Source organism: Streptomyces sp. NPDC002680, from assembly GCF_042889145.1.
Classification (GTDB): domain Bacteria; phylum Actinomycetota; class Actinomycetes; order Streptomycetales; family Streptomycetaceae; genus Streptomyces; species Streptomyces adonidis.
Genome location: NZ_JBIAQP010000012.1, coordinates 57,059 through 278,528 on the forward strand (window position 1 = coordinate 57,059; position 221,470 = coordinate 278,528).

The window sequence follows — 221,470 nt, forward strand, 5'->3', positions numbered from 1 at the left end:
CTACGACCGGACCGCGACCACCCTCGGCGCGTACTGGAAGAAGCTCGGCGGCACCAAGGTCGCCGTCGTCTCCTCCAACACGCCGAGCGCCGCCAAGGCCGCCGAGGGAGCCGCGCTCTCGGCGGAACACGCCGGTCTGGCCCGTGGCTACGTCAACGAGCGCGTCCCGTTCGGGAGCAGCGACGTCGGTGCGATCGTCCTCGGCATCAAGAAGTCCGGGGCCGATGTGCTGTACGCCCCGGTGATCCCCGAGACCGGGTTCGCGCTCGCCACCGGACTGCGCCGGGCCGGCGTCGAGATGAAGTCGGTCCTGCTGGCCACCGGTTACGGCGCCGACCTGCTGAAATCGCCGCCCACGCTGAAGGTCGCGCAGGGAGTCGGCTTCATGACCTCGTACTCACCGGTCGAGATGAACACCGAGGCGACCCGCACCTGGTCCGCCGCCCTCAAGAAGTACGCCAAGTCGGCGTCCGGCATACCGTCGTTCTCCCAGGCCGTCGGCTGGATCAGCGCGGACCTCCTCATCTACGGCCTGGAGAAGGCGGGTTGCACCGCGAGCCAGGAGAAACTGATGGCCGCCCTGCGCGCCGACAAGAGCTGGACGGCGGGCGGCCTCTTCCCGAAGCCCACCGACTTCGCGAACAAGGGCACCTATTCGGTCGGGGGCCCGGGCGACTGCACCTTCGTCTCCATCCTGAAGGACGAGAAGTTCGTCCCCGACCCCCAGGGCTCCCCGGCCTGCGGCGAACAGATCCCCGGAGTGAAGGTAACCGTCAAGTAGGCCGACGGGGGCGGGTGTTGGTGAGCGGGTGTTGGTGAGCGGGAAACGTTCGCGGGCGTTCGCGGGCGGGCGTTGGCGGGCGTTGGCTGGTGGCGGGCGGGTGGGCGCAACGCGCCCCCGCCCGCCAGGGGCGCGGGGAACTGCGCGACCAGCCCTCACCCGGCCCGCAGCCAAAACACGACCCATCCAGCGAAGCGAAGCGCTAGCGAGCCGCCCAACTAACAGTCTTCGTCTGCAGATACTCCTCCAACCCGAACTCCCCCCACTCCCGCCCAAGCCCACTCTGCTTGTACCCCCCAAAAGCAGCCCGCGGATTGACCCCCGCACTACCGCCATTGATCGCCACCCCACCGGCCCGGACACGGGACGCGATCCCGAGGGCAGCCACAGGATCCGCGCTCCACACAGCGGCAGCGAGCCCGTACGGACTGTCGTTCGCGATCCGCACCGCCTCCTCGTCGTCGGAGAACGGGATGACGACACCGACCGGCCCGAAGAACTCCGTACGCGCGATGGTCATCGCGTTGTCGACGCCGGTGAACAGGGTGGGTTCGACGTACCAGCCGCGGTCGAGGCCCGCCGGCCGCCTGCCGCCGAGGACGAGCCGCGCCCCCTCCTCCTCGCCGACCCGGATCAGCTTCTCGACCTTGTCCCGCTGGGCCTCGCTGATCAGCGGGCCCATGGTGGTCGCCGGGTCGGCCGGGTCGCCGACCCTGATCGCGGCGAGGCCCTCGCTGAGCCGGGCGACCAGTTCGTCGTGGACGGACTCGTGCACGAGCGTGCGGGTCAGCAGCGAACAGCCCTGGCCGGCGTGGGTGGTGATGCCGACCAGCGCGGAGCGGACGGCGCCGTCGAGGTCGCCGTCGGCGCGCACGATGTTCGCCGACTTGCCGCCGAGTTCGAGGACGACCTTCTTGAGGGAGGCCGCCGCCTGGGTGTAGACCGTGCGCCCGACCGTGTCCGAGCCGGTGAAGCTGACCAGGTCCACCATCGGGTGGGTGGTCAGCTCGCGGCCGGCCTCGATGTCGCCGGTCACGATGTTCAGCACGCCCGGGGGCAGCCCGGCCGCGTCGGCGAAGTCGCCGATCAGCAGGGACTCCAGGGGAGTCGCGGGCGCCGGCTTCAGTACGGCGGTGCAGCCCGCCGCGAGGGCCGGGATCACCTTCATCATGCTGAGGAAGAAGGGAAAGTTGTAGGCGGAGATCAGGGCGCACACGCCGAACGCCTCGCGGCGCAGCACCCCTTGGGAGATCCCGATGCCCGGCGCGACGGTGGGCTCCATCGGCCGCTCCCAGGCGAAGGCCGGCATCACCCGCTCCGCCATGTCGCGCAGATGACTCACCGGGACCCGGGTCTGCAGACTCTCCGCGAGTGCGCGGACCGATCCCGCCTCGGCGATGTTGACGGCGACGAGGTCCGGGAGCCGGCGTTCCATCTCCTCGGCCATGCGCAGCAGCACCGCGGCTCGCTCGGCGGGCTTCAGCCGGGGCCACGGACCCTCGTCGAAGGCCCGGCGTGCCGCCTCGACGGCGCGCCGCACATCCGTGAGCGAGGACTGGGGAACCTCGGCGATCGATTCCTCCGTCGCCGGATTGCGCACGACCAGGGACGCGTTCGAATCGCCGTCCGTTCGGCGTCCGTCGATGTAGAGCTGCGAAGAGAACGAGTAAGCCGTCTTCATGGAGTTGAGTGTACTTAATTAGGGGCGGGAGGGAAGGGGAGGTGTTGATCGGCAGCTCGTCAGCCGATTGTCAGGCTTCTTGACGCGAGTGGAACCGTCAATGCGTGTGCTGAATCGTTGACTAGACCGATCGGTACAGGTAACTTCGGCCTCATCCGCGGGGTGGATTCTGCGCGAACGACGATGTTCGAAAGAGGTACCGCCTGTGTTCAAAGAATTTGTCGTCTCCGGTGACTCGCACATCATCGAGCCGGTCGATCTCTTCAAGGCCCGGCTCCCCAAGAACCTGCGTGATCGGGCCCTCTGGGAAGAGGAGTTCACGCTCGACGAGCCGATCGTGCCGGGCGGGCACACGGAGTTCAAGAAACTGCACACCATCGGCTTCGACGGCTGGACGATCTCGAAATACCGCCAGACCGGCGGGGAGACCCCGGACGGCGATCCCGAGCACATTCTCCGGGACATGAACATCGACGGCGTCGACGCCTCGGTGATGTTCCCGAACCTCTCCCTGTTCGTTCTGTTCACGGACGACCACGAGCTGTCCATGGCGCACGCCCGCGTCTGGAACGACTACCTGGTCGAGCGGTACCTCCCGTACAAGGACCGGCTGCGTCCGACGGCCGCGATCCCGCTGACGGACGTGCCCGAGGCCGTCGCGGAGATCGAGCGGATCGCGCGGCTGGGACTCGGCGCGATCCTCATCCCGGAGATCCCGCCCCTGCCGTTCTACGCGCGGGAGTACGACCCGGTCTGGGCCGCCGCGCAGGCGCACGGGCTGCCGATCTTCATCCACGTCGCCACCGGTGGAGTGAAGGTCAAGGAAGAGGTGTCCGACACGGCGGTGACCGTCCGGGGCCTGATGAACGCCATGAACATGGGCAAGGGCAACCTGACCGACGAGATGGTGACGGGCCGGACCATGGGCTTCGCGGTCGGTTCGGCCGTGGCCGGCCCGCAGGGCATCATCGCCAGCCTCGTCGGCGGTGGTGTGTGCGAGCGCTTCCCCGACCTGCACTTCAACCTGATCGAGTACACGGCCGGCTGGCTGGTCTCCTTCATGGGCTACATGGACAAGGCGTGGAAGACCGGTACCGGCCAGGACCCCGACTGGTGGCTCGGTTTCTGGGACGACAACCGTCCCCCGACCGAGCAGAACTCCATGGGCCGGCTGTTCGCGATCAACGACAAGTGGCCCTACCCGCTCAAGCCCACCGAGTACGTCCGGCGCCAGATCCATGTGCAGTTCGCGGACGACCCGACGGCCGTCAAGGCCCGCCACATCACCGGCCTCTCGACGATCCTGTGGGGCAACGACTACCCGCACGCCGAGGGCACCTTCCGAGACAGTGCCGAGTGCATCGCGGAGAACTTCGAGGGCGTCCCGGACGAGGACCGTGCGGCGATCCTCGGCGGCACGCTGGCCGACATCGTGCACTTCGACAAGAGCAAGAAGCTCGCACCGCTGCCTCAGGACGCCTGACCCGATCCCGGTGAGCGGCTGACCCACGAACCGGCCCCGGAGCGTTCTCGCTCCGGGGCCGGTCGCTTCTTCCGCGCCATGTGTGTCAGGCGCTCTCTTCCACGTCCGGTACCGCACCGATCAGCGCGAGGGCGGCCCGGGCGTACGCGGCCCGCCGCCGCCGGCTCACCAGGAAACTCGGGGGCGCGAAGTAGGCGACGTCGCGGGGGAGCGAGCCCGCGCGGCGGGCCAGGGCCTCCTTCGCCTCGGCGGTCGTCCCGCACACGGCGATCTCGGTGACCATCTCGTCGGTGACCGCACGGGCCATGGCATCGGTGTCGCCCGCCCGGAACGCGGCACGCAGTCGGTCGACCGGCTCCTCCCAGCCGTGGTGGGCCACGTAGGGGTCGTACGTCTTCACCGTGAGGTAGAAGGCGATCATCCGGCGGGCGTCGGCGACGGCACGCTCGGGCGCGGAGTCGTCGACGGCCGTGATCACCCAGCCGTGTTCGAGGAAGCGGGTCCCCGGGTCGCCGTCCTTCGCGCCGCGCTCCACCGAGGGCCGTACGACGTCGTTCCACCAGGAGGAGGTGAACAGCCCGTGCCCGATGACCCCGTCGGCGACCCGGCCGGCAGTGGCGGCCATCCCGGTGTTGAACGCGGCGAGCAGGACGGGGATGTCCAGCCGGCCGAGCACCGGGGCGCGGACATCGGCGTCGAGCGAGTAGAACTCGCCGGAGTAGCGGACCCTCTCGCTGTTCTCCGCGTGCAGCCAGGCCCGCACCGCACCGACGGTCTCGGCGATCCGGGCCACCGGACGCTCGCCGGGTACGCCCAGCCAGTCCCGGTTGATCTTGAACGCGGCGCTGCCCAGCCCCAGGAACAGCCGCCCCGGCGCCTGTGCGTGCAGCTGGCGCAGGGCGGTGGCGTGCGCGTAGGGGGTGCGGGCGAACGCGTACGCGATGGCGGGGCCCGCCAGGGCGTGCTCGGTGTTCGCCACGATGTCGGCCACCGTGAGATAGGCGTCGTGGTCGACGAACTCCCCGGCACAGAAGGCACCGACACCGGCCTGCTCGGCCTCCCGCGCGACGTCCCGGCCGGGCCAGGGCATGCCGAAAAGCATAGAAGCCTCCCCTTCGCAACACCTACGACAGCGACACCTATAAAGTGCACTCTTTTTATGCAGGCTAAAGGAGTGTCAGCGCAGTGTCCACTGCCTCCGGGGTACGGCGGACCGGTCGACCTCGGCCTTCCCGATGGGGTTGCCGATCTGGGTGTACGACAGTCCGGTGCGCAGCGCCTGGGTGCGCGTCGAGTCCAGCGACTCCCAGATCGCCCGGACGGTGCCCTGGATGGCGGCGGGCGGTTTGGCGGCGATGATCCGGGCGACGTCGTCGGCCCGGTCCCACAGCTCCTCGCGCGGGAGCACCTCGCTGACCAGGCCGATCTGCAGGGCGCGCGCGGCCGACACCCGCTCGTCCAGGCCGAGCAGCGCGATGCGCAGCGCCTCGCCGAGGGGGATGCGCCGGGCGAGGCCGATCGGCTCCAGGGCCGCGGTGAGCCCGTAGCTGACGTGCGGGTCGAAGAACGTGGCGTCCTCCGAGCAGATCACGATGTCGGCCTCGTTCAGCCAGTAGAAGGCGCCGCCGGCGGCCATCCCGTGCACCGCGCAGACCAGGGGTTTCCACACCTGGTTCAGCTTCGGCGAGAGGTACTCGCCGGGGTCGGTCTGCGACCAGACGTTGGGATGGCGGTCGATGCCCTCCTTGACGTCCATGCCCGTGCAGAACGCCCGCTCGCCCGCGCCCCGCAACACGACGACGTGCACGTCGTCGTCGGTCTTCACGGTCTGCCAGATGGCGGCGAACTCCTCCAGCATCTCCTGGTTGAAGCCGTTCATGACCTCGGGCCGGTTCAGGGTGATCGTGGCGACATGGTCGGCCACCTCGAACAGGACGGTCTTGAGTTCCATCCGGCACTCCGTTCGTCACGTTGTTCTGGTCGCGTCGTTCTGGTCCGTCATCTCGACGTGATCGAGGTAAGTAGTATACTTTTTTCTGGTCTTAGGGCGCCGGAACGGAACAAGATCCGCGGAGGAACCTGCGATGAGGCCACGTGTGGGGCAGATGCTCGCCAGTACGGTCGACACGACGGCGGTGGTCGTCGTCCGCTGCCCGGACAGTGAGTTGGACATCACCTGCGGTGGGGCGGCCATGACGGAGGCGAACGGGCCGGGACCCGCCGCCACCGGCACAGCCGACCCCGACCAGATGGGCGGTTCCCTGCTCGGCAAGCGGTACGCCGACGAGGAGCACGGCCTCGAACTGCTCTGCACCAAGCCGGGACAGGGCACGCTGGCGCTGAACGGCGTACCACTGCCACTGAAGAGCGCCAAGCCGCTCCCGGCCTCGGACTGAGGGGCGGGGAGACCACCCGGTGAACATCACGATGCTGCTGGACATGGCCGCCGAGGGCTTCGGCGACCGGACCCTGATCGGGCGCACGGACGACGGACTGACCGCCCCACGCCTGCGCGAACTGGCCGTAGGCGGCGCTCAGTTGGTCCGCGCGGCCGACGCCGACGCGATCGTCTACCTGGCGGTGAACGGCCCGGCCCTCCCGGTCGCGCTGTTCGCCGCGGCCCACGCCGGAGTCCCGCTGATCCCGGTCAACTACCGCCTAGGCGACGCCCAGTTGGACGCGCTGCTCGCGAACCACCCGCACGCCCTGGGCATCGCCGACCCGGAACACGGCGAGGCGCTGCGCCGGGCAGGACTGGCGGTACGGTCCCCGGAGGAGTGGCTCCGGCAGGCGGCGAAGGCGACGGACTCCGCTCCGGACGACGAAGAGCCGGCGGCGCAGGCCGACTCCCCGGCGGTCCTCATCTACACGAGCGGCACGACCTCGACCCCGAAGGGCGTGGTCCTACGGCACCACAACCTCGTGTCGTACGTGCTCGGCACGGTGGAGTTCGCCGGCGCCGACCCGGACGAGGCGGCCCTCGTGAGCGTCCCGCCGTACCACATCGCCGCCGTGTCCAACATCCTCACCAACCTGTACGCCGGGCGCCGCGCCCTGAGCCTCGACCAGTTCACGCCCGAGAGCTGGCTGGACCTCGTACGGCAGCAGCGCGTCACCAACGCGATGGTCGTGCCGACGATGCTCGCCCGCATCATGGACACGGACGGCCTGGACAGGTCGGTGCCCTCGCTGCGCGCGCTGGCCTACGGCGGCGCCAGGATGCCCGTACGGGTGATCGAGACCGCGCTGCGCGCCTGGCCGCACATCGACTTCGTGAACGCCTACGGCCTGACGGAGACCTCGTCCACCATCACGATCCTGGGCCCGCAGGAGCACCGCACGGCCGTCGCGAGCGACGATCCCGCCGTACGGGCCCGGCTCGGGTCGGCCGGGCTGCCGGTGCCGGGCGTCGAACTGGAGGTCCGCGACGCGTCCGGCGAGGTCGCCGCTCCCGGAGAGACGGGCCAGATCTGGGTACGCGGCGAGCAGGTCTCGGGGGAGTACGCCGGACAGGGCTCGGCGGTCGACGAGCGTGGGTTCTTCCACACCCGCGACCAGGGCCGGGTCGACGCCGACGGTTATCTCCACATCGAGGGCAGGGCCGACGACACGATCATCCGGGGCGCCGAGAACATCGCGCCCGCCGAGATCGAGGACGTTCTGCTGCGTCACCCGGACGTGCTGGACGCGGTCGTCGTCGGCGTACCGGACGAGGAGTGGGGCCAGCGGATCGAGGCCGTCGTCGTGGTCCGCGACGGCGCCGAGATCGACGCCGGCGACCTGCGCGCCCAGGTACGCGGCACCCTGCGCGGCTCGAAGACACCGGAACGCATCACCCGCTGGCCCGAGTTGCCCCGTACCCCGACCGGCAAGTTGGTGCGCCGGGACATCGTCGCGGCGCTGACCGCCGAACGCCACCAGGCCGTCGGCCGACAAGGATGAAGGACCGGCACATGAGCACCGTCGCCAACAGTACCGACCTGATACCGGAGTTGACGCAGCGCACGGCCACCGCGCTGCGCGGCTGGGCACCCGAGGGCACGGTGGAGTCGGTCGAACCGCTCACCGGCGGCACATCGAGCCTCACCTATGTCGCCGTACTGTCGGGCGTCCCCGCCGGACACGAGCGCGTAGTCCTCAAGGTGGCCCCGCCCGGCCTGGAACCGGTCCGCAACCGCGATGTCCTGCGCCAGGCACGGCTCATGCAGGTGCTGGCGGGCGTGCCCGGCATACGGGTGCCGAAGGTGCTGTTCTGGGAGAAGGGCCGGCCGCCGGTCCAACAGCCGTTCGTGGCCATGGAGTTGGTTCCCGGGGAGTGCGTGGAGCCGGTACTGGTCCCGCGCGGCACCCTGTCCACAGCCCAGGTGAGGGCCCGGGCCCTCGACGCGGCCCGAATGCTGGCCCACCTGCACCGCGCGGACCCCAAGCGAACTCCCTTGGCAGTGGAGCCGGTTGTCACCCCGGGCGCCGAGATCGACCGCTGGACCCGGGCGTTCACCACGGTCCCCGAAGACCTGCGCACCGGCTACGAGGCGGTGGCGGAACGCCTGCGCGCGACCATGCCCCCGGCGATGATGCCGGTGTTCACCCACGGCGACTACCGCCTCGGCAACACCCTGTGCGACGCGGACTCGGTCAACGCGGTCATCGACTGGGAGATCTGGTCACTGGGCGACCCCCGCGTCGACATCACCTGGCTGACCTTCTTCACCGACGAGGCCCACCACCCGGCATCCCCGTCGGACGAACCGACAGGGATGCCGACCAAGGCCGAACTCCTCGACACCTACGAGGAGACCCGACGAGAACGCCTCCCCGACCTGCGGTGGTTCGAGGCGTTGACGAAATACAAGGAGTCGGCGGCAACGGCCCTACTGATCAAACGGGGCAGAAAAGCAGCCCACTTGACAGACATGCACCAGCGAATGCTGCCGGCACTACCAGTACTTCTGGACGAGGCGACACGACTACTCACCTAGGGGCGCGGGGAACTGCGCGACCGGCCCCCACCGGCCCGCAGTGTCAATACAACCCACCGTCCACCCGAATAAGCGCTCCGGTCGTATAGCTGGACGCATCACTGGCCAGATAGAGCGCTGTACTGATGATCTCCTCGGGCCGCCCGGGCCGACCCACCGCACTACGCGTACTCTGCCGCTTCTCCTCGGACCACGCCTTGGAGATGTCCGTCAGAAACGGCCCCGCCGAGATCGTATTGACCCGCACAGTAGGCCCGAACTCCAAAGCGAAGACAGTGGTCAGCGCATTCAACGCCGCCTTCGCCCCCGCATACGGCCCGAACCGGGGCTGCGGAAACAACGCCCCCGAAGACGACACGTTGATGATCGACCCCCCACCCCCCTCAGCCATCCGCTCCCCGACCAACGAGGCAAGCCGAAACGGCCCCTTGAAGTTGACCCCGATCACCTTGTCGAACAGCTCTTCACTGGTCCCGGCGGACGACGGCGCCAACGGCGACATCCCCGCGTTGTTGACGAGGATGTCGACCTTCCCGAACTCCTCGTACGCCGCGTCGACGAGCAGCCCGAGATCGTCCCAGTGCCCCACATGCGCCGAGACCGACAGCGCACGCCGGCCCAGCTCACGTACCTCTGCCGCGACCGCCTCACACGCGTCGACCTTCCGACTGGTGATCACCACATCCGCCCCGGCGGCGGCGAACGCAAGGACCATCTCGCGCCCCAGCCCCCGGCTGCCCCCGGTGACGAGGGCAACCTTCCCGGTCAGGTCGAACAGATCGCCGCCAACACGTCCGTCCGTCATACGTCCGCCCGCCCCGCGAGGCTCTCGTCCTCCACGATGTGCGCGTACCGCTTGCGCGCGGCCTCCCGCTTAGGCGGTATGTGCTCGCTCGGGAACAGCCCCTCCGCCGGCCGGTAGTTCTTCAGCAGCCGCTTGGCGATCGTCGTGCGGTGCACCTCGGTGGGGCCGTCGGCGAGCGCGAGGTTCGGCGCGGCCATCCACCACTTGGCCAGCGGGAGCTCGTTGGTGGTGCCGAGCGAGCCGTGCAGATGCAGGGCCCGCTGGATGACGTCGTGCAGCACCTTCGCCGTCTGGACCTTGCACATCGCGATCTGCGTGCGGGCCGCACCGTGCGGCTGCGTGTCGATGATCCACGCGGTGTGCAGCACGAGCAGCCGGAACTGCTGCAACTCCACCCAGGAGTCCGCGATGAACTGCTGCACCGCCTGCTTCTCCGCGAGCAGCTCACCCTGCGTACGCCGGGACAGTGCCCGTTCGCACATCATGTCGAAGGCACGCGTGCACTTGCCGACCGTACGCATCGCGTGATGCACCCGGCCCCCGCCCAGCCGCGCCTGGGCGACCTTGAAGCCCTCGCCGGGACCGCCGAGCATGGCGTCGAGGGGGACGCGGACCTGGTCGTAGCGGATGTAGGCGTGGATGCCCTCGTCGAGGTTGTCGCGTTCGTCCATCGTGCCGACGTTGCGCCTGATCTCGATGCCCGGTGTCTCGGCGGGCACGATGAACATCGACATACGGGCGTGCGGCGGCGCGTCCGGGTCGGTGACGGCCATGACGATGAGGAAGGCCGCGTACCGGGCGTTGGACGAGAACCACTTCTCGCCGTCGATCACCCACTCGTCCCCGTCGCGCCGGGCGCGGCAGAGGAACTCCTTGGGGTCGGCGCCCGCCTGCGGCTCGGTCATCGAGAACGTGGAGACGATGTCGCCGTCGAGCAGCGGCCGCAGATAGCGGGCCTTCTGCTCCTCGGTGCCGAACATGGCGAGGATCTCGGCGTTCCCGGTGTCCGGGGCGGCGGTGCCGAAGACGGTCGGGGCCCAGTAGGAGCGGCCCAGGATCTCGTTGAGATACGCGAGCTTGACCTGTCCGTAGCCGGCGCCGCCCAGTTCGGGGCCGAGATGGCAGGCCCACAGCCCCTGCTCCCGTACCTGGTCCTGGAGCGGCCGCAGGATCGCACGGGCCTTCTCGTTGCGGGTGTCGTACGGGTCGCCCCCGTGCGGGAACAGAAGGTCGAGGGGCTCGACCTCCTCGCGTACGAAGGTGGTCGCCCAGTCCAGCTTGGCCTGGAAATCGGGTTCGATCGAGAAATCCAGCATGGCGAAAACAGTATACTTTTTACGACCCTCGGTCCATACTGGAGCGCGTTCTTCGTTGATTGGGTATGCGCAATAGCGTCTCAGGAGCGTTCAGGCTCGGAGGAGTTGGTCCGATGCAGAGGCCCATGGAAGGTGTGCGGGTTCTCGAGGTCGCACAGTTCACCTTCGTCCCGGCGGCGGGCGCCGTGCTCGCGGACTGGGGCGCCGACGTGATCAAGATCGAGCACGCCGAGCGGGGCGACGGCCAGCGCGGTCTGGTGCGGGTGCTCGGGTACGACGCGGTCAGCAAGGAGTCGTCGTTCTTCCCGATCGTGGAAGGCCCCAACCGCGGGAAACGGAGCGTCGGTCTCGCCCTGGAGAAGCCGTCCGCGCGGCGTGTGCTGGACGAACTCATCCGCGCCAGCGATGTGTTCCTGACCAACTTCCTGCCCGACGCACGGGCCAAACTGCGCATCGACGTCGAGGACGTCCGGGCGGTCAACCCGGACATCATCTACGTCCGGGGCAGCGGCTTCGGCGCCCGTGGCGAGGAGGCGCGCAAGGGCGGCTACGACAGCACCGCCTTCTGGGCGCGCGGCGGCAGCGCCGCCGGTGTCACCCCGGTCGGCGCGGAGCGGATGATCCGGATGCCCGCCGGTGCCTACGGCGACTCGATGGGCGGCATGACCATCGCCGGAGGGATAGCCGCCGCGCTCTACTCCCGCGCCACCACCGGTGAACCGTCCGTCGTGGACGTGTCGTTGGTCGGTGTGGGCGCCTGGGCGACGCAGTTCACGGTCAACATGGCGCTGATGAACGGCGGCCCGCTGCCGGTGAACATCCAACCCAAGTACGGTTCGGCCACCAACCCCCTCATCGGGGCCTACCGCAGCTCGGACGGCCGCTGGATCGAACTGTCGATGCTGCAACCCGGCCGGTACTGGGCCGAGTTCTGCAAGCTTGCCGGGCGCGAGGAACTCGCCCGTGACGAACGCTTCGACAGCACCGAGAAGTTGATGGCGAACGCCGCCGACGCCGCCGAGATCGTCGCCGGGCTCATCGCCTCCCGCCCCTACGCCGAGTGGGTCGACATCCTCTCCCGGGGCGAGGGCCAGTGGGCGGCCGTACAGAGCGCGTGGGAGGTCGGCCAGGATCCGGCACTGCGTGCCAACGGTCTCATCGCGCCCGTCGTGGACGCCGACGGCATCGACCGTGAACTGGTCGCCAACCCAGTGCAGTTCGACGAGACCCCGGCCACCCTGACCCGGGCACCCCAGTTCGCGGAGCACACCGACGACGTCCTGCGCTCGCTCGGCATCGGCGACGAGGAGCTGATCGCGCTCAAGATCGAGGGCGCGGCGACCTGACCCCCGTAGGACACACCTGACCTCGTGCGACGTGACGGACCTAGGACACACCTGATCCCGTGCGACGTGACGGACGTACGACGAGAGGAGCCGTGATGAGCACGACACTCGAACCCGACGGAACCCACGACGGAGTCCCCGCCTACCACTTCGACAACCGGCTCAGCGGGCCGGTCCTCAGTCACCAGCGGCGCTGGGACGAACTGGCCGGCACCCACTCCGGGTTCCGGAGCACCATCGCGCAAGGGTACTGGGTCGTCACCGAGAGCGAGGCGATCCAGCGGGCGCTCCAGGACTGGCGGACGTTCTCCAGCGAGTCGGTGACGGTCCTCAACCCGAATCCGAAGTTCCTGTGGATCCCGGAGATGCTGGACCCGCCCCACCACACCGAGTGGCGACGGCTGTTGGGCAAGCACTTCTCGCCGAAGGCCGCCGCCGCCGAGGAACCGAAGTACCGCAGGATCGCCGGCGAACTCATCGACGGTCTGAAGGACGCCGGAAGCGCCGATGTCCTCGACGCCTTCGCCCGCCAGTTCCCGACCCGGATCTTCATGGACCTGATGGGGCTGCCCGAGGCGGACCTCGGCCAGTTCCTCCACTGGACACACGATCTGCTGCACCTGACCTACGACGAAGACCCCGACGGACAGCGGCAGTTGGCCGCCATGACCGCCGTGTCGGACTACTTCGACGAGCAGATCGCCCTGCGCCGCGAGACCCCCCGCGACGACCTGCTCTCGCGGGCGATGACCTGGACGATCGACGGCGAGAAGATCAGCGACCGGGACATGCACGCGTTCTGCGTCCTGTTCTTCCAGGCCGGCTTCGACACCGTCCCGATCTCGGTCGGCTGGTCGCTCTACCACTTCGCCACCCACCCCGAACAGCGCAAGGCGATCGTCGCCAACCCCGCGCTCATCTCCACGGCCGTGGAGGAGATCCTGCGCGTCTACTCGCCCGTCGTCCCGGCCCGCAAGGCCACCCGCGACGTCGAGATCGGCGGCTGCCCGGTCCGGGCCGGCGACATGGTGATGCTCCCGGTCGCGGTCACCAACCGCGACCCCGAACGGTACGACAACCCGCTGGAGGTGGATCTGCACCGCGAGACCACCAACCACATCGCCTTCGGCTCGGGCCCGCACCGCTGCCTCGGCTCGCACCTCGCCCGCCTCGAACTCAACGTGGCGATGGAGGAGTGGCACCGGCGCATTCCTGACTACGAGATAGAGCCCGGCCAGGACCTCGAAGCGCACGGCAACATGTACGGCGTCAAGCAGCTACGGCTCACCTGGTGAGCGGCGCGGTGACCCATGTCCTGAGCGCGGCCGACCTCTATCACACGGGGATCGTGGTCCGGGACGTCGACGAGTGGAAGGCCAGGCTGACCGAGGTCGCCGGCTACCAGTGGACCGAGACCATGACCGCCGAGCTGCCGGTGCGCATGGCGGACGGCGAACGTGTGCTCGCCCTGCGCTGGACGTATTCGCTCGACGCCCCGCACATCGAACTCGCGCAGGAGATCCCGGGAACGCCCTGGACGGCGACCGGGCACATGGCCACACACCACCTCGGCTACTTCTGCGACGACGTCCCGACGACCTCGAAGCGGCTGGTGGAGGCGGGCTTCCCGCTGGAGGCCTGTGCCGTGATCGACGGAGAGCCGTCGATCTTCGCCTATCACCTGGCGTCCGACGGCCTCCGGATCGAGATCGTGGACCGCGCCCGGATGCCGGACTTCGCCGCCTATCTGCGGTCGAAGACGCCCCGCAGAGATGGATGACGCACACGTGGCACCGACCCTCACCACGTCCACCACCTTCACCGAGGAGCACGAGGCACTCCGCTCCACGCTGCGCCGCTTCCTCGCGGACAAGGCGCCGAGCGAGGCGGTGCGCCGCTCGATGGAGTCCGACGAGGGCCACGATCCGGCGCTCTGGCGTCGGATGGCGGACCAACTCGGCCTGCACGGCCTCGCGTTGCCGGAGGAGTACGGCGGATCCGGCGGCGGTGCGGTCGAGTTGGGCATCGTCCTGGAGGAGCTGGGGCGGGTCCTGCTGCCCTCCCCGTACTTCGCCACGGTCGCCCTCGCCGGCCAGGCCCTCGCCGTGTCCGGCGACGACACGGCGAAGGCGCGCTGGCTGCCCGCCATCGCCGACGGTTCGCTCACCGGCACCCTGGCGCTGGCCGAGGCGGGCGGGTCGTGGCGCGTCGAGGACGTGGCGGTCTCGGCGACGCGTGATGCGGAGGGCTGGCGGGTGTCGGGCACGAAGATGTTCGTGATCGACGGTCACAGCGCCGACCTGCTCCTGGTCGTGGCTCGCGCCGACACCGGCCCCGGCCTGTTCGCCGTCGACGGCACCGCGCCCGGGGTGACCCGCACCCGGCTGGAGGCACTCGACCCGACGCGGCGGCTGGCCCGGATCGACCTCGACGGCGCGGTGGCGACACGGGTCGGCCCGGGGGGAGACGCCACGGAGTACCTCCGTACCGTCCTCGACCGTGTAGCCGTGGCGCTGGCCGCCGAGCAGGTCGGCGGCGCGCAGGCCTGCCTGGACGCCGCGGTGGAGTACGCGAAGGTCCGGGTCCAGTTCGGCCGACCCGTCGGGTCGTTCCAGGCGATCAAGCACAAGTGCGCCGACATGCTGCTCCAGGTCGAGGCCGCCCGCTCGGCCGCCTACCGCGCGATGGCCGTGGCCGACGGGGAACCGGCCGAACTGCCGGTGTCCGCCGCGCTCGCCGCCGCCTACTGCGGGAACGCCTTCACCCATGCCGCCAAGGAGAACATCCAGATCCACGGCGGCATCGGCTACACGTGGGAGCACGACGCGCATCTGTACCTGAAGCGCGCGAAGTCCTCGGAGCAGCTCTTCGGCAGCCCGGCGACGCACCGGGCCCGGCTGGCCGACCTGGTCGGAATCTGATCCATTTCAGGTCACTGAATCAAGTGGTTCTCGTCACTCAGTGCCCGAATGTGCCGGTCCGGCGGTAAATGATCATTAATTCAGTGTACTTTATAGGCCTGGTGACGAAAGGCTGCTCCCGTGGGAATTCGCGACCGCCTGTCCCGGCTGCTGACCGAGGCCCCCGCCGACGCCGAGGCGATCGAGTACGAGGGCGACTGGTGGACCTGGGGGCAGATCCAGGAGACCGCGCGCGGTGTCGTCGACGCGCTCGACGTACTGGGACTGCCTTCCGGCGCCCGCGTCGGTGTCGTCCTGGAGAACCGGCCCGAGCACGTGGCCGTGGTCGCCGCGGTGATCGCCTCCGGGCGCTGTCTGGTGATGCTGAGCCCGTTGCAGCCACCGGCGCGGCTCGCCGCCGACATCGCGCGCTGCGAGCCGCCCGTCGTCGTCGCCGGTGCCGAAGTCCTGGCCCGCGAGGGCGTGTTGAGCACGGTGACCGCCTACGGCGCGGCCCTGGAGACCGGCACCGACGGCATCATCAAGCTCGCGGGCGGTGCGCCGTCCGCCGGGGCGCCCCTCGCCGGCCCGGACGTCGCCGTGGAGATGCTCACCTCGGGCACCACCGGCCCCCCGAAACGCGTACACCTGCGCATCGGCCAGCTCGACCAGGCCCTCGTCTCCGGCGGCCAGACCCCGAAGGACGCACGGCTGCTGTCGCGGTCGGCGGCGCTGGTGGCCACCCCGCTCGTGCACATCAGCGGCCTGTGGCGGGCGCTCGCCTGTCTCGCGACCGGTCGCCGCATGCTGCTGATGCCCCGGTTCGCCGTCGAACCCTGGGTGGGCGCGGTGGAACGGCACCGGCTGCGGGCGGCGAGCCTCGTACCGGCCGCCATCCGCGCCGTACTCGACTCCGGCGTCCCGAAGGAACGGCTGGCGAGCCTCCAGGTCGTCACCTCCGGCACCGCGCCCTGCCCGGCGGAACTCGCCGACGCCTTCTTCCGTACGTACGGCATCCCCGTCCTCATGACCTACGGGGCCACCGAGTTCGCCGGCGCGGTGGTCGGCTGGACGCTGCCGCTGCACGAGCGGTGGTGGCAGCGCAAGGCGGGCAGCGCCGGACGCGCCTTCGACGGCGTCGAGTTGAGGGTGACCGGCGAGGACGGCGCCGAACTGCCCGTCGGCAGGCGCGGCCGCCTGGAGGTCCGCACCGAGCAGAGCACCGGGGGCGGCCGGTCCTGGACGCGGACCAGCGATCTCGCCCGGATCGACACCGACCGGTTCGTCTGGATCGAGGGCCGCGCGGACGACGCCATCATCCGCGGCGGCTTCAAGGTGCAGCCCGAGACGGTCCAACGCGTCCTGGAGACCCACCCCGCAGTCCGCGAGGCGGCCGTCGCGGGGCTGCCGGACCCGAGGCTCGGCGAGGTGCCGGTCGCGGCGGTCGAGACCGAGCCGGGCGAAGTCCCCCCGGACACGGCCGACCTCGTCGCCCTCTGCCGGTCCCGGCTCACCCCGTACGAGGTGCCGGCGCACATCGTCGTCGTCGACGCGCTGCCCCGGACCCCGTCGAGCAAGGTCAGCCGCGTGGACCTGCTGGAACTGGTCCGCGCCCGGCTCGCACAGCAGCAGCGCGTCAAGGAGGAACAGCGATGACGGGTACGGGAGTCACGGACACGGCGGGGAAGGCGGCCGAGCGGTTCGGCGTCCTCACCGACGAGGCGGTCGAGCGCTCCCGCCGACGCCTCGGCGTCCCGCAGCCCCAGCACAACCCCCCGCACAACTACGAGGTGACCTGGGACGGCGTACGGCACTTCGCGTACGGCTACGGCGACGACAACCCCCTGTACTGCGACCCGGACCACGCGGCCCGCACCCGCTGGGGCTCGCTCGTCGCGCCGCCCACCTTCCTCTACACGATGGGGGAGGACGCGGCCCCGAAGCCGGATCCGGAGACGAAGGCGCTGCTGAAGGGCGATCCCTTCGCCGGACTCGGTTCCTACCAGGCGGTGATGGAGTTCGAGTGGTGGCGTCCACTCCAACTCGGCGACCGCTGCCGGGTGTTGCAGACCCAGGTGGGCGTCCACCTCAAGCCCAGCAGCTTCGGCGGGCGCACGGCACACGTCGTACGCGACTACCTGTACGCCAACGGGCGCGGCGAGATGCACGCCCTGCGCCGGGGCACCTGGATCAACGCCGAACGGCACACGTCGAAGAAGCGGGCGAAGGAACACCTGGCCCAGGAGCCCTACACGGCCGAGCAGTTGGCCGAGATCGACGCCGCCTACGCGGCCGAGACCCGGCGCGGCGCCGAACCCCGCTACTGGGAGGACGTCGAGATCGGCGACGAACTCCAGCCCCGGGTGAAGGGGCCGCTGACCACCACGGACGTGGTCGTCTGGCATCTGGGCTGGGGCATGCAGCTCACCCCGCCCGGCGCCTTCGGGATCGCCGCGCGCGTCCGGCGCAAGGCCCCGGGACTGTATCCGCCGAACCCCATGAACATCCCGGACACCGTGCAGCGGCTGCACTGGGAGCCCGCTCGGGCGAAGGAACTCGGGCTGCCGAACCCGTACGACTACGGCGGCATGCGCGAGACCTGGCTGTGCCATCTGCTCACCGACTGGATCGGCGACGACGGCTGGTTGTGGCAACTCCGGTGCGAGCACCGCAAGTTCAACTATCTCGGCGACACCACCTGGGTGCGCGGCACGGTCGTCGACAAACGCCGGGTGGCCGGGCGGGCCGAGGTGCACATCGAGGTGCGGTGCGAGAACCAGCGCGGCGAGGTCACCACACCCGGTACGGCCGTCGTCCTGCTGCCCACCCGCGACCGCGCGGTCGACCTCCCGGCACCGCCGGCCGAGGACCTGGACGGCATGGTCGCCCATGAACTGGCCCAATTCGCCGTGACCGGCGATCAGTTGCACGATTCGAGGAGGTAGGCGTGTCGGACGAGGTGCTGGTGGAGCGCCGAGGCGCGGTCCAGGTCATCACGATCAACCGCCCGGCGGTGAAGAACGCCCTGGATGCGGGAGTGGCCGCCGGAGTGGCGGCAGCGGTCGACGAGTTGGACGAGTCGGACGATCTGCGGGCGGGCGTGCTCACGGGCGCCGGCGGCACGTTCTCGGCCGGCATGGACCTCAAGGCGTGGCTGCGGGGCGAGTCACCCGCGATCGAGGGCCGAGGCCTGTGCGGGATCACCCTGACCCCGCCGCGCAAACCGCTGGTCGCCGCCGTCGAGGGCTGGGCCCTGGCCGGCGGCTTCGAACTCCTGCTGGCCTGCGACCTGGTGGTCGCCTCCCGCACGGCACGGCTCGGCGTCCCCGAGGTGCGGCGGTCCCTGGTCGCCCGCGCCGGCGCGGCCCTCCACCTCCCGCGCCGCATCCCGTACGCCATCGCGCTGGAACTCCTCCTGACCGGCGAACCGATCACCGCCGTACGGGCGGCCGAGGTCGGCCTCGTCAACCGGCTGACGGACGAGGGCGGCGCGCTCGACGGAGCCCTCGCCCTCGCCGCGACGATCGCGGCCAACGGCCCGCTCGCCGTCGCGGCCACGAAGGAGATCGCGAGCCACGCCGCCGACTGGACGCTGGAGGAGGGCTGGGCGCGGCAGTTCGAGATCGCGGCTCCGGTGTTCAAGTCGGAGGACGCCCGGGAAGGGGCCGCCGCGTTCGCGGAGAAGAGGGCGGCGGTCTGGAAGGGCCGCTGACCATGTCGTACGTACGAATGGGCAATTGGGTATCCGTAATGTGGTCGGAGGCTGGGAGGGCGTGACCATGACGACGGGAACGGGGCCTCTCGCCGGCTGCCGGGTGGTCGAACTCGGTGGCATCGGACCGGGGCCGTTCGCCGGGATGCTGCTGGCCGACCTCGGGGCGGAGGCCGTCCGGGTGGACCGGCCCGGGCGGGCGGACGAACCGGACGCAGGCGGCCCGGCGGATGTGCTCAACCGGGGGAAAAGGTCGGTCGTACTCGACCTCAAAGACCCCGCCGGAGCCGCCGCGCTCCTCCAACTCGTCGAGCGTGCCGACGTGTTGATCGAGGGGTTCCGCCCCGGAGTCACCGAACGCCTCGGCATCGGACCGCACGACTGCCTGGCCCGCAACCCCCGCCTGGTCTACGGCCGGATGACGGGCTGGGGCCAGGACGGCCCGCTGGCGGCGGCCGCAGGACACGACATCACCTACATCGCGCTGACGGGCGCGCTGGGCGCGATGGGGGAGGCGGGCGGACCACCGCAGATCCCCCTGAACCTCGTCGGCGACTTCGGGGGCGGCGGCGCCTACCTCGTGATCGGCGTCCTGGCCGCCCTGCACGCAGCCACGCGCACCGGAAAAGGACAGGTCGTCGACGCGGCCATAGTCGACGGCACCGCCCACCTCCTCGCCAGCACCTTCGCCAAGCTCGCGCGCGACGAGTGGAGCGACGAACGAGGCGTCAACCGTTTCGACGGCGGCTGGCCCTTCTACGCCGTGTACGAGACCCGGGACGGCCGCCATGTGGCCGTCGGCGCGCTTGAACGCAAGTTCTACCGCCGCCTGGTCGAACTGCTCGACCTGGGCGTCGATCCGGACCGCCAGCACGACCGTTCGACGTGGCCGCAGCTGCGGCAGCTGCTGGAGAAGCGGTTCGCGGAACGCACCCGGGACGAGTGGGCGGCCCTGTTCGAGGGGACCGACGCGTGCGTGGCCCCCGTACTGAGCCTCACCGAGGCGGCGACCCACCCCCATCTGGCCGCGCGCGCAAGCCTGTTCACACGCGACGGAGTGGTCCAGCCGGCCGCAGCGCCCCGCTTCTCGGGGACGCCTTCAAGCGCGGGCCGGGTGGCCCCGGAGGTCGGCGCGGACACCCGAGAGGTGTTCCGCGACTGGGGAGTGCGCTTCCCGGACGACCGACCCGAGCACCCTGAACAGCCCAAGCAACCTGAACAACCCGAATAGACCTAGTAGCCAGAGATACCCAACTGACCCGACTGACCAGGGAGTTGTCATGCGAGACGCCGTCATCGTCGACGCCGTACGCACTCCGATCGGCAAGCGCAACGGCTCGCTGGCATCGGTGCACGCGGCGGATCTGTCGGCCGAGGTGCTCAAGGCCCTCGTCGAACGCACCGGGATCGACCCCGGCACGGTGGACGACGTGGTCTGGGGCTGTGTCACCCAGATCGGCGACCAGTCCAGCAACGTCGGCCGCTTCGCCGTACTCGCGGCGGGCTGGCCCGAACATGTCCCGGCCGTCACGGTCAACCGTGCCTGCGGCTCCAGCCAACAGGCGGTCGACCAGGCCGCGCACGCCGTCATGTCGGGGCAGTACGACATCGTGGTCGCGGGTGGCGTCGAGACCATGAGCAGGGTGCCGCTCGGCTCGCACCGGACCACGGGACAGCCGTACGGACCCGCCGCCATCGCCCGCTACGACGGCTTCGAGTTCAGCCAGGGCGTAGGCGCCGAACTCATCGCCGAACGCTGGAAGTTGAGCCGCCACCGGCTCGACGAGTTCGCCTCGGAGTCGCACGCGAAAGCGGCGGCGGCGATCGACGCGGGCGTCTTCGACGACCACATCGTGCCGATCGAGGTGGACGGCACCAAGTTCACGACGGACGAGGGCCTACGACGCGGCACGACCCCCGACACCCTGGCCAAGCTCAAGCCGCCCTTCAAGGAGGACGGCGTGATCCACGCCGGCAACGCCTCCCAGATCTCCGACGGCGCCGCGGCTCTGCTCATCACCACCCCGGAACGCGCCCGCGATCTGGGCCTGACCCCCATCGCCCGCTACCACACCGGAGCGGTGAGCGGCGCGGACCCGATCACCATGCTCCTGGGCCCGATCCCGGCGACCGAGAAGGTCCTCCACCGCTCAGGCCTGACGATCGAGGACATGGGCGTCTACGAGGTCAACGAGGCCTTCGCCCCGGTCCCGCTGGCCTGGCTGGCGGAAACGGGAGCCGACCCCGAGCGCCTCAACCCCCTGGGCGGAGCGATAGGCGTAGGCCACCCCCTGGGCGGCTCGGGCGCCATCCTGATGACAAGGCTGTTGGCAAGGATGCGCCAGCAGAACCTGCGCTACGGCTTGCAGACCATGTGCGAGGGCGGCGGCACGGCAAACGCAACGATCATAGAGCTGATCTGATCCAGCAGGGGGCGCCTGGAGCTTTTAGGGGCGCGGGGAACGGCGCGACAAGCCACGACGGCGCAGCAGACAAAAAACAACACCTCAGCCACCCCAACTACCGAGGCAACCCCAACCCCCGCTCAGCAACCTGCGTACGCAAAACCTCATTGGCCCCACCAGCAATGGTGAACGCCCGCGAGTACAGATGCGCGTCCTGCCACCACCCACCCGCCAGAACCCCCACATCCCCCTCGACAAGCAACCCCTCAGTCCCCTGCAACCGCACACCGAAGTCGGCCAGATCATGATTCAGCTCGCTGAAGAAGATCTTCCCGAGGAGCGCGTCCGCGGGCTCCTCAGCCCCATGCAACATCCGAGACTGCGCCAGCGAAATCATCGCCGCATTCACCTGCACCCGCGCAGCCAACTCCCCGACAGCCTGCCGGATCGCCGAGTCCTCCAGTGAGGCCCCGGCAAGCCGCACCAGATCATCCAGTACGGCGAACAGCTCGGCCCCCCGCGCGGCCACCCCCGACCGCTCACGCCCAAGGCTGCTCATCGCCACCCGCCACCCGTCGTTCACCCGCCCGATGACGTTCGAGGCCGGAATCCGAACCCCGTCGAGGAACACCTCGTTGAAGTCGGTGGTCCCGGTGATCTCGCGCAACGGGCGGATCTCGACCCCCGGACTGCGCATGTCCAGCGCGAACGCGGTGATCCCCTTGTGCTTGGGCGCGTCACCGTCGGTACGGGCGAGCAGGTACCCCATGTCGGCGTGCTGCCCGTTGGTCGTCCACACCTTCTGGCCGTCGACGACGTACACCGCGTCGTCGCCCTCCCCTTCCAGCCGCGCCCGCGTCCGCAGCGAGGCCAGATCACTCCCCGCCTCGGGTTCGCTGAACAACTGGCACCACACATCCACGCAGCTCCGGATGCGCGGCAGGAACCGCGCCCGTTGTTCGTCGGTGCCGAAATCCAACAGCGCGCCCGAGGCCAGCGAGGCCGCGCCGACCGGCGGCCAGGTGCGGGCGCGGGCGATCTCCTCGGCGACGACGAACGGTTCGAGGGGATGGGCGTCGGGCCGGCCACCGTACTCGGCGGGCCAGTCGATGCCGAGGAAGCCCGCCCCGTACAGTTTCGCGGTCCACTCCCTGATCGCGGGCATCAGCGCGGGCTCGGGGGCCCGTACACCGGAGTGGGTCTTGACGCCGGGCGAGTGTTCCGCGACGAAGGCCCGTACTTTCCTGCGGAACGCCTCGAGTTCGGGGGTGGACTCCAGTCGCATCGCTGCCGGCTCCTTAACGTCGTCGTCATGCGCACGATCTCGAAATGAGGGTACTCTAACGGCGTCGACTGGCTCCCGCCAGAGACCAGGAACACGTAACAGCGAGAACGGGCAACACCGACCCGATCTCGGTGTCAGCCGCCCAACCCGCACGCCACCTGTGCCAACCCGCACGTCACCCGTGCCACCGGCGAATAGACTGGGGATCCGCAATACCCCCTCTGAGGAGTTGGCCCCATGGCGACTGCCGTCGATCGCGAACCCGCCGACGGCGAGGCCGGTGTCCCGGTCGGCAAGCTGGCCGCGCAGACCGCGCAGCGCATCGAGGCGACCGTGATCCGCCAGGGCTGGCCCGTCGGCGAGTCCCTGGGCTCCGAGGTCGACCTGCGCGAGCGCCTGGGCGTGAGCCGTGCGGTGCTGCGTGAGGCGGTACGGCTGGTCGAGCACCACCAGGTCGCCCGGATGCGGCGCGGCCCGAACGGCGGCCTGATCGTCTGTGCCCCCGACGCGGGACCGGCGACCCGGGCCATGGTGATCTACCTCGAGTACGTCGGCACCAGCGTCACCGACCTGCTCCAGGCCCGCCAGCTCCTCGAACCGATCGCCGCCGGCCTCGCCGCCGACCGCATCACCGAGGAGGGCATCGCCACCCTCCGTGCCACGCTCGACAGTGAACTCGCCCACTGGGACGACCCGTCGGTCCACTCGCAGGACCCCCTGCACCCGGTGCTCGGCCAACTGTCCGGGAACCCGGTGCTGCACCTCTTCATCGACGTGCTCACGCGCCTCACCGCCCGGTACGCGCACACCTCCCGCCGTACCTCGAAGGCGGAGATGCACGCGGCGAAGGAGACCTCGCACCGGGCCCACCGCGCGGTCGTCGAGGCCGTGATCGCCGACGACGGCGCCCGTGCGCAGACGGAACTCACCGCACATCTGGAGTCGGTCGCCGCCTGGATCGAGAAGCACCGGGTACGGCGCGGGCAGCGCATCGCGGGGAACGTGATCGAGCCCGAACTGGTCGAGGGCCTGCGGGCCAAGCTCGCCGAGGTGGTCGCGTCCCGTATCCACGACGACATCGCCGCGCGGGGCTGGCAGATCGGCATGGTGCTCGGTTCGGAGGCCGATCTGCTGGCCCGCTACGGCATCAGCCGGGCCGTGCTGCGGGAGGCCGTCCGGCTCCTGGAGTACCACTCGGTGGCCCGGATGCGCCGGGGTCCCGGCGGCGGCCTCGTCGTCACCGCCCCGGAGCCGCAGGCCAGCATCGACACGATGGCCCTCTTCCTCGAATACCAGGGCGTCACCGCCGACGACCTGCGGATCGTGCGCAACGCCATCGAACTCGGCATCATCGCCAGGGTGACCGCCCGGCACGCGGCGGGCGACACCGAGGTCGTCGAGCGCCTCACGAAGGCCGTCCGGTGGGCCACCGAGGGCCCGGCCGACGACCTCCGCAAGGCCGACCTGTTCCACTCCGAACTGGCGGCCCTGTCCGACAACCCGGTGCTGTCGCTCTTCCTCGCCATCATCACCGAACTGTTCCGCCGGCACGCCTCCGGCCATGACCGCCCACTGCCCGGAGACACGGCGGCCGAGGAGGTCCAGCACGTGCACCAGCGCATCCTCGACGCGATCGTGCAGGGCGACGCCGGGGTCGCCCGCCACCGCATGGGCCGCCATTTGGATGCACTCATTCCCTGGTGGCACTGATACTTCCCCTGCCTACGGCAAGAACCCCTAGACCGAGGAAGGTAATTACGTATACTTAATAGGGTCCACTGAAGGAGCTTCGATGCGCCGGACCCTGTTCGAACAGGATCATGAGGACTTCCGTCTCCTGGTCCGCGAATTCCTCTCCCGCGAAGTGCTCCCGGTGTACGAGGACTGGCGCCGCGCCGGCCTCGTCCCCCGCGATCTGTTCACCGCGCTGGGCAAGCTCGGCATCATCGGCACGGCGATACCCGAGGAGTACGGCGGGGGCGGTCAGGACGACTACCGCTTCAACGTCGTCATCCAGGAGGAGTGCGCCCGCGCCGGGGTGACCCTGGGCGGTCTGCGCACCCATCTCGACGTCGTCGTCCCGTACTTCACCGGACTGGCCAACGCCGAGCAGCGGGCCCGCTGGTTCCCGGGGCTTGCCTCGGGCGAGCTGTACACCGCCGTCGCGATGAGCGAACCCGGGACCGGCTCGGACCTCGCCGGTGTCACGACGAAGGCGGTCCGCGACGGCGACCACTACGTCCTCGACGGGGCGAAGACCTTCATCACCGGCGGCCACCACGCCGACCTGGTGATCGTCGTGGCCCGCACCGCCACCGACCCGGACAACCGGCGCGCCGGGCTGTCCCTGCTGGTGGTGGAGAAGGGCATGCCCGGGTTCACCGTCGGGCGGAAGCTGGAGAAGATCGGACTCCAGGTCCAGGACACGGTGGAGCTGTCCTTCGACGGCGTCCGCGTCCCCGCCGCCAACCTGCTCGGCGAGGAGGGCGCCGCCTTCTCCCTCCTCGGCCGCAACCTGGCCCAGGAACGGCTGGCCATCGCGGTCGGCGCCGTAGCCCAGGCCCGCGCCGCGATCGACCTGACCGTCACCTATGTGCGCGACCGGACCGTATTCGGAAAGCCGGTCGCCCACTTCCAGAACACCAAGTTCGAACTCGCCGCCCTGGACACTGAACTGACGGCTGCTCAGGCACTCCTGGACGCGGCGATCACCGCGCTCGTCGCCGGTGAGCTGAGTCCCGTGGACGCGGCCAGGACCAAGCTGTTCTGCACAGAGACACAGGGCCGGGTCGTCGACCGCTGCCTCCAACTGCACGGCGGCTACGGCTACATCCTCGAATCGCCGATCGCCCGGCTGTACACGGACGCCAGGGTGACCCGCATCTACGGCGGCACCAGCGAGGTCCTGAAGACCATCATCAGCAAGTCCCTGGGCCTGTAAGGAGTTTGATGTGAACATCGACGGATCGTCGGCACTGGTCACCGGGGGCGCCTCCGGCCTCGGCCTGGCCACCGCCCGCCGGATCATCGAGCGCGGCGGCAAGGTCGTCCTCGCCGACATCTCCGAGGAACAGGGCGTCAAGGCGGTCGCCGACCTCGGTGACGCCGCCCGCTTCGTCCGCGCCGACGTCACCGACGAGGCAGCGGTCTCGGCCGCCCTCGACACCGCGGCCGAACTCGGCCCGCTGCGCTTCGTCGTGCACTGCGCGGGCCGCGGCGGCGACCGACTCCGGATCATCGACCGCGACCGCAACCCCGGCGACATCGACACCTTCGCCGAGGTCGTACGGGTCAACCTGATCGGCACCTACAACGTGCTGCGCCTGGCCGCCGCCCGACTCTCCGGCAACGAGATCGTCGACGGCGACCGGGGCGCGGTGGTCCTGACCGCGTCGGTCGCCGCGTTCGACGGCCAGATCGGCCAGACCTCCTACACCGCCTCCAAGGCCGGCGTGCACGGCATCACCCTGGTCGCCGCCCGCGACCTCGCCAGCTGGCAGATCCGCGTGAACACCATCGCCCCCGGAGTCATGGACACCCCGATGCTCGGCCGGCTCCGTGAGGACATCCGCGACGGCCTCGCCGCCTCCGTCCCGCACCCCAAGCGCCTGGGCGACCCGGACGACTACGCTCGCCTCGCCGTCGAGATGCTGGAGAACCCGTACCTCAACGGCCAGACCGTCCGCCTCGACGGCGCCATCCGTATGGCACCGCGATGACCGACGCGCGCTTCCGCACCGAACTGCGCGACTTCCTGACGGACCATCACCCCGGTCGCCGCCCCAAGGACCGTGCGGAACGCCTCACTTGGCAGAAGAAGTGGCTGGCCACCCTGTACGACGCCGGGTTCGCCGGACCGAGCTGGCCGCGCGAGTACGGCGGCATGGGCCTGTCCTTCGCCCACCAGGTCATCTACCAGGAGGAGTACGCGCGCGCCCGGGTGCCGGGACCGCTCGGCACCGGGCTCGGCATCGCCGCGCCCACCCTCATCACCTACGGCAGCCCCGAACAGAAGGAGCGCTTCCTGCGCCCCATGCTGCGCGGCGACTCCGTCTGGGCACAGGGCTACTCGGAGCCGGCGGCGGGCTCGGACCTGCCCGCGCTGCGGACGACCGCCCGCCGGGAGGGCGACGGACCAGAGGCTGTGTACGTCGTCAACGGGCAGAAGGTGTGGAACAGTTCGGCCGACATCGCCGACATCCTCTTCACCCTGGTCCGCACCGGACCGCCCGACTCCCGTCAGGACGGCATCAGTTACCTCCTGATCGACGCGCACGCCCCGGGCGTCACCATCAAGCCGCTGCGCGACCTCACCGGGGACGCGCACTTCTGCGAGATCTTCCTCGACGACGTCCGGGTCCCCGTCGCCGACAGGATCGGCGAGGAGAACGGCGGCTGGCCCCTGGTGCGCACCAGCCTCGGCCACGAACGGGCCGCGGGCGCCATGAACCAGGCCGCGCTGTACCGGCGGGTGCTGGACGAACTCGTCGAACTGGCCCACGAGCGCGGCGCGACGGCGGACCCGCTGGTCCGCGACCGGCTCGCCGACTTCGAGATCCGGGTCCGGATCATGCGGCTCACCGGGATGCGCACCATCGCCGACATCCTCGCCAAGGGCGAACCCGGCCCGGCCTCCTCGACCTCGCGACTCTTCATCGCCCTGTTCGAGCAGGACCTGCACGAGTTCGCCGTCGACCTCCTGGGCCCCTACGGCATCCTCGGCCGCCGCGATCCGCACGCCGTCCAGCGCGGTCGCTGGGTGTGGGGCTTCCTGCGCACCCGGGCCTCCACGATCGGCGCGGGCACCGCCGAGATCCAGCGCAACACCATCGCCGAACAGGTCCTGGGCCTGCCCCGTGACCCGGCGATGCCCACCGCCGAGAGGACACGATGAGAGCCGCACGCTGTACGGAGTACGGGCCCCCGGCAGGCCTGGGCGTCGTCGACCTCGACGACCTCGAACCCGGCCCGGGGGAGGTGCTGGTTCACGTCCGCGCCGCGGCCGTCAACTTCCCCGACGTCCTGCTCGTGGCCGACCGCTACCAGGTCCCCGCGCCCCTGCCGTTCACGCCCGGCAGTGAGTTCGCCGGCGTCGTGGCCGCGCTGGGGCCCGGGGTGACCGGCCCCCCGGTGGGCTCACCCGTGGCCGGGGCAGTGCTCACCGGCGCCTTCGCCGAGCAGGTCGTGGTGCCGGTGGCGGGGCTGCGGCCCGTCCCCGACGGGCTCGACATGGTCCACGCCGCCGCGTTCCACGTGACCTACGCGACCGCCTATCACGCCCTGACCACCGTGGGGCAGGGCGTGGCGGGGGAGTGGGCGGCGGTGCTCGGTGCGGCGGGCGGGGTCGGCTCCGCCGCCGTCGACGTCGCGACCCGGCTCGGGATGCGCGTGGTCGCGGCGGCGTCGAGCGAGGAGCGGCTCGCGGTCGTCCGCAAGCTCGGGGCGGTGGCGGGCGTGGACTACGTCCGCGAGGACCTGAAGAACCGGCTGCGTGAACTGACGGACGGCGGCGTCCACTTGGTGGTCGACCCGGTCGGCGGCGACCACGCGGAGGCCGCCCTGCGCGCACTGCGGCGGGGCGGCCGGTTCGTCACGGTGGGCTACGCCGACGGGAAGATCCCCCGGATCCCGCTGAACCTGGTGCTGCTCAAGGACGCGGTCGTACGGGGCTTCGAGATCCGGATGCTGCGCCAGTACGCCCCGGACGCGGTGGCCGCAGGCGACCGGGCGCTCGCCGCGATGGTCCGCGACGGGATGCGCCCGCTCGTCTCCCGCGTCCACCCGCTCGCCGACGTGGCCGCCGCCCTGACCGACGTCGCGGAACGCCGGACCACCGGGAAGGTGGTCATCGACATGACGGGCGGCGCCTGATCTTCGTTCGCGTGAACTCCGGTCAGAAGGTGGGCATTTGGGGGCGCCGCTTGACGTACCCGCCCGCGTCGACGCGCATCTGCATACCGGTGACGTAGCGGGACTCGTCGGAGACCAGGAAGAGGACGGTGTCGGCGATGTCCTCGGGCTCGACGTAGGGGATGCCGAAGCCGGTCGTCGCGGGGAAGTTGGGCAGCGCGTCCTCGCGGGTCGGCTCCGCCAGGTCGGGCCGGAACGAGCGGTACATCAGGTCGCTGTTGAGCATGTCCGTGTTGACGTTCGTCGGATGCAGCGCGTTGACCCGGATGTGCCGGGACGCCAGCACCGTCGCCAAGTCGTGGACGAACGCGGCCACTTGGCGCTTCGCGAACGAATAGCCCAGGCCTCCCGGTCCGTTGGCGGGGTTGTCGACGGTCGCCGGGATCAGCCCGGCGATCGACCCGGTCGCCACGATCGAGGCGCCGTCGGGCAGATGCGGCAGCGCCGCGTCCACGGCGTGCACCACCCCGTTGAAGTCGACGGTCACGGCGTCCAGGAAGGCCTGCGCGGTCTGCCCCGGGCCCAGCGGGCAGATCCCGGCCTGGGCCACCACCGCGTCGAGCCGCCCGAGTTCGGCCACCCCGTCGGCCACGGCCGCCTTGAGCGCCGCCGGATCGCGTACGTCGGCCTTGCGGGCGACGATGCGCCGCCCGAGCTTCTCGACCTGACGCACCGTCTCGTCCAGATCGGACTCGGTGGCCAGCGCGTAGCCGTTGGTGGGGATGTCCTCGCAGAGGTCCACGGCGATGATGTCGGCGCCCTCCGCGGCGAGCCGGATCGCCTGGGCCCGGCCCTGGCCGCGCGCCGCCCCGGTGATGAAGACGACCTTGTCCTGCACTCGACCCATGGGGTCTCCTTCCGTCGGATAAAAGAGTAGCCTGAATCTCGATGGATGGATCTGGCTCACCTCCATGATCCGAGAGAAGCTAGGGGTTTCATCACCTTCTTCCACTGAGTGGGACCCGATCAGTACACGCAATGTGCCGATGCTGGAGAGTCTCCGAGACCGAGGGAGCGCAAGGATGCCGTTGCAGCCATGGATGAAGTTGCTGTCGACCGACGATCACCTGATCGAGCCCCCACGACTGTGGACCGACCGCCTGCCCGCGAAGTACCGGGAAGCGGGCCCGCGCAGCGTCGAACAGCCGCGTGGGGAGGGCCAGTCGCCCGCCGAGGTGTGGGTCTACGAGGACCGGATCTACCCCTACATCGGCCTCAACGCGGTCGCGGGCAAGAGCCCCGAGGAGTTCGGCCTCGAACCGACGCGCTACGACGAGATGATCCCCGGCTGCTACGACCCGAAGGCCCGCATCCGCGACATGGACCTCGACGGGGTCTGGGGGGCGCTGTGCTTCCCCTCCTTCCCGGGCTTCTCCGGCCATGTCTTCCTCGACGGCAAGGACCGTGAACTCGCCCTGCTGTGCGTCCAGGCGTGGAACGACTTCGTCCTCGACGAGTGGTGCGCGACCGCGCCCGGCCGGCTCATCCCGCTGGTCATCATGCCGATGTGGGACGTCGATCTCTGCGTCGCCGAGATCCACCGCACCGCCGCCAAGGGAGCGAAGGCGATCTCCTTCCCGGAGAACCCCGCCCCGCGCGGCCTGCCCTCCTTCCACACCGACTACTGGGACCCGATGTTCTCCGCGGCCGTGGAGACCGACATGCCCCTGTGCCTGCACTTCGGCACCTCGGGCAAGCCGCCGAAGACCGCCGAGGAAGCCCCGTTCGCGGTCACGATCACCCTGTTCGGCACCAACGCCATGTACGCCACCGCCGACCTGCTCTTCTCCCCGGTGCTCCACAAGCACCCCAAGCTGAAGATCGGCCTGTCCGAGGGCGGCATCGGCTGGATCCCGTATTTGCTGGAGCGAGCCGACGGCACCTGGGAGCGGCACCGCTTCTACCAGAACGTCAACCAGAGCGTGAAGCCCTCCGAGCTGTTCCACAAGCACTTCCACGGCTGCTTCATCGACGACCGCTTCGGCGTCGAGGTCCGCCACCACGTCGGCATCGACAAGATCACCTGGGAGTGCGACTACCCCCACTCCGACTCGTACTGGCCCAAGAGCCGCGCCTACGCCGCCGAGGTCCTCGCCGACGTACCGGACGACGAGGTGCACAAGATCGTGGAGCTGAACACCCGCCGCCTGTACAACCTCCCCGCATGAGCAGGCGCCCGGAGTCCGAGCGCTCCGACTGGACCGACCTCGACCTGCTCACCCGCGAGGAGGCCCACGGCAGGCTCCTCACGGAGATCGCCGACACGGACGTACGCCTCGCCGAACTCGGAGCCGACGACGAGGCCGAACGCGAACTCCTCCAGCGACGGCTGACCGCACTGCACGAGGCCGCCGACGACCTCCTCGGTCCGGCAGGCCCGGCCGACCCGACCGATCATTCGAAGAACTGAGGCTGCCATGGGGCGAGTCGAGAACAAGGTCGCGCTCATCACGGGAGCGGCGCGCGGTCAAGGGCGTTCCCACGCCGTGCGGTTGGCGGAGGAGGGCGCGGACATCGTCGCCACCGACGTCTGCCGGGACATCAGCGACGTGCTGCCCTACTCCCTCGCGGCGAAGGAACAGCTGGAGGAGACCGCCGAGTTGGTACGGGCGACCGGCCGCCGCTGTGTCACCGTACTGGCCGACGTCCGCTCGATCACCGAGATGCGGGCCGCCGTCGACGCGACGTACGAGGAGTTCGGGCGGCTCGACGTGGTTGTCGCCAACGCGGGCGTCATGAGCTCGGGTTCGGCCTGGCAGCTGACCGAGGAGGCCTGGGACGTCGTCGTCGACGTCTGCCTCAAGGGCGCCTGGAACACGGCGCGGGCGGCGCTCCCGAGGATGATCGAGGCGGGCGCCGGCGGCTCGATCATCATGACCAGCTCGGCCGCCGGGATCCGCGGCCATGTGCCGTACGCGCACTACGTGGCCGCCAAGCACGGGGTGGTCGGCCTGATGAAGGCCCTCTCCAACGAACTCGGCACGCACCACATCCGGGTGAACACCGTCCACCCCACCGGCGTCAGCGACACGGGCATCACCGTGGGCGTGCCGATCGATGAACTCGCCGCGCGCGAGCCGATGTTCGCCCTCGCCGCGATGAACACCCATGCCCCGTACGTCGAACCACGGGACGTGTCGAACGCGGTGCTGTTCCTCGCGTCGGACGAGGCGAGGTATGTCACCGGCCTCCAGTTCACCGTGGACGCGGGATCGACCAACAAGCCGTAGAACAGGAGTGGTTCGTGAAGATCACCATCGACAAATCGGCCTGCTCGGGACACGCGCGGTGCGCGGTGGCGGCACCCGAACTCTTCCGCCTCGACGACGACGGCTACGCGCTGCCCTTCGACGGAGAGGTCCCGGAAGGTCTCGAAGGAGCGGCCCGTGACGGTGAACGGGCCTGCCCGGAACGGGCGATCACCGTCGAGTGAGACGGCGGTGAACATGCCCCGGCAGTGACATTGACTGAGCCCCACGCCCCGGACCGATTTCCAGGGGGCGTGGGGCTCAGGGCTTTTCGCGCTCAGCCGGCGGCCGGCGGCATCGGCGGCGGAGTGAAGTGGTGGCCCCAGAACGCGCCGTCCGTGATCTCGTACACGGGCACCGGCTCGGGCACCTTCAGGCCGTTCCAGCCGAACTCGACGGCGTAGTTCTCCGGCGACCAGACGTAGAACGACACCATGTGGTCGTTGGTGTGCTTGCCCAGCGTGTGCATCATCGGGACCTCGTACTTCCCGGCCCGGTCGAGCGCGCGCCCCACGTCGTCCAGGGTCGCCCCCTCGACCATGAAGTGCAGCAGCCGCCCCGGACCCGGCATCGGCGTCACCCCGAGGGTGTGGTGCCGGGGGTTGCAGCCCATGAACCAGGTCGTGCCGCCCGGCGAGCGCATCGTGTTCCGCTCGATGAAGCCCAGGACGTTGACATAGAACTCGAACGTCGTCCGCGCGTCCTCGGCGGAGATGATCGCGTGCCCGAAGCCCATGTCGCCGGTGACGAACTTCGACACCAGCGGGGTCTGCACCGGCACATGGTCGAGGGTCGTGCCGTAGAACAGCTCGACCGGGTTGCCGCCCGGGTCGTTGAACTTGACGAAGCCCGTGACCCTGCGCGCCGCGGCCTCCGCCTCGGTGCCGGCCGTCACCTTGATCCCGGCCTTCTCGACGTCCGCGACCAGGCCCGCCAGTTCGCGCTCGTCCAGGACCTCGAAGCCCAGCGCCGTCATCCCGGGCTGTGCCCCCGGGGAGACCACGATGCGGGCCGGATAGTCGTCCATCCGGAAGTGGAGCGACTCGGGATCGGCGCCCTCGACGGGCATCAGACCGAGGAAGTCGCCCCCGAAGGCCTTCCACTTGTCGATGTCGTTGGACTCAAGACGCAGGTACCCGAGTGAGCGAACACCCATCAGGTCCTCCCCTCACGTTGCTTCGCATTGGTCAGGTCCGGGCGGCCCGAGAGCCCCCGGCATCGCTACGTCCACGACGCTAGACAGCCCGCGCCGCCCCCCGCCGGGACCGTCCCACTGATCGGGAGCCCACCGGCGGGCGCCACCGTCCCGGTGCCACCGTGCTGTCATGACACTCACCTCCCTGACGTACGAGGACACCCTGCGCGAACTCCCCACGGACGAGGGCGTGTTGCGCTACCACGAGGCCGGCGACGGACCGCCGCTGCTCCTGCTGCACGGGTCGGGGCCCGGTGTGACCGGCTGGCGCAACTACCGGGGCAACCTGCCCGTGTTCGCGAAGCACTTCCGCACCCTCGCCCTGGAGTTCCCCGGCTTCGGCGTGAGCGACCCGACCGACGAGAACCCGATGATGGCGGCCCCCAAGGCCGTACTGCGCTTCCTCGACGGTCTCGGGCTCAGCAAGGTCGACGTCGTCGGGAACTCCATGGGCGGCTTCGTGGCCGTCGGGCTCGCGGTCGCCCACAAGGACCTGTTCCGCCGGGTGGTGACCATCGGCGGGGTGGGCCGCAACATCCTCTCCCCGGCGCCCAGCGAAGGACTCAACCTCCTGGTGGAGTTCACCGAGAACCCCACCCGCGAGAACCTCGTCCAGTGGCTGCGCTCGATGGTCCACGACCCGGCCCTGCTCACCGACGAGCTGATCGAGGAACGCTGGGTCAGCGCCACCGACCCGGCCACGCTGGAGGCGTCCCGCCGGATCTACGGCCGGCAGGCGATGGCCGCGATGATGGCTGCCCAGGCCCACTCCGACCAGCCCATCTGGGCCGCCCTCCACAAGATCACCGCGCCCACGCTGCTGACCTGGGGCCGCGACGACCGGGTCACCCCGCTGGACAACGCGCTGCTGCCGATGCGCACCATCCCCAAGGCCGAGCTGCACGTCCTCCCGGACTGCGGGCACTGGGCGATGATCGAGCAGAAGGCGGCCTGGGAGAGCGCGGTCCTGGCCTTCCTGACCCGCCCCGAGACCTCCTGAGGGACAGCGCGGGGCGGCGGGACTCGACGACATGGGGGGGGCGACGACGTGGCGAGACCCGCGGAGGTACGGCAGCCCGCCGCTCCGATGTCGAACCGCCAGGCCGCCCGCCGGGTACGCATCCTGCGCGCCGCCGCCGAACTCGGCGCGCGAGAGGGCCTCGCCCGGGTGCAGATGCACGACGTGGCCAAGGAGGCGGGCGTCGCGATCGGCACGCTGTACCGCTACTTCCCGTCCAAGCCCTACCTGTTCCTGTCCGTCCTCGAATGGCACATCGACCAGTTCCTCGGGGGCCGTGACGCAGGCTGTCCCGCCGCCGACGGGACCGACCCGGCGACGGAGGTGGCCGGGACACTCATCGAGCTGAGCGGAAAACTGCTGGCCAGCCCGCTCCTCGCCTCGGCGGTGGCGCTGTCGTCGTTCACCGAGTACGCGAGCGCCGTCCCGACCCGGTTCGACATCGTCGAGCGAGCCCTGGGACAACGGCTCCTGCACCTGCTCGGCGGCCACGCGGACGCGGAGACCGCGCGCAGCAGGGTGCGGCTGCTCGTCTACAGCTGGTGGGGCCTGTTCGTGGCCATGCTGACCGAGGAGATCACCACCGAACAGGCGGAGGCGGACCTGCATCTGGCGGCGCGGCTGATCGCCGCGCCCTGACGGACGTACACCAGTGCCCGGGACACGACAGGTGTCCCGGGCACTGGTGCGGGATCAGTCCTTCGCGCCGGCGATGTCCAGTACCGCCAGGTAGGAGAAGGCGACACTCGAACCGATCGGGGTCCCCGCACCCGGATACACCCGCCCGGACATCGCGGCCATGGTGTTCCCGCTCGCGTAGAGCCCGTTGATCGGGCTCCCGTCCGGCCGCAGCACGCGCGCGTGTTCGTCGGTCTTCAGACCGCCCTTGGTACCGATGTCGGACGGCAGGATGGTCGCGACGTAGTAGGGCGGGGTGTCGAGCGGAGGCAGCAGCGGGTTCGGCCAGTCGGTCGTCGGCGGCGCCGGGAAGCTCAGCTCGGGATGGGCGGGGAAGCCCAGCACGTAGTTGGCGATCTGGTCCCACGGCGTCTCGCCCCGATGGAACCTCTCGTCGACTCCGGTGGGCGCGTACTTGTTGAACTCCTCGATGGTCCCGCGCAGGGTTTCGAGCGGTACGTCGATCAGCTCGGCCAACTCCTCAAGGGTGTCGGCCTTCCTCAGCGCGCCCGACTCGAACCACTCGGGGGCCACCGGCTGGTCGGCCGGGCCGCCGAAGCCGTCCCGGTCGAGCTGCCGCTGGTCGAACACCCAGTGGGCCGGGATGTGCGAGACGCCCGTGGTCCTGTGCAGGCGGAGGATCTCGCGCCCGGCCTGGTCGTAGGGAAGGTTCTCGTTCATGAAGCGCTCGCCCGCGGCGTTGACCCAGATCCCGCCTCGGGTGCCCGTGTGGAAGAGCGGAAGACCGTCCGGCCACACAAGCCCCGGCACACACCAGGCCTGGTCGAGCAGTTCGGTGGCGGCACCGACCGCCATCCCCGCCAGCAGGGCGTCGCCGGTGTTCTCCGGGGCACCGTTGGACCACTCGCCGGTGAGGGGCGGCTGGTGTTTCGCGCGCAGTTCGGGATCGCGTTCGAAACCGCCGGCGGCGAGGATCACGCCCCGTTCGGCACGGATCCGGACGCGCTCGCCCTCGCTGACGGCATCGACGCCGACGACCCTGCCGTCCTCGACGACAAGGCTCTCCAGCGCGGTGTTGAGCCGGAGCGTGCCGTTCCCGGTCTCCAGGAACGCGGCCAGCGCCCTGCCGATCAGCGCGCGGCCACCGTTGAGCACCGGTCCCTGGTCGCGGCCCCACCGTTCCATCGGAAGGGGGTTGCGCACCAGCCGGGCGTGCTCGCCGAGTTCGGCGGCGGGAACCTCCGCCGGGAAGATGGTGTGTCCCGCGGGGGAGGCGCAGGGGGCCGCCGCGTAGTACTCAGGTACGGGCCCGTACACGAAGGACCCGAACCGCGGGTTCCGCTCCAACTCGTCGATCACCTGTGCGCCGGCCCGCAGATAGGCGTCCTGGAGCCGCTCCCGGGAACTGTCGTCGACGACACTGCGCAGATACGTCCGCGCCTTCTCGACGTCATTCTCGACACCGGCCCGCTCCAGCGGCGCGGAACCCGGAAACCAGAGCCCGGCGCCCGAGTAGGCGGTGGTGCCGCCCACCCGGTCGGTCTTCTCGATGACAAGCGTCCGCAGCCCGCGCGAAGCCGCCACATACGCCCCGACCAGCCCTCCGCCGGACCCTACGACGACCACGTCATAGACATCTTCGTTGATGCTCACCATGGACCTCTCCTCCAGCCTTTCAGCAGCTAGCCGACGACGGTAACGAGCCGCCCCGCCCCCGCAGTTCAGCCATCTCGCTCACCGAGACCCCCCGACCCACACCCCAGTCCCGCTGAGCGGAACGTCCGCACCTGCGGTACACCGAGGCAGCTCAGGCTGGGTATCCAAGCGGTTCTGACGCGCCCCGACAGGGGCGCGGGGAACTGCGCGAAAACCCCCTACCGACCGGCGGCCGAAGAACCGCCCCCCCTAGCGGAGCGCCCCGCACAAGTTGAGGACACGAATGACAGACACCGGGAAACCGACGGCCGTCGCCGAGGCAGCCGCGCGACTGACCGACGCGGCCCGCACCGGAAAACCCTGTGCCCCCGTACGGGACCTCCTGGGCAGCACCGACATAGCCCTCGCCTACGCCGTCCAGCAACACGTCATCGCCGACCGCCGCACCGCCGGCGCACGCGTGGTGGGCCGCAAGATCGGCCTCACCTCGGAGTCGGTCCAACGCCAAGTAGGCGTCGACCGCCCCGACTTCGGCGTCCTCCTCGACGACATGGACGTCTCCGCGCTGCCCGAGGTACCCAGCGGGCGCCTGCTCCAGCCCAGGGTCGAGGCGGAGATCGCGTTCGTGCTCGCCGCCGACCTGGACGACGACGACCTCGACATCGAGCGGGTCCGCGCGGCGGTCGGACACGCCGTGGCCGCGCTGGAGATCGTGGACAGCCGGGTGGCCGACTGGGACATCGCGATCACGGACACGATCGCCGACAACGCCTCCAGCGGCCTGTTCGTCCTCGGCGACGAGCAGGTCGCCCTGAAGGAGTTCGAACCCCGGGACGTGACCATGCGGTTGTACGCCGACGGCGTCCTCGCGTCCGAGGGCACCGGCGCCGCCTGCCTGGGCGACCCCCTGGCGGCACTCCTCTGGCTGGCCCGCACCGCCCGGGAGTTCGGCGACCCCCTGCGCGCCGGCCAGATCGTCCTCTCGGGCGCCCTGGGCCCACTCGTCCCCACCCCGCCAGGCACCGCCGTACGGGCCGAGATGTCGGGCCTGGGCACGGTGACAGCGACCTTCTCCGGCAACGAACGCAACGAACGCAAGGAACGCCAGGAAGCCAAGGAGCACGGATGACCAAGACCAAGGTGGCCGTTATCGGCTCCGGCAACATCGGCACCGACCTGATGATCAAGGTGCTGCGCCTGTCCGACACCCTGGAGATGGCCGCGATGGTGGGCATCGACCCGGACTCGGACGGACTGGCGCGCGCCGCCCGCCTAAAGGTCCCGACCACGCACGAGGGCGTGGACGGACTGATCGGCATGGACGGCTTCGACGAGATCGACATCGTCTTCGACGCCACGTCGGCGAAGGCCCACGTCGAGAACGCCAAGAAGCTCGCCCCGTACGGCAAACGCCTCGTCGACCTCACCCCGGCGGCCATCGGGCCGTACGTCGTACCGACGGTGAACCTCGACGAGCACCTGAACGCCGCGGACAACGCTGTCGACAACCTGAACATGGTCACCTGCGGCGGCCAGGCGACGATCCCGATCGTGCACGCGGTCAGCCGGATCACGCCCGTGCCCTACGCCGAGATCGTCGCCTCGATCGCCTCGAAGTCGGCCGGGCCCGGCACCCGGGCCAACATCGACGAGTTCACCGAGACGACGTCCGGGGCGATCGAGAAGGTGGGCGGCGCCCGGCGCGGCAAGGCGATCATCGTCCTCAACCCGGCCGAACCGCCGCTGATCATGCGGGACACGGTGTACTGCCTGATCGGCGACGCCGACCACGACGCGATCCGTGCCTCCGTCGAGGAGATGGTCGCGGCCGTCGCCGAGTACGTACCCGGCTACCGCCTGAAGCAGCAGGTCCAGTTCACGCCGATCCCCGAGGGCGAACCGGTGCACACACTGTTCACCGGCCAGGCCTCCGAGGCGACCACGAAGGTCTCGGTCTTCCTCGAAGTGGAGGGCGCCGCCCACTACTTGCCCGCCTATGCGGGCAATCTCGACATCATGACCTCGGCAGCCCTGCGTGTAGCCGAGCGCATCGCTCAGCGCTTTTCCTCCGAGGCGACCACCGAGGTGACCAAGTGACCGCCACCCCAAGGCTCTACGTCCAGGACGTCACCCTCCGGGACGGCATGCACGCCATCCGGCACCGGATCACCCCCGAGTTCGTCGGGAAGATCTCCAGGGCCCTGGACCAGGCGGGCGTGGACGCGATCGAGGTCGCCCACGGCGACGGTCTGGCCGGCGGCAGCCTCAACTACGGGCCGGGCAGCAACACGGACTGGGAGTGGATCGAGGCGGCGGCGGACGCCATCGAGCGCGCCACCCTCACCTCCCTCCTTCTGCCCGGCATCGGCACCATCGTCGAACTCAAGCGCGCCTACGCCATGGGAGTCCGCTCGGTACGCATCGCCACCCACTGCACGGAGGCGGACGTAGCGGCCCAGCACATCACCACGGCCCGCGAACTCGGCATGGATGTCTCCGGGTTCCTGATGATGGCCCACATGGCGACCCCGGAGGTTCTCGCCGGACAGGCGAAGCTGATGGAGTCGTACGGCGCGCACTGCGTGTACGTCACCGACTCCGGCGGCCGGCTGACCATGGACGGGGTGCGCGACCGCATCCGCGCCTACCGGGACGTGCTCGACCCGGAGACCCAGATCGGCATCCACGCCCACGAGAACCTCTCCCTCTCGGTGGCGAACTCGGTGGTCGCGGTGGAGGAGGGGGTGACCCGGGTCGACGCGTCGCTCGCGGGACAGGGTGCCGGTGCGGGCAACTGCCCGATCGAGCCGTTCGTCGCTGTGGCCAACCTCCAGGGCTGGAAGCACGACTGCGATCTGTTCGCCCTCCAGGACGCCGCCGAGGACCTGGTCCGCCCGCTCCAGGACCGCCCGGTGCGCGTCGACCGCGAAACCCTCACCCTCGGCTACGCAGGCGCCTACTCCAGCTTCCTCCGCCACGCGGAGGCGGCGGCGGAGCGCTACGGCCTGGACGCCCGCACGATCCTCCAGGAGGTCGGCAGGCGCGGACTGGTCGGCGGCCAGGAGGACATGATCGTGGACATCGCCCTGGACCTCACCGCCCAGGGCTGACACCGACCGGCCGCGCCGCTCCCCGGAAGTTTCCTTCCGGGGAGCGGCACTTTTTTGCGTCCGCCATAGATTAGACCGACCACCCCAATTAATCGGTGCACGACCCTTTCTCTGCGGACCGAGGCGTTGATACCTTGACGCCGAAGCCGCCGAACTAGAATTGATTTCGGTTTGAGCAGAGAGGCACCGACGATGACGTCTGCCCTTCGCCTGGACTCGCGATCCTCCGAGGTCGTCGGGCAGGTGCTGCCTCCGTCGATGATGGAGCGCGTCACGCTGATCATGGATCTTTTCGAGCGTCCACAGACCCACCTGACCCTGGAAACGGTCTCGCGTCGGACCCATCTCCCGCGCTCGACCACTCACCGGATACTCGACCAGCTGGTCCGCCTGGACTGGCTACGCCACACGGTGGCCGGCTACACGCTGGGACGGCGGGCGCTCGGCCTGGGCGGCCGGGAGATCGGCCACAGCGCACTGCGCTCGGCCGCCGCCCCCCACCTCCTGGACCTGGCCGTCCGTACGCGCATGGTCGTTCACCTGGCGGTGCTCGACGGCCCGGAGATCTACTACCTGGACAAGGTCGGCGGCCGGGCCGCGGTCGACATCCCCTCCAAGGTCGGCGGCCGGGCCATCGCCCACTGCACCGGCCTGGGCAAGGCCATGCTCGCCTGGCTGAGCCCGGAGGAGATCGACGCGCGCTACGCCCAGTTCATCGAGCGCCGCACAGACCACAGCATCGGCCACCTGGACCACCTCCACCACGAACTCCGCGCGGTACGCCGCCGCAACGGCCTGGCGATCGACCGAGGCGAGTGTTTCCCCGACCTGGGCTGCGTGGGCCTGGCCCTACGAGGCCCCGAGGGCCCGATAGCCGCGATCTCGGTGGTAGGAGACGGCAGTTCGTCCCTGGAGCTGGTGGCCCCCCTGGTGGTGAACACGGTGAAGGCGGTCTCAGAGGACCTGTTCGGGTAGGCCTGGGGGAGACGCGCCCCGTTTTTAGGGGCGCGGGGCTGTATCGATATGCGGCTCCGCCACGTGGGCGCGACAAGCCCTCACCGGCCCGTCTTTAGGGGCGCGGGGAACTGCGCGACCAGCCCCCACCGGCCCGTCTTTAGGGGCGCGGGGAACTGCGCGACCAGCCCCCACCGGCCTGAGGCCAAAGAACCACCAAGCCGCGCAGCCCCCTACCCCTACCTACCAGGCAGTCCATCCCCCATCCACAGTCACAGTCGTCCCCGTGACAAACCGCGAAGCATCAGACGCAAGAAACACCGCCGCACCCCCAAGCTCCTCAACGGACCCCACCCGACCCAGAGGCGTCCCCCGGACAATCCGCTCACCCCAGCGACTGTCCAACAGCCCAGCACTGAGATCCGTACGGAAATAACCGGGCGCGAGCGCATTCACCCGCACCCCCCGATCCGCCCACTCCACCGCCAGCGACTTGGTGAGCGCCTCGACCCCACCCTTGCTGGCCGCATACGCCGCGATCCGCTCGAACCCCGTACTCGCGTGCACCGAAGAGATGTTGACGATCGACCCGGCCCCCTGCTCCAGCATGACCCGCCCGGCCTCGCGGCAGCAGTAGAAGGTCCCCTGAAGATTGATGGCCAGCACCCGCGACCAGTCCTCGTCGGTGACCCACTCGCTACGGCTGAAGTGCGGACTGACCCCGGCGCAGTTGACCACCGCGTCCAGCCGGCCCGTCCACTCGACGACACCCTCCACCATGCCCCGTACGGCGGCGGAGTCGGCGACCGAGCCGGGCAGCACCAGCGCCTTGCCGCCGTACTCGGCCAGCTCCGCTTCGAGGCTGTCGAGGTCCGCCGTCGTACGGGCGGTCACGGCGACATTCGCCCCGGCCTGCGCCAGAGCAACCGCGATGGCGCGCCCAAGCCCTTTCCCCGCACCCGTCACCCAGGCGGTACGGCCGTCCAGCCGCAGGTCGGTGTTCACGTCGGTCATGGTCAGCTCTCCGCGGGGATGTCGCGCAGGGTCCGCTTGAGGACCTTGCCCGAGGGCGTACGGGGGAGTTCGTCGACGATGTCGAACCGGGCCGGCACCTTGAACTTCGCCAGGCGCTCCTGGCAGAACTCCCGCAGCTCCTCCGCACCCGCCTTCGCTCCCGGCCGGAACACCACGAAGGCACGCGGGACCTCGCCCCAGCGCGGATGGGTCAGCCCGACGACCGCCGCTTCGAGAACGGCGGGGTGCTCGTACAGCACCCGCTCGACCTCGGGCGTGGCGATGTTCTCGCCGCCGGAGACGATCATGTCCTTCTTGCGGTCGTCGATGTAGAGGAAGCCCTCCTCGTCGACGTGGCCGATGTCGCCGGTGTGGAACCAGCCGTCCCGCAGGGCCGCGGCTGTCGCCTTCTCGTCGCGCCAGTAGCCCGCGAAGACCTTCGGGCCGCGCAGTGTGATCTCGCCGAGTTCGCCCACCGGGGCTTCCTTGTCGGTGTCGTCGACGATCCGGATCCGGGTGTGCGGCACGGGCCGGCCGACCGAGCCCAGCTTGGACAGCGCGTGCTCGCGGTCGAGGAAGGTGTCGCCCGAGACCGTCTCGGTCAGCCCGTAGGCGTCGGCGAACCAGGCGTTCGGGAACGCGTTCATGATCCGCCGCAGTACCGGCTCCGGGGTCTTCTCGCCGCCGCCCACGATGAAGCGCATCGAGGTCGTGTCGTACGACTCCCGGTCCGGGACCTCCAGGACGGCGTTGACCATCACCGGCGCCAGCCAGGCGTTGGTGACCCGGTGCTCCTGGATCGCCCGCAGCACACCCGGCGCGTCGAACTTCCGCTGGAGGACCACACCGCCGCCCGCGTACAGCACCGCGAGGGCGGGCATGTCCAGACCGCCGACGTGGTAGAGCGGCCCGGCCACGAGCGTGGTGTCCGCCGCGGTGAGGCCGAAGTGGACGATCTGGGAGACGTTCTTCGCGTGCAGATTGCCGTACGTGATGCGCACGCCCTTGGGGCGTGAGGTCGTACCCGAGGTGTACATCAGCCGCTGGAGATCCTCCGGCCCGACCTCCACGGGATCGACGCGGGCGCCCTCGTGCCGGGCCAGCAGCGCCTCGTAACCGGTCCACTCGTCGGACTCCGGCTCACCGTCCACCAGGATGCGGTGCTCCAGATCGGACACTTTCCCGGCGATACGGTCGGCCGCCCGGACGAACTCCGGTTCGGTGATGATCGCCTTTGCCTGGGAGTGACCGAGAATGTACGCCCATTCCTCCTCGGACAGCCGGTAGTTCAGCGGGAGAAAGACCGCCCCGATCCGGTTGGCCGCGTACACCAGTTCCAGGAACTCCGGCCGGTTGTAGAGGAGCAGCCCGACGACGTCGCCGCGCCGGACGCCCAGTTCCGTCAGGCCTGCGGCCAGCCGGTTGACCCGGTCATGGAGTTCGCGCACCGTCAGGCGGCGGTCCTCCTGCGTGACGGCCACGGCCTCGGGCCGCTGGGTCAGGTGGTAATCGAGGATGCTCGCGAAATTGTGCACGGGTCTCTCTCGCTCTGTGTCGGAAAGGCGGGTTCCGGCCGGTTGGTTGCCCGCTCCCATGATTTAGTGTACCTCTTGGTCTATAAAACTTGTCGCCGAACTGTACGACGACGTGAACGCATCGACAACCATCTGCGCACCGATGAGTTCGAGTCGTTTCCCCAGCTGAACTCGATGACCACGACGACCACGACGACCTCGATGAGGAGGCTTTGGTGCCGCGCATCCGTCTCGACACCGACGGACCCGTTGTCACGGTCCGCCTCGACCACCCGCCGATGAACGCCTTCGACACGCTCCAGCGCGACGAACTGGCCGCGCGCGTGCGCCAGCTGGCCGACTCGCCCCATGTACGGGCCGTCGTGCTCTACGGCGGCGAGCGGCTGTTCGCCGCCGGGGCGGACGTCAAGGCGCTCGCCGCGATGGACATCGACGAGGTGCGGGGCTGGAACCGGGCTCTGCAGCGCACTTTCGACGAGGTGGCCCAGCTGCCCATGCCGGTCGTCGCGGCGATCACCGGGTACGCGCTCGGCGGCGGCCTCGAACTGGCCCTCGCCGCCGACTACCGGGTCGCGGCGGACGACGCCCTGCTCGGTCAGCCGGAGGTACAGCTCGGGATCATCCCCGGCTCGGGCGGCACTCAGCGCCTGACCCGCCTGATCGGCCCGTCCCGCGCCAAGAACCTCCTGATGACCGGCCGCCGGGTGGACGCGGCCGAGGCCCTGAGCCTGGGCCTGGTGGACGAGGTGGTCCCGGCGGCCGAGGTCCACAGGGCCGCCTTCCACTACGCCCGCAAACTGGCCCAGGGCCCGGCGGCAGCACTGGAAGCCATCAAGGAGGCCGTCAACCACGGCACCGACACATCCCTGTCGACAGGCCTGGCCCTAGAACGCTCCCTGTTCACAGGCGTCTTCGGAACAAGAGACGCAACGACGGGCATCGAGTCCTTCCTGACCAAGGGTCCAGGCAAGGCCCGCTTCGACGACCCCGGGAAAGGCGCCCCGTAGGGGCCGCCTTTCAGGGGCGCGGGGAACTGCGCGACCAGCCCCCACCGGGCCCGCAGCTACACACAAAGCCGATCACCACGAACCGAAAGGAGGGCGGACCATGCAGGCACTGCGCTGGCACGCCGCACGAGACCTACGGCTGGAGGAGGTCCCGGACCCACCCGCCCCCGCCCCCCACGAGGCCGTCGTGGAAGTCACCTGGTCCGGAATCTGCGGCACAGACCTGCACGAGTTCCTAGAGGGCCCCCACATGATCCGCCCCAGCCCCCACCCCCTCACCGGAAAAGCCCCACCCCTCGCCCTCGGCCACGAACTCAGCGGCACAGTCCTCGCGTTGGGCACGGAGACACCCGGAATCAAGATCGGCGACCGGGTAACCGCAGACCCCGTCTGGCACTGCGGAGTCTGCTTCTGGTGCGCGCGCGGCGAGTACCACATCTGCCCCAAGAGCGGCTCCGTCGGCCTCGCCTCCCCCGGCGCCTTCGCCGACCGCGTCACCGTGCCGATCGCCGGCCTGACCCGCCTCCCCGACAACGTCAGCGACGAGATGGCCGCGGTGGCCGAACCGCTCGCCGTCGGCCTGCACGCCGTCACCCGCGCCGGAGTCCGGCCGGGCGACAACGTCCTGGTCGTCGGCGGCGGCCCGATCGGCGTAGCCGTGGTCCTCGCGGCCCGCATCGCCGGCGCCGCAGGCCTCTACGTGAGCGAACCCCTCGCGGGACGCCGCGAGTTGCTGCTCAAACTCGGCGTCACCGAGGCGTTCGACCCGCGCGAGACGGACGTACGCCGTGAGGTGTTCGTGCGCACCGGGCGCATAGGCCCGGACGTCGTCATCGACGCGACCGGCGTACCAGCCCTCGCCGGACAGGCCGTCAGCACGGTCCGGCGCGGCGGACGCGTCGTGCTCGCCGGTGTCGGACACGGCAACGTCGAGTTCGACATGGGCCAACTCGTCTTCTACGAACGCTCGGTGGTCGGCACGCTCGGCTACAACTTCGACATCCCCCGTGTGATCGACCTGATGAGCACCGGGCGCCTGGACGCCTCCGCTCTGGTCACCGGACGTTTCCCGCTCGCGGACGGGGCCGAGGTCTTCGCCGACCTGGCCGCCGACCGGGCCCGGCACCTCAAGGTGCTGCTCACTCCGAAGGGACTGTGACATGGATTTCGACCTGCCGGAGGAGACCCGCGATCTCCAGGACATGGTCCGCGAGTTCGCCGCGAAGGAGATCTCCCCGAACGCGGCGGAGTGGTCCGAGACCGAGACCTTCCCGACCAAGATCTTCACCAAGCTCGGCGAACTCGGCCTGATGGGCATGCTCGTGCCCGAGGAGTACGGCGGCGCCGGCTCCGACACGGTCTCCTACGTCGCCGTCATGGAGGAACTCGGCGCCGCCGACCAGTCGGTCGCCTCCTCCTGGAACGCGCACTCGACCATCGCCACGCTGCCGCTCCTGACGTACGGCACCGAGACGCAGAAGCAGCGCTGGCTCGCCCCGCTCGCCAAGGGCGAGGCCATCGGCGCGTTCGGCCTGACCGAGCCCGGCGCCGGGTCCGACGCGGCAGGCATCACCACCACGGCCCGCCGGGCGGACGGCGGTTGGGTGATCAACGGCACCAAGATGTTCATCACCAACGCCGGCACCGACATCAGCCAGGGCGTCACCCTGCTGGCCACGACCGGCAAGAACGACGACGGACGGAAGCGGTTCGCCACCTTCTACGTCCCGACCGGCACCCCCGGTTACAGCTGCGGCGCCAAGCTGAAGAAGCTCGGCTGGCACGCCATGGACACCCGGGAACTGGTCTTCGAGGACTGCTGGATCCCCGACGACCATCTGATCGGCGAGGAGGGCAACGGGCTGCGCCAGTTCCTCAACGTCCTCGACAAGGGCCGGATCAGCGTGGCCGCGCTGGGCCTGTCGCTGGCGAAGGCGGCGCTCTCACTGGCCGTCAAACACGCCACGGAACGCCACCAGTTCGGCCGCCCGCTGTCCGCCTTCCAGGCCGTCTCGCACAAGATCGCCGACATCGGTACGGAGTTCCAGGCCGCCCGCTGGATGGTCTACCGGGCCGCCTGGCTCGCCGACCAGGGGCGCCCCTACAGCACCGAGGCCGCCATGGCCAAGCTGTACGCCTCCGAGGTGGCCAACCGTGCCGCCTCCCAGGCCGTGCAGATCCACGGCGGATACGGCTATGTGCGCGAGTCGGAGATCTCCCGGTTCTACGCCGACGCCAAGATCCTGGAGATCGGCGAGGGCACGAACGAGATCCAACGCGACGTCATCGCACGGGCGTTGCTGAAGCAGGCGTGACACGAGCAAGCGTGACATGAGCAGGTCGGTGCGAGACGCGAAAGGGCCCGCGGCGGGTGCCGCGGGCCCGGGGATCCCAGGACGGGGATCAGCTCGCCAGTGCGGCCGGCTGCCACTCGGCCTCGGGGTCGAGCGGCAGGTCGGGCCGGTCACGCTTGAAGGCGGCGGCCTCCTCCTCCACGTCCGGCAGGGCCGCGCCGGGCGCTCCGAAACCCCGCAGCAGGGTGTCGCAGTACTCGCTGGACAGGTACGAGGCGTCCCAGCGGCCGCCCGGCTTCACCCATTGGTAGGTGTGGTTGTGCAGATTCAGGAACTGCAGGGTGGCCAGGTGCGGTTCGACCGCGCGGAAGGTGCCCGCCTCCACGGCCTCCGTGAGCAGACCCCGGACCAGCTGCTCGAACTCCGCGCGCTGGCCGAGGAGCGTGTCGAGGTAGTCGCCGGTGAGGCTGCGGTAGTCGTGCTCGTAGACCCAGATGTGGTCGAGCCTGCGGAAGATGATCGTCAGCAGCGACTCCGACAGCAGCCGCAGCCGTACCAGCGGGTCCGCGTCGAGGCCCGCGATCTGCCGGGCGCGGGACAGCAGCGGGTCCATCACCCGGGACTGGATCTCGATCAGCAGGTTCTCCTTGGACCCGATGTAGTAGTACAGGGCGCCCTTGGCGAGCCCGACCGCTCGGCCCAGTTCGTTGATCGAGGTCGCCGCGTAGCCATGACGGGCGAACAGGGTGGCCGCGGTGTCGATGATCTTCTGACGTCGGACCTCGTAGTCCGGTCCATGGCCCGGTGGTCGTGGCATGTGGTTCTCCCCGCCTGATGTGTCGACATTTCGACGTACCGATGAGACATGACCTCGGGCCCGCATCCGGACGGCCGAGTGGCACATCCGGGGGGAAGCGGGCCCGGGACCTCGTTCTATTGTGCTTGACCAGTTTGCTAGACCAGACGGTACATTAAAAGATGGACTCCGGCGGCGCGGCCTTGTACCGCCCGCGCGACATTGCGAGGACGCGCATGACGACCGAGGCACCCCACCAGACCAAGACCGGTTCCGCCGTTTCCGCACACGCGGAACAGCTGCTGGAAATGTACCGCCGGATGCGTCGAATCCGACGCTTCGAGGAGCGGGCCTCCGTGCTGTACAAGGCGACGGAGATCCCCGGATTCCTGCATCTGTCGATCGGCCAGGAGGCCAGTGCCGTCGGCGCCTGCTGGCCGCTCGGCCCCCGCGACGGAATCACCTCCACCCACCGCGGCCACGGCCACGTCCTGGCCAAGGGCCTGGACACGGCGTCCATGATGGCCGAGCTGATGGGCAAGGAGGCCGGAACCAACCACGGCCGCGGCGGCTCGATGCACATCGCCGACCCCCGCCTCGGCATCTACGGCGCCAACGGCATCGTCGGCGCCGGCCTGCCCATCGCCGCCGGAGTGGCGACCGCGGCAAAACTCCGGGCCGCCGGCGATGTGGTGGTGGCGTTCTTCGGGGACGGCGCGGTCGCCCAGGGCATGTTCCACGAGGCCGTCAACCTGGCCGCCGTATGGGACCTGCCCGTCGTCTTCCTCTGCGAGAACAACCACTACTCCGAGTTCTCGCCCGCGTCCGAACAGCACCGCGCCACGCTCTCCGCCCGCGCCGCCGGATACGGCATCGACTACGCCCACGTCGACGGCAACGACGTCCTCGCGGTGGCGGGTCTGATGAACGACGTGGTCGAACGCCTGCGGGGTGGCGCCGGACCCGTCCTCGTGGAGGCCGAGACCTACCGCTGGCACGGCCACTACGAAGGGGACCCCGAGCGCTACCGCCCCGCCGAGGAGGTCGCCGCAGCCAAGGAACGCGACCCGCTGCTGGTGGCCCGCAAGCACCTCGCGGCGGCCGGAGTGCCGGCCGTGCTGGCCGACGCCATCGACGAGGAGATCGACAAGGAGATCGAGGCGGCGGTCGAGTGGGCCAGGAGCCTGCCCGAGCCGGCCCCCGAGACCCTGCACGACTTCGTCTCCGCGCCCCGCTCCGAGATACCCGAGCCGGCCCCCGCCGACGGCGAGGTCTTCCGCTCGATGGACGCCGTACGCCTCGCCCTGGAGCACGAACTCACCGCCGATCCCGAGGTGTTCATCGCCGGCATCGACGTCGGCGCGGGCGGCAACGTCTTCGGCCTCACCCGTGGGCTGGCGGACGCCTTCCCGGGCCGGGTCCGCGACACGCCGATCAGCGAGAGCGCCGTCCTCGGCGCGGCGGTCGGGGCGGCCATGGCCGGGATGAAGCCGGTCGTCGAGATCATGTACATGGACTTCATCGGCGTTGCCTTCGACATGCTGCTCAACCAGGCCGCCAAGCTGCGCTTCATGACCGGCGGCCGGGCCTCGATGCCGCTCGTCGTCCGCACCCAGTTCGGCGCGGGCCGCTCCTCGGGCAGCCAGCACTCACAGAGCCTGGAGGCCCTGCTGGCCCACATCCCGGGCCTGACGGTAGTAATGCCGTCCAACCCGGCCGACACGTACGGCCTCCTGCGCGCCGCCATCCTGGACCCGAACCCGGTGATCTTCGTGGAGAACCGGCTCCAGTACGGCCTCAAGGGCCCGCGTCCGCCGGCCGACCACCTGATCCCGCTGGGCAAGGCCAAGGTGGTCCGTGAGGGCACCGACATCACCCTGGTCTCCTGGTCGCGGATGGTCCAGGACGCCGTGGCCGCCGCCGAGTTGCTGGCCGCCGAGGGAATCAGCGTGGAGGTGATCGACCTGCGCACGATCGCCCCGCTGGACCGCGCGACCGTCCTCGCCTCCCTCGCCAAGACCAACCGCCTGGTCATCGCCCACGAGGCGGTACGGGACTTCGGCGTCGGCGCAGAACTGTCGGCCCTCGCCGTCGACGAGGGGTTCTGGCACCTGGACGCCCCGGTGACCCGGGTGGCCCCGCCGCACGTACCGGCGCCGTACGCGCCCTCGCTGGAGCGGGTGTGGCTGCCGTCGCGGGACACGATCGCGGAGACACTGCGACGGATCGCGGCGGTCTGACCGTCCGAAGGGAACGAAGGGAGGGGCCCCAGGACTCGGTCCTGGGGCCCCTCCCTTTTGCGGTGTCCGGGTCAGACGGTGGCCACCGGAGTCAGGGGGCTGCCCTGCGTCCCCGGGAGGTTCAGCGGGGGAGCGGTGAGCAGGAAGCGGCTGCGGTTGTGCTCGCGCAGCCAGGCGGCGAGTTTGTCGAGGTACCACAGCTCACCGAGCGGAACGCCCAGCTTGAACAGGCACAGGTGGTGGATCGGCAGCAGCGAGTGCTTGCCCGTCTCGTTGCCGACGCCCACCCCCTCGACCGCGTAGTTGTCCGCGGCCAGGCCCGCGAGCTGCGAGTCGGTGATCCACTGGAGGATCTCCGGGTCGTGGGCGTCCAGGTAGGCGGCGGTCTGGTGGATCGCCACCGGGTCCGGGTTCTTCTCCCAGGCGAGCACCTGCGTGGCGAAGCCGGTGTGCAGCAGGACGATGTCGCCGGGCTCCACGACGACGTTGTCGGCGTCCATGATCTCGCGCAGCTGGCGGTAGTTGACGGCCTGGTAGCCAGTACCCAGGTGATGGGCGATGTCGATGAGAACACCGCGCCCCTGGACCCCGTGCTCGGCCATGTGTTCCAGGCCGAGGTGGCGGGCGAAGCCGAGGCTGCCGCTGCCGTCGCCCTTGGCGTCCTCCTGCGGTCCGACGAGGTCGGTGCCGGCGCGGTAGCCGTTGTAGTAGACGGCTTCGGCGACGCCGTCGGAGTCGGCGTCGAACTCGGCGCCCTGGTGGGCGAGGGCGTCCCACTGGGTGGAGTACTGGAGCCAGAGGGTGACGACGTCGTCGGACCAGACGTCGATGAGGTCGGGGGAGAAGTGCTCGCTGGCCTTGATGTTGTAGAAGACGTCCTGGTTGTGCTGGAGGTCCTCGGTGGGGCGCAGGATCGGCGGGTAGCGGCGCTGGTTCATGGCCGAGCCGCCCGGGTAGTCCAGCGGCAGGCTGAGGCTGAAGGCGATGCCGTGCTCGACCTCGCGCACGCCCTGGAGGACCTTCTCCTTCGTGACCAGGTTGATCCGGCCCAGCTCGTCGTCCTCGCCCCAGTCGCCCCAGGTCGAGCCCGGCGGACGCTGCTTCCAACGCTTCGTCATGACTAACGCCTCCTCTGGCGACGGTCCCCGTTGACGGTCGGCGGCATGCTATTTGGATTATACCGGTCGGTCAACAACTAGAACTGGTTCGGTACAGGCCTTTATATTGGCTTGCGTTCAGCAATAGACTCAGTGGTCGAAACATCGACTGTTGGGGAGATGATGAGCGAATCCACACAGGCGTGGGTGGCTGCCGGAGTACGTGCCGTGATCGGGACGCACACGCAGGCCCAGGACGCCGGCCGCACCGACGAGATCGTCGCGCTGTACACACCCGACGGCATCCTTGAGCTGCCGGGCACGGACCCCCTCCAGGGACACGACGCGCTCCGCGCGGCCTTCAAGGGGTGGGAGCCGGAGCTGCCGCAGCTGCACCTGGTCACCAACACGGTGGTCACCTCCTCCACGGCCGACGAGGCGACGGCCACGAGCGACGTGGTCTTCCTCCAGCGCGGCGAGGCGGGGTGGGCGGTCCAGGTCGTCGGCCACTACGAGGACGACCTGATCCGAACAGGCGGCACCTGGCTGCTCAGGCGCAGGAAGACGACGTACCAGGTCTAGGCGAGTTCGGGGCACGGTGTCGCGCCCCAAGGGGGCGCGGGGAACTGCGCGACCAGCCACGACGGACCCGCAGGTGCCCCAGTTCCTGCCCACCCCAAACGCATCACCCCTTCCAGCTTGACCTTGGAGAGAGATGACCACCACTTCCCCCGACACCGAGGCTTCGGTCGCCGCAGGCGTACAGGCAGCCATCGCCGCCTACGCCCAGGCCCTGGACACGGGCCGCAACGACGACGTAGCCACCCTCTTCACCCCCGACGGCGTAGCCGAGATCGCAGGCATAGCCACCTTCGAGGGCCGGGACGCGATCCGCGAAGGCTTCGCGGCCTTCGCCCCGACCCAGCCGCAACTGCACCTCGTGGCCAACACGGTCGTCACCTCGTACACCGAGGAGGAGGCGACGGCGGTCAGCAACCTCGCGTTCTTCCAGCGCGGCGACGCGGGCTGGGCCGTGCAGATGGTCGGCCGCTACGACGACACGCTCCGCCACCACGACGGCGCGTGGAAGTTCCAGCGGAGGGTCACGACCTTCCTGCCCTAACGCGCTACGTCACGGAAAGCCGAAGCTCGTGCCACCCGAACCGCCGGGTGGCACGAGCTTCGGCTTTCCGCCTGGTCAGGCCTGGGACTCCGGCTCCGTCGCCTTGGAGAAGGCGAACGCCGGGTAGTCGTTCTGGACCGCCTCGCGGATCAGCTCCTGGAGGTTCCAGCGGCCGGTCGGGTTCAGCAGCTGCTTGATCGGCTTGCCGGGGATGTTGCCCCCGGAGAAGTAGCTGCTCTCCAGGAAGGAGGACATGGTGCTGGAGTTCACGCTGTCCGTCCACTCCTCCTCGGCGGCCTCGGTCACCTCGATGACGTCGTGACCGTGCTCGCGAGCGTGGACGATCGCGTCGGTGACGAACTCCACCTGGTCACCGGCGTACCGCGGGTTGTTGCCCGTGGCGCCGTGCGGCCCGCCGGGGAAGAAGAAGTTGGGGAACCCGGCCGTCGCGACCCCGAGGTAGGTGAGCGGGCCGTCCGACCAGTACTCCTTCAGCGGGAGGCCCTGACGGCCCTGTACACCGAGCCGGTTGAGGGCGCCGGTGCCGAAGTCGTAGCCGGTCGCCCAGATGATGATGTCGAACTCCTCGACACCCGCGCCGGTCTCGATGCCGTCCTCGGTGATGCGGGTGATCGGCGTCTCGTTGATGTCTACGAGCGTGACGTTGGGCTTGTTGTACGTCTCGTAGTAGCCGGTCCCGAAGGGCGGGCGCCGGCCGCCGTAGCCATGGGCCTTGGGGATCAGCTTCTCCGCCGTCGCCGGGTCCTTGACGATGCCGCGGATCTTCTCGGCCATGAAGGCGCACCACTCCGCGTTCACGGTCTCGTTCGAGAGCATGTCGTAGTAGTGCTCGGTCAGCTTGGTGAAGCCGGGGCCGTTCCACCGCTCTTCGTAGAACGCCTGACGGTCCTCCGGGCTGTCCTCAAGTCCCGACCGCATGACGATCTGGTGCAGGAAGCCGCTCGGCGAGGTGTTCAGCGTCTCGCGGATCGACTCGAAGTTCGCCTTCAGCTCGGACTGCTCCTCGGGCGTGATCGGCCCGTTGTTGAGCGGTGTGAGCCAGTCGGCGTCCTTCTGGAAGACCGTGAGCTGCGCCACGTCGTCCGCGATCGCCGAGATGATCTGCACACCGCTGGAGCCGGTGCCGATCTGGGCCACCCGCTTGCCGGTGAAGTCGATGGGGGTCTTCGGCCAGCGGCTGGTGTGGTGCTGCGCGCCGCGGAAGTCCTCGCGTCCCGGGATGGCCGGGATGAACGGCACCGAGAGGTTGCCGGTCGCCGCGACGACGAAGCGGGCCCGGACCTCCGTGCCGTCACTGCCCCGCACGGTCCAGGTCCCGGAGGCCTCGTCGAAGACGGCCGCGGTCACCTTGACGCCGAAGGCGATGTCGCGGCGCAGGTCGAACCGGTCGACGACATGGTTGAAGTACCGCTCGATCTCGGGCTGGCCCGCGAACTTCTCCGACCACTCCCACTCCTCCCACAGTTCCTTGGAGAAGAGGTAGCCGTAGGTGTAGCTCTCGGAGTCGAAGCGGGCCTCGGGATAGCGGTTCCAGTACCAGGTGCCGCCGACACCGGTGCCCGCCTCCAGCAGCTTCACCGAGAACCCGGCCTCCCGGGCCAGGTACAGCTGGTAGATGCCGGTGACACCGGCGCCGATGACCAGTACGTCGACAGTGCTGTCCGCGCCGCCCGCTCCGACCTGGTCAGGGCCCGGCTTCGTCGTGTCGCTCATGTGCTCTCCCGCGTGAGCCTGATTCGTTTTGTCGACCGGTCGGTCGAATACTCAGTGAGAAGTGAGAGTAGATGAGGCGGCGGGTCCGGGCAATGGATGTGAATCTCGCCTGGGTCATTGATTGTACCGACCGTCTGATCTAACTTTCGCTCAAGGACGTGAAGCCGCACAACGGGAGTACAGGCATGAGCGACAAGGGTGTCGAAGAGACCGCCGATCTGCGGGCCGCGGGCTGGAAGGCCATGCGTGCCGCACTTCCGGGTGTGTTCCCCGAGGGCGACATCGATCTGAAGGACGGCCGCCTCGGCGAGGATCTCGTCGACATCGGCCTTGTGAGTGTCTGGGGCGGACTGTGGGGCCGAGAGGGACTGGCTCCGCGTGACCGCAGTCTGGTGACGCTGGGCATCCTCATCGCCCTCGGTGCCGAGACCGAGCTGAAGACCCATGTCCGTATCGCGCTGACGAACGGTCTGACCGAGGACGAGATCGCCGAGGTCATCTACCACTCCAGCGGCTACACCGGCTTCCCCCGGGCCGTGGCCGCCCGTACGGCGGCCCGCGAGGCCCTGGAGGGCTGACAGCCCCTGTATCGCCGCCGACCGGACGCGAGCCGTCGGCACCCACCTCACCCCACCCCACATCACACGAGGAGTACCCATGTCACTGCAGGGAAAGGTCGCGGTCGTCACCGGCGGCGCCCGGGGGATCGGCCGCGGTATCGCGACCGTGCTCGCGGCCAAGGGGGCCGCGGTCGCCGTCTGGGATCTGAACGCCGAGGGCGCCGAGGAAACGGTCGCCCTGATCGTCAAGGAGGGCGGTACGGCGATCGCGGTCGGCGGCGACGCGGCCGACGCCGAGGTGGTCGCGGCCTCGGCCGCCCGCACCCGTGCGGAACTCGGTCCGGTCGCGATCCTGGTCAACAACGCCGGGACGACCGCGTACGAGCCCTTCACGAGCATCAGCGAGGCGGCCTGGGACCGCATGATCGGGATCAACCTGAAGGGCCCGTTCCTGGTCACCAAGGAACTCGTGCCGGACATGGTCGAGGCGGGCTGGGGCCGGATCATCAACATCTCCTCCTCGTCCGCACAGACCGGCGCGCCCTCCATGGCGCACTACGCGGCCTCCAAGGGCGGTGTCATCGGCCTCACCAGGGCGCTGGCCGTCGAGTACATCGAGAAGGGGATCACGGTCAACCACGTACCGCCCGGGTTCATCGACACCCCGCTGGTCCGACAGGGCCCGGTCGACGTCGACGCGGTCGCCGCCATGATGCCGATGAAGCGCGCCGGCACCCCGGAGGACATCGCCTACGCGGTGGCCTATCTGGCCTCCGAAGAGGCGAGCTATGTGACCGGCCAGACGCTCAGTGCGAACGGCGGCCGCTACCTGGCCTGAGCGGTTGCCGCCCAGGTCCCACCACCGGATCTCCTGTTCCAGTGTTTTGTGTACCGACCGGCAGGTATAATTTTCAGCGAGGCATCGGGCCCCGGCTGCAAATGGAGCACGCATGAGCATCGACGACGACGTCAGCAACGGCACCTTCGGGGTGACCGCATGACGGCCCGCGTCCTGGTGGTGGGCGCCTCGGCGTCCGGGTTGTCCACGGTGGAGGCGTTGCGGCGTAAGGGTTTTGCGGGTGGGGTCACGGTGCTGGGTGATGAGCCGCATGTTCCGTACGATCGTCCGCCGTTGTCCAAGCAGGTGTTGTCGGGTGCCTGGGAGCCGGAGCGGGCCGAGCTGCGCAGTCAGGAGCAGCTGGCGTCGCTGGATGCCGAGTTCCTGTACGGGGACCCGGCGGTCGGTCTCGATCCGGTGGCGCGGACGGTCCGTACGGAGTCCGGGCGGCAGGTGGGCGCGGACGCGGTCGTGATCGCGACGGGTGTGCGGGCGCGGAAGCTTGCGGGTCAGGACGATCTGGCCGGTGTGCATGTGCTGCGGTCCCTCGATGACGCGTTGGTGTTGCGGGGTGATCTGGTGCCGGGCCGGCGGTTGGTGGTCGTGGGTGAGGGTGTGCTGGGGTCGGAGATCGCGGCGACGGCGCGGGTGCTGGGTCTTGAGGTGACGTTGGCGGGTCCGTTGGCGGGGCCGATGGCGTTGCAGGTGGGTCCGGTGGTGTCGGGGGTGCTGGCGGGGCTGCATGCCGAGCGCGGGGTCACGTTGCGGTTGGGTGAGGGTGTGGTCGGGCTGGCCGGTGAGGGTGGCCGGGTGTCGGGGGTGCGGCTGGCCTCGGGTGAGGTGTTGCCGGCGGATGTGGTGGTCGTGGCGATCGGGGGGATCCCGGCGACCGGGTGGCTGGCGGACAGCGGGCTGACGCTCGACAACGGTGTGGTGTGTGATGCGTACTGCCGTGCGGCCGAGGGTGTGTACGCGGTCGGGGATGTGTCCCGGTGGCATCACGAGGGTCTGGGCCGGCTGTTGCGGCTGGAGAACCGGACGAATGCCACGGAGCAGGGGATGGCGGTCGCGGGGGCGATCCTCGGCGAGGACCGGCCGTATGCGCCGGTGCCGTATTTCTGGACGGATCAGTTCGACGCGAAGCTCCAGGTCCACGGCTTTTTGCCGGCCGATGCCGAAGTGGATGTCGTCGAGGGCGAGTTGGCGGCGCGGCGGTTTGTCGCCCGGTATCGGGTCGGGGGCCGGGTGAGCGGGGTGCTCGGCTGGAACATGCCCAAGCAGACCCGGCTGGCCCGCCAGGAGGTCGTCGACGGGCTCGAAGCGGCCCCGGCGCCCAGTCACTGAACGACCATCCACCGAATCACCTACTGAAGGTTCAGGAGAGTTGCCATGAAGGTTGTCGTCGACGAGGAGAAGTGCGTTGCCGCCGGGCAGTGCGTGAACGCTGCGATGGACGTGTTCGACCAGCGTGACGAGGACGGCATCGTCGTCCTTCTGGACGAGAACCCGCCCGCCGAGCTGGCCGAGGACGTACGCAACGCCGCCGCGGTCTGCCCCGCGCTGGCCATCCGCATCGAGGAATAGACCGAGAAAACAGACCGAGGCCGGGACCGAGGCCGAGAGCGTCCGGTTCCGCGTGCGTTCCCCCCACCATCACTTGAGGAGAATCCATGGCTGACACAGAGACCCGGCTCGCCCCCGACGAGCAGGCGTACTTCTACCAGGACGACCGGGACGCCAAGTGCCCCTTCGCCCCGCCTCCCGGACTGCGCGCCCTGAACGAGCGGGCTCCGGTGTCCCGGGTCCGCATCTGGGACGGCAGCACCCCGTGGCTGGTCACAGGCCACGCCGCGCAGCGGGCGATCCTGTCCGACCCCCGGGTCAGCTCGGACGACAAGAAGCCCGGGTTCCCGTATCCCAACCACGTCATGGCGGAGTCGGCGCCCCACCACCCGCTCACGATCTTCAACGCGGACGGCGCCGACCACACGCGGATCCGCCGCATGATGACCCGGCCGTTCACACGCCCCCGGATGGAGGCGCTGCGGCCGAAGATCCAGCAGTTCACCGACGAACTCATCGACCAGATGCTGGCCGGCCCGAAGCCGGCCGACCTGGTGACCGCGCTGTCGCTGCCGCTGCCCTCGCTGATGATCTGCGCGCTGCTCGGAGTGCCGTACTCGGACCACGACTTCTTCCAGGAACACGCCCAGTGGGCCACCAGGAGCGACAAGACGGTCGAGCAGCAGGAGACGGCCAACGCGGCGCTGGGCGGCTACCTGGCCAAGCTGCTCCAGCAGAAGATGGAGGAGCCGTCCGAGGACGTCCTCTCGGACTTCGCCGCGCGGATCAAGGACGGTGACCTCAATCTTCGCGAGGCCATCATGCTCTCCATGATCCTGCTGATCGCCGGTCACGAGACCAGCTCCAGCATGATCACCCTGGGTACCGCCCTGCTGCTGGACAACCCCGAGCAGCTGGCGAACCTGCGCGGGATCGAGGAAACGAAGGACGCCGCGAACGCGGTCGAGGAGATCCTTCGCTATCTGACCGTTCCGCAGCTCGGCCAGCGTCGGATCGCGGCCGAGGACTTCGAGTTCGAGGGCGTGCAGATCAAGGCGGGCGACGGCATCATCGCCGCGCTGCCCGCCGGGAACTGGGACCCGGAGGCCTTCCCCGAGCCCGAGAAGCTCGACCTCACCCGCAAGGCGAACCACCATGTCGCCTTCGGCTGGGGCATCCACCAGTGCCTCGGCCAGCAGCTGGCCCGTATCGAACTGCAGGTCGTCTACGGCACGCTCTACCGCCGTGTCCCGACCCTGCGCCTCGCCGTCGACCGTGACGAGCTGGACTTCCGTCCGGCCGACGCGCTCGCCTTCGGCATCAGCGAGCTGCCGGTCACCTGGTAGTACCCGGGAGACTCGGTAATTCCCGGTAGTCCTGGCAGTACCCGGCAGACGGCGACCGTCCCACACCCGCAGCACAACAGGAGTCACCTATGAGCGAATTCAGCTTCGAAGGACGCGTCGCCGTCGTCACGGGCGCGGGCCGCGGTCTCGGCCGGGCCTACGCCCGGCTGCTGGCGGAGCGGGGCGCCAAGGTCGTCGTCAACGACCTCGGCGGGTCGATCGAGGGCGACGGCGCGGACATCGGTCCCGCGCAGACGGTCGTCGAGGAGATCAAGGCCGCGGGCGGCGAGGCGGTGGCCGACACCAACGACGTGTCCACACCGGCCGGCGGCCAGGCGATCATCGACAGCGCGATCGCCGCCTTCGGCCGGATCGACGTCCTCGTCAACAACGCCGGGATCGTCCGCTACGCCGGGCTCCCGGACATCGAGGCGGAGAACCTGGAGCGCCATCTCGACGTACACCTCGTCGGCTCCTTCAACACGCTGCGGGCCGCCTGGCCGCACTTCGTGGAGCAGGGGTACGGCAGGGTCGTACTGACCACCTCCAGCGGCATGTTCGGGCTCGACAACAACCTGTCGTACGCGGCGGCGAAGGCGGGCACGATCGGTCTGGCCCGCAGCGCGAAGCTGGCCGGCGAGCCGCACAACATCAAGGTCAACCTGATCGCCCCGGCGGCGATGACCCGGATGGGCGGCGGCGAGCAGCCGGACGACGCGCAGCCCGTGCCCGGTCAGCCGTTCATGCCCTCGGGCGCGGTGGCGCCGATGGTGGCGTACCTCGCCCACGAGAGCTGCCCGGTCAACGGGGAGATCTACACGGCCGGCGCGGGCCGCTTCGCGCGCCTCTTCATCGCGTCGACCGAGGGGTACGTCCAGGAGGACGGCCAGGCGACCGTCGAGGACGTCGCGAAGAACTGGGACACCATCAACGACGAGAAGGACTACTACGTCCCGACCGACCTGATGGGCTGGTCCGGCTCCTTCCTCAAGCACCAGTTCCGCGACCTCTCGGTGCCCGGGGCCTCGTAGGCGCGCGGGTGGTCAGACACTGACCGAGGGCCCGATCCACCGATGAGCGACGCGTCGTCGCAGCTCGTCGGGGGGTCGGGCCCAGTGCTGTGCGGCGGGGCACGTCGTTCCCGGAGGTTGCCGGTACGGGGGCGTCACGGTGCGGGCCGCCGAGGGGGAGGGGCGGGGGCGGCTCGTCCGCCACAGGACGGAAGGTGCGGCCTCTGTGACGTCGCCGGGCTTGTGGCCGCCGTACGGGTCGCCGGGGACCGGCGATGCGCATTCGCGCACGCACCTTGCCGGTCGGTGGGCGGTGGCGGCCGGAGCGTGGTGCTTGGCCGCGCCTCGTCCTTGCCACTGCCCCCCACGCCCCCTGCCCCCTTGACCAACGCCGGACCGGCCCGCCGCTTCGGGGAAGCGGGCGGGCCGGTGCCGTGTGGTGCGGGCCGAAGCCGATGTGGCTGTCAGGGCCGAGGGGTCAGGCGACGGCCTGGCCGACCTGGACCTCGTCGAGGCGCTTGCTCTTGGGGATCAGGGAGACGAGCAGCGTGCCCACGGCACAGCAGCCGACGACCAGCCAGAGACCGTTGGTGAAGCCGGTGTCGAGGTAGAACTGGGTGCCGTGCATGACCGCCCCGTGCTGGGCCATCACGACGAAGGCCAGCTGGGACACGATGATCTGTGCGACGCCCTGACCGAGGGTCTGGGCGCCGTTGGCCAGCGCCTGTTCCTCGGGCGTGACCACCTCGATGATCATGATGGGCACGATGGCCATCACCACACCCGTGCCGAAGCCCGCGATGACACCCATCCCCACGATCTGGGGAGCGCTGTGGTGCGCCTGGGTGCCGATGCCGTAGCCGATGACGCTGAGCGCGGAGCCGACGGCCAGGATGATCCGCGCGTCCATCCGACGGGCGACGAAACCGGTGCCGACGGCCGCCACGATGATCATGGCGCTGATGGGACTGGTGACGATGGCGTTGTGGGTGCCGGACCAGCCCAGGCCCTCGGAGACGTTGGGGATGTTCGGCATCAGGATCAGCAACTGGATCACGACGCCGACGGCGCTGAGCGAGCCGGCCGCGATGGACGTGGCCAGCAGGACGCTCCACACCGAGCGCCGCTTGGTCATGGCCGGCGGGAACAGCGGTTCGGCGACACGGCGCTCGACGAGGACGAAGACGAGCAGGGTGATCAGCGCCCCGACGACCCAGGCGGCGAACTTGCCGCTGTCCCAGCCCCAGTGCGAGCCCTGGCCGACGGCGTAGACGAGCGCCGTGATCCCGCCGCCGAGGAGGATCCCGCCGAGCCAGTCCATCCGCCCGCCCGCTGCACGGACCGGGCTCTCGGGCACGAAGGACGCGACCAGGACGAAGCTCACGGCGGTGCTGATGGCCATGAACCACAGCACGCCGCGGAAGCCGTAGTCGTCCAGGAGCCAGCCGGACAGGAACGGCCCGCCGAAGGCGACGAGGCCGACACCGCCGGCCAGGATCCCGCTGGCGAGTCCGACCCAGCGGCGGGGGAACACGTCACGGGTGATCGCGTACGCGAGCGGGGCGGTGGCCGCGTAGACGCCCGCGATGCCACGCCCGATCAGCAGGGTGCGGTAGTCGGTGGCGACGGCGGCGATCAGGTCGCCGACGAAGCCCAGCCCGGTGGCGACGAGCAGAACCTTCTTCTTGCCGAAGAGCGCTGCGGCCTTGACCGCGAAGGGCAGGAAGAACGTCCCGGTGAGCAGGGTCATCAGGGTGAACCAGGCGATTTCGGTGGTCCGGAAGTGGATCGCGACATCGGCCTGCGCGATTCCGGACAGTGCGGCCATCAGCGCGACCAGCTGGACGGTCCACACGAGCGCGACGACGACGAGGGCATTGCGCCTGGTCGAGAGTGGTCTCTCGTGTTCCTCTGGGGCAGCGGTCTGTGTCTGGGACATGGGCGGCCTTCCAAGGGTGAGCGGAGATCCAGAGCACGGCTCTGACTCTGGAGGTGTGGGGAGGTTGGTGCCGGTAAAGTAGACCTAACGGTCGGTACAATCAATAAGCTGCGCGTAAAGCCCCCGAGCAACGGTCCCTGGTCCCACTCACCGGGACAAAAGACACCCCTGGGAGGCAGCCCCGAAGGGGCGCCTCCCAGGGGCGCGGGGAACTGCGCGACAAGCCCCCACCGGCGGGCAGCCGAACGAACCACCGAAAAAGGGCCCGCGAGGAACGACGCGACAACCCAGCCAACCCGCGCCCAAACGAACCGCCGAACCAGCGGAGCGTTACGCTCGGCACCGTGCTCCGCATCCTCGACGCCCGAACCGGCGAGACTCTCACCGCCGCCCCGGCCCGCAGGGCCCTGACCCGAGTCGAGGCACACGCCCACCGCTTCGACGCCACCGCCCTCCGCGTACTCCTGGTCGCCGACGTCCTCATCCGCGCCCTGGAGGTCGGCGGCACCCCCGCCTGGCCCGTGCTGGCCGGTGAGGAACAGGTGGCCGAACTCCGGGCGGGCGCCGCGGCACTCGGCATCCGCCCCTTCGAGGACCGGCAGGACGTCGGACCGGAACTGGCGGAGTCCCAACTGCTCCATGTGACGAGCCGGGACGACCGGGCGACGGACGGCATCCGCCTCGACGTCGCCCCGGTCGACTTCGCCGGCTCCGCGAGCGGCCTCGGAGACATCGACCCCAACACCCTCCGCCTGGCCCTGCTCACCCACCCCCGTTCCGAGCCCGTACGGCTGACCCCGGAGGCCCTGGCCGAAGCGGGCGGCACGCTCGCGCACTGGCGCCGGTCGGTCGCCGTCTGGGCCGGGCAGCCGTCCCGGCCGGTGCCCGAAGCCGTACGCCGCGATCTGCGCGCCGCCTGGGAGGACGACCTGGACGTGCCCGCCGTGCTGGACGTCCTGCGCCGTGTCGAGACCCTCGACGGGCTGCGGGACGGGGCCCGTTTCGAGACGTACGCCTACGCCGACCGCGTTCTCGGCCTCGAACTCACCCGCGACATCGGGACCCTGTCGTGACCGCCCACCGGGGCATGGGCCCGCTGCGCCGGCTGGTCGTCCTGCGGCACGCCAAGTCGGCCTGGCCGCCCGGCGTCGACGACCACGACCGGCCCCTCGGCCCGCGCGGTCTGCGCGACGCCCCCGCCGCCGGACGCGCGCTCGCCGAGGCCGACTGCCTGCCCGACCTCGCCCTGTGCTCCACAGCCGAACGCGCCCGCCGCACCTGGGAGTTGGCGGCGGCCGAGTGGGGCACCCCGCCGCCGGTGCGGCACGATCCGAGGGTGTACGGGGCCGACGTACCGGAGTTGCTGGCCGTCGTCCGTGAAGTCCCGTCCACCGTCGAGACGTTGCTGCTGGTCGGGCACAACCCCGGCCTGGAGGAACTGGTGCTGGAACTGGCCGGGGACGCGCTCGACGAGGCTCTGGACGACGTACGGAAGAAGTTCCCGACCTCCGCGATCGCCGTCCTGGTCTGGCACGGCGACAGCTGGCACGACCTCGCGCCCGGCACGGCCCTGCTCACGGACATGATCGTGCCGCGCGGCAAGCAGCACCACTGACCCCCGGCCACCCCACCTGGTGCGCATAGGGTGGCCGGATGCCGGACGAGTACCGCACAGTGGCCCACGCGGTCGTGCACGAGACCGAGGTCAACCGCTCCCGCTTCCTGTGCGCCCTCGCCCCCGCGGCCACCGAACAGGAGGCCCAGGAGTTCGTCGCCGCCGTCCGCAGGGAGCACGCCGACGCCACCCACAACTGCTTCGCGTACGTCATCGGCGCCGACGCCTCCGTCCAGCGGGCGAGCGACGACGGTGAACCGGGCGGCACGGCCGGCGTCCCCATGCTCCAGATGCTGCTGCGCCGCGACATGCGGTACGTCGTCGCCGTCGTCACCCGCTACTACGGCGGGGTCAAGCTGGGCGCGGGCGGGCTGATCAGGGCGTACGGGGGAGCGGTCGGCGAAGCGCTCGACGTCGTCGGCACCCGCACCCGCCGCCGGTTCCGGCTGGCCACGGTGACCGTCGACCACCAGCGCGCGGGCAAGGTCCAGAACGACCTGCGGTCCACCGGGCGCGAGGTGCGCGACGTGCGGTACGGGGAGGCCGTCACGATCGAGATCGGGCTGCCGGACGCCGAGGTGGAGGCGTTCAAGGGGTGGCTGGCGGATGCGACGGCGGGAACGGCGGGGTTCGCACTCGGTGGAGAGGCGTACGGGGACGCGTGAGCGACACGATGTCCTCGGGGGCCGCACATCGGGCCGATGGGGTCGATACGGGAGTTACCGCCCGTGATGTCAGACCCGGCTGTTAGTTTCGGGGATCATGAGACTGCTGCACACGTCCGACTGGCATCTCGGCCGCGCCTTCCACCGGGTGAACATGCTCGGGGCGCAGGCCGAGTTCATCGGCCATCTCGTCACCGTCGCGCGCGAGCGCGAGGTCGACGCGGTGGTCGTGTCGGGTGATGTGTACGACCGGGCGGTACCGCCGCTGGCCGCGGTCGAGCTGTTCGACGACGCCCTGCACCGGCTCGCCGACCTCGGGGTGCCGACGGTGATGATCTCCGGCAACCACGACTCGGCCCGCCGCCTCGGTGTCGGCGCCGGGCTCATCGGCCGCGCCGGCATCCATCTGCGCACCGACCCGTCGGCCGCCGGGACACCGGTCGTCCTCCAGGACGCCTCCGGGGACGTGGCCTTCTACGGCCTCCCCTATCTCGAACCGGCGCTGGTCAAGGACGAGTTCGGGCTGGAGAAGGCCGGCCACGAGAGCGTCCTCGCCGCCGCCATGGACCGGGTCCGCGCCGACCTCGCCACGCGCGCGGAGGGCACCCGTTCCGTCGTCCTCGCCCATGCCTTCGTCACCGGCGGCGAGGCCAGCGACAGCGAGCGGGACATCGCTGTCGGCGGGGTCGCCGCCGTGCCCTCCGGCGTCTTCGACGGCGTCGACTATGTGGCCCTCGGCCATCTGCACGGCTGCCAGACCATCGCCGAGCGCGTGCGGTACTCGGGCTCCCCGCTGCCGTACTCCTTCTCCGAGGCCGACCATCGCAAGAGCATGTGGCTGGTCGACCTGGCGGGCGACGGCTCGCTCACCGCGGAGCGCGTCGACTGCCCGGTGCCGCGCGCGCTCGCCCGGATCCGGGGAGCGCTGGAGGAACTCCTCGCCGATCCGGACCTCGCCCGCCACGAGGACGCGTGGATCGAGGCGACGCTGACGGACCCGGTGCGCCCGGCCGACCCCATGGCCCGCCTCTCGGAACGGTTCCCGCACACCCTGAGCCTCGCCTTCGACCCGGACCGCTCACCGGACGACCCGGACGTGACCTATGCGCGGCGCCTGGCGGGCCGCGACGACCAGGAGATCGCGGAGGACTTCGTCCTGCATGTGCGGGGCGCGGAAGCGGACGAGCACGAACGGGGCGTGCTGCGGGACGCGTTCGACGCGGTGCGGGTGGACGAGACGGTACGGGAGGTCGCGCGGTGAAGCCGGCGCGGGCTGTGTGGACATGGATTGGGCGGAACGGCATGGGCCCCGACGCGGGTCAGGGCATCGGCCAAGGTGCTGACCGTGGTGGGGCGTATCACGTGGGGTGCGGGCCGGTGGGGCTTCTCGCGCAGTTCCCCGCGCCCCTGAAAGGCAGGGGCTGCGCCCCTGGCCTTTCGGGCCGCAGGGGCGGGGCGGACTACGACGGGCGGCAGGGCGCCCACCACGCGGGCCAAGGCATGGGCCGTGACGCGGGGCAGGGCGCCAGCCAAGGCGCGGGCCACGACGGGTGGCAGGGCATCGACCTAGGCGCGGGCCAACGCGCCCGCCAGGGCATGGGCCGAGGCCCCGGCAGCCGTGCCCCGGCCGACCCGCGCCGCACCGATTCGTACAGCGACTTGCACACGGAGGGCGCCCGGTGAGGCTGCACCGGCTGGACATCACGGCCTTCGGGCCCTTCGGGGGCGCTCAGCAGGTCGACTTCGGGGAGTTGTCCGCCGCCGGGCTCTTCCTGCTGCACGGTCCGACGGGCGCGGGCAAGACGTCGATCCTGGACGCCGTCTGCTACGCGCTGTACGGCTCGGTGCCCGGCGCCCGCCAGGGCGGCTCGCTGCGCAGCGACCATGCAGCGGCCGGCACCCGCACCGAGGTCACCCTCGAACTCACCGTCGCCGGAAGGCGGTTGGAACTCACCCGGCAGCCGCCCTGGGAGCGCCCCAAGAAGCAAGGGCGTCCGGGGACGACGGTCGACAAGGCGCAGAGCTGGCTGCGCGAGTACGACGCCTCGGCCGGTGCCTGGAAGGACCTCAGCCGCTCCCACCAGGAGATCGGCGAGGAGATCACCCAGCTGCTCGGGATGAGCCGCGAGCAGTTCTGCCAGGTCGTGCTGCTGCCCCAGGGCGACTTCGCCCGCTTCCTGCGCGCCGACGCCGAGGCCCGCGGCAAGCTGCTCGGCCGCCTCTTCGACACGCATCGCTTCGCCGAGGTCGAGAAGCGCCTCGCGGATCGCCGGCGCGCTGCCGAGGCCGAAGTGCGCGACGGGGACGCGGAGTTGCTGGCCGACGCCCACCGGATGCAGCAGGCAGCCGGTGACGCCATGGAGCTGCCCGGCCTCGCGCCGGGTGAACCGGGGCTGGCCGAGGCCATCATGGGCGCCGCCGCCGTCGCCCGCTCCACCGCGCGGGAGTGGCTGACCATCGCCCACTGTGCCCGTACCGCCGCCGAGTCCGCGCAGGTCGCGGCCGACGGCGCGCTGGCCGACGTACGCGAAGTGGCCCGGTTGCAGCGGCGGTTCGCCGAGGCGCGGGAGCGGGCCGGGCGGCTGGAGGAGCGGGCGGACACGCACCGGGCGGACCGGGAGCGGATGGAGCGGGCCCGCAAGGCCGAGGCGGTGGCGCCCGCGCTGGAGCTTCGCGAGGCGGCCGAGGCCGAGCACCGGCGCGCGGCCGACGGTGAGGCACGCGCGCGTGCCCAGCTGCCGGACACCTTCGCGGACGCCGGAGCCGGTGGACTGGCCGCAGCCGCGCGCCGGGCCGCCGAGGAACTGGGCGGGCTCGAATCCGCCCGCCGTGCCGAACAGCGGCTGGCCCAGCTCATCGCCGAGCGCACCGGCCTGGACCGCCAGGAGCGCGCCGACGAGGACGTCCTGCACGACGCCGAGAACTGGCTCGGCGGATGGGAGGCGACCCGGGCGGGCCTCCAGACCCGTATCGAGTCCGCGCAGGAGGCCGCCACCAGGGCCGAACAGCTCGCCGTCCAGCGGGAACCCGCCCAGAACCGGCTCAGGGCGGCACGGCAGCGTGACGCGCTCGCCCGGGACACGGACGAGACGCAGACCCACGTACTGGCCTCGCGCGAGCGCGCCACCGAGGCGAAGGCCCATTGGCTCGACCTCAAGGAACAGCGCCTGAACGGCATCGCCGCCGAACTGGCCGCCCAGCTGAGCGACGGCGAACCCTGTGCCGTCTGCGGTGCCACCGAACACCCGGCGCCCGCACGGAAGATCGCCGGGCACGTCGACCGGGAGGCGGAGGAGCGCGCGCTTGCCGCCCACCAGCGGGCCGACGAGCGGCGCGCCGAGGACGAACGCCGACTGGGCCTCGTACGCGAGGCACTGGCAGCCGCCACCGCCGAGGCTGGGGACACGCCCACCGCACAACTCGCCGAGCAGGCCGAGGAGTTGGAGCGGCGGTACGAGGAGGCCCGCCGGGGTGCCTCCGGGCTGCACTCCGCGCACGAGGAGCTGCGCCGGGCCGAGCAGGAGCGTGAGCGTCGCAGCGCAGCCCGGCAGGAGGCGGCGCTCAGGACGGCGTCCCGGGTCGCCCGCCGGGACACCCTGGACAGTGAACGGGCCACGCTGGAGGAGGAGTTGACGCAGGCCCGGGGCGGCGCCGCGAGCGTTGCCGTGCGGGCCGGGCAACTGGAACGCCAGGTCGCGCTGCTCACCGACACGGCCGAGGCGGCCCGCGCCGCCGAGGACACCGCCCAGCGCCTCAAGGACGCCGACGCACGTCTCGCCGACGCCGCCTACCGCGCCGGGTTCGACACACCACGAGCGGCGGCGGACGCCCTGCTGGACGACGCGGCCCACCGCGAACTCCAACGGCGCCTGGACGCCTGGCAGTCCGAGGAGGCCGCCGTACGGGCCGCCCTAGCCGAACCCGACACCGTGGCCGCGGCCCAACAGCCGCCCGCCGACCTCGCGGGCGCGGAGCGGACCGCCTCGGCCGCCGCCCGGCGCCTGCGGGAGGCCGCCTCCGCGCGCGACGCCGCCGCGAGCCGCTGCCGCGAACTCGACCGCCTGTCCGCCCGCTCGGCCACGGCGGTACGACGGCTCGCACCCCTCCGTGCCGCCCACGACCGGGTGGCCCGCCTCGCCACCCTCACCGCGGGCACCTCGGCGGACAACGAACGCAAGATGCGCCTGGAGTCGTACGTCCTCGCCGCCCGCCTCGAACAGGTGGCCGCCGCCGCGACGGCACGGCTGCTGCGCATGTCGTCCGGCCGCTACACCCTCGTCCACTCCGACGACCGGGCAGGGCGGGGCCGCAGCGGCCTCGGGCTGCATGTCGTCGACGCCTGGACCGGCCGCGAGCGGGACACGGCGACCCTGTCCGGCGGCGAGACGTTCTTCGCCTCGCTCGCCCTCGCCCTCGGCCTCGCGGACGTCGTCACGGACGAGGCCGGCGGGGTAAGTCTCGACACCCTCTTCATCGACGAGGGCTTCGGCAGCCTCGACGAACAGACGCTCGACGAGGTCCTCGACGTCCTCGACTCACTGCGCGAGCGGGACCGAAGCGTCGGCATCGTCAGCCATGTGCCGGACCTGCGGCGCCGGATCCACGCCCAACTGGAGGTGGAGAAGGGGAGATCGGGGTCGGTGGTGAGACAGCAGGGCGGCGGATGAGGATGTTGGCTCTCACTGCCCGACGGGCCGACGGGGGACAGGCGACGAGTAGACGACGCTCGTCGTCACTGACCCCAGCGCGCCGATCTTGCCCGACACCTCCTCCAGATGCCGCATCGAACGCGCGATGACCTTGATGACGAAGCAGTCGTCCCCCGTCACGTGGTGCGCCTCCAGGATCTCGGGCGTCACGGCGACCAGGTCGTGGAACGGCTTGTAGTTGCCGTTCGGGTACCGGAGCCGTACGAAGGCCACGATCGGCAGACCGAGCCGCTCCGGGTCGACGACCGCCGCGTACCCCTGGATGACACCGGCCTCCTCCAGCCGCCGCACCCGCTCGGTGACCGCGCTCGGGGACATCGCGACGGCACGCGCCAGCTCGGCGAAACTGGCGCGGCCGTCACGCTGGAGGACATCGAGGATGCGCCAGTCGGTGGCGTCCGGGGAAAACGTGCTCATGACCGAGGAGTAGCAGGGAAATCCCCGGCGGATCAAGAGCAAGGCCGTGGATCACACCTTCAGGTGACGTGTTCACCGGCCGTAGATTTCCACTGAGGAACCTCAGCCGGGAGTTTCCCACAAAGGGAGGGCCAGACCATGAGCACCACCACGATCACCACCAACCCCGTCCTGCGCATCCCCCCGGCCACCCCGCCCGAGGCCGCCGCATATTTCGCCGCGAGCCTCGCCTTCCACGCGGACGTCTCCGACGTGGCCACCGCTCTGGCGGCCGACGCCGACCCCGGTTTCGTCGTCATCGACTCACGCTCCACCGAGTCCTGGGACCAGGGCCACATCCCGGGCGCGCTCCACCTCCCGACGGCCCTGATCCCCGCACAGGCCGCCCAACTGCTGGACAAGTCAACCCCGGTGATCACGTACTGCTGGGGCCCCGCCTGCAACGGAGCGACCCGAGCCGCCCTGGCCCTCGCCCAACTCGGCTACCAGGTCAAGGAGATGCTCGGCGGCTTCGAGTACTGGGTACGCGAGGGCTTCGAGTTCGAGACACGGGAGGGCCGGGACCGCCGTGACGCGGATGCGTTGACGGCTCCGGTGGACGCGGTGGACTGCGGCTGCTGAAGCGAACGCCGACCGCAGCCCGTACAAGCCGCCGTCCTGTACGAGCGTCAGTCTCGTACTACTTCGGGGAGAGGCCGCAGGAAGGCACGGTCCGCCGACCCCAACTCCCCGTCCGGGCGGGCCGCGTGCAGGACGACGTCGAGGACGGCATCCGGATCGCAGGCGTAATGCCCGCTTGCCCAGGCGGCGTTGGCCTCGACGACGGCCCACTGCGAGCACTCCGCCAGCAGACCGACGTCCACGACGACGGCACTGGGCAGGTGCTGCGCCGCCAGCCGCTCGGCGAAGGCCAGTACGTCCGTGCGCCGAGGGTCCTCGTCGAGCGGGACGACATCCAGCTCGCCGTTCGCCAAGTACCTGCTGCCGGTACGGACTTCACCGTCGAGCAGGAACAGTCGATACTCCACGGCGAACGTCACGATGTCGCTCACCAGCACCGGCGTGCCGTCGTCGACCGCGTCGGGACCCGGCAGCCGGCTCCCGTCCGGATAGACGCGCGCGGGGAAGCTCTTGTCGTTGGGCGGCTTCACGAACGCGGGCCGCCGCAGCTGCCGCGCCTCGGCGACGGTGCTGAACTCGATCTCCCTGTGCGTGAGTTCGTACGGCAGTCGGGCCAGCCAGTCCGGCGCCGCCTCCAGCAGCCCGAGCCCCAGCTCGGCGGCCACCGCGTCCGCGAACAGCGGCCCGGCGTAGAGGGTCGCGCCCTCGGCTGCCCGCCACTCCTCCGGCACTCGCCATTCGCGGAGGACCTCGACGCCCATGGCGCGTCGACGTGCCGCGTCGGCCAGTGCGTGTCCGGTCGCGGTAACGCGTGGGGAGAGAAAGAGGGTTCGGGCGTTCATGGGAGTTGACGGTGACCTACCGGGAGGTGTGGGGGACAGCGAATTTACGGGCGCGCACTGCGTGTAGGTTGCTGCGCATGGCAGTTGAGTGGGTGGAGTCGGGCGGTGGGCCGCTCATAGCGGTGCCTGAAGCGGTGTTGCCGTTCTGGGCCGGGGCCGACGGTGACGAGTTGTCGACGGACTACGACCGGGCCTGTGAGGTGGACGGGCTCATCGGGTTCGTGCCTGTCGGTGACACCACGGCTCTTGTCCTCGGTGACGAACCCGCCTCGACCGCGTTCCTGCCGGAGCACGACACCTTCGTACGGTGGTGTGCCGCCGACTCCGAGGACGAACTCCTTGCCTGTGTCCCGGCCGCGCTGGCCGCCGCCGAGTGGGAGGCGGACAGGGTGTGGGAGACACCGGGCGACGTGGTCCTCTTCGACTCGGCCTGGCCGGGCAAGGAGACGGACCGGACCGATCATCTGCGGGTCGGGCTGGCGCCGGGGCGGTACGCGGTGCGGGCGGCGTACGTGGAGCCCGGACCGGAGACCTGGGTGGGGCTCGTGCAGTTGCGGCGGCTGGTGGACTGACCGGCTGATGCAAGGACCGGGGCCGGGGGTTGTGAGACGTGCAGCCCCCACAACCCCCGTACCCCGCCCCTTAGTCGCCCTCGGTGAGCCGCCTCACAGCAGCGACAGCTCGTCCACCAGATCGTCCAGCCCTAGCGATCCCTGCGACAGCGCCGCCATGTGCCAGGCCTTCGCGTCGAAGGTGTCGCCGTGGCGGCGCTGGGCGTTCTCGCGGCCCAGCAGCCAGGCCCGCTCGCCCAGCTTGTAGCCGATCGCCTGGCCGGGGATCGTCAGATAGCGGGTCAGTTCGCTCTCCACGAAGTCCGCGGGGCGGCTGCTGTGGGCGCCGAAGAACTCCTCGGCCAGTTCCGGGGTCCAGCGCTCGCCGGGGTGGAAGGGGGAGTCCGCCGGGATCTCCAGCTCCACGTGCATGCCGATGTCTACGATGACCCGGGCCGCCCGCATCATCTGCGCGTCGAGATAGCCGATGCGCTGCTCGGCGTCCGTGAGGAAGCCCAGCTCGTCCATCAGGCGCTCCGCGTACAGCGCCCAGCCCTCGCAGTTGGCGCTGACGCCGCCGATGGTGGCCTGGTAGCGGGAGAGGTTCTCGGCGACGTGCACCCACTGCGCGAGCTGGAGGTGGTGGCCGGGGACGCCCTCGTGGTACCAGGTCGAGACCAGGTCGTACACGGGGAAGCGGGTCTGGCCCATCGTCGGCAGCCAGGTGGTGCCGGGACGGGAGAAGTCCTCCGACGGGGACATGTAGTACGGCGCCGCCGCGCTGCCGGGAGGCGCGATGCGGGACTCCACCTTCTTCACCCGCTCGGCCAGCTCGAAGTGCGTGCCGTCCAGCGCCTCGATCGCCTGGTCCATCAGGCCCTGGAGCCACTCGCGGACCTCGTCGACACCCTCGATGTGCTTGCCGTGCTCGTCGAGATGCGCCAGCGCCACCCACGGTGTCTCCGCGCCCGGCAGGATCTTCTCGGCCTCCAGCCTCATCTCACCGAGGAGACGGTGGAACTCGGCCCAGCCGTACGCGTACGCCTCGTCCAGGTCCAGATCCGTGCCGTTCCAGTAGCGCGACCAGCGCGCGTACCGCTCCCGGCCCACCGTGTTCGGCTTGCCCTCGACGGCCGGCGCGTACACGTCCCGCATCCAGTCCCGCAGTTCGAGGACGGCCTCGTCCGCGACCCGCGCCGCCTCGTCCAGTTCGGTGCGCAGCGTCTTGGGGCCGGCCGACGCGAAGTCCGCGAACCAGCCGATGCCCTTGCCGTCCAGGTCGGACCACTCACCGAGCTGCCCGACGAACGTGGCCGTGGGGCGCGGAGCCGCGTACAGCTCGCGCTCCAGACCCAGGGTCAGGCTCTCCCGGTAGCCCCGCAGCGCGGCCGGCACCGCGCGCAGCCGCTCCACGACCGCAGCCCAGTCCTCGTCCGTCTCCGTCGGCGTCACCGTGAACACCTCGCGCACCGAGTGCGCGGCAGTGTGCATGTTGCCGACGGCCCGCAGCCCCTCGCCGGCCTCGTGCACGGCGAGTTCGGCGGTGAGCCGCTCGCGCAGCAGCCGCCCGCAGCGCCGCTCGATGTCACTGTCCGCGCCGGGCCGCAGCTCGGCCTCGTCCAGCCGGGCCAGCGTCGTCCGCGCCAGCTCCGCGAGGGCCTCCTGGCCCGCGGGCGAGGTGTCCGGCAGCCTGCTCGAACTCTCCTTCACGCCGAGGTAGGTACCGGTAACGGGATCGAGGGCGACAAGATCGTCGACATAGGCGTCGGCGACCTCACGAGGCAGGGAGTTCTTGGTGTCTGACATGCACTCATCCTCGTACGCATCCCGGGACCCTGCCAAGAAGGGTCCGCCCGCGCCCCCTAGGGGCGCGGGGAACTGCGCGACAAGCCACGACGAACCCGCAGACGAGTGTCGACCTTTGAACGGTGTGTTCAGTCCCGCGAACTGTGGTCGTACGGCGACGGAGAAGCGACCGGCGAGGCATCCAGCCGAGCCGTGATCACCAACGTCCCCTCCTCGATCTGATAATCCAACGGCAACCCGAGCCCCCGCATAGCAGCGACCATCCCCGTGTTGGACGACTGCGTCACCGCATACACGTGCTCGCAGTTCGCCTCGCGAGCCATGGACACAAGGCGCCGAAGAAGCTCGCCGCCAATACCCCGCCGCTGCCACTCGTCCTCGACGATCAGCGCGATCTCGGTCTCGTCACCGTCCCAGAGAAGATGACCCAGCCCGACGACCCGCCCCGACGCCGTCTGCACGGCGAGCGTGCGGCCGAAGCGCGGGCTGAGCAGGTGGTTGAGATAGCGGTCGGCGTCACCCATCGGCCCGTGGTAGCGCAGCGACAACGTGCGCGGCGAGCAGCGCTCGTGCATCGCCTTCGCCGCGTCCAGGTCACCCGCGTCGGCGCGCCGTACGGTGATGGCGTTGCCCCGCGGCAGCGTCAGCACGTCCTGGCCGTGCGGGACGCGGGGCCCGAGCCGCGCGTCCAGCTCCACCAGCGCCCGCGCCCGGGCGAACTCGGTCGGGGTGAACGGCAGATACGGCCGCTCCACGGTGATCACTCCACCTTCCGGCGCGCGCAGCCGCATCACCGTGTCCGTCTCTTCGAGGGCGCCCTCGACCGGTACGCCCTCCCGTGCCGCCGAGTCGCCGCCGGGCAGCGACCGGATCGTGCACCGCCCGAGCAACTGGCGCAGCGCCAGCGGCAGTTCGGCCGCGTCCAGGGCCGTACGGGTGGCGAGGCCCAGGACCCGGGTCGGCGCGTCGACGAGATCGTGGGCGTCGGCCCGCTCGATCCACGTCCCGGCGCCGCCCGCCCGGGACACCGCCTCGGAGATCTCGGAGGCGGTGAGATCAGCGGGGGCGCGCAGCAGGAACTCGTCGACCGTGCCCACGGCCAGCGGATGCGTCTGGAGGCTGAGGATGTCGATGCGCCGCTCGGCGAGAGCGATGCACAGCGCGGCGAGGGACCCCGGCTGGTCCTTCACCGTCGTCCGCATCCGCCACAGCACACTCGCGCCGGAGCCCACGCCGGTATCGCTACCGGTAGCGGTATCCGTACCGGCATCGTTGTCGTCCGGGGGTGCGTGACCGTGGCGGCTTGCCCACCATGTGCGCAGCAGGGCGGCGAGTTCGACGACGTCCCGCCGCCACCGGCGTACCGGACGCCCATCCGTCACAGCAGTTCCTTCACATACTTTTCGAGTCATGCAGTCACCATGCGCCAACGGTGTTGCGTGATCACGAACGGACTGTGACCGAAGGGTTAAGTTGCTTTTCGCCCTTTTTGTTAACTTTTCCACGATTATCGACGGGCGTACCGCTACTGCCCCACCCGCCCCGGCTGAAGCACCTTCGTGAACAGCACGGTCCCGTCCTGCTCGCGCAGCCGTACCGTCAGTTCCCCGCTGTGGCCGTCGATGTCGACCTCGCCGAAGAACTGGTAGCCGCCGGCCGGCGAGACGTTCGCCGTCTCCGGAGCCTTCACGAAGACCCGCTCCGGACCGAACGTGCCGTCGAGCGCGCTGGCGGGGAACGCTCCGGCGTTCAGCGGGCCCGACACGAACTCCCAGAACGGCTCGAAGTCGGTGAAGGCGGCCCGCGAGGGCTGGTAGTGCTGGGCCGAGGTGTGGTGGACGTCGGCGGTCAGCCAGACCGTGCCGGTGATCCGCCGGTGCTTGATGTACCGCAGCAGCTCGGCGATCTGCAGCTCACGCCCGAGCGGCGCGCCCGGGTCGCCCTGTGCCACGGCCTCGATGTTGGCCTTGCCCTCGGTGGCGTCCGGCACGACCAGGCCCAGCGGCATGTCGGCGGCGATCACCTTCCACACGGCACGCGAGCGCGACAGCTCCCGCTTGAGCCACTCCAGCTGCTCGGCGCCGAGGATGCCCTGCGGGTCGACGGTCTGGTCGTCGGGGGAGTTGGCGTTGCGGTACGTCCGCATGTCGAGGACGAACACGTCGAGCAACGGCCCCTGGTGCATCACCCGGTAGACGCGGCCGTCCTTGGCGCCCGGCCGGAGCGTCGAGATCGGGAAGTACTCGGAGAAGGCCCGCCGGGCCCGGACGGCGAGGGTGTCGACGCTCTTCTCGGTGTAGCGGGTGTCCGAGTCGAGGATGGTCTGCCCCGGGTACCAGTTGTTGCGGACCTCATGGTCGTCCCACTGGATGATCGACGGAACCTGGGCGTTGAACCGCCGCAGGTTCTCATCGAGCAGGTTGTAGCGGAAGTTGCCACGGAACTCGGCGAGCGTCTCGGCGACCTTCGCCTTCTCCTCGGTCGTGATGTTCCGCCAGGTGCTGCCGTCCGGCAGGGCGGCGGTCGCGGCGATCGGGCCGTCGGCGTAGATGTTGTCGCCGCTGCATATGAAGAAGTCGGGGTCGAGCTTCCCCATCGCGTCGTAGATCCGGTAGCCGCCGAGGTCCGGGTTGATGCCCCAGCCCTGCCCCGCCAGGTCCCCCGACCACAGGAACCGCACCCCGTCGCGCCGACGCGCCGACGTCGTACGGAAGGTGCCGGTCACCGGTTCGCCGGTGCGGCGCGGGTCGTCCGGGTCGGCGAGCAGTACGCGGTAGTGGATCTGCTCGCCGGACGGCAGCCCGCGCAGCCGCGTCGTACCGGTGAAGTCGCTGTCCGCGCCGAGCAGCGGACCGTGCCAGCGGCGGGCGCTGCGGAACGACTCGGTGGCGGACGTCTCGACGACCATCCGGGCGGGCCGGTCGGAGCGCACCCACACAAGACCCGAGTCGGCGGTCACATCGCCGGTCTGGACACCCCACCCGGCCTTCGGCCGCCCGGACAGGGCGAACGCGGGAGCCGCCGCACCGATGGCGGCGGGCAGGGTCAGGGCCGCCGAGGCGGCGAGCGAACCGCGCAGCACGCTGCGACGACCGGGCAACGGAACAGGTGACATGGGACGTGCCTCCGGGGACAGGATCCGGCGAGTGTGCACTGCAACAACTACTGGGGCACCGCAGCGCGCACGCAAACCACAAGTGAACAACTGCCCCCGCCGACAAGGGAGACAGACAAGGGAGGCAGGCAGGGGAAGCAGGCGATGGAACAGGAGAAGGGAACCGGTCAACCGTCGAGCGCACCGGCCATCAGCCGCACCCCGGCCGCGATCCGTGCGGGCGACAACTGCGCGTATCCCAGCACCAACCGCACGCCCTCACCCTGACCCTGCACGCGCGCGTGCGCGAAGTCCGTCAGCGGCCGTACCGCGACCCCGGCCGCCGCCGTCCGCTCCAGGAACCGCTCCTGCGGCCCGTACCGCTCCGGCAGCGCGGCGATGACGTGCAGACCGGCCGCGATCCCCGACACCTCCGCCCCGGGAAAGTGCTCCTCCAACGCCGCCACGAGGGCATCGCGCCGTTCGCGGTACGCGCGCTGGCAGCGGCGCAGATGCCGGTCGTAGTCCCCGCGCTCCACGAACCGCGCGAACAGCTCCTGGTCGAGGGCGGGATGTCCCAGGTCCATCGTCCGCTTCCGCTCGACGACCTCCTCGGCGACCGACTCCGGTACGAGGAGCCAGCCGAGCCGCAGCCCGGGCGCGAGCGACTTGCTGACGGACCCGGTGTACGCGACACGCTCGGGGTCGAGCCCCTGCAGGGCGCCCACCGGGGCTCGGTCGTAGCGGAACTCCCCGTCGTAGTCGTCCTCGATGACCAGCCCGTCGACCGACCGCGCCCAGTCGAGGAGTTCGGTACGGCGGCCCGCGGAGTAGGCGATCCCGGAGGGGAACTGGTGAGCGGGCGTGGTCACCACCGCCCGTACCCCGGAGGCCCGCAGCGCGTCGAGGTCGAGCCCCTCGTCGTCCAGGGGCACGGGTACGGCGTCCAGGCCGGCCGCGATGTACAGGGTGCCGTGTTCCGGGCTCCCGGGGTCCTCCACGCCCATGTCGCGCATCCCGCGCGCGTGGAGCACGTAACCGAGCAGCGTCGTCGCCTGTGCCACCCCGGAGACCACGATCAGCCGCTCCGGGTCCGCGACCACACCCCGGCGCCGGGCGAGCAGCTCAGCCAGTGCCGTCCGCAGCCGGGGCAGTCCGCGCGGATCGGGGTAGCCGAGGGCGTGATGGGGGACCTCGGCGAGCACCGCGCGCTGGGCGGCGGCCCAGGCGGCGCGCGGGAACAGCGACAGGTCCGGGGTGCCCGGGCGGAAGTCGGCGCGGGCGCCGGGGGAGTGCGGAGCGAGGTCCCGCGCGCGTGGGTGCGCGGCCCGTACGGCACCGCCCACCCAGGTCCCGGCGCCGCGCCCGCTGCGCAGATAGCCCTCCGCGGTCAACTGCTCGTACGCCTCCGTGACCAGCCCCCGCGACACCCCGAGGTCGGCCGCGAGATCCCGGCTCGACGGCAGCCGTGTCCCCGGTACGAGCCGCCCCGAGCGGACCGCCGCCCTGAGCGCCTCCTGAAGCGAACGCCCACGCGCGCGTGCCGGTGCGGCGGCGGCCGGAAGCAGCAACTCCCAGGCGGCGGAGCCCGGCAGCCCGCTCGGACTGGTCCCCGATGACGTCATGGAAGTGGACCTTAATCCGGTCCACCGCGGTCCCTAGCGTGGCGCCCATGAAGACCACCGCCGACCCGCCCGACATCACCCCCGCGCGCGGGGTCCTTCTCACCGCCCTCGCCGCCGTCCTCGTCGGCTGCTCCTTCACGGCGAACAGCGTCCTCGGCGACTACCCGTACGCGGGCGGCCAGTTCCTCCGCTACGGCCTGGCCTGCCTCCTGCTCCTGCCCATGGTCGGCCGGGGCGGCGCCGCCCCGCTGCGGACACTCACCGCCCGTCAGTGGACCCGCCTCGCGCTGCTCGCGGCCGTCGGCATGGTCGGCTTCAACCTGGCCGTCATCGCCGCCGAACACAGCGCGGAACCGGCGGTGCCGGGCGTGTTCGTGGGCTGCGCGCCCGTGGTCGTGGCCGTCCTGGTGCCCCTGCTGGACGGGCGGCGACCCCAACGGGCGGTGCTGTACGGGGCGTTGATCGTCGCGGCGGGCGCGTTCGCGGTCCAAGGGTGGGGCCGTACGGACGGCGTGGGCATCGCCTTCTCCGGGTGCGCGCTGGCCGGTGAGGTCGGGTTCGCGGTGCTCGCGGTGCCCTTGGTACGGCCCCTGGGGCCCCGGCTGCTGTCCGCGACCGTGTGCGGTCTCGCCGCCGCCGAGTCCGCGCTCGCCGGGCTGGTCCTCGACGGCGCCGGCTGGCTGCGCGTGCCCGACGCCACCGAGACCGCCGCACTGCTGTGGCAGGCGGCGGTCGTCACGGTCATCGGCTTCGTGTGCTGGTACATCGGCATGCAGCGGATCGGCGCGGAGCGCGCCACGCTCTTCTCCGGCCTCATCCCGGTCGCGGCGGCCTGCACGGCCCCGATCGTCGGCACGGGCTCCTACGGCCCCGCCCAGGCCGCCGGAAGCGCCCTCGTGGGTGCCGGAGTCGCCCTGGGATCGGGCGCGTTCGGTCTCGTACGCCGGTCAGCGGCTGCCGTCGAGGATCACGCGGGCGACCAGCGCCGGGTCGTCGTTCATCGGGACGTGGCCGCAGCCGGGCAGCCGGATCAGCCGGGCCTTGGGGATGATCCGCTTGGCGCGGACGCCCTGGCGGCGCACGAGCAGCAGGTCCCGGGTGCCCCACGCCACGGTGACCGGGATGCCGGGCACGTCGTCCGTGAACCGGACGTCACGGCCGGATCTGAGGGTCTCGGTGAACCGCTGGGCGTTCGCCAGGGCGAGTGTCTCCGCGACGACGGCCTCGGGTGAACGGCGGCCGGGACGGGCGTAGATGGTGCTCGTCAGGACGCTCCGGCCCGCCGCCGAGCGCGACAGCCGCTCGACCAGCGGCACCGGCATGCTCCGCGCGGCCCGCCGCATCGCGAGCAGCACCCCGAACGCGTACCGCCGCTCCGCCTGCGACCAGAACCCCGCCGGGGAGATCGCGGTGACCGAGCGCGCCCGCTTCTCACGCCCGAGTTCCAGGGCCAGCAGACCGCCCAGCGAGTTGCCCGCCACATGCGGCCGGTCCAGCTCCAGCGCCTCGCACAGGGCGCCGAACACGGCGGTCATCGTCGGCAGGTCGTGGGTGAAACCGTCCGCCAGCGGCGGGGACGCGCCGAACCCGGGCAGATCGACGGCGATCACCTCGCGCTCGGTGGCCAGGATGTCGATCACCGGGTCCCAGGCCTGCCGGTGGTGCCCGATGCCGTGCAGCAGCAGAAGCGGTTCGCCGGCGCCCACGCGCGCGTACGACAGGGTCACGGTCCTGGCCTCGGCCCGCGGGCCAGACGGAGAGGGGACCTCGAAGGAGACGGTGGCGGACATGGGGCTGCTCCTCGGCGTGCGTGTGCGTGTCTACGAGTGCTGCGTAGACAGCTTGTCAGCAACTGCTACCGACGGGTAGCCCCGTGCGATCACTGCCCGCAACTCGCTGGACACGACCCTCGCCGCCGGGTTGGGATGGAGTGGTGACCGCCGACACCGTGACCGACGTATTCGAAGAGCACCGGCCCGTCCTCATGGGCGTCGCCTACCGCATGCTCGGCCGGGTGGCCGACGCCGAGGACGTGGTCCAGGACGCCTGGCTGCGCTGGGCCGGCGCCGACCGGACCGCCGTACGCGAACCGCGCGGCTACCTCGTGCGCGTCACGACCCGGCTCGCCATCGACCGGCTGCGCCAGGTGAAGTCGCGGGGCGAGACGTACGTCGGCCCCTGGCTGCCCGAGCCCTACGTGACCGACCTGGCCGACGCCGTTCCGGACGCGGCCGAGCGGGCCGTGCTCGCCGACACCGTGTCCCTCGCGGTCATGGTCGTCCTGGAGTCCCTCTCGCCGCTGGAGCGCGCGGTGTTCGTCCTCCGGGAGGCCTTCGCCTACCCCTTCGCGGAGATCGCCGCCATGCTCGACCGCGCCGAACCGGCGGTGCGTCAGCTCGCCGGACGCGCCCGCCGACACGTGGACGAACGGCGCCCGCGGTACGAGGTCGACCCGGCCCAGCGCCGCGACCTCACCGAACGGTTCCTCGTCGCCGCGGAACAGGGCGACCTCGCGGGCCTCATGGAACTCCTCGCCCCGGACGTCTGCCTCGTCGCCGACAGCGGCGGCCTCGCGCGGGCGCCGCGCCGCATCCTGGAGTCGGCCGACCACGTGGGCCGCTTCGTCATCGGCACCGCGGGCAAGGGCCTCGCGGAGGCGTCGATCCGCTTCCTGGAGATCAACGGCGGCTTCGCCCTGCTGGTCCTGGACGGCGGCAAGCCGGACGCCGTGATCCAGGTGGACGTGGCGGACGGTCGTATCCAGCAGGTGTACATCATCCGCAACCCGGACAAGGTGCGTTCCCTGGTACCTCCCCAGGAACTCTGATTGGTCTTGACCAAGTACCCGGGCCGCCCTATGGTCGCAGGAAAGTGCAACAACCTTTAATAAACAAGGGCGCTAAAAAGCCGCCGGACCACGGCGATTGCGGAGGACAGGGTGGGGACCACGCAGTTGGAAACGGTGCCGGAGCCGAAGTACTGGCATCTGAAGACCGTGCTCAGTGAGGCACTGGACTCCGAGTTCACCGTGGGCGAGATCCTGCCCAACGAGCGTGATCTCGCGGCCCGGTTCGGCGTCGCCCGCGCCACGCTCCGCCAGGCACTGGAACAGCTCGAACTCGAAGGCCGGCTCAACCGCCGCCGTGGCGTCGGTACGACCGTCGCCCCGCCGCGCATGGGCGTCGCCGTCGGCACGGCCCAGCACGCGTGGCCGGGCGGGGCGGGCGACACCTGGCAGCCCGTGGACAGCACGCTGGCCGTACCGGCCTCGGTGGTGGCCGCCGCCCTGGAGACCGACCGGGACGAGCCCGTCCACACCGTGCGCCGCTCCCGTGTCTCGCACGGCCAGCCGGTCGCCGCCGAGCTGCTCTACGTCCCGGCCGCCTCGGTGCCCGACCTGTCGGCGATAGACGCCCCGTCCGGCCCGGCACGCGCGCGTGCGGTGCTGCGGGAACTCCAGCGCCTGGATCTGGAGGGCCAGGACCGAGCGGTGGAACTGGGCTCGGCCCGCGCGGACGACGCCAAGGAACTGGACCGCCTCCCCGGGGCCCCCGTCCTCGTCGTCACGACCCGCTTCTTCGCGGGGGCACACACAGCGGCCCTCTCGGTCGCGACCTACCGCGCTGACACGTGCCGACTGACCTTCGGCGACACCGGAGGACTGGAAATACACCACGGCCCGGAACGCCAGGCGTCCTGACGGCCGTACGGCACCTGACGGCCGTACGGCATCCAACGTTCACCCGCGCCCCAAGGGGGCGCCCCCTAGGGGCGCGGGGAACTGCGCGACCAGCCACGACGGACCCGCAGCCGCCATACCGCAGCCATCCCACCGCTCTCCACGCGGATCGCTCAACGACGGGCCGTCACAGTCCCCTCCACCGCGAACAACTGCTCCTCGACATGATCGAGAGCAAGCCGCAACGCACCCGTGGCCACCGCCGCCTCCCCGAGGAGCGACAGCGCCACGCCCGGCGGTCGCAGACAGTACCGCGCCAGTTCGTCCCGCAACGGCTCCAGCACACCGTCCAGCCCCGCCGCCCACCCACCGACGACGACCAACTCGGGGTCGAGGGCCAGGACGAGCGCGGCCACGTCATGCACCAGCCGCTGGATGAAGCGGTCGACGGCCGCGCGAGCCCCCTCGTCGCCCTCGCGCGCACGGCGGAACACCTCGGCGACGGCCACCTCGTCGAGCGGGTGCAGCGGCTCGCCCGTGGTCGACAGCAGCGCCTCCGGGGTCGCCTCCCGGCCCAGCAGATGCAGCGCGCCTATCTCCCCGGCCGCCCCGCCGTACCCCCGGTGCAGCCGCCCGCCGATCAGCGAACCGGCGCCCGGACTCAGCCCGGCGAGCACGAACACGACATCGTCGGAGTCGATCGCGGCACCTTTCCAGTGCTCGGCGACGGCAGCCGCGTTGGCGTCGTTCTCGACGAGGACCGGGCACTTGAAGGACCGGCTGAGCCGTTCACCGAGCGGCAGCCCGGTCCATTCGGGCAGCGCGGTGCACAGTCGTACGACGCCGTCGGCCTCCACTATCCCGGGCGTGGCCACGCCCACGGCCCGCAGCGAGTCACGGGCCACCCCGGCCCGGCGCAGCAGCTCGGCGACCGCCGACCGCAGCCGTTCCAGCCGCTCGTCGGCGGGCGCGGCCTCGTCGACGTCCTTCGAGATCGACCCGAGGAGTCGCCCGTCGAGGTCGGACAGCAGCGCGGCGACACGATGGGAGCCGATCTCAATACCCAGCAGATGCCCGGCCTCGGCCCGGAACCGGAACCGCCGCGCCGGCCGCCCCTGGCGCCGGGCGACGCTCTCGTCGGCGGCCTTCTCGACGACGAGCCCGGCGTCCATGAGCCCCTCGACGACACCCTCGACGGTCGGCCGGGACAGCCCGGTGACCCGGGTGATCTCGGTCAGCGTCGCGCAGTCCGTGGCACGCAGCGCGTGCAGCACCACCGCGGAGTTGATCCTTCGCAGCAGCGAGGGATCCCCGCCGGTCAGCTGCCCCAACGTACGTCCTCCCAGCTAAGCCGACCTGGTGAAGGCGGGTGCGCGACCCCGCCCCGAAAGGAGCGCGGGGCTGTGTCTGTTTGCGGCTCCGCCGCGTGGGCGCGACAAGCCCCCACCGGCCCGCGGGTTCATCACCGCGCTTCCAGCGGAGCGCTCGTGCAGGTGTGGGACGGATGGTACTCGGCGCGGAGCACCCGGGCGAGAGCCGGACGTCCCCGACCTGTCCGACGGGCCGGGATCATCCGGGCGCCACGAACCCGGACTCGTACGCCACGATCACCGCCTGTGTACGATCCCGGGCCCCCAACTTCGCCAGCACCGCGCTGACGTGCGACTTCACGGTCTCGGTCCCGACGATCAGCCGGGCGGCGATCTCCGCGTTGGACAGCCCCCGCGCCATCAGCCGCAGCACCTCCTCCTCGCGCTCGGTCAGCCGCGCCCGCTCCAGAACGGCCCGGGCAACCCGATTCCCACCCCCGTCCCCGTACTCGGCGGCCAGTCGCCGCACCGAGGCCGGAAACAACAGCGACTCCCCCTCGGCGACCAGCCGCACCGCGTGCACGATCTCGGCCGGCCGGGCCCGCTTGAGCAGAAACCCGTCGGCACCGGCCCGCAGCGCCTCGTACACGTACTCGTCGTTCTCGAACGTCGTGATCACCAGGATCTTCGGCGGCTCCGCCACTGTCCGCAGCACCGCGCGCGTGGCCTCGATCCCGTCCATCAACGGCATCCGCACATCCATGGCGACCACATCGGGCCGCAACCGCCTGACCAACGGAATGACGGCGGCCCCGTCCGCGGCCTCCCCGACGACCTCGATGTCCGGCTGAGCCTCCAGCACGGCCCGCAGACCGGCACGTACGAGCGGTTCGTCGTCGACCAGGAGCACGGTTACGGGCATCCGGTCAGCGTAGATCAACCCGCTGCCGTGCTCCCGGCCTCACCCGGCCTTCCCCGACCGGCAGTTCGACGCGTACCCGCCACTCACCGACGTCTTCCTCCACGCCGGTCCACGCCCGCCCTCCGAGCAGCGCGGCGCGTTCCCGTATTCCGCGCAGACCGTTGTTACCCGGGCCGGGGCCGGGTATCGGGGCGGTGAGCGGATTGCGGACGTCAAGGACCAGCGAGCCGTCCGCGACCACCACCCGGACCCGCACCGGAACCGACCCCGCGTGCCGCAGCACGTTGGTGAGCGACTCTTGGAGGATGCGGTACCCCTCGCGGGACACGGACCCCGGCAGATCGCCGAGCGGTCCGGTCAGCTCGGCGTCGACCTTCGCCCCGGAGGCCCGCGCCGACTCCAGGAGACGGTCGGCCTCGGTCAGGGCGGGCCGACTGCTCGCGGGGCGCTCCGACTCCCGCAGCACACCCAGCACCCGCTCCAGGTCCGCCAGGGCGGCCCGCCCGGTCTCCTCAATGGCACCCAGGGCACGGTCGGTGAACTCCGGGTCGCCGGCCGCCCGCGCAGCACCGGCCTGCACCACGGCCACCGTGAGCGCGTGCCCTATGGAGTCGTGCAACTCGCGCGCGATACGGCTGCGCTCCAGAAGCTGCTCGGTACGCTCCTCCAGCGTGGCGAGCCGCTCGGACGGCGAGGGCCCCAGCAGGCTGCGCGCGGCAGCGGTGATCAGCTCACCGAGGCCCACCACGACGCCGTAGAAGGCGAGCAGGGGCAGCGGCGCGAGCACGGCGTACACCCACGGCGGTTGCGAGGCGGGCAGGAAAGGATTGTCGTCGGAGAAATACCCGTTCGCGGCCCGGACCAGATCGACGGAGGTCAGAGGCAGCCAGACACAGGCCCCCATCGCCACCGCCCCGAGCGCCATCCGCACCTCCAGCCACAGCACGGTCCGCAGCCGGTCCCGCCAACTGGCCGACGGCGCGACGGAGATCGCCGACTCCGAGACCGGCTCGTTCGGCGTGAGCAGCAGCCGCGCCTGCACCCCCTCGCCCAGCCGCACGGCCGGAATCAGCCCGACGAGCAGCAGAACGGCGGCGGGCACCCACGGGGTCGACATGTCGATGAACATCCACACGCTCACGACGAGCATCGGCACCCACAGGTGCAGCAAGCGCGTGTACGTCGTCCCCCGTAACAACGGGCGCAGAAATCGGGCCATGCCGACATCGTGACAGCCACCACTGACAACGGGCCTCCCCCGGGCGGGGGAGAGGCTCTCCACGGACGGGGGAGGCCCAGCCCCTGCTGAACCCAGCAGGCTGCTGCCATGACCAGCATCGACGTCCACGACCTCACCAAGGAGTACGGCACCGCACGAGCCGTCGACCACCTCACGTTCAGCGTCGAGCCCGGCCGCGTCACCGGCTTCCTCGGCCCCAACGGCGCCGGAAAATCCACCACCCTGCGGCTCGTCCTGGGCCTCGACCGGCCGACCCACGGAACCGCCACCGTCGGCGGCCGTGCCTACGCCACCCTCGACAACCCCCTCCGCAAGGTCGGCGCCCTCCTCGACGCCCAGGCCGCCCACGGCTCCCGTACCGCCCGCGACCACCTCCGGGCCCTCGCGGTGGGCAACCGCATCCCGGACCGCCGGGTCGACGAGGTGCTGGCGGAGACGGGCCTCACCTCGGTCGCGAGGCGCAGGGTGAAGACGTACTCCCTCGGTATGCGCCAGCGGCTCGGCATCGCGGCGGCGCTGCTCGGCGACCCGGAGGTGGTGATGCTCGACGAGCCGTCGAACGGCCTCGACCCCGAAGGCATCGTCTGGATCCGCGAGTTGCTGCGCAGGCTGGCGGGGGAGGGGCGTACGGTCCTGGTCTCGTCCCACCTCATGAACGAGACCGCGTCCTTCGCCGACCACCTCGTCGTCCTCGGCAGAGGACGCCTACTGGCGGACACCCCGATGCGTGAGTTCATCGGGGCACGCGTACGCCCGCGCGTGCGGGTGCGCACCACGGACGGCACCGTCCTGTACCGACTGCTGGCGGAGCACGGCTACGAGGCCGCCGCGCACGACAACGACTTCTGGACCGTGGAGCACGCGCGCGTGGACGACATCGGCCGGCTCACCTCGGCGGCGGGCCTGACCGTCCTCGAACTGACGGCGGACGAGGGCACATTGGAGCAGGCCTACCTGGACCTGACGGCCTCGGCGACGGAGTTCACCACCACCCCGGCCCCAGCGCCGGTCCAGCAGGAGGCCTGAGCATGCCCTTCGTACCCGTACTCCACGCCGAGTTGATCAAGATCCGTACCCTGCGGTCGCTGCTCGGGGCGCTGTGCGCGGTCGTTCTGGCCACGGGCCTGTTCTCGGCACTCGCCGGACTCGACTCCGGCGCCGACGAGAAGGACTTCGACCCGCTGTTCGCGTCCTTCTTCGGCGTCAGCTTCGGGCAGATCGCGGCGGTGGCCTTCGGCGCGACGGCGGTGTCCTCCGAGTTCCAGGGCGGCGGCCTGCGCGTCACGCTGGCGGCGGTGCCGCGCAGGGGCCGTTGGTTCGCGGCCAAGACGGTGGCAGTCGCCGTACCCGTCCTGGCCGTCGGCCTGCTCGCCGGGGGAGTGAGCCTGGCCGTCGGCAAGGCGGTGCTGGGCGCCGACGCGAACGGCCTGACTTGGACCGAAGGACTCCGTGGCGTGATCGGCAGCGGCCTCTACCTCACCCTGATGGCCCTGCTCGCGGCCGGCCTGACCGCCCTGCTGCGCAGCGGAGTCGCCACGCTGAGCATCCTGATCCCGTTCCTGCTCATCGTCTCGTTCGTGGTCGGCGGGGTGTCGGGGACCTTCGCCGACTTCCTGCCCGACAAGGCGGGCCAGGTGGTCTTCCGCGAGACCTGGGACGGCTCACTGGGCCCCTGGACCGGCCTCGCGGTGACCGCACTGTGGGCGGCAGGCGCGCTGCTGGCGGGAGCGTGGAGCGTACGACACCGGGACGCATGACGGTCGTACGGCGGCCCCCTGCAGAGCCGTCCGGGGCCTAGGAAGCCGCTTCCCGCAGGCGCCCGAACTCCTCCGCCATGGTCGCCGCAGTCCAATGGGCGTTCAGGCCGCTCGGGTTGGGCAGCGCCCACACGCGTGTGTCGCCGAACTGTCGCTCCTGTGGGCCCACTTGGGCCTTGCGGTCATCGAAGGCGGCCCGGTATGCGGTCACGCCCACCACGGCCAGCCAGCGTGGCCGCAGCCGCGTTACCTTCTCGGCCAGCAGGCGCCCGCCCTCGCGGTACTCCTCGGCGGACAGCTCGTCGGCCCGTGCGGTCGCCCGTGCGACGACGTTGGTGATGCCGAGGCCGTACGAGAGCAACTCGCCCTGTTCGGCGGGCTTGAGCAGCCTCGGGGTGAATCCGGAAAGGTGGAGGACCGGCCAGAAGCGGTTGCCGGGGCGGGCGAAATGGTGACCGGTGGCCGCCGTCATCAGGCCGGGGTTGATGCCGCAGAACAGGACGTGGAGGCCGTCCGCGGTCACGTCGGGGACGAGACGGTCGCGGGCGGCCTCCAGTTCGGCCTGGGTGAAGCGGGTCAGAGGATCGCTCCGGGGGTGTAGGCCGCGGCCTCCGGGTGCTGCTTGGCGATCTCCTCGATCCGGGCGACGACGGCCGCGACCTGGTCGGCGGCGGCGCCCGTGAACGACAGCTTGTCGGCCATCAGGGCGTCGAGCTGGGCGCGGTCCAGGGGGATGCGCTCATCGGCGGCGAGCTTGTCGAGGAGTTCGTTGCGCTCGGCGCCCTGCTCACGCATGGCGAGCGCGGAGGCGACGGCGTTCTCCTTGATGGCCTCGTGCGCGACCTCGCGGCCGACACCCGCGCGCACCGCGCCCATCAGTACCTTGGTGGTGGCGAGGAAGGGGAGATAGCGGTCCAGCTCGCGGGCGACGACGGCCGGGAAGGCGCCGAACTCGTCCAGGACCGTCAGGAACGTCTCCAGGAGGCCGTCGAGCGCGAAGAACGCGTCCGGGAGGGCCACCCGGCGCACCACCGAGCAGGACACGTCGCCCTCGTTCCACTGGTCGCCCGCCAGTTCGCCCGTCATCGAGGCGTAGCCGCGCAGGATCACCATGAGGCCGTTGACGCGCTCGCAGGACCGCGTGTTCATCTTGTGCGGCATCGCGGACGAGCCGACCTGGCCGGGCTTGAAGCCCTCGGTCACCAGCTCGTGCCCCGCCATCAGCCGGATCGTCTTGGCCGTGGACGAGGGCGCGGCGGCCAGCTGCACCAGGGCGGTGACCACCTCGTAGTCGAGGGAGCGGGGATAGACCTGGCCGACCGAGGTGAAGGCGGTGGAGAAGCCCAGGTGGCCGGCGATCCGCTGCTCCAGCTCCGCGAGCTTGGTCGCGTCGCCGCCGAGCAGGTCGAGCATGTCCTGGGCGGTGCCCACGGGGCCCTTGATACCGCGCAGGGGGTAGCGGCCCAGCAGCTCCTCGACCCGGGCGTACGCGACGAGCAGTTCGTCGGCGGCGGTCGCGAAGCGCTTGCCGAGGGTGGTGGCCTGCGCGGCCACGTTGTGCGAGCGGCCGGCCATGACCAGCTCGGCGTACTCGCCGGCGAGCTTTCCGAGCCGCGTCAGCACGGCCACCGTACGGTCGCGCATCAGCTCCAGCGAGAGCCGGATCTGGAGCTGCTCCACGTTCTCGGTGAGGTCGCGGGAGGTCATGCCCTTGTGGACGTGCTCGTGTCCGGCGAGGTCGTTGAACTCCTCGATGCGTGCCTTCACGTCGTGCCGGGTGACCTTCTCGCGCTCGGCGATGGAGGTCAGGTCAACGGTGTCCAGGACCCGCTCGTAGTCGGCGAGGGCGGCGTCGGGCACCTCGATCCCGAGGTCCTTCTGGGCCCGCAGGACGGCGAGCCAGAGCTGGCGCTCCAGCCTCACCTTCTGCTCGGGGGACCAGAGCGTGGCCAGTTCGGCGGAGGCGTAGCGTCCGGCGAGGACGTTCGGGATGCGGGGCTTTGCGGGTGCGGCGGTCACGTGTAGGGAGTTTACCCCCCGTCCGGGTGGGGACCTACTCGTCCAGGGTGGGGACGAACGCGCAGGTCAGAGGCTCCAGCGGCGTACCCTCGCGCGCCCGTCCGTGAGACGCGCGTGAGACGGCATCGAGCCTCAAAGAATCCATCCACCTTGTTGCTAACAAGGAACGGATGCTGTTAGATGGAGTCATCGGCCCCCGGAAAACGGGGGCGGCCCCAACCCGGTGTGCAACCACCAGGAAGGGGCCTGACGGATCACCTGACTACACAGGAGAACCGCTATGGGGAATCTTCCCATGAGCACGCCCATGCCGTCCGTGCCCCGTCCGGGGTACCGGTTCGTTCCCGCCCTGATCGGCCGCTCGACGGACCCCGGCGTCATCGCCTTCGTCGAGTGCCCGTCGTGGTGCACGGTCGACCACATCGCCTCCCGCTCGGTCTTCCTGGAAGACCTCAACCACGAGGGCGAGCGTCGGGCGATGTCGTTCACCCCGAGCAACGGCGCCCGCGTGCCCGTCGAGGTGTACCTGTCGCAGTGGCCCGGCACGCACGAGCCCCAGACGCAGCTGGCGGTGGACCTCGACTACGAGGTGGAGACCTACGACCGCACGGCGGCGCTCGCCCTGGCGGACCAGCTGGTCGCGTTCGCCGCCGACGTCCGCCGGCTGGCGCAGACCCTGCCCGACGACGCTGTCCGCTCCCAGGCCGACGAGGCGCTGCGCCGGGTCCGTGGCGGTGCCGCATGAGCAACGACGACGAGCAGGAGCGCGCACAGCGCAGCGTCGAGCGGATGTTCCCGGCCGTGGCCAGGTTCCTCGGGCAGACGCCCGACGAGCTGCCCGCCTACGGGCCGACCGAGGTGTTCCGCGAGGAGGACGTCACCGCGGATGTGGTGGTGCGTGTGGCGTTCGCGCTGTCCCGCGAGCAGCTGTTCACGGCTCTGTCGGTTGGCTTCACGGAGCTGATCCCGAGCCGCACCCCCGAGTCCCTGACGGTCGAGGAGACGCGGTCGGAGGTTGAGGGCTGGCTGCACGGCGCGGCCGTCTACGAACTCGACCAGTACGTGCAGCAGGGGCAGCTGACGGCGTACCCGGTGGAAGCGCAGCCCGTCATGGACGCACTCAGCCGAGCGCTTGACCTCGCGTACCCGCCCGCCCCGGTGGCTGAGCCGCGCCCGGTGCAGCAGCCCCGGTACGGCGAGGGCACGGTGACTCTGCAGACCCTCGACTGCGGTGAGGTCACCGTCGACGAGCCGGCCTGGTGTCTGGGTCACGACGGCGAGCAGGTCGTGCAGCGCGTCGACATCACCCACGTCGGTCGGACGGTTGCGGCCGAGGTGGAGACGGACGGCGGAACCATCGAGTTCCTGCCCGCCCGGATCGCGTGGGGTCCGTTCGCCGAACTGCGGCCGGAGCCGTACCCGCTCGCGGATGTCGACGACTTCCCCGCCATGGGCCCCGGCCAGTTGCGGGAGTTCGCCGCGGAACTCGCCCTGCACGCCGGACGCCTGTACGCGCTGTCGAACGAGCTGGACCGGCTGCGGAGGACGTCGTGAACACTCTCGTCTCCCGCCCGACCGAGCGCGCTGCCATGCGCGGCTGCGACCGGTCGCCCCTGCCGCCGGCCGAGCTGGTCGTCGACCTCCTCATCGTGGCGCGTGCGACGGACGACCGGTACGGCGCCCGCCACTTCTCCAACCTCCTCGACCGCATCATCGAAAGGGGCCAGTCGTGAGCGACCTCGACGCCCTGCTCGCCAAGCTGGACGCCTACGCGTGCCTGCTCCCCGGCTGCACGCAGGAGGACCACAGCTACGACACCTGCGTAGCCGAGCTGCCCGAGGTCGCCTTCGACAACGAGGGCGACGTGACTCTGGCGTCCGAACTCGTGTCGGAGGACGGCGGCGCCCCGAGCATCGTGACGTTCGTCTTCAACATGACCAGCCGGGACGCCCGCCGCCAGATGCGGGACCGGGCAGCCGCCGCCGAGTTCACCGCGCAGCTGCGGCGCCTCGCCGACGCTGTCGACACGGCCGCCACCTTCCTGCCCGAGAGGAGCCAGTGATGGCCACGAAGACCACTGGTCGTTCCACAAGTGCCCCCGTGGCCCCGAAGTGCCCGCCGTGGTGCGTCATCGACCACTCCGACGACACCATGAGCGCCCTCATGGGCGACTACATCCACCGGTCCGACTTCGCCTGGTTGCGCCCGGACGGGTCGCGGTCCGGCGACGAAGGCCCGTGGGAGGTGGCCGCACAGCTGGTGTCCTCCGACGAGGACGGCACGGTCCCGGCGATCGCCGTGGACCTGGGGGACACGATCGGGCCCTACGCGGAGCTGACCGTCGAGACCGCCGACCAGTTCATCCGGGACCTGAAGACGTTCACCGCCCGCGTCCAGCAGATGCGCGACCAGCTGGCCGCAGTGAAGGAGCAGCAGTCATGACCGTGTCCCTGGAGCGTCTGACGGATGTGCCGGCGGTGCGCGGCATGACCGAGCAGCACAGCCTCGTCGACCCCTACGACGAGCCGCACGCCGTCATCGGGCTCCGTGCGGTCGTCTCCCGCGACCACATCGCCGCCGCGGTCGACATGGGCGTGCACAAGTTCTACGGCGACGGCCGGACCGCCGACGACCTGACGGTGGCGGAGATCCGCTACTTCGTCGAGTGCTACGTCCTGTCGGAGAGCGCACTCGGTCTTCAGCAGGGCGCGGAGGCGATGGCTCAGCTCCTCGTCGAGGACTTCCACGAGGACGTGACCCGCGAGCAGATCCGGGCCTGCTACCGGGCCGCCGACCGGGCGTATCCGAAGGCTTTGAAGTAGCACGTCGAATCCCTAATGAACGAGCACGTCGAATCCCAAAAGGTGCCCCTCTCCGGAGGGGTGCCCGAGGGGCTCGAATCGCAGGTAGAAACCCAACGACCCTGCAGCTCGCATCGCAAGTGTTCGGCCCCTCTGTGAGGGTGCGTCGCAGCAGCGTGCGATCCAAATAAAGGCCCCTCTGCGGGGGGTGTTCCCGCAGCGTGCTGTTCAAATGCCCCCCACCGTTTTCGGGGCCCGGTCCCTCCTCTCACGGGGACCGGTTCCCGGAGGGGTCACGGAAGCGGCGTAGCCCTTTACCCCCAAGGGTTTGCGACTCCCTCCGACGGAGTCGCAACCCACTTCCCGCAACGACGGGACACGCCCCCGGACGTCTCCGGGACACACCACGAAAGGACACACCGAATGTTCCGCAGGAAGACCCAGCAGTCGACGGCCGCGCCCCTCGTCTCCGCGGCCGTCGCCGACACCGACGAGGCGGTCGCCGCGAAGATGCGCGGGCTTGCCCGGCAGACCACCAACCCGGACCGGGCGAAGACGTACACCGCAGTCGCGAACGCGGCCGACGCCGGCCAGCTGCACCCGGACCTTCGCGCCGACTGGGCGCAGGGCGTCACCTTCCCGCAGTAGTCCGCCTGGCCCGTGCTCGTCTCTTACCGGGCACGGTCCGCTGTGGGCGCCGCGCCCACAACTGAGAGGGACAGGCTGTCCTTCTCAACCACGGTCGTCATGACCGTGCAGGCCCCTGGCCCGTGCCCGACTCCTACCGGGCACGGTACGGGGGCCTTCCGCGTGCAGTGTCAGGACCCGTATCCCGGTCTTCGCCCACGTCGCGGCTCGGGTGGGCGGCTGTTGTGCAGCTGCTGGGCGTCGGGTTCGACGGTCGGGGCGGCTGCCAGCCAGGCTTCGATGTCGGCGATACGCCAAGCGGCCTTGCGGCTGATAGTGACGGAGCAGGGGCCGCCACAGGGGACGCCGTGGCGCTGGTGATATCGGTCGCTGTAGAGAGTCTCGATGGACCGTCCAGTGAGGCGGGAAGCCTCGACGACCCAGGCGTAGCCGGGCGGAGCTGGCGCTTTGTGTTTAGGGATGCTGCGAGCCATGCCTGAAGACTGCCCACCTGTCGAAAGGTAGAAGATCACTCGTTGGTGGGGTCTCAACCTGGCGACAAACCGGGCATAGTGGGTGGACAATCCTCCGGACGCAATGATCTTGGGGTAGGACGCTGTCCGGACAGTGTCCACACGATCGAAGATCGTTTGTCCGGGTTCCAGTCCGGGGCATTCAGGATATTCCGGGCGGCTGTCCTACCGGCCGTCCACCCACTTTGCCCCGTCTCGTCCCCCGGCTGGTGGGTGGATGCCATCCGGCTTCCATCCACCCTCGGAGATCAACTATCCACCCTGCTATCCGGGTGCTACGCCCCTGGTTGCTGCCGCTACTGGAGGCGCTACACCAACTGCTACGCATGATCGGTTAGCGGTGCCGTAGCAGCCGACGTAGCACCCGAAATACCCCGGTATGCCGCCCCTGCTCAGGGCCTGCTCACGATCTTGCCTTGCTGCTCAGTCGCAGGTCGGAGGCCCGGCCATGATCGCTCACGCGCCGCTCAGAGCAGCGGCTGAGCAGACCGTGAGCAGCAACCTGAGCAGCTGTGACCTGCACCTTCACATTCTGAGCAGCGGCTGAGCAGGCGCCCCAAACCGGATCAAGTTGTATGTTATACAACTTGATCCGGCCTCCCGTCAGTTCGCGTTCAGTACCTGGATCAGCTTCTGCTGGGAGTCGTGGACCTCGGCGCGGGCGATCGCGTGGATCGGCTCGTCGCCGACCTGTACGTGCACCGCGAGGTCACCGAAGCTGGGCGCCTTGCCCGCCATCGATGTGAGCGCGTTTGCCTGCCCCGTCGTGAAGACGGGCTCGGGGCGGCCGGTGCCGTTGTAGGCCAGGTTGAGGCCCGGCTGGAGGTAGCCGCCGGAGTCGTAGCCGCCGGCCCGGTCATACGCCTTCGACAGCGACCCGTAGGCGCCCAGCGCGTACTTCATCGACGAGTACACGTTGGCCATCGGGTTGACCGACACCCCGTAGGAGAACGGCCCCGTGTTGCGGTACTTCCCGGCGTAGGCCTGGAAGGTGCCCCGGATCACCTGCATCAGCCCGACCGACGGATGCCCGGCCTGCCAGTTGGAATCCCACCGGTTCACGATCGTCGGGTTGCCGCCGGACTCCTGCTGCATCCTGCGCAGCGTCGTGTTCGCGAGACTGCTGGACTGCCCGACCTCGGCGAGCGCCTTCACCACCACGGGCCGCCACTGCTCGACCCCCGCGGACGGCTTGTACAGGATGTTCGGCGACGCCTTCTTGTCGCCCTCCTTACCCGCGCCGAGGAGCCGGGCGACGGCGCCCTTCATCAGATCCTTCAACAGCCCGGTGAAGCCGATGTCGCCGCCCGGAATCCTCTCGATGAGCGGGTTCACGACGTGCTTCACTCCGGCCTGGACGGCCGACCCGAACGTGTCCTTCAGCCAGGAGGCACCCGACTTCACCTTGTCCCAGGCGCCGCCGAGGACGTCGCCGATCCCGGAGAAGATGCCGCCGTCCTTGAAGCCGAGCGCCGACCGCACGCCGTCGACTCCGCCGCGGCGGGCCGCCGAGTTCATCGCGCCCACGTAGCCGGAGCCGACCGCGCGCGTCCACTCGGGGCGCATGATGGCTTCTCCGCCGGACAGGGCGACCGGGCCGGCCGTCGACGGCACCATGTGCACGTCCCGGCCGGGCGTGTAGCCGGGCATGATGCCGCCGGCCGCGAACTTCATGACGTCGAGGTGCTTCCCGCCGAATGCGTCGGTGACGAGGTTCCACACCTTCCGCAACCCGTTGTTGTACACGCTGTCAATCACGAATTTGACGGGCTTCTTCGCAATGCCCTGGATCTTGTCCCAAGCCGTTTTGATGCCCTTCACTGCCTCGTCGAACGCCCCGACGATCTTGTCTGTGAGGGTGAGTCCCCACCCGGGAATCGTCTTCGTGAAGAAGTCCCGGATCGGGTACAGCACGTTGCTCTTGACCCACTTCCAGGCGTCGGAGATCCCGGCGCTGATCGCATCCCAATGCTTGATGATGGCGACGACCGCCAGCCCGATCGGGCCCGTCAGTGCGCCGAGGATCCACGGCCAGTTCCGCTTCACCCAGTCCAGGACCGACCGGAAGATGCCCGGGATCGTCTGCGTGAAGAAGCGGGTGAACGGGCCCTTGAACCAGTCGATGACCGCAGACACCGCATCCTGGATGAACTTCCAGACCGCGTCGACAGCGTTCTTGAACCAGTCGAACTTGTTGTAGGCGTAGATGACGAACCCGACCAGCGACAGGATCGCCAACCCGATCAAGGTCAGCGGGTTCGCCGACACCGCGAAGTTGAATGCCCACACGGCGAGCGCCCACAGCTTCGTCGCCACAATGATCCCGTAGATCAGCGTGATGAACCACGGCGCCTTGTCGGCGATGATGCCGACCGCCTCAGCCATCCCACCCAGCAGCTTCAGCAGCGGCCCCGAGATCGGCGACAACGCCTGACCGATACTCAGGAACGCCCCGAAAATCTTCCCGAGGGTGTCGGCGATGAGCGGGCCGTGCTCCGCCGAGTAGGCCAGGAACCGCTCGAACTCGGGTGAGCCCTTCAGGCCCTGCCCCCACTTGGCGAACTTGCCGGTGATCCGCTGCAAGGTGCCGAAGATGTCATCCATGTGCGGCAGGAAGGCGCCGATCACCCCGGTCATGCCCTTGAAGACGTTCCCGAAGCCGATCCCGAGCCCGGTGATGGCGGGCTTCACCGACCCTTGCAGATCCTTCTTGAACGTCTTCCACCACGGAGACTTGAAGCCCCGTGACACCCGATCCTGCAGGCCGCCGATCGCATCCGCGGCCTCGGTCACGAACGGCGTCAATCCCGGAAGCGAGTTCTTCAGCCCGTTGAGGGCGCGGGTGAAGATGGGCATGACCGCCGGTTGCAGGCTCTTCGACCACGCCGAGAACGCGCCTCGCAAACCCACATAGGCGTTCATCGTGTCCCGGGCCTCAGGCGTCAGCTTCGCCAGCTCCGCCCGATACTTCGCCTGAGCGATGGCGGCCTGGTCTACGCCGCCCGTGGTCTGCATCTGCGCCTGCGCGAGCTGACGTTGCGCCGAGGCCGCCGACTCCGCAGCCTGGATCTGCGCGTCACCCACAGCCGCCTGAGCGTCCGCGATCCGCTGCTGAGCATCGGCAATGTCCTGGGCGTTCTGAGCCGACGTCCGCGCCTGATCGGCCTGCGCATCCTGCAACGCCCGCGTCTTGTCAGTTACCTCCTCCTGGGCGGCGGCCAGCTGTTCCTGAGCCGACTTCACCGTCTGCGAGCCGTCGACGCCGGCCTTGTTCGCCGCCTCCGTCTCATCCTTCAGGCGGGCCGTCTCGGTCGTCTGATCCTTCAGCCGCTCGACGGCCTGGTCGTAGGCGAGGAGAGCACGCTCCTTGTCCAACTCGGTGGCCGTCTGCGACTTCAGGACCTTGTCGCGTTCGATCGTGGCTTCCTTCAGCCCGATCTCCGCGTCCCGCTGCGACAGCACCGAATCCGTCAGCCGACTGTTGAGGTCCGCGAGTTCCTGGGCGGCGGTACGGCGAGCCGCCGTCAGATCCTCCTGAGCCTGCCTCGCATCCCGCTGTACGTCCGCCAACGCCTCTTCCGCGTCTTGGACGGCCCGCGCCGCCTGCTGGCTCCTCAGAGACGCCTGAGCGGCCGTCTGCGCCGCGCTACGGCGGGCCTGCGACACCTGCTGCTGCGCCGCCGCGATCTGCTTCGCCCCGTTGCGCTCCGCCGACGCCACCGCCTGCGCCGCCGATGCCAGCTGCATCGACCTCGACGCCGCCTGAGCGGCAGCCTGCCCGCCCCGCATCGACGCCTGCGACGCCGCATCCTGAGCAGCCTTCTGCGCGGTCAGCACCGTACCGATCTGCTTGAACGCCGGGACCGCCACGAGGGCGACGGAGCCGACACCGACCGCAGCAGCGACTCCCGCCGCGGCGATCGCGCCCAGGCCGGCCGCCACCACCGGCAGCACCGGAATGATGGCTGGCCCGAAGGTGAGCGCGGCCGTGGTGAGCAGGTTGAGGTTGGCGGCAGCCGACCGTGTGTCGACGTCGACGTTCGCGGTCTGCCCGTCCAGCCGGTTCACCATGGCCTGAATGGCGGCGAGCTGCGTCGAGGCCGCCGCCACATCCGTGCGCACCTGTACGTCGACGTCCTGCGCCGACAGCCGCTGCAAGCGCTGCTGGAGGCGGTCGATCCGTGCGCTCGCTTCCGCAGCGTCGATGTCGACGCCGATCTCGACCTCGGTCAACGCCCGCAACTGCGCGCGGATCGAGGCAATCTCCCGCTCGGCCGGCGACGAGTCCGCATCGATCCGGACCTCAGGCAGATCCCGCAGCGCCGCCTCAACCCGGGTACGGAACGCGCGGGCGAACGAACCACCCGTGGACTGGCCCTGACGGGCCGCCGGAGCCTGAGCCTGACGGCCACCGTTCCGCACGCCGTCGACGACGCCCCGGGCGATGCCCTGCATGACGTAGCGGCCGACAATCCGACCCAGCTCATCGCCGACATCGTTAGCGGCAGGAACAAGCTGCTGCTGGAGGCGCTGCCGCACGCCTCGTGCATTGGGCAGAACGTCGACTTCGACTGAGCCGACTGAGATAGCTGGCACCGCGCCGTCTCCTTCCAGATCCGTGGCGCGGGCCCTGAGAAGGTCAGATACAGGGGTCAGCACATAGTGCTGACCAGGTCAGAGGAGACCGGGATGCGGCTCGTCACCGCGGAACCGGGAAGGGCGAGGCTGAGCCGCACGCGCGGCAGCCGCCTCCTTCGCCGTCTTCTGCCGATGGCACGGATCGCACACACCCTGAAGCGCCTCAAGCTCGTGGTTGTCCGTCATCGGCTCGATGTGGTCAGCAACCGTCGACTCGCGAACACCGCAGATCATGCAGATCGGATCGCGGGCGAGCACGGCAGGACGACGCTTGCTCGCCCAGTCGCCCGGCAGCCGGCTGGCCCGCGTCGACGTATTCCAGTTGTGAGCCATCAGAACTTCTCCAATCGGGACGAACGGGGGTGGCGAGGGCTCCCCCTAGTGGATCTTCCAGCCATCGAAGAGGTATAGCTGCTGACCTCGTGTACGGGTCTGAAGGTTTCGGATCTTGGGTGGTGTTAACGGCTACAGGCCGCTGACCTGCGGCGATGCTGCACCGAGGCCCGCGTCCATCCCCGGGTGGTCTAGCCCTGTCAGCGTTTCCGCAGGTCAGAGCCTTGGAAACCCGGGGGGGATGTCGAGAGCTATACGTCTTCGATCCCAGAAGGATCATGGGGAGGCCCCCTCGCCCCACCCTGTTGATCCACATTTGATGCGGTCCGGCCGGTGGTAGGTGACCGGCCGGACCGCGGGTGTCGGCGCTGGTGAGTCGTGTGCAGCCGCCCCTGGAGGAATGGACTGCTGACTCACCATGGGTTCGCGGAAGGTCTTCGGTGGCCACTTCCGCGATGCCGTTGACGCCGAGTTCATGGGCTCACGCTGCCAATGCCTGTCGCACTGCGGTGACTGCGCCGTTGCGTCCTTGTGCGTCGTGCATGGCTGCGATGGCGTCGCGCCAGCGCTGCATGGCTGCTGCCCGCTCGGTGACCTCGCCTGGTGTGGCGAGGATCAGGTCGATGTGGGGTGAGCGTGCGAGGTGGAGCCAGCGCGAGACGGGCTGGCCTCGCAGCTCCTTCCATTCCTTGATGGCCGGCCCGATCTGGTCGCGCATGACGTGGCCGAACACGGCTTGCTCGTCGGGGTCGGGCAGCTTGGCGACGGCGTACAGCTCGTTGTCTCGTCCTCCGTCGCCTCCGATGGCCCGTGCCATGTCCTGCCTGTCGGAGACGAGTTGGTCGAGCTGGTGGGCTGCGCTCTCTGCCTTCTCCCACGCTGCGCTGATCCGTGCGTCGTTCCAGTCCATGGCCTCGACGCGCAGATCTACGGGAAGCTTCTTCGCCTGGCCGGCGAGCGCCCTGACGAGGGCGTCGAACTTGGGCTGCAAGCTGACGATCCAGCCGGGCACCGCGGCCTGGACGGCCTGGTTGTAGGCGGATGCGAGCGGCTGGTGATAGTCGGCGGCGACGGACCGGACGTACTCGGCGTGCCGCTTGGCCGTGGCCTGTTCCTCGATGCGGGCGCGCAGCTGTTCCGGGGTGGCGGGAATGTCGGCGACGGTGGGCCGCGGTGGGTGCGGGTCGTGGCTGGCGTCGACGATGACCTTGTACATGCCGGCGGCGTTCTCGATGTCGGGGGAGATGGGCAGTCCGCGCCGCTTGGCTGCGGTGACCGCGTTCTCGGCGAGGCGGGTGTCGGTTCCGAACATCAGGCGGCCTCCGGCCCGTCGCCGTAGACGTCGAGGTCGGCGGCTGCGGCACGGGAGATCTCGTGGTCCTTGAGGCCGTCGAGGATGCCGGGCATCGGCCCGGAGTAGTTGACTGCGGTCTGCATGCGCCAGGCCGGGTCGTTGGTGTCGGGCATCTGCACGAGGTCGACGACGTGTCGCATGAACGCGTCGTTGGAGCCGTCCTCGTTCCACACGTCGACGACGCTATGCCAGCCGCGCTCGAAGGAGGCGGCGGCGACGGCGCGGGCGAGTTCGCGGTCGCCGCTGAAGTTGGCGTCCCGGATGAGCCGCTCGGCTTCCTCCGGGTCGGTGACGGCCGCGGCCTGCTGGCGGGCCTGACGTCGGGCCATGGCGGTGGCCGGGTCGGCGGCGTTGTCGTAGCCGAACGCCTTCCGGGCGAGCTGCTGCTTGTGCGCGGACACCTTGGCGATGTGCTGGTCGAGCATGGCCCGGATCTGCTCGGTGGCCGGCTTGTAGACGCGGGCGGCGGCCGTCCGCTTGGCCTCAAGGGTCAGATCCTTGCGGGCGCTGATCCGCGCGATGGCGGCGTTGGCGTTGTCCCGGACCGCGGCGGCCTTCGCCTGGTGGGCTTCCATGGCTTTCTGGAAGTCGCCTGTCTGCTGGTCGTCGGTCTGGAGGAACAGGCGGCGGTACTCGGCGGGGGTGGTCATGGGGTGTTCCCTTCTGCGGCTTGGTGGGCGAGCTGCTGGGCTCCGTGGATGGCGGCCTGGATGGCGTGGGCGGGGACGTGGTCGCGGAGGAGTTCCGCCATTGCGAAGATCGACGCCTCACACGTCGCGACGACCAGCGGCGGAGGCAGGGTGTGGAGGAGGAGACGGGCGGACGTGTCGTCGTCGCGCAGCGCACACGACACGACCAGCGCCGCCGTCCGGTAGACCTGCGGATCCGTCATGCCGCCTCCTCGTCCATTCCCGGGATGGGCGCGTTGGCCCGGTAGAAACCACGCCGCACCTTGGTGAGATCGCCACGCTCTTCGAGGCGACCGAGGTACTGGTAGGCGTCCTTGCCGAACTTCTCGACGACGTCCTTGGAGCGGCACCCGTCGGGGTGCTGGCGGACGAACTGGAGGATGCCGACGGACACGTCGCCGAGCCCTGCCGAGTCCTGTCGCTGGCGGGCTTCTGCCGCCGCCTCGTCAAGGTTGGCGCCGTCGAGGCGCCACAGGCCGTTGTCGAGCGTCATGGCGTACTCGGCCTCAGGTACGTCGCGGCCGGTGACCATCAGCACCGCCTCGGTCGCCTGCCTCTTCCGGGCCAGGACGACGATCGTGTCGGCAGCGCCAGCGAGACCGTTGGTGCCGGACACCGAGTCGACGAAGTCCTCCGACGCGGCCTTGCGGTCATGATGCAGGGCCACGACGGACAGCCCGGGATGCTTGTCCGCGATCCGCTTGAGCCGTCCGGCGACCCGGTAGTCCCGCTGATATGAGGACTCGCCAGGCATGGCCTGAGGCATGACCTTGCCGAGCGTGTCGACGATGATCAGGGTCGTGTCGGGGTGCAGGTACAGGAACGCCTCGATGGTCTGGACGACGAACCCCGGCTCGATGACGGTCTGGTAGTGGAACAGGTCCGGGATCGGTGCCTCACCGAGGACGGTTCGGCATCGGTCCTGCATGCGCCGGTCGCCGTCTTCCAGGGCGAGATAGAAGACGCGCCGCTTCTGGCTCATCGGGATCGCGGCAAGAGCGGCACTGCCGTTGGCGACGGCCAGCAGGATGCTGAGAGCGAGCCAGCTCTTACCTGCCTTCGGCGGGCCGATCAGCAGGGAGAACCCTTCTGGCAGCAGGCCGTCGACCGCGTAGGCGAGGGGCGGAAACTCCTGCCCATCCAGCCACGATCCGGTCCGCATGCCGCCGAGGAGTCTCCTGACGATGTCCTCACTCGGACTACCGTCAGAAGTGTCAGAACCGTCAGAACGGGGGTCTTCCTGCTGGTCAGAGTCCTGCCGCGTTTCTGACAGTGGTTCTGACGGTGTCACAAACCCGGAGGGGTCGGTGACCTGCGTTTCTGACACTTCTGACGGTTCTGACACAGGTGTGAGATAGCGGCCGTCAGTCATGCAGCCACCCCCCGCCCGGCCGAGGCGACGGTGCGCATGGCTTCGCCCGCACCCAATCCGACCTGGATAGCCGCCCCGACAAGCTCGGCTTCCACCTCGCTGGCCGCGATATGTCCGTCACGCACGTGCTCCCACGCTTTCGCTGCAGCCCAGAAGAGACGGTCGTTGCGGTTGCCTTGGCTGGACTTGAGGACGACGTTGACGAGTCCCTGCAGCGCGCGGGTGGAACTGTTGACGGACATAGCCGCCGGCCGCCTCTGTGGTTGCTGTCGGGGCGCGGGCGGCAGCATGAGCCGGAGCAGCTGCTCGGGGATCGGCTGAGGCTCGATGTAGCCGACCTTGGGGTGTAGGACGTACTCGCCGGCCCGCCCGATGGAGCCGGGGCCGACGAGGTAGCCGCGGCTGCTGCGGACGTCGATGCCGGGGCCGACGCGTCCGACGGAGTTGGGGACGATGGTGCCGCCGGGTACGGCCAGCCACAGATGGAAGCCACCCGAGGGGGTGCAGACCGTCGTGGTCTGGGGCACCACGAAGCCGTGCCGTTCGGCGAGCCGATTGAGGGTGGCGACGCCGTCGACGTTCCCCTTGCGATCCAAGTCGAGGCCGACGAGGCGGGCTCCGCAGCGGATGCCGTAGCCGACGGCTTTGGGGGCCTGGTCGAAGAGCCAGCGGACGGTGTCCGGGTCGTTGCTGGCGTCGCCTACGCCGTGCCCGGGTGCGCCGCACTGGTGCATGCCCTGGCAGGTGTGTCCCTTGTCGTGCGGGGACCGGATGATCGGCGTCTTGCTGATGCTGAGGGGGAAGACTTCGTATCCCCACTCGATGGCGTGCAGGGCGGCCTGCAGCGCGTTGTCGTGGTTCACGCGGCCCCCTTCAGCTTGGTCTTGAACTCCAGGAGGTAGTGGGCGCCGCAGGGGGCGTCTTTCTCGCCGAGGCCGATGTGTCGGTGCCAGTCGCGGCAGACGGGGCAGCGGGCTGCAAACTCCAGCCGGCCGGACGTCTGGACGGGTACCGGGCGGGCGATGAGCTGTGGCACGATGACTTCCGCGACCACCGCGTTGCTTTCACGAACCCCGGGAGCTAGGGACTCTCGGGGTTCGTTGCTGTTTCGGCTCATGCGGCTTCCTGGACCTCCCCGGAGAGCAGCCGGATCAGGTCTGCTGTGATGACGACGTGCGATCGCGCGCCGACGGCGATGGTCTTCACGGGGCTGTCGCCTCGCTTGACGCGCTCGTACAGGTGGCTGCGGCTGCAGCCGATGGCGCGGGCTGCGTCCGTCACGCTGACGGTGGCAGGCCACTTGCGGACGTCCGCGAGGGTGGGCTGAGACTTGCTCACGCAGCCCTCCCTGGGGTGACCGTGCATTCCGTCAGGAAGTCTTCGATCGAACTGCGTCGGTAGAAGACGCGACCTGCACGCCCCTTGCCAGTCTTGATGTAGGCGGGGCCTTCGCCGCGCCACCGTCGTTCTGCGAGAGCCGAAGTCGTGCCGAGCACCGGGTACTCACGTGAGACCTGCTTGGGCGACAAGAACTCTTCACTCACTGCGGGATCCTCCTTCCAGCATCATCCGTTGCTAAAGAGCAGCAAATGAATCTATGCTGCACCCATGGAGACTCTAGCACCGGACACCGGCTGCACAACAAGGTCGCGAGTGTTGCTTAACCTGATCCCCATGGCTGAGCAGCAGCGCGGACGTCGCGCCATCGAGGTAGGACCCACTGGGCAGATCGTCGCGGCGAACATCGCCCGCCTGCGTGAACGTCGAGGCATGACCACCCGGCAGTTGTCCGGAGAGCTTGAGCGCGCCGGCCGCAACATCCCCGCTTCCGGCATCACCCGCATGGAGAAGGGCGAGCGCGTCGTGACGACCGACGAACTCGCCGCCCTCGCAGTCGCGTTCGGCGTCAGCCCCTCCGCGCTACTGCTGCCCCTCACCGACCGGAGCAGCGACCCCGTCGAGGTGACAGGTGGCGGCACAGTGTCGGCTGGAGATGCTTGGTCGTGGGCAAACGGCGAACGACCCTTCCGCTTCACGCAGGGAAGCGAGCGGAGGGAGATGGTGGAGCATCAGCTGTACGGCCGTCCTCAGTGGCTGTACGAGCGGAGCCCCGAGCGCATGCAGGCGAAGCGGGAGTTCTTCGAGCAGCTTGCCGAGTGGGGCGCCGTCGACCTCGACGTCGTCAAGCGCACAGACCCTGCGCCATGGGAGACGAAGGGCCGCGAGGATGGCTGAGCCGAAGCGGATCGTCCTGCAGAGCGGCAAGGTCCGCTATCGGCTGATGGTTGAGGCCGGCCGCGACGAGAGCGGGAACCGGGTTCAGCTGACGGTTACCCGCGACACCGCGCGGGAGTGCCGGGAGGAGCGCGACCGGATCCTGCACGAGCGGGCCGCCGGTACGTTCATCGCCCCCAGCAAGATCACGCTGGGGGAGTGGCTTGACCAATGGCTGGAGTACAAGCTGCGGGACGTCGAGGAGACGACGATCCACGCCTACCGGCTGGCCCTGGTGCACGTCTACGACCAGCTCGGGCACATACGCCTCCAAGAGTTGACGGAAGATCACGTCCGCGAGTTCGTCGACGAGCTGGTTGCCAGTGGTCGCCGCAAGGGTGGCGAGCCCGGCTCGCGTCTGGCCATTTCGACGGTCGAAGGGGTCCTGATTCGCCTGCGGGGCGCCCTGCGGCGGGCGGTGGTCCGCAAGCTGGTCAGCGTCAACGTGGCCGCCGAGGTGCGGCCTTCGCTCGCCGACAAGAAGACCGACAAGCGGGAACGCGACAAGCCCGCACCGTGGTCGGTCGGCGAGGTGCAGACGTTCATCCGAGGCATCGCCGAGGACCGACTGTTTGCGCCCCTATTGCTGTCGTTGATGGGTCTGCGGCCGGCCGAGGTGTGCGGGCAGCGGTGGGTGGACGTCGACCTGGACGACGGGATCATTGAGATCACGACGACGCGGACGATGTCCAACAACCGGGTGATCGAGAAGGACACGAAGACCGCGTCCGGGGAACGGGCGCTGCCGTTGCCGCGCGGGCCGTGGGAGGCTCTGCGGCGCCTCCGGGCGGTACAGGCCGCCGAGGAGCTGGCCGCGGGGGAGGCGTACACCGATACGGGGTTCGTCGCCGTCGATGAGCTGGGCATGCCGATCAATACGCGGCAGCTGCGGGAGCACGCGTACAGACTGATGCGGCGGCTCGGTCTACGGCAGGTGAAGCTGTACGCCGCCCGTCACGCGGTCCTCAAGGCCCTGGCGCTGAGCGGTGTCCCGGACGTGATCCTCGCGGCGTGGGCGGGACACACAAACGCGAGTTTCACCAAGCGGAAGTACGTGACGATCGTCGCCGAGGACATGCGGGGCGCGGCCGAGGCTCTCGACGTGTTCCACGGTGGAGATCAAAAAGCTCTCTCGTGAGATTTTGTGAGATTTGATCTCTCATGGAAGCGCTCGCGCAGCCTCTGACCTGCGCATAGATCCCTGTCCGTAGAACAGTGTAGGGATTCTACTGGCGCTTCGCGCAGGCCAGCGCCAGAGGGTTTTCGCCCCCGCCGCCCCTACCCGTTCCCATCCCTGGGGGCTGCCGCCCCCAGACCCCCGCCACGGCCCTGAACGGGCCTTGTCCTCAAACGCCGGACGGGCTAAAAGATCAAGCCCCAGCCGGCGTTCGAGGGCAACCCACGCTTTTCCCCGCCCACCTGCCCCCGCCGCACTTCAGCACCGGCCGGGGCATTCCAGCCCGTCCGGCGTTTGAGGACGAGGCCGTTCAGGCCGACAGCGGGGGTCTGGGGGCGCAGCCCCCAGGGATGGGAACGGGTAGGGGCGGCGGGGGCGAGGAAAATTCTGCCGTCAGTCCCCGTACGGCGACAGTTCTGCCCGCTTCGGCGGCAGGCCGTCCCCCGATGAGCGCCCCGTCAGGCGGCGCCCTATCCACGGCAGCAGATGCTGCCGGGCGAAGCGGGCGTCCGCGACGCGGCGCGCGGTCCAGCCGGGAGGTGGCGTCGCCGGCACGGGCATGTGCCACTCCGGGTCCTCGGGCTCGTGGCCGAGGGTCTGCCAGACCGCCTCCGCGACCCTCCGGTGGCCCTCGCCCGTCAGATGCAGCCGGTCCACGTCCCACATGCGTGGGTCGCCGAGGGACGGGGCCCCGTAGAGGTCTACCACCAAGGCGTTGTGCCGGGACGCCAGGTCGTCCACGCAGGCAAACAGCTCCTCCATGCGCGGCCGGAAGCGCTCCAGGACCGGACCCTGGCGGCCGGGGCTGCGCATCAGCACCAACTGCTTGCACGCGGGGGCCAGGCGTTCCACGGACTCCTCCAGGAGCCCCCGCACCCGTCCCATGTCGCACTTGGGGCGCAGCGTGTCGTTCAGCCCGCCCACCAGCGTGATCACGTCGGGCTCCATGGCCACCGCCACGGGCACCTGCTCGGCGGCGATCTGCCCGATCAGCTTGCCGCGCACGGCCAGGTTCGCGTACCGGAAACCGGGCGTACGGGCGGCCATCCGGGCCGCGAGGATGTCCGCCCAGCCGCGGTACGAGCCGTCCGGCAGCCGGTCCGACATGCCCTCGGTGAAGGAGTCGCCGACCGCGACCAGGCTGGTGTATGAGGGGTTCTTCTGCATGGCGACAGAGATGATAGCCCGTACACATACCCGTCAGTCGGTCGGCCTCTCCGAGGCGGGTTACGCCGGCTGGCCGAACAGCTCCCGCAGCACGTCCTCCATCGTCACCATGCCCGCGAGCAGCCCGTCCTCGCCCTGCACCGCCGCCAGGTGCGTACGGCTGCGCCGCATCGCCGTGAGGACGTCGTCCAGGGGAGTGTCCGCCCGTACGCTCGCGATGGTCCGCAGGTCACGGACCTGGAAGGCGAGGTCCCGGGGTGCGGCGTCCAGCGCGTCCTTGACGTGCAGATAGCCGGCGATCCGGCGCTCCTCGTCCACCACCGGGAAGCGCGAGAAGCCCGACTCGGCCGACAGCCGCTCCAGCTCCTCCGGAGTGACGCCCACGCGCGCGTAGACGACGCTTTCGAGGGGGAGTACGACGTCACGGACCGGCCTGCGGCCCAGTTCCAGGGCGTCGTGGAGGCGTTCCCGCGCGCGGGCGTCGATCAGTCCCGCCTCGCCGGAGTCCCGGACCAGACGGGCCAGCTCGGCGTCCGAGAAGGTCGCCGTGACCTCGTCCTTGACCTCGACGCGCAGCAGCCTCAGGAGCGTGTTCGCGAAGGCGTTGATCGTGAAGATCACGGGCTTCAGCGTCCGCGCAAGGGCCACCAGGGGCGGGCCGAGCAGCAGTGCGCTGCGCACCGGCTCGGCGAGCGCGATGTTCTTCGGCACCATCTCGCCGAGCAGCATGTGCAGATAGGTCGCCAGGGCGAGGGCGATCACGAAGGACACCGCGTGGCCCGCGCTCTCGGGGACGCCCACCGCGTGGAACACCGGTTCCAGCAGATGCGCGATCGCCGGTTCGGCGACCACACCGAGGATCAGGGTGCACAGCGTGATGCCGAGCTGGGCCGCCGCCATCAGCGCGGACACGTGTTCCAGGCCCCACAGGACGCTCTTCGCGCGCAGGTCGCCGTCCGCGCGGTCCCCGTCGGAGCCCTCCGCGCCTTCTTCCACGTACTGCTCGATCTGGCTGCGGCGTACGGAGATCAACGCGAACTCGGCGCCCACGAAGAAGGCGTTGACGACCAGTGTCGCCAGGCCGATCAGCAGCTGGATTGTCGTCACTTCGCCTCCCCTTCCTCTTCGTCGGTCCGCGCGAGCGGTGCGTGCAGCAGGACGCGCGCCGCTCTGCGGCCCGACGCGTCCAGTACGTCCAGGCGCCAGTCGGCCACCTCGACGGTGTCACCCTCCTGGGGGATCCGGCCCAGTTCCGTGGCGACGAGGCCCGCGAGCGTCTCGTACGGGCCCTCCGGCAGCCGGAGGCCGACCCGGGCGAGCTGGTCGGTGCGGGCGGCGCCGTCCGCGGAGTAGAGGGCGCGGCCCTCGTCGTCGACGCCGGCCGGGTCGAGGTCGGACGTCTCGTGCGGGTCGTGCTCGTCCCGTACCTCGCCGACGACCTCCTCGACGATGTCCTCCAGCGTGGCCACGCCCGCCGTACCGCCGTACTCGTCGATCACGACGGCCATCGTGCGCTTGCCGGAGAGCCGGTCGAGCAGTCGGTCGACGGTGAGCGACTCGGGGACGAGCAGCGGCTCGCGCATGAGTTCGGAGACGGGGACCCGGGGGCGACGCTCCGCGGGCACTGCCAGACAGTCCTTGATGTGTGCGACGCCGACGACCGAGTCGAGGTTGCCGCGGTAGACGGGGAACCGGGACAGCCCGGTCGCCCGGGTCGCGTTCGCGACGTCCTCGCAGGTCGCCTGGGCGTCGAGGGCGATGACCTGGACGCGCGGTGTCATCACGTTCTCCGCGGTGAGGTCGGCGAGGTTCAGGGTCCGTACGAACAGTTCCGCGGTGTCGGGCTCCAGGGCGCCCGCCTTGGCGGAGTGCCGGGCCAGCGCCGCCAGTTCCTGGGGGCCGCGCGCGGAGGCCAGTTCCTCGGCGGGCTCGATGCCGAAGAGGCGCACCATGCGGTTCGCCGTGTTGTTGAGGTGGGTGATGAACGGCCGGAACAGCGCGCTGAACCAGCGCTGCGGGGTCGCCACCCGCTTGGCCACGGCCAGCGGTGAGGAGATCGCCCAGTTCTTGGGCACCAGTTCGCCGACGACCATCAGGAAGACGGTCGACAGCGCCGTACCGAGCACCAGCGCCAGGGTCGAGGACATCGAGGCCGAGACACCGACCGACTCCAGCGGGCCCGAGATCAGCGCGGCGATCGACGGCTCGGAGAGCATGCCGACCACGAGGTTGGTGACCGTGATGCCGAGCTGTGCGCCGGAGAGCTGGAACGTGAGGTTCCGTACGGCCTTCAGGGCGCTCGCGGCACCCCGCTCGCCGCGCTCCACGGCCCGTTCCAGCTCGCCGCGCTCGACCGTGGTCAGGGAGAACTCCGCCGCGACGAAGGCGCCACAGGCCAGGGAGAGCAGGACCGCCACCAGGAGGAGAAGCACTTCCGTCATCGGGTCACCTCCGTCCCATGGTCGGGCACGGCCGGGGGGATCGCTCGATGTCGAGTGCTGCGGGTGCTACTGGGAGGCTCGCCCATGGGCGGACGCTCACACCTTTCCTGGAAGAGATCGGAGAACTTGGAGAAGTAATGGCTTCGACAATAGTAAAGGATGCGCAAAGTGGATCGGCTGGCGAGTGGCCCGACCAGTTAGTGGCTTAGCCACTCAGCGGCTTCACCCAGCGCCGCCACTGCTCCTCGCGCCCGTATCCGGCCGCCCGCCACGCCTGCTGCCCGCTCTCGTTGCGCTCCAGCACCATCGCGTCCGCGCGCCGCCCGCCCAGCCGTATGAACCGTTCCTCGGCGGCGGCCAGCAGCGCCGAACCGATGCCCTGCCGCCGCCGCTCCGGATGCACCGCGAGCCGGTAGAGGTGGCAGCGCCAGCCGTCGAAACCGGCTATCACGGTACCCACGAGGACCCCGTCGCGCTCCGCGAGGAGAAGCGCTTCGGGGTCCCGGTTGACCAGTCGGGCCACGCCGTCGCGGTCGTCGCTGATGCTGGTTCCCTCGGCGGCCTCGCGCCAGAACGCCAGCACGGTGTCGATGTCGGCGGGGGTGGCGTGGCGGATGTGGAGATCGCTCATGGAACGAGCCAAGCAGAGCGCCCGTCCGTCTGGCGAACCGTTTCCGTCAGGCCGGCAGCTGGAACTGCTGGTTGGTGGTGCCGGTGCAGGACCAGATCTGCAGGCGGGCGTTGTTCTCGGTGGACATACCGGTGACGTCCAGACACTTGCTCGACGCCGGGTTCACCAGGGTGTTGCCGTCACCGCGCCGCCACACCTGGGCGGCGGTGCCGTTGCACTGGAACAGTTGGATCTTCGTCCCGTCCGCGGTGCCCGCGGCGGCGACGTCGAGGCACTTGCCGAGCCCACGGAGTGTGCCGTCGCCGCCCACGGTCCACTGCTGGGCGTTGGTTCCGTTGCAGTCGTACATCTGGACCGGGGTGTTGTCCGCGCTGTTGGCGCTGTCGATGTCCAGGCACTTGCCCCCGAGGCCGGTGATCGGCCCGGTGGGCAACTGGGTGTCGGGCCCGACCGGGTTGTTCGCGTTGGTCAGGGTCTCCCAGGCCACGAACAGGTAGTTCGTGCCGGCCGGGCGGCTGCGTTCGGTCAGCGTCTGGGTGTTGGCCATGGCGATCCCCTGCCGAGTGTGCAGGGCGTTGAACCCGGTCTCGGTGACCGGGCCGAGTCCGCGCTCCAGCGGTCCTTTGCCGCACAGGTTCGCCGGCTCCGGAGCCGCGCGGACCTCCTGGGTGGCGTGCCACCCGAGAGCCTGCCGAAGCCGCTCACCGACCTGCGGATAGAGATCCGTGCCCTGCATGAGTGCCGTCTCGGCGATGTGCGACATCGAGGCGATGCTGTACCCGGTGTGTACGAAGTCCCGGCAGGTCTCCTGCGTCATCCCGGTGATGTACCGGGTCGCCGTCTCCCAGTTGAAGCCGCCGTCCGGGCTCGGATGCGGCGTCGGCCCGTCGGAGGCGAGGTAGACGAAGGCCGGAACGCGCGCCAGGTACTGGCTGACGGCCTTGTCGAAGGTGACCCCGTCGTTGGTGAAGACGGCGATCCCGATCGAGGCCTCGGCCTCGGTGAGGTCCCAGTTGCTGGTCCTGTCGTCGCCGTTCACCACGACGGGCAGGTACACCGAACGCAGCATGTTCGCGAAGCGGCCCGCGTTCGGCCAGTTCTGGTACTGGTACTTGACGAGTTCGGCGGCCTTGACCCACGACGCGGCCGACCACGCCGTCTGGATGCCCGTGTTGGCACCTGTGTGGTTCGTGATCGTGGAGGACCAGGCGTCCATGATCTGTATCGCCTTCTGGGCGTATCGTTCGTCACCGCTGATGGCCCACGCCAGAGCGTCGGTGTACGCGGCGATGGCGTCCTGCCGTTCGTCCGTGCAGCCGTTGTTCGGGTTGCTGCTCTGGCCGCAGTTGACGACGGGCCGGGGCGCCGGCACACGCGAGAGCGAGGCCAGCGGATCGCCGACCATGTCGTCGTAGGCGACCTTCCAGGGAGCGGCGCCCTGTTGGACCTTGGTCCGCACGAACTCCAGTTGCGTCGAGGTGATGTTGACCCCCGGATGCGCGAAGGTCTGCGGAGCGAACCGCTGGGCGGCCACGGGCGTCGGCTCGCTCGGAGCTGCCACCGCCGCCGTGGTCGTCGAGGTGGCTGAGAGACACAGAAGTCCTGACACTGCCGCCAAGGCACAGCGTCTCAGCATCGTGCTCATGTGGGGGAGTTCCCGTCTGTCGAGGTCGAGAAGCAGTGAGTCGGGAAGTAGCGAGTCGAGAGGAAGGGATGAAGAAGTCGGGGCCTCAGCAGTAGAGGTTGCTGCCCTGGGCGACTCCGAGGATCCCGGTGAACTTCTGGTACGCGCTCACCCGGGCCTGCACCTGCGCGGGGTTCTTGCCGTCGCACTCAAGAGCGCCGTTGATGGCGCGGATGGTCTGTCCGAAGCCCGCCTGGTTCACCATCGCGTTGTGCGGGGTCATCGTGCCGGCGCCCGTCGAGGTGTTCCAGAACCACAGGCCCGTGCGCCAGGCCACGGCCGCGTCGTTCTGGACCAGCCAGGGGTTGTTGAGAAGGTCGATGCCGAGCGCGTCGCCAGCCGCCTTGTAGTTGAAGTTCCAGCTGAGCTGGATGGGACCGCGCCCGTAGTACGCGGCCTGACCGGCCGGGCAGCCGTACGGTTGCCCTGCGTCGCAGTAGTGCGGGTAGTTGGCGGTGTTCTGCTCCACCACGTAGACCAGATGGCCGGTCTCGTGGTCGACGTTGGCGAGGAAGGCCGCGGCCTCCTGCTTCCTGACCGTGTCACTGCCGGTCTTCGCGAACCCCGGGTAGGAGCTGAGCGCTTGCACCAGCCCGCTGTACGTGTAGAAGCTGTTCCGGTTCGGGAACATCTGGTTGAACTGGGCCTCGCTGACCACGAATCCGGAGGGCGTTGTACCGCCGCTTGCGGGCGCCGTCCACTTCTGGTTGGGGTTGCCGGTGCAGGTCCAGATCTGCAGCGGGGTGGCGTTGGTGGAGACGTTCCCGCGCACGTCCAGGCACTTGTCGGCCGCGGGGTTCACAATGTCGCGCGCCGCGGTGACCACCCACTGCTGGTTGGCGCCGCCTGTGCAGTCCCACAGCTGGACGGACGCGCCGTCGGCCGTGCCGTGTTCGACGACGTCGAGGCACTTGCCGAGGGCGCGGAGGGTGCCGTCGCCCGGGTTCGACCAGAGCTGGGCGTTGGTTCCGTTGCAGTCGTAGATCTGGACGGCGGTTCCGTTGGTGCTGCTCGCCCCGGCGATGTCGACGCACTTGCCGGCCAGCCCGGTGATCCGGCCCTCGGCCGCCGAGGCGGTCGGAGCGGTCACGAACAGGGCGATGATCAGCGCGGTGAGCACGGTGAACACCGCGGACCTGCCGAACAAGGCGTGCCTTGCGGGCAGTTGTCTGAGAGCGGAAACGGGCATGGTGAACTACTCCTTTTGTTCGGTGAGTTCGTGTTGTTCGGTGAGCTCGTGTTGGCGGGCTGCTTGTCGGCCCTGTCCGGCAGCCGGGTCGGTTCGAGTGCGGCCGGTCCGGAGGAGGCCGGGTTCCGGCCGGTGACGAGGAGTCCGTCGGTCACCACATACGGCTCGAAGTCGCCGGTCCGGTGAAGTCGGTGCCCCTGGTGATGAGTTCGTCCTCCACGAGGAAGGGCACGACCTTTGTCAGGCCCGTCGGCCTCGAAGCGGCGGGTCTGATCGGCCTCGAAGCGCGGCTTGTTGCTCTTCGGGTCCAGCGGTGGGCGGCGCGGTCGACTCACTCATGTGTGACTTCCTCGCGTTGTCGGTGACGATGCGGAGAGCGCGCGATCGGCTCCCGCCCGACCAACACAACCGCCGGGGTGTCTACGGCTCGTTGACGGCCGCTCCACGGACGATTGACATCCGTTTCGCCCGCCGGTTCACGTCGGATCGTCGAGCCGACGCAGTCTGGCGCGGAGCTGCCCGGCGTCGGAGTGGGCGAGCCGCTCCAGGATGTCCAGCCCCTCGGCCCACGCGGCACGGGCCGCGTCCGGGCGGCCGACGCTCAGATGGGTGTCCCCGAGGCGCATGAGGGTGCCGGAGAGAAACCAGCGCAGGTCGTCGTGTCTTCGGTAGAGAGCAAGGGCGTTGCGGAAGCTGGTGACGGCCTCGTCGTACTGTCCGAGGTGATGGTGGGCGTGACCGATGCTGTCCCAGGTGTGCGCCGCGTGGATGTCGTCCCCGAGTTGCTCGTGCAGGGCCAGCGCCTGTTCGCAGTGGTCGAGGCCCTCCCGGTGCTGTCCGAGCAGTATGTGGGACCAGCCGACCGAGTTGAGCGCGGATGCCGTGGCCGTCCGCAGACGGCGGTCGTCGGTGCCGGTGCCGGTGCCGCCATGGGCCCGCAGGAGTGCGAGGGACCGTTGCGCCGCATCGAGTGCGGTGTGCAGATCGCCCTGCTGTTCCGCCACCCAGGTCAGTACGCGGCAGCTCTCGGCGCAGGCTCTCATGTCCCCCGCCTCGGTGTGCAGTTCGACGGCCCGCTCGACATGGACCCGCCCTTCGCCGAAGCGGCCCAGACCCGTCGTGGCGGTGCCGAGACCGAGGTGGGCATAGGCATGGGCGGTCCGGTCGCCCAGCCGGAGGGCCGCGTCCACGGCGGTGCGGTGCACGGCCTCTTCCTCCTGCCACAGGCCCTGGACGTGCAGATGGTTGGCCATGGCCCAGGCGAGTTGCCAGGCGTGGACGTCGTACCGGTGGGTGGCCGCCTGTTCGACGGTCGCGAGCAGTACCGCCTGCTCTGCGGCGAACCAGGCCGCCGCGTTCCCGGCGTCCTCGCCGAACTCCTCGGCACGCATCCCCTCGGCCGGGCGAGGCAGGGAGATCAGCGCGCGTCCACGGTTGGTCAGCGCGACCGCCTCACGGGCGGTGTGCAGATAGTGATCGAGCATCCGCTGCCGGGCCGCCCGCACATCGTGGGGCGGATCGGCGCTCTCGGTCAGCTCGGTGGCGTAGGCGCGCAGCAGGTCGTGGGAGGCGTAGCGGCCCGGAACGGTCTCGTCCACGAGATGGGCCTGGACGAGTTCGGACAGCAGCTGCCGGGCGTGCGGGCGGGTGAGGCCGGTCAGGGAGGCCGCCGCGGGCAGCGAGGTGTCGGGGCCGGGGTGCAGGGCGAGCAGCCGGAACAGACGGGCGGCATCGGGGGTGAGGGTCTGGTACGACCAGGAGAAGACGGCACGTACGTCGGCGGCGGTGTCGCCGTCGTGGAACGCGTCGAGGCCGCCGGCGCTCTCGCGCAGTTCGGCGGAGATCGCCGACAGGGGGACGGCGGACCGGGTCGCCACGCGGGCCGCGGTGACCGCGAGGGCCAGCGGCAGCCGTGCGCACCGGTTGATGATCTCCTCCACCGCATCCGGTTCGGCCGCGACCCTGCCGGTCCCGAGGCGCCGGGCGAGCAGCGCGCGGGCCTCCGGCATGGAGAGCACGTCGAGGTGGAGGGGGTGGGCACCGTCCACGGCGACGAGTCCGGAGAGCCGGTTGCGGCTGGTGACGATGACCAGGCAGCCGGGCTCCCCGGGCAGCAGGGGCCGTACCTGCGCGGCGTCGCGGGCGTTGTCCAGCAGCACCAGTACGCGCTTGCCGGTGAGCAGGGTGCGGTACAGGGCCGCGAGCGCGTCGACGTCCTGCGGCAGCCCGCGCGGGTCGGCTCCGAGCGACTCCAGCAGGGTGCGCAGGGCGTGCTCCGGCGGGACCGGCTGACCGACCGGGTCGAACCCCCGCAGGTTCAGGTACAGCTGGCCGTCCGGGAAGCCGTCGGCGGCCCGGCGTGCCCAGTGCACCGCGAAGGTCGTCTTGCCGACGCCTGCCATGCCCGCGATCGCGCTGATCACCACCGTGCCGCCCGAGGGCAGCCCGGCCACCTCGGCCAGTTCGGCGTCACGGCCGACGAACACCGAGAGACCGGCGGGCAGTTGGGCCGGTGCGGCCACGGGGGCGGCGGTCCGGGCGGGCTCGGGCGGCTCAGCGGAGGCGAGGGGCGGCGGGGCGAGGAGCGCGGTGTCGGCTCGTAGGACGCGGTGGTACATCGTCTGGAGGGCGGGGCCGGGGTCGACCCCCAGCTCGTCCGCGAGCAGCGTCTGCGCCTCGCGGTAGGTGTCGAGGGCCGCCGCCTGCCGTCCCGACCGGTAGAGGGCGAGCATCAGCAGTTCCCGGAACCGCTCGTCCAGCGGGTGCTCGGCGACCAGCCCGGTCAGCGCCGCCGTGGCCTGCGCGTGGGCGCCGAGATCGAGTTCGGCCGAGAGACGGGCCGCCTCCGCGGACAGGCGCAGTTCGTCGAGCCGCTGCCGCTGGGTCCGCGCGTACCCGCCCCGGACACCGGCCAGCGCGGTCCCCTGCCACAGACCGAGCGCGTCCCGCAGATGGGCCGCCGAGCCCTTGAGGTCCCCGGTCCCTCGCGCCCGGTCACCCCGGCCGAGCAGTTCGCGGAAGGTACGGAGGTCCAGCTCGGCCGACGACGTACGGAGCTGGTAGCCGTCGCCGGTGGAGCGGATCACGGACGACGTGGTGTCCCCGGGGGGCTCCAGTGCCTGCCTCAGCCGGTGGACGTACGTCCGCAGAATGCCCAGTGCGGAGGCCGGTGCCCTCGTTCCCCAGACCGCGTCGACCAGTGCGCTCGTCAGTACCTGCGAGCCCTCCGCCAGCAGCAGCACGGCCAGCAGCGCCCGCTGCTGGGGCGGGCCGAGTTCGATCTCGTCCGTGCCGCGCCACGCTCTGACCGGTCCCAGCACCGAGAACCGTAATCGCCCTTCCACCGGCTTCCTCCTCGGGGAACGCGCGTCCGGAGCCGACTTCGACGGTCGGTTTCCGGGCCACCCGAGCGGATGGCTCCCGGAGTGTAAGGCAACCGCCCGCCCGGGTTGTGCGCCTTCCTCCCGCGCATGCACGGCAACGCGCCACACGACGGGTCGCCCGGCCAAGACCTCTGTTGACCAGGTGGGCGACCGTTTCCGTGCACGAATGCGAAGTGTCCGTGCACGGAAACGAGCCGAACGGTCAGCCCCGGTCGAGGAGCGTCGAAAGGGCCTCCCGCAGCACCGCCCCAGGATTCGCCGACGACCCCTCCGAGCGCCAGGCCACGAACCCGTCGGGGCGCACCAGCACCGCCCCGTCCATGCCGACGCCGTGCACCTCGGCCCACTCCAGGTCGCTCGCCGAGGACAGCTCGGCGTCGGAACCACTGCCGATCCGGTACGAGGTGAGCGGCACCCCCAACTCCCGCGCGACGTCCGTCGCCGCGCCGTGCCAGTCGCCGTCGGAGCCCGCGGAGCTGAGCAGGACCAGCGAGCCCTCGTACAGGTCGAGCGTCGAGATCCGGGTGCCGGCGCGGTTCAGCCACATGTGCGGCGCCCGGCTCCCGGGCTCGCCCGTCAGCCGTACGCCCTCGGGCACGACCGGCACCGCCGGATCGGAGCCCAGGACCGCGCCCTGCGGATAGCGGTAGCCCAGCGCCACGTTGAGGATTCCGCCCTTCTTGCCGCCGGGGCCGCCGGCTCCGGGGGAGGGTGTGTACCCGGGGTGGCTGTGCTCGACCGAGCGCGCCGAGGCACGGGCGCTCGTCGCCTCCGCGACCGGGCGGCGCTCCAGGTCGTACGACGACAGCAGACCGGGACCCGCCCAGCCGCCCAGGACGGCGGCCAGCTTCCAGGCGAGGTTGTGGGCGTCCTGGATACCGGTGTTGGAGCCGAAGGCGCCGGTGGGGGACATCTCGTGGGCCGAGTCGCCGGCGAGGAACACCCTGTCGTGCGCGTACCGTTCAGCGACCCGCTCGGCCGCGTGCCAGGGTGCCCGACCGGTGATCTCCACATCCAGGTCCGGTACGCCGACGGCCCGCCGGATGTGCTCCCGGCACCGCTCGTCGGTGAACTCCTCCAGGGTTTCGCCGTGTTCGGGGTGCCAGGGCGCGTGGAACACCCAGCGCTCCCGGTTGTCGACCGGCAGCAGGGCGCCGTCGGCGTCCGGGCTGGTCAGGTAGCAGACGATGAACCGCCGGTCGCCGACCACGTCCGCGAGACCACGGGAGGTGAAGGTGATGCTCACGTTGTGGAACAGGTCGCCCGGGCCGCTCTGCCCGATGCCGAGCTGCTCACGGATCGGGCTGCGCGGACCGTCCGCCGCGACCAGGTAGTCCGCCCGGATCGTGGTGTGCTCACCCGTCTCCCGGCTCTTGACCTGCGCGGTCACGCCCTCGGGGCCCTGCTCGAACGACATCAGCTCGGTCGAGAACCGCAGATCCCCGCCCAGCGCCCGCGCGCTCTCCAGCAGGACCGGCTCCAGGTCGTTCTGGCTGCACAGGCACCAGCCGCTGGGGCTGAACCGGGCAAGGCCGCCGCCCGGGTCGATCTCCTTGAACAGCCACTCGCCCGCGTCGCCCACCAGGGTCGGCGTCTGCAGGATGCCGTGGTTGTCGGCCAGCACCGACGCCGCCTCCTCGATGCGGCGCTCCACCCCGGCCACCCGGAACAGCTCCATGGTGCGCACATTGTTCCCGCGCCCGCGTGGATGGATCGAGGTGCCCGAGTGCCGCTCCACAAGGGTGTGCGGCACCCCGAGGCGCCCTAGGAACAGGGAGGTCGACAGGCCCACCAGGGAGCCGCCGACGATCAGGACGGGCGTGCGGTGGTCGACCGATCCGTCGGCCTCTTCAGCGCGGTTCATCGAATGCCTCCAGTTTCTGCCGGGACGTGGGTCGGCGAGGGGACGCACCTGCACAGTGCGCGCCGGGAAACCGTTTCGCCCGTCAGAGGCACCCAGATGGCGCACGGTTCACTCGCCCGACCCCGCGGGAGTCGCGCACAGCGCAACTCCCGTCAACTATCGGCTCATGGCGGCTGGATCCGCTCGGCCACGAAGGTCGCCCGACTTCCAGCACGCCCGACTTCCACCACGAAATGCCTTCCACGACGAAGAGGAGAGGTGCACCGGATGACCATCTCGGGACGCATATCGCAGTCAGCGTTCGACGGCTCCAGGCTGCGGGTGATCCTGCTGCTCGACCTGTACGAAGGAGCCCAGCAGCAGTTCCTGGACGCGTACGAACTCATGCGCAACCAGGTCGCGTCCGTCCCCGGTCACCTCAGTGACCAGCTCTGCCAGTCCATCGAGAACCCCTCGCAGTGGCTCATCACCAGCGAGTGGGAGAGCGCCCCGCCCTTCCTCGCCTGGGTGAACAGCGAGGAGCACGTCGAGACCGTACGCCCGATGCACAGCTGCGTCCGGGACACCCGGTCGATGCGCTACAGCATCCTCCGCGAGACGACCCCCAACGCTCCGCTCACCCCGGAACAGGCGTCCGCGGCCATGCAGGTCACGGCCCGCGTCGGTGACGGAGTCGCACGCCACGCCCTCACCTTCACCGTCAAGCCGGGCTCCGAGTCCAAGGTCGCCGAGATCCTCGCCGGCTACACCTCGCCCGAGGCCCAGGTCGACGACACCACGCGGCTGCGCCGCACCTCCCTCTTCATGCACGGCAACCGGGTCGTACGGGCCGTCGAGGTGGAGGGCGACCTCCTCGCCGCCCTGCGGCACGTCGCCCGCCAGCCCGAGGTGCGGGCGGTCGAGGAGGCCATCAACCCGTACCTGGAGCAGGACCGGGACCTGTCCGACCCCGACTCCGCGCGGGTCTTCTTCACCCGGGCCGCGCTCCCCGCCGTCCACCACGTGGTCTCCGGCGACAAGGCACCCGCCGGACTGCGCCGGCACGCGCTGTACTACCCGGCGAAGGAAGGCCGCGGGATGGACCTGGCCCGGCTGCTCGCCCACCAGGACGAGGCCGCGGCCGACGACCCGGCGAGCCCGGTGTACGGCAGCACCGTCTTCCAGCGCGATGACATCGTTGTCCGACTCGTCGACCTCACCGGCGAACTCGACGCCGACCCCATCGCCTCCCTCGGCCTCAAGGGGTCAGGGAAGGCGGCGGAGCTGGAGCGCCTCCTCGACGGTCCCGCGATCGGCGTCGAGGGCTCTCTGAAGACGGACCGCAACATCAACCGCCTCCTGTCGCACGCCGACATGATGCCCGTCACCGACCGCAGCTCCGCCCGGTCCTGACGGACCGCACTCCCGCCCCGCCCGGACGACGTCCCTGCCCCACCCGGAGGTGTCAACCATGAACAAGCAGCACCCATGCATCGTGGACCTGAGCGAGACAGAACCCAACCGCAGACGCGGCGGCGACCTGCGGGCCATGCTCACACCCGCCACGGTGGGTTCCACCAGCGGCTTCATGGGCCTGGCCATCGTCCAGCCCGGCGAGCGCATCGGCGAGCACTACCACCCGTACTCCGAGGAGTTCGTGTACGTGGTGGCAGGCGCCCTCGAAGTCGACCTGGACGGCGAGACGCACGCCCTCAGGCCCGACCAGGGGCTCCTGATCCCCATCGACGTCCGCCACCGCTTCCGCAACGTCGGTGACGTGGAGGCCCGCATGGTCTTCCACCTGGGCCCGCTCGCCCCGCGTCCCAGCCTCGGTCACGTCGACACCGAGGTGACCGAAACCGCCTCGCCCGGCACGGAGTTCGCCGTCGGCGGGCCGGACCGGCTCGCCCCGGACCACGGACAGCGGTCCGAGCGAAGCGGGGCCATACGGTGACCCGGCGGGTGGCTGTCACCGGTATCGGTGTGGTCGCTCCCGGCGGTACCGGGACGACGGCGTTCTGGGACCTCCTCTCCGGCGGCCGTACCGCGACCCGCGGCATCACGCTGTTCGACCCGGTGGGCCTGCGCTCGCGCATCGCCGCCGAGTGCGACTTCGACCCCTTCGCACACGGACTGGACCCGGCACTGAGCCAACACGCCGACCGCTACATCCAGTTCGCGATGGTCGCCGCCGACGAAGCCGTACGCGACTCCGGATTCGCCACCGGCGCCCAGGACCCCTGGCGCGTCGCGGTCTCCCTGGGCAGCGCCGTCGGCGGCACCACCCGCCTGGAACACGACTACGTCCAGGTCAGCTCGGGCGGACAGCGGTGGGACGTCGACCACCGCGGGGCCGACCCGGAACTCCACCGGGCGTTCTCGCCGAGCACCCTCGCCTCGGTCGTCGCCGAGCAGTTCGGCGCGCAGGGCCCGGTGCAGACCGTCTCCACGGGCTGCACCTCCGGGATCGACGCGGTCGGCTACGCCTTCCACACCATCGAGGAGGGCCGCGCCGACATCTGCATCGCCGGGGCGTCGGACTCGCCGATCTCGCCGATCACGATGGCGTGCTTCGATGCCATCAAGGCGACCTCGGACAACAACGACGACCCCGAACACGCCTCCAAGCCCTTCGACGCCCATCGCAACGGCTTCGTGATGGGCGAGGGCGCGGCGGTGCTCGTCCTGGAGGACTACGAGCACGCCCGGGCCCGCGGCGCGCACATCTACTGCGAGATCGGCGGCTACGCCACCTTCGGCAACGCCTACCACATGACCGGTCTGACCTGCGACGGACTGGAGATGGCCCGGGCGATCGACTCCACGCTCGACCAGGCCCGTCTCGACCCGACACAGATCGACTACGTCAACGCGCACGGCTCGGGCACCAAACAGAACGACCGGCACGAGACCGCCGCCGTGAAGCGGTCCCTGGGCGCGCACGCCTACGACATCCCGATGAGTTCCATCAAATCCATGGTGGGCCACTCGCTCGGCGCGATCGGCGCGATCGAGGTCGTCGCCTGCGTCCTCGCCCTGAAGCACCAGGTCGTGCCACCGACGGCGAACTACGAGACACCCGACCCCGAGTGCGACCTGGACTACGTACCGCGCACCGCGCGCGAACGGAAGCTCAGGAACGTGCTCTCCGTCGGCAGCGGATTCGGCGGCTTCCAGTCGGCCGTACTGCTGACGGGGCCGGGCGGGAGGAAGCGATGAAGACTCAGCGTGCCAAGGGCACTCGGCGGACCCCGCGCGCGGCCATCACCGGGATCGGGGTGATCGCGCCCAACGGTCTGCGGGCCGACTCGTACTGGAAGGCCGTCGGCGAGGGCCTCTTCGTCCTGGACGGGATCACCCGCGAGGGCTGCGGGCATCTGCCGATGCGGGTCGCGGGCGAGGTCCGGGGCTTCGACGCGGCCGGTCTCATCGAGGAGCGGTTCCTCGTCCAGACCGACCGGTTCAGCCACTTCGCCATGGCCGCCGCCGCAGTCGCCCTCGACGACGCCGGTATCGGCCGGGGCGAACCGGAGGACCCGTACGACATCGGTGTCGTCACGGCCGCCGGGTCGGGCGGTGGCGAGTTCGGGCAGCGGGAGCTCCAGAAGCTGTGGGGCCAGGGATCGCGGTACGTGGGCCCGTACCAGTCGATCGCCTGGTTCTACGCCGCCAGCACCGGCCAGATCTCCATCCGCAGCGGCTTCAAGGGGCCGTGCGGAGTGGTCGCGAGCGACGAGGCGGGCGGTCTGGACGCCGTCGCGCACGCCGCACGGGCCGTACGGCGCGGCACCGGCGCGGTCGTCGTCGGCGGCGCGGAGGCACCGCTGGCTCCGTACTCGATGGTCTGCCAGCTCGGTTACGGCGAACTGAGCACCGTCGAGGACCCGTCCCGCGCCTACCGCCCCTTCACCGAGGCCGCCTGCGGCTTCGTGCCCGCGGAGGGCGGCGCGATGCTCGTCGTCGAGGACGAGAACCGCGCCCGTGACCGGGGGGCGCCCGTCCGGGCCGTCGTCGCCGGCCACGCCGCCACCTTCACCGGCGCCTCCCGCTGGGACAGGTCCAGGGACGGGCTCGCCCAGGCGATCCGGGGCGCCCTCGACGAGGCCGGGTGCGCTCCCGAGGAGATCGACGTCGTGTTCGCCGACGCGATGGGCGTACCGGAGGCCGACCGAGCCGAGGCCGGGGCCATCGCCGACGCCCTCGGGGAGTACGGCACCAAGGTCCCCGTCACGGCGCCCAAGACCGGCATCGGGCGCGCCTACTGCGGGGCGCCCGTGCTGGACATCGCGGCGGCGGTGCTCGCCATGGAGCACCGGCTGATCCCGCCCACCCCCAACGTGTTCGACATCTGCCACGACCTCGACCTGGTGATGTCCCGCGCTCGCCCCGCCGAGCCGCGCACGGCCCTGGTCCTCAGCCGGGGACTGATGGGTTCCAACGCGGCGCTGGTAGTGCGCCGTGGAGACGACTCCGCCCGATAGCACGGGCGGGAAGGAGAGCACCCGCATGATCACCACCGCAGTGACCTACGACGAGCTGGCCGCCCTCATGAAGAGGGGAGCCGGAGTCACCGTCGACCCCCGCGAACTGGAGCGCGCCTCGGACACCCCCTTCGGGATCCTCGGCCTCGACTCGCTCGGCCTGCTCGGCATCGTCGGCGAGCTGGAGAACCAGTACGGCAAGTCCCTTCCCCCCGACTCCGAGCGGTGCAGGACGCCCCAGGAGTTCCTCGACCTCGTCAACAGCACCCTCAAGGCTGGAGCCTGACCGTGTCCGGACACACCGAGAACAGCATCACCGTCGACGCCCCTCTCGACCTGGTCTGGGACATGACCAACGACATCGAGAACTGGCCGAACCTCTTCACCGAGTACTCCTCCCTCGAAGTCCTCGCCCGCGAGGGCGCCACGACGACGTTCCGGCTGACCATGTTCCCGGACGACAACGGCAAGGTCTGGAGCTGGGTCTCGGAACGGACCGTGAACCGCGCGGAGCGGACCGTCCGGGCCCGCCGCGTCGAAACGGGCCCCTTCGCCCACATGAACATCCTGTGGGAGTACACCGAGCTGCCGGGCGGCACCCAGATGCGCTGGACGCAGGACTTCGCGATGAAGCCCGACGCCCCGGTCGACGACGACTGGATGACGGACAACATCAACCGCAACTCCCGTACGCAGATGGCGCTCATCCGGGACAGGATCGAGCAGGCCGCCCGCGAACGCCAGAACGCGCCCCTGCCCCGCTGAGCCATCCGCCCAGGAAGGACGACACCCGATGCATCACGCCCTGATCGTCGCCCGTATGGCACCCGGCTCGGCGCCCGCGATCGCCGACCTGTTCGCCACCTCCGACAGCGGTGAACTCCCGCACCTCGTCGGGGTCACCCGCCGCAGCCTCTTCCAGTACGGCGACGTGTACCTGCACTTCATCGAGGCCGACCAGGACCCGGCGCCGGCCATCGCGAAGGTGGCCGGGCACCCCGAGTTCAGGGGCATCAGCGACAAGCTGTCGGCGTACGTCTCCGCGTACGACCCGCAGACCTGGCGCAGCCCCAAGGACGCCATGGCGCACTGCTTCTATCAGTGGGAGCGCGACGCAGCCCGCTCCTGAGCAGCGAAAACCCCGAGGCCGGTACCGCGAATGTCGCGGTACCGGCCTCGGGGTTTCTTCCGGGGCGGGTCAGCCAGGGATCGTGCACTCGAAGGCGTGCAGATACGCGTTGACCGGGCGGATCTCACCGATGACCAGACCCGCTTCCGTGAGCCGGTCGACCATGCTCTGCCGGGTGTGCTTCGCACCGCCGACGTTGAGGAGCAGCAGGAGGTCCATGGCGGTCGTGAACTTCATCGACGGGGTGTCGTCCACGAGGTTCTCGATCACGACGACCCGAGCACCGGGCCGCGCCGCCTTCCGGACGTTCGCCAGCGCCCTGCGGGTGCTGTCGTCGTCCCACTCCAGGATGTTCTTGATGATGTACACATCCGCCTGTACGGGGATGTCCTCCCGGCAGTCCCCGGCCACGATGCTCACCCGCGCGGCCAGTGAACCCCCGTCGCGCAGCCGGGGGTCGGCGTTGCCCACGACTCCGGGCAGGTCGAGCAGCGTGCCGTGCATCTTGGGGTGCTTCTCCAGGAGGCTCGCCACGACCCGGCCCTGGCCGCCGCCGATGTCCGCGACCGAGGACACCCCGGTCAGGTCGAGGAGGTTCGCGACGTCCCGCGCCGACTGCTCGCTGGACGTCGTCATCGCGCGGTTGAACACGTACGCCGACTCGGGGGCCTCCTCGTTGAGGTACGAGAAGAACTCCCGGTCGTACATGTCCTCGAAGACGTTCCGGCCGGTGCGGACCGCCTCGTCCAGTTGGGGCCAGACGTTCCACGTCCACGGTTCGGTGCACCACAGCGCGATGTAGCGGAGGCTGTTCGGGTCGTCCTCGCGCAGCAGGCGGGACATCTCCGTGTGGACGAAGGTGCCGTCGGGGCGCTCCTCGAAGACGCCCTGGCAGGACAGCGCGCGCAGCAGCCGCCGCAGGGTCTGCGGCTGGGTCTTCACCGCCGCCGCGAGGTCCTCGACGGTCGTGGGCTTGTCCTGGAGGGCGTCGGCGACGCCCAGCCGGGCGGCGGCGCGTACGGCGGCGGCGCAGGCCGCCCCGAAGACGAGTTCCCGCAGCCGCATGGGCGGTGGGGGAGCGTGGGGAGCGGGGGAGGAAGCCGGGGGAGCCGGATCAACGGTCGTCATGTCTTGCCTCGCCTCTGTCGTTGTGCCGTGCGGGGGAGTCGGGAAGCGGGTCGGTCAGCACATTCCGGCGGGTTCGGAGACCCCGCAGGTGTTGTCGCGGAAGGTGTTGTTCTTGCCGGTGTCCCGGTCGGCGAGATCGGCCGTGCTGTTGCGCAGCACCACGTTGTCGCGGATCTCGTTGCTCTCGTTGGGGGCGCCCACGAAGCTCTTGAACAGCACGATGCCGCCCGACAGCGGGGAGGCGCCCACGTTGTCCTCGACCCGGTTCTTCGTCACCAGCGTCTTCTCGGTGCCGGTGAGGACGATGCCCGAGCCCTGGAGGAAGGGCAGCCGGGGGGTCTTCGGACACAGTTTGTTGTTGGCGTGGATGTGGTTGCGGCGCACGGTCATCGCGCCGGCGCGGGGTGTGCCCTCGTCGCCCACCACGAACACGGCGGCGCAGTTCCCGGTCGCCTCGTTGCGTTCGACGGTGAGGTTCCGCAGCCGCCGTACCGTGACGCCGATCCGGTTGCCGACCAGGCGGTTGCGGCTGACGACGGTGCCCTTGGAGTCCTGGGCGCCGTCCTCCCGGTCGACGGTGTTGGCGACGAAGAGCCCGGCGTCGCCGTTGTCCCTGGCGAGGTTGCGGCTGAACACACCGCGTACGGACCTCTCCTGGGCGATGCCCCACTGGCCGTTCTTCTCGGCGGTCACGCTCTGGACCTTCAGCCGGTCGGTCCAGGTCGCCCACAGACCGTTCTTGGCGAAGCCCCGGATCGTCAGCGAGCGCAGGGTGACCCCCTTGACGGGGCTGGCCTTGGTGCCGGTCACACAGATGCCGTTGCCCGCGGTGGCACAGGTGTTGTCGGCGGCCGGGCCGGGCACGATGACGGCCGGCCCGGCGATGGACCCCCGGAGGGTCAGGTCCGGCACGGTGATGCGGATGCTCTCGCGGTAGGTACCGGGGGAGAGGACAACGGTGTCCCCCGGCCGCGCGGCGTCCACGGCCCGCTGGATCGACTCGCCGGGCTGTACCCGGTGTATTCGGACTACCTGATGCACCGTGCGGTGGTCCGCCGGTGCGGCGGCACCCAGCCCCGAGGTCACGACTGCTGCGGTGCACACGAGGTGGGTGATCTGTCGTCTGGTCATATGCCGAAGCTAGGAGCGGGCGTTCCGGCCCGCCACCGGTGATCACCCAGGTGGGCTTGTGACAGGCCCTAGGGGTCAGACGAGGTGGGCGAAGACGACCAGGTTCTCGGTGTAGTCCTTCGCCTTGTGGTCGTAGTCACCGGCGCAGGTGATCAGCCGGACCTGGGCCTGCGGGGTGTCGGCGTACACGCGCCGGTCGGGGAAGTCGTCCTTCTCGAACGTCTCGGCGCTGTCGACCAGGAAGACGGCCCTACGCCCGTCGGAGCGCTCGACGGCGAACCGGTCGCCCCTGTCCAGCTCGCTCAGCTCGGCGAACACGGCCGGAGAGGTCGCCGTGTCGACATGCCCGGCGATGATCGCGGTGCCCCGCTCACCGGGGGACACACCGTCGGCCTGCCAGCCGACCAGGTTCACGTCGTCGGCGGGGGGTGCTTCGAGCTGGCCCGACCTGGTGATGTCGAGGCCGACGAAGGGTGCGTCCACACCGATGGCCGGGATGAGCAGCCGTGTCGGCCGGGCCCGCGGCAGATGCTTCCCGGCGGCCCGTGGCGCGGTCGAGGCCTTCGGCGAGGCGGACGAGGACGGCGAACCCGACGCGGACGGCGCGTGCGCCGCCGTGGCGCGGGGCGCGCGGTCGTCGTCGGACGATTCGTCGGTTCCGGAGAAGAGGATCAGCACCGGTAGCAGGAGTACGACGGACCACGCGCTCAGACGCACAAGGAACCGCCGCTTGGACGACAGGGACGCGGCTTCGAGAAAGGAGGGCAACCGGGTTGCCATCGGGAACCACCTAACTGGAACACAGGCACAAGGACGTGGGGGGGAAAACGGGCCGGGCCGCCGCAGTGCGCACAGGCGGATGTGCGCACGCGACGGCCCCGGCTGCTATGACAGGCATCGGTTACGACGCCTGGCCGGCCGCGTTCCTGCGGCGCATCGTGTACGCACCCGCGCCGACGACCGCCAGGGCCGCCAGCCCGCCGGCCGTGACACCCGGGTTCGCGAGGGCGCCGCCACCGGTGTGCATGCCACCGCTGGGCTTCTCGTGCTTGGAGCCCCAGTCGCCCTTGTCGCTCTCCTCCTCCTTGTCGCTGGAGTCCCAGGAGCCGGAGTCCTTGGCGGTCTCGTCGCTGGCGGCCGCGTCCTCCTTGTCGGCCTCCCAGTCCTTCTTGGCGTCGTCCGAGGAGGCGGTGTCGTCGCCCTTGCTCCAGTCGCCCTCGTTCACCGCGGTGAGCGCGCCGCCACCCGTGTGGATTCCACCGTTCGGCTTGTCGTGCTTGCTGTCCTTGTCGTGCTCCTTGCTGTAGGAAGAGTCACCGTTGTCCCAGTCGCCGTCGGCGGCGAGGGCGCCGGGGGCCGCGATCGCGAGAGCGGCCGTGGCCGTCGCGGTAGCGAGGAGCAGGCGGGCAGAGCGCATGGTCGAAGTCCTTCCGCCGCTGCCGGGACGCTGACGTGATGTCAGCTGATGGAACCCGGCCTCGACGTGATCCACCGTCAGCCAATCCCGCCCGGCGCACCACTCGGGGCGCCCACCCGACTGACCCGCACGGCGGTACCCGACCCGGCGTCAGATCATCCCCCGGAACCAACGACACACCCCTGACCAGGCATTTGATCGTCTGATCGGCAGTCACTTCCCGGCCTGGGCGCCGCCGTACGCACAACCCGATCGGCGGCGCCACGACTGCCGCATCCCCGGTCCGTTCACTCCGCCCGGAGCGCCTCGATCACCTGCCCGAACGGCTCCAGGTACGGCTCAAGAACGGTGAAGTAGGTGAACCCGTACCGCTCCCGGACCGCCCGCACCCGCTCGGTGATCTGCTTCAGCGAGCCGGCCAGGACGAGCGGCAGCTCAAGGGCCTGATCCACGGTCAGCTGCGGCTGACGGGTCAGCAGGGGCCGCAGTGCGGCAGCGGGATCGTCGGTGATGGCGACCACCTGGACGAGCAGGTTCAGCTCGGCGGGCTCGGGCCGGCCGGCGGCCAGCCGGTGATAGGCCGCCACCCGCTCGTCCAGCTCCTCCGGCGTCAGCGGCTCCAGCGTGCCCGTCGTACTGCCCGGAACCAGGCGCGCCCCCGTGAACGCCGCGATGTCGGCGTGCTCGGCGGTGAGCCGCAGCATCCGGTCGCCGTTGGCGCCGATCAGCAGCGGTACCCGAGGCCGATCGGCGAGCAGTCGGCTCAACTCCTCGACGGTACGCACCAGATGGTCCACGCGTTCGCGCGGCGAACCGTAGGGCAGGCCCGCCGTGTCGTGCTCCGCCTGTACGTATCCGGTACCGAGGCCCAGTTCGAGGCGCCCACCGGTCAGGGCGTCCGTGGTGGCGACCTCGCGGGCCAGCAGAGCGGGATTCCAGAAACCGGCGTTCAGCACGAACGTGCCCAGACGGGGCCGCTCGGTACCCTCGGCCGCCGCGACCAGCGCCGGAAAGGGCGCGACCATACCGAGATGATCGGGCACCAGAATCACGTCGTACCCGAGCTCCTCGGCCCGCCGACACTTGTCCCGCCACTCCCCAGCGGGCGCTGACCCCAACAGACTGACCCCAAAACGAAACGGCAACGACATGAACTCTCCTCAAGGAAAGGGACGACTGGGCGGGGGGAGGGGCCGCAGGCCCCCTCCCCCCGCCCAGGGGCGCGGGGAACTGCGCGACCAGCCACAGCGAACCCGCAGGGGCAACACCACCTGAGCCACCCCTGAGCCGCCCCCCCCAGGTCCCGCCGCGCGCTACTCGTGCGCGATAGCCGCCAACACGTTCATCCGAGACGCCCGCAGCGCGGGCAGCAGCGCCGCCACGATCCCGACGACCGCCGAGCCGACCACCACCGCGACGATCGTGCCCCACGGAATCGCCAGCGCCTCCATGCCCTGCAAGGCCAGCACCCGCTGGATGCACACACCCCACACCAGCCCGAGCCCGAGTCCCAGCACCGCGCCGAACACGGCGATCACCACCGACTCCAGCCGGATCATCCGGCGCAGCTGCCGCCGGGACAGTCCGATGGCCCGCAGCAGCCCGATCTCACGCGTCCGCTCCACGACCGACAGGGCGAGAGTGTTGACCACGCCCAGCACCGCGATGACGATCGCCAGCCCGAGGAGCGCGTACACGAGGTAGAGCAGGACCGCGATCTGGTTACGGATCAGTTCCTTGTAGTCGGCCTGGTCACGCACCTTGACCTGCGGATACGGTTCGAGGGTCCGCTCCAGCGCCGGGCGCAGCTCGTCCGCGCTCGTGCCGTTCACGGCGTTGACGTACAGCGCGGACTCCTGGCCGCCGGGCACGTACTTCTCGGCGACGGCGATGCCGAAGTAGATCCCGCCCTGGGTGCCGAAGCCCTCGGCGTTCTCCTGGTCGGTGAGGGCGGCGACCTTCAGTTCGGTCCGTTCGCCGTCCGGGAACTCCACCGGCAGGACGGTGCCGAGGCGGACGTCGTGGTCCTTGGCGTAGTCGGCGGACATCGCCAGGTTGCCGTCCGCGAGCGCGGCGGCCGTGTCGCCCTGTACGTACGTGACCTTGGCGACGTCGTCCAGCTGCGGGTCGTACCCGGCGGCCGTCGTCTGGAGGCGCTTGCCGTCCGGAGTCCGCACCGCGACCGGCACGAATCGCTGCCGTACGACGAGTCCGACACCGTCCGTCGCCCGCACCTTGTCGGCGACCTCCTGCGGGAACGGCACGAAGTTGTCGTTCTGCACGACGAAGTCGGCGCCGAGTGTCTTGTCGATCTGCTGGTCGAAGGACTTGGTCATCGAGGCGCTGGCCACCGACATCCCGCCGACCAGCGCGAGGCCCACCATCAGAGCGGCGGCCGTCGCCCCCGTACGGCGGGGATTGCGCAGGGCGTTGCGCTGGCTCATCCGGCCGACGGGGCCGTAGATCGCCGGGAACGCCCCGCCGAGGACCCGGATGACCGGCCGGACCAGCAGCGGGCCCGCGATGACCGTGGCGATGAGGGTGAGGACGACTCCAAGTCCCAGCAGGGAAGCCGATGTTGACGTCTCTTCGGCCGTGGCGCAGCCCACGAGTGCGGCTGCCCCGAGGGCGCCGACGATCGCGCCGACCACCGCCCGTACCCGCAACGGCCGTCCCACGCCCGCGATTTCGGCGTCCGAGAGGGCCGCCATGGGGGAGACGACCGCGGCTCGCCGGGCCGGCAGATACGCGGCCACGAAGGTGACGCCGAGCCCGACGGCGTACGCCGACACGGGAGTTGCCCAACCCACCACCATGTCGGCCGACTTGAGGTTCATGCCGAACGCGCTCATCAGCCGGATCAGCCCGGCCGCCAGGCCGATCCCGACGGCGAGGCCGAGTGTCGAGCCGATCAGGCCGAGCAGGACCGCCTCCGTCAGCACGGACCGGCGCACCTGCCGCCGGTCGGCGCCGAGCGCCCGCAACAGGCCCAGTTCTCGGGTGCGTTGGGCGATCAGCATCGAGAAGGTGTTGACGATCAGGAAGACCCCGACGAGCACGGCGATCCCGGCGAAGCCCAGCATCACGTACTTGATGATGTCGAGGAATCCGCCGAGTTGCTCCGCGGCGGACTCGGCCTGCTCGGCGGCCGTCTCCAACTCGTAGTCGGTGGTGCCGATCTGCTGCGCGATACGGGCCTTCAGCTCCGTGTCGCTCACCCCGCTCGCGGCGGTCACCGAGATGCTCGTGGCCCGGTCCGGTGAACCGAGCAGCAGGGTCGGCGCGGCCTTCGGGTCCAGGAAGATCAGCGCCGCGCCCGGGTTGGTCGTGGTGAAGGTGGCGATGCCGACGATCTTCACCTTGAACGACCCCGGCTGCGCCTGGACGGTGAGCGTGTCGCCGATGCCCACATCCTTGCTGTCGGCGGTGTCCGCGTCCAGCAGGGCCTCGCCGTCGCCCTCGGGGACATGCCCTGAGGTGAGTTCGACGGGGCTGCGGTCGGTGAGGTACCAGTCGGTGGCGATGGTGGGGGCGCCCGAGGTCGGGGAGACCGACTCGTTGCGGTCGTCGACGACGGTGATGTTCTCGACGGACGCGTCCGCGTGGGCGTCCTCGACCCCGGCTACGCCCGCGACCCGCTGGGCCAGCGAGGCGGGCACGGTCAGGGCCTCGCCGGACGGCACCTGGGACGTGAAGTCCTCGCGCGGCTTCACCGTGACATCGGCGGAGGTGGAGGCGAAGAGCCGGTCGAAAGTACGGGTGACCGTGTCGGAGAAGATCAGGCTGCCCGCGACGAATGCCACGGACAGGACGATGGCCAGCGCGGAGAGCAGCAGTCGGCCCTTGTGCGCGAGGAAACTCCTGAGCGTTGCCTTCAGCACGGGGTGTCAGTCCTCGTCGGTGGGCTTGGTGAGGGATGTCTCGGTCGCGGGAGCCTGGGACTGGCCGCCGGAGAACAGGCGCATGCGCTCCAGGACCGCCTCCGCCGTGGGCCGCTCCATCCGGTCGACGATCCGTCCGTCCGCGAGGAAGAGCACCAGGTCGGAGTGGGCGGCGGCGCCCGGATCATGGGTCACCATGACGACCGTCTGGCCGAGATCGTCGACGGCCTCGCGCAGAAAGCCGAGCACCTCCAGACCGGCGCGCGAGTCGAGGTTGCCGGTCGGCTCGTCCGCGAAGATCAGCTCGGGGCGGGAGGCGAGCGCCCGGGCACAGGCCACGCGCTGCTGCTGGCCGCCGGACAGCTGGGCCGGCCGGTGCTTCAGCCGGTCCCGCAGCCCCAGTGTGTCGATCACCTGGTCCAGCCACTTCTGGTCCGGTTTCTGGCCCGCGATGTCCATCGGCAGGGTGATGTTCTCGACGGCGTTCAGCGTCGGGATCAGATTGAACGACTGGAACATGAACCCGATCCGGTCCCGCCTGAGCCGGGTCAGATCGCGCTCCTTCAGCCCCGTGATCTCCGTGTCGCCGAGCCAGACCTGCCCCGCCGAGACGGTGTCGAGCCCCGCCAGACAGTGCATCAACGTGGATTTGCCCGAGCCGGACGGTCCCATGACGGCGGTGAAGCGCCCGCGCGCGATGTCCACGTCGACCGAGTCGAGCGCGAGCACGGTCGTCTCGCCCGAGCCGTACGCCTTGGTCAGGGCGCGGGCCCGGGCCGCGGTCCCGTCCGCCTCCGCGTGCTCGGGGGCGTGCTGCGCAGCAGGTGTGGACAAGGCTGCCTCCTTAGGTGGCTCTCCCGTGTTCCTTGTCCCCGCCGAGCGTAGTGTGACGAGGCGCACACTCGGTATCCCTTTTCACTCTTGGGTGGCCTTGCCGGTGCTAGCACTCTCGCGCTAGCTTCGAGGTATGGCGAAGACTCAGCTGAACGTCCGGGTCGAAGAGGGCACCGCCCGGGCGGCGCGCGAACAGGCCCTGGCCCGCGGGATGAGTGTCAACCGCTACATCGAAGAGCTGGTCAAACAGGACACCGGCGAGGCGGGCCACACCTTCGTGGAGGCCGCCGCCGACTTCATGAAGCAGTACGAGAACGTCTTCGCCGAGGAATTCGGCGCGGACCGTGAGGGCAAGCGCGAAGGTCGTCACTGACCCCTTGGAAAACTTCGGCAACCTCAGGATCGACCTCGCCTGGCTCCTCATGATCGCGGAACGGAAGACGCCCGGAGACCCCCAGGTCTCCGACTGGGGCGCTCTGGTCGCCGCCGTCGCCCGCCACGAGGCCCAGATATTCGACATCCCCGTCTACGACAACCCGCACGCCCGGGCCGCCGCCCTCCTCCAACTCCTGCTGCACGTGCCCGCGTTGGAGCGCTCCAACGCGCTGTTCGCCTCCGCGGTCGCCTACGCCTACCTCATCGCCAGCGGGGTCAAGGTCGTCACCTCGCCCGAGCAGGTGCGCGACCTGGCCCGCCTGGTGAAGAGCGGCAACGCCTCGGTGCACGACATCGCGCGCGAACTGCGCCAGTGGAGCCTATGAAGCCCTTGTCCCCGGCTTCGTCTCCGGCTGTACGGGACGCCACGCGCTGCCCAGCACGCAGTACGAGGCGGGCAGCCGGGGCCCCTTGTCGGGCACCAACAGCCGCCGGTACGGGCCGAGTTCGAACCCGGCGTCCCGCAGCGCGGCCACCGGGTCCCGGGACACATGACAGCCGCCGGCGAGCGTGGGCCAGATCGTGCGGTCGAGGGCGCGCTGGGTGAACCGCATCACGGCTCCGCCGCCGACGCCGTGCTCGAAGAACCGCACCTCGCCACCGGGCCGCAGCACCCGTCGTACCTCACCGAGCGCCCGTGGCACGTCCCGGACACCGCACAGCACCAGCGAGAGCACCACGGCGTCGAAGGCCTCGCCCTTCACCGGCAGCGCCTCCGCGACACCCGGTACGACATCCACGGGCACCTCGGAGCGCAGGGCGGCCTCCACGGCCAACTTCCGGAGCAGGCGCTCGGGTTCGATCGCGACGACCTCCGAGACGGTGCCCGGATAGTGCGCGAAGTTCAGCCCGTTTCCGGCGCCGATCTCGATCACCCGCCCGGACAGCCCGGCGAGCAGCCGTTCCCGTACGCCGCCCAGACCCATACGGGTCTCGGCGGTCACGCTGAACCGGGCGTAGTAACGGGCGAACAGCGGATGGTGCACGGGATCCCGTGGCACCTGGCCGGAGCCGGAGATGGTGGACCGTAGCGGCATGGGGACCTCCCGGGGAGGACTGGCCTTACCGCGATTGTCCCCCTAACGGGACCCGCGCACCCCTGCTGTCGCCGTGGACCGGCGGGATCAGGCGATGAAGTCGCGCACCTGCCCGTAGACGCCGTAGTCGTTGTTCATCTCGTCGTGCGAGATACAGCCGACCTCGACGTTCGTGGCGCCGCTCAGGATCGCGGTGGTGTCCGGGGTGAGGGCCTCGTCGCAGTTCGACCAGTAGCTGGCGTACGACACGCTGCCCGGCGTCTCGTCGCCCGAGTTCAGCGCGGTCAGGAATGAACTTCCCGTGTACATCTCGGCACACGAGGTGTACAGCCAGGAACACCAACTGGCCACCGTCGTCCCGTGGTTGGTGCCCGCGGTGGAGACGAAGTCGTCGACGTAGGACGTTCCGCCGAGGTTCTTGAGGTAGTAGCGGGCGCTCAGCGCGCCCATCGAGTGGACGACGAGGTCGACCTTCGAGGCGCCGGTCGCGGCCAGAACTCTCTGTACCTCGGTGGCCAGTTGCTGGGCCGTCGTGACGTTCGACTGGGACCACGAGTACGACCAGGCGTCCAGCTCGGAGGCCGTGTAGCCGTCGGCCTTGAAGTCGGCGACCCAGTCGTTCCAGCTGCTCGACGAGCTGCTGATGCCGTGCACGAAAACGACCGGATTGTGGGTTGCGGCCTGGGCGGGCGTCGCGGTGAGCGAGAGGGACAGAAGCATCGAGGACACGAGAGCCGAGACGGCTGCCGTGATGCGTCGCGTGCGGCGCTGCATGGTGCCTCCAGATTCGGGCGGGGTTGGCTGGAGTGTCGGGCCGGGTCTACGCGCGCCGCATCGGTGAAATCGCCGGTCTTTACGCACCTTGTAACTCGCCAGTAACGTGAGTTGTGTGGTGACCTCGGTGAATCCCCCGCCTCTGCCGCACACTTCGCCACCGCAGCTCACGGACGCGTGGCAGCAGCTCGGCCCCCCGCTCCCCGAAGGCGTCCGCGTGCGCGTCCTGTGTGCCGCGTACGGCGATCCGCGCGCCGCCGCCGAACTCGTACCGCTGCTCACCGAACGGCAGGCGGCCGGCCTCGACCCGCTCCCGGCGGAACCCGCCGCACTCGCCCCCGAACTCCTGCGGGCGCACCGCCGGGAGATCCGCGCCCTGCCCGACGACACCCGGCTGCTGCTCCTGCTCGCGGCGGCCGACCAGCACCCGGTGCAGACCCACGGCTTCCTGCGCGCGGTCGCCGCGGGCAGCCTCGACACCCGCGCCCTCGAAGCCGCCGAGACGGCTGGTATCGCGCACGCGGGGGTGAGCGGTGTCGTCTTCCGCGACGCGTGGACCCGCATCGCGGCGTACGAGTCCGGGTCCTCGGCCGACCGGCGGGACGCGCACCGGCTGCTGGCCCGCGTCCTGCACGGCGCCGGTGAGACGCCCCGGCGGTCCTGGCACCGGGGCGCCGGCGCCCTCGGCCCCAGCGGGCGCCTCGCCGCCGAACTGGGCGCCGCCGCGAACGAGGCACGTGAGCTGGGCGACCACGCCCTGGCCGGCGCCCTCGGCGAACGCGCCGCCGCGCTCTCGCCCGACCCGCGAGAACGCTCCCGGCTGCTCTCCCGAGCCGCCGCCGACGCCTGGCACCGGGGCGCCGGCGACCGGGCCCGCGGTCTGGTGGCCGCCTCGGACGAGAGCGCCCTGAACGGCATGCTCGCCCTGCGCTCAGGCAACGCGACGGAGGCTTTCGACGGGCTGCTGACGGCTGCGGTCCGGCATGCGCGGGCCGCGCTGGAGCAGGGGAGCGGGAACGGGAACGTGCTGAATCGTTCCGCCGAGGAGTGCGGGGATCGCTGGGAGCGCGGGGAGTATGGGGATCGCGGTGATCACGGGCCTCGCGGTGGCCTGCAGGAACGATTCGGGGCATCGGACGGCCCCTTCTCGTACCCGTACGCGCCCCAGGACTCACAGTCCTCGCACAGCGTTCCGAACCCCGACCTCGACATCGCCGTGCACCTGCTGGCACGTGCCACCGAGGCCGCCGTCTACACCGGCGACCTCCGCCGCTGCCGCGAAGCCGCCACCGTGGCCGCACGGCTCGGCATCGTCCCGCCCGGCACCCTCGCGGGACTCGCCGCCGCCGTCGAAGGGCGGTACGAGGACGCCCGTAACCTCCTCAAGGCCGCCGCCGGGCGGTGCGGTCCCGGTGGTGACCCCACCCTGCTCATCCACTCCGGCATCGCCTCGCTGCTCCTCGGCGACCACTCCGGCGCCGAACGCGCCACCGTACGGGCCGCCGCCTCCGCCCGCGCCCGGGGCGAGACGGTCACCGTCCCGCAGGCCATGGAGTTCCGGGCCTACGCCGACTTCTGGACCGGACGCCCACGCGCCGCCGAGGCGGCAGCGGCCGACGCCCTCTGGCAGGCGTACGCCACCGGCCAGGACAACGGGGCCTGCCATCTCCAGGCCGCGCTCGCCATGTTCGCGGCGGTGACCGGCGACGGTGAGGTGTGCCGGGAACGCGCCGAGGCGGCGCGGACTCATGCCCGGGCCCATGGTCTGGGGCTGCCCGCTGCCCTTGCTCTGTGGGCGCTCGCCTTCCTGGACCTGTCCACCGGGCGCTTCGAGAGTGCCGCCGCCCGGCTGCGCGCCCTTGCCGGATTCGGCCCCGGGCACGGCCATCGGGCCATCCGGCACCTGGCCACTCCGCACTATGTCGAGGCCGCTGTCCGTACCGGTGACACGCGTGTCGCGCGGGCCGCTCATGCCGACTACGACCGGTGGGCTGTCGCTGTGCGCAGCGCGGACGACCTGGCGCTGAGCGCCAGGTGTCGGGCGTTGCTGGCGCCGGGGGCGGAGGCGGTTGATCACTATCGGACGGCTCTTGATCTGCATGCTCATGGGACGCGTGACTTCGAACGGGCCCGTACTGAGCTGTTGTTCGGGAGTGCGTTGCGTCGGTTGCGGCAGCGGACCGAGGCGCGGGATCGGCTGCACAGTGCGTTGGAGGCGTTCGAGACGTTCGGGGCGCCGCACTGTGCGACGCAGGCGCGGGGGGAGTTGCGGGCGTTGGGGGCGCCGGTGACTGTTGTGGCGGGGGCGGTGGATTTTGCCGCGCGGCTTACTGCGCAGCAACTGATGGTTGCGCGGATGGCTGCCGAGGGCGCGACCAACCGGGAGATTGCCGTCCGTCTTGCCTTGAGTCCGCGCACGATTGATCACCATCTGAGGGGTGTGTTCTCGCGGTTGGGGATTCGCTCTCGGATTGAACTGGTGCGGTTGCTTGGGGAGGAGGGGTTGTGAGTTGGCTTTCCGCCGGTGGGGGCTGGTCGCGCAGTTCCCCGCGCCCCTAAAGGACCCGTGCCCGGAATTCTGACGCGTCCCATGTTCCGCCCAGGGTTGGAGCCAGCCAACTCGCGGCCATTGTGCGGAAGTTGGCCGGGGGGAGCGTGCCGATCCCCGCCGGTAGCGCCCCCAGCAGGGGCGCACCGGCTACCAGCGGCAGGTCTGCCAAGTTGCAACGGGAGGCCAGGTCGGGGGAGTTGGGCCAGTTGCCGATTACGCAGCCTGTGAAGTCCAGGTTTCTGCGGGAGAGTTCACGGGCCGTCAGTTCTGTTGTGTTGAGGGTGCCCAGGCCCGCCGACGTGACGACCAGCACTGGTGCGTCCAGGAGTTGGGCCGCGTCCGCCAACGTGCCGCCCTCCTCGTCGAAGCGTACGAGGAGGCCGCCCGCGCCCTCCACCAGGACCAGGTCGTACTCGGCGGCCAGTTTCGCGGCGGCCTCCGCCACTTCCGCCGGGCGTACCGGGGGGAGTGAGGCTCGGCGTGCTGCCGTTGCCGGGGCCAACGGGTCGGGGTAGCGGGCGAGTTCGAGGGTTCGTACCGTGCCTGCCAGGCGCGCCACCTCGTCGGCGTCGCCTCGTTCGTCCGGGCCCAGGCCCGTCTGGGCCGGCTTGAGTACCGCCACTGTCCGGCCCGCCGCGAGGGCTGTCGCGGCTACGGCGGCCGTCGTGATGGTCTTGCCGACCTCCGTGCCCGTCCCCGTGATCACCAGGATCGGCATGTTCATCCCTCCTGTGCCGCCGCGCACACCGCGCGCGTGATGCGGGTCAGGTCCTCGTCGCCCGTGACGTACGGCGGCATCGTGTAGACGAGGTCGCGGAACGGGCGCAGCCATACGCCCTCGCGCACCGCCGCCGCCGTGGCCGCCGCCATGTCCACCTCGTGGTCGAGCTGGACCACGCCGATCGCGCCCAGGACGCGTACGTCCCGGACTCCGGGGAGTTGCGCCGCCTCCGCCAGACCGTCCCGCAGGCCGGCCTCGATCCGTTTGACCTCCGCCCGCCAGTCCTGGTCGAGCAGCAGGCCGATCGAGGCGCAGGCCACGGCCGCGGCCAGGGGGTTGGCCATGAAGGTCGGGCCGTGGGCGAGTACCGGGACCTCGCCGCGCGAGATGCCCTCGGCCACCCGGGGCGTGCACAGCGTCGCCGCCATCGTCAGGTAACCGCCGGTCAGCGCCTTGCCCACGCACATCACGTCCGGGGTCACCGCCGCGTGCTCCGCCGCGAACAGTGCGCCCGTGCGTCCGAACCCGGTCGCGATCTCGTCGAACACGAGCAGAACGTCGTGCGCGTCGCACGCCTCCCGCAGCACCCGCAGATACGTGGGGGAGTGGAAGCGCATCCCGCCCGCGCCCTGCACCACCGGTTCGACGATCACGGCGGCCAGTTCGTCCGCGTGCCGTTCGATCGTCGAGCGGAGGTGGTCGGCGTACGACTCGTCGAAGTCCGTCGGTGGGGCGTCCGCGAAGACCTGGCGGGGCAGGACGCCCTGCCACAGCTCGTGCATGCCGCCCTCGGGGTCGCACACGGACATCGGCTGCCAGGTGTCGCCGTGGTAGCCGCCGCGCCAGGTCAGCAGGCGCTGCTTGGCGGGGCGGCCGACCGAACGCCAGTACTGCAGGCACATCTTGACCGCGACCTCGACCGACACCGATCCCGAGTCGGCGAGGAAGACGTGCTCCAGGCCCTCCGGTGACATGTCGACAAGGAGTTTTGCCAGTCGTACGGCGGGCTCGTGGGTGAGGCCGCCGAACATGACGTGGCTCATCCGGGAGAGCTGCTCGTGCGCCGCCTCGTTGAGCACCGGGTGGTTGTAGCCGTGGATCGCCGACCACCAGGACGACATCCCGTCGACCAGCTCGCCCGACCCGTCCGCCAGCCGCAGCCGAACCCCGCTCGCCGACTCCACGACGAGCGGCTCGACCCGGCCCGGCATCGGCCCGTACGGATGCCAGACGTGCCGCCGGTCCAGGTCGAGCAGCTCGGACAGGGGCAGGTCAGGCATTGGGCGCGAGGTCCGTTCCGGCGCCTCGGCGGCGTACGGTGACCAGGTCCGTACGGGGCTCGCTCACCGTCGGCGTGGCGGGGGCGGCCGTACCGCAGACACCGCCGCCCTCGTGCGAGCCGCAGCCGCCGCCCGCGGATTCGTGGGACCCGCAGCCGCCGCCCACCGTCGCCCGGTGTTCCGGCAGCGTCACCTGATCCGTGCCCTCGATCTCGAAACCGGCGTCGGCGATCATGTCGAGGTCTGCCTGGCCGGCCTGGCCCTCGGTGGTGAGGTAGTCGCCGAGGAAGATCGAGTTGGCCAGGTGCAGCGCGAGCGGCTGCATCGTGCGCAGATGGACCTCACGGCCGCCCGCGATCCGGACCTCCACGTCCGGGCAGACGAACCGGACCATCGCCAGGATGCGCAGACAGCGCTGCGGGGTGAGGTTCCACTCCTTGGCCAGCGGGGTGCCCTCGACCGGGATGAGGAAGTTGACCGGAACCGAGTCGGGGTCCAGGGCGCGGAGCGAGAAGACGACGTCGATCAGGTTCTCGTCGGTCTCGCCCATGCCCGCGATCAGGCCCGAGCAGGCGGACAGCCCGGCCGCGTGTGCCTTCTGGACGGTGTCGACCCGGTCCTCGTAGGTGTGGGTCGTGGTGATCTCGCCGTAGGTGGCCTCGGACGTGTTCAGGTTGTGGTTGTACGCGTCCGCCCCGGCCTCGCGCAGCCGCTCCGCCTGGCCGTCGGAGAGCAGGCCGAGGCACGCGCACACCTCGACGCCCTCGTTCTGGTCCTTGATCGCCTTGATCGTGCCGGCCACCCGGTCCACGTCCCGGTCCGTCGGGCCGCGCCCGGACGCCACCAGGCAGACCCGCTTGGCGCCCCCGGCCAACCCGGCCGCCGCCGCCTTCGAGGCCTCGTCCGGCTTCAGCCAGGTGTATTTGAGAATGCCGGTCGTCGAACCCAGCCGCTGCGAACAGTAGGAACAGTCCTCCGGGCACAGGCCCGACTTCAGGTTGACCAGGTAGTTCAGCTTCACCCGGCGGCCGAACCAGTGCCGGCGCACCTTCCCGGCCGCGGTCACCACATCGAGCAGATCGTCGTCGGAGGTGGCCAGTACGGCCAGCGCCTCTTCGCGGGTCGGCAACTCGCGCCGCAGCCCCTTGTCCACCAGCGTCGTCAGCAGGTCCATGGAAGCCGATCCTGACCTATCCGACGGTCCGAGGGAAAGGAGAGTTCGTACAAGAGAGGTGCTTCGACGTGTGGGGTATGTAACATGACCACCCCAGTACGTAGGGTCAACAGAGAGCATGGAAGGCCAGGTCAGAGGCCCAAAGTCCGCATCTCACCGCCGATTTGGTGAGAGACATGTGTGAGACGCAAGGGCCAGTGGATCAGTATGGAGGGTTCCTACAACACCCCCGAAGGGGCTGTTCCCTCAAGCGCCGTGCGTGACGTGATGCGGGCGGTTCTGGAAACTCTCGACGTCCCTCACGCTGCGTCCGTAGCGTACTGGATGGTTGTCCCCTCCACTCGCTGCCCGCTCCGATCGAGGACCCGGACCGGATCGCCCATCTGGACATACGACGGCGAGCGCGACTCGGCGGCACCCTCCACGAGTATCAACATGCCGCCTGACCAGCATGGATGAGGTATTCGGCAAGCACACCGTCACCCCGGCGTCCTCGCGGCCCAACGACTGCGAACGCGCCCGCATCCGCAGCGAAAGAGGCATCCGCTGGGGCGGCAGACCCCTGTCCACCGCGGCCTGACCACTCAACCCGGTGAACCTTCCCGGTCACAGCACAAGCCGCGGGCCGGAACGTGACGGAGCCCGGGAGCATGTCCAGCTCCCGGGCTCCAGCTTGCCACCCATTTGCGCACACCGGCGGCGTTTAAGAACCGCGGGTCATGTTGAGATCGACGTGTTCTGCCTTTGAACTACAGCGCCACGAGAGAGGCGCCGAGGGGACTTGAACCCCCATCCGTCGATGTTCGCCCACGCTCGGTCGATCCGGTGTTCGGCGGCGAATACTGAGACTGGAGCGAGAATCTGAGTTTCATGGGGCCGCCTCTGCCAGGCTTGGGCCACCCCCGCACGTGGTGCGGGGAGAGGGATTCGAACCCCCAACTGACACCCCTTCATCAGCTTCAACATCAGTTTCAGCTTGCGCTCATCGCGCACCCTCCGCTCGCGACGGAGGGCGTGTGTGGAGGCTACCGGAACAGGTAGCCGAATACCGCGTCGCCGACCCGCTGGTCGGTGACCTCGGTGCTGTTCGCCTCCTCGCGGGCGAACTTGACGGACTGCTGAAGCTTCTCAACGCGGTCGAGGAGCTCGTTGACCCGCCGGGCGGGCAGCGCGCCGGAGAACTTCACCGTGGTCCAGTAACCGACCGGGACGTCCTCGTAGTACACCTCGACCTGCGCCGGGTGCTTCTCCGTGGCCTCGGCCTTCACGTGGTTGCGCGGAACCTTCTTCGTCCGGATGGTCCGCACCGGGTCCGTCTTCCACGAGTCCGTCGAGGGGTCCAGGTTCCACGACTCGGAGGCGTCGAGCACTGGCAACTTGCGCACGAAGGTGTGCAGGTCGGTGAGTTGCTTCTCCAGGAACAACAGGTAGGGGACGGGCACCTGGGGCAACAGCACCGTACCGTCGACCACCACGTCCGCGACCGCGGACCGGTTCGCCCAGTCCTTCGTCGCGGTCACGTCGAAGAGCCGCGTCAGCGTCCCGGCGGTCGCCCGCAGAGCATCCTCGGCCTTGATCTGCACCCGCGTGGACTCGGGCGGCAGCTGCTCGCCCTCCTCGTCCTTGGGCTGGTAGGTCCGGGAGATGCCGGCCAGCAGGGCGGGCTTCTGCACATCCTGGTGAGCCTGGGTGAGCTCCTGGAGGGCCTTGGACTTGACGCCTTTTTCGACTGCGATGATCTGATTCAGCTTCGGCACACGGCGAACCTAACAACCCCGCGCCGCACGCACATCCGATTAAACGCCTGCCTTGTCTTTTCCGCCTGAGAGGGCGGGGCGGCGAGTGTGAGCCCGGACCGGGGCGCGAAGGTCACCAACCGTAAGGAGGCCGCCCGGCCGGCGGCCCGTGCGGTGCATCGCAAGGCGGGCGCCGTGCCGGCCGTCGCGACACGGTGAACCTTCCCGGTCACAGCTCCTAGGGGCGCAGGAGCACCTTGCCGCGCGCACGGCCGGTCTCGCTCAGCTCGTGCGCCTTGGCGGCGTCGGCGAGCGGAAAGCTCCGGTCGACGCGCACGCTCAGGCGTCCGTCGGCGGCGAGGCGTGCGTACTCGGTGAGCTCCGGCCCGAACCGTCGGCTGTCGCCGGAGAACGTGATGCCCAGCTCAAAGGCCCGGGGGTCGGAGATGGTGACGATGCGGTCGGTGGTGCCGCCGCGCAGCTGGACGGAGACATCCAGTGCGCCGATGCCGGCGACGTCGTAGACGGCGTCGATGCCCTGCGGGGCGACGGCGCGGACACGGTCGGCGAGGCCGTCGCCGTACACCACGGGGATCGCGCCGAGAGAGCGCAGGTAGTCGTGGTTGGCCTCGGACGCCGTGCCGATCACGGTGGCACCGCGAGCCACGGCGAGCTGGACGCCGACGGAGCCGACCACACTTGCCGCTCCGTGGATCAGCAGCGTCTCGCCCGGGGCCACCGCGAGCTCGACCAACGCACGGTCGGAGGTCTCGACGGCCACGGGCAGCGCTGCGGCCGTCTCCCAGTCGAGGCCGGCCGGCTTGGGCGCGAAGTCCGAGGCCAGGGCGTACTCGGCGTAGGAGCCGGTCTCGGTCCAGGCCATCACCTCGTCCCCGACCGAGACACCGGTGACGCCCTCACCCAACTCGTCGACGATGCCGGCCGCTTCCATGCCGGGGACGGCGGGGAAGGACACGGGGCCCATCATCTCCTGGACCCAGCCGCGCCGAATCTTGAAGTCGATGGGGTTGACGGCGGCAGCGACAATCCGCACCCGCACCTGCCCGGGGCCGGCGTGCGGCTCTGCCACCTCCGCCAGCTGCAGAACCTCCGGACCGCCGTACTCCCCGTACGAGATCGCCTTCACGCCTGTCACTTCCCGTCGTTCGTATGCATCAGGCCGCCATGGTGGCGGCCGGTCGTGGACAACACCTCCAGCCTCCGGCTGGACGGCTCGTCCGGTGCTGTCCTTTCGGACGGTTTTAACCAGCCGAAAGGACGATCCGATGGGAGGGCCGACTACCTACGCTGGCGGACATGAACCTGATAGGCGCAGTCGAGCTGATCCAGGCGCCGCTGTCCGATACCCTGTCGCGCCTGTCCGCCGTCCTGGCGGAGGCGATTCCGCACCGGGCGATCGCCCAGCTGACCGGCAACTGCGCGTACTCGCCGTTCCTGACCCACGGTGAAGCCCCCGGCCGAGTCGGCTCCGTCGCAACCGCCGCCGACCTGGTCGCGCTGCGGCCGCTGTTGCCGTCGAGGGGAAACTGGCAGGGGCGGGCGACGATGGCGGGCGTCGACGTACCCGTGTTGGCGCTGACCAGCGACATCACTGGGCAGAGTGCGCTGCTGGTCGTCATACGGACCGAGGACACCGCAGTACCGGAGGAGCACCTGACGCCCGCCCAGTTGCTGTGGGACCTGGTGACCGCGCACCGGGACGGCGTGCGGACCGAGACGCTCCCCGGGTCGCTGGCCGCGTCGCGAGCCGCGGCGGCGGCCCGTGCCGCCACCATCGCCGAGCTTCGCGACGCACACGGGGGCGCGCTAACAGCGCTGCTCGGCGTCCTGCGCGACCGCGCCCTGGACGACAAGAACGCCCGCACGCGCGCCGTCGACCTCGCCGTCTCCGCTCTCGACGAACTGCGGTCACGGGCCGAACTCGACCAGTCGCTGGCGGAGGAGCGGGCCGGGGACGCCTTCGAGCGGCTCGCCGTGTCGCTGCGCCGGATCCTGCGCGCTCGCAGCGTACAGCTGGAGTTGGGTCCGCCCGGCGCGGAGGAGGGCGCGGACCGGCTGCTGCCCGCCGATGTCACCGATACGGCGCTTGCCGTGGTCCGGGCCACCGTGCACGCGTCACTGGACGACCAGGGTCACGGTCCGGACGGTGACGGAGAGCACCGAGTCCACGTCGGCTGGAAGGTCGGTACGGACGAACTGCGGGCCACCGTACGGGACAACGGACCCGGGACCCTGTCCCGCAGTGCCCTCGACGCCCGGCGTGTCACCGAGCGTCTGGCACCGCTCGGCGGGCGGGTCGAATTGGACACGGTGCCAGGATGGGGCACGACGGTGACCCTCGAGATCCCTCTCACATCGCCCAACACACCCCGCCAGCACCCCCTGACCGCACTGGGCGAACGCGAGCTGGCGGTGCTGGGGCAGCTGGCCCGCGGTCGGCGCAACCGGGACATCGCGCAAGATCTGCACATCAGCGAGTCGACGGTGAAGTTCCATGTGGCGAAGATCCTCGGCAAACTGGGAGTCAGCTCTCGCGGGGAGGCAGCCGCGCTCGTCCATGAATGGGGTACCGCATAGCCTGTGGCGTGGGTAGTGGGTGTCCCGTCGCAGCCGCGACCACGACTCCGGCTGTCCAGGTGCCGCGTATGGCGCATGGGACAGAGGTCCCGGCTCAACGCCACTTTGCCCGCTACCGCCCCGCCATCCCAAGCATTCCGCGTCTCGTGGCCAGGCTGTCGCCGGATTCCTCTGTCATGGCTTTGCTCCTGCGTCTCAGGGGGAGGCACTGTGATGTCTCGTGCCTGGTCCGAGACGTCACGGCCTTGAGGCTCAGTGAAGCTCGGCGCTGCCCGTTGCCTGGATGATGCGCTGCGCGATCTGGGTCATCTGACGTACCTGCGTGGGGGAGAGGCTGTCGAAGATGAGGCGGCGGACCGCGGTGACGTGACCGGGGGCGCTGGTTTCGAGTTTCGTCATCCCTGTGTCGGTCAGGCAGGCCAGGGTGTAGCGGCCGTCGGTGGGGTCGGGGCGGCGGGTGAGCCAGCCGCGCTGCTCCATGCGGGCCGCGACCTGGGACAGGCGCGGCAGCTGACCTGCGGTGAAGTCGGCCAGCTCGCTCATGCGCAGGGTGCGCTCGGGGGCCCGGGACAGGCCCACGAGGACCTGGTACTCGAAGTGTGTGAGCCCGGCGTCGCGCTGGAGCTGCCGGTCCATTGCCGCGGGCAGCTTGGTGACCATGCCGGCCAGGGCCATCCAGGCGTGGAGCTCCTCCTCGTTCAGCCACTGGATCGGTTCCGCTGCCGCGCTGCCCCGTGCCGGCTCGGCTTGCCCGCCGGGGCTGTTTTCACCGGCGGGTGTGCTTGGGGTCCGATTGGCGGCGCGGTTCTTGGCCATGAACAGATTCTATGCGCGAGGGACGGACGGCCTTCCTCGCGAAGCCGCCGGCCAGGCAGGCGAAGCGAGGACGGCCAAGACATACGTGGTGCCGGCGATGATCAGGGGTGAGCTTCCCTCTGCTTCCCCTCCGGTGGCGCTGCGACGGGGGCTCGTGCCGGTATGCCCCCGCAGGCCGCACGCCGACGGTCCTGGACTGCGGCCAGATCGAGAGCAGCACGTCTTCCGCACCGCTTCGGCCTGCCCTTTTGGCTCTCGGGCGCTCCACGTTCATGTGCGCCGAGGACCCCGAGCAGCAACTCGTCGTGTGGACCGCGGAGCCCGGCAGCCAGAGCTATGTGGCCCTGTGTTCCCTGGCATCCACGATCGAGTCGGCGCCGGAAGGACTTCAGGTTCGTGCGTGACTCCGTGCGCAAGACGGCAGGGTTGCTGGGGGGAGGCCAAGGCTGTTGTGCGGCTTGCAACCGGGCCCGTCAGGCCGCCGGCCGGCGACGTCGAGGGCGTGGTCGCACTGCGGGCCAATGTGCTGCGGTTCACCGCGCGGTCTCCGGAATCGGCGCTTGGTGTCTGCCGTCGCGAGCGATTGCCACGTGGTGTCCTGCGCTGGTGGCTCGACCGGGACGATCGCCGCGATGTGCGTGTCGGCCAGTGGCACAGGCGTTCAGCAGTAGTCGCTGCCGAACAGAGATGCTGAACTGCTCCCTGTGCACGGTGCACTTGGATTCAGCGTCTTCAGGCGGGCGGTGGCGGACCGCGGCCTGCTGATGCCGAGCACGGTCAGACAGCGCACGACCTGCGCTGTCTCGTGTCTGGGTATGGCGGACCGCGAAGGTTTCTCGGGGTCCGCGCCGGCCGGATGGAGGCCGAGAAACTGCGAGCATCCGAGAAACTGCGAGCATCCGTGCGCGGACGCGCGGGACGGCGCAGGGATTCATCGTGCGGGGGCGGTCATACCCCGGGGGTGGACATAGCCGGTCTGGTAGGCGATCGCGACAAGTTGGGCGCGGCCTCGGACGCCGAGCTTGGCCATGATGCGGTTCACGTGTGTCTTGGCGGTCGAGGGCGCGACGTGGAGCTGTTCGGCGATCAGGCCGTTGGAGAGGCCTGCGGCCACGAGGGCGAACACTTCGCGCTCGCGTTCGGTGAGGCGCGTCAGCTCCGGCGCTGTAGTGCTCGTCAGGTCGGGAGTGGCAAGGTAGTGGGCTATGAGCGCCTTGGTCGCACTGGGCGACAGCAGTGCCTCGCCGTCGGCGACCAGCCGGATGGCGCGTAGGAGGTCGGAGAGCGCGACTCCCATTCCGAGGATCCCGCTGGCCCCGGCACGCAGTGCCTGAAAGACGTACTCGTCGGCTTCGAGGGTTGTCAGCATCAGTACCCGTACACCCGCGAGGCTTTCGTCCGCCGAGATGGCACGCGTAGCGGCGAGGCCGTCCATACCGGGCATCATGATGTCCATCAGTACGACGTCGGCACGGGTGCTGCGGGCGAGCCTGACCGCCTCGTCGCCTGTCGCCGCCTCTCCGACGACTTCCAGGTCCGGTTCGGACTCGATGAGCAAGCGGAAGCTGGTGCGGATCAGCGCCTGGTCATCGGCGAGCAGAACGCGGATGGTCATCCCTGCCTCCCACGACCGGCATCGGGGGCAACGTGCCGGCACCACTCATGAGGACGGCGACGGCGGCACCGAGCAGGCGCGGGCAGGCGCCGGCCACCCGCCGCGGTGATGCCGGTCTGATCACGGCTTCACCGTTCCTTCGTGCGGATCCCCGGGCCCGGGCGACTGTCGGCGTCCGTCCTTACCGTTGAGGCTGGTCCAGCGGGTTGTCGGCGTGCCGGATCCATTGGGCGGCGGCTTGCGTTCACTGTGTTCTCCCCGGAAACAGGCGCTGGGCGTTGGCCGTCGTCAGGGAACGCCATGTGGTCCCGTCCACCGGCGACTCGGCCGCGTCGATCGCCGCGATATGGGCGTCGGCCAGCGGGGCAGGTGTCCAGCAGTAGTCGCTGCCGAACAGCACACGGTCCGGATCGACCAGTTGGAGCAGCGCCGGGACCTGGCGTGGGAATGCAGTGCCCGCCATGTCGTAGTACAGGGCGCGCAGTTGCTGTACAGCGTCGGGGCTGGGCGGCTGCTGCGCGGGCAGGAACAGGCTCATGAACTCGTTGACGCGGTCGGCCAGGACGGGAATCGCGCCGCCGCAGTGCGGGACGATCACCCGCATGTTCGGGTGACGTGTCAGGACGCCCGCCATCACCAGGTCAGTGACGGTGCGGGCCGTGTCGAAGATGTACTCGACCATCGGACGCGGTCTGCCGAGAGCGGACTGTTCCCAGCAAACGGGCGAGGTGGGGTGCAGGAAGACCACGGCGCGGCGGCGGTCGAGTTCCGCGAAGACCGGGTCCAGGCGCTGATCGCCAAGGTAGACGCCGTGCGTGTGTGTCATCAACGCCACGCCGTCGGCGCCGAGTTCGTCGAAGGCGTATGCGATCTCCTCCAGCGCGCCGTCCACGTCCGGGAGGGCGAGCGAGGCGAAGTTGCCGAAGCGGCCCGGGTGGCTTCGGGTCAGTTCGGCGGTGTACTCGTTGACGCGCCGGGCCAGGAGGCGGGCCGCCTTGTCGTCGCCGAAGTGCACGCCGGGAGAGGACATGGACAGCATCGCGGACTCGATGCCGTGGTGGTCCATCAGGTCGAGGTGGGCCTGCACGGACCATGACGGCCAGCCGCCCATGCCGTCGGGGTGGGCGTGGCCGGCCGCTGTGGCCTGTTGGACGTAGAAGTCGGGAAGGAGGTGGGCATGAACGTCGATGAGGCCGTGCGGCATGGCAGCGGGATCCTTCTCGTCGGCTTGGGTGGACGAGGCCGGGTGTGCACTCGGCCAATTCCACCTACTCCACCTGCTCGCCGCCGGCCAACCGGACCTCTTCGTTGTCGAGGGCGGCTTGGAGCCGACGGAGCACGGTGTCGTCGATGTGCCGTTCGTCGCGCAGTCGGACGACGGTCGCACGCTTGTTGGCGATCAGGGCCAGGCGGAGGTCGGTGTAGTGGCGGTTGTGGAGCAGAGCGGGATCGTCATCGGAACCGGCGCCCTTGGCCCGTACGGTCGCCAGATTGGCCTCGTACTCCTGGCGCAGCCACTCCACGACCTTCGGGGTGGTGCCCCGTTCGGCAGCGAGTTGCGGCAGCGCCTTGATGGCCTCCTCGGCTGCGGTGGTCTCGGCGAGGATCTGTTCCTCGTCGACGGACGTGTCGGGAGGCAGCCGGGCCCAGCGCACCACGCCCGGCAGCAACAGCCCCTGCACCACGAGGGTCACGACAATGACGCCGGAGGTGACGAAGACGATGAAGGCGCGGTCGGGGAAGGGCTCGCCCGAGTCGAGTGTCGCCGGTACGGAGAGCGCCACCGCGAGCGACACCGCGCCCCGGAAGCCCGCCAGTCCGCTGACGACGCGGGCCCGGTGACTGATTCTCAGTTCCCGCTGCTGGGGACGCCGGTCGATCGCGCGGATCAGGTACGCGGAGGAGAACAGGAATGCGAAGCGGACCGCGACCAGAACCACGCTGACCGCTCCGACCGCGATCAGCGCATCCCTGAGGTCGGATCGGCTCAGGTGGCGCAGCGCGTACTGCAGTTCCACGCCGACCAGGACGAACAGTGCGCCGTTGATGATGAAGGTGAGCAGTGGCCAGAAGGCCAGCGCCTGACGGCGGTGCTCGGCGCGGATGAGGCTCGGAGCCACCTGGGCCATGATCAGCCCGCTCACGACGACCGCGAGGACGCCGGAGGCATGGATCATCTCGGCCAGCAGATATGCCGTGAACGGCGCCAGGATCATGACGAGGTTGCCGAGCAGGGGATCGTCCAGTCGGCGCCGCAGGTTCATGTTGATCCAGGCGACCGCCACACCGACCGCGGCCCCGCCGCCGTAGGCCAGGAGGAACAGCGCGCCGACGTGCGGAAGGGTGAGGTGCTCCTCGCCGACGGTGATCCCGACCGCCAGGCCGAAGATGACCAGAGCGGTGCCGTCGTTGACGAGGCTTTCGGCACGTAGCACGGTGACCTGGCGGCGCGGCAAAGAGCGGGCCAGGACGCCCACGGCTGTGGCGTCGGTGGGAGCCACGGCCGCGCCAAGCGCCCAGGCCGGTCCCCACGGGAGTCCGAGAGCGTTCCCGGCAACCGCCACGGCACCTGCGGTCAGGATCACCAGGACCGTGCTGAGCAGGACGATACCGCGCAGGTTCGTCCGGATCTCCCGCATGGACGTGGTCAGGCTCTCCCAATACAGCAACACGGGGAGGAAGAGCAACAGCACGACTTCGGGCGGGAGTTGGGTCTGGCGGACGGCGGGGACGAGACCGAGGAGTGTGCCCACGACGAGGAGCGCGACGGGTGGTGCGACGCGGAAGCGCCTGCCCAGGACGTTGCCCACCAGCACGGCCGCACCCAGGACGACGACGAGTTCGAGACCGAGCATGGCGCCTACTCCTGTGGGGGACTGGCTGTAGGTGGCGGCTCAGCGCCGTCCAGCAGGATCGTCTCGGTCATCTGGGTACCAGCCGCAGCGTTGTCGAGCGTGCCGCCACCATGGGATCGACATACGCGCCGCCGAAGCGGCCGTACTTGGTGCGATACGCGGTGTCGATACGGTCGTTGACCTCGGAGTCCGGAACCTCGGCGAAGGCGACGTCCTTGTCGACCCCGCCGGAGCGGATGTGCCCCTGATGGTTCGCGCGGGCCGTGCGCCACCAGCCTCCGTCCGTGCCTCGGAAGGAGCGGACGTACAGGTCCTCACCGTCGCGGACGACCCAGATCGGCACCGGCTCCCGCAGGGTGCCGTCACGGCGGAGCGGCGCCATCTCCAACTCGTCTGCTCCGGCGATGCGAATGAGCTCGTCGCTGGTCCATGTCGGCATCGGTGGTTCTCCCATCTCTCTTGATCGCAGGCATACGGAAGGTGACTCGTCACGGTCGGGAATGGGCGCCGACGTGGTGGAGGGCCGGATGACCTGCGGTCAGCCGGGAGTGGTGGGAGTGGTGGTGAGCGGGTCACCGAGGTGGGTACGGGTGATTCCGAGTGAGTCCTCGAAGACGCGGTAGTCGGTGATCAGGCCGTCCGCGACGGTGAATCGCAGGATCATCTCGCTTTCGAGCACCTGTCCCGAGGGATGGAACCGGGAGGAGTACCGGCCCGGTGCCAGGACCCGTCCGTCGGCCTCCACCATGGTGCCCAACCCGAATGTGAGTGGCTCGACGGCGGCGAAGAACGCGGTGAGGGACTGCTGGATCTCTTCCGGCCCGGTGCGGCTTCCGGCCCAGGGAGTCAGAGCCGGATCGCCTGGAATCGTCCAGGTCGCGTCGGGCGCGAAGTGGGAGAGGATGCGCTTCATGTCGCGTGTGCCGAAGGCCTCGAAGTAGGCCTCGACGGTGGCGATCGCCTCGCTGGTCATGGCTGTCGGTCCGTTCTGTTCGGTGGCTGCGACGGTCGAACGGCCGCTGCTGCCCGGTGGTGCCGGCGGTGCTGGGCGCGGCTGATCCGGCGCCCACCACCGCCGGGCTTCAGGTCAGGGGCGCAGCAGCGTCTTGATGGCGCGGCGTTCGTCCATGGCCTTGTACCCTTCGGCGGCCTTGTCGAGGGGCAGGGTGAGGTCGAAGACCTTGCCCGGGTTGATACGGCCGCTGAAGACGCGGTCGATGAGGTCGGGGAGGTAGGCGCGCACGGGGGCGGGGCCACCGCGCAGACCGACGTGGGAGAAGAAGAGCTCTTGGCCCTCGATCTGTGAGCCGTGCGGGAAGCCGACGAAGCCGACGTTGCCGCCGGGGCGGGTGGACTGCAGGGCCTGGCGCAGCGACTCCTGGGTGCCGACGCACTCGAGGACCGAGTCGGCGCCGATGCCGTTCGTCAGTTCCTTCACCCGAGCCACGCCTTCCTCGCCGCGCTCGGTGACGATGTCGGTGGCGCCGAACTCCGTGGCGAGCTTCTGCCGGGAGTCGTGGCGGCTCATGGCGATGATGCGCTCGGCGCCCAGTTCCTTCGCGGCGATGACGCCGGACAGGCCCACCGCGCCGTCACCGACGACCACGGCCGTCGAACCGGGCCTGACCTCGGCGGCCTTGGCGGCGTACCACCCGGTGCCCATGACGTCGGACAGAGCCAGCAGGTCCGGGATCAGCTCCTCGGCCGGCTCTTCCGGGGTGGTGACCAGGGTGCCGTCGGCGAGAGGAATGCGGACGTACTCGGCCTGGGCGCCGTTCACCCACTGCGCGTGTGGGCAGGAGGTCTGGTAGCCGAACCGGCAGATCGGGCAGGTGTTGTCGGAGGCGACGAAGGAGCCGATGACGAACTGGCCGGGCCTGACGGTCGAGACGTCGTTGCCGACCTCCTCGACGATGCCGACGTACTCGTGGCCGATCGGCTGCGGCCCGGCGACCGGCAGGACGCCCCGGTAGCTCCACAGGTCGGAGCCGCACACGCAGGCGGCGACGGTGCGGATGACAGCGTCCGTCGGCGCCGTGATCTTCGGCTCGGGGGCGTCTTCCACCCGGATGTCACCGGGCGCGTGAATGATGGTTGCTCGCATGGTGCCTTCCCAGCTCTTGTCAGGTCTGTCGTGGTGTCAGGGGCGGGTACGGGTGCTGACGCGCCGGCCGTTGTAGTCGTCGTCCGAGACGTGTTCGAGCCAGGGGCGTCGTCCGTCTCCCACAGGGCGAGATGGACCATGAACTGGTCGGGCGCGGCACCGTGTCAGTGCTCCTCGCCCGGGGGTGTGTGGATGGCGTCGCCGGGATGTGCCTCGACGATGTGGAGGGTCTGGCCGAGGGCGTGGGAGTGCCAGGCGGTGCGTGCGCCAGGAGCGAACCGGACCATGTTGGCCCGCATACGTGAGGGGTCCTCGCCCCGGTGGATCGCGTCCGCGTAGGCGTCGCCGGTGAACCACTCGGCAGGAAGCTTCATGATGGGCGGCTGCTTGAGCAGTTCCATGGGGTGTCGTCCCTCTGGTGTGGTGCTGCCGCCGGGCCGTGCGGCGGCGGTGTGTGTGAGGGGAGAGCCCGCGATGTGGGGTGCCTGCGGGCGGAGGAGCATCAGCCGGACCGGTCCGACTTCTCCACGATCTCCTTGAGCTGGGTCATCGCGGTCATCGCGTTGGGCCAACCGGCGTAGAAGGCCAGATGGGTGATGGCCTCGACCAGCTCGTCCTTGGTCACGCCGTTCTCCAGCGCCTTGCCGAGGTGGAAGCCGAGCTGGTCGGTTCGGTACAGGGCGGCGAGAGCGGTGACAGTGACGAGGCTGCGGTCGCGCGGGGACAGCCCCGGCCGCTCCCAGATGTCACCGAACAGGACGGTGTCGGTCACCTCCGCGAGCTTGGGGGCGAACTCCTGGATCGCCGGCGGCGCGAACTTCTTCCGTTCGGACATGGGGTGGTGCTCCTAGCGTGTTTTCGGGTGGGGGGATTCAGGCTGCCCGGCCTTCGACCGGGGGTCGGGACGGCTGCTCACCGGAGAGCGAGGTGAGTTTGGCGCGGGCGGGGGAGACGTATTCGTCCTTGCCGTACAGGTCGAAGTGGGAGGCGCCGTCGAGCCAGAACAACTGTTTCGATTTCCCGGCCTGTTCGACGGCCATTCGGCTGACGTGGGCCGTGGCGGCCTCGCTGCCCGCGATCATCGGCAGCGGGCGCGGAGCGAGGCTCTCGATGCCGGCGAAGGAGTCGGCATGGCCGATCTGGTCGACACTGTGCGGAACCCACGCGTTCTCGGACCGCAGGTGCGTACCGCGTGCGGTACGGCAGTGCTCGTGCCCCTGCCGGAGATGGCCCGGTGTCGTCTCGTCGGCTTCAGCGGGCACGCTGTGTTCGACGAGCCTGGGCTCACCGAGAGCCTCGTCCGTACGCGGGTGTCCGGCGAGGTCGTCGGGCGTGTGCAGGTGACCGGCTGGCGTAAGGCCGTTGCTGACGAAGGTGACATCCGTCCGCACTGTTTCACTCGCCTCCTCCGCCTGCAGCATGGAAATACGGAATATCGGTGACGTGCGGAAAGTAATTCCGTCCAGGGGATTGGCCGTCCCGCTTGTTCGGGTGGATGCTCTCCGTAGGGCGATTCTGATCGCCGAACCCGCCATCGACCTTGCCACTTTTGAGGGAATCCATAAAGGGGAGAATTCCACCCTGGGCATCACTTATCCAGGGGAGAGATTCTTACCCCCCTCGTGCAAACCGAGCGCTGCGACACTGGCTGTCATGACCAGCGACGCGCATCTGAACGAGCTGGGAGAATTCCTCAAAGTGCGGAGGGCGGAGTTGACCCCGCGCACTGTCGGTCTGCCCGACACCGGTGGTCGGCGTGTGCCTGGCCTGCGCAGGGAGGAGGTCGCCCTGCTCGCCGCAATCAGCACCGACTACTACACACGGCTGGAACAGGGCCGCATCCAGCCGTCCGCGTCAGTGCTGGCCGCTCTCGCGCATGTCCTGCGCCTGGATGATCACCAGCGTGACCACCTGTTCGAGCTGGCCGGCCGGCAACGGGCGCGACACCGCCGCCCGGCTGTCCAGAAGGCGCACCCGCAGTTGTGCCGCCTGCTCGACGATCTCACCGTGAGTCCTGGCGTGGTGATCGGCCGCAGTATGGACATCCTGGCGTGGAATCCGCTCGCCGCCGCCCTGGTGACCGATTTCGCGAAGGTGCCGGAAGGCAAGCGGAACTGCGTCCGTATCCTCTTCACCGATCCGTCCATGCGGACGCTGTACGCGGACTGGCGGGCCGTCGCCCGTGGCTGTGTGTCCCATCTGCGCATGACGGCCGCCAAATACCCGGACGATCCGCGGCTGACCAGCCTGGTCGGCGAACTCTCCGTGCAGGACAGGGACTTCGGGCAGTGGTGGGGAAGCCGTCACGTGCCGTCGCGCAGGCTGGGCATGAAGAGGTTCAACCACCCCGTCGTCGGCGAACTCGTCCTCGACTGGGACACCTTCACCTGCGGCAGCGATCCCGACCAGGAACTCGTCGTCTGGACGGCAGAGCCTGGCAGCCCTTCGTACGACGGGCTGCGTGACCTCGCCTCGTGGGCCTCCGGTCAGCGCGGCGGCCCCGCCGGCCGGTCCGGTCGACAGGTGTGACGGACTGATCCGGCGCCGCGCACTCGGGAGGAAAAGGTGAATTACCGAACCCGGGGAGAAAACTCTCCCCCTCAGTTTTCGGGTGAACGCTGCGACACTGGCCGCTATGGACAGCGAAGCGCATTTCCCTGAACTGGGAGAATTTCTCAAGGAGCGCCGAGCCCAACTCAGCCCGCAGACCGTGGGCCTGCCCGAATCCGGGGCAACTCGGCGCGTGCCGGGGCTGCGCCGTGCGGAGGTCGCCCAACTCTTGGGAATCAGCGCGTACTCCTACGCACGGCTGGAGCAGGGGCGTGCCCCCGTGCCGAGGTCGGTGCTCACCGGTCTGGTCCGTGTCCTGCACCTCGATGACGACCAGCGTGACCATCTGATCGAGCTGGCCGCGAGTGGCGAGTACGAACCGACCCGCCGACCGGCGCAGAAGGTCCACCCACAGCTCAGGCGCATCCTGGACGAGCTGACAGCGACTCCCGCGCTCGTCCTGGGCCGGAACCTGGACATCCTCGCCTGGAACCCCCTGGCGGCCGCTCTGCTCACCGACTTCGACCGGATCCCCGAGAAGAAGCGCAACTACGCCCGGCTGCTCTTCACCGACCCCGCCTTCCGGGAGCTCTACCGCGACTGGAGGACGAACGCCCGGACCTGCGTCGCCCACCTGCGCCTGGAGGCCGCCAGGCGCCCTGGCGACCCCGCTTTGGCCGCACTTGTCGGCGAGCTCTCGGTGGCCGACACCGACTTCCGGCAGTGGTGGGCCGGCCGTCAGATGACCGGACTGCGGATGGGCACCAAGAGGCTGCGACACCCGCTCGTCGGTGACCTCACCCTCGACTGGGACAGCCTGACCTGCACAGCCGACCCCGCACAGAAGCTGGTGATCTCGACCGCCGCGCCCGGGACCCCGTCCCATGACGGGCTCCTCTTCCTCGCGTCGTGGACCGCGCATCCGGATCAGCCGGCGCGGGACGCGGCAGCCTGAGCGCGACGGGGGGCGGTCGGCTTGCGCCGTCGTGTCTGTCCTGAGGGACGGTGGCGACGGAGACGGATCCCCACGTGGCGCCGAACCGGATCACCTTCCTGCCGAAACGGTCCCTGGCTTCGACCTGTGGCGTGCGTGGCTTCCGTACGGTCGCCGGGTGCCGGTCGGGCGCGCGGAGGGCGAGGTGCGGGCGGGTCGAGACCGGAACACCGCGGTCATTCATGGGCATTGGCCCGACGACAGTGCAGGTGCGGGCGGTCACGTCCTCCTGCGGGCTGTTCCGGGCGGCCTCTGTCTGGCGGACTGCGATGTCGCCGGGCCCGCTCCCGCCGACGGTGAGATTCGCGGTGTGAAGGACTGGGCGATCGACCCCGGGCAGACAGCGCGTCTGTGGGAGCTGTCGGCGGAACTGACGGGCGTGAACGCGTTCGCCGCGTAGCGCGTGTCAGGAGCGGGCGAGCGTCTCGAACGCTCTCCTCTCCTGGCGGTGAACCTGCCTCAAAGATCATGACCAACCACCGGTGCCGTGGGCAATGCCAGTACCAGCGTGGACGGCTCCTCGCGTCCGGCCGCAGCGTGAGGTGGCGCTGGGGGCTGTCGCCCCTGTGCCCGTACTTGACTCTGCTCAGAAGGTCAGGACCAGTCGGCCCCGAATGCCGCCGGCTGTGAGGAGCCGGTGCGCCTCGGTGGCCTGGTCCGCCGGGAACGACTTGGCGACCCGGAGTGTGACGAGGCCGTCCTCCACCTGGTGCCGGAGCCGGTCGAGCTTGGCGCGCTCCCGTGCGTATCGGAACACGACGATCGGCTCGTAGGCGATGTCTCGTTCGCCGGGGCCGTCGTAACCGAGCAGTGTCACCACCCGGCCGCCGTCGCGTACTGCCCCAGCGGCGAGAGCGCCGAGCGACGCGGCGTCGACGAGTCCGTCGACGCCCTCCGGGACCTCTGCGCGAACACGGCCCGGGTACCCGGCGCCGCGACGGAGTACGACGTCTGCACCGAGTTCCTTGATCAGTGCCTCGTCCTGCTCCGAGGCGTCGGCGACCACCCGCAGTCCGTCCGCCTTGGCCAGTTGGACGGCGTATCCGCCGACCGCGCCGGCCGCTCCGGTGATCGCGACGATCCGGCCGGGCTCCAGGCGGAGGGTGTCCAGCGCCAGTCGCGCGGTCAGGCCGTTCATCGGGAGGGTTGCCGCCTGCACGTCGGTCGTAGCGTCAGGAGCGCGGACGACCGACTCCACCGGTACCACGACCTGCTCGGCGTACGCGCCGTGGGAGCCGCTGGAAAGCACGATCGCCATCACGCGGTCGCCGACGCGCAGGTCCGTGTTCGTACCCGTGCCTATCTGGTCCACGACCCCTGCGGCTTCCATGCCGGGAACGAACGGCGGTTGGGCGTCCGGCGACCGGGCGACTCCGCTGCGCTGAAGGGCATCGACCGCGTTGACGGTCGCGGCGTGCACCCGGATGCGGACCTCGCCCGGACCGGCATCGGGAGCGGGCAGTTCGAGAACCTGAAGCACCTCCGGCCCACCGAATTCCGTGAAACCTACAGCCTTCATTCGAAGCACCTCGTTGTTTGGCATGCGGTCGTTGAGGTGTCCGACCTTTCCGTCTCGCGTGCGCCCGGAAAAGGGGAAGGTCCTTGGCTGGGATGCGGTCAGTGGGGGGACGAATCTCTCCCCCCACTGACCGGAGCAAGTACGTGGGGCGGCCTGAGGCCTGAGGCAGGATCATCCTGAGGCGGAACGAGCGGGCCCGGCGTCCGAGCGCTCGGACGGGGAGGACTGAGCAACTGAGGACCACGCCGGCAATGGGTACGGCCGTCCAGCAGCCCGACGCCCACAGCACTCTCGCGGCGGCCGAGCCGATGGTGTCGCCGAGGGGCGACTCCTGTTGGCCGGTGCAGCCCTGGCCGGGGGGAAGAATTTCGCCCCCTGCGGGCGTAAGCGCGAGAGGGCTCAGATGGCGGGGTCGGACGCCGTCGGCTTCTGGTCCGCGGCCCAGGAGGCCAGGAGGCGCAGTCCGTCGTGGGACGGAGTACCGGGTTCGGCGTTCCACACGATGATGTGCTGGTCGGGGTCCGTGCCGCAGGTGAGCGTGTTCCAGTCGAGTGTCAGCTCACCCACCACCGGGTGATGAAGCTTCTTGATGCCCTTGCCGCGCATCGCGACGTCGTGTTCGGTCCACCACTGCCGGAACTGTGTGTCACGGGCGGAGAGCTCCTCGACCAGAGCGGTGAGGGGCTGGTCGGCGGGGTAGCGCGCGCTCTCCATGCGCAGCTGGGCGATGGCCAGCCGGGTGACCTCTTCCCAGTCGGCGTACAGCTCGCGCATCCAGGGTTCGGTGAACAGCAGCCGGACGAAGACGCGCTCCTCCTCCGGGTAGCGCCCGAAATCGGTCCACAGGGCGGCGGCGAGCTGGTTCCAGCCCAGGATGTCGGTGCGCCGGCCGATGACGAAGGCCGGGGAAGCGGTGAGATCGTCCAGCATGCGCTGCAGCTGCGTATCCACCTGCTGGCGCTCGCGCGACGTGGACGGGCGCACTCTCTCTTTCGCCGCGAGGTCGAAGAGGTAGGTGCGCTGATCGTCGTTCAGGCGGAGCGTCTTGGCGATTTCGTCGAGCAGGGGAGCCGATGCCTGGAGACGGCCCTGCTCGATGCGCGTGTAGTACTCGGTACTGATCGCGGCGAGAAGGGCCACCTCCTCTCGGCGCAGACCGCTCACACGCCGTCGTTCCCCGGCTCGGAGTCCGACCTCGGAAGGACTGAGCTCGGCACGGCGGGCCTTGAGGAACTCACCCAACTCGTTCAGATGAGGGTTGCGCTTCATGAATTGCAGCCTCGCACAAAAGCCCGGCTCTGTAAGGGGGAGAGATCCTGCCCACGTTGGGCTTTACCTATATGTGAGAATAATATCGACTCTGACCTGCATGCAAAAGACAGATCGGGATTCGGTAGATCGGGACTCGGCGGCCCGGAGTGCGTACCGGGCCGCCGAGTGAGCACATGGCCCTGGTGTCAGCTCACAGTGCCTTGAGCAGTTCCTGGGCCAGGGCTACCGCGGAGCCCGGGTTCTGGCCGGTGAACAGGGTGCGGTCCACCTCGACGTGCGGGGCGAACGGCTCGGTCTCGCGATAGTCCGCGCCGAGTTCGTTGACGAGGCGGTCCTGCAGCAGCCACTTCGCGCGGTCCGCGAGACCGTTCTGCTTCTCCTCGGCGTTGGAGAGGCCGGTCAGACGGTAGCCGGTGAACGGGGATGTCCCGTCCGGGCCGATGGTGGCCAGTAGCGCCGCGGGGCCGTGGCACACCAGGGACACCGGCTTGCCCGAGGCGAGCCAGTCGGCGAGCAGCTTGCCGGAGGCGGCGTCATCGGGCAGGTCTTCCATCGGGCCCCAGCCGCCGGGGTAGAACACGGCCGCGTAGTCGTCGATGTCGACGTCCTCGATGCGCATCGGGTGCGTCAGCTCGGTCGCCTCCCGGAGGGCGGTGCGCATACGCTGCGCGCCTTCCTCGCCGCCGTTGAAGTCCGCGGTGAGGCTGAGCGCGTCCGCCGTGGGCGGACCACCGCCGGGCGTCGCCGCCGCGATCTCGAATCCGGCCTCCTTGAAGACCTGGTAGGGACCGATTGCTTCCTCGGCCCAGAAACCGGCCGGCTGCCGGGTTCCGTCGGCCAGCGTCCAGTGGTCGGACGCGGTGATCACGAAGAGGATCTTCGCCATGGGGGGGATCTCCTTGAGGGGGGGTGGTCTCAGCCCTTGAGGGCTTCCTGGATGACGTGGCTGTCGGCGGCCTGCCGCATGCTGACGGCCTTGCCGTCACGGACGGTCCAGAAGTGGATGAACCGGACGTCGACCGCGTTCCCGGTCTTCGTCTCGGCGTGGTAGTGCCCAAACACGAAGACATGGCCCTCGTCGTCCGCGTAGAACTCCTCGGGCACTGCGCCCAAGGAGACGAGGTTCGGCATCGGTGTGCCGAAGAAGTCCTTCGCCACGCTGTCCCAGCCGTGGTAGACGCCGCTGTTCGGGAAGCCCGGAGTGATGTCCCAGACGAGGTCAGGGGCAATGACCTCCGAGGTGACCTCGGGCGCCATTCGGGATTCGTATACCCGGCGGATGAGGGCGAGGTTCGGAGAGTCGGACATGGGTTGCTCCTTGCGAGGGGTGTGGGTTGGTCGATCGGAAACAGGAAGGAAGGCCAGGTGATCAGGCGGCGAGCGCGGTCCGCCCGGCCCGGAGGACCGATGCCTGGTGTGCGACGCGCGCGCCCAGGTGCTCCGCGGTGGCGAGGTCCGACCGGTGGACGGCTTCCGGGCCGGCATCGGTGGGGCTCTGGGCGCCGGCGCCCATGAAGAAGCCCAGCCGGTTGATGTCGTCCTCGCTGCCCTTGGTGGAATCCCAGCCCGGAATCAGACCCAGGCTGATCCAGTGCATGCCGTGCTCAGCGGCCAACGTGGCGAAGAAGTTCAGGGTTGACGATTTGTCACCGCTCTTGGCACCGGAGTTGGTGAAGCCCGCGGCAAGCTTGTCCGCCCAGGCGTGCGAGAACCAGCGCTTGCTGCTGGCCTCGGCGAACGCGTGCAACGCCGCGGATGCGGTGCCCATGTACGTCGCGGCACCGAAGATGATCGCGTCAGCGGGGTCCAGCTGCGTCCACTGCTCATCGGTGACGGTGTCCACGGAGATCACGACCACGTCGGCGCCGCCTCCGGCCGCGCCACGTGCCACGGCCTCGGCGACGACGGCAGTGGGGCCGTAGCCCGAATGAAAGGCAATGGCGATCGTGGTGCGGCCGGAAGTGGGCATGATGATCGGGCTCCTGGAAAGTCTTTGCGCGGTGTGTGACCGAGCATTGCACCGGAAGAGCGCGCTGTGAGGGGTAAGAAATTTTCCCCTGCCTACCGATCTCCCGGTATGCGAATCCGTCCGACGGCCGGAACCCGCAGAGTGGCCCGTCCCGAACCCGCGTGGTACGACAGTTACAGTTTGCGTTCGCTGGTCGTCGGAGACGCGGTTTCTGTCCATACTCGGCTGAGGCGTTGTGGGCCACTAGAGGACGGCGAAGAATTCCACCATCTTGGGGATCGCCTGGTCCACGTACTCAGGCACGTCGTACATCGCGATATGTGTTGCGCCTTCGACGACGAACAACTCCTTCGGCCCCTTGGAGAGCTCGTAGGCCTGGTCGCTGAATATCTTTGTGTCCGCCCTGCTCCCTGCAATGAGGAGCATCGGCTGGGTAAGCAGCTCCGGGATCTGGTCGAACGCCGAAAAGGCGAACATCTTGTCCATGCTGGTCAGCAGGAAACGGCCCTTCGAACGGGGATGCTCACCTCGCGGCGTCCTGTAGTAGTCGTACCCCTCGCGCAGGAGGTCCGGCGTGCTCTCGTTGATCTCCTCCAGCGTTTCCGGGACGAACGGGGCGTAGAGAGGCTTTGCTCCTCTTGCTTCCGCCGTGCGCTGCTGGGCGACCATCTCCAGCGTTCCGATCTGCTCGGCCACGGGGGACAGATGCCCCAGGAAGCCCCTGGAGCCTTCGCCCATCGGAGCTGCGCTGACCGTAGCCACTGCCTTGAAGCGACGTTCCGTCTGAGCCACGCTGATCGCGTAGCCGCCGCCGGCGCAAATGCCGAAGACCCCCATGCGCTCGGAGTCGACGAACGGAAGCGTGGTGAGGAAGTCGGCTGCACAGCGAGCGTCTTCCACCCGGGTCGTCGGGTCTTCCAGGAGGCGAGGTTCGCCACCGCTCGCTCCCTGGTATGAGGAGTCGTAGACGACGGTGACGAATCCGTGCTCAGCGAGCCGCTTGGCGTAGTGGCCGATGGTCTGTTCCTTTACGCCTCCGGCCGGATGAATGCCGACGAGTGCCGGATATTTCTTGTCTTCGCTGAAGTTTTCCGGCAGATGGAGATGTCCCGCAATCTCTACTGCCTTATTCCTGAACGAAACATTTTCGACCATGGTGCGTGCCCCTTCTGTGTACTCGGGCCGCGGTCGGGCGGACCTCCGATCATGGTCTGCCGAAGCTCAGGGCATGTCTACTCTTGATGGGGGGAGGAATCTTTCCCCTGGGTACGACTCGCGGGGTAAGTAATTGTTCCCGCCACCCCGGTCCGCTCTTGGTTCCTGTAAGGGCTCAGAACGATTTCGCCTCGGGTGTGCCGCTGTTCCAGTGCCGCCAAGGCGTCGGCGACGCGGTCGAGTGGACATGTGGCCGCGATGGGATGTCGAACGGCGCGCAAAGAAGCGATTTCGACCAGCTCCAAGAGAATTTCGTGCGCGGTCGTGTTGTGGCGGCGGTTTGGTCCTGGCGCCGATCTCCGCCGCCCGTTCTTCCGTGGCGACGGTCGTTTGGATGCCGTCCGGCTCTACGCCGAGAGTGAGGCGAGGTCGTCGGTCTCCTCCAGTCCGACGACATCGGCGCACTCTCGATCCAGGCCCCTGAGGCCGGCGAGCGATCGACGCATGCCGGTGATGTTGATGGGCGGTTCGACGGTTCGGCGAACTTGACGATGCTGGGATCGTCCTCCAGCCGGGGCACCCTGTCAGCACCCGTTCCCGCAGGCGTGAGCGGTGCGGACATCAGCACACTTCCTCTCGATCAACCGAGCCACGGATCGATGACAACCACTCAGTCGCATAGGAACTACTCGTCCAGGTGTTCCGTCCGGGGAGGTTGTGGACGGATGCGCCAGGTCTGCCGAGGGATCTTGAACGGGTGAGCGTCTTCCGGTTCGGTGTGGATCGCGATGTCTGCACCGAACCGGAAGACGCTCGTGGTTTTCAGTCAGGCACGTCTGCCGAGGCCGGAGGCCTCTGCCTGGCGCGCTGTTCGGTCGAGGACGACTGGCCGCTGAGGCGGGTCCGGACTAGGGACCGCTTCCAGGTCTCCCCGACCACTACCCGGCGATGGGCGGACGAGAGTCAGAGTGCGCCCATCGCGGCTCGCGCGACCTCGTCGTCCTGGGCCGGGGTGCCTCCGCCGGCCCCGAGGGCACCGATGAACTGGCCGTTCTCGAAGATCGGCCGACCGCCGGGCAGCAGGCTGCAACCGCTGGCGACGAAGGAGGCGATCTGGCCTGGGTCCTTGATGTTGGTGGCCAGGTCGGCTGTGGCGGTCCGGAAGCTGCGCGCGGTGTGTGCTTTCGCCGGTACCAACATGACCGCCGCCGAGCTGTTGTTGTCCATGCGAAGCGATGCCTTGGTTTCGCCGGCGGAGTCCACAACGAGCACGAACATGGGTGGAAGGGAGTGGTCCCGCACGTAGCGGACGGCGGCCTCGATGAGCCGCTGGGCCTGGGCCAGGCTGATCGTCCGCGTCGTGATCGATCCACTGCTGCCGGTGGCGGCCGAGGCGCTGTCGGCGAGCATCTGGCTCAAGGCCACTCCGCCCGCTACCGCCCCCGCCATCCCGAGCACTCCGCGCCTCGTGGCCTGGCTGGTGCCGGATTCTTCTGCCATGGTTCTGCTCCCTCAATCTCTGTACGGAAAATTCTCGCGAATCTCGGGGTGGGTTTCCTGGGCGTCCTGCCTGCGTCGACGGGCGGGTTGCTGCCGGTGATCATGGATGCCTGGCCCGGACAACGGGCGATGGAGTGGGCGCCCCGCCTCCCGGCATCACTTCATGCGTGAAGTTATATCCGGCGTCACTTCACGATGCAACTGATGCCTGAAGTGATTGACTTCACACGTGAAGTGATGCCGCCTTGTGTCGGAACCGGGATGTCACGGCCTCGGGCTCAGAGGGACTCGGCGCTGCTCGTCGCCTGTGCGATGCGTCTCGCGATCTCGGCCTTCTGACGCACCTGCAAGGGGGAGAGGCTGTCGAAGATGAGGCGGCGGACCGCGGTGACATGACCCGGGCCGCAGACCTCGGGCTTCGCCGGCCCTGCATCGGTCAGGCAGGCCAGGGTGTAGCGGCCGACGACGCGGTCGGTGCAACGGCCGCCGAGAAGCACCTGGCGTCGGCGATGAGCAGGGGTGAGCTTCACCTCGGTGATTCCGCATCCGGCGCTCGTGCCCCGTGGAGGGCATCACGAAGGGGCGGTTCCGCCCGGATGGCGCTCCGGCGACCGCGCCCACCGGGGCCGGGATGGGCAACCGGGTCGCCTGGTGGCTCCACCCCGGCGACCATCACCGAAGGATGTGGAAGGTGCCGGGCACGCGGTCGGCCTGGTGATGGTGATGGGGCGCCGGACAGGACACCGGAGGACGCCGGGCCCAAGGCGGCACCTGCTCCGGTCAGGCGGGACCACCACCGCTACGCCCCGAACCTCGACACCTGACTCGTTTCGGCTTGGGCGAAGGTCTGCTCACCCGCGGGTCAGGCCCAACTGGCCCGCGCGCATTCCGGCCTGGAAGCGTGAGTCCGCGCCCAGGGCGACAAGGAGTTCGGCGACTCTTCGACGGTAGGTGCGCAGCGACATGCCAAGTTCGCGTGAGGCAGTCACGTCGGTCATTCCCGCACCCAGTGCGTACAGCACTTCGCGGGTTTGCGCGTCGATCCGGGGCCGGTCGGCGTCGAGGAAAGCCGCCAGATCGGTGGCCGTCTCCCATGCGGCTTCGAACAGCGCGTACGCCCCGCTGACCAGGGCGGGTTCGACGCTCATCGTGTACGTACGGTGACGGGGACCGTGAGCGGCCGAGGCTGAGGGTGTGGGGTCGGTGAGGAACATGGTTCGCCGGTCGATGAACACCGTCCCCTGGGGGAGGGGGGTGGCGGTGATCCTCACCTGCATGCCGTGGGCGGTCATCTCGCGCAGTACCTCCCGGTCGCGCTCGTCGGCGAGCACGGCGGGGCTGTACAGCTTGCGGGCCTGGCGTGCTCCGTCACGTCGGATCCGCAGGCGGGCGGAGTCGCGGGCGTGGGGCCAGGTGTCGAGGTCGCGTGCGGCGCTGACCCACTCCGCGTCGAACAACTCCACCAAGGGCTTGATCCGCGCGCGGAGCTCAAGATCACCTTTGAGAGCCATGTGCTGTGGCATGCGTTCATTGTGCCTCTGGCAGCAAGGTGCCACAGCCTCGTCAGCAGGTTGCGGGCCGTGCAGGCTGGGCCCATGAGCAATGAATTCCGCCTCGGCGGCGACCTGGCCGTCAACCGGCTCGGCTTCGGTGCCATGCGCCTCCCGTCCAAGGAGGGCATGGGTGGGCCTGCCCGCGACCCCGAGACCGGCCATGCCGTACTGCGCCGCGCCGTGGAACTGGGCGTCAACCACATCGACACCGCCGACTTCTACGTCAGCGCCAGTGGTGCGGTTCGCGCGAACACCCTGATCCGCGAGGCCCTCCATCCCTACGCGTCCAACCTGGTCATCGCCACCAAGGTGGGACCCGTCCGCCGCCCCGACGGCTTCCGTCAGGCCGCCACCCCGGCCGACCTGCGCGGCTTGGTGCAGTCCAACCTCGATAGCCTGGGCGTGAACCGCCTCGATCTGGTCTACCTGCGCATCGGTCGGATGGAGCCCCCGCACGGAGAGTCGCTCGCCGAGCGCTTCGAGGCGCTCGCGGCGCTGCGGGAGGAGGGCCTGATCCGTCATCTCGGCCTCAGCAACGTCGACACCGCCCATCTCGCGGAGGCCCGCGCGATCGCCCCGGTCGTAGCGGTGCAGAACCAGTTCCACGCCGCCAAGCGCGACGACGTGGAACTGTTGGCCGTCTGCGAGGAGGCCGACATCGCGTTCGTGCCCTTCTACCCGATGGGCGGCGGCAGGGAACTCGACGACGAGCGACTGGCCAAGGTCGCGGCCCGGCACGGCGCCGCCGTGTCGCAGATCGGCCTGGCCTGGCTGCTGGCCTCCTCCCCGGTGACCCTGGCCATCCCCGGCACGGGCTCCCTCTCGCACTTGGCGGACAACATGGCCGTCGCCGGGATCACCCTCACCGAAGAAGACCTCGCCGACCTCTCCTGACGTCCGAGGGCTGTCGAAACGCCTCAGGGAGAATCGTCACGGGCATCGTCGTGATGACGGGCGCGTCAGCAGGAAGCGGTAGGCACGCGGCCTGCCGACTTGTCGGCCGACCCGAGGTTCCCGAACACCGTCCGGCGCGGTGCCGGTGACCACCGGGCGACCTCAGTCGTCGACAACCATCCTGTCCACAGCCTGTTGGCACGGCTTCTCCTGCTCGCCACGGAAGATCGCGGACGGCTGCTCGATCGCCAGGAGCGCCGCACACGACCGGCCACGCCGCCGATGCGGCCCATGAGTCTCGATCCGCGATCCCTCGCGCAGCCCTCGCCACGGACCGTGACGCACATCGTGTGTTCGACGACCCGGCGGCAATGTCAGGTCGGTCTCAAGCACTCCGACCCCGAAACCCGGGTATACCTGGCGATCCTCGTCGAGGACAGTCGGCTGACCATCAGGGTCCAGGACGCCGGCCCGGCCACACCGTCCGGACCGCCGAACGAGGAAGGACATGGCCTGGTGGGCATGAGAGAGAGCGGCCTTGTATGGCGGCACCTCGCACCCCAGGGCGGTGCCCGGTGACCACCGTGCTCATCGTGGACGACCAGCCGCTGCAACGCTACGGATTCCACCTGCTCCTGGACTCCGTCCCCGAGACCGACGTCGTCGGCGAGGCCGCCCACGGCGCCGAGGCCGTCCGCAAGGCTGCCGAACTACACCCGGACGTCGTCCTGATGGACGTCCGCATGCCCGGCATGGACGGCATCGAGGCCACCCGCCGCATCGTCGCCGCAGGTGGCCGCTCGCGCGTCCTCGTGCTCACCACCTTCGACCTCGACGAGTACGTCCACGCCGCTATCCGCGCAGGAGCCAGCGGCTTCCTCCTCAAGGACGCCCGCCCCGAAGAACTTCTCGCGGGCATCCGCGCGGTCGTCTCCGGCGACGCCGTCATCGCGCCCGCACTCACCCGCCGCCTCCTTGACGAGTTCGCCCAGTACGCCCCCTCCCACAGAACCGACCCCTCCGAGGACCCGAGGCTCACCTCCCTGACCGACCGTGAGCGTCAGATTCTCGTGGCCGTCGGCAAAGGCTGGACCAACGGGGAGATCGCCGCACGGCTCGTCCTGTCCGAGTCCACGGTCAAGACACACGTTGGCCGTGTCCTGGCCAAGATCGGAGCCCGCGACCGCATCCAGGCCGTGATCTTCGCCTACGACCAGGGCCTCGCCCGGCCCACCGCGGACTGAATCGACGAGCGGCGGCCGCCTGTGATCCTGGAGCTTGTCACGTCGAGGGTGATGGGGTGCGGGCTCATTGGACGGTCCGGTATCGGCCGACTGTCCGGTCCACCGGCGCTGTGAACATGCCGTCCTTCGACGAGTGGAACCAGTTGACACCGTCTCGGGCGCCACCCGCTGCCGCGCTGGTGTCCGCCATCGCCGTGCCGGTACAGCCGCGGGTCCGGAACAGTTCCGTCGGCGTCTTCCTCGGCAAAGGACTCCCGGAACTCCTCACCGGGGGCCGGTGGTTACGGCACTCCTTCCTCCTGAGCAGGGCGCGGCCTGCCGGGTGTCTACACTCACGTGAGATCTGGTGAACTCATGGGAGGAGTCGGGATGCCGCGCAACCGCCAGCAGATCCCCCGGGAGGAGCGCACGGGTGATCTGCTAGCCGCGGCCACCGAGCTCTTTCTCTCGAAGGGCTACGCCAAGACCACGATGGCGGACATCAGTTCCGCCGCAGGCGTGGCCCGGGGCAACGTCTACTGGTACTTCGACTCCAAGGACCACATCTTCGCCGCCGTCATCAACCGCATGCTCAGTCGCGAGATCCGCATCCTCAACGAGGAGCAGGCCGGTTCCGACCCACTGAGCCGCCTGGTGCGCGGGCTGTCCGACATGCGCTACTCCCGGCCGCTGCACCAGGCCATGCACGACCGGCTTCCCCACTCGGAGGCAGTTCGCGAGGCCCACAGCACCTTCATGAACTGGATCGTCGGACTGGTCGACGAGTTCATGGCTGAGCGCGGCCTCGACGACGCCCCTGGCATCGATGCCGAGCTCGTCCGCGATGTCGCGGTCGCCGTCTTCGAAGGGGCGCACGTGCCCAATGACTGGAACAGGCCGGCCCACGAGATGATCCGGTTTCTGTTGGAGTCAGTCGTGGCCAGGAGTTCAGCGGCCAAGGGGCGGAAGCGCTGAACGCGGTACCTCAGACGAGGTGAGGCCCGACTCCCGCTGATACCGTCCGCGCCGCTCCGGGCGCTTTCGCGTCCGGAGGCGGGACCGTCGCACCGCGCAGTATGTCGAGCACGGCGACAGGATCCGCCGGAGCCTGCCGGCCTCGCCAGCCGACGTGACCGTCCGGGCGGACGAGCACCAGCGGCCGCTCGTACAGTTCCGCGGCGGCAGGGTCGGCGAGGCGCAGCACCGTCAACGGCACACGACACCCGCGCGCGGCCTCCACCAGAGGCACCGGGTCCGCGGAACCCGAGACCACGAGCGTGAACCCGCGCCCGAAGTGGTCGAGCACCGAGCTGCCGTCGGGCAGCCAGACGTGCGGTGCGCGGCAGCCGGGCCAAGTCGACGGTACGTACTCGTCCGGCTCGTCGGGCGGTTCCGGACTGCCGTCCGGTACGCAGATCGGGGAGCCGCTGTACCGGTATCCGAGCTGGACGCCCGTGCAGCGGAACTCCTTGGCCCGAGACCCGCGGATCTTTTCGCCCATCTCACGTCGGATCCGTTCGCCTTCCTCGTCCGTGTGGTCGAGCACTGGGTCGGGGACGAGCTGCGCGTCGGCCCTCCAGTTGCTGGAGGCTTCCGTGACGTTGCGGACGGCGATCGGCCGCCGCTCCTGTTCGTAGCTGTCCAGGAGCGCCGGGGCTCCCCATCCCTGGAGGGTCGCGGCGAGCTTCCAGCCGAGGTCCACGGCGTCACCGATCCCGGTGTTGGCGCCGAAGCCCCCCTTCGGCCACAGCAGATGCGCCGCGTCGCCCGCGAGGAACACCCGGCCCTCACGGTAGGTGCGGGCCACGACGCAGTGGCCGCTCCAGGGCTGCGCCGCGAGGATCTCCACGTCGATCGGCGCACCGACGGCCTCCCGTATCCAGGTGACCGCGTCAGCGGGGTCGGGCTCTTCGTCGAGGTAGACCGAGAGCCGCCATTCGTCCACGCCGTTGACGACCGTGATGTACGGCCTGCGCGCCGACGACAGTGTGTGGATCTGTACCGCGGGACCGCCCAGTCGCTCCCGCAGCAGGTCCAGCAGCTGCGGCGCACGGAAGTGCACAGCGAAGTTGTGACCCTGGGCGAACATGCCCTCGAACGGGATATCGAGCGCCCGACGTATGTCGCTGCGGCCTCCGTCGCAGGCCACCAGGTACGTGCCGGTCAGCGTCTCGGTGGCACCGCTCGCCAGGTCGCGCACCACGGCCAGGACACCCTCGGAGTCCTGTTCCATCGTCTCCAGGCGGGTGCCGTACAGGATCTCGACCCCTGGCAGCTCACTGGCCGTGCGTGCGAGCAACGGCACGAAGGAGAACTTGGACAGGAACGCTGGACCCTCCGGCGTCAGGGGGGCGTACACGCCCGAAGACCGGTTGGTGACCCCGTAGTCGAAGTCGGTGAGCACGTGCCCCGTGGCGGAGGTCGCGAACACCGTGCGGTGCGGGTAGTCCGGGGGCGGTGCCGACTCCGTGCGTGCCTCTTCCGCGCAGCCCCAGCGGCGCAGGTGTTCCATGGTGCGCGAAAAGATGGCCTCGCCTGCGGGAAAGGGCACGCGGCCGTCGCCCTGATCGATCACGGTGACCGGTACACCGCGCCACCCCAACTCGGTCGCGAGGGCGAGGCCCACAGGCCCCGCTCCCACGACCAGGATGCGCCGAGATCCGGTTTTCTCGTGCTGGTCGTACATAGAAGATCTGCCTTCCTGAGCAAGGGTCGGACCTCTCATGGTTCCACCTCTTGAACCTGGGTCAGAGTCGCACGTGCAGGTCGATGTATGGAAGACCTGGAAAAATACAAGACTTTTGGTCGATCGTATGCGGTGCTACGCTCGTCTCTGGTTCAAGAGACAGGGAACGTCATGGTGACTCCTGTTGATCAGGAAGATGACGGGAGCCGCTGCCTGGCTCTGGTTGGCGGATGCCATCGACTACATCGACAGAGCCCGGGCCGCTGCCGGGATCGACGAGTTCGCAGACGATGTCGAGTTCGAGGCACACAGCCAGGTCTTCCGTGGGCGGAGCGAGATTCTCGACTTCCTCCGGGCGCGGGAGGCCGACGCGCCGAGCCAGGCCTTCCGCGTACTCGCCAATGAGGTGACCAGCGCTCAGGACGGCGGGCCCCACGCCCTGGACCGTGTCCTCAACACCACCCGCCAGTTCCGCCGTACCGGGGGCAGGCGGCGCATCACGCGCCGCGCCTGAAGGCCGCTGCACCCCACCGTTCGACGGGCAAGGAGGCCCTCACGATTCCAGCGCCGGTCTCCTGTCCGTCCCGGCGGACGACCCTTGAACCCGGCGACGTGATCAGCACCGGGACCCCGGCCGGCGTCGGCCACAGGCAGGGATTCTTCCTGCGGTCCGGCACCGAGATCGAAGGCATCGACACCCTTGTCAACACCTGCGCCTGATCGACAGGGCGCGTCGGGGCGGCGTTCCAGCCGGAGGAACGGCGCCCTCACCACACGATTCCGGCAGCCTACGGAGGACATGACGACATGAGTAAAGAAGCCAAGAACAGCTTCGGCGGCGGAGACCCGTGGGGGTACATCCAGCCGTGGGACGAGGAGCGTTTCGGTCCGGAGGTCCACGACATCGAGCAGCGGGTGAAGTGGGAAATGACCATGGGCATCGCCGGTGGCCTGCCGTACATCTGGCAGGAGCTGGCCCGGCCGATCTCCGAAATCGTCTACGGTCTCCTCGAACTCCGTGCCGGAGATCGGGTGCTGCTCATCGGTGAGGGCATCGCGCCCGCCGGGTGGGTCGAGGACATGCAAGCCCTGGTGGGACCGGAGGGCGTCATCGACACCGTGGAGATCATCAGGGACGGGCGAAACGCAGTCCTGGGCAAGATTCCCGGCCGGAACGGCCAGGTCGGCTGCTGGCGCTGGTCGTACACGGACTCGGTGGACGACGAGGCATACGACTGCGTCGCCGTGCTGCAGGCGACACAGCACTGTGACGACTGGGCCGAGACGGCCGCGGACCTGCTGCGGGTGATGAAGCCCGGCCGACGCATCGTGCTGGCCGAAGCGGTCCTGAAGGGAGCGACGTTCTACTCCCGGGTCGACTCCGACGTTCACCTTCGACAGTGGTTCGACAAACTCTTCGGGCACGTCCCGGTGGACGACATCCCCTACTACTCCGGAGAAGAGATCCGCGAGGCGTTCGGGGACAAGGTCGACAGCCCTCAGATCATGGAATGGAAGGGCATCGAGATGTACTGGGGCCGAAAGAGGTGAGCACCGCCGTGCGCTTCGGGCAACAGGCCGCGGCACACATTCCCCCCCTCACCCGGGTCGATCCGATCATTCACCCAAGGACAAGGAGGTCCCCGTGAGTGTCGTTGAAGATGTCATGGTCCTGGGCTCCGACCAGCCGTTGCGCAGTGTCGTCCGCGACGAGCACCTGCTTCTCTCGCCGCCGCATCCCCCGAAGGTGCCCGTCAAACTGTGGCAGGAGCACCCGCCGCTGACTGTGGTGCACTACCCGCAGCAGTACGAGCCAGAGGCATTCGCCCGGCCGCGCGATGTCTACGAGAACGACGAGATCCGTGTCGAGTGGCAGAAGATGGACGGCCGGCAGCCGTTCTACCACCGCAACTGCGACGTCGACGAGATCTCCTACCAGATCGGCGGCGAGCGGACGCTGATGTCCGAGCTCGGTGTGATCGAGTTCGGGCCAGGCGAGTTCTCCCGTATCCCGCGCGGCGTTGCCCACGACAACTACGGCCGCGAGGACAGCCACCTGCTGTTCTACATCCCCGCAGCGGTCACCGAGCTGGCGCCGGCCCAGCGGGAGTCCGGGGCCGTGTTCCCGCCCTTTCCCGGCTGGCAGCCTGGCGAGGCCAACGAGGCGATTACCCAGTGCATGGCCGCGGTCGGCCACGACGTCACCGTCTTCGGGGTCGACGAACAGCTCCTGCTTGAGCAGGTGCACCAGGAGGACCAGCGGATGGCGGTGCTCCGGGCCGATCCCGGTCAGGACGTCACCTGGCTGTACACGACCGATCGCATCCGCCTCGGCATGGTCACCACCACCCCTGGCGGACAGCGCCGCTACCGGCGCACCCTCGACGGCGACGAGATCCAGTACCAGGCCCACGGTCACCGCACGCTGATCACCCAGCGCGGCATCCTCCACCTCGAGCCGGGCGACTTCGTGCGTATCCCGCTCGGCATCTCCCACGCCAGCGTGGTGACCGAGCCCGGTGACTACGTCAGTCTCCTCTCGCACCAGGAACTGCACCAGGTCGCCGAGACCGCGCGGACGGCGAACATCTACACCCCCGAACAACTTCCGAGCCTCACCGTGGAGGTCCACTGATGGCCACGATGCTTGCCCTGCGAGCGCACCAAGGCGCCGAAGCACTCGCCCTGGACGAGATACCCGTCCCCGAGCCAGGTCCGCTCGACGTGGTCGTGAAGGTCGTCTCCGCCGGCCTGGCGCCGGGCATCATGCGTCTGCTCCAGATGGGGGCTGTCAAGCACCTGCCCACCACCCTCGGCCACGAGGCCGCAGGCGTCGTCTCCGCCGTCGGCCGCGACGTCACCGGCCACGCGGTCGGCGACCGGGTGCGGGTCCACCCCCTGCTGAACTGCCGTGAGTGCGACTACTGCCGTACCGACCGGGACATGATGTGCGACCAGCAGGCCATGCTCGGCCACGCCGCCTTCGGCAATGCTCCGATGCCACTGTACGAGCAGTACCACGACGGTGGACTCGCGGAGTACATCCGCGTCCCGCACTGGCTGATCGATTCCCTGCTGGACTCCGTCAGCTTCGACGTCGCGGCCAAGGTCCAGGATCTGGCCAACGCCGTACGCGCACTCAAGTGCGCCGAACTTCCGGAACGGGCCACCCTCGTGGTGACCGCCGCGACCGGCACCATGGGAACCGCGACAGTCAAACTCGCGGAGCACTTCGGAGTCGCCCGTCTGATCCTCGTCGGCCGCGACACCGAGCGTCTCCACCGCGTCGCCGGGCTCGCCGGCGGCATACCGGCCGGCGTCGTCGCACTCGACGAACTCCCCGAGAACTGGTCGACCGACGGCACTCTCACCCGCCGGCTGCGCCGGCTGGCACCCGAGGGAGCCCACGCCGTCATCGACTTCATCCCGGAGGGTCCCGCCCTCGGCCAGACCATGGCCGGCATGGCGACCGGCGGGACACTCGTGCACATGGGCGGCAACTCCACCCCGCTGTCCTTGCCCCCCATCGCCCTGATGATGCATTGCTGGCGCTTCGTCACCACTCGCGCGTGCACCCGCCAGGACACGGCGGATGTCCTGCGTCTGCTCGAGACGGGCACCCTCACCGTCGACGAGCTCATCACCCATCGGTTTCCGCTCACCGAAGCGCTCAAGGCCATGGACGCCACAGAGCAACGTGCCGACGACCCGATGTGGATGACCGTGGTCAACCCCTGACCCGACGTACGAGCGCGTCCCGGCCGCGCGGAGTCACCTCGGAACAGCGAGAGGAAGCCGTAAAGCGTTCGAATCAGAAGCCGTGTGCAGCCAGGAGCCGCCGCGGCAGGGCTGTGCTGTACGTACGTGCTGGAGGCCGCGCTGCGAGCACCCGTAGAACCACTTCCCAGGACGCAACCCGACTCTCCCTGGGTGACCGGCACCGACGTCGAACCGGGCTACCGCCGATTCGGTGCCCTGCCAGGACGCCAAGTGCGGCAGCCGAGCAGGTCGTGGCTCCGCGAGAAACCCCCGACACAGGTGATGTGGTGCCTGCCGAACAACCCTGCGCGCGTGTTCGTGGCGGCGCCGAGCAAGGACCGGACGAGCAAGGGCGCCGGTTGTCTGCCGATGTGAACCGGTCACCGGGACCTGCTGCCGGTTCCAGCGGATCACCCATCGGATGCTGCCTGCGCCTGATTCCCGCTCTACGGGATGCTGGTGGGCCCGGCGACGCCCGCCGAGCCCACCACCATCCCGTCCTGACATCCGGCCACCGCTGTCCTGTCGGCTCCGGGTGGTCTCGTCAGTGCCCTCCCAATGGTCAGGCCAGTCCGAGAAGCGCTTCGGCGTTGCCGGCCAGGATGCCCCGCGTCTCCGCTGCGCCGAGGCCTGCCCGTTCGATATGGGCGACGGTGTCGAGGTAGTGCTCGCCGCCCTGGTACGGGAAGTCGCTGCCGAGGACGAGTCGGTCCGCGCCGACCGCCTGAACGGCGGCCCGCAGTGCCGCCTGGGAACTGTGGGCGACGGTGTCGTACCACATCCGGCGTGCCGCCTCGCTCGGCGGGAGGGGCGCCTCAGGTGCCTCGAAGTGGGAGTTGAGGATGCGCACATGCGGGTAGCGCGTGACGAACCCACGAGTGATGAGCTGCGCCGCTACGACGGTGTCCTCCACGGGCGCGCCGACCATCCAGGTGAGGTGATGGTCGTTGATCCACGGGGAGGCGATGCCGTCGCCGGCAGGGTGGAGGTACATCACGGTGCCGCGGCGGTCAGTGCCACGCCCACCACTCCCGGCGCGTCGAGGACGCGGTCGAGTTCGGCCAGAGCCGCTTCGACGTGCGGCAGCGGAAGCACGACGAAGGCCAGGAAGCGGTCGGGGTTGCGGTCCACCAGGGTGACGTACCGGTTCGGATCCGGCGGCCGGTCGGCCGCCGGAGCAGTGTCGTAGTGAAGCTGGCCCAGGTTCCGGCCTCGCGGCTGCCGACCGGGTGCAGGGCGTGCGCGGCCGTACATGTGTACTCGACGACGTGCGGAACGTGATCGGGTTGGCCGCTGCGCGGTCGAGCGCGGCGACATGTCGACTCTCGTGAGCGGCCTGTCTGGTCAACTGCTTGGGGAGCCGACGGGCCGTAGGCCGTGGAGGACGGTGTCGACGATCTGTTCGGGCAGCCCATCCGGGAGATCGGGGTCGCGGCGCGCGAACGAGCGGATGAGCAGGGGGCCGACAATCATGTCGATGACCAGTTCCAGGTCGACGTCCGTACGCAGTTCCCCGTTCAGCCGGCTCTGGCGCAGGACCCGCAGTCCGAGGTCGCGCCGGGGAGTGATCACACCGGAGTGATAGGCGGCCCAGATCTTCGGGCTGCTCCTCATCTGGGCGTGTGCGTTGAGCAGGAGCGCCGACGAGCGGCTTAGCAGGCTGCGTTGGAGCAGCGACTCCAGCAGTGCGACCAGGTTGTCCCGCATCGACGTACCGGGGAGTGCGCGCTCGGCCGGCTCGGCGGCGCGCATGACGTCGACGAAGAGATCCTCCTTGTTGCTCCAGCGGCGGTAGATGGTTGCCTTGCCGACTCCGGCAGAGCGAGCTATGCGGTCGACGGAGACATCGGCCAGCGTGACGCCGTTCCCCAGGAGCCTGATCACCCCGTCCAGAATGGCCTGTTGCACGGCCTCGCTGCGGGGGCGGCCCCGAGTGGGTTCGTACGCCGGCAGGCCGGTCTCGGCACGGCTCATGGCGTTTCGGCCTTTCACTCGCGATGCGCCGACGGCCATCCCTCGGTCCAGGTTTGTGTCGTGTTCAGGGTGGCGGTGGGCGTGGGCACAGCATTGCGCGACCGGGATGTCGTGGTCGAGCCGCCCGGGAGCCGCCGCTGTGAATCTCCGTCCGCAGGGCATCCGCCGGACAGGCAGGGCTAGTTCGACGATCGACTGGCGAGGGCGTCGGGGTTCAGTTCCTCTACCAAACGGTAGAGCAGACGGTGAATGGTGTCCTTGTCGTCCGGAGAGAGCGCTGCGTTCGCTCGACCTCACCGCTGCCCAGCGCAACGCGCTGCAGCACGTCGTCTGGACGCCGGGCATCTCCGCCGCGGAGATCGCGCGTCGGACCGGCTTCACTCCCCAGTCCGTGGGTGCCGCCGTCAACGCGCTGATCGACCGAGGTCTTCTGGTGCGCCGCGAGCATCCCTCGAACCGCAGCACTGTGCGGCCGGCCATCACCGGCAGCGGCGCGAAGCTCGCCTATCGGGCGCGGGAGCTGGTGGAGCGACTGGACACGGAGGCGCTCGCGGTCCTCGCCCCCGCCGAGCTCAATCCTGATGCCTTGCCGCCGTTGGATCCGCGTGGTGCGGACTCCGGAGTGGCGTGATCCTGGTGGGCTTCGCAGAGAGGCCTTGGTGCGCCTTCTCCTGCGGTTGTTCCCGTTGCGCCGTGCCGTCGTAGTGGCGGTTCTTCCGGACGCGCTGTGTCCGCGTCCGGGCGAGGCCGGGCAGACACCACTTCTAACGCTCCAGCACCACGTAGTCGTACGAGACCGTGTTCCCCTTGGCCCTGGTCACGGACACCATGATCTGCTGTCGCTTCCCGTTCTCGGAGGTCACGGTGCACTCGACCGAGTCGGGGTGCCGCACCCTGAGACCTCCGGCGCACCTCACGGTTTTCGGATTCCTCTGGAGCGGCAGGGAGTAGTTCTCGCGGACCTGCTTCTCGACCTCCGCACGGCTCACGGTTCCGGTGGACGTGACGGTGCTGGTCGATTCCGTGCTCAGCAGCCGGGGTACGGCCAAGAACGCGAGCCCGCCCATGGCCAGGGCGGTGGCGGTCGCGACGGAAGCGGCGAGGTATTTCATGTTTCTCTCCTGCGATGCGTTCGCTGCGGTGATGCTGTCACCGGGAGAGTGGCCCACCGGACGGTGGCCGAGCTTCGGCCCGCCGGCCGAGAGCGCGCGGCCGGGGTCGGCCTGCGGGCCGACCCCGCGCCGGCCCACAGATCAGGCGGGCGGCGTCTGGCGGTCGCGTACGAGCCCGCTGTCCCAGGCCCAGGCGGCGATCTCCACGCGGTTGCGCACGCCGAGCTTGTCCTTGATGTTGGCCAGGTGGGTCTTGACCGTGCCCAGGGACACGAACAACTCGCCGCAGACCTCCTGGTTGGTGCGGCCCACCGCCACCAGGCGTACGACGTCGAGTTCCCGCTCGGAGAGCGGATGCGGGACCGCTTCCGGCGGCTGCTGACCGGCGAGGTGCCTGAGCAGCCGGACGGTGACGGCGGGGGAGACCAGTGCATCCCCGCGGGCGGCGGAACGCACGGCCTCGATCAGCAGGGTGGAGCCGGCGTCCTTGAGGAGGAAGCCGCAGGCGCCGTTGCGCAGGGCGGTGTAGGCGTAGTCGTCCTGGTCGAAGGTGGTCACCACGACCACGCGGATCGGGTCGACGACACCTGGCCCGGCCAGGGCCCGGGTGACCTCGAGACCGTCCAGTCTGGGCATACGGATGTCGACGAGACACACGTCGGGACGCATCCTGCGGGCGAGTTCGACGCACTCGGCGCCGTCGGCGGCTTCGCCGATCACCTCGAGGTCGGGCTGGGTGCCGAGGATCAGCCGGAAGCCGGTACGAACCATCTCCTGGTCGTCCGCGATCAGTACGCGTGTCCGTGGCCTGGTGCGATCACTGCCGCCGCTCATGCCGTGATCCTTCCACAGCTGCCAGGACGGGGAAGTCGGCGCTCACGCACCAACCGCCGTCCGCTGTCCGTCCGCTGGTCAGCGATCCCTCCACTGCCTCCACGCGTTCCCGCAGGCCCACCAGGCCGAAGCCGCCCCGCCCGCCGATCGGCCCGGTGGCACGCGTCTGCGGCGCCGCGTTGCGCGCCTCCACCCGGAGACGACCTTGAGAGTCCAGTTCGAGGCGGACGACGACGTCCGCACCATGGGCGTGGCGGCGCACGTTCGTCAGCGCCTCCTGCACCGCGCGGTGGACGGATGTCTCCACTTCGGGAGCCAGCCGGATCCCGCGTACCTCGGGCGCGACGTTCAGCGTCGCGGCGGCTCCGTTCTCGGCGAATGCGGAGACCAAGCGGTCCAGCTCGGTCAGTAGCTCACCCGGGCGGGCGGAGCGGTGGTCGTCCTCGCGCAGCACCCGCACCAGGCGGCGCATGGAGTCCAGCGTCTCCCCTCCGGCTCGGGAGATGCCCTCCAGCAGGGGCTTGATCTGCTCCGGCGAGGTCTCCTGGATCATCAGCGCGGCGTTGGCCTGCACGACGATGCCGGTGACGTGGTGGGCGACGAAGTCGTGCAGGTCCCGGGCGAGTTCCATGCGCTCGCTCTGGCGTACGGAGGCCACGGCCCGGGCCCGGCGGGCGTCCAGGAGGCGCAGATGACAGCCGAGGCCCATGGCGGCGCCGACGGCGAATGTCAGGAAGAAGGAGTATCCGAAGTAGTCGCCCTCCACGCTCCCGCGCAGTGGCAGGGCGATCACCGCGACAGCCAGCGCCGCCGACAGTGTCACGGCGGTGACCGGGCGCTCCACCCGCCGCGCGGTCCGGGGGAGCAGCACGAGCAGGGCGACCGTTTCCAGCAGGCCCCACAAGCCGCTGGTGAGCGGGGCATACGCACGCAGGCCCAGGGTCAGGGCCAAGGAGCCCAGTGCGGCCGCGCCGGCACGCCATTCGGGACCTGGCCGGCGGCCGGGAAGGAGCAGTACGGCGGCGAGGGGTCCGGAGACCAGGGGCAGCCAGCTCGACCAGCGGCCCTGCGGGTCGTAGTAGGTCACCAGGTCGAACAGCCAGACCAGGGTCAGACCTGCGCAGAGGGAGACCGTGATGGCGCGCCGGACGGCTGGGGAGAGCGGAGTATCAGGTTCCACGCCGCAAAGGGTACGTAGGTACGGCCGAGCAGTGGGTCGGCCCGCAGGCCGATGTCGGCCGCCTCGGACCGGCCCGGCGGCCGAGGGCGGGCGCGTGTGTCCGGCGGGATCGTCGACGGGATACAGATCCTCACCGTTCTCGAATGAGCCCTGGCGGCGCTCGCCGGGCTGTGTCTCGTCCTGTGCGCCCTCATCACCGTCGATTCCGCCCGATGAAGTCGTTCCGTACGGCCACCGCCTCCCCCACTCCTGATGTGGGCCGGTCCGACGAAAACCTGTGGTCCAACCCGGGCCCTGACGGTGTCGACGTGTCCGTCCCGGCGGGCGAGTCGCCGGCGCTCATGGGCCCGTAAAGGGCCAAGCGCGGGAGGTGCCGCCCTGTGTCCTGGCCTGAGCCACTCCCGTCCCGGACATGCTCGGCCAAGTCATCCGCACGTGGAGATATAAAGGTGGTTGATGCACCCACGCTTGTTTGATGTGGATCAGGAGGTTAATGCTTGGCCTGTGTCCAGAACCCTGGCGCTGATCACCGGTGACTCCTCGGTCGGCGGTGTCACCTGTGCCGTGCCCTCGGCCGCCGCTGCGGCCTCCGGTGACGTCCGGCTGCTGGAACGCCGCGCCGGACCCGGCGCCACTCTTCTCCAGTCGTCCCGAAAGAACGGCAGCCCGCCTGAGCGACGGGCATGGCACACCGCCACGGACGGCTCTGCCACCCACACGCCCCTGACAACCACCCGCACCCCATTGAGGGAGAGTGGACATGTCCACCGAACATCCCGCCGAAGCAGAGATTTTCCCCGTCGAGCCCCCGTCCGCGCCCACCAGGCGTACCTTCATCGCCACGACCACTGCTGTCGGAGGAGCCGCCGTGGCAGGCGGCCTGATCTCGGCGCCGTCCGCGCTCGCCGCCGAGGAAACGGTGGCCGCCGAGGTGGCGCCCGGCAGCCGTGTCTCCTTGACCGTCAACGGCGTCCGGCGCACCGTCACGATCGACAACCGCACCTCGCTGCTGGACCTCCTGCGCGAGCGACTCGACCTGACCGGCTCGAAGAAGGGCTGCAATGCCGGTGCCTGCGGCGCCTGTACGGTCCTGGTCGACGGACGCCGGGTCAATTCCTGTCTGACGCTGGCGGTGCGCCTGGATGGCGCCGAGGTCACCACGATCGAGGGCCTGGCGAAGCGCGACCGGCTCCACCCGCTGCAGCAGGCGTTCATCGACCAGGACGCCTTCCAGTGCGGCTTCTGCACGTCGGGCCAGATCGTGTCCGGCGTCGGGTGCATCCAGGAGGGGCACACCGGCTCCACGGAGGAGATCCGGGAGTGGATGAGCGGCAACCTCTGCCGCTGCGGCTGCTACGTGAAGATCGAGCGCGCGGTCGAGCAGGCCGCCGCCGGCCGGAAGTGAGGACCGATCCCCCATGCATCCCTTCACCTTCACCAAGGCCGCAGACATGCGTGAGGCACTCAGCGCCGGTTGGCGCGGCGGGCGTTACATCGCCGGCGGCACCACGCTCGTCGACCTGATGCGGGAGACCGTCGAACGCCCCGGCTCGCTGGTCGACATCAGCACCCTGCCGCTGCGCGAAGTCACCGTCACCGAGCGCGGGGGCCTGCGCATCGGCGCGCTGGTCCGGATGGCCGAGGCCGCCGCCCACCCCAAGGTGCGTGTCCTGTACCCCGTCGTCTCCGAGGCGCTGGAGCTGAGCGCCTCGGCCCAGCTCCGGAACATGGCCACCATCGGCGGCAACATCATGCAGCGCACCCGCTGCGCCTACTTCCGTGACGTGAGCGCCGCCTGCAACAAGCGCGAGCCCGGCTCCGGGTGCGCCGCGCTGCACGGCTACAACCGAAGCCACGCGATCCTCGGCACCTCCGACCACTGCGTGGCCACGCATCCCTCCGACGTCGCCGTGGCCTTCGCGGCACTGGACGCGACCGTGCACCTGCTGGGCCCGGACGGGGAGCGCCGTGTCGCATTCGCCGACTTCCTGCTGCGGCCCGGCCTGACCCCGAACCGTGAACAGGCCCTACGCAAGGGTGAGTTGATCACCGCTGTGGAGATCCCGGCCCACGCCCGCCCACTGAAGTCCGGTTACCTGAAAGTGCGCGACCGGCAGTCCTACGAGTTCGCGCTCACCTCGGCCGCGGTCGCCCTGCACATCCGTGGCGGCGTCATCCGCGAGGCGAAGGTCGCCGCCGGCGGGGTGGGCACCGTGCCGTGGAAGCTGCCCGCCGTAGAGCGCCACCTCATCGGCGAACGCCCTTCCGACCGGCTGTGGGCCGAGGCCGCCGAGCATGCGGCCGACGGGGCCCACCCCCTCAGCCACAACGGCTTCAAGCCCGAGCTGCTCAAACGCACCGTCGAACGCCAGCTGCGCACCGTAGGAGGCACCGAATGAGCCAGCCGCAGGCAGCTGTCGGTGCGGCTGTGCCCCGGGTCGACGCACGGCTGAGGGTGACCGGGCAAGCGAAGTACGCCGCCGACAACAGTCCCGACGGGGTCGTGCACGCGGTCATCGTGGAAAGCAGCATCGGTCGGGGCCGGATCACCGGCATCGACACCCGCGCCGCCGAAGCCGAGCCAGGCGTACTGAAGGTGATCAGCCACCTCAACGCGCCCAAGCTGCCGCCCGTGGAAGGGCGGTTCCCGCCGGGGAAGCCGCTGCGCGCCTTTCAGGACGACCGGGTCCAGTTCTTCGGTCAGCCCGTCGCGGTCGCGGTGGCCACCACGCTGGAGACCGCGCAGCACGCCGCGAGCCTGGTGAAGGTCTCCTACGACGCGGAGACCTCCTCGACCGACATCAGCGTCGCCGACGCCGCCGGCGAAACCCAGACCTATGCGCGCGGCGACGCCGACCGGGCCCTGGACTCCGCCCCCGTCCGGCTGGAGACGACATACCGGACGGCCCGCAACCACCACAACCCGATGGAACCGGCCGGCATCGTCGCCCACTGGGACGGCGACCGGCTGACCGTCTGGGAGAAGACCCAGTACGTGCAGGGCGCCGTGTTCACCTTGTCCGGCGAGTTCGGCATCCCTCCGGGCAACATCCGCGTCATCTCGCCGTTCGTCGGCGGAGCCTTCGGCAACGCCGCCCGCACCTGGGTGCACTCCGTCATCGCGGCCATGGCCGCACGCGAAGTGAAACGCCCCGTGAAACTCGTCCTCACGCGCAGGCAGATGTACTTCACCGTGGGATTCCGGCCCGCATACGAGTACGGACTGCGACTGGGCGCCGACCGAGGGGGCCGTCTGACCGCGTCGACGCACGACGTCCGCGCCGAGTCCTCCCGCTACGAGACCTACAGCGAAAGCGTTCTCGTCCCCGGCCGGATGCTCTACAGCACGCCCAACGTCCGCCAGGCGTACGACCACGTCCCGCTGGACGTGAGCACGCCGTGGTTCATGCGCGGCCCCGGCTACGCCAGCGGCGCCTACCCCGTCGAGTCGGCCATGGACGAACTCGCCCATGAACTGGGTGTGGACCCGATCGAGCTCCGCCTGCGCAACGAACCGGCCGACGACGAGTCCAGCGGCCTGCCGTTCTCCACACGCCGCCTGCGCGAGTGCTACCGCACGGGCGCCCGTGAGTTCGGCTGGCACCGGCGCAACCCCAAGCCCCGCTCGACGCGTGACGGTGACTGGCTCATCGGCATGGGCATGGCCGCCGGTGTCTACGACACCGCGCGCAGCCAGGCCCAGGCCTCGGTCCGGCTCGACGCCGACGGCACCGCCCTGGTGCAGTCCTCGACCAGCGACATGGGCCCCGGTACGGCCACGTCCATGTCTCAGGTCGCTGCCGACGCACTCGGCCTGACCATGCGCCAGGTGACCTTCAGGCTCGGGGACTCCCTCATGCCGCCGGCCCCCGTCCACGCAGGCTCGATGACCATGGCCAGTGTCGGATCCGCTGTTCAGGACGGTTGCGACAAGCTGCGCAAGCAGGCGATCACGCTCGCGGTCGATGACGAGGGATCACCGCTGTACGGCGCCGACGCGGCCGGCATCGTCGTACGAGGCGGTCGGTTGTACGTGAAGGACGACCCCGCGCGCGGGGAGACCTACCAGCGGCTCCTGGCCCGCAACGACCGGACCCATCTCGAAGTGCTCGGTTCGTACGCCGGGGCGCCGGAACCGGAGAGGTTCTCTCTCTATGCCTACTCCGCGATCTTCGCCGAGGTGGCCGTCGACGCCCGCCTCGGCCTGGTACGGGTGCGGCGCATGCTCGGTGTCTACGACGCCGCCCGCATCGTCAACCCGAGACTCGCCGACAGCCAGGCCATCGGAGCCATGACCGGCGGGATCGGTCAGGCCCTCCTTGAGCACACGGTCACGGACCACCGCGACGGCCGGATCGTCAACGCGAACTTCGCCGACTACCTCGTGCCGAGCCACGCCGACATTCATGACCTGAAGGCGATCTTCATCGACGGGGAGGACTACGAGGCCGACCCCATCGGCGTCAAGGGGCTCGGTGAGATCGTCATCGTCGGAGTGGCGCCCGCCATCGCCAACGCGGTGTTCAACGCCACCGGCCGCCGCATCCGCGAACTGCCCATCACCGCCGAAGCACTGCTCTGAGCCCCCGGGTGGCCGGTGTACCCCATGCCCGGCCACCCGGGCCGTCCGGCGGCTCGTGACATCACACCGCCGGACAGCAGGGCCGTCGTCGCGGTTTCCTCCCCTGGGGCGCGGCGACGGCCCATTGACCCCCACCTCACGGAAAGCCCCCCATGCTGAACATCAGGGACACACTGCACGGCTGGTGCCACGAGGGCCGGCCTTTTGCCCTCGCCACTGTCATCGGCGTCAGAGGAAGCGCACCCCTGCCGGTCGGCACCGCACTGGCCGTGGACGCCGACGGCAACGCGGTCGGTGGCATCTCCGGCGGCTGCGTCGAGGCAGCGGTGTACGAACTCGGCCGCCAGGTGCTGGCCGACCGCGCTGCCCCCGCACGCGTTGCCTTCGGGTACTCCGACTCGGATGCCTTCGCCGCCGGCCTGACCTGCGGCGGAGAGATAGACATCCTGGTACAGCGCGTGGAGCCCGGCGCCCAACCCCAACTCGCCGCCGCCCTCGATGCCGTGACCGCCGGACGTCCGTCGGCCGTGGCCCACGTCGTGGACGGTCCCGGTGAGCTCGTCGGTCGTACGCTCCATGTCCCCGACGAGGGGGCCCACGAGGGCACGCTCGGCGACGAGAGCGAGGACCGGGCGGTCGTGGCGCATGCGCGTGCGCTCCTGCGGGCGGGCCGTACCGCCTTGATCGAGGTCGATGGCGGTGGGGGAGAAGCAGAGAACTCGGACGACGGCACCTGCCTGCGCAAGCTCACCGTCCTCGTCCACGTCCAGGCGTCCCGCCCACGCATGCTGATCTTCGGTGCCGTCGACTTCACCGCCGCCCTGAGCCGGGCGGGGAGCTTCCTCGGCTACCGGGTGACCGTCTGCGACGCCCGCCCGGTCTTCGCTACCCCCGCACGCTTCCCCCACGCCGACGAGGTCGTCAGCGACTGGCCCCACCGCTACCTCGTGGACACCGAGATCGACGCCCGCACCGCCGTCTGCGTCCTCACCCACGACGCCAAGTTCGACATTCCCCTGCTGAGCCTGGCACTGACCCTTCCGGTCGGCTACGTCGGCGCCATGGGCTCCCGACGCACCCACGAGCACCGCGTCGGCCTGCTTCGGGAAGCCGGCGTCTCACAGGACCAACTGGCGCGTCTGCACTCACCGATCGGCCTGGACATCGGCGCCCGCACTCCCGAGGAGACAGCGATCTCCATCACGTCGGAGATCATCGCCCACACCAACCGCGCCACGGGCCGGCCCCTGTCGGACGGCGTCGGCCCCATCCACCTTCCCGTGCTGCCTCTGCCCGGCCTGGCGACGGCGCCGTGACCCCCGCCCAGACGCCGTCCGACAGCCGCAGGGCACCCGGCGCACCGAGCGGTGTGCGAACGGTCACTCGCCGGGGTGGGCGTGGCCGGTCCGGTAGGCGATCACGACGAGTTGGGCGCGGTCGTGGACGTGGAGCTTGGCCATGCCGCGGTTCACGTGTGTCCTGGCGGTCGGGGGGATCGATGGTGGGCAGGCCCACCGGCTCATGCCTCCCGGACCACGTCGGCCACCTCGTCGAGCAGAGTCCTCAGTTGTGCGGCCTTCTTGGGGCCCAGCTTCTCGGCGATCTGCTGTTCGATCCCCATGATCACGGCATCGGCATCGCGCAGGGAGTCACGGCCCCCGTCAGTGAGGTGCAGCTCCTGCACATGGCGGTGGCGCGGATGCGGTCGGCGTTCCAGTTGGCCCCGCTCCTCCAGGCGGGCCACCTGGGAGGCCACCGCTTGCGGGGTGACGTTCAGGCGGCGGGCCAGTTCCGCACCGGTCAGGCCGGGATCGCCGTGGACGGAGATCAGCAGTGTGTACTGCGCTGCCGCGATACCCAGCGGTCGTAGCCGTTGATCCTTTCGGGCCTGAACTGCCCACTCCGCCCGCCGCAGCGCCCACGTCACCCGGCCCTGGGTGTTGGCGGCGATCGGCCGCTCGTCATCATGTGTCACGCCGCGAGAATACGACACCTGGGCTTGCATAAAACAGCTGATATCAATCAACTGGCTGAAGGTGAGGAGCTTTCTGTGGCTCCCCAGGCGGGGCGCCAGGGAGGCCACCCCTCACGGGGTGGCTGTCGGCCGACGGGACCTCGGTGTCAGTCCTCGCGAATCGTCTCGGTCACCCGGTTGAGCAGCGCCCGCAGCTGCGCGGTCTCCTTCGGGCCGAGAGCGTCGGTGACCTGCAGCTCGATGCCGGCGATCACTTTGTCGGCGGCGCTCAGCGATTTCCGTCCGGCGTCGGTGAGATGCAGTTCCTGTACATGCCGGTGGCGCGGGTGCTCGCGCCTCTCCAGCTGGCCGCGGCTTTCCAGGCGTGCCACCAGTGAGGCGATGGCCTGGGGGGTCACGTTGAGGCGGCGGGCCAACTCGGCGCCGGTCAGTCCAGGTTCGTCGTGCACCGAGATCAGGAGCGTGTAGTGCGCCGCCACCAAGCCCAGCGGGCGCAGCCGCTGTTCCTTGAGGGACTGCACAGCCAGCTCCGCGCGGCGCAAGGCCCAGGTCACCCGGTCGAGCGCATTGAGCCCGACGGGCTCCTCGTTGTTTCGTATCACAGGAGCAGGATACGACACTTCACGTGCATCAAGCGTTTGACAGTAGAACAGCGTTTGAAGAACACTAATCCCATGACTCGCACCAATGCACTGATTACGGGCGCCTCCTCCGGCATCGGCGCCGCCTACGCCCGTCTCCTGTCGGACGACCACGACCTCGTCCTGGTCGCGCGACGTGCCGACCGGCTCGGCGAGCTCGCCGACGAACTCCGCGCCCGTGGAGCGGCCGTCGAGGTACTGCCCGCCGACCTCGCGACCCAGGACGGCATCGCCGCAGTCACCACCCGGCTGGCCGTCGGCGATGTACGCATGCTGATCAGCAACGCCGGTGCCGGCGGCTACGCTCCGCTCACCGATGTCGACCCGGCCGAAATCCAGAGCCTTCTCACCCTCAACGCGGTCGCCCCCGTCCTGCTGGTCCGCGCCGCGCTTCCCGGAATGCTCGCGGCAGGGGAAGGGAGCGTCGTCGCCGTCGCGTCGCTGCTCGCCTTCAGCGCGGGCAGCACCCTCGCCCGTCGAACGGACGGCACGCCCCCGCAAGCACCCCGGCGTACCCTCTATGTCGCTGCGAAGGCCGCCACCGTGGGATTCACGCGCACGCTCGCGGGCGAACTCGCCGACACGCCGGTCCGTGTCCAGGTGGTGTGCCCCAGCATCGTGGCAACGGAGTGGAACGGTGGTGTCTCGCGCGGCAACCCACGGGCCATGCTGCCTGAGGATGTGGCCTCGGCCAGCCTGGCCGGCCTGCGCCTCGGCGAGACCGTCTGTGTCCCTGGCCTGGAGGACCAGGACTCCGCACTGGACGCGCTGCTCGCTGCGGAGGCCGGTGTGATGGGGGGCGGCTTCCGGTCCGCCCTCGCGACTCGCTACACGGATCAGCGAGCTTAGGCCAGGCTCAGGCCGGCGACGGCCGGCGGGCAGGTGATGGATCTCCTGTCGTCTGCCCGCCCGTCCGGACCCGGCTGTCGGCCTGTGGCCGACGGGGTGGCAGGCCGGGTGACTGTGACAGTCGGGCGAGGCCGAGGGGCGGCCGCTCTAGGCTTTAAGTCAAGACAGGCTACAAACCTTTGCTCGTTTACTTCCATGTTATTGACCAGTTTCTGTTCCGCAACTAACTTGGCTATCGTTCAAGAGAGACGCGATGGGCGGGCCCACCGCGCTCAAGGGTGGACCGGGCCGGCAACGGCTCCTTCGCTCTCGCGCTGATGCCTGCCCGGCAAGCGGCCATCGGCTCGGCCGCCCGCCGACAGTCGGCCCCGTTCCCGTTGACCCACAAGCCTCTGCTCACGGTCCTCGACGGCCATCCGCATGCCCGGGCCCTCTCGGCCGCTGTCGATCGTGTGCCTGTTTCGTCCCTTGGTGTGGACCGACTCGGGCGGTCCGGTTCCATCGAGGACGTCTATCGCCACCACGGGCTCGATATGGACAGCCTCGTCCGTGCCGCCCTCGATCCGAACGGCAGAGATACAAGAATCTTGTTGACTATCAAATGCTTGACACTGACCCAGTGGTTGATAATCTTGGACTTGCGACGGCCCTTGGGTCATCGCTGAAGGTCATTCACGTCGGCGCGCGCCCGCTCTCACACAGCGCCTCTTCGCCGCGCCGAACACCGCGTCCACCACCCCGGCGCTCTCAGGGTGCAGTCCGGGTGCTGGAGGTCGTAACAAAGTGGGAGAAAACCGTGAGCAACAACAATCCGACGAGCACGCGTGATGGAGTCATCGGACAGGACGGCAGTGAGGTCATCACCGTCGATCAGGCCACCGGAACCGAGTTCGCGCGATACCCCGTGGCGGGGAAGAAGGAGGCGGCTACGGCCGTCGCTGACGCCCGCTCGGTCGCTGCGGCCTGGTGGGACCTCGGATTCGAGGGCCGCGCGGAGCGGCTGCGTGCCTGGCGGCGGGAGATAGCCGTCAGTGGTGAGGAGGGCGCCTCGCTCATTCACACCGAGAACGGCAAGCCCCTCGACGACGCCCGCGTGGAGGTGCTCGGGATTCTGGAGTACGTGCAGTACGCCATCGAGAACGCCGAGCGTGTACTGGGACGCCGGGAGGTCGCCGGCAGCCGTACCGTGCCCAATCAGCGTGCGTGGGTCGAATACCAGCCGTACGGCGTCGTCGGTGTCATCGGTCCGTGGAACTTCCCCCTGCTCACCCCCGGGGCCATCCTGATCGAGGCGATCGCGGCCGGCAACGCCGCGATCCTCAAGCCCAGCCAGATCACGCCCGGCGTCGGGGAGTGGCTCGTCCGGACCTGGCAGCGGGCCGTGCCGGACCTTCCCTCCGTCCTGCAGAGCCTGAACGGGTTCGGGGCCACGGGCGGGGCGCTCATCGAGGCCGGTCTGAACAAGCTCGCCTTCACCGGCAGCGTCACCACGGGCAAGACCGTGGCCGCCCAGTGCGCACAGTCCCTGACCCCCGTTCTGCTGGAACTGGGAGGCAAGGACGGCGTCGTCGTGGCCGAGGACGCCGACCTGGACGAAGCCGCCAAGCACGTCGTGTGGGGCGCCATGCAGAACACCGGACACGGCTGCATCAGTCTCGAAGTGGCCTACGTCGTCGAGTCGGTTCACGACGAGTTCGTCGAGAAGGTCAGCGAGCTTGCCAAGCAGGTCCGCGTCGGCAGCGGCGAGGACGCGGAGATCGGGCCGGTTCCTCTGCCCACCCAGATCCCGATCATCCGGGAGCACATCCGGGACGCCCTCGAACGCGGTGCGACAGCCACCGTAGGCGGCCTCGACGCGGTGGGTGACCGCTATGTCACCCCCACCGTCCTCGTCGGCGTGACCCCCGACTCCCTCGCGGTGACGGAAGAGACGTTCGGTCCGACACTGGCCGTCGTCAAGGTCGCCGACACCGAAGAGGCCATCGCCCACATCAACGCCAGCCGGTACGGACTGGGCAGTGCCGTCTTCAGCCGCGACCGCGGCGAAGCCATCGCCCGCCGGCTCCGCGTCGGAATGACCAGCGTCAACGACGCACTGGTGTTCTCCATGAACCCCGCGGTGCCCTTCGGCGGTCGCGGCGACAGCGGTTACGGGCGCAAACAGGGCGAGGAAGGGCTCCGGGAGTTCGCCTACCCGCACTCCTTCACCGCCAAGACCGGCCCCGCTCAGTTCTCGGCCAGCACCTTCGGCAGGCCTGCGGGCGCGATCGAGGGAGCTCTCGCCGGCGTGCGCGACAGGATCCTGGCCGAGGCCGACAAGAAGACCGCCTGACCAACCGGCGGCCAGACGCGCACCGTCCGGTCCGGCATCCCCGCGTCACCAGACCGGTCGCTGACCAAGTCGGCGCCGGGTCCGAGAGGGCGGCGCCCGCCTCGGACCCGGTCGCCGGACACGGCCCGTCGACGGCGCGAGCCGATCACAACAGCCGATGCCCCACTGGGGAACGACGCGCACCTTCGCGGAGCGCGACATCGATTGGCACGTCCCGACAACCACCGCGCCACCATCGAGGGAGAGCGGACATGTCCGACGAACGTCCTTTCCAAGCTGTGACTCCACCCGCCGACCCCCCGGCCGCAGCCACCCGGCGAAGATTCCTCGCCGCGACCGCCGCTGCCGGAGGAGCCGCCGTGGCCGGCGGTCTGCTCGCGGGACAACCCGCCCTCGCCGCCGAGACAGCGTCTGGCAGCCGTGCCTCCACGACGGTCGGCGGCTCGAAAGACCATCGGAACGCCAAAAAGGAGAAGAAGATGCGCATCATAGCTGTGGAAGAAGCGTTCGCCATTCCCGGAGCCATCCGGCAGGAGGCCGCGATCCGTCAGCGCATGGACGTGCCGGACGCGATCAAGCAGGAGTGGTTCCGGCGCCTGGACGACATGACCGAGCTGCGGCTCGCGGACATGGACGCCAACGGCGTCGACATGCAGGTCCTCTCGTATGCCACGCCGGGTCTGGAAGTGATCGAGGATCCGGCGGAGGCGGTGGCCGTGGCGCGGCGGGTCAACGACTATCTGGCCAAGGCGGTCGCCAGTCATCCGAAGCGGTTCGCGGGCTTCGCTGTCCTTCCGCTGCAGGATCCGAAGGCCGCGGTTGTGGAGCTGCGACGGGCGGTGAAGGAGCTCGGGCTCAAGGGCGTGCTGTACAACGACCATGTGCGGAGGCACTACCTGGACGAGCCGCAGTTCAGGCCGGTATGGGCCGAGCTGGAGCGCCTCGGAGTGACCCTGTATCTGCATCCGGCTGTCATTCCGGCCGACAACTGGCATGTCTTCGACGGGTACCCCGCGCTGGTCGGGCCGTCCTGGGGCTGGACCGCGACGGTGGGTGCCCATGCGCTCCGGCTGATCTACGGCGGAGTGTTCGACGAGTTCCCGGGCGCGTCGGTGACATTGGGACACATGGGCGAGCTGCTGCCCTTCCAGATGGCCCGGCTCGACAGCCGTTACACCCAAGTGCCGGTTGAGCAGAGGGTGCGGCACCTGCCCTCGTACTACCTGCGCAACAACGTGTACGCCACCACCAGCGGAGTCATGTCCCATGCCGCGCTGCTGGGAGCCGTCCATGCCGTCGGTGTCGACCGGGTGCTGTTCTCCATCGACTACCCGTTCGAGTCCAGCGCCGAGGCGGTGGCGTTCCTGCGTTCCGCACCGTACGCGCCGGCCGACCTCGCGCGCATCGCGCATGGCAATGCCGAACGCATTCTGGGGCTGTGAACGACCGACCGTCCGCGCGGTCCCGCAGTCCCTTCACCCGCGGTGCGACCTGAGGAGCCACGATGCCAAAAGCAGTGCGATTCGCCGAGTACGGCGGCATCGACGTACTGAACGTGGTCGACGTCGAACGGACCGGGCCCGGTGAACGCCAGATCCTCGTCAAGGTGTTGGCGGCCGGGATCAACCCGGGCGAGGCGGCGATCCGGCAGGGGTTCCTGCACGACAGGTTTCCAGCGACGTTTCCGTCGGGGCAGGGCAGCGACCTCGCCGGGATTGTCGAGGAACTCGGCGCGGGAGCCACCGGATTCGCCGTCGGTGACGAAGTGATCGGCTTCACCCGCAAGCGGGCCAGCCACGCCGAGTACGCGATCGTCGACGAGGACGACCTCATCCCACGACCGGAGGCCGTCCCATGGGACCAGGCAGGCGCGCTCCTCGTCGCCGGGACCACGGCGTACGCGGCGGTACACGCCGTCGGGGTCAAGCGTGGCGAGACCGTCGTCGTCTCCGGTGCCGCGGTGGAGTGGGCTCTCTCGTCGTCCAACTCGCCCGACACGCCGGAGCCACCGTCATCGGCCTGGCGAGCGAGCCCCACCACGCATGGCTGGCCCGGCACGGAGCGATCCCACTGACCTACGGCGAGGATGTCGGCGACCGCATCCGCGCGGCGGCCGGCGGCCCGACCGACGCCTTCATCGACACCTTCGGCGCTCCGTACATCGAACTGGCCCTGGAACTCGGTGTACCCGGTGAACGGATCAACACGATCATCGACTTCCCCGGCGCGGCGAAGCACGGCACCAAGGCGGAGGGCAGCGCGGCGGCGGCAAGCGCCGACGTTCTGCGGTATCTCGCCACGCTGATCGCCGATGGGGATCTGGAGATCCCTGTCGCAGGCGTCCATCGGCTCGACGAAGTCCGAGAGGCCTTCCGAGAGCTGGAACGCCGACACACGAACGGCAAGATCGTTCTCAGGCCCTGACAGGCCGTCATCGACCGGCTGCCACCGCATCTTGCGAGCGAGCCGTCGACAAACCAGGCACACCCCTGAACGGAGCAAGGCCGTGGCCAAGTCGTCACAACCCGAGATCCGCACCCGGTGGTCGTCCAAGGACGCCGCCGATCAGTTCACCGTCGACAACCCCGCGACCGGCGCGCCACTGGCCGTCGTCCAAGGCGCCGGCGACAAGGAAGTCGACCAGGCCGTACAGGCGGCCTACGACGCGCACTTCTCCTGGAAGGCCCGCACCGCCCGCGAGCGCGGCAGTTGGCTGCGGAAGATCGCTCAGGCGATACGCGAGCACGCCGACGAGATCGCGACCCTGGAGTGCAGCGACAACGGCAAACCCCTGACCCAGGCGCGCAACGGGGACGTGAACGCGGCGATCGGGCTCTTCGAGTACTTCGCGAGTCTGTGCGATTCCATGCCCGGTCAGGTCAACGACGGCGGAAGCCTGCTGGACATCACGGTGCTCGAACCCTACGGCGTCATCGCCGCGATCGTGCCGTTCAACTGGCCTCCGATCCACACCGCCAGCAAGCTGGCCCCGGCGCTGGCCGTCGGCAACGCGGTGGTGATCAAGCCGCCGGAGCAGGCCCCGCTCTCAGCCATGCGCATGGTGGAGATCATCCAGTCCGTCCTGCCCGACGACGTGGTCCACATCCTTCCCGGCACCGGCCCGGTCGGGTCCCGGCTCGCCGGCCACCCGCTCGTCGGCAAGATCTCGTTCACCGGGTCGCCGACCACCGGCGTCTCGGTCATCAAGACCGCTGCCGACAACCTGACGCCGACCCTGATGGAGCTCGGCGGCAAGGACCCGTTCATCATCTTCGAGGACGCGGATCTCGACCTGGCGGTGCCGTGGGCGATCGAGGGCGGCCTCTACAACCAGGGCGAGGCCTGCACCTCTGCTTCCCGTGTCCTCGTACACGTCGACATCTACGACGAGGTCGCGCGCCGCTACGGCAACGCGGTGAAGCGGTTGCGCGTCGGCAACGGCATCGATCCCGGTACGCACATCGGGCCGATGGTGTCCGCCGCCCAGCGCAAGCGGGTGCTGGACTACATCGACACAGGTGTCCAGGAGGGTGCCACGATCGCGGCGCAGGCGCCGCTCCCCGACGACCCGGAGCTGGCGGGCGGCTACTACGTCGCGCCGACGCTGTTCACCGGTGTCCGCCCGGACATGCGCATCGCGCAGGAGGAGATCTTCGGCCCGGTCATCTCGATGATCCCGTTCCACGACGAGGACGAGGCCGTCAGGATCGCCAACGGCACCGAATTCGGCCTGGTCGCCGCGGTGTTCACGCCGGACTCCGAACGCGCGCTGCGGGTCAGCCGCGCCCTGCACACCGGGTTCGTCTTCGTGAACAACTACAACCGGAACTTCACGGGCACGCCGTTCGGCGGTGTCGGCGCGAGCGGCTACGGCCGGGAAACCTCGGCAGAGACCCTGCGCGAGTACGGCTACAGCAAGAACATCCGCCTGGTCTCCGGGCGGGGCGAGATGCCGCGCTGGGCGCCGTCCCTCGAAGTGACCGGACACGACAGGTGATCAACCCGGTCTTCGAGGCGGCGTAACCCGCCGCGAAGACGCGAGGACACGGCGTGCGGCACCTTTGAAACAGACGGTGCCGCACGCCGTCGCGCTGTCGCGCCGTTCACAGCCCCTGACCGATGTCCTGCACGGCTGCCAGCAAGGGTCGGGACAACGCTGCCAGGCTCGCGCGGGTGCACCGGACCGACGGAGCCGCGACCGCCACGGCGGCCACGGCGGTGCCCGTGCGATCACGCACACACGCACCGACGGCGTGCACGCCACGCTCGCTCTCCTGCAGGTTGATCGCGTAGCCGTCCCGTCGGACCGCCACCAGCTCGTTGAACAGGCGTTCCATATCGTGAGAGGCGTCGGACCGCTCCCCGGGGAGCCCGTTGGGGTAGAGGGCCCGGAGCCGGTCGGCCGGCAGTGCCGCGAGCATGGCCTTGCCGCCCGAGGTCACGTGGGCGGGCAGAAGTGTGCCGGTGCGGTAGCTGACCCGCAGCGCCTGTGGGCCCTCCACGCCGTCCAGGAAGCGGGCTCCGTTGCCATCGAGCACCATCAGGTGGGTCGTCTCACGGACGGCGTCCGCCAGCCGTTGCAGGTGAGGATGGGCCACGGTGATCAGGTCCGGGGGAGGGGCGGCCCGGCTTCCCCTGATCGCCTGCAGAGCCGGCCCCGGCCGGTACATCTTGTGGCGGTCCTGCACCGCGAATCCCTCGAAGACGAGCATCGCGAGGATGCGGTGAGCTGTCGAGCGCGCGACGCCGAGTCGGTCGGCGACGTCCATCACCCGCAGCTCGTCGAGCTCGTGCAGCAGCCGGACGACGCGCAGGGCGTTGCCCGCAGCGCTCACCGGATATGAGGGGCTGGGCGCAGCGCCCGCTGAATTCTCCATAGAGGAATTCTATTCTCCATGGATTCCTCTGAGGGGAAACGGCGGCGTAGCGTCAGGACCAGCGCTGAACGTTGCGCGTTTCTTCTGGCGGTCGCCGAACACAAGACCTGGAGGTCTCCGTGACCGATACCACCAGCGAACAGACCGAGCGCAAGCTGCTCGACGAGCTGTACGCGGACTTCGAGGACGCGGGCCTGATCCCGCTGTGGACGCAGGTGGACGGCCTCATGCCGATGTCGCCACAGCCCGCCGCGGTACCGCACCTGTGGCGGTGGACGGAGCTGCTGCCCATCGCGCAGCGCTCCGGAGAGCTCGTACCGGTGGGCCGTGGCGGCGAGCGCCGTGCCATGGCACTGTCCAACCCCGGCCTCCCGGGCCTTCCCTTCGCCACCCCGACCCTGTGGACCGCGATCCAGTACCTGGGCCCGCGCGAGATCGCCCCCTCGCACCGGCACAGCCAGGGAGCCTTCCGGTTCATTCTCGAAGGCGAGGGCGTGTGGACCAACGTCGACGGCGACGCGGTCGCGATGGGGCGGGGCGACCTGCTGCTCACGCCTAGCTGGGCCTTCCACGAGCATCAGAACGTCACCGACAAGCCGATGGCCTGGCTCGACGGACTCGACATCCCCCTCGTCTCCAAGCTGGACGCGGGCTTCTTCGAGTTCGGCCCCGACGAACTCTCCACCCGCGAAACCCCCGAACGCTCGCGCGGTGAGCGACTGTGGGGCCACCCCGGGCTGCGCCCGATCAGCCGGCCCGACCAGCCCAACTCCCCGCTGGGCGCCTACCGCTGGGAGCACACCGACGCCGCCCTGACCGCCCAGCTGGAGCTGGAGGACGAAGGCGTGGCCGGCGTGATCGAGCCCGGGCACGCCGGAGTCCGCTTCTCCAACCCCACCACCGGCCGGGACGCCCTGGTCACCATGCGCACCGAGATGCGCCGACTGCGGGCCGGTACACAGACCGCCTCCGTGCGTTCGGTCGGCTCCGCGGTCTGGCAGGTGTTCGAGGGTGAGGCGGTCGCCCGTGTCGGCGACAAGGTCTTCGAGATCGCCACGGGAGACCTGTTCGTCGTCCCGTCCTGGTGCGAGGTCTCACTGTCCGCCCGCACTCAGGTCGACCTGTTCCGTTTCAGCGACGAGCCCGTCTACGAAGCCCTGGGACTCGCCCGTACCTCCCGAGGAGAACACAAGTGAAGCTCGCCACCATCCGGGTCAACGGCACCACGCGCGCCGTCCGCGTCGACGAGGGCAAGGCGGTGGACCTCGGGGAGGCCGACCTGGTGGCCTTCCTGCGCCACGGCGACTGGGCGGCACGTGCCGCGGACGCCGACGGCGAAACGTACGAAGGCGCCCTTGACTACGCCCCCGTCGTCGTCGCGCCCGAGAAGGTCGTGTGTGTCGGCCTCAACTACCGCACCCACATTCTGGAGATGGGCCGCGAACTCCCCTCGCACCCCACGCTGTTCTCCAAGTTTGCGCGAGCACTGGTCGGTGCGTACGACGACGTCACCCTGCCCGCCGCGTCCACGCAGATGGACTGGGAGGCCGAGCTCGGCGTCGTCATCGGTGCCGAGGTCCGGCACGCGGACACGAAGCAGGCGCGGGCCGCGATCGCCGGGTACACCGTGCTGAACGACGTCACCGCCCGGGACTGGCAGTACCGGACCACCCAGTGGGACCAGGGCAAGACGTTCGAGGCCACCACGCCCATCGGACCGTGGCTGGTGACCGCCGATGACCCGGCGGTGTCCGCCCAGGGCCTGAGTCTGACCTGTGAGGTCGACGGCGACACGGTCCAGAAGGCCGACACCGGTGACCTCGTCTTCGACCCGGCGACGCTGGTCGCGTACCTGTCCGAGATCATCACGTTGGTGCCCGGCGACGTGATCGCCACCGGCACTCCGGGCGGAGTCGGCCACGCCCGCAAGCCCGCCCGCTATCTGCACGACGGTACGGCCCTCGTCACCCGGATCGAGGGGATCGGCGAGTGCCGCAACACCTGCCGCCGCGAGACACGGTGAGCGCACGCCCGGCAGCGACGCTGGAATGGGCGGCCAAGGGCACGGCGGCCTTCGAAGCCGCCGTGCACTGGCTGACCGACTCGGGGCTCACCAGGCCCTCGTACCTGCCGGGCTGGAGCAGGGCCCACGTCGTCGTCCATGTCGCGCGCAACGCCGACGCCCTCGTCAACCTGCTGACCTGGGCGCGGACAGGTGTCGAGACGCCCATGTACGCCGGCGGCAACCAGCGTGCGCGCGAGATCGAGGAAGGTGCCCGGCGGCCGGCCGAGGAACTGCGTGCCGACCTGCTCGCGGCCGACGCCCGTCTCGCCGGGGAACTCGCCGCTATGCCGGACGAGTGCTGGGAAGCGACCGTCCGCACCGCGCGAGGCCGTGAGGTACCCGTCTCCCAGGTGCCCTGGATGCGAGTGCGCGAGGTGTGGGTCCACACCGTCGACCTGAACATCACCACCTTCGACGATGTCCCGCACGACGTGTGCGCGGCGCTCGTCGACGACGTCGCCGACGCCTTCCGGGCCCGCCCGGACTGTCCCCCCGTAGAGCTACGGATCAAGGGTGACGTCCGTACCTGGACCCTGGGCGCGCCCGGCGGCGCGGAGCCGGTCGTGGTGAGCGGTGACCTGCCCAGCCTGGCCGCCTACGCGACCGGACGCCCTGTGCCCGGCCCTCTGTATCCCGTCGGCGGGGAATCCCCGCCGAAGCTGCCCGCGTGGCTGTGAGCGCGAAGGAAAGATGATGAAAGTTGCCTGCATCGGCGCAGGTCCCGGAGGACTGTTCTTCGCGACCCTGCTCAAGCGGAGCCGACCCGGCGCCGAGGTCGTGGTCTTCGAACGCAACGGCCCCGACGACACGTTCGGCTTCGGAGTGGTCTTCTCCGACGCCACCCTCGACGCCATCGACGCCGCCGACCCCGTCCTCAGCGAGGCGCTGGAGAAGCACGGCCGACACTGGGACGACATCGAGGTCCGCGTGCACGGTGCACGGGAGCGCGTCGGCGGCATGGGCATGGCCGCTGTCGTACGCAAGACGCTGCTGAGCCTGTTGCAGGAGCGGGCCCGCGCCGAGGGCGTTCGGATGCGCTTCCAGCACGAGATCCGTGATCCCGCCGAGCTGGACGACTTCGACCTGGTCGTGGTGTGCGACGGCGCCAACAGCCGCTTCCGCACCGTGTTCGCCGACGACTTCGGACCGACGGCGGACGTGGCGAGCGCGAAGTTCGTCTGGTTCGGCACCTCGTACATGTTCGACGGACTCACCTTCGTCCACCAGGACGGCCCGCACGGTGTCTTCGCCGCCCACGCCTATCCGATCGGCGACTCGCTGAGCACCTTCATCGTCGAGACCGACGCCGACTCCTGGGCCAGGGCCGGACTCGACACCTTCGATCCCTCGACGCCGCCGGGCCCGAGCGACGAGAAGACCAAGGCCTACCTGGAGGACCTCTTCCGCGAACAGATCGACGGGCACCCGCTGGTCGGCAACAACTCCCGCTGGGCCAACTTCGCCACCCGCAGGGCCAGTTCGTGGCGGCGTGGGAAGTGGGTGCTGCTGGGCGACGCGGCGCACACCGCGCACTTCTCCGTCGGGTCCGGCACCAAGATGGCAATGGAGGACGCCGTCGCGCTGGCCGAGGCCCTGGGGGAGTCACCGCACAGCGTGCCCGAGGCACTCGATGCCTACGAGTCGCGCCGCCGCCCCAAGGTCGAGAAGATCCAGAACTCGGCGCGGCCCAGCCTGTCGTGGTGGGAGCACTTCGGTCGCTACGTCCGCTCGTTCGACGATCCGACGCAGTTCGCCTTCCACTTCCTCACCCGCAGCATCCCGCGCGGCAAACTCGCCGTGCGTGACGCGGCGTACGTGGACCGCGTCGACGGATGGTGGCGCGAACGCCACGGGACTCCGCCTCTGGAGACACCTTTCCGCGACGGGACGTTCCGGCTTCCCGCGCGCCGCGTGGCAGTCCGCGACGACCTCCTGACCGGGACGGACGGCACCGACATCCCGATGGTCCCCTTCGGCGGTCAGCTGTCCGGGGCGGGTGTGTGGATCGAGGCTCCGGACACCGAGGAGGGTCTGCCGTTGGCCCTCGACCAGGTGCGTGAGACGGCGGAATCGGGCACCCCGCTCGTCGGCGTACGCGGTGGTACGACGCTGACCCGCGTACTGGTCGCCGAGGAAGCCCGACTCGCGCACGGCCTGCCCGCGGCGGTCATCGGCGCGTACGACGACGACAGCGCGACCACTCTCCTGCTGTCCGGCCGGGCCGACTTCGTCGGAGGCGCCAAGTGACCGCCCTCGACCCGCTGTTCGCACCCCGAGCCATCGCCGTACTCGGCGCCTCCGCCACACCCGGAAAGCTCGGTGCGGCGATGACCGACTCGCTCGCCTCGTTCCCCGGGCCGGTGCTGAAGGTCAACGCCGGCCGGCCGGATCCCGACCGGGCCTTCTTCCCGACCGTCGCCGAGGCCGCCGCGGCCCACGGCATCGCACCCGACCTGGTGGTGTCCTGCATCCCGGCCGCCGCCACCGCCGGGGCCGTCCGCGACGCGGCGAACGCGGGAGCCCGCGCCGCCCTCGTGTGCGCCGGCGGTTTCGCCGAATCCGGCGACGACGGCGCGCTGCACCAGCAGGCCCTGGCCGAAGTGGTGCGGGACACCGGAATCCGCGTCCTCGGGCCGAACACCTCGGGCTTCCTCGCCCCGCACCGACGGCTGACGGCCAGTTTCGTCCCGGGCGTGGCCGATCTGGAACCGGGTCCGGTGGCGGTCGTGGCCGCCAGTGGCGGAGTGAACCACGCGCTGGCCTTCGCCCTCGCCGAGGCCGGCGTCGGCCTGCGCCTGGGGGTCGGATTGGGCAACAGCCTGGACCTCACCCAGGCCGACGTCCTGCTCCACCTCGCCGAGGACGAGGACGTACGGGCCGTGGCCCTGCACGTGGAGACCGCCGCGGAAGGGCGCCGTCTTACCGAGGCCGTACGCCGCCTGACCGACCGGATCCCCGTGGTGGCCCTGGTCGTCGGACGCAGCGACATCGGCGACTTCGCCCGCTCCCACACCGGAGCCCTGGCCACCTCCTGGCGCGTCACCAGGGCAGCGTTGCGGCAGGCCGGAGCCGTCCTCGTCGACGACGAACGCGACCTCGTCGACGCCGTCACCGCGCTCAGCCGCGTACGGCTCCCCGCCCATCCACGTTCGGGCATCGGCCTGGTCACCGCACAGGCCGGACCCGGACTGCTGCTCACCGACGACCTGCGCTCCCACGGCCTGCAGGTCCCGCCCCTGGTCGAACGGACGGTGAAGGAACTGCGCGAACTGCTCCCCGCACTCACCTACCTGAACAACCCCGTGGACACCGGCCGCCCGTCGCCCGTGCTCACGCAGATCGTGGAGCGGGTCTCTCAGGACCCGGGCATCGACGTCACCGCTGTGTACGGACTGCTGGAGCCCACAGCCGTGGACCTCGCCGGCGCGCTGGCCTCCGCCCGCTCCGCCACCCCCCTCGTCGCCGTCGTCGGCGGGCCCGTGGAGCCTGCGCGACAGGCCCGCCGGGAACTCGGCGCGGCCGGCATTCCCTGTGCGGCCACGCCGGCCTCGGGATCGGTCATGATCCGCGCGCTCGTCGAGGACGCGGCCTCCCGGGCCCGTCTGGAGGCCGCCGACGTCACCGTGCCCGGCGCACCCACCCTGCCGCTGCCGGGGCCCGTCGACGAGCACACCGCCAAGAGTGTCCTCGCGGACCTGGGTATCCGCACGCCCCTGAGGCGCGTGTGCGCCGGCCCCGCGGCGGCGCACGCCGCTCTCGACGAGCTCGGCGGACCGGTCGTCGTGAAGATCCTCGATGCGGAGATCCTGCACAAGACGGAAGTCGGCGGGGTCCAGGTCGGCGTCCGCAGCCACGAAGAGCTCGACGACGCCCTCGCCCGCATGCCCGCAAGCCCCGCACTGCTGGTGGAACAGATGGCCCCCGCCGGCCCCGAACTCATCGTCGGAGTACGCCACGACCCGGTGTTCGGCCCTGTGCTGGCGTTGGGCGCCGGGGGAACCGCCGCCGAGATCCTCGGCGACGTATCCCTGCGCCTCGCGCCCCTGTCCGCACCCGAGGCCGACGCCATGCTCGACGAACTCGCCACCCGCGAGATGTTCCGCGGCGCACGCGGCGCCACCCCGGTCGACCGCGTGCGGCTCACCCACGTACTGCTCGCCCTGGCCTCCCTCGCCGCCGAAAACGCCGTGGCCGAGTGCGAGATCAACCCTTTGCGCGTCCTGCCCGACGGCGACGTCGTCGCACTGGACGCGGTGCTGCTCCTGCGTGACCCATGGGATCAAGGAGGATCCGACGATGCATGAGGGATTCGTCCCCTGGCCCGAGGAAACGGCCGACCGCTACCGCGCAGCGGGATACTGGCAAGGCAGGCCGCTGGGCGCCTACCTCCACGAATGGGCCGGGACCTACGGCGACGCGGTGGCCGTCGTGGACGGCGCCACCCGCCTGACATACCGTCAACTCGTCGACCGTACGGATGGATTGGCCTGCCGTCTGCTGGACTCCGGCCTCAGCCCCGGTGACGCGATGCTCGTCCAGCTGCCCAACGGCTGGGAGTTCGTCACGCTCACCCTGGCCTGTCTGCGGGCCGGGATCGCGCCAGTGATGGCGCTGCCCGCACACCGAGGCCATGAACTGCGTTACCTGGCAGCGCACGCCGAGGTCACCTCGATCGCCGTACCGGACCGGCTGGGTGACTTCGACCATCAGGCACTGGGGCTGGAGGTCGCCGAAGTCACGCCGAGCGTACGGCTGTTGCTCGTCGCGGGTGGCACGGCAGGCACCGACGCCACGGATCTGCAAGCCCTGGCCGAGCCGGCCGACGACCCGGCCGCCGCACGGGCCCGACTCGACCGGATCGCCCCGGACAGCGGCGACATCGCCGTCTTCCTGCTCTCCGGCGGTACGACCGGACTGCCGAAGCTGATCACCCGCACCCACGACGACTACGAGTACAACGCGCGCCGCAGCGCGGAAGTGTGCGGCCTCGACTCCGACACCGTCTACCTGGTGTCCCTGCCCGCCGGGCACAACTTCCCCCTGGCCTGCCCCGGCATCCTGGGCACCCTCATGAACGGCGGCCGGGTGGTCCTGGCGCGTACCCCGGACCCCGAGAAAGTGCTGCCCCTCATGGCAGCCGAGGGCGTGACGGTCACCGCCGCCGTGCCGGCCGTCGTCCAGCGCTGGATCGACGCCGTGGCCTCCGGCCGTCACACCGCCCCGCCCGCGCTACGGCTGTTGCAGGTAGGTGGCGCCCGCCTCGCGCCGGAGGTCGCCCGCCGCGTCGAACCCGTGCTCGGCGGCACGCTCCAGCAGGTGTTCGGCATGGCAGAGGGGCTGCTGAACTACACGCGCCCCGCCGACCCCGACGACATCAGGATCGAGACGCAGGGGCGCCCCATGTGCCCGGACGACGAGATCCTCGTCGTCGACGCCTCCGACAACCCGGTCCTGCCCGGAGGGATGGGCGTGCTGCTCACCCGCGGCCCGTACACCCCACGCGGCTACTACCGGGCGGACGACCACAACGCCCGCGCGTTCACCCCCGACGGCTGGTATCGCACCGGCGACATCGTCCGGGTGCACCCCTCGGGAAACCTCGTCGTCGAGGGACGCGACAAGGACATGATCAACCGGGGCGGCGAGAAGATCTCCGCGGAGGAGGTGGAGAACCTCGTCTACCGCCTGCCCGGTGTCGCCCGCGTCGCCGCCGTCGCGAAGGCCGACCCCGACCTGGGGGAGCGGGTGTGCGCGGTCGTGGTCGTCGAACCGGGGACCCACCTGACCCTCGAATCAGTACGCGCCGCCCTCACCGCCATGCAGGTGGCCCGCTACAAACTCCCCGAAGACCTGCTGGTCGTGGACGAGTTGCCGCTGACGAAGGTCGGCAAGATCGACAAGAAGCGTCTGCGGGATGTCGTCCGTGACAGGGCAGACCCCGTCGAGGCGGTGTGACAGGGTTCGCCGCCGCGGAGAGCGGGCCGATGACGTTGCGGTGACGCTCCTGCCTCGCCGGGGGAGTCAAAGCCGCTTTGCCGGCCTTCTGGTGGTACCTGGGGAAACAGCTCCAGGTACCACCATCCCCGTCACCCTGTCCCGACCGTCGGACCAGCGACGGGAAGTGCCCCTTCTGGTGACCGGCCTCATGCGTCCTCGTGTACGTCCTGCCGCCGAGTTCTTCTCCGGGCGGACCAGGCCGAGCACGTTGCGGACCGGCCGGGCGGTCGGCGGAAACGGATCGGCGTCATCGGCGTGAGCGGCCGGCTCACCAGGGGCTGCACGTCGCCACCCGTCGTGCGCGTGGCGAACGGCATCCCGGAATCGGGAAGCGGTCGTCATTCCCCTTCGCAGACGCCCTCGACAGCGAACTTCTGGTAAAGGTGCGGGTAGGCGACGGTGCCGGCAGGGTAGCCCGCCAGGTGCGAGGCGAACTCCGGCGTGCCGAGCGCCGCACGGAGGTGTTCGGTGGATTTCCAGACCGCGACGTTGGTGAACAGCCGGCTGCCGCCGATGCCCCGGTACAGCTGTACCGAGAGGAGGCTCCCCGACTTCTTCATGTACTCCGCGTCGTCCGTCCAGGCGGCCACCACCTCGTCCTCCTTGCCCTCCGGGGCGACAAACGTGTTGATGATGGTGACCGGGCCGACCTTCTCCTTCTGCTGGTCGTGGAAGTTGGTGGACTCGTCGAGCTGTCCGAAGTTGAGCATGATTCCTCCATGGAATCGAGGGGGAGGTGGGTCTGCCGACCCACAGGGATTCGAGTGATCCGGGACCGGGAGGCGGCCCGACTGCGTGTTGGTGAGTCGTGATCAATGGGCAGTGCGCGGGTGGGGGTACGCCGATGGCCGCCGCGTGGTCCTGCCCGTGGGGTGCGATCAGGCGTGGTGCCTGCCGAGGAAGTCGGTCATGAGCTGCAGCCACTCCTCGGTCCGCTCCAGCATCGGCAGGTGGCCGGTGGCGATTTTCGCGAGCTGGGCGCCGGGGATGGTCTCGGCGAGCTGGCGGTGCAGGGCGACAGAGGTGAGCCAGTCGTCGGTGGTCGAAATGACCAGGGTGGGGACCTTGATGCCGGCGAGGTCGTGTCGTACGTCGACCTGTCCGACGAGGTCGGTCTGCTCGGAGCTGCCGTCGGCCGAGCCGGCGGCGACATGGCCGAGGGTCTGCCGCAACTGCTCGGCCGGCATCGACTCCAGCGCCTGGGTGCCGAGAGCCATCATCAGCTGGAACTCGGCGAGCAGTTCACGGTCGCCGGACGCGGCGATCTTGCTCCAGACCGAGGAGGCGAGAGCGAGCCGGTTGTCGCGGTGCGGGAATGCGGCGGTCAGGACGAGCGCGGTGACGCGCTCGGGGTGGCGGGTGGCGGCGCGAATGGCGACCGGGCCGCCGAGGGAGTAGCCCGACACGGCGAAGCGGTCGAGACCCTCCGCGTCGGCTGCGGCGACGAGCTGGTCGGCGAGGTCGTCGACGGACAGCGGGGTCGTGGAGCGGGGGGTGTCGCCGCTGCCGGGGTAGTCGATGCCGACGACGGTGTGGCGGGAGGCGAGCCCTTCCAGGACGGGTCCGTAGGTGCCGGCCAGGCTGCTGCCGGCGCCGTGCGCCAGGAGCAGACCGGGGCCGGAGCCGAGGCGAGTACGGGCGAACGCGGGCTCAAGCAGGTTGAGGGATGACATGGCCATCTACCTTTCACAGACACCGACACGCAATGAATCATCCAGTGCGTGTGATTGCTCTTCAGTTTTATCACACGCTACGTATGATTCAAGCTGTGACGTCAATCACGCTCGCCGTATGATTTGCCGATAGGGTGGCGGCATGAACGAGCCTCCCCACCGCCGTCAGCCGACTCCGGGCAACCCGCGCGTGCAGCGCACCCGCAACCGCGTGCTGGCCGTCGCGCGAGAACTGCTGCCTCAGGTCGGACCGGCCGGGCTGACCTATGCGCTGCTGGCCGAGCGGGCAGATGTCACCCGTCAGACCCTCTACCGGCACTGGCCCACCCGGGCCGCACTGCTCTTCGACCTCGTCCTCGAAGGCCCCGACCTCGGCAACTATCCGGAACCGGGCAGCGACGTGGGCGCCGTGGCCACCGCCTGGCTGAAGAGCCTGCGTGCCGGGGTCAGCGTGCCGTCTGTGCGAACCGCGGCTCTGGCCGTCACCGCCCAGGCGGACCACGACCCCGACAGCGCCCGGGCACTCGTCCGCATCGGCGAGGACCGCTACACCGGCTTCAACAGACTGCTGGAGCCTTCGGGCGTCCAGATCAGCGACGACGAGTTCACCCTGCTGTACGGCCCCGTCCTCGCCCGGCTCTTCCTCGACCGTGGCCAGGTCACCGACGCCTTCATCGACGCCGTCGTGGCCCAGTGGCTCACCATGCTGCGGCCTGTCGGCGCACCGCAGGACTCAGAACGGTAGTCACCGAGAGCTCTTGACAGGGTTCAGCCGGAACAGCCGCGTCCAGACGGTGAAACCGGACTTGTGTCACCCGGTAGTCGCCGCCCCCGTCGAGTCGAGCCTCGCAGCACCGCTGCCGCGCGCCACCGCACACCCGGCGTGGCGGCGGTCCGGTGCCCGCGTCCGCACATGGAGCGCCGCCAGGTACTCATGGGCGAGCGAGGGCCGGGCGTTGAGGGGTGTCGAACCTTGAGGACAGGGAGGACGGCATCGACACTGATGGATCTCCGCTTCACCTGCACTCGGTCACGGCGGACGCACCCAAGAGCTGACAACCCCCTACTCCTGACGGACCCGTCCGAACAGGTCTCGCTTCCGTCGTACCGGACGAGTGGCAGTGCCTGACCTGGGACGTAGCCGGAGGCCTTACAAGGAAGTGGGCGTCAGCCCGGCGATTCGCTTCACGGAAGCTTCATGCGCCCAGTGGTACGTGCCTTATGGGGCGCCTGTTGTCTGACGGTCATGCACGCACGCCTCGTCCCACAGGTACGTGGACTCCGTCGGGCAGGCAGTCGGCGATCGCGCGCTGCATGAACGAACCGGCGGTCAGTTCACGACCTGTGCGGGGGCAGGGGCAGGGGCAGGGGCAGGGGCAGGGGCGGGGGCAGGGGCGGCGGGGTCGGCGGTGTTGCCGGCGGGTCCGCTCCACAGCTGGCTACCGGTTGGCGCGGGTGCATCGGCGCCATGGCGTTCACACGCATGAATGCCGGATCGACCTGTTGGCGGTGACCGACCTGGCCGCGGAGCGACTTACCCGCTTGCACTCTTCGATCGGCCTGGACCCCACGCACATCCGTAGAAACAGCCGTCTCCGTCTTGGCGGGGACCATCGCCGTCCTGCACTGGCCCTGCCCTGCCCTCCCCGGTCTGGCGACGGGGGCCGTGACACACACGCACACACGACCTGACTCTCACGCAGAAGGAAGAGGGGAACTTGAAATGAACCTGCGACGGAACATCTCGCGTCGAAGGATGATCGAAGGCGCATCGGCTGCGGCGCTTGTCACGGCGGCGGCCACGGTACCGACCGCCATGGCCAGTCCGGAGGCGGCAGGGTCCGGCTCGGGGCTGCCCAAGGGCAACTGGCGCATCGATACCCACGCGCACTACAGCCCCGACGTGTACAACGACTATCTGCAGCGCTACGGCCTCCTCGGCGCCATCACCGGGGCGTACGGTCCATGGTCGGTCGAGCGGCATGTGGCCTTCATGGACCAGTACCGGATCCAGGCCAGTGTCCTGTCGTTCGGCGATCTCCAGGTCACCGTCGGCCCGGTCGACGACCGGCGCGCCACCGCCCGCGCGGTCAACGACTACGCCCACAACCTCGTGCGGACCCGTGGTGACCGGTTCGGGATCTTCGCGGTCACCCCGATGCCCGACATCGAGGGCTCGGTGGCCGAGGTGGACCGCGCGCTCGGCGAACTGGACCTCGACGGCATCTGCCTGCTCACCAACTACAAGGGCACCTACCTGGGGGATCCCTCGTTCGCGCCTCTGTACGAGATCCTCAACGACCGCCATGCCTACGTCTACGTCCACCCGACGGGTCCGGAGAACAACCCGGCTCCCAAGCTCTGCTTCGGCCCCGACATCCCTGCCGGGAACAACGTCTTCGAGTACAACTTCGACGCGACCCGCGCGATGACGAGCCTGATCTACAACGGTGTCCTGCGGGACTACCCGAACATCCGTTGGCACTTCACGCACTCCGGCGGGGCGCTGCCGTTCCTGGCCTTCCGGCTCGCGACCCGGCACTCGGCCTTCCCGCCGTTCAACGAGGTGCTGCCCGAAGGCCCCCTCAAGTACATGAAGCGGATGTACTTCGACAACGCACAGGCGTTCACCGCCGCGCAGTTGCAGCCGCTGTCGTCCCTCGTGCCCGCCGACCACATCATGTTCGGCAGCGACTGGCCGGCGACCCGCCACCTCTACGCGGCCGACAACGTCGAGACGATGCCCTTCCTCAAAGGCAGCCTGCCCAATCTCAAGACGGGCGACCCCGAACCGACCGTCGACGAGATCTACAGCCGGCGTCAGCGGATCGCCCTCGAGCGGGACAACGCCCTCCACCAGTTCCCGAAACTGAAGGCGCGTATACGCCGCGCCGGCTCGCGCTGAGCCGCGACCGCACCCGAGCCCGCCGCCCGCTGCCCCCGCCGACGGGGCGCGGGCGGCGCTCCGTACGGAGGTCGGCACCGGCTGACGGGGGAGGCCGTCGAAGGAGATCGACGGCGTCTGGCCGGGCGGGATCCGGCACGCGTGATCCGCCGTGCCAGGGCGGTCACCGCGCTCCCCAGGACGGTACGGCTCCCACACACAACGGTCTGGCCCACGGCCATGAACGACCCGGCCGGGCGGTGCTCGCCGGGTGAGGCGGGCCCGTGGATCGTCGCCGGCCACGACATGCACCGTACGCTGGCCGCATTCGAGGCCCTGTGCCTCGCCGCCGGTCACTCCGCGGCCATGACGACCCTCCGCGTCCCTCCTCCCACCCGGCGATGGAAAGCGAGCACGATGAGTACGCAGCGCGTTCTGGTCGTCGATGACGAGCCCAAGATCCGTATGACCGTGCGCGGCTACCTGGAGGCGGACGGTTTCCATGTCGTCGAAGCCGCGGACGGACCGTCCGCCCTGCGGGCGGTCACCCGTGACCGGCCGGACCTCGTGGTGCTCGATGTGATGCTTCCGGGGCTGGACGGATTCCAGGTCCTGCGCCGTATCCGGGAGGCGAGTCAGATCCCGGTGATCATGCTCACCGCCCGCGATGAGGAGGTCGACCGGCTGATCGGCTTCACCACCGGCAGCGACGACTACGTCACCAAGCCGTTCAGTCCCCGCGAACTGGCACTACGGGTGCGGGCCATCCTGAGGCGCATCGACAGCCGTCCCGAGGCGACCGAAGAGGACGGCGTCCTGCGCTTCGACGGACTGACCGTCGATCACGTGACGCGGACCGTGCTGATCGATGCCGACCGGACTGTGGAACTGTCCGCTCTCGACTTCGATCTGTTGTTCGCGATGGCCCGGGCACCTGGGCGGGTCTTCACCCGGCGCGGCCTGCTGGCCCAGGTGTGGGGTGATGACTTCTTCGGTGACGAGCGCGTCGTGGACGTGCACATCCGCACTCTGCGGCGCGCGCTGGGCGACGACGCGGGCGCACCTCGGTTCGTAGGCACCGTCCGCACCATCGGCTACCGGTTCATCGGACGCCCCGCCTAGCGGCCAGGAAGGACTCCCACCCATGTCGCCCGCCCGCTTCCCGGCCTACCAGAGGTGTCGTGCGCGGCTGCGCCAAATTCAGGAGAGTCTGTCGCTCCGCAACCGGCTGGTGCTCTCACACGTCATGGTGCTCCTCCTGGCACTGCTGGCCATGGCGGCGATCAGCGCACTGATCGAGGTGTGGCTCGGTTTTGCCGACATCGAAGGTGACGTGGTCCTGCAGGTCGGCCTCTTGTTCGGATTGGCCGCGGCCTTCCCGGCCTCCGTCGCCTTGTCCCGGTTTCTGCTGAGGCCGCTCGACAGGGTGCGCGCCGCCACGCGCCGGCTCGCCGAGGGACACTACGACGATGTCCTCGAACTCCCCAGCGAGCCGGGCCTGGCGGCGCTGGTCCAAGACGTCAACACCCTGGCGGCAGCCCTCGCCGACACCGAACGCCGCCGCGCCCGGCTGATCTCCGAGGTCGCCCACGAGATGCGAACCCCCATCACCCTGCTACGCGCTCAGATCGAGGGCGTGGCCGACGGAATCTTCGTCCCCGACGAGGCCATGTTCGCTTCCCTCGCCGACGACCTTCACCGGCTGCAGCGCTTGGCGGGCGACCTCTCCAGCCTGTCCCGGTCGGAAGAGGGCGCCTTCGTTCTTCACGGCGAGCTCACCGACGTGGCCACGTTGGCACGGGTCACAGCCGAGCGACTGCGCCCCCAGTACGACGACCAGATGGTGCTCCTCACCGTGGACGCGAGCACACCCGTCGACGCTTTCTGCGACCCGGACCGGATCACCCAGGTCCTGGTGAACCTGCTCGGCAACGCACTGGCCGTATCGGATCGGCACGGGCATGTGGCGCTGTCCGTACACGCTGAACCGTCTCCCGTGCCCCATGTGATCGTCCGTATCGTGGATGACGGCATCGGCATCGCCGAACACAATCTGGAGCGCATCTTCCACCGCTTCGAACGCCTTGAGCGTCCCGGCCGGCCCGCTGCCGCAGGCGGCAGCGGTATCGGACTGGCCATCGCCCGGGGCATCGCCCGAGCCCATGGCGGAGACATCACCGCGGAATCCGCCGGCCTGGGCAAGGGAGCGACGTTCTCCTTGCACCTACCGCAGGAACCCGCCCCAGGGGGCGGCATGCCACCGGGCTCCCGCTGACCTATCGACTCCGGGGCGGAGGTGATGAGCAGGTCACGGTCGTGAAGGACATCGAGGGAGCGCGCTCAGTGCGCCTCGCCGAGTTCGGAGACGGCGACCGCGGCGCGTGACACGGTCAGCGTCCCGATGATCGCTCGGTCCGCAGATTTTCTCGGTGCACGGTCCGGTAGGACCCGCAGCGGGTGAGCGGGCGTCGGACGCCCCTCGGGCAGCTTGTACGAGGTGCGGCAGAGCGCGGGGCTCGGTGTGGGGCCGCCGGTCAGGGCCGGCACCCGCACATCGGTCCTGCCGACTCCCTCCCGCGTTACGCGCCAGAGGCAAGAGCCCGGCTTCATGGAAGCTTCATACGCCGAGTGGTAGGTGCTTTATCAGGCGGCTGTTGCCTGGCGGTCATGCAGGTTTTGCTCGTCCCGCCATCGACCGGCGTTGAACACCATGCTGTGCGGCACCTGACCAAGGCGTTTCACTCCGTCTTGTCCGGAGCCGTCGTGCTCGCGGAGCACGTGGATCCCGTGGGGCAGTCGCTGAGCGAGTACGCGCTGCGTGAAGCGACCGCTACCTGTTCACGGCCGTCGTGGCGGCAGTGGCGGGGGCGCTCGCGGGGCTGCTCCGCATCCGACGGCCGGCCGCTGATGTGGCCGGCCCGGCTGAGTCGAGCGTCGGGTGCGCAGGTCTCGTGCTCAGCCGGGACCTGCTCGCGAACCCGACGCTGTCGTCCGACCCGAGCACGGCGGAGCGGATCTTCGACCTGATGCGAACCCGCCCCGAGACCGAGTGACCGATCGTCAGACCGATCATTTTTCTGCTCCATCCCTGGTGACCCGTCTGGCCGAAGTCCGCTCGCACTCGGTCTCGCCCGGCGAGTGAGGCGCAGGCGGCTGCACATAGCTCCCGATGAACCGCGTAACGATCTGAAGGAACGTGAAAGTGGAACAGACCATGATGGCGGTGCGCCTGTTCGAACATGGCGGGCCCGAGGTGCTCAAGTACATCGAGGCGCCGATTCCCGAGGTCGGCCCCGACGACGTCTTGATGCGCGTGCACGCCACGGCCGTCAACAGCTGGGATCTCCGGTACCGCGCGGGCAACCTGCCGCAGCCTCTGCCGGGACGGCCCGCGTGGCCTCTGCCGTTCCAGCTCGGCCGGGACGCCGCCGGTGAAATCGTGGCCACCGGCGAGAACGTCACCAGGTGGCGCACGGGCGACAGGGCGGTGCAGCTTCCGCACCCGCCGTGTCGCAACTGCGCCCTGTGCGTACGAGGCCTCGAAAACCTGTGTATCGACACCTCCTACCCCGGACACCAGGTCTTCGGCGGATACGCCCAGTACGTCGTGCGTCGCCAGGACGCGGTCCTGCCCATCCCCGACGGCGTCGACTTCGAGACGGCTGCAGCCACCATGTGGACCTACACCACCCCGCTCAACTGTGCGCGACAAGCACCTGTCGGGCCCGGCGACACGGTGGTCATCACCGGCGCCAGCGGCGGGATGGCGATCGCCTGCGCACAGCTGGCCAAGCTGAGCGGAGCCACCGTCATCGGCACCACCACCAAGCCGGACCGCGACGAAGCGCTCGGGAAGCTCGGCTACGACCACATCCTGCACTCCACCGATCCCCGACTGCCCGCACAGGTCAGGGAGCTGACACACGGTCTGGGCGCGGACGCCGTCTGGGACTGTGTCGGCGGCAACGACTTCTTCCAGCTCTCCCTTTCCTGCATACGGCTCGGCGGCACGGTCATCGTCCTGGGCACACCTACCGACCAGGGATCCCGGCTCGAGCTGGACGCACTCGCGCTCATCGGCGGGGAGGTGAGGATCGCCAGCGTGCGCGGCGCGACCCTGCGGGACCAGCAACTGTGCCTGGAACTGCTGGCAGAAGGAAAGATCGAGCCGATCATCGACCGGGCCTATCCCCTGGCAGAGGCGGCTGAGGCCCACGCGTACCTGGAAAGCCATCGGCAGACCGGCAAAGTGCTCCTCCTGCCGTGACCCCGGGTCGATCGCTGACGGCTGCGGAAGGCGCGCCATCGAGACGATATGGCAGAAAGTGATGGTGGACCCGCTGCCAGCGCTTGAGGGTGTTTTGCTCGCGCACGCCCCCAGGTCGGGTGGGGTGCACAGTGGTGGCCCAACAGCCGGCGTGGCAGCGGACTTCGGCCAGGACCTTGCTGCACAGGTTGGACCAGAGGTGCCACCTGTCGCTGACCTGTACCGCTTCGGGGAGGGCCTGGCGGATTGATTCGGCGTAGGTGGCGGAGCCGTCGCGGCAGACGTACTGGGCCCCGGGCTGCTCGCGCAGCCACGTGGCTCCGGACGGTACTCGGGTGGGCAACTGCTGGAGTTGGCGTTGGAGTACGACGCCGGGTTCGATCCGCGTTACTTCGCCCAAGCGCTGCGGGCGGTCGACCGTTGGCCGGACCGGGAGTACGAGGTATACGGCATCGATGGCGGCCAGGTGGAGGACAGGGTGCCCGAACCTCGGAGAAGGGGTGCTTGTGGAGGTCCTACAGCAGCTTCCGTTCGATTCTCCGTCGGTCGACAGCGTCGTCGGGATGCCCTTGCCGAATACCTCATCCACGCAGGTGGGATCAGGTGCAGCCGTAGGCCGTAGGGGGCCTCCTCTGTAAGTGCCGTCCTGTAATCGGAGGTCACTCGGGTCAGGCGGTGACGGTCAGGGGAGTAGTGGTTTCCCAGAGGAACCCGTCCGGGTCGCTGAACGGGTCGGCGTCGCTGGAGAGCACCAGCCGGTGCGATCCGGTGCCGACGGCGGGGACACCAGCGTCCTTGGCGAGGGCACGGCGCTTGTACAGGGCCAACTTGACGGAGCCCGGCCCGGTGGCGAACTCGACGTACTTGCCGCCGAAGCTCTTACCCACAGTGAGACCCTGTTCGATGTAGAACTGCTTGGTGGCCTTCACATCCTCGACGCCCAGCAGGAGCACGAGCTCGTCGAAGTCCCGGGTGACCGGGCCCGTGTCCTTCCTCGCCGATGTCGCGATCTTCCAGATCGTGCCGTCCGGGGACTGAACGACTCCGCCGTAGCCCCACAGGGACTTCGAGGTGGGCTTGAGGGCGGTCGCGCCGGCGTCGAGGGCGGCGCCGACAAGCGCGTCCACGTTGCCCGGCTGGGACACCACGAGCGACAGGGTGAAACCGCGGAAGCCGGTCGTGGGGGCTTCGGAGGCACGCAGGCGCACTTGCGGCGGGACCAGTCCGAAAGCGGTGGAGTAGAAGCGGGCGGCGGCTGTGGTGTCGGCCACCTCAAGGGTGACGGAGTCGATGGAGTTCATGTCCTCGACGGTAGGGCGGCCGAGTCGCCGATACTTCTCGAAAACTGCTCGGTCTGGCCCGCTGGGGCCCCGGCCCGAGCGGCCTTCGGACCGCCGCCCCGCCTACCCGAGCCGTGGTCGGCGTTGAGCAGCCGGGCTGGTGCGGCGCGCTCGCTCCCCTGCCAGTCGGCGCCCTCCCCGTACCGAACAAGCACGGAGAGTTACCGCTCGGGACTCAATGGCCGGCGTCACGCGCTTTCGGCATCGTCCGCAGTGCCATTAGGTCTTGAGCATTGCTCGACAGACTGTGAGAAACGATCTTCGGCATAGGGCGTGATACAGCCTCTGACCTGGTCTTTTTGCCTGCCTGATAAAACCCGCTGTGGGTATTGCCACATCCTGGGTAGCGGGACCGGCCGCTAGGGTCTGTCCACTGCCTACAACCCGGTGCGTGCTCGGAGGACCCATGGCGTTCGGCTGGATCGACGAGCAGGCCGAGGCGCGTCGGCGTGCCGGACTCGTACGGACCCTGCGCCCGCGGCCCGCCGACTCGCCGCTGCTCGACCTCGCGAGCAACGACTATCTGGGCCTCGCCCGGCACCCCGAGGTCACCGAGGGCGCCGCCCGGGCCGCCCGGCGCTGGGGCGGTGGCTCCACCGGGTCGCGGCTCGTCACCGGCAGCACCGAGCTGCACGCGGAACTCGAACGCGAACTGGCCGACTTCTGCGGTTTCGAGGCCGCCCTCGTCTTCTCCTCCGGCTACGCGGCCAACCTCGCCGCCGTCACCGCGCTCGCGCCGCACGGCACCCTCGTCGTCTCCGACGCGGGCAACCACGCCTCGCTGATCGACGGCTGCCGGCTGGCCCGGGGCACCACCCAGGTCGTCGGGCACGCCGATCCGGACGCCGTCCGCAAGGCGCTCGGCACCCACACCGGGCCCGCCGTGGCCGTGTCCGACACGGTCTTCTCGGTCGACGGGGATGCTGCTCCGCTGGGTCGACTTGCTTCCGCCTGCCGGGAGTTCGGCGCGGGGCTGGTCGTCGACGACGCGCACGGGCTAGGGGTTCTGGGGGACGGCGGGCGCGGCTCCGCGTACGCGGCCGGGCTCGCGGGTGCGTCGGACGTCGTCGTGACCGTCACGCTGTCCAAGTCGCTCGGGAGTCAGGGGGGAGCGGTGCTCGGGCCCGCTCCGGTGATCGAGCACCTCGTCAACGCGGCCCGTACGTTCATCTTCGACACCGGGCTCGCCCCGGCGGCGGCGGGCGCGGCCCTCGCGGCCCTCACGCTGCTGCGCCGCGAGCCCGAACGGGCCGCACGCGCGCGTGCCGTGGCGCGCGATCTGCACACCCGGCTGACGGCTCAGGGGCTGACGGCGGTACGGCCGGACGCGGCCGTCGTCTCCGTGCGCGCGCCGTCCCCCGAGGGGGCCGTGCGCTGGGCGGCCGACTGCCGGGCCGCCGGAGTGGGCGTGGGCTGCTTCCGCCCGCCGTCCGTGCCCGACGGAATCTCCCGGCTGCGGCTGACCGCCCGTGCGGACCTGTCCGAGGAGCAGATCGCACAGGCGGTACAGGTGATCGGCGAGAACCGACCGTAGATCCGCAGTCCCTTTGTCTCCGTAGTGCTTGTCTCAGTAGTGCTGTTGATCAGTGACACGCGACCATGAGTCGGCGGACCACGGCCGTGCGTCCTGGGGCGATCACCGGAACGCGGTGAGGAAACCCGCCCAGCTCTCGGGGGAGAAGAGCAGGACAGGCCCGGCGGTGTTCTTGGAATCGCGTACGGCGAGCGGTCCGGTCCGGACTTCCGCGTCCGGACGGGCCGTCTCCACACAGTTGTTCGCGCCGGTGCTGTAGCTGCTGCGCAGCCATTGCACACCGGGCGGTTCGACGACGGACGGTTCGTTCCGAGGCAGTGCTGACATGGTGCCTCCTTACACGCCGTGTTGCAGACCGGCGATGAAATCCAACGAATCCTCGGGCGAAAGGGCGTGGATCTGAAGGGTGTTGAAGGCCTCGCTGTAGGCCTGGAGGTCTTCTTTCCGTTCGAGGTAGAGGCTACTCATCATCTGGTCGAGAACAACCACATCCAGGTCAGAAGTGCTCGGAAAAGAGAAGATAACGAAAGGGCCGGTGATGCCGGTGTAAGCCCCTGCGGTGAACGGCAGGATCTGGAGCCTCACTTGGGGCAGATGGGCCGCTTCCAGGAGCCGTTCCAGCTGACGCGTCATCACCTCTGGGCCACCCACTTCACGGCGCAGCACCGCCTCGTCGAGGACCGCGCTCAGGGCCAGCGGCGGATCCGAACGCAGTACGTCCTGCCGGGCCAGCCGCACTTCGACCAGGGCGTCGAGCCGGGTCTCCTCCAGGCCGTCCACGGCCGCCCGGGTCACCGCGCGGGCGTACTCCCGGGTCTGCAGCAGCCCCGGGACCACCGAGGTCTCCAGGGTGCGCATGGTGCTGGCCTGCGACTCCAGGCTGATGAAATCCCGGTAGGTGGGCGGGAGTACGCCACGGTAGGCGTGCCACCAGTGGTGCCTGCCGCCGTCCTCACCGCCCGCCAGCACGAGCAGCAGCTCACGCGCCTCACCGTCCGGAACCTGGTAGGCGTCGAGAAGTAACCGGACGTCCGCGGGTTTCACCCCGCTCGCGCCGGTCTCGATCCGGCTGACTTTCGACTGGTGCCAGCCCACCAGACGAGCCGCCTGGCCACTTGTGAGTCCGGCCCGGGCACGCAGCGCGCGCAGTTCGGCACCCAGTTTTCGACGGCGCACGGCGGGGCCGTACTGCATGGGCCACTCCTTACTCCTAATGAGCCGCCCAAATACGCTCTGGGGTCGCAGAGTTCACCGCTTCGAGCGACAGATATATGCATATCTTGGTGGATCGCACCCCGTGACCGGCGCGGGAATGGCAGTCTGGCGCGAAGCACCAGTCCGGGACCGTACTCGAACCAGCCGCTCCGTGTCGGGCTCCGGTTCCGTGGGAAAGGGACGACGCCGCCATGGCAGACCACCTGGAAGCATCCGTCACTCTGCCGAGCGATCCCGCCTCGGTCTCCGCCGCCCGCGCATATGTGGCCAACGTCCTGGCGGAATGGGGTCTGTCAGGTGAGAGTGAAACCGCCGACACCATCCGTCTGATCGTCTCGGAACTCGCCACCAACGCCGTACAGCACACCTTCGGGTTGTCACCCACCTTCACGGTGGACGTCGCCCTCGACCGTGACGAACATCTGCGCATCGGGGTCACCGACAGTCACCCGCGCTTCCCCAAGCGACTGCCCGCCGCCGTGCAGCAGGACAACGGGCGCGGGATGGTCATCATCCGCTGGCTGATCGCCGAGTCGGGCGGCAGACTCCGCGTCCGCCCCACTCGCGAGGGCGGCAAGACGGTGTCGATCGAACTCCCGTGGACGGCTCCGGCCCGGCCCCCGGTAACGGCGGCGGGTCAGCAGGAGCCGTAAGGAGCGGTAAGGACGCGTCAGGAGCAGGACCGGTTCGGCCCTGGACGACGGGGCTTCGGCCTGCCGTACGTCCGTCGCGTCGGGGATTCGTCACCGACGCGCTCGATCCCGAGGTGCTGCTGCGGCCCGCTGTGCCGGGGCGACCGGCCGACGGGCCCCGGGGCGGTACGGCGGCTCCGGAAACCGCCGTACCGCCCCGGGCAGGTCAGCTGACCCGGCCGTACCAGACGCTCTTCGTCCAGATCTTCTGGAGCTTCACGACGTCCCCGGTCTTCGGGGAGTGCCAGATCTTTCCCTTCCCGGCGTAGATGCCCACGTGGTAGACGTTCGAGCCCGAGTGGAAGAAGACCAGGTCCCCGCCGCGGCGGCTCTTGGCGGAGATGTGCTTGGTCTTGTTGTACTGGGCCGCCGCCGTACGAGGCAGCTTCTTGCCCGCCTTCTTGTACGAGTACAGCGTGAACCCTGAGCAGTCGAACCTGTTCGGTCCCGTGGCACCGTACTTGTACGGAGAGCCCTTCTTGGAGGCCGCGATCTGAAGTGCCTTCGTCGACGGCGCGATTGCCGCGGCCTCGGTCGCGACTCCCGGTATCACCAGGGTGCCGCCCACGGCGGCGAGGGTGAGGGCCGAGGCCGTGCCGGCTCGGGACATCATCGACGGAACACGATTGAGCGCAGACATGCGCAACCCTTCGTCAGCCGCCTGTGAAGGATGACCTGTCGGATTCGGGCTGGCGAAGTTGCCCGGCCGCTGACGCGGCTTCACCCCAAGGGCTGCTCGGCCCGGTCATGGCGTGACCGTTCCGGCGACCCGTCGTGCCTGGGTCCTCCACTCCTGCCGATGCACATCTGTCGACCGGTCATCCGGGCGGCGGCAGGACTCGGCGTCCACCCGGATCGCCCCGCCGTTGTGGCGGGGGCTTGTCGTCAGGAAGGGATCTTGGCTCATGGAAGTAGGAAAATCCCAATGGAATCAGGGCTTTGTGGCGTTACTCACCCGTGACCCATTCGGGTGGACACCCGTACCCTCGGACCAATTTGGCGAGGGTCGCGCACCCCCGGACCAGCGAGGAAACATCGCGGTTCCGGCTGCGAACTACGCGCGTCGCGCAAGTTGAACGGGCCGACTGGGGGACATGTCACTACGCCGAACGGGGGATGTCATCCAGTCACTCCCCGGCTCGTTCCGGACACTCCGTCGCCGGGACGGACGGGCCCGTCCGATACGGGTCCGCCGGCCGGGTGGGTCAACTGGCGGGCTCACGCGGAACGGTGACACGCGCCGTTCGACGCTCCCCGTCGAGAACGCGCAGCGCACGCGCCAGCGTATGGGCATGCACCTCCGCCTCGCCACGCTGATGCATCAATTCGAGCGCGTCCCGCAGCGCCACCGCCTTGGCGACCAGAGCCTGCGCGGCCCGCAGTCCGCGGTACGTGTCCCCGTGATAGGCCGGGTTGATACGGCCGAGTAGATCGGCCACTTCGAGGTAACGGTCGATCAACTCGCCCTCCGCGCGCGTCAGGGCGGGCAGCGGAGGCAGTTCGGGCGGAAGCATCGGTGGCTCACCTCGTGCCGGGGGCGGGGTCCGAGGACCTGCGGCTGGGTACGACCCGGTCCACCAGCCCGTACTCCAGGGCGGCCTGCGCGTCGAGGATCTTGTCTCGCTCGATGTCCGCGGCGACCCGCTCCGGGCTCTGTCCGGTGTGCCGTACGAGCAGTTCCTCCAGCAGGGTACGGATCCGGCCCATCTCCTGTGCCTGAATGGCGAGATCGCTCACCTGGCCCTGGATCGGCCCGGACAGCGAGGGCTGGTGGATCAGCACCCGGGCCCCCGGCAGCGCGCTGCGCTTGCCCGGCGTGCCGGCGGCCAGCAGCACGGCCGCCGCGGAGGCCGCCTGCCCCAGACAGATGGTCTCCACGTCGCAGGTGACGAACTGCATCGTGTCGTAGATCGCCGCCATCGCGCTGAACGAGCCGCCGGGGGAGTTGATGTACAGCGAGATGTCCCGGTCGGGCGCCAGATATTCGAGATGCATGAACTGCGCCATCACGTCGTTGGCCGAGGTGTCGTCGACGGGCGTCCCCAGAAAGACGATCCGCTCCTCCAGCAGCTTCGAGTACGGATCCAGCGTCCGATGCCCCGCACTGGTGCGTTCGGTGAACTCGGGCAGGACATAGCGGGCGGACGGTTCGCCGATGTCGTTCATGAGACGCGCCTCCTCGATGGCTTCCGTAAGAAATGTACAGGACGTACAGAGATAGGCGTGAGAGGGCACATGAGCTTTTCGGCCCGGGGTTCGGAAGCGCCCCAAAGGGGCGCGGGGAACTGCGCGCCCAGCCACGACGGCGCCACAGAGGAACCGACACCTTCGCCGCCCCCCAAGCGGAGCGCTTACGCTGGGGCACATGGCCTACGAGATTCCGGTGACGCAAGCCAGGGCTGAGCTCGCCGACCTGATCAACAAGGTGGTGTACGGCGGTGAGCGCGTCGTCGTGACGCGGCACGGCAAGCCCCTCGTCGCCCTGGTCTCCGCGGCCGACCTGGAACGCCTGGACGAGCTGGACGCGGCGGAGGAGCAGGTCGTCAGCGCCGTCTCCAGCGTCCGGGAGGTCGGCGCCGCGCCCGTCGAACGGCAGCGGTTCGGTATCGCGGCGGAGCATCGGGGACCCGGGGCGCGCTGATCGCGCGGCCAGGACGCAGACGTACGGGACCGGGTGCCCCCGTCCGCTGTGGCGGGGACACCCGGTCGGTTTCGCCGCGGGCGGTCAGTTCGCCAGGGCGGGCTCCCGCTCGGCGGTCGCCACCGGTTCGCTGTTCCCGTCCTCCGTACGGCGCCTGAGCGCGCTGCCCAGCAGCACCGCGCCCAGGCCCAGCGCCGCCCACCAGGTCAGGGTCAGGGCGGGACCGAGGGCCGCCGCGCCGTCGAAGAACGACACCGACCGGAGCAGCGAGGCGCCCGCACCCGGCGGCAGCCACTGACCGATCGTGCCGGCCGGCTCGGGCAGCAGTTGCGGGGCGCCGGACGCGCCGGAGAACGGGTTGCCGATCAGGACGACGGTCAGACCGCCGAGGCCGATGCCGGGGGTTCCCAGCAGTGCGGCGAGTCCGGCGACCGCGCCGCTCACGGCGAGTGTCGTCAGCCCCAGCGCGGCGGCCTCGGTCCACCAGTCGCCGGTGAGCACCCCGAGCCAGCTGTGAGTGATCGCGGCGGCGACCACGCCGACCAGCGCGGCGCTCCCGAGCAGTGCGCCGGCCGCACGGACCCCGCGCAGCCCGAGCAGGGTGACCACCGCGCCGGCGGCCACTCCGGCGAGCGCAAGTGGCAGCACGCTCGCGCCGAAGGCGGCGCCGCGCGGGTCGTTCGCGGCGGCGGGGACGACGTCGACGGTCGTGACCCGGGCGCCGGACTGCTCGGCCTGGGTGGTCACCGCCTGCGTGAGGAGCTGGGCGACGAGGGGGCTCGCGGCCGACGCGGTGAGCAGCTTCGGTCCCTGGGCGGTGACGACCACGGCGCCGTATACGGTCCGGTCCTCGACTGCGTCCCGGGCGGCGGCCTCGTCGGCGTACCGGTGGATCTCGAAGGCGCCCTCGCGGGCCGACAGCTCCTGCTCGACCTGGGTGACCGCGGCGGCCGGGCCCGCCACGCCGAGCGGCAGGTCGCGGGGCGCGGTGCGGGCGGCGGGCCAGGCGAAGGCCCAGAGCGCCAGCGCGACCAGGACGGGGACCAGGACGACTACGGCGATCATGCGGCGGCGGTGCCCCATGGCTTCTTCCTCGAATCTCGAATCGACGGATCTGAGTGGACCTAAAAAGAAGGATCGTTCGTTTTAGGTGCGCCACCACCGTCCTGCGATCGGCGTCCCTTGTCAAGAAGGAATGTTCGTTTTACTTTTGACGGCATGGCCCGTGTATCCCAGGAACACCTCGACGCCCGACGCCGTCAGATCCTCGACGGGGCGGCACTCTGCTTCGCCCGCAACGGCTTCCACGCCACGTCGATGCAGGACGTGCTCAAGGAGGTCGATCTCTCCGCCGGGGCCGTCTACCGCTACTTCAGCGGCAAGGAGGAGCTGATCGCCGCCATCGTCACCGAGGTGCTGGAGGAGGTCCGCTCCGCCTTCGAGGCCGCGGGCGAGCAGGACCCGCCTCCACCGCCGGACGTGATGGTGGGCGAGGTGATGGGCCGGATGATGGGTCTGCGCCCGGGGCTGGCGCACGAGGGAGTGGCCGTCTTTCCCCGGCTGATCGTCCAGGTGTGGGCCGAGACCCTGCGCAACGACGAGCTGTCGAAGGCGCTGAACGAGGGGTACGTCAAGGTCCGCACGGTGTGGGTGGGCCTGGTCGAGCGGTACCAGGATGCCGGGATGATGCGGGCCGACGTACCGGCCGAGAGCGTCGCGCGGACCATGATCGCGGCGGCGCAGGGCTACGTCGCGCAGATGGCCCTCTTCGGCAGCGCGCCGGTCGAAGTCCTCCAGGAGGGCCTTCGCGGGGTGATGAGCATGAGCGCGCCCGCTTCCGGCGACCCGGATGGATCACGCGCCGGTTAACGTCCTTGAAACTCCGGCCAACTAGCGTGCCCATTCGCGCCACCAGCGGTTTTGGTGGCATCGGCAACCGGACCCCGCACGGTCCGGAGCGAGGATGTGAGGTGGGACGCCGTGCAACTGACTCCGCACGAGCAGGAGAGGCTGCTGATCCATGTGGCGGCGGACGTGGCCGAGAAGCGCCGGGCTCGAGGGCTCAAACTGAACCATCCCGAGGCGGTCGCGCTGATCACCTCGCACATCCTCGAAGGCGCCCGTGACGGCCGTACGGTCGCCGAGCTGATGTCCTCCGGGCGCAAGATCCTGACCAGGGAGGACGTCATGGAGGGCATCCCCGAGATGATCCACGACGTCCAGGTCGAGGCGACCTTCCCGGACGGCACCAAGCTCGTCACCGTCCACGACCCGATCGTCTGAGGGGGCGGCTGCCGTGATTCCCGGAGAGATCCTGTTCGCCGACGGGCCCGTTGTGTACAACGAGGGCCGCGAGGTCACGTCGATGACCGTGCTGAACGCCGCCGACCGGCCTGTCCAGGTCGGCTCCCACTACCACTTCGCCGAGGCCAACCCCGGCCTGGAGTTCGACCGTGCGGCGGCGCGCGGCAAGCGGCTCAACATCGCCGCGGGCACCGCCGTACGCTTCGAGCCCGGGATCCCCGTCGACGTCGAACTCGTTCCGCTCACCGGCGCGCGCATCGTGCCCGGGCTGCGCGGGGAGACCGGAGGTGCCCTCGATGCCTGAGATCTCGCGTGCCGCGTACGCCGATCTGTTCGGCCCCACCACCGGTGACCGTATCCGGCTCGCCGACACCGACCTGATCGTCGAGATCGAGGAGGACCGCAGCGGCGGCCCCGGACTCGCCGGTGACGAGGCGGTGTTCGGCGGTGGCAAGGTCATCCGCGAATCCATGGGCCAGGCGCGTGCTACGCGCGCAGATGGCACCCCCGACACGGTCATCACGGGCGCCGTGATCATCGACCACTGGGGGATCGTCAAGGCCGACATCGGCATCCGCGACGGCCGGATCACCGGCATCGGCAAGGCCGGCAACCCCGACACGATGGACGGGGTCCATCCCGACCTGGTGATCGGTCCGGAGACCGAGATCATCGCGGGCAACGGCCGGATCGTGACGGCGGGCGCCATCGACGCGCACGTCCACCTGATCTGCCCGCAGATCGCCGACGAGGCGCTCGCGTCGGGCATCACGACGCTCGTGGGTGGCGGTACCGGCCCGGCCGAGGGCTCCAAGGCGACCACGGTCACCCCCGGCCCCTGGCACCTCGCCCGGATGCTGGAGGCGATGGAGCAGTACCCGCTCAACTTCGGTCTGCTCGGCAAGGGCAACACCGTCTCGCACGACGCGATGCTCTCCCAGATCCGCGGCGGCGCCCTCGGCCTGAAGATCCACGAGGACTGGGGCTCGACCCCGGCCGCCATCGACGCGGCGCTGACCGTAGCCGACCGTACGGGCATCCAGGTCGCGATCCACACGGACACCCTCAACGAGGCCGGTTTCGTGGCCGACACGCTCGCGGCGATCGCGGGCCGGGGCATCCACGCCTACCACACCGAGGGTGCGGGCGGCGGGCACGCGCCGGACATCATGTCGGTGGTCTCGGAGCCGCACGTCCTGCCCAGCTCGACGAACCCCACACGCCCCTACACCGTCAACACGGCCGAGGAACACCTCGACATGCTGATGGTCTGCCACCACCTGAACCCGGCGGTGCCGGAGGACCTGGCGTTCGCCGAGTCCCGGATCCGGCCGTCGACGATCGGGGCGGAGGACATACTGCACGACCTGGGCGCGATCTCGATCATCTCGTCCGACGCGCAGGCGATGGGCCGGGTCGGCGAGGTCATCATGCGGACCTGGCAGACGGCGCATGTGATGAAGCGGCGCCGGGGAGCCCTGCCGGGCGACGGCAGCGCGGACAATCACCGTGTACGTCGCTATGTCGCCAAGTACACGATCAACCCGGCACTCGCACAGGGGCTCGCGGGGGAGGTGGGCTCCGTGGAGACGGGCAAGCTCGCCGACCTGGTCCTCTGGGAGCCCGCGTTCTTCGGGGTCAAGCCGCATCTCGTCATCAAGGGCGGCCAGATCGCGTACGCGCAGATGGGCGACGCGAACGCGTCGATCCCGACTCCGCAGCCGATCCTGCCCCGGCCGATGTTCGGCGCGATCGGCCGGGCACCGGCGTCCAACTCGTTCAACTTCGTTGCCCAGTTGGCGATCGAGGACGGGCTGCCGGAGCGGCTCCAGCTCGGGAAGCGGTTCGTGGCGATCGAGTCGACGCGGGCCGTGACCAAGGCCGACATGCGGGAGAACGACGCGCGTCCGGAGGTACGGATCGACCCCGACAGCTTCGCCGTGCACATCGACGGGGAGCTGGTCGAGGCCACTCCGGCCGCCGAACTGCCCATGGCTCAGCGGTACTTCCTCTTCTGATGGGGAGGCGGTTCCAGTGAGCAGGGCAGCTTTGCTCGTTCTTGCCGACGGGCGCTTTCCCGCCGGAGGGCACGCGCACTCCGGCGGGGCGGAGGCCGCGGTGAAGGCGGGGCGTGTCACCGGGGCGGCGAGCCTGGAGGAGTTCTGCCGGGGGCGGCTGCATACGGCTGGGCTGGTGTCGGCGGCGCTGGCGGCGGCTGCGGCGTTCGGTGTCGATCCGGTGGCGCTGGACGGTGCGGCGGACGCCCGGACGCCGTCGCCGGCGTTGCGGGTCGCCGCGCGGAAGCTGGGGCGGCAGTTGATGCGGGCGGCGCGGGCGACGTGGCCGTCGGCGGAACTGGACGCGCTGGCGCGGGAGTTCCCCAAGGGGGCGCATCAGCCGGTGGTGCTGGGACTGGCTGCTCGTGCGGCGGGGTTGGGGCCGGAGGATGCGGCGTACTGCGCGGTGTACGAGAGCGTGAGTGGGCCCGCGTCGGCTGTGGTGCGGTTGCTGAGCCTTGATCCGTTCGATGCGACGGGGGTGCTGGCTCGGTTGGCGCCGGAGTTGGACCGGGTGGTGGATCGGGCGGTGGAGGTGGCGGTCGGGGGTGACGTGGATGCGTTGCCTGCGGCTTCTGCGCCGATGCTGGAGGTGGGGGCGGAGGGGCATGCGGGGTGGGCGGTGCGGTTGTTCGCGTCGTAGGTTTTCCGCCCCCGCCGCCCCTACCCGTTCCCATCCTTCTGGGGGCTGCGCCCCCAGACCCCCCTTTCGGCCTGAACGGCCTCGTCCTCAAACGCCGGACGGGCTGAGTGGTGCCAGCCGGCGCTTGATCTTTCAGCCCGTCCGGCGTTTGAGGACAAGGCCCGTTCAGGGCCGTGGCGGGGGTTTGGGGGCGGCAGCCCCCAAGGGATGGGAACGGGTAGGGGCGGCGGGGGCGAAACAAAGTCTCGGGACACACCACAACACACAGCGACCAGAACTGGAGCCGTATCTCATGCACCTCGACCACTCCCACGCCCACGCCGGCGCAGCCGTGAGTGCCGACGCGCGTCGGCCCGACGGCACCCGCCGAGCCCTCCGCATCGGCCTCGGCGGCCCCGTCGGCTCCGGCAAGACCGCCACCGTCGCAGCCCTCTGCCGAGCCCTCCGCGAAGAACTCTCCCTCGCCGTCGTCACGAACGACATCTACACCCGAGAGGACGCCGAGTTCCTGCTCAGGGAGGCCGTGCTGCCGCCCGAGCGGATCACCGCCGTCGAGACAGGCGCCTGCCCCCACACCGCCATCCGCGACGACATCTCCGCCAACCTCGAAGCCGTCGAGGACCTGGAGGACGAGGCCGGACCGCTCGACATCGTCCTTGTCGAGTCCGGCGGCGACAACCTCACCGCGACCTTCTCGAAGGGCCTCGTCGACGCGCAGATCTTCGTCATCGACGTCGCCGGCGGGGACGACATCCCCCGCAAGGGCGGCCCCGGCGTCACCACCGCCGACCTGCTCGTCGTCAACAAGACCGACCTCGCACCGTACGTCGGCTCCGACCTCGGCCGGATGGCCGCCGACGCGAAGGCGGCCCGCGGGGACATGCCCGTCGTCTTCCAGTCGCTGCGCAGCGAGGCCGGCGTCACGGACGTCGCCCTCTGGGTGCGCGCGCAGCTCGCGACGTGGACCGCATGACGACGGCCGGCGTCCGGGCCACCGCACGGATCGCCGCCCGGGCGGACGGCCGTGGCGGCACTGCCCTGCCGGTGCTCGACGGCGACGGGCCGCTCGCCCTGCGCCGTATCCGCGCGCACGGCGACGAGGCCCGCGTCATGCTGGTCGGCGCGATGAGCGGCCCGCTCGGCGGCGACCACTTCACCGTCGAGGCGCAGGTCGGGGAAGGTGCCCGACTGCATCTGGCGTCCGCCGCGGCCACCATCGCGCTGCCCGGCCAGGCGAAGGGCGAGGCCCGTTACGACGTACGGATCCAGGTTGCCGACGGAGGCGAACTCCGCTGGCTGCCCGAGCAGTTGATCTGCGCCCAGGGCAGCGAACTGTACGTCGGTACGCGCGTCGAGCTCGCGCCCGGTGCCCGGCTCGTGTTCCGCGAGGAGCAGGTACTCGGGCGCTCCGGTGAGGAACCCGGACGCCTCGGCAGCCGTCTCACGGTGCGGGTCGGGGGACGGGCAGTCCTCGACCAGGAGCTGGCCTGCGGTCCCGGAGCGC

Annotated in this window: 216 protein-coding genes, 5 pseudogenes and 1 riboswitch (2 of these 222 cut by a window edge); of the genes and pseudogenes, 121 read left to right on the forward strand and 100 right to left on the reverse strand. The window is 69.9% G+C overall.

Translation table 11 applies throughout. From position 1 onward, the window contains the following. A protein-coding gene (locus tag ACFYXF_RS29565) for an ABC transporter substrate-binding protein (protein ID WP_389354040.1) crosses the window boundary here: on the forward strand, window positions 1-781 show its 3' portion. The gene continues 473 nt to the left of window position 1, outside the view; the window shows 781 of its 1,254 coding nt (coding positions 474-1,254); the start codon falls outside the window, past its left edge; it ends in the stop codon at window positions 779-781. A gap of 202 nt (window positions 782-983) precedes the next feature. Here ACFYXF_RS29565 and ACFYXF_RS29570 read toward each other — a convergent pair whose 3' ends face one another. Continuing rightward, the gene (locus ACFYXF_RS29570; protein ID WP_389354042.1) at window positions 984-2,462 is read right to left on the reverse strand and encodes an aldehyde dehydrogenase family protein; all 1,479 of its coding nucleotides are present in this window, start codon (window positions 2,460-2,462) and stop codon (window positions 984-986) included. 205 nt (window positions 2,463-2,667) lie between these two features. On the opposite strand from ACFYXF_RS29570, the gene ACFYXF_RS29575 reads away from it, so the two are divergent. Next, a complete protein-coding gene (locus ACFYXF_RS29575; RefSeq protein ID WP_389354044.1) occupies window positions 2,668-3,945 on the forward strand; it encodes an amidohydrolase family protein in 1,278 nt (425 codons plus the stop codon). A gap of 85 nt (window positions 3,946-4,030) precedes the next feature. Here the strand turns inward: ACFYXF_RS29575 and ACFYXF_RS29580 are convergent, their stop codons facing one another. Next, window positions 4,031-5,035, reverse strand: coding sequence for an LLM class flavin-dependent oxidoreductase (locus tag ACFYXF_RS29580; protein WP_389354046.1), 1,005 nt, complete (start codon window positions 5,033-5,035; stop codon window positions 4,031-4,033). Between the two features lie 87 nt (window positions 5,036-5,122). Beyond that, a complete protein-coding gene (locus tag ACFYXF_RS29585) occupies window positions 5,123-5,896 on the reverse strand; it encodes an enoyl-CoA hydratase/isomerase family protein (protein ID WP_389354048.1) in 774 nt (257 codons plus the stop codon). A 133-nt stretch (window positions 5,897-6,029) separates the two neighbouring features. Between ACFYXF_RS29585 and ACFYXF_RS29590 the strand changes: the two genes are divergently transcribed. From ACFYXF_RS29590 to ACFYXF_RS29600, 3 genes are read left to right on the forward strand one after another with little or no spacing between them, the layout of a single operon-like run. Continuing rightward, on the forward strand, window positions 6,030-6,341 hold the full coding sequence (locus tag ACFYXF_RS29590) for a hypothetical protein (RefSeq protein ID WP_389354050.1): 312 nt from the start codon (window positions 6,030-6,032) through the stop codon (window positions 6,339-6,341). 19 nt (window positions 6,342-6,360) lie between these two features. Continuing rightward, entirely contained in the window at window positions 6,361-7,887 is a 1,527-nt protein-coding gene (locus ACFYXF_RS29595; RefSeq protein WP_389354051.1) for a class I adenylate-forming enzyme family protein, read from the forward strand. An 11-nt stretch (window positions 7,888-7,898) separates the two neighbouring features. After that, on the forward strand, window positions 7,899-8,924 hold the full coding sequence (locus tag ACFYXF_RS29600) for a phosphotransferase family protein (protein ID WP_389354053.1): 1,026 nt from the start codon (window positions 7,899-7,901) through the stop codon (window positions 8,922-8,924). A 43-nt stretch (window positions 8,925-8,967) separates the two neighbouring features. On the opposite strand, the gene ACFYXF_RS29605 is transcribed toward ACFYXF_RS29600, so the two are convergent. Then, window positions 8,968-9,729 (reverse strand): SDR family NAD(P)-dependent oxidoreductase, encoded by a 762-nt coding sequence (locus ACFYXF_RS29605; protein WP_389354054.1) that lies wholly within the window; start codon window positions 9,727-9,729, stop codon window positions 8,968-8,970. Continuing rightward, a complete protein-coding gene (locus ACFYXF_RS29610) occupies window positions 9,726-11,045 on the reverse strand; it encodes an acyl-CoA dehydrogenase family protein (protein ID WP_389354056.1) in 1,320 nt (439 codons plus the stop codon). The genes ACFYXF_RS29605 and ACFYXF_RS29610 overlap by 4 nt, the downstream gene beginning before the upstream one ends. A 113-nt stretch (window positions 11,046-11,158) precedes the next feature. Here ACFYXF_RS29610 and ACFYXF_RS29615 point away from each other — a divergent pair, with 113 nt between their 5' ends. The 9 genes from ACFYXF_RS29615 (at window position 11,159) to ACFYXF_RS29655 (ending at window position 21,426) form a co-directional block, all read left to right on the forward strand. Beyond that, window positions 11,159-12,391, forward strand: a complete 1,233-nt coding sequence (locus ACFYXF_RS29615) for a CaiB/BaiF CoA transferase family protein (protein WP_389354058.1) — start codon at window positions 11,159-11,161, stop codon at window positions 12,389-12,391. A 95-nt stretch (window positions 12,392-12,486) separates the two neighbouring features. Then, window positions 12,487-13,686, forward strand: a complete 1,200-nt coding sequence (locus tag ACFYXF_RS29620; RefSeq protein ID WP_389354060.1) for a cytochrome P450 — start codon at window positions 12,487-12,489, stop codon at window positions 13,684-13,686. After that, window positions 13,683-14,171 carry a VOC family protein gene (locus ACFYXF_RS29625; RefSeq protein WP_389354062.1) on the forward strand — a complete coding sequence of 163 codons (489 nt, stop codon included), beginning with the start codon at window positions 13,683-13,685 and terminating at the stop codon, window positions 14,169-14,171. The genes ACFYXF_RS29620 and ACFYXF_RS29625 overlap by 4 nt, the downstream gene beginning before the upstream one ends. Then, entirely contained in the window at window positions 14,164-15,312 is a 1,149-nt protein-coding gene (locus ACFYXF_RS29630) for an acyl-CoA dehydrogenase family protein (RefSeq protein ID WP_389354064.1), read from the forward strand. Before ACFYXF_RS29625 ends, ACFYXF_RS29630 begins: the two co-directional genes overlap by 8 nt. Before the next feature lie 120 nt (window positions 15,313-15,432). Further along, the gene (locus ACFYXF_RS29635; RefSeq protein ID WP_389354066.1) at window positions 15,433-16,947 is read left to right on the forward strand and encodes a class I adenylate-forming enzyme family protein; all 1,515 of its coding nucleotides are present in this window, start codon (window positions 15,433-15,435) and stop codon (window positions 16,945-16,947) included. Next, a complete protein-coding gene (locus ACFYXF_RS29640) occupies window positions 16,944-18,236 on the forward strand; it encodes a MaoC family dehydratase N-terminal domain-containing protein (protein ID WP_389354068.1) in 1,293 nt (430 codons plus the stop codon). The genes ACFYXF_RS29635 and ACFYXF_RS29640 overlap by 4 nt, the downstream gene beginning before the upstream one ends. A gap of 2 nt (window positions 18,237-18,238) precedes the next feature. Continuing rightward, on the forward strand, window positions 18,239-19,003 hold the full coding sequence (locus ACFYXF_RS29645) for a crotonase/enoyl-CoA hydratase family protein (RefSeq protein ID WP_389354069.1): 765 nt from the start codon (window positions 18,239-18,241) through the stop codon (window positions 19,001-19,003). 67 nt (window positions 19,004-19,070) lie between these two features. Then, window positions 19,071-20,234, forward strand: a complete 1,164-nt coding sequence (locus ACFYXF_RS29650) for a CaiB/BaiF CoA transferase family protein (protein ID WP_389354071.1) — start codon at window positions 19,071-19,073, stop codon at window positions 20,232-20,234. A gap of 49 nt (window positions 20,235-20,283) precedes the next feature. Then, window positions 20,284-21,426: a thiolase family protein gene (locus ACFYXF_RS29655; RefSeq protein ID WP_389354073.1), complete on the forward strand. Its 1,143-nt coding sequence runs from the start codon at window positions 20,284-20,286 to the stop codon at window positions 21,424-21,426. Window positions 21,427-21,523: 97 nt separating this feature from the next. On the opposite strand, the gene ACFYXF_RS29660 is transcribed toward ACFYXF_RS29655, so the two are convergent. After that, a complete protein-coding gene (locus ACFYXF_RS29660; RefSeq protein WP_389354075.1) occupies window positions 21,524-22,693 on the reverse strand; it encodes an acyl-CoA dehydrogenase family protein in 1,170 nt (389 codons plus the stop codon). Between the two features lie 237 nt (window positions 22,694-22,930). Here ACFYXF_RS29660 and ACFYXF_RS29665 point away from each other — a divergent pair, with 237 nt between their 5' ends. The 5 genes from ACFYXF_RS29665 (at window position 22,931) to ACFYXF_RS29685 (ending at window position 28,564) form a co-directional block, all read left to right on the forward strand. After that, on the forward strand, window positions 22,931-24,403 hold the full coding sequence (locus tag ACFYXF_RS29665; RefSeq protein WP_389354077.1) for a FadR/GntR family transcriptional regulator: 1,473 nt from the start codon (window positions 22,931-22,933) through the stop codon (window positions 24,401-24,403). 82 nt (window positions 24,404-24,485) lie between these two features. Beyond that, entirely contained in the window at window positions 24,486-25,634 is a 1,149-nt protein-coding gene (locus ACFYXF_RS29670) for an acyl-CoA dehydrogenase family protein (protein ID WP_389354079.1), read from the forward strand. A gap of 10 nt (window positions 25,635-25,644) precedes the next feature. Further along, the gene (locus ACFYXF_RS29675; RefSeq protein ID WP_389354080.1) at window positions 25,645-26,412 is read left to right on the forward strand and encodes an SDR family NAD(P)-dependent oxidoreductase; all 768 of its coding nucleotides are present in this window, start codon (window positions 25,645-25,647) and stop codon (window positions 26,410-26,412) included. After that, window positions 26,409-27,587 (forward strand): acyl-CoA dehydrogenase family protein, encoded by a 1,179-nt coding sequence (locus ACFYXF_RS29680; RefSeq protein ID WP_389354082.1) that lies wholly within the window; start codon window positions 26,409-26,411, stop codon window positions 27,585-27,587. The genes ACFYXF_RS29675 and ACFYXF_RS29680 overlap by 4 nt, the downstream gene beginning before the upstream one ends. Beyond that, entirely contained in the window at window positions 27,584-28,564 is a 981-nt protein-coding gene (locus ACFYXF_RS29685; protein WP_389354084.1) for an NADPH:quinone oxidoreductase family protein, read from the forward strand. The genes ACFYXF_RS29680 and ACFYXF_RS29685 overlap by 4 nt, the downstream gene beginning before the upstream one ends. A gap of 22 nt (window positions 28,565-28,586) precedes the next feature. On the opposite strand, the gene ACFYXF_RS29690 is transcribed toward ACFYXF_RS29685, so the two are convergent. Then, on the reverse strand, window positions 28,587-29,450 hold the full coding sequence (locus ACFYXF_RS29690; RefSeq protein ID WP_389354086.1) for a mycofactocin-coupled SDR family oxidoreductase: 864 nt from the start codon (window positions 29,448-29,450) through the stop codon (window positions 28,587-28,589). A 175-nt stretch (window positions 29,451-29,625) separates the two neighbouring features. Between ACFYXF_RS29690 and ACFYXF_RS29695 the strand changes: the two genes are divergently transcribed. Genes ACFYXF_RS29695 through ACFYXF_RS29710 form a run of 4 tightly spaced genes read left to right on the forward strand, consistent with a single transcriptional unit; the run spans window position 29,626 to window position 32,036 of the window. Next, a complete protein-coding gene (locus ACFYXF_RS29695) occupies window positions 29,626-30,771 on the forward strand; it encodes an amidohydrolase family protein (RefSeq protein WP_389354087.1) in 1,146 nt (381 codons plus the stop codon). Next, entirely contained in the window at window positions 30,768-31,013 is a 246-nt protein-coding gene (locus ACFYXF_RS29700) for a hypothetical protein (RefSeq protein WP_389354089.1), read from the forward strand. Before ACFYXF_RS29695 ends, ACFYXF_RS29700 begins: the two co-directional genes overlap by 4 nt. A 7-nt stretch (window positions 31,014-31,020) precedes the next feature. Beyond that, window positions 31,021-31,833, forward strand: a complete 813-nt coding sequence (locus tag ACFYXF_RS29705) for a mycofactocin-coupled SDR family oxidoreductase (protein WP_389354090.1) — start codon at window positions 31,021-31,023, stop codon at window positions 31,831-31,833. 14 nt (window positions 31,834-31,847) lie between these two features. Then, window positions 31,848-32,036: a ferredoxin gene (locus ACFYXF_RS29710; RefSeq protein ID WP_389354092.1), complete on the forward strand. Its 189-nt coding sequence runs from the start codon at window positions 31,848-31,850 to the stop codon at window positions 32,034-32,036. Between the two features lie 92 nt (window positions 32,037-32,128). On the opposite strand, the gene ACFYXF_RS29715 is transcribed toward ACFYXF_RS29710, so the two are convergent. Beyond that, entirely contained in the window at window positions 32,129-33,007 is an 879-nt protein-coding gene (locus ACFYXF_RS29715; RefSeq protein ID WP_389354094.1) for a VOC family protein, read from the reverse strand. A gap of 169 nt (window positions 33,008-33,176) precedes the next feature. Between ACFYXF_RS29715 and ACFYXF_RS29720 the strand changes: the two genes are divergently transcribed. Continuing rightward, window positions 33,177-34,046 (forward strand): alpha/beta fold hydrolase, encoded by an 870-nt coding sequence (locus ACFYXF_RS29720; RefSeq protein WP_389354096.1) that lies wholly within the window; start codon window positions 33,177-33,179, stop codon window positions 34,044-34,046. 48 nt (window positions 34,047-34,094) lie between these two features. Beyond that, window positions 34,095-34,703, forward strand: coding sequence for a TetR/AcrR family transcriptional regulator (locus ACFYXF_RS29725; protein WP_389354098.1), 609 nt, complete (start codon window positions 34,095-34,097; stop codon window positions 34,701-34,703). 54 nt (window positions 34,704-34,757) lie between these two features. Here ACFYXF_RS29725 and ACFYXF_RS29730 read toward each other — a convergent pair whose 3' ends face one another. Beyond that, a complete protein-coding gene (locus ACFYXF_RS29730) occupies window positions 34,758-36,359 on the reverse strand; it encodes an FAD-dependent oxidoreductase (RefSeq protein ID WP_389354100.1) in 1,602 nt (533 codons plus the stop codon). Window positions 36,360-36,642: 283 nt separating this feature from the next. Here ACFYXF_RS29730 and ACFYXF_RS29735 point away from each other — a divergent pair, with 283 nt between their 5' ends. The 4 genes from ACFYXF_RS29735 to ACFYXF_RS29750 all read left to right on the forward strand — a co-directional run bounded on the left by ACFYXF_RS29735 (window position 36,643) and on the right by ACFYXF_RS29750 (window position 40,444). Beyond that, window positions 36,643-37,488, forward strand: coding sequence for a 2-keto-4-pentenoate hydratase (locus tag ACFYXF_RS29735; RefSeq protein WP_389354102.1), 846 nt, complete (start codon window positions 36,643-36,645; stop codon window positions 37,486-37,488). Beyond that, complete coding sequence (locus ACFYXF_RS29740; RefSeq protein ID WP_389354104.1) at window positions 37,485-38,456, forward strand: acetaldehyde dehydrogenase (acetylating); 972 nt, start codon at window positions 37,485-37,487, stop codon at window positions 38,454-38,456. The genes ACFYXF_RS29735 and ACFYXF_RS29740 overlap by 4 nt, the downstream gene beginning before the upstream one ends. Beyond that, window positions 38,453-39,469 carry a 4-hydroxy-2-oxovalerate aldolase gene (gene dmpG, locus ACFYXF_RS29745; protein ID WP_389354106.1) on the forward strand — a complete coding sequence of 339 codons (1,017 nt, stop codon included), beginning with the start codon at window positions 38,453-38,455 and terminating at the stop codon, window positions 39,467-39,469. The genes ACFYXF_RS29740 and dmpG overlap by 4 nt, the downstream gene beginning before the upstream one ends. A 192-nt stretch (window positions 39,470-39,661) precedes the next feature. Next, window positions 39,662-40,444: an IclR family transcriptional regulator gene (locus ACFYXF_RS29750; protein WP_389354108.1), complete on the forward strand. Its 783-nt coding sequence runs from the start codon at window positions 39,662-39,664 to the stop codon at window positions 40,442-40,444. Between the two features lie 222 nt (window positions 40,445-40,666). Here the strand turns inward: ACFYXF_RS29750 and ACFYXF_RS29755 are convergent, their stop codons facing one another. Both ACFYXF_RS29755 and ACFYXF_RS29760 read right to left on the reverse strand, forming a co-directional pair. Continuing rightward, a complete protein-coding gene (locus ACFYXF_RS29755; protein WP_389354110.1) occupies window positions 40,667-41,437 on the reverse strand; it encodes an SDR family NAD(P)-dependent oxidoreductase in 771 nt (256 codons plus the stop codon). A gap of 2 nt (window positions 41,438-41,439) precedes the next feature. Beyond that, window positions 41,440-42,972 carry a long-chain fatty acid--CoA ligase gene (locus tag ACFYXF_RS29760; RefSeq protein WP_389354113.1) on the reverse strand — a complete coding sequence of 511 codons (1,533 nt, stop codon included), beginning with the start codon at window positions 42,970-42,972 and terminating at the stop codon, window positions 41,440-41,442. Window positions 42,973-43,187: 215 nt separating this feature from the next. Between ACFYXF_RS29760 and ACFYXF_RS29765 the strand changes: the two genes are divergently transcribed. The 3 genes from ACFYXF_RS29765 to ACFYXF_RS29775 all read left to right on the forward strand — a co-directional run bounded on the left by ACFYXF_RS29765 (window position 43,188) and on the right by ACFYXF_RS29775 (window position 46,294). After that, complete coding sequence (locus ACFYXF_RS29765) at window positions 43,188-43,979, forward strand: enoyl-CoA hydratase/isomerase family protein (RefSeq protein ID WP_389354115.1); 792 nt, start codon at window positions 43,188-43,190, stop codon at window positions 43,977-43,979. 100 nt (window positions 43,980-44,079) lie between these two features. Then, entirely contained in the window at window positions 44,080-45,138 is a 1,059-nt protein-coding gene (locus tag ACFYXF_RS29770) for a 2,3-butanediol dehydrogenase (RefSeq protein WP_389354117.1), read from the forward strand. Window position 45,139: 1 nt separating this feature from the next. Beyond that, a complete protein-coding gene (locus tag ACFYXF_RS29775) occupies window positions 45,140-46,294 on the forward strand; it encodes an acyl-CoA dehydrogenase family protein (protein ID WP_389354118.1) in 1,155 nt (384 codons plus the stop codon). Between the two features lie 88 nt (window positions 46,295-46,382). Here the strand turns inward: ACFYXF_RS29775 and ACFYXF_RS29780 are convergent, their stop codons facing one another. Further along, on the reverse strand, window positions 46,383-47,090 hold the full coding sequence (locus ACFYXF_RS29780) for a TetR/AcrR family transcriptional regulator (protein ID WP_389354120.1): 708 nt from the start codon (window positions 47,088-47,090) through the stop codon (window positions 46,383-46,385). A gap of 215 nt (window positions 47,091-47,305) precedes the next feature. Between ACFYXF_RS29780 and ACFYXF_RS29785 the strand changes: the two genes are divergently transcribed. Next, complete coding sequence (locus tag ACFYXF_RS29785) at window positions 47,306-49,309, forward strand: pyruvate dehydrogenase complex E1 component subunit beta (RefSeq protein ID WP_389354122.1); 2,004 nt, start codon at window positions 47,306-47,308, stop codon at window positions 49,307-49,309. Window positions 49,310-49,380: 71 nt separating this feature from the next. Here the strand turns inward: ACFYXF_RS29785 and ACFYXF_RS29790 are convergent, their stop codons facing one another. Further along, a complete protein-coding gene (locus ACFYXF_RS29790) occupies window positions 49,381-50,427 on the reverse strand; it encodes a cyclase family protein (RefSeq protein ID WP_389354124.1) in 1,047 nt (348 codons plus the stop codon). A gap of 159 nt (window positions 50,428-50,586) precedes the next feature. Between ACFYXF_RS29790 and ACFYXF_RS29795 the strand changes: the two genes are divergently transcribed. Continuing rightward, a complete protein-coding gene (locus ACFYXF_RS29795; protein ID WP_389354126.1) occupies window positions 50,587-50,988 on the forward strand; it encodes a nuclear transport factor 2 family protein in 402 nt (133 codons plus the stop codon). Between the two features lie 133 nt (window positions 50,989-51,121). Then, window positions 51,122-51,529 (forward strand): nuclear transport factor 2 family protein, encoded by a 408-nt coding sequence (locus ACFYXF_RS29800; RefSeq protein WP_389354128.1) that lies wholly within the window; start codon window positions 51,122-51,124, stop codon window positions 51,527-51,529. Between the two features lie 75 nt (window positions 51,530-51,604). On the opposite strand, the gene ACFYXF_RS29805 is transcribed toward ACFYXF_RS29800, so the two are convergent. Continuing rightward, the gene (locus ACFYXF_RS29805) at window positions 51,605-53,263 is read right to left on the reverse strand and encodes a flavin-containing monooxygenase (protein WP_389354130.1); all 1,659 of its coding nucleotides are present in this window, start codon (window positions 53,261-53,263) and stop codon (window positions 51,605-51,607) included. Window positions 53,264-53,448: 185 nt separating this feature from the next. Between ACFYXF_RS29805 and ACFYXF_RS29810 the strand changes: the two genes are divergently transcribed. The 6 genes from ACFYXF_RS29810 to ACFYXF_RS29835 all read left to right on the forward strand — a co-directional run bounded on the left by ACFYXF_RS29810 (window position 53,449) and on the right by ACFYXF_RS29835 (window position 58,601). Continuing rightward, window positions 53,449-53,841 (forward strand): carboxymuconolactone decarboxylase family protein, encoded by a 393-nt coding sequence (locus ACFYXF_RS29810; RefSeq protein WP_389354132.1) that lies wholly within the window; start codon window positions 53,449-53,451, stop codon window positions 53,839-53,841. 79 nt (window positions 53,842-53,920) lie between these two features. Continuing rightward, window positions 53,921-54,661 carry an SDR family NAD(P)-dependent oxidoreductase gene (locus ACFYXF_RS29815; RefSeq protein ID WP_389354134.1) on the forward strand — a complete coding sequence of 247 codons (741 nt, stop codon included), beginning with the start codon at window positions 53,921-53,923 and terminating at the stop codon, window positions 54,659-54,661. A 159-nt stretch (window positions 54,662-54,820) separates the two neighbouring features. Beyond that, window positions 54,821-56,005, forward strand: a complete 1,185-nt coding sequence (locus tag ACFYXF_RS29820) for an NAD(P)/FAD-dependent oxidoreductase (protein WP_389354136.1) — start codon at window positions 54,821-54,823, stop codon at window positions 56,003-56,005. A gap of 45 nt (window positions 56,006-56,050) precedes the next feature. Further along, a complete protein-coding gene (locus tag ACFYXF_RS29825) occupies window positions 56,051-56,245 on the forward strand; it encodes a ferredoxin (protein WP_389354138.1) in 195 nt (64 codons plus the stop codon). An 86-nt stretch (window positions 56,246-56,331) separates the two neighbouring features. Beyond that, window positions 56,332-57,570 carry a cytochrome P450 gene (locus ACFYXF_RS29830; RefSeq protein ID WP_389354140.1) on the forward strand — a complete coding sequence of 413 codons (1,239 nt, stop codon included), beginning with the start codon at window positions 56,332-56,334 and terminating at the stop codon, window positions 57,568-57,570. An 89-nt stretch (window positions 57,571-57,659) separates the two neighbouring features. After that, entirely contained in the window at window positions 57,660-58,601 is a 942-nt protein-coding gene (locus ACFYXF_RS29835) for an SDR family NAD(P)-dependent oxidoreductase (RefSeq protein ID WP_389354142.1), read from the forward strand. Between the two features lie 457 nt (window positions 58,602-59,058). On the opposite strand, the gene ACFYXF_RS29840 is transcribed toward ACFYXF_RS29835, so the two are convergent. Further along, complete coding sequence (locus ACFYXF_RS29840; RefSeq protein WP_389354144.1) at window positions 59,059-60,519, reverse strand: MFS transporter; 1,461 nt, start codon at window positions 60,517-60,519, stop codon at window positions 59,059-59,061. 344 nt (window positions 60,520-60,863) lie between these two features. Between ACFYXF_RS29840 and ACFYXF_RS29845 the strand changes: the two genes are divergently transcribed. The 6 genes from ACFYXF_RS29845 (at window position 60,864) to ACFYXF_RS29870 (ending at window position 67,466) form a co-directional block, all read left to right on the forward strand. Further along, complete coding sequence (locus ACFYXF_RS29845; RefSeq protein WP_389354146.1) at window positions 60,864-61,592, forward strand: hypothetical protein; 729 nt, start codon at window positions 60,864-60,866, stop codon at window positions 61,590-61,592. A gap of 14 nt (window positions 61,593-61,606) precedes the next feature. Then, entirely contained in the window at window positions 61,607-62,134 is a 528-nt protein-coding gene (locus tag ACFYXF_RS29850) for a SixA phosphatase family protein (RefSeq protein ID WP_389354557.1), read from the forward strand. 38 nt (window positions 62,135-62,172) lie between these two features. After that, window positions 62,173-62,799 carry a YigZ family protein gene (locus ACFYXF_RS29855; protein WP_389354147.1) on the forward strand — a complete coding sequence of 209 codons (627 nt, stop codon included), beginning with the start codon at window positions 62,173-62,175 and terminating at the stop codon, window positions 62,797-62,799. 97 nt (window positions 62,800-62,896) lie between these two features. After that, on the forward strand, window positions 62,897-64,060 hold the full coding sequence (locus tag ACFYXF_RS29860) for an exonuclease SbcCD subunit D (protein ID WP_389354149.1): 1,164 nt from the start codon (window positions 62,897-62,899) through the stop codon (window positions 64,058-64,060). A gap of 116 nt (window positions 64,061-64,176) precedes the next feature. Further along, a complete protein-coding gene (locus ACFYXF_RS29865; RefSeq protein WP_389354151.1) occupies window positions 64,177-64,482 on the forward strand; it encodes a hypothetical protein in 306 nt (101 codons plus the stop codon). Beyond that, entirely contained in the window at window positions 64,479-67,466 is a 2,988-nt protein-coding gene (locus tag ACFYXF_RS29870) for an AAA family ATPase (RefSeq protein ID WP_389354153.1), read from the forward strand. Before ACFYXF_RS29865 ends, ACFYXF_RS29870 begins: the two co-directional genes overlap by 4 nt. A 12-nt stretch (window positions 67,467-67,478) precedes the next feature. Here the strand turns inward: ACFYXF_RS29870 and ACFYXF_RS29875 are convergent, their stop codons facing one another. Continuing rightward, window positions 67,479-67,925 (reverse strand): Lrp/AsnC family transcriptional regulator, encoded by a 447-nt coding sequence (locus ACFYXF_RS29875; RefSeq protein WP_389354155.1) that lies wholly within the window; start codon window positions 67,923-67,925, stop codon window positions 67,479-67,481. 138 nt (window positions 67,926-68,063) lie between these two features. Here ACFYXF_RS29875 and ACFYXF_RS29880 point away from each other — a divergent pair, with 138 nt between their 5' ends. Further along, a complete protein-coding gene (locus ACFYXF_RS29880) occupies window positions 68,064-68,546 on the forward strand; it encodes a rhodanese-like domain-containing protein (RefSeq protein WP_389354157.1) in 483 nt (160 codons plus the stop codon). Window positions 68,547-68,593: 47 nt separating this feature from the next. On the opposite strand, the gene ACFYXF_RS29885 is transcribed toward ACFYXF_RS29880, so the two are convergent. Continuing rightward, window positions 68,594-69,388 (reverse strand): ATP-grasp domain-containing protein, encoded by a 795-nt coding sequence (locus ACFYXF_RS29885; protein ID WP_389354159.1) that lies wholly within the window; start codon window positions 69,386-69,388, stop codon window positions 68,594-68,596. Window positions 69,389-69,465: 77 nt separating this feature from the next. On the opposite strand from ACFYXF_RS29885, the gene ACFYXF_RS29890 reads away from it, so the two are divergent. Then, window positions 69,466-69,960: an immunity 21 family protein gene (locus ACFYXF_RS29890; protein ID WP_389354161.1), complete on the forward strand. Its 495-nt coding sequence runs from the start codon at window positions 69,466-69,468 to the stop codon at window positions 69,958-69,960. A gap of 93 nt (window positions 69,961-70,053) precedes the next feature. Here the strand turns inward: ACFYXF_RS29890 and ACFYXF_RS29895 are convergent, their stop codons facing one another. The 4 genes from ACFYXF_RS29895 to ACFYXF_RS29910 all read right to left on the reverse strand — a co-directional run bounded on the left by ACFYXF_RS29895 (window position 70,054) and on the right by ACFYXF_RS29910 (window position 76,464). After that, the gene (locus ACFYXF_RS29895; protein WP_389354163.1) at window positions 70,054-71,745 is read right to left on the reverse strand and encodes a DUF885 domain-containing protein; all 1,692 of its coding nucleotides are present in this window, start codon (window positions 71,743-71,745) and stop codon (window positions 70,054-70,056) included. Window positions 71,746-71,873: 128 nt separating this feature from the next. Continuing rightward, complete coding sequence (locus ACFYXF_RS29900) at window positions 71,874-73,157, reverse strand: GNAT family N-acetyltransferase (protein WP_389354165.1); 1,284 nt, start codon at window positions 73,155-73,157, stop codon at window positions 71,874-71,876. A gap of 113 nt (window positions 73,158-73,270) precedes the next feature. Next, entirely contained in the window at window positions 73,271-74,860 is a 1,590-nt protein-coding gene (locus tag ACFYXF_RS29905) for an alkaline phosphatase D family protein (RefSeq protein WP_389354166.1), read from the reverse strand. A 167-nt stretch (window positions 74,861-75,027) separates the two neighbouring features. Next, window positions 75,028-76,464 carry a PLP-dependent aminotransferase family protein gene (locus ACFYXF_RS29910; RefSeq protein ID WP_389354168.1) on the reverse strand — a complete coding sequence of 479 codons (1,437 nt, stop codon included), beginning with the start codon at window positions 76,462-76,464 and terminating at the stop codon, window positions 75,028-75,030. A 47-nt stretch (window positions 76,465-76,511) separates the two neighbouring features. Between ACFYXF_RS29910 and ACFYXF_RS29915 the strand changes: the two are divergent. Beyond that, window positions 76,512-77,369: pseudogene (locus tag ACFYXF_RS29915) on the forward strand (DMT family transporter); the annotation flags it as partial. A 42-nt stretch (window positions 77,370-77,411) separates the two neighbouring features. On the opposite strand, the gene ACFYXF_RS29920 reads toward ACFYXF_RS29915, so the two are convergent. Beyond that, window positions 77,412-78,254 (reverse strand): alpha/beta fold hydrolase, encoded by an 843-nt coding sequence (locus ACFYXF_RS29920; protein ID WP_389354169.1) that lies wholly within the window; start codon window positions 78,252-78,254, stop codon window positions 77,412-77,414. 143 nt (window positions 78,255-78,397) lie between these two features. Between ACFYXF_RS29920 and ACFYXF_RS29925 the strand changes: the two genes are divergently transcribed. Together ACFYXF_RS29925 and ACFYXF_RS29930 are read left to right on the forward strand one after the other, a co-directional pair. Further along, entirely contained in the window at window positions 78,398-79,291 is an 894-nt protein-coding gene (locus ACFYXF_RS29925; protein ID WP_389354171.1) for an RNA polymerase sigma-70 factor, read from the forward strand. Window positions 79,292-79,402: 111 nt separating this feature from the next. Then, window positions 79,403-80,164 (forward strand): GntR family transcriptional regulator, encoded by a 762-nt coding sequence (locus ACFYXF_RS29930; protein ID WP_389354173.1) that lies wholly within the window; start codon window positions 79,403-79,405, stop codon window positions 80,162-80,164. A gap of 152 nt (window positions 80,165-80,316) precedes the next feature. Here the strand turns inward: ACFYXF_RS29930 and ACFYXF_RS29935 are convergent, their stop codons facing one another. The 3 genes from ACFYXF_RS29935 to ACFYXF_RS29945 all read right to left on the reverse strand — a co-directional run bounded on the left by ACFYXF_RS29935 (window position 80,317) and on the right by ACFYXF_RS29945 (window position 83,594). Continuing rightward, window positions 80,317-81,474: an ROK family transcriptional regulator gene (locus ACFYXF_RS29935; RefSeq protein ID WP_389354174.1), complete on the reverse strand. Its 1,158-nt coding sequence runs from the start codon at window positions 81,472-81,474 to the stop codon at window positions 80,317-80,319. Between the two features lie 238 nt (window positions 81,475-81,712). Next, a complete protein-coding gene (locus ACFYXF_RS29940) occupies window positions 81,713-82,375 on the reverse strand; it encodes a response regulator (protein WP_389354176.1) in 663 nt (220 codons plus the stop codon). 4 nt (window positions 82,376-82,379) lie between these two features. Continuing rightward, on the reverse strand, window positions 82,380-83,594 hold the full coding sequence (locus tag ACFYXF_RS29945) for a sensor histidine kinase (protein WP_389354178.1): 1,215 nt from the start codon (window positions 83,592-83,594) through the stop codon (window positions 82,380-82,382). A gap of 108 nt (window positions 83,595-83,702) precedes the next feature. On the opposite strand from ACFYXF_RS29945, the gene ACFYXF_RS29950 reads away from it, so the two are divergent. Further along, window positions 83,703-84,641, forward strand: coding sequence for an ABC transporter ATP-binding protein (locus ACFYXF_RS29950; RefSeq protein WP_389354180.1), 939 nt, complete (start codon window positions 83,703-83,705; stop codon window positions 84,639-84,641). A gap of 2 nt (window positions 84,642-84,643) precedes the next feature. Beyond that, window positions 84,644-85,372 (forward strand): ABC transporter permease, encoded by a 729-nt coding sequence (locus ACFYXF_RS29955; protein WP_389354182.1) that lies wholly within the window; start codon window positions 84,644-84,646, stop codon window positions 85,370-85,372. A 37-nt stretch (window positions 85,373-85,409) separates the two neighbouring features. Here ACFYXF_RS29955 and mug read toward each other — a convergent pair whose 3' ends face one another. Together mug and purB are read right to left on the reverse strand one after the other, a co-directional pair. After that, window positions 85,410-85,952, reverse strand: a complete 543-nt coding sequence (mug, locus tag ACFYXF_RS29960) for a G/U mismatch-specific DNA glycosylase (protein ID WP_389354559.1) — start codon at window positions 85,950-85,952, stop codon at window positions 85,410-85,412. Further along, window positions 85,949-87,391: an adenylosuccinate lyase gene (purB, locus tag ACFYXF_RS29965; RefSeq protein WP_389354184.1), complete on the reverse strand. Its 1,443-nt coding sequence runs from the start codon at window positions 87,389-87,391 to the stop codon at window positions 85,949-85,951. Before purB ends, mug begins: the two co-directional genes overlap by 4 nt. 295 nt (window positions 87,392-87,686) lie before the next feature. Between purB and ACFYXF_RS29970 the strand changes: the two genes are divergently transcribed. The 7 genes from ACFYXF_RS29970 to ACFYXF_RS30000 all read left to right on the forward strand — a co-directional run bounded on the left by ACFYXF_RS29970 (window position 87,687) and on the right by ACFYXF_RS30000 (window position 90,840). Next, entirely contained in the window at window positions 87,687-88,136 is a 450-nt protein-coding gene (locus tag ACFYXF_RS29970; protein WP_389354185.1) for a DUF6907 domain-containing protein, read from the forward strand. Continuing rightward, the gene (locus ACFYXF_RS29975; RefSeq protein ID WP_389354187.1) at window positions 88,133-88,945 is read left to right on the forward strand and encodes a DUF6907 domain-containing protein; all 813 of its coding nucleotides are present in this window, start codon (window positions 88,133-88,135) and stop codon (window positions 88,943-88,945) included. Before ACFYXF_RS29970 ends, ACFYXF_RS29975 begins: the two co-directional genes overlap by 4 nt. After that, on the forward strand, window positions 88,942-89,124 hold the full coding sequence (locus ACFYXF_RS29980; RefSeq protein ID WP_389354189.1) for a hypothetical protein: 183 nt from the start codon (window positions 88,942-88,944) through the stop codon (window positions 89,122-89,124). Before ACFYXF_RS29975 ends, ACFYXF_RS29980 begins: the two co-directional genes overlap by 4 nt. Continuing rightward, the gene (locus ACFYXF_RS29985; protein WP_389354190.1) at window positions 89,121-89,453 is read left to right on the forward strand and encodes a hypothetical protein; all 333 of its coding nucleotides are present in this window, start codon (window positions 89,121-89,123) and stop codon (window positions 89,451-89,453) included. The genes ACFYXF_RS29980 and ACFYXF_RS29985 overlap by 4 nt, the downstream gene beginning before the upstream one ends. Next, window positions 89,453-89,833 carry a DUF6907 domain-containing protein gene (locus ACFYXF_RS29990; RefSeq protein WP_389354192.1) on the forward strand — a complete coding sequence of 127 codons (381 nt, stop codon included), beginning with the start codon at window positions 89,453-89,455 and terminating at the stop codon, window positions 89,831-89,833. The genes ACFYXF_RS29985 and ACFYXF_RS29990 overlap by 1 nt, the downstream gene beginning before the upstream one ends. Continuing rightward, entirely contained in the window at window positions 89,830-90,213 is a 384-nt protein-coding gene (locus ACFYXF_RS29995) for a hypothetical protein (RefSeq protein ID WP_389354194.1), read from the forward strand. The genes ACFYXF_RS29990 and ACFYXF_RS29995 overlap by 4 nt, the downstream gene beginning before the upstream one ends. Before the next feature lie 402 nt (window positions 90,214-90,615). Beyond that, window positions 90,616-90,840, forward strand: a complete 225-nt coding sequence (locus ACFYXF_RS30000) for a hypothetical protein (RefSeq protein WP_389354195.1) — start codon at window positions 90,616-90,618, stop codon at window positions 90,838-90,840. A gap of 1,115 nt (window positions 90,841-91,955) precedes the next feature. Here the strand turns inward: ACFYXF_RS30000 and ACFYXF_RS30005 are convergent. The 10 genes from ACFYXF_RS30005 to ACFYXF_RS30050 form a co-directional block, all read right to left on the reverse strand. Further along, window positions 91,956-96,011 carry a transglycosylase SLT domain-containing protein gene (locus tag ACFYXF_RS30005; RefSeq protein ID WP_389354197.1) on the reverse strand — a complete coding sequence of 1,352 codons (4,056 nt, stop codon included), beginning with the start codon at window positions 96,009-96,011 and terminating at the stop codon, window positions 91,956-91,958. 15 nt (window positions 96,012-96,026) lie between these two features. Continuing rightward, window positions 96,027-96,323 (reverse strand): HNH endonuclease, encoded by a 297-nt coding sequence (locus tag ACFYXF_RS30010; RefSeq protein WP_389354199.1) that lies wholly within the window; start codon window positions 96,321-96,323, stop codon window positions 96,027-96,029. 481 nt (window positions 96,324-96,804) lie between these two features. Further along, entirely contained in the window at window positions 96,805-97,635 is an 831-nt protein-coding gene (locus ACFYXF_RS30015) for a hypothetical protein (RefSeq protein WP_389354201.1), read from the reverse strand. Further along, window positions 97,635-98,327, reverse strand: a complete 693-nt coding sequence (locus ACFYXF_RS30020; RefSeq protein WP_389354203.1) for a hypothetical protein — start codon at window positions 98,325-98,327, stop codon at window positions 97,635-97,637. The genes ACFYXF_RS30015 and ACFYXF_RS30020 overlap by 1 nt, the downstream gene beginning before the upstream one ends. Then, entirely contained in the window at window positions 98,324-98,569 is a 246-nt protein-coding gene (locus tag ACFYXF_RS30025; RefSeq protein WP_389354205.1) for a hypothetical protein, read from the reverse strand. The genes ACFYXF_RS30020 and ACFYXF_RS30025 overlap by 4 nt, the downstream gene beginning before the upstream one ends. Next, window positions 98,566-99,528, reverse strand: coding sequence for an AAA family ATPase (locus ACFYXF_RS30030; protein ID WP_389354207.1), 963 nt, complete (start codon window positions 99,526-99,528; stop codon window positions 98,566-98,568). The genes ACFYXF_RS30025 and ACFYXF_RS30030 overlap by 4 nt, the downstream gene beginning before the upstream one ends. Before the next feature lie 206 nt (window positions 99,529-99,734). After that, entirely contained in the window at window positions 99,735-100,601 is an 867-nt protein-coding gene (locus ACFYXF_RS30035) for a bifunctional DNA primase/polymerase (RefSeq protein ID WP_389354209.1), read from the reverse strand. Next, entirely contained in the window at window positions 100,598-100,774 is a 177-nt protein-coding gene (locus ACFYXF_RS30040) for a hypothetical protein (protein WP_389354211.1), read from the reverse strand. The genes ACFYXF_RS30035 and ACFYXF_RS30040 overlap by 4 nt, the downstream gene beginning before the upstream one ends. 77 nt (window positions 100,775-100,851) lie before the next feature. Then, on the reverse strand, window positions 100,852-101,076 hold the full coding sequence (locus ACFYXF_RS30045; RefSeq protein WP_389354213.1) for a helix-turn-helix transcriptional regulator: 225 nt from the start codon (window positions 101,074-101,076) through the stop codon (window positions 100,852-100,854). After that, window positions 101,073-101,282, reverse strand: a complete 210-nt coding sequence (locus tag ACFYXF_RS30050; protein WP_389354215.1) for a DNA-binding protein — start codon at window positions 101,280-101,282, stop codon at window positions 101,073-101,075. Before ACFYXF_RS30050 ends, ACFYXF_RS30045 begins: the two co-directional genes overlap by 4 nt. A 130-nt stretch (window positions 101,283-101,412) precedes the next feature. Here ACFYXF_RS30050 and ACFYXF_RS30055 point away from each other — a divergent pair, with 130 nt between their 5' ends. Then, the gene (locus ACFYXF_RS30055) at window positions 101,413-101,973 is read left to right on the forward strand and encodes a helix-turn-helix domain-containing protein (RefSeq protein ID WP_389354217.1); all 561 of its coding nucleotides are present in this window, start codon (window positions 101,413-101,415) and stop codon (window positions 101,971-101,973) included. Next, on the forward strand, window positions 101,966-103,150 hold the full coding sequence (gene xerC / locus ACFYXF_RS30060; RefSeq protein ID WP_389354219.1) for a tyrosine recombinase XerC: 1,185 nt from the start codon (window positions 101,966-101,968) through the stop codon (window positions 103,148-103,150). The genes ACFYXF_RS30055 and xerC overlap by 8 nt, the downstream gene beginning before the upstream one ends. Before the next feature lie 432 nt (window positions 103,151-103,582). Here the strand turns inward: xerC and ACFYXF_RS30065 are convergent, their stop codons facing one another. From ACFYXF_RS30065 to ACFYXF_RS30100, 8 genes are all read right to left on the reverse strand, one after another. Continuing rightward, window positions 103,583-104,356 (reverse strand): SGNH/GDSL hydrolase family protein, encoded by a 774-nt coding sequence (locus tag ACFYXF_RS30065; protein ID WP_389354221.1) that lies wholly within the window; start codon window positions 104,354-104,356, stop codon window positions 103,583-103,585. A 60-nt stretch (window positions 104,357-104,416) separates the two neighbouring features. Beyond that, window positions 104,417-105,463, reverse strand: coding sequence for a hemolysin family protein (locus ACFYXF_RS30070; RefSeq protein ID WP_389354223.1), 1,047 nt, complete (start codon window positions 105,461-105,463; stop codon window positions 104,417-104,419). Continuing rightward, window positions 105,460-106,797: a hemolysin family protein gene (locus tag ACFYXF_RS30075; RefSeq protein WP_389354225.1), complete on the reverse strand. Its 1,338-nt coding sequence runs from the start codon at window positions 106,795-106,797 to the stop codon at window positions 105,460-105,462. Before ACFYXF_RS30075 ends, ACFYXF_RS30070 begins: the two co-directional genes overlap by 4 nt. A 205-nt stretch (window positions 106,798-107,002) precedes the next feature. Beyond that, window positions 107,003-107,428 carry a GNAT family N-acetyltransferase gene (locus ACFYXF_RS30080; RefSeq protein ID WP_389354227.1) on the reverse strand — a complete coding sequence of 142 codons (426 nt, stop codon included), beginning with the start codon at window positions 107,426-107,428 and terminating at the stop codon, window positions 107,003-107,005. 46 nt (window positions 107,429-107,474) lie between these two features. Next, window positions 107,475-108,989 (reverse strand): ricin-type beta-trefoil lectin domain protein, encoded by a 1,515-nt coding sequence (locus tag ACFYXF_RS30085; RefSeq protein WP_389354228.1) that lies wholly within the window; start codon window positions 108,987-108,989, stop codon window positions 107,475-107,477. 169 nt (window positions 108,990-109,158) lie between these two features. Then, window positions 109,159-110,301, reverse strand: coding sequence for a glycoside hydrolase family 19 protein (locus ACFYXF_RS30090; RefSeq protein ID WP_389354230.1), 1,143 nt, complete (start codon window positions 110,299-110,301; stop codon window positions 109,159-109,161). Window positions 110,302-110,777: 476 nt separating this feature from the next. Then, complete coding sequence (locus tag ACFYXF_RS30095) at window positions 110,778-113,645, reverse strand: BTAD domain-containing putative transcriptional regulator (protein ID WP_389354232.1); 2,868 nt, start codon at window positions 113,643-113,645, stop codon at window positions 110,778-110,780. A 241-nt stretch (window positions 113,646-113,886) separates the two neighbouring features. Then, window positions 113,887-115,548 (reverse strand): FAD-dependent oxidoreductase, encoded by a 1,662-nt coding sequence (locus ACFYXF_RS30100; protein WP_389354234.1) that lies wholly within the window; start codon window positions 115,546-115,548, stop codon window positions 113,887-113,889. Window positions 115,549-115,815: 267 nt separating this feature from the next. Between ACFYXF_RS30100 and ACFYXF_RS30105 the strand changes: the two genes are divergently transcribed. From ACFYXF_RS30105 to ACFYXF_RS30135, 7 genes are read left to right on the forward strand one after another with little or no spacing between them, the layout of a single operon-like run. Then, the gene (locus tag ACFYXF_RS30105) at window positions 115,816-116,940 is read left to right on the forward strand and encodes a SchA/CurD-like domain-containing protein (RefSeq protein ID WP_389354235.1); all 1,125 of its coding nucleotides are present in this window, start codon (window positions 115,816-115,818) and stop codon (window positions 116,938-116,940) included. 58 nt (window positions 116,941-116,998) lie between these two features. Beyond that, complete coding sequence (locus ACFYXF_RS30110) at window positions 116,999-117,481, forward strand: cupin domain-containing protein (protein ID WP_369033822.1); 483 nt, start codon at window positions 116,999-117,001, stop codon at window positions 117,479-117,481. After that, on the forward strand, window positions 117,478-118,746 hold the full coding sequence (locus ACFYXF_RS30115; protein WP_389354236.1) for a beta-ketoacyl-[acyl-carrier-protein] synthase family protein: 1,269 nt from the start codon (window positions 117,478-117,480) through the stop codon (window positions 118,744-118,746). The genes ACFYXF_RS30110 and ACFYXF_RS30115 overlap by 4 nt, the downstream gene beginning before the upstream one ends. Next, the gene (locus ACFYXF_RS30120; protein ID WP_389354237.1) at window positions 118,743-120,008 is read left to right on the forward strand and encodes a ketosynthase chain-length factor; all 1,266 of its coding nucleotides are present in this window, start codon (window positions 118,743-118,745) and stop codon (window positions 120,006-120,008) included. Before ACFYXF_RS30115 ends, ACFYXF_RS30120 begins: the two co-directional genes overlap by 4 nt. Window positions 120,009-120,033: 25 nt before the next feature. Further along, window positions 120,034-120,294 carry a phosphopantetheine-binding protein gene (locus tag ACFYXF_RS30125; RefSeq protein WP_389354239.1) on the forward strand — a complete coding sequence of 87 codons (261 nt, stop codon included), beginning with the start codon at window positions 120,034-120,036 and terminating at the stop codon, window positions 120,292-120,294. Between the two features lie 2 nt (window positions 120,295-120,296). Then, the gene (locus ACFYXF_RS30130; protein WP_389354241.1) at window positions 120,297-120,773 is read left to right on the forward strand and encodes an SRPBCC family protein; all 477 of its coding nucleotides are present in this window, start codon (window positions 120,297-120,299) and stop codon (window positions 120,771-120,773) included. A gap of 28 nt (window positions 120,774-120,801) precedes the next feature. After that, on the forward strand, window positions 120,802-121,137 hold the full coding sequence (locus tag ACFYXF_RS30135) for a TcmI family type II polyketide cyclase (RefSeq protein ID WP_369033827.1): 336 nt from the start codon (window positions 120,802-120,804) through the stop codon (window positions 121,135-121,137). A gap of 69 nt (window positions 121,138-121,206) precedes the next feature. On the opposite strand, the gene ACFYXF_RS30140 is transcribed toward ACFYXF_RS30135, so the two are convergent. The 7 genes from ACFYXF_RS30140 to ACFYXF_RS30170 form a co-directional block, all read right to left on the reverse strand. Then, a complete protein-coding gene (locus ACFYXF_RS30140; RefSeq protein WP_389354243.1) occupies window positions 121,207-122,265 on the reverse strand; it encodes a methyltransferase in 1,059 nt (352 codons plus the stop codon). Between the two features lie 54 nt (window positions 122,266-122,319). Continuing rightward, entirely contained in the window at window positions 122,320-123,396 is a 1,077-nt protein-coding gene (locus ACFYXF_RS30145) for a nitrous oxide reductase family maturation protein NosD (protein ID WP_389354244.1), read from the reverse strand. 75 nt (window positions 123,397-123,471) lie between these two features. Next, the gene (locus ACFYXF_RS30150; protein ID WP_389354246.1) at window positions 123,472-124,176 is read right to left on the reverse strand and encodes a class F sortase; all 705 of its coding nucleotides are present in this window, start codon (window positions 124,174-124,176) and stop codon (window positions 123,472-123,474) included. A gap of 121 nt (window positions 124,177-124,297) precedes the next feature. Continuing rightward, window positions 124,298-124,813, reverse strand: coding sequence for a hypothetical protein (locus ACFYXF_RS30155; RefSeq protein WP_389354248.1), 516 nt, complete (start codon window positions 124,811-124,813; stop codon window positions 124,298-124,300). A gap of 287 nt (window positions 124,814-125,100) precedes the next feature. Next, window positions 125,101-125,964: an LLM class F420-dependent oxidoreductase gene (locus ACFYXF_RS30160; RefSeq protein ID WP_389354249.1), complete on the reverse strand. Its 864-nt coding sequence runs from the start codon at window positions 125,962-125,964 to the stop codon at window positions 125,101-125,103. Between the two features lie 162 nt (window positions 125,965-126,126). Then, window positions 126,127-128,694, reverse strand: a complete 2,568-nt coding sequence (locus tag ACFYXF_RS30165; protein WP_389354251.1) for an ABC transporter permease — start codon at window positions 128,692-128,694, stop codon at window positions 126,127-126,129. 6 nt (window positions 128,695-128,700) lie between these two features. Further along, entirely contained in the window at window positions 128,701-129,528 is an 828-nt protein-coding gene (locus tag ACFYXF_RS30170) for an ABC transporter ATP-binding protein (RefSeq protein WP_389354253.1), read from the reverse strand. Between the two features lie 133 nt (window positions 129,529-129,661). Here ACFYXF_RS30170 and ACFYXF_RS30175 point away from each other — a divergent pair, with 133 nt between their 5' ends. Further along, window positions 129,662-129,901 (forward strand): toxin-antitoxin system HicB family antitoxin, encoded by a 240-nt coding sequence (locus tag ACFYXF_RS30175; protein ID WP_389354255.1) that lies wholly within the window; start codon window positions 129,662-129,664, stop codon window positions 129,899-129,901. Between the two features lie 49 nt (window positions 129,902-129,950). Then, on the forward strand, window positions 129,951-130,289 hold the full coding sequence (locus ACFYXF_RS30180) for a fic family toxin-antitoxin system, toxin component (protein WP_389354561.1): 339 nt from the start codon (window positions 129,951-129,953) through the stop codon (window positions 130,287-130,289). On the opposite strand, the gene ACFYXF_RS30185 is transcribed toward ACFYXF_RS30180, so the two are convergent. Next, a complete protein-coding gene (locus ACFYXF_RS30185) occupies window positions 130,284-131,000 on the reverse strand; it encodes a class I SAM-dependent methyltransferase (protein ID WP_389354257.1) in 717 nt (238 codons plus the stop codon). The genes ACFYXF_RS30180 and ACFYXF_RS30185 overlap by 6 nt on opposite strands. A gap of 87 nt (window positions 131,001-131,087) precedes the next feature. Further along, complete coding sequence (locus tag ACFYXF_RS30190; protein ID WP_389354259.1) at window positions 131,088-131,774, reverse strand: esterase/lipase family protein; 687 nt, start codon at window positions 131,772-131,774, stop codon at window positions 131,088-131,090. Between the two features lie 118 nt (window positions 131,775-131,892). Between ACFYXF_RS30190 and ACFYXF_RS30195 the strand changes: the two genes are divergently transcribed. Next, window positions 131,893-134,283, forward strand: coding sequence for a LuxR C-terminal-related transcriptional regulator (locus ACFYXF_RS30195; RefSeq protein ID WP_389354563.1), 2,391 nt, complete (start codon window positions 131,893-131,895; stop codon window positions 134,281-134,283). Window positions 134,284-134,329: 46 nt separating this feature from the next. On the opposite strand, the gene bioD is transcribed toward ACFYXF_RS30195, so the two are convergent. From bioD to bioB, 3 genes are read right to left on the reverse strand one after another with little or no spacing between them, the layout of a single operon-like run. Beyond that, on the reverse strand, window positions 134,330-135,043 hold the full coding sequence (gene bioD / locus ACFYXF_RS30200) for a dethiobiotin synthase (protein WP_389354260.1): 714 nt from the start codon (window positions 135,041-135,043) through the stop codon (window positions 134,330-134,332). Window positions 135,044-135,045: 2 nt separating this feature from the next. Next, the gene (locus ACFYXF_RS30205) at window positions 135,046-136,326 is read right to left on the reverse strand and encodes an adenosylmethionine--8-amino-7-oxononanoate transaminase (protein WP_389354262.1); all 1,281 of its coding nucleotides are present in this window, start codon (window positions 136,324-136,326) and stop codon (window positions 135,046-135,048) included. Next, window positions 136,319-137,500 (reverse strand): biotin synthase BioB, encoded by a 1,182-nt coding sequence (gene bioB / locus ACFYXF_RS30210; RefSeq protein ID WP_389354264.1) that lies wholly within the window; start codon window positions 137,498-137,500, stop codon window positions 136,319-136,321. The genes ACFYXF_RS30205 and bioB overlap by 8 nt, the downstream gene beginning before the upstream one ends. 477 nt (window positions 137,501-137,977) lie before the next feature. On the opposite strand from bioB, the pseudogene ACFYXF_RS30215 reads away from it, so the two are divergent. Next, a pseudogene (locus tag ACFYXF_RS30215) lies at window positions 137,978-138,080 on the forward strand (IS630 family transposase); the annotation flags it as partial. A gap of 445 nt (window positions 138,081-138,525) precedes the next feature. Here ACFYXF_RS30215 and ACFYXF_RS30220 read toward each other — a convergent pair. After that, window positions 138,526-139,257, reverse strand: coding sequence for a hypothetical protein (locus ACFYXF_RS30220; protein WP_250966525.1), 732 nt, complete (start codon window positions 139,255-139,257; stop codon window positions 138,526-138,528). Between the two features lie 217 nt (window positions 139,258-139,474). After that, a complete protein-coding gene (locus tag ACFYXF_RS30225; protein ID WP_389354266.1) occupies window positions 139,475-140,383 on the reverse strand; it encodes an NADP-dependent oxidoreductase in 909 nt (302 codons plus the stop codon). A 170-nt stretch (window positions 140,384-140,553) separates the two neighbouring features. Here ACFYXF_RS30225 and ACFYXF_RS30230 point away from each other — a divergent pair, with 170 nt between their 5' ends. After that, complete coding sequence (locus ACFYXF_RS30230; protein WP_389354267.1) at window positions 140,554-141,834, forward strand: LuxR C-terminal-related transcriptional regulator; 1,281 nt, start codon at window positions 140,554-140,556, stop codon at window positions 141,832-141,834. Between the two features lie 252 nt (window positions 141,835-142,086). Here the strand turns inward: ACFYXF_RS30230 and ACFYXF_RS30235 are convergent, their stop codons facing one another. The 10 genes from ACFYXF_RS30235 to ACFYXF_RS30280 all read right to left on the reverse strand — a co-directional run bounded on the left by ACFYXF_RS30235 (window position 142,087) and on the right by ACFYXF_RS30280 (window position 150,645). Beyond that, complete coding sequence (locus ACFYXF_RS30235; RefSeq protein WP_389354269.1) at window positions 142,087-142,650, reverse strand: MarR family winged helix-turn-helix transcriptional regulator; 564 nt, start codon at window positions 142,648-142,650, stop codon at window positions 142,087-142,089. A gap of 931 nt (window positions 142,651-143,581) precedes the next feature. Continuing rightward, on the reverse strand, window positions 143,582-144,265 hold the full coding sequence (locus tag ACFYXF_RS30240) for a response regulator (protein WP_389354271.1): 684 nt from the start codon (window positions 144,263-144,265) through the stop codon (window positions 143,582-143,584). A gap of 244 nt (window positions 144,266-144,509) precedes the next feature. Next, the gene (locus ACFYXF_RS30245) at window positions 144,510-145,469 is read right to left on the reverse strand and encodes an amidohydrolase family protein (RefSeq protein WP_389354273.1); all 960 of its coding nucleotides are present in this window, start codon (window positions 145,467-145,469) and stop codon (window positions 144,510-144,512) included. Between the two features lie 64 nt (window positions 145,470-145,533). Beyond that, entirely contained in the window at window positions 145,534-147,120 is a 1,587-nt protein-coding gene (locus ACFYXF_RS30250; protein ID WP_389354275.1) for a Na+/H+ antiporter, read from the reverse strand. A 67-nt stretch (window positions 147,121-147,187) separates the two neighbouring features. Then, on the reverse strand, window positions 147,188-147,559 hold the full coding sequence (locus ACFYXF_RS30255; protein WP_389354276.1) for a DUF2255 family protein: 372 nt from the start codon (window positions 147,557-147,559) through the stop codon (window positions 147,188-147,190). Between the two features lie 99 nt (window positions 147,560-147,658). Further along, window positions 147,659-148,093 carry a nuclear transport factor 2 family protein gene (locus ACFYXF_RS30260; RefSeq protein WP_389354278.1) on the reverse strand — a complete coding sequence of 145 codons (435 nt, stop codon included), beginning with the start codon at window positions 148,091-148,093 and terminating at the stop codon, window positions 147,659-147,661. 114 nt (window positions 148,094-148,207) lie between these two features. Further along, window positions 148,208-149,224 carry a zinc-dependent alcohol dehydrogenase family protein gene (locus tag ACFYXF_RS30265; RefSeq protein WP_389354279.1) on the reverse strand — a complete coding sequence of 339 codons (1,017 nt, stop codon included), beginning with the start codon at window positions 149,222-149,224 and terminating at the stop codon, window positions 148,208-148,210. 164 nt (window positions 149,225-149,388) lie between these two features. After that, the gene (locus ACFYXF_RS30270) at window positions 149,389-149,625 is read right to left on the reverse strand and encodes a hypothetical protein (RefSeq protein ID WP_389354281.1); all 237 of its coding nucleotides are present in this window, start codon (window positions 149,623-149,625) and stop codon (window positions 149,389-149,391) included. A gap of 101 nt (window positions 149,626-149,726) precedes the next feature. Beyond that, window positions 149,727-150,059 carry a carboxymuconolactone decarboxylase family protein gene (locus tag ACFYXF_RS30275; RefSeq protein WP_389354283.1) on the reverse strand — a complete coding sequence of 111 codons (333 nt, stop codon included), beginning with the start codon at window positions 150,057-150,059 and terminating at the stop codon, window positions 149,727-149,729. A gap of 37 nt (window positions 150,060-150,096) precedes the next feature. Continuing rightward, window positions 150,097-150,645, reverse strand: coding sequence for a hypothetical protein (locus tag ACFYXF_RS30280; protein WP_389354285.1), 549 nt, complete (start codon window positions 150,643-150,645; stop codon window positions 150,097-150,099). A 232-nt stretch (window positions 150,646-150,877) separates the two neighbouring features. On the opposite strand from ACFYXF_RS30280, the gene ACFYXF_RS30285 reads away from it, so the two are divergent. The 3 genes and pseudogenes from ACFYXF_RS30285 to ACFYXF_RS30295 all read left to right on the forward strand — a co-directional run. Continuing rightward, complete coding sequence (locus ACFYXF_RS30285) at window positions 150,878-151,753, forward strand: helix-turn-helix domain-containing protein (protein ID WP_389354286.1); 876 nt, start codon at window positions 150,878-150,880, stop codon at window positions 151,751-151,753. Between the two features lie 106 nt (window positions 151,754-151,859). Then, the gene (locus ACFYXF_RS30290; protein WP_389354288.1) at window positions 151,860-152,729 is read left to right on the forward strand and encodes a helix-turn-helix transcriptional regulator; all 870 of its coding nucleotides are present in this window, start codon (window positions 151,860-151,862) and stop codon (window positions 152,727-152,729) included. A 283-nt stretch (window positions 152,730-153,012) separates the two neighbouring features. Beyond that, window positions 153,013-153,168: pseudogene (locus ACFYXF_RS30295) on the forward strand (oxidoreductase); the annotation flags it as partial. Between the two features lie 186 nt (window positions 153,169-153,354). On the opposite strand, the gene ACFYXF_RS30300 reads toward ACFYXF_RS30295, so the two are convergent. The 10 genes and pseudogenes from ACFYXF_RS30300 to ACFYXF_RS30345 form a co-directional block, all read right to left on the reverse strand. Continuing rightward, the gene (locus tag ACFYXF_RS30300; RefSeq protein WP_389354290.1) at window positions 153,355-154,287 is read right to left on the reverse strand and encodes an NADP-dependent oxidoreductase; all 933 of its coding nucleotides are present in this window, start codon (window positions 154,285-154,287) and stop codon (window positions 153,355-153,357) included. Window positions 154,288-154,686: 399 nt separating this feature from the next. Next, window positions 154,687-155,556, reverse strand: a complete 870-nt coding sequence (locus tag ACFYXF_RS30305; protein ID WP_389354292.1) for a helix-turn-helix domain-containing protein — start codon at window positions 155,554-155,556, stop codon at window positions 154,687-154,689. 193 nt (window positions 155,557-155,749) lie between these two features. Continuing rightward, window positions 155,750-156,445, reverse strand: coding sequence for a type 1 glutamine amidotransferase domain-containing protein (locus ACFYXF_RS30310; protein ID WP_389354293.1), 696 nt, complete (start codon window positions 156,443-156,445; stop codon window positions 155,750-155,752). A 29-nt stretch (window positions 156,446-156,474) separates the two neighbouring features. After that, window positions 156,475-156,867: a nuclear transport factor 2 family protein gene (locus ACFYXF_RS30315; protein WP_389354295.1), complete on the reverse strand. Its 393-nt coding sequence runs from the start codon at window positions 156,865-156,867 to the stop codon at window positions 156,475-156,477. Between the two features lie 61 nt (window positions 156,868-156,928). Beyond that, on the reverse strand, window positions 156,929-157,528 hold the full coding sequence (locus ACFYXF_RS30320; RefSeq protein ID WP_389354297.1) for a flavodoxin family protein: 600 nt from the start codon (window positions 157,526-157,528) through the stop codon (window positions 156,929-156,931). A 243-nt stretch (window positions 157,529-157,771) separates the two neighbouring features. Beyond that, on the reverse strand, window positions 157,772-158,683 hold the full coding sequence (locus tag ACFYXF_RS30325) for an alpha/beta hydrolase (RefSeq protein ID WP_389354299.1): 912 nt from the start codon (window positions 158,681-158,683) through the stop codon (window positions 157,772-157,774). Between the two features lie 77 nt (window positions 158,684-158,760). Continuing rightward, window positions 158,761-159,054, reverse strand: a pseudogene (locus ACFYXF_RS30330) (zinc-binding dehydrogenase); the annotation flags it as partial. A gap of 592 nt (window positions 159,055-159,646) precedes the next feature. Next, on the reverse strand, window positions 159,647-160,183 hold the full coding sequence (locus tag ACFYXF_RS30335; protein WP_389354301.1) for a heme-binding protein: 537 nt from the start codon (window positions 160,181-160,183) through the stop codon (window positions 159,647-159,649). Window positions 160,184-160,461: 278 nt separating this feature from the next. Continuing rightward, window positions 160,462-160,713, reverse strand: a complete 252-nt coding sequence (locus ACFYXF_RS30340) for a hypothetical protein (protein ID WP_389354303.1) — start codon at window positions 160,711-160,713, stop codon at window positions 160,462-160,464. 321 nt (window positions 160,714-161,034) lie between these two features. Further along, on the reverse strand, window positions 161,035-161,706 hold the full coding sequence (locus tag ACFYXF_RS30345) for a DNA-binding response regulator (RefSeq protein WP_389354305.1): 672 nt from the start codon (window positions 161,704-161,706) through the stop codon (window positions 161,035-161,037). A gap of 72 nt (window positions 161,707-161,778) precedes the next feature. On the opposite strand from ACFYXF_RS30345, the gene ACFYXF_RS30350 reads away from it, so the two are divergent. The 3 genes from ACFYXF_RS30350 (at window position 161,779) to ACFYXF_RS30360 (ending at window position 164,828) form a co-directional block, all read left to right on the forward strand. Continuing rightward, window positions 161,779-162,630 carry an aldo/keto reductase gene (locus tag ACFYXF_RS30350; RefSeq protein ID WP_389354306.1) on the forward strand — a complete coding sequence of 284 codons (852 nt, stop codon included), beginning with the start codon at window positions 161,779-161,781 and terminating at the stop codon, window positions 162,628-162,630. 575 nt (window positions 162,631-163,205) lie between these two features. After that, window positions 163,206-163,874 carry a response regulator gene (locus ACFYXF_RS30355; protein ID WP_389354307.1) on the forward strand — a complete coding sequence of 223 codons (669 nt, stop codon included), beginning with the start codon at window positions 163,206-163,208 and terminating at the stop codon, window positions 163,872-163,874. A 369-nt stretch (window positions 163,875-164,243) separates the two neighbouring features. Further along, a complete protein-coding gene (locus tag ACFYXF_RS30360; protein WP_389354309.1) occupies window positions 164,244-164,828 on the forward strand; it encodes a TetR/AcrR family transcriptional regulator in 585 nt (194 codons plus the stop codon). Window positions 164,829-164,838: 10 nt separating this feature from the next. Here ACFYXF_RS30360 and ACFYXF_RS30365 read toward each other — a convergent pair whose 3' ends face one another. Continuing rightward, a complete protein-coding gene (locus ACFYXF_RS30365) occupies window positions 164,839-166,578 on the reverse strand; it encodes an FAD-dependent monooxygenase (protein WP_389354311.1) in 1,740 nt (579 codons plus the stop codon). Between the two features lie 157 nt (window positions 166,579-166,735). Here ACFYXF_RS30365 and ACFYXF_RS30370 point away from each other — a divergent pair, with 157 nt between their 5' ends. From ACFYXF_RS30370 to ACFYXF_RS30395, 6 genes are all read left to right on the forward strand, one after another. After that, window positions 166,736-167,053 carry a hypothetical protein gene (locus ACFYXF_RS30370; protein WP_389354313.1) on the forward strand — a complete coding sequence of 106 codons (318 nt, stop codon included), beginning with the start codon at window positions 166,736-166,738 and terminating at the stop codon, window positions 167,051-167,053. A 44-nt stretch (window positions 167,054-167,097) separates the two neighbouring features. Then, window positions 167,098-167,259, forward strand: coding sequence for a fumarylacetoacetate hydrolase family protein (locus ACFYXF_RS30375; protein ID WP_389354565.1), 162 nt, complete (start codon window positions 167,098-167,100; stop codon window positions 167,257-167,259). A gap of 87 nt (window positions 167,260-167,346) precedes the next feature. Continuing rightward, the gene (locus ACFYXF_RS30380; protein ID WP_389354315.1) at window positions 167,347-168,090 is read left to right on the forward strand and encodes a hypothetical protein; all 744 of its coding nucleotides are present in this window, start codon (window positions 167,347-167,349) and stop codon (window positions 168,088-168,090) included. Window positions 168,091-168,184: 94 nt separating this feature from the next. Then, on the forward strand, window positions 168,185-169,174 hold the full coding sequence (locus tag ACFYXF_RS30385) for a hypothetical protein (protein ID WP_389354317.1): 990 nt from the start codon (window positions 168,185-168,187) through the stop codon (window positions 169,172-169,174). After that, complete coding sequence (locus ACFYXF_RS30390) at window positions 169,174-170,277, forward strand: alcohol dehydrogenase catalytic domain-containing protein (protein ID WP_389354318.1); 1,104 nt, start codon at window positions 169,174-169,176, stop codon at window positions 170,275-170,277. The genes ACFYXF_RS30385 and ACFYXF_RS30390 overlap by 1 nt, the downstream gene beginning before the upstream one ends. Before the next feature lie 192 nt (window positions 170,278-170,469). After that, on the forward strand, window positions 170,470-170,673 hold the full coding sequence (locus tag ACFYXF_RS30395) for a hypothetical protein (protein WP_389354320.1): 204 nt from the start codon (window positions 170,470-170,472) through the stop codon (window positions 170,671-170,673). A 187-nt stretch (window positions 170,674-170,860) separates the two neighbouring features. On the opposite strand, the gene ACFYXF_RS30400 is transcribed toward ACFYXF_RS30395, so the two are convergent. Genes ACFYXF_RS30400 through ACFYXF_RS30410 form a run of 3 tightly spaced genes read right to left on the reverse strand, consistent with a single transcriptional unit; the run spans window position 170,861 to window position 172,272 of the window. Then, a complete protein-coding gene (locus ACFYXF_RS30400) occupies window positions 170,861-171,292 on the reverse strand; it encodes an amidohydrolase family protein (RefSeq protein ID WP_389354322.1) in 432 nt (143 codons plus the stop codon). Next, window positions 171,292-171,615, reverse strand: coding sequence for an amidohydrolase family protein (locus ACFYXF_RS30405; RefSeq protein WP_389354324.1), 324 nt, complete (start codon window positions 171,613-171,615; stop codon window positions 171,292-171,294). The genes ACFYXF_RS30400 and ACFYXF_RS30405 overlap by 1 nt, the downstream gene beginning before the upstream one ends. 27 nt (window positions 171,616-171,642) lie before the next feature. Next, window positions 171,643-172,272, reverse strand: coding sequence for a TetR/AcrR family transcriptional regulator (locus ACFYXF_RS30410; RefSeq protein WP_389354326.1), 630 nt, complete (start codon window positions 172,270-172,272; stop codon window positions 171,643-171,645). A gap of 106 nt (window positions 172,273-172,378) precedes the next feature. On the opposite strand from ACFYXF_RS30410, the gene ACFYXF_RS30415 reads away from it, so the two are divergent. Then, entirely contained in the window at window positions 172,379-172,903 is a 525-nt protein-coding gene (locus ACFYXF_RS30415) for a MarR family winged helix-turn-helix transcriptional regulator (protein WP_389354328.1), read from the forward strand. Between the two features lie 133 nt (window positions 172,904-173,036). Here the strand turns inward: ACFYXF_RS30415 and ACFYXF_RS30420 are convergent, their stop codons facing one another. The 3 genes from ACFYXF_RS30420 to ACFYXF_RS30430 all read right to left on the reverse strand — a co-directional run bounded on the left by ACFYXF_RS30420 (window position 173,037) and on the right by ACFYXF_RS30430 (window position 175,398). Beyond that, window positions 173,037-173,384 carry a DUF4333 domain-containing protein gene (locus ACFYXF_RS30420; RefSeq protein ID WP_389354329.1) on the reverse strand — a complete coding sequence of 116 codons (348 nt, stop codon included), beginning with the start codon at window positions 173,382-173,384 and terminating at the stop codon, window positions 173,037-173,039. A 141-nt stretch (window positions 173,385-173,525) separates the two neighbouring features. Continuing rightward, a complete protein-coding gene (locus ACFYXF_RS30425; RefSeq protein ID WP_389354331.1) occupies window positions 173,526-174,218 on the reverse strand; it encodes a response regulator in 693 nt (230 codons plus the stop codon). Further along, the gene (locus ACFYXF_RS30430) at window positions 174,202-175,398 is read right to left on the reverse strand and encodes a sensor histidine kinase (protein WP_389354332.1); all 1,197 of its coding nucleotides are present in this window, start codon (window positions 175,396-175,398) and stop codon (window positions 174,202-174,204) included. The genes ACFYXF_RS30425 and ACFYXF_RS30430 overlap by 17 nt, the downstream gene beginning before the upstream one ends. A gap of 212 nt (window positions 175,399-175,610) precedes the next feature. On the opposite strand from ACFYXF_RS30430, the gene ACFYXF_RS30435 reads away from it, so the two are divergent. From ACFYXF_RS30435 to ACFYXF_RS30455, 5 genes are all read left to right on the forward strand, one after another. After that, window positions 175,611-175,751 (forward strand): hypothetical protein, encoded by a 141-nt coding sequence (locus ACFYXF_RS30435; RefSeq protein WP_389354334.1) that lies wholly within the window; start codon window positions 175,611-175,613, stop codon window positions 175,749-175,751. 407 nt (window positions 175,752-176,158) lie between these two features. Next, the gene (locus ACFYXF_RS30440) at window positions 176,159-176,803 is read left to right on the forward strand and encodes a (2Fe-2S)-binding protein (RefSeq protein ID WP_389354336.1); all 645 of its coding nucleotides are present in this window, start codon (window positions 176,159-176,161) and stop codon (window positions 176,801-176,803) included. Window positions 176,804-176,816: 13 nt separating this feature from the next. Then, window positions 176,817-177,797 (forward strand): FAD binding domain-containing protein, encoded by a 981-nt coding sequence (locus ACFYXF_RS30445; RefSeq protein ID WP_389354338.1) that lies wholly within the window; start codon window positions 176,817-176,819, stop codon window positions 177,795-177,797. Then, window positions 177,794-179,980, forward strand: a complete 2,187-nt coding sequence (locus ACFYXF_RS30450; RefSeq protein ID WP_389354340.1) for a xanthine dehydrogenase family protein molybdopterin-binding subunit — start codon at window positions 177,794-177,796, stop codon at window positions 179,978-179,980. The genes ACFYXF_RS30445 and ACFYXF_RS30450 overlap by 4 nt, the downstream gene beginning before the upstream one ends. A gap of 152 nt (window positions 179,981-180,132) precedes the next feature. Beyond that, window positions 180,133-181,296, forward strand: a complete 1,164-nt coding sequence (locus ACFYXF_RS30455) for an XdhC family protein (protein ID WP_389354342.1) — start codon at window positions 180,133-180,135, stop codon at window positions 181,294-181,296. 203 nt (window positions 181,297-181,499) lie between these two features. On the opposite strand, the gene ACFYXF_RS30460 is transcribed toward ACFYXF_RS30455, so the two are convergent. Together ACFYXF_RS30460 and ACFYXF_RS30465 are read right to left on the reverse strand one after the other, a co-directional pair. Further along, on the reverse strand, window positions 181,500-181,955 hold the full coding sequence (locus ACFYXF_RS30460; protein ID WP_389354344.1) for a MarR family winged helix-turn-helix transcriptional regulator: 456 nt from the start codon (window positions 181,953-181,955) through the stop codon (window positions 181,500-181,502). A 146-nt stretch (window positions 181,956-182,101) separates the two neighbouring features. Continuing rightward, window positions 182,102-182,557: a MarR family winged helix-turn-helix transcriptional regulator gene (locus ACFYXF_RS30465; RefSeq protein WP_389354346.1), complete on the reverse strand. Its 456-nt coding sequence runs from the start codon at window positions 182,555-182,557 to the stop codon at window positions 182,102-182,104. Window positions 182,558-182,629: 72 nt separating this feature from the next. On the opposite strand from ACFYXF_RS30465, the gene ACFYXF_RS30470 reads away from it, so the two are divergent. From ACFYXF_RS30470 to ACFYXF_RS30495, 6 genes are all read left to right on the forward strand, one after another. Next, a complete protein-coding gene (locus ACFYXF_RS30470) occupies window positions 182,630-183,445 on the forward strand; it encodes an SDR family NAD(P)-dependent oxidoreductase (RefSeq protein WP_389354348.1) in 816 nt (271 codons plus the stop codon). A 796-nt stretch (window positions 183,446-184,241) separates the two neighbouring features. Next, the gene (locus tag ACFYXF_RS30475; RefSeq protein WP_389354350.1) at window positions 184,242-185,777 is read left to right on the forward strand and encodes an aldehyde dehydrogenase family protein; all 1,536 of its coding nucleotides are present in this window, start codon (window positions 184,242-184,244) and stop codon (window positions 185,775-185,777) included. 359 nt (window positions 185,778-186,136) lie between these two features. Then, on the forward strand, window positions 186,137-187,219 hold the full coding sequence (locus tag ACFYXF_RS30480; protein ID WP_389354352.1) for an amidohydrolase family protein: 1,083 nt from the start codon (window positions 186,137-186,139) through the stop codon (window positions 187,217-187,219). A gap of 62 nt (window positions 187,220-187,281) precedes the next feature. Continuing rightward, the gene (locus ACFYXF_RS30485; protein WP_389354354.1) at window positions 187,282-187,851 is read left to right on the forward strand and encodes an alcohol dehydrogenase catalytic domain-containing protein; all 570 of its coding nucleotides are present in this window, start codon (window positions 187,282-187,284) and stop codon (window positions 187,849-187,851) included. Continuing rightward, window positions 187,743-188,201: a zinc-binding dehydrogenase gene (locus ACFYXF_RS30490; RefSeq protein ID WP_389354356.1), complete on the forward strand. Its 459-nt coding sequence runs from the start codon at window positions 187,743-187,745 to the stop codon at window positions 188,199-188,201. Before ACFYXF_RS30485 ends, ACFYXF_RS30490 begins: the two co-directional genes overlap by 109 nt. An 82-nt stretch (window positions 188,202-188,283) precedes the next feature. Beyond that, entirely contained in the window at window positions 188,284-189,774 is a 1,491-nt protein-coding gene (locus tag ACFYXF_RS30495; RefSeq protein ID WP_389354358.1) for an aldehyde dehydrogenase family protein, read from the forward strand. 106 nt (window positions 189,775-189,880) lie between these two features. Here ACFYXF_RS30495 and ACFYXF_RS30500 read toward each other — a convergent pair whose 3' ends face one another. Further along, window positions 189,881-190,654, reverse strand: coding sequence for an IclR family transcriptional regulator (locus tag ACFYXF_RS30500; protein WP_389354360.1), 774 nt, complete (start codon window positions 190,652-190,654; stop codon window positions 189,881-189,883). A gap of 119 nt (window positions 190,655-190,773) precedes the next feature. Here ACFYXF_RS30500 and ACFYXF_RS30505 point away from each other — a divergent pair, with 119 nt between their 5' ends. The 6 genes from ACFYXF_RS30505 to ACFYXF_RS30530 are packed head-to-tail and all read left to right on the forward strand — an operon-like array spanning window position 190,774 to window position 198,674. Beyond that, the gene (locus ACFYXF_RS30505) at window positions 190,774-191,850 is read left to right on the forward strand and encodes a cupin domain-containing protein (RefSeq protein WP_389354362.1); all 1,077 of its coding nucleotides are present in this window, start codon (window positions 190,774-190,776) and stop codon (window positions 191,848-191,850) included. Then, on the forward strand, window positions 191,847-192,677 hold the full coding sequence (locus ACFYXF_RS30510; protein WP_389354364.1) for a fumarylacetoacetate hydrolase family protein: 831 nt from the start codon (window positions 191,847-191,849) through the stop codon (window positions 192,675-192,677). Before ACFYXF_RS30505 ends, ACFYXF_RS30510 begins: the two co-directional genes overlap by 4 nt. Further along, window positions 192,674-193,396: a maleylpyruvate isomerase family mycothiol-dependent enzyme gene (locus ACFYXF_RS30515; RefSeq protein ID WP_389354366.1), complete on the forward strand. Its 723-nt coding sequence runs from the start codon at window positions 192,674-192,676 to the stop codon at window positions 193,394-193,396. The genes ACFYXF_RS30510 and ACFYXF_RS30515 overlap by 4 nt, the downstream gene beginning before the upstream one ends. A 16-nt stretch (window positions 193,397-193,412) precedes the next feature. Continuing rightward, a complete protein-coding gene (locus ACFYXF_RS30520; protein WP_389354368.1) occupies window positions 193,413-194,966 on the forward strand; it encodes an FAD-dependent monooxygenase in 1,554 nt (517 codons plus the stop codon). Beyond that, a complete protein-coding gene (locus ACFYXF_RS30525; protein ID WP_389354370.1) occupies window positions 194,963-197,023 on the forward strand; it encodes an acetate--CoA ligase family protein in 2,061 nt (686 codons plus the stop codon). The genes ACFYXF_RS30520 and ACFYXF_RS30525 overlap by 4 nt, the downstream gene beginning before the upstream one ends. Beyond that, the gene (locus ACFYXF_RS30530; RefSeq protein ID WP_389354372.1) at window positions 197,016-198,674 is read left to right on the forward strand and encodes a (2,3-dihydroxybenzoyl)adenylate synthase; all 1,659 of its coding nucleotides are present in this window, start codon (window positions 197,016-197,018) and stop codon (window positions 198,672-198,674) included. The genes ACFYXF_RS30525 and ACFYXF_RS30530 overlap by 8 nt, the downstream gene beginning before the upstream one ends. Window positions 198,675-199,054: 380 nt before the next feature. Here ACFYXF_RS30530 and ACFYXF_RS30535 read toward each other — a convergent pair whose 3' ends face one another. Beyond that, on the reverse strand, window positions 199,055-199,426 hold the full coding sequence (locus ACFYXF_RS30535) for an antibiotic biosynthesis monooxygenase family protein (RefSeq protein ID WP_389354374.1): 372 nt from the start codon (window positions 199,424-199,426) through the stop codon (window positions 199,055-199,057). 168 nt (window positions 199,427-199,594) lie between these two features. Next, entirely contained in the window at window positions 199,595-200,389 is a 795-nt protein-coding gene (locus ACFYXF_RS30540) for an alpha/beta fold hydrolase (protein ID WP_389354376.1), read from the reverse strand. Window positions 200,390-200,531: 142 nt separating this feature from the next. Between ACFYXF_RS30540 and ACFYXF_RS30545 the strand changes: the two genes are divergently transcribed. The 4 genes from ACFYXF_RS30545 to ACFYXF_RS30560 all read left to right on the forward strand — a co-directional run bounded on the left by ACFYXF_RS30545 (window position 200,532) and on the right by ACFYXF_RS30560 (window position 205,548). After that, the gene (locus tag ACFYXF_RS30545; RefSeq protein WP_389354378.1) at window positions 200,532-201,134 is read left to right on the forward strand and encodes a TetR/AcrR family transcriptional regulator; all 603 of its coding nucleotides are present in this window, start codon (window positions 200,532-200,534) and stop codon (window positions 201,132-201,134) included. Between the two features lie 1,011 nt (window positions 201,135-202,145). Continuing rightward, window positions 202,146-203,294: an amidohydrolase family protein gene (locus ACFYXF_RS30550; RefSeq protein ID WP_389354380.1), complete on the forward strand. Its 1,149-nt coding sequence runs from the start codon at window positions 202,146-202,148 to the stop codon at window positions 203,292-203,294. Window positions 203,295-203,690: 396 nt separating this feature from the next. Beyond that, complete coding sequence (locus ACFYXF_RS30555) at window positions 203,691-204,395, forward strand: response regulator (RefSeq protein WP_389354381.1); 705 nt, start codon at window positions 203,691-203,693, stop codon at window positions 204,393-204,395. A gap of 22 nt (window positions 204,396-204,417) precedes the next feature. Beyond that, a complete protein-coding gene (locus ACFYXF_RS30560; RefSeq protein WP_389354383.1) occupies window positions 204,418-205,548 on the forward strand; it encodes a sensor histidine kinase in 1,131 nt (376 codons plus the stop codon). A gap of 65 nt (window positions 205,549-205,613) precedes the next feature. Here ACFYXF_RS30560 and ACFYXF_RS30565 read toward each other — a convergent pair whose 3' ends face one another. Beyond that, window positions 205,614-205,820, reverse strand: coding sequence for a hypothetical protein (locus tag ACFYXF_RS30565; RefSeq protein ID WP_389354385.1), 207 nt, complete (start codon window positions 205,818-205,820; stop codon window positions 205,614-205,616). Window positions 205,821-206,122: 302 nt separating this feature from the next. Between ACFYXF_RS30565 and ACFYXF_RS30570 the strand changes: the two genes are divergently transcribed. Beyond that, window positions 206,123-206,326, forward strand: coding sequence for a hypothetical protein (locus ACFYXF_RS30570; RefSeq protein ID WP_389354387.1), 204 nt, complete (start codon window positions 206,123-206,125; stop codon window positions 206,324-206,326). A gap of 149 nt (window positions 206,327-206,475) precedes the next feature. Then, the gene (locus tag ACFYXF_RS30575) at window positions 206,476-207,540 is read left to right on the forward strand and encodes a zinc-binding alcohol dehydrogenase family protein (RefSeq protein ID WP_389354388.1); all 1,065 of its coding nucleotides are present in this window, start codon (window positions 206,476-206,478) and stop codon (window positions 207,538-207,540) included. A 64-nt stretch (window positions 207,541-207,604) separates the two neighbouring features. On the opposite strand, the pseudogene ACFYXF_RS30580 reads toward ACFYXF_RS30575, so the two are convergent. Beyond that, window positions 207,605-207,895, reverse strand: a pseudogene (locus ACFYXF_RS30580) (transposase); the annotation flags it as partial. 313 nt (window positions 207,896-208,208) lie between these two features. Further along, window positions 208,209-208,841 carry a glyoxalase gene (locus ACFYXF_RS30585; RefSeq protein ID WP_389354390.1) on the reverse strand — a complete coding sequence of 211 codons (633 nt, stop codon included), beginning with the start codon at window positions 208,839-208,841 and terminating at the stop codon, window positions 208,209-208,211. A gap of 445 nt (window positions 208,842-209,286) precedes the next feature. Between ACFYXF_RS30585 and ACFYXF_RS30590 the strand changes: the two genes are divergently transcribed. Next, window positions 209,287-210,414, forward strand: coding sequence for an 8-amino-7-oxononanoate synthase (locus tag ACFYXF_RS30590; protein WP_389354567.1), 1,128 nt, complete (start codon window positions 209,287-209,289; stop codon window positions 210,412-210,414). A 102-nt stretch (window positions 210,415-210,516) separates the two neighbouring features. Here ACFYXF_RS30590 and ACFYXF_RS30595 read toward each other — a convergent pair whose 3' ends face one another. Beyond that, the gene (locus ACFYXF_RS30595; RefSeq protein ID WP_389354392.1) at window positions 210,517-210,741 is read right to left on the reverse strand and encodes a DUF397 domain-containing protein; all 225 of its coding nucleotides are present in this window, start codon (window positions 210,739-210,741) and stop codon (window positions 210,517-210,519) included. Between the two features lie 9 nt (window positions 210,742-210,750). Then, window positions 210,751-211,608 (reverse strand): helix-turn-helix domain-containing protein, encoded by an 858-nt coding sequence (locus ACFYXF_RS30600; RefSeq protein WP_389354394.1) that lies wholly within the window; start codon window positions 211,606-211,608, stop codon window positions 210,751-210,753. A 212-nt stretch (window positions 211,609-211,820) separates the two neighbouring features. Between ACFYXF_RS30600 and ACFYXF_RS30605 the strand changes: the two genes are divergently transcribed. Beyond that, window positions 211,821-212,282 carry an ATP-binding protein gene (locus ACFYXF_RS30605; RefSeq protein WP_389354396.1) on the forward strand — a complete coding sequence of 154 codons (462 nt, stop codon included), beginning with the start codon at window positions 211,821-211,823 and terminating at the stop codon, window positions 212,280-212,282. A 205-nt stretch (window positions 212,283-212,487) separates the two neighbouring features. On the opposite strand, the gene ACFYXF_RS30610 is transcribed toward ACFYXF_RS30605, so the two are convergent. The 3 genes from ACFYXF_RS30610 to ACFYXF_RS30620 form a co-directional block, all read right to left on the reverse strand. After that, the gene (locus ACFYXF_RS30610; protein ID WP_369036302.1) at window positions 212,488-212,961 is read right to left on the reverse strand and encodes a C40 family peptidase; all 474 of its coding nucleotides are present in this window, start codon (window positions 212,959-212,961) and stop codon (window positions 212,488-212,490) included. 3 nt (window positions 212,962-212,964) lie between these two features. Then, window positions 212,965-213,176: riboswitch (cyclic di-AMP (ydaO/yuaA leader) on the reverse strand. A gap of 350 nt (window positions 213,177-213,526) precedes the next feature. Beyond that, a complete protein-coding gene (locus ACFYXF_RS30615) occupies window positions 213,527-213,835 on the reverse strand; it encodes a hypothetical protein (protein WP_006374491.1) in 309 nt (102 codons plus the stop codon). 7 nt (window positions 213,836-213,842) lie between these two features. Continuing rightward, the gene (locus ACFYXF_RS30620) at window positions 213,843-214,478 is read right to left on the reverse strand and encodes an ATP-dependent Clp protease proteolytic subunit (RefSeq protein WP_389354569.1); all 636 of its coding nucleotides are present in this window, start codon (window positions 214,476-214,478) and stop codon (window positions 213,843-213,845) included. 208 nt (window positions 214,479-214,686) lie between these two features. On the opposite strand from ACFYXF_RS30620, the gene ACFYXF_RS30625 reads away from it, so the two are divergent. Then, window positions 214,687-214,962 carry a type II toxin-antitoxin system Phd/YefM family antitoxin gene (locus ACFYXF_RS30625; protein WP_389354398.1) on the forward strand — a complete coding sequence of 92 codons (276 nt, stop codon included), beginning with the start codon at window positions 214,687-214,689 and terminating at the stop codon, window positions 214,960-214,962. Between the two features lie 84 nt (window positions 214,963-215,046). On the opposite strand, the gene ACFYXF_RS30630 is transcribed toward ACFYXF_RS30625, so the two are convergent. Further along, on the reverse strand, window positions 215,047-216,045 hold the full coding sequence (locus ACFYXF_RS30630) for an ABC transporter permease (RefSeq protein WP_389354400.1): 999 nt from the start codon (window positions 216,043-216,045) through the stop codon (window positions 215,047-215,049). 135 nt (window positions 216,046-216,180) lie between these two features. Here ACFYXF_RS30630 and ACFYXF_RS30635 point away from each other — a divergent pair, with 135 nt between their 5' ends. The 7 genes from ACFYXF_RS30635 to ACFYXF_RS30665 form a co-directional block, all read left to right on the forward strand. Further along, window positions 216,181-216,831, forward strand: a complete 651-nt coding sequence (locus tag ACFYXF_RS30635; protein WP_389354402.1) for a TetR/AcrR family transcriptional regulator — start codon at window positions 216,181-216,183, stop codon at window positions 216,829-216,831. A gap of 111 nt (window positions 216,832-216,942) precedes the next feature. Then, window positions 216,943-217,245, forward strand: a complete 303-nt coding sequence (locus tag ACFYXF_RS30640) for an urease subunit gamma (protein ID WP_389354404.1) — start codon at window positions 216,943-216,945, stop codon at window positions 217,243-217,245. A gap of 13 nt (window positions 217,246-217,258) precedes the next feature. After that, complete coding sequence (locus ACFYXF_RS30645; RefSeq protein ID WP_055535474.1) at window positions 217,259-217,570, forward strand: urease subunit beta; 312 nt, start codon at window positions 217,259-217,261, stop codon at window positions 217,568-217,570. Continuing rightward, entirely contained in the window at window positions 217,563-219,284 is a 1,722-nt protein-coding gene (locus ACFYXF_RS30650) for an urease subunit alpha (RefSeq protein ID WP_389354406.1), read from the forward strand. The genes ACFYXF_RS30645 and ACFYXF_RS30650 overlap by 8 nt, the downstream gene beginning before the upstream one ends. Before the next feature lie 16 nt (window positions 219,285-219,300). After that, on the forward strand, window positions 219,301-219,966 hold the full coding sequence (locus ACFYXF_RS30655) for an urease accessory protein UreF (RefSeq protein WP_389354408.1): 666 nt from the start codon (window positions 219,301-219,303) through the stop codon (window positions 219,964-219,966). Between the two features lie 292 nt (window positions 219,967-220,258). Continuing rightward, entirely contained in the window at window positions 220,259-220,939 is a 681-nt protein-coding gene (gene ureG / locus ACFYXF_RS30660) for an urease accessory protein UreG (RefSeq protein WP_389354409.1), read from the forward strand. Then, window positions 220,936-221,470, forward strand: partial view of an urease accessory protein UreD gene (locus ACFYXF_RS30665; RefSeq protein ID WP_389354411.1) — the 5' portion only. Its footprint extends 239 nt past the window's final position; only the first 535 of its 774 coding nucleotides appear in the window; its start codon is at window positions 220,936-220,938; its stop codon lies beyond the right edge, outside the window. The genes ureG and ACFYXF_RS30665 overlap by 4 nt, the downstream gene beginning before the upstream one ends.

What these genes read in the sequence shown, in the direction of transcription:
- ACFYXF_RS29570 (WP_389354042.1), bottom strand. Translation starts at nt 2,462, where the DNA reads ATGAAGACGGCTTACTCGTTCTCTTCGCAGCTCTACATCGACGGACGC.
- ACFYXF_RS29580 (WP_389354046.1), bottom strand. Translation starts at nt 5,035, where the DNA reads ATGCCCTGGCCCGGCCGGGACGTCGCGCGGGAGGCCGAGCAGGCCGGT.
- ACFYXF_RS29585 (WP_389354048.1), bottom strand. Translation starts at nt 5,896, where the DNA reads ATGGAACTCAAGACCGTCCTGTTCGAGGTGGCCGACCATGTCGCCACG.
- ACFYXF_RS29590 (WP_389354050.1), top strand. Translation starts at nt 6,030, where the DNA reads ATGAGGCCACGTGTGGGGCAGATGCTCGCCAGTACGGTCGACACGACG.
- ACFYXF_RS29600 (WP_389354053.1), top strand. Translation starts at nt 7,899, where the DNA reads ATGAGCACCGTCGCCAACAGTACCGACCTGATACCGGAGTTGACGCAG.
- ACFYXF_RS29605 (WP_389354054.1), bottom strand. Translation starts at nt 9,729, where the DNA reads ATGACGGACGGACGTGTTGGCGGCGATCTGTTCGACCTGACCGGGAAG.
- ACFYXF_RS29610 (WP_389354056.1), bottom strand. Translation starts at nt 11,045, where the DNA reads ATGCTGGATTTCTCGATCGAACCCGATTTCCAGGCCAAGCTGGACTGG.
- ACFYXF_RS29615 (WP_389354058.1), top strand. Translation starts at nt 11,159, where the DNA reads ATGCAGAGGCCCATGGAAGGTGTGCGGGTTCTCGAGGTCGCACAGTTC.
- ACFYXF_RS29620 (WP_389354060.1), top strand. Translation starts at nt 12,487, where the DNA reads ATGAGCACGACACTCGAACCCGACGGAACCCACGACGGAGTCCCCGCC.
- ACFYXF_RS29630 (WP_389354064.1), top strand. Translation starts at nt 14,164, where the DNA reads ATGGATGACGCACACGTGGCACCGACCCTCACCACGTCCACCACCTTC.
- ACFYXF_RS29640 (WP_389354068.1), top strand. Translation starts at nt 16,944, where the DNA reads ATGACGGGTACGGGAGTCACGGACACGGCGGGGAAGGCGGCCGAGCGG.
- ACFYXF_RS29650 (WP_389354071.1), top strand. Translation starts at nt 19,071, where the DNA reads ATGACGACGGGAACGGGGCCTCTCGCCGGCTGCCGGGTGGTCGAACTC.
- ACFYXF_RS29655 (WP_389354073.1), top strand. Translation starts at nt 20,284, where the DNA reads ATGCGAGACGCCGTCATCGTCGACGCCGTACGCACTCCGATCGGCAAG.
- ACFYXF_RS29660 (WP_389354075.1), bottom strand. Translation starts at nt 22,693, where the DNA reads ATGCGACTGGAGTCCACCCCCGAACTCGAGGCGTTCCGCAGGAAAGTA.
- ACFYXF_RS29665 (WP_389354077.1), top strand. Translation starts at nt 22,931, where the DNA reads ATGGCGACTGCCGTCGATCGCGAACCCGCCGACGGCGAGGCCGGTGTC.
- ACFYXF_RS29670 (WP_389354079.1), top strand. Translation starts at nt 24,486, where the DNA reads ATGCGCCGGACCCTGTTCGAACAGGATCATGAGGACTTCCGTCTCCTG.
- ACFYXF_RS29680 (WP_389354082.1), top strand. Translation starts at nt 26,409, where the DNA reads ATGACCGACGCGCGCTTCCGCACCGAACTGCGCGACTTCCTGACGGAC.
- ACFYXF_RS29685 (WP_389354084.1), top strand. Translation starts at nt 27,584, where the DNA reads ATGAGAGCCGCACGCTGTACGGAGTACGGGCCCCCGGCAGGCCTGGGC.
- ACFYXF_RS29690 (WP_389354086.1), bottom strand. Translation starts at nt 29,450, where the DNA reads ATGGGTCGAGTGCAGGACAAGGTCGTCTTCATCACCGGGGCGGCGCGC.
- ACFYXF_RS29695 (WP_389354087.1), top strand. Translation starts at nt 29,626, where the DNA reads ATGCCGTTGCAGCCATGGATGAAGTTGCTGTCGACCGACGATCACCTG.
- ACFYXF_RS29700 (WP_389354089.1), top strand. Translation starts at nt 30,768, where the DNA reads ATGAGCAGGCGCCCGGAGTCCGAGCGCTCCGACTGGACCGACCTCGAC.
- ACFYXF_RS29705 (WP_389354090.1), top strand. Translation starts at nt 31,021, where the DNA reads ATGGGGCGAGTCGAGAACAAGGTCGCGCTCATCACGGGAGCGGCGCGC.
- ACFYXF_RS29715 (WP_389354094.1), bottom strand. Translation starts at nt 33,007, where the DNA reads ATGGGTGTTCGCTCACTCGGGTACCTGCGTCTTGAGTCCAACGACATC.
- ACFYXF_RS29720 (WP_389354096.1), top strand. Translation starts at nt 33,177, where the DNA reads ATGACACTCACCTCCCTGACGTACGAGGACACCCTGCGCGAACTCCCC.
- ACFYXF_RS29730 (WP_389354100.1), bottom strand. Translation starts at nt 36,359, where the DNA reads ATGGTGAGCATCAACGAAGATGTCTATGACGTGGTCGTCGTAGGGTCC.
- ACFYXF_RS29735 (WP_389354102.1), top strand. Translation starts at nt 36,643, where the DNA reads ATGACAGACACCGGGAAACCGACGGCCGTCGCCGAGGCAGCCGCGCGA.
- ACFYXF_RS29740 (WP_389354104.1), top strand. Translation starts at nt 37,485, where the DNA reads ATGACCAAGACCAAGGTGGCCGTTATCGGCTCCGGCAACATCGGCACC.
- ACFYXF_RS29750 (WP_389354108.1), top strand. Translation starts at nt 39,662, where the DNA reads ATGACGTCTGCCCTTCGCCTGGACTCGCGATCCTCCGAGGTCGTCGGG.
- ACFYXF_RS29755 (WP_389354110.1), bottom strand. Translation starts at nt 41,437, where the DNA reads ATGACCGACGTGAACACCGACCTGCGGCTGGACGGCCGTACCGCCTGG.
- ACFYXF_RS29770 (WP_389354117.1), top strand. Translation starts at nt 44,080, where the DNA reads ATGCAGGCACTGCGCTGGCACGCCGCACGAGACCTACGGCTGGAGGAG.
- ACFYXF_RS29775 (WP_389354118.1), top strand. Translation starts at nt 45,140, where the DNA reads ATGGATTTCGACCTGCCGGAGGAGACCCGCGATCTCCAGGACATGGTC.
- ACFYXF_RS29780 (WP_389354120.1), bottom strand. Translation starts at nt 47,090, where the DNA reads ATGCCACGACCACCGGGCCATGGACCGGACTACGAGGTCCGACGTCAG.
- ACFYXF_RS29785 (WP_389354122.1), top strand. Translation starts at nt 47,306, where the DNA reads ATGACGACCGAGGCACCCCACCAGACCAAGACCGGTTCCGCCGTTTCC.
- ACFYXF_RS29790 (WP_389354124.1), bottom strand. Translation starts at nt 50,427, where the DNA reads ATGACGAAGCGTTGGAAGCAGCGTCCGCCGGGCTCGACCTGGGGCGAC.
- ACFYXF_RS29795 (WP_389354126.1), top strand. Translation starts at nt 50,587, where the DNA reads ATGATGAGCGAATCCACACAGGCGTGGGTGGCTGCCGGAGTACGTGCC.
- ACFYXF_RS29800 (WP_389354128.1), top strand. Translation starts at nt 51,122, where the DNA reads ATGACCACCACTTCCCCCGACACCGAGGCTTCGGTCGCCGCAGGCGTA.
- ACFYXF_RS29805 (WP_389354130.1), bottom strand. Translation starts at nt 53,263, where the DNA reads ATGAGCGACACGACGAAGCCGGGCCCTGACCAGGTCGGAGCGGGCGGC.
- ACFYXF_RS29810 (WP_389354132.1), top strand. Translation starts at nt 53,449, where the DNA reads ATGAGCGACAAGGGTGTCGAAGAGACCGCCGATCTGCGGGCCGCGGGC.
- ACFYXF_RS29815 (WP_389354134.1), top strand. Translation starts at nt 53,921, where the DNA reads ATGTCACTGCAGGGAAAGGTCGCGGTCGTCACCGGCGGCGCCCGGGGG.
- ACFYXF_RS29820 (WP_389354136.1), top strand. Translation starts at nt 54,821, where the DNA reads ATGACGGCCCGCGTCCTGGTGGTGGGCGCCTCGGCGTCCGGGTTGTCC.
- ACFYXF_RS29825 (WP_389354138.1), top strand. Translation starts at nt 56,051, where the DNA reads ATGAAGGTTGTCGTCGACGAGGAGAAGTGCGTTGCCGCCGGGCAGTGC.
- ACFYXF_RS29830 (WP_389354140.1), top strand. Translation starts at nt 56,332, where the DNA reads ATGGCTGACACAGAGACCCGGCTCGCCCCCGACGAGCAGGCGTACTTC.
- ACFYXF_RS29835 (WP_389354142.1), top strand. Translation starts at nt 57,660, where the DNA reads ATGAGCGAATTCAGCTTCGAAGGACGCGTCGCCGTCGTCACGGGCGCG.
- ACFYXF_RS29840 (WP_389354144.1), bottom strand. Translation starts at nt 60,519, where the DNA reads ATGTCCCAGACACAGACCGCTGCCCCAGAGGAACACGAGAGACCACTC.
- ACFYXF_RS29850 (WP_389354557.1), top strand. Translation starts at nt 61,607, where the DNA reads ATGGGCCCGCTGCGCCGGCTGGTCGTCCTGCGGCACGCCAAGTCGGCC.
- ACFYXF_RS29855 (WP_389354147.1), top strand. Translation starts at nt 62,173, where the DNA reads ATGCCGGACGAGTACCGCACAGTGGCCCACGCGGTCGTGCACGAGACC.
- ACFYXF_RS29860 (WP_389354149.1), top strand. Translation starts at nt 62,897, where the DNA reads ATGAGACTGCTGCACACGTCCGACTGGCATCTCGGCCGCGCCTTCCAC.
- ACFYXF_RS29875 (WP_389354155.1), bottom strand. Translation starts at nt 67,925, where the DNA reads ATGAGCACGTTTTCCCCGGACGCCACCGACTGGCGCATCCTCGATGTC.
- ACFYXF_RS29880 (WP_389354157.1), top strand. Translation starts at nt 68,064, where the DNA reads ATGAGCACCACCACGATCACCACCAACCCCGTCCTGCGCATCCCCCCG.
- ACFYXF_RS29885 (WP_389354159.1), bottom strand. Translation starts at nt 69,388, where the DNA reads ATGAACGCCCGAACCCTCTTTCTCTCCCCACGCGTTACCGCGACCGGA.
- ACFYXF_RS29890 (WP_389354161.1), top strand. Translation starts at nt 69,466, where the DNA reads ATGGCAGTTGAGTGGGTGGAGTCGGGCGGTGGGCCGCTCATAGCGGTG.
- ACFYXF_RS29895 (WP_389354163.1), bottom strand. Translation starts at nt 71,745, where the DNA reads ATGTCAGACACCAAGAACTCCCTGCCTCGTGAGGTCGCCGACGCCTAT.
- ACFYXF_RS29900 (WP_389354165.1), bottom strand. Translation starts at nt 73,157, where the DNA reads ATGACTCGAAAAGTATGTGAAGGAACTGCTGTGACGGATGGGCGTCCG.
- ACFYXF_RS29905 (WP_389354166.1), bottom strand. Translation starts at nt 74,860, where the DNA reads ATGTCACCTGTTCCGTTGCCCGGTCGTCGCAGCGTGCTGCGCGGTTCG.
- ACFYXF_RS29910 (WP_389354168.1), bottom strand. Translation starts at nt 76,464, where the DNA reads ATGACGTCATCGGGGACCAGTCCGAGCGGGCTGCCGGGCTCCGCCGCC.
- ACFYXF_RS29920 (WP_389354169.1), bottom strand. Translation starts at nt 78,254, where the DNA reads ATGTCCGCCACCGTCTCCTTCGAGGTCCCCTCTCCGTCTGGCCCGCGG.
- ACFYXF_RS29940 (WP_389354176.1), bottom strand. Translation starts at nt 82,375, where the DNA reads ATGCCCGTAACCGTGCTCCTGGTCGACGACGAACCGCTCGTACGTGCC.
- ACFYXF_RS29945 (WP_389354178.1), bottom strand. Translation starts at nt 83,594, where the DNA reads ATGGCCCGATTTCTGCGCCCGTTGTTACGGGGGACGACGTACACGCGC.
- ACFYXF_RS29950 (WP_389354180.1), top strand. Translation starts at nt 83,703, where the DNA reads ATGACCAGCATCGACGTCCACGACCTCACCAAGGAGTACGGCACCGCA.
- ACFYXF_RS29955 (WP_389354182.1), top strand. Translation starts at nt 84,644, where the DNA reads ATGCCCTTCGTACCCGTACTCCACGCCGAGTTGATCAAGATCCGTACC.
- ACFYXF_RS29970 (WP_389354185.1), top strand. Translation starts at nt 87,687, where the DNA reads ATGAGCACGCCCATGCCGTCCGTGCCCCGTCCGGGGTACCGGTTCGTT.
- ACFYXF_RS29975 (WP_389354187.1), top strand. Translation starts at nt 88,133, where the DNA reads ATGAGCAACGACGACGAGCAGGAGCGCGCACAGCGCAGCGTCGAGCGG.
- ACFYXF_RS29990 (WP_389354192.1), top strand. Translation starts at nt 89,453, where the DNA reads ATGGCCACGAAGACCACTGGTCGTTCCACAAGTGCCCCCGTGGCCCCG.
- ACFYXF_RS29995 (WP_389354194.1), top strand. Translation starts at nt 89,830, where the DNA reads ATGACCGTGTCCCTGGAGCGTCTGACGGATGTGCCGGCGGTGCGCGGC.
- ACFYXF_RS30000 (WP_389354195.1), top strand. Translation starts at nt 90,616, where the DNA reads ATGTTCCGCAGGAAGACCCAGCAGTCGACGGCCGCGCCCCTCGTCTCC.
- ACFYXF_RS30010 (WP_389354199.1), bottom strand. Translation starts at nt 96,323, where the DNA reads ATGGCTCACAACTGGAATACGTCGACGCGGGCCAGCCGGCTGCCGGGC.
- ACFYXF_RS30015 (WP_389354201.1), bottom strand. Translation starts at nt 97,635, where the DNA reads ATGTTCGGAACCGACACCCGCCTCGCCGAGAACGCGGTCACCGCAGCC.
- ACFYXF_RS30020 (WP_389354203.1), bottom strand. Translation starts at nt 98,327, where the DNA reads ATGACCACCCCCGCCGAGTACCGCCGCCTGTTCCTCCAGACCGACGAC.
- ACFYXF_RS30025 (WP_389354205.1), bottom strand. Translation starts at nt 98,569, where the DNA reads ATGACGGATCCGCAGGTCTACCGGACGGCGGCGCTGGTCGTGTCGTGT.
- ACFYXF_RS30030 (WP_389354207.1), bottom strand. Translation starts at nt 99,528, where the DNA reads ATGCGGACCGGATCGTGGCTGGATGGGCAGGAGTTTCCGCCCCTCGCC.
- ACFYXF_RS30055 (WP_389354217.1), top strand. Translation starts at nt 101,413, where the DNA reads ATGGCTGAGCAGCAGCGCGGACGTCGCGCCATCGAGGTAGGACCCACT.
- xerC (WP_389354219.1), top strand. Translation starts at nt 101,966, where the DNA reads ATGGCTGAGCCGAAGCGGATCGTCCTGCAGAGCGGCAAGGTCCGCTAT.
- ACFYXF_RS30065 (WP_389354221.1), bottom strand. Translation starts at nt 104,356, where the DNA reads ATGCAGAAGAACCCCTCATACACCAGCCTGGTCGCGGTCGGCGACTCC.
- ACFYXF_RS30075 (WP_389354225.1), bottom strand. Translation starts at nt 106,797, where the DNA reads ATGACGGAAGTGCTTCTCCTCCTGGTGGCGGTCCTGCTCTCCCTGGCC.
- ACFYXF_RS30080 (WP_389354227.1), bottom strand. Translation starts at nt 107,428, where the DNA reads ATGAGCGATCTCCACATCCGCCACGCCACCCCCGCCGACATCGACACC.
- ACFYXF_RS30090 (WP_389354230.1), bottom strand. Translation starts at nt 110,301, where the DNA reads ATGCCCGTTTCCGCTCTCAGACAACTGCCCGCAAGGCACGCCTTGTTC.
- ACFYXF_RS30100 (WP_389354234.1), bottom strand. Translation starts at nt 115,548, where the DNA reads ATGAACCGCGCTGAAGAGGCCGACGGATCGGTCGACCACCGCACGCCC.
- ACFYXF_RS30105 (WP_389354235.1), top strand. Translation starts at nt 115,816, where the DNA reads ATGACCATCTCGGGACGCATATCGCAGTCAGCGTTCGACGGCTCCAGG.
- ACFYXF_RS30110 (WP_369033822.1), top strand. Translation starts at nt 116,999, where the DNA reads ATGAACAAGCAGCACCCATGCATCGTGGACCTGAGCGAGACAGAACCC.
- ACFYXF_RS30120 (WP_389354237.1), top strand. Translation starts at nt 118,743, where the DNA reads ATGAAGACTCAGCGTGCCAAGGGCACTCGGCGGACCCCGCGCGCGGCC.
- ACFYXF_RS30125 (WP_389354239.1), top strand. Translation starts at nt 120,034, where the DNA reads ATGATCACCACCGCAGTGACCTACGACGAGCTGGCCGCCCTCATGAAG.
- ACFYXF_RS30135 (WP_369033827.1), top strand. Translation starts at nt 120,802, where the DNA reads ATGCATCACGCCCTGATCGTCGCCCGTATGGCACCCGGCTCGGCGCCC.
- ACFYXF_RS30140 (WP_389354243.1), bottom strand. Translation starts at nt 122,265, where the DNA reads ATGACGACCGTTGATCCGGCTCCCCCGGCTTCCTCCCCCGCTCCCCAC.
- ACFYXF_RS30145 (WP_389354244.1), bottom strand. Translation starts at nt 123,396, where the DNA reads ATGACCAGACGACAGATCACCCACCTCGTGTGCACCGCAGCAGTCGTG.
- ACFYXF_RS30150 (WP_389354246.1), bottom strand. Translation starts at nt 124,176, where the DNA reads ATGGCAACCCGGTTGCCCTCCTTTCTCGAAGCCGCGTCCCTGTCGTCC.
- ACFYXF_RS30155 (WP_389354248.1), bottom strand. Translation starts at nt 124,813, where the DNA reads ATGCGCTCTGCCCGCCTGCTCCTCGCTACCGCGACGGCCACGGCCGCT.
- ACFYXF_RS30160 (WP_389354249.1), bottom strand. Translation starts at nt 125,964, where the DNA reads ATGTCGTTGCCGTTTCGTTTTGGGGTCAGTCTGTTGGGGTCAGCGCCC.
- ACFYXF_RS30175 (WP_389354255.1), top strand. Translation starts at nt 129,662, where the DNA reads ATGGCGAAGACTCAGCTGAACGTCCGGGTCGAAGAGGGCACCGCCCGG.
- ACFYXF_RS30180 (WP_389354561.1), top strand. Translation starts at nt 129,951, where the DNA reads ATGATCGCGGAACGGAAGACGCCCGGAGACCCCCAGGTCTCCGACTGG.
- ACFYXF_RS30185 (WP_389354257.1), bottom strand. Translation starts at nt 131,000, where the DNA reads ATGCCGCTACGGTCCACCATCTCCGGCTCCGGCCAGGTGCCACGGGAT.
- ACFYXF_RS30190 (WP_389354259.1), bottom strand. Translation starts at nt 131,774, where the DNA reads ATGCAGCGCCGCACGCGACGCATCACGGCAGCCGTCTCGGCTCTCGTG.
- bioD (WP_389354260.1), bottom strand. Translation starts at nt 135,043, where the DNA reads ATGCCGATCCTGGTGATCACGGGGACGGGCACGGAGGTCGGCAAGACC.
- ACFYXF_RS30205 (WP_389354262.1), bottom strand. Translation starts at nt 136,326, where the DNA reads ATGCCTGACCTGCCCCTGTCCGAGCTGCTCGACCTGGACCGGCGGCAC.
- bioB (WP_389354264.1), bottom strand. Translation starts at nt 137,500, where the DNA reads ATGGACCTGCTGACGACGCTGGTGGACAAGGGGCTGCGGCGCGAGTTG.
- ACFYXF_RS30230 (WP_389354267.1), top strand. Translation starts at nt 140,554, where the DNA reads ATGAACCTGATAGGCGCAGTCGAGCTGATCCAGGCGCCGCTGTCCGAT.
- ACFYXF_RS30235 (WP_389354269.1), bottom strand. Translation starts at nt 142,650, where the DNA reads ATGGCCAAGAACCGCGCCGCCAATCGGACCCCAAGCACACCCGCCGGT.
- ACFYXF_RS30240 (WP_389354271.1), bottom strand. Translation starts at nt 144,265, where the DNA reads ATGACCATCCGCGTTCTGCTCGCCGATGACCAGGCGCTGATCCGCACC.
- ACFYXF_RS30245 (WP_389354273.1), bottom strand. Translation starts at nt 145,469, where the DNA reads ATGCCGCACGGCCTCATCGACGTTCATGCCCACCTCCTTCCCGACTTC.
- ACFYXF_RS30250 (WP_389354275.1), bottom strand. Translation starts at nt 147,120, where the DNA reads ATGCTCGGTCTCGAACTCGTCGTCGTCCTGGGTGCGGCCGTGCTGGTG.
- ACFYXF_RS30255 (WP_389354276.1), bottom strand. Translation starts at nt 147,559, where the DNA reads ATGCCGACATGGACCAGCGACGAGCTCATTCGCATCGCCGGAGCAGAC.
- ACFYXF_RS30260 (WP_389354278.1), bottom strand. Translation starts at nt 148,093, where the DNA reads ATGACCAGCGAGGCGATCGCCACCGTCGAGGCCTACTTCGAGGCCTTC.
- ACFYXF_RS30265 (WP_389354279.1), bottom strand. Translation starts at nt 149,224, where the DNA reads ATGCGAGCAACCATCATTCACGCGCCCGGTGACATCCGGGTGGAAGAC.
- ACFYXF_RS30270 (WP_389354281.1), bottom strand. Translation starts at nt 149,625, where the DNA reads ATGGAACTGCTCAAGCAGCCGCCCATCATGAAGCTTCCTGCCGAGTGG.
- ACFYXF_RS30275 (WP_389354283.1), bottom strand. Translation starts at nt 150,059, where the DNA reads ATGTCCGAACGGAAGAAGTTCGCGCCGCCGGCGATCCAGGAGTTCGCC.
- ACFYXF_RS30280 (WP_389354285.1), bottom strand. Translation starts at nt 150,645, where the DNA reads ATGCTGCAGGCGGAGGAGGCGAGTGAAACAGTGCGGACGGATGTCACC.
- ACFYXF_RS30285 (WP_389354286.1), top strand. Translation starts at nt 150,878, where the DNA reads ATGACCAGCGACGCGCATCTGAACGAGCTGGGAGAATTCCTCAAAGTG.
- ACFYXF_RS30290 (WP_389354288.1), top strand. Translation starts at nt 151,860, where the DNA reads ATGGACAGCGAAGCGCATTTCCCTGAACTGGGAGAATTTCTCAAGGAG.
- ACFYXF_RS30300 (WP_389354290.1), bottom strand. Translation starts at nt 154,287, where the DNA reads ATGAAGGCTGTAGGTTTCACGGAATTCGGTGGGCCGGAGGTGCTTCAG.
- ACFYXF_RS30305 (WP_389354292.1), bottom strand. Translation starts at nt 155,556, where the DNA reads ATGAAGCGCAACCCTCATCTGAACGAGTTGGGTGAGTTCCTCAAGGCC.
- ACFYXF_RS30310 (WP_389354293.1), bottom strand. Translation starts at nt 156,445, where the DNA reads ATGGCGAAGATCCTCTTCGTGATCACCGCGTCCGACCACTGGACGCTG.
- ACFYXF_RS30315 (WP_389354295.1), bottom strand. Translation starts at nt 156,867, where the DNA reads ATGTCCGACTCTCCGAACCTCGCCCTCATCCGCCGGGTATACGAATCC.
- ACFYXF_RS30320 (WP_389354297.1), bottom strand. Translation starts at nt 157,528, where the DNA reads ATGCCCACTTCCGGCCGCACCACGATCGCCATTGCCTTTCATTCGGGC.
- ACFYXF_RS30325 (WP_389354299.1), bottom strand. Translation starts at nt 158,683, where the DNA reads ATGGTCGAAAATGTTTCGTTCAGGAATAAGGCAGTAGAGATTGCGGGA.
- ACFYXF_RS30335 (WP_389354301.1), bottom strand. Translation starts at nt 160,183, where the DNA reads ATGGCAGAAGAATCCGGCACCAGCCAGGCCACGAGGCGCGGAGTGCTC.
- ACFYXF_RS30345 (WP_389354305.1), bottom strand. Translation starts at nt 161,706, where the DNA reads ATGCCACAGCACATGGCTCTCAAAGGTGATCTTGAGCTCCGCGCGCGG.
- ACFYXF_RS30350 (WP_389354306.1), top strand. Translation starts at nt 161,779, where the DNA reads ATGAGCAATGAATTCCGCCTCGGCGGCGACCTGGCCGTCAACCGGCTC.
- ACFYXF_RS30360 (WP_389354309.1), top strand. Translation starts at nt 164,244, where the DNA reads ATGCCGCGCAACCGCCAGCAGATCCCCCGGGAGGAGCGCACGGGTGAT.
- ACFYXF_RS30365 (WP_389354311.1), bottom strand. Translation starts at nt 166,578, where the DNA reads ATGAGAGGTCCGACCCTTGCTCAGGAAGGCAGATCTTCTATGTACGAC.
- ACFYXF_RS30370 (WP_389354313.1), top strand. Translation starts at nt 166,736, where the DNA reads ATGACGGGAGCCGCTGCCTGGCTCTGGTTGGCGGATGCCATCGACTAC.
- ACFYXF_RS30380 (WP_389354315.1), top strand. Translation starts at nt 167,347, where the DNA reads ATGAGTAAAGAAGCCAAGAACAGCTTCGGCGGCGGAGACCCGTGGGGG.
- ACFYXF_RS30390 (WP_389354318.1), top strand. Translation starts at nt 169,174, where the DNA reads ATGGCCACGATGCTTGCCCTGCGAGCGCACCAAGGCGCCGAAGCACTC.
- ACFYXF_RS30400 (WP_389354322.1), bottom strand. Translation starts at nt 171,292, where the DNA reads ATGTACCTCCACCCTGCCGGCGACGGCATCGCCTCCCCGTGGATCAAC.
- ACFYXF_RS30405 (WP_389354324.1), bottom strand. Translation starts at nt 171,615, where the DNA reads ATGTCGCCGCGCTCGACCGCGCAGCGGCCAACCCGATCACGTTCCGCA.
- ACFYXF_RS30410 (WP_389354326.1), bottom strand. Translation starts at nt 172,272, where the DNA reads ATGAGCCGTGCCGAGACCGGCCTGCCGGCGTACGAACCCACTCGGGGC.
- ACFYXF_RS30415 (WP_389354328.1), top strand. Translation starts at nt 172,379, where the DNA reads ATGTCGTGGTCGAGCCGCCCGGGAGCCGCCGCTGTGAATCTCCGTCCG.
- ACFYXF_RS30420 (WP_389354329.1), bottom strand. Translation starts at nt 173,384, where the DNA reads ATGAAATACCTCGCCGCTTCCGTCGCGACCGCCACCGCCCTGGCCATG.
- ACFYXF_RS30425 (WP_389354331.1), bottom strand. Translation starts at nt 174,218, where the DNA reads ATGAGCGGCGGCAGTGATCGCACCAGGCCACGGACACGCGTACTGATC.
- ACFYXF_RS30435 (WP_389354334.1), top strand. Translation starts at nt 175,611, where the DNA reads ATGAAGTCGTTCCGTACGGCCACCGCCTCCCCCACTCCTGATGTGGGC.
- ACFYXF_RS30440 (WP_389354336.1), top strand. Translation starts at nt 176,159, where the DNA reads ATGTCCACCGAACATCCCGCCGAAGCAGAGATTTTCCCCGTCGAGCCC.
- ACFYXF_RS30445 (WP_389354338.1), top strand. Translation starts at nt 176,817, where the DNA reads ATGCATCCCTTCACCTTCACCAAGGCCGCAGACATGCGTGAGGCACTC.
- ACFYXF_RS30450 (WP_389354340.1), top strand. Translation starts at nt 177,794, where the DNA reads ATGAGCCAGCCGCAGGCAGCTGTCGGTGCGGCTGTGCCCCGGGTCGAC.
- ACFYXF_RS30455 (WP_389354342.1), top strand. Translation starts at nt 180,133, where the DNA reads ATGCTGAACATCAGGGACACACTGCACGGCTGGTGCCACGAGGGCCGG.
- ACFYXF_RS30470 (WP_389354348.1), top strand. Translation starts at nt 182,630, where the DNA reads ATGACTCGCACCAATGCACTGATTACGGGCGCCTCCTCCGGCATCGGC.
- ACFYXF_RS30485 (WP_389354354.1), top strand. Translation starts at nt 187,282, where the DNA reads ATGCCAAAAGCAGTGCGATTCGCCGAGTACGGCGGCATCGACGTACTG.
- ACFYXF_RS30500 (WP_389354360.1), bottom strand. Translation starts at nt 190,654, where the DNA reads ATGGAGAATTCAGCGGGCGCTGCGCCCAGCCCCTCATATCCGGTGAGC.
- ACFYXF_RS30520 (WP_389354368.1), top strand. Translation starts at nt 193,413, where the DNA reads ATGAAAGTTGCCTGCATCGGCGCAGGTCCCGGAGGACTGTTCTTCGCG.
- ACFYXF_RS30530 (WP_389354372.1), top strand. Translation starts at nt 197,016, where the DNA reads ATGCATGAGGGATTCGTCCCCTGGCCCGAGGAAACGGCCGACCGCTAC.
- ACFYXF_RS30535 (WP_389354374.1), bottom strand. Translation starts at nt 199,426, where the DNA reads ATGCTCAACTTCGGACAGCTCGACGAGTCCACCAACTTCCACGACCAG.
- ACFYXF_RS30540 (WP_389354376.1), bottom strand. Translation starts at nt 200,389, where the DNA reads ATGTCATCCCTCAACCTGCTTGAGCCCGCGTTCGCCCGTACTCGCCTC.
- ACFYXF_RS30545 (WP_389354378.1), top strand. Translation starts at nt 200,532, where the DNA reads ATGAACGAGCCTCCCCACCGCCGTCAGCCGACTCCGGGCAACCCGCGC.
- ACFYXF_RS30550 (WP_389354380.1), top strand. Translation starts at nt 202,146, where the DNA reads ATGATCGAAGGCGCATCGGCTGCGGCGCTTGTCACGGCGGCGGCCACG.
- ACFYXF_RS30555 (WP_389354381.1), top strand. Translation starts at nt 203,691, where the DNA reads ATGAGTACGCAGCGCGTTCTGGTCGTCGATGACGAGCCCAAGATCCGT.
- ACFYXF_RS30560 (WP_389354383.1), top strand. Translation starts at nt 204,418, where the DNA reads ATGTCGCCCGCCCGCTTCCCGGCCTACCAGAGGTGTCGTGCGCGGCTG.
- ACFYXF_RS30585 (WP_389354390.1), bottom strand. Translation starts at nt 208,841, where the DNA reads ATGAACTCCATCGACTCCGTCACCCTTGAGGTGGCCGACACCACAGCC.
- ACFYXF_RS30590 (WP_389354567.1), top strand. Translation starts at nt 209,287, where the DNA reads ATGGCGTTCGGCTGGATCGACGAGCAGGCCGAGGCGCGTCGGCGTGCC.
- ACFYXF_RS30595 (WP_389354392.1), bottom strand. Translation starts at nt 210,741, where the DNA reads ATGTCAGCACTGCCTCGGAACGAACCGTCCGTCGTCGAACCGCCCGGT.
- ACFYXF_RS30600 (WP_389354394.1), bottom strand. Translation starts at nt 211,608, where the DNA reads ATGCAGTACGGCCCCGCCGTGCGCCGTCGAAAACTGGGTGCCGAACTG.
- ACFYXF_RS30605 (WP_389354396.1), top strand. Translation starts at nt 211,821, where the DNA reads ATGGCAGACCACCTGGAAGCATCCGTCACTCTGCCGAGCGATCCCGCC.
- ACFYXF_RS30610 (WP_369036302.1), bottom strand. Translation starts at nt 212,961, where the DNA reads ATGTCTGCGCTCAATCGTGTTCCGTCGATGATGTCCCGAGCCGGCACG.
- ACFYXF_RS30615 (WP_006374491.1), bottom strand. Translation starts at nt 213,835, where the DNA reads ATGCTTCCGCCCGAACTGCCTCCGCTGCCCGCCCTGACGCGCGCGGAG.
- ACFYXF_RS30625 (WP_389354398.1), top strand. Translation starts at nt 214,687, where the DNA reads ATGGCCTACGAGATTCCGGTGACGCAAGCCAGGGCTGAGCTCGCCGAC.
- ACFYXF_RS30630 (WP_389354400.1), bottom strand. Translation starts at nt 216,045, where the DNA reads ATGGGGCACCGCCGCCGCATGATCGCCGTAGTCGTCCTGGTCCCCGTC.
- ACFYXF_RS30635 (WP_389354402.1), top strand. Translation starts at nt 216,181, where the DNA reads ATGGCCCGTGTATCCCAGGAACACCTCGACGCCCGACGCCGTCAGATC.
- ACFYXF_RS30650 (WP_389354406.1), top strand. Translation starts at nt 217,563, where the DNA reads ATGCCTGAGATCTCGCGTGCCGCGTACGCCGATCTGTTCGGCCCCACC.
- ureG (WP_389354409.1), top strand. Translation starts at nt 220,259, where the DNA reads ATGCACCTCGACCACTCCCACGCCCACGCCGGCGCAGCCGTGAGTGCC.